The sequence below is a fragment of the Ruegeria sp. N8 genome (genome assembly GCF_056531325.1).
On the sequence record NZ_JBQFLQ010000001.1, the window covers coordinates 563,007 to 784,895 of the forward strand.

Annotated in this window: 228 protein-coding genes, 3 tRNA genes, 3 pseudogenes and 2 riboswitches (1 of these 236 cut by a window edge); of the genes and pseudogenes, 118 read left to right on the forward strand and 116 right to left on the reverse strand. The window is 59.0% G+C overall.

All coding sequences use genetic code 11. From position 1 onward, the window contains the following. Positions 1-179: 179 nt before the first annotated feature. Complete coding sequence (locus tag ACR0C5_RS02860) at positions 180-1,412, forward strand: efflux RND transporter periplasmic adaptor subunit (protein ID WP_480874400.1); 1,233 nt, start codon at positions 180-182, stop codon at positions 1,410-1,412. After that, positions 1,409-5,197 (forward strand): efflux RND transporter permease subunit, encoded by a 3,789-nt coding sequence (locus tag ACR0C5_RS02865; RefSeq protein ID WP_480874401.1) that lies wholly within the window; start codon positions 1,409-1,411, stop codon positions 5,195-5,197. Before ACR0C5_RS02860 ends, ACR0C5_RS02865 begins: the two co-directional genes overlap by 4 nt. Before the next feature lie 25 nt (positions 5,198-5,222). On the opposite strand, the gene ACR0C5_RS02870 is transcribed toward ACR0C5_RS02865, so the two are convergent. The 3 genes from ACR0C5_RS02870 to ACR0C5_RS02880 all read right to left on the reverse strand — a co-directional run bounded on the left by ACR0C5_RS02870 (position 5,223) and on the right by ACR0C5_RS02880 (position 8,894). Continuing rightward, positions 5,223-5,618 carry a DUF2147 domain-containing protein gene (locus tag ACR0C5_RS02870; protein ID WP_480874404.1) on the reverse strand — a complete coding sequence of 132 codons (396 nt, stop codon included), beginning with the start codon at positions 5,616-5,618 and terminating at the stop codon, positions 5,223-5,225. A gap of 36 nt (positions 5,619-5,654) precedes the next feature. Further along, positions 5,655-7,460: an ABCB family ABC transporter ATP-binding protein/permease gene (locus tag ACR0C5_RS02875; RefSeq protein WP_480874406.1), complete on the reverse strand. Its 1,806-nt coding sequence runs from the start codon at positions 7,458-7,460 to the stop codon at positions 5,655-5,657. Between the two features lie 78 nt (positions 7,461-7,538). Next, on the reverse strand, positions 7,539-8,894 hold the full coding sequence (locus tag ACR0C5_RS02880; protein ID WP_480874408.1) for a LysM peptidoglycan-binding domain-containing protein: 1,356 nt from the start codon (positions 8,892-8,894) through the stop codon (positions 7,539-7,541). 126 nt (positions 8,895-9,020) lie between these two features. Here ACR0C5_RS02880 and ACR0C5_RS02885 point away from each other — a divergent pair, with 126 nt between their 5' ends. Further along, positions 9,021-9,584, forward strand: coding sequence for an LOG family protein (locus ACR0C5_RS02885; protein ID WP_480874410.1), 564 nt, complete (start codon positions 9,021-9,023; stop codon positions 9,582-9,584). A 35-nt stretch (positions 9,585-9,619) separates the two neighbouring features. Here the strand turns inward: ACR0C5_RS02885 and ACR0C5_RS02890 are convergent, their stop codons facing one another. Continuing rightward, positions 9,620-10,072, reverse strand: coding sequence for a host attachment family protein (locus ACR0C5_RS02890; protein ID WP_480874412.1), 453 nt, complete (start codon positions 10,070-10,072; stop codon positions 9,620-9,622). A gap of 509 nt (positions 10,073-10,581) precedes the next feature. On the opposite strand from ACR0C5_RS02890, the gene ACR0C5_RS02895 reads away from it, so the two are divergent. Next, positions 10,582-11,328 (forward strand): calcium-binding protein, encoded by a 747-nt coding sequence (locus ACR0C5_RS02895; RefSeq protein ID WP_480874414.1) that lies wholly within the window; start codon positions 10,582-10,584, stop codon positions 11,326-11,328. 192 nt (positions 11,329-11,520) lie between these two features. Here the strand turns inward: ACR0C5_RS02895 and ACR0C5_RS02900 are convergent, their stop codons facing one another. Then, complete coding sequence (locus tag ACR0C5_RS02900; RefSeq protein ID WP_480502602.1) at positions 11,521-12,120, reverse strand: superoxide dismutase; 600 nt, start codon at positions 12,118-12,120, stop codon at positions 11,521-11,523. Between the two features lie 121 nt (positions 12,121-12,241). On the opposite strand from ACR0C5_RS02900, the gene ACR0C5_RS02905 reads away from it, so the two are divergent. Beyond that, entirely contained in the window at positions 12,242-12,982 is a 741-nt protein-coding gene (locus tag ACR0C5_RS02905) for an FkbM family methyltransferase (RefSeq protein ID WP_480502603.1), read from the forward strand. A 23-nt stretch (positions 12,983-13,005) separates the two neighbouring features. Here ACR0C5_RS02905 and ACR0C5_RS02910 read toward each other — a convergent pair whose 3' ends face one another. The 6 genes from ACR0C5_RS02910 to ACR0C5_RS02935 form a co-directional block, all read right to left on the reverse strand. After that, the gene (locus tag ACR0C5_RS02910; RefSeq protein ID WP_170788866.1) at positions 13,006-13,449 is read right to left on the reverse strand and encodes a hypothetical protein; all 444 of its coding nucleotides are present in this window, start codon (positions 13,447-13,449) and stop codon (positions 13,006-13,008) included. 520 nt (positions 13,450-13,969) lie between these two features. Continuing rightward, the gene (locus ACR0C5_RS02915) at positions 13,970-14,581 is read right to left on the reverse strand and encodes a hypothetical protein (RefSeq protein ID WP_480874418.1); all 612 of its coding nucleotides are present in this window, start codon (positions 14,579-14,581) and stop codon (positions 13,970-13,972) included. A 60-nt stretch (positions 14,582-14,641) separates the two neighbouring features. Then, positions 14,642-15,208, reverse strand: coding sequence for a sarcosine oxidase subunit gamma (locus ACR0C5_RS02920; RefSeq protein ID WP_480548459.1), 567 nt, complete (start codon positions 15,206-15,208; stop codon positions 14,642-14,644). Then, the gene (locus ACR0C5_RS02925) at positions 15,201-18,230 is read right to left on the reverse strand and encodes a sarcosine oxidase subunit alpha family protein (protein ID WP_480874420.1); all 3,030 of its coding nucleotides are present in this window, start codon (positions 18,228-18,230) and stop codon (positions 15,201-15,203) included. Before ACR0C5_RS02925 ends, ACR0C5_RS02920 begins: the two co-directional genes overlap by 8 nt. Before the next feature lie 43 nt (positions 18,231-18,273). Next, positions 18,274-18,603 (reverse strand): sarcosine oxidase subunit delta, encoded by a 330-nt coding sequence (locus ACR0C5_RS02930; protein ID WP_170770384.1) that lies wholly within the window; start codon positions 18,601-18,603, stop codon positions 18,274-18,276. Positions 18,604-18,690: 87 nt separating this feature from the next. Beyond that, positions 18,691-19,935 carry a sarcosine oxidase subunit beta family protein gene (locus tag ACR0C5_RS02935; protein ID WP_170770382.1) on the reverse strand — a complete coding sequence of 415 codons (1,245 nt, stop codon included), beginning with the start codon at positions 19,933-19,935 and terminating at the stop codon, positions 18,691-18,693. Between the two features lie 196 nt (positions 19,936-20,131). On the opposite strand from ACR0C5_RS02935, the gene ccmI reads away from it, so the two are divergent. Genes ccmI through ACR0C5_RS02950 form a run of 3 tightly spaced genes read left to right on the forward strand, consistent with a single transcriptional unit; the run spans position 20,132 to position 22,062 of the window. Further along, a complete protein-coding gene (gene ccmI, locus ACR0C5_RS02940) occupies positions 20,132-21,352 on the forward strand; it encodes a c-type cytochrome biogenesis protein CcmI (protein WP_480874424.1) in 1,221 nt (406 codons plus the stop codon). After that, a complete protein-coding gene (gene ruvX, locus ACR0C5_RS02945; RefSeq protein WP_170788873.1) occupies positions 21,349-21,813 on the forward strand; it encodes a Holliday junction resolvase RuvX in 465 nt (154 codons plus the stop codon). Before ccmI ends, ruvX begins: the two co-directional genes overlap by 4 nt. A gap of 15 nt (positions 21,814-21,828) precedes the next feature. Beyond that, positions 21,829-22,062: a DUF1289 domain-containing protein gene (locus tag ACR0C5_RS02950; RefSeq protein WP_170770376.1), complete on the forward strand. Its 234-nt coding sequence runs from the start codon at positions 21,829-21,831 to the stop codon at positions 22,060-22,062. A gap of 249 nt (positions 22,063-22,311) precedes the next feature. Here the strand turns inward: ACR0C5_RS02950 and ACR0C5_RS02955 are convergent, their stop codons facing one another. From ACR0C5_RS02955 to ACR0C5_RS02980, 6 genes are all read right to left on the reverse strand, one after another. Further along, positions 22,312-23,040, reverse strand: coding sequence for a SpoIIAA family protein (locus tag ACR0C5_RS02955; protein WP_480874429.1), 729 nt, complete (start codon positions 23,038-23,040; stop codon positions 22,312-22,314). Positions 23,041-23,076: 36 nt separating this feature from the next. Beyond that, the gene (locus tag ACR0C5_RS02960) at positions 23,077-23,856 is read right to left on the reverse strand and encodes a phytanoyl-CoA dioxygenase family protein (RefSeq protein ID WP_170770372.1); all 780 of its coding nucleotides are present in this window, start codon (positions 23,854-23,856) and stop codon (positions 23,077-23,079) included. Next, positions 23,856-24,680 carry a sulfite exporter TauE/SafE family protein gene (locus ACR0C5_RS02965; RefSeq protein ID WP_170770369.1) on the reverse strand — a complete coding sequence of 275 codons (825 nt, stop codon included), beginning with the start codon at positions 24,678-24,680 and terminating at the stop codon, positions 23,856-23,858. The genes ACR0C5_RS02960 and ACR0C5_RS02965 overlap by 1 nt, the downstream gene beginning before the upstream one ends. A gap of 39 nt (positions 24,681-24,719) precedes the next feature. Further along, positions 24,720-25,715 (reverse strand): tRNA dihydrouridine(20/20a) synthase DusA, encoded by a 996-nt coding sequence (gene dusA / locus ACR0C5_RS02970; RefSeq protein WP_331252085.1) that lies wholly within the window; start codon positions 25,713-25,715, stop codon positions 24,720-24,722. Between the two features lie 164 nt (positions 25,716-25,879). Further along, positions 25,880-27,937: an adenylate/guanylate cyclase domain-containing protein gene (locus tag ACR0C5_RS02975; RefSeq protein ID WP_170770367.1), complete on the reverse strand. Its 2,058-nt coding sequence runs from the start codon at positions 27,935-27,937 to the stop codon at positions 25,880-25,882. 188 nt (positions 27,938-28,125) lie between these two features. Next, positions 28,126-28,728: a TetR/AcrR family transcriptional regulator gene (locus ACR0C5_RS02980; RefSeq protein ID WP_170788878.1), complete on the reverse strand. Its 603-nt coding sequence runs from the start codon at positions 28,726-28,728 to the stop codon at positions 28,126-28,128. A 142-nt stretch (positions 28,729-28,870) separates the two neighbouring features. Here ACR0C5_RS02980 and ACR0C5_RS02985 point away from each other — a divergent pair, with 142 nt between their 5' ends. From ACR0C5_RS02985 to ACR0C5_RS03010, 6 genes are all read left to right on the forward strand, one after another. Continuing rightward, positions 28,871-29,335: a (2Fe-2S)-binding protein gene (locus ACR0C5_RS02985; protein ID WP_170788879.1), complete on the forward strand. Its 465-nt coding sequence runs from the start codon at positions 28,871-28,873 to the stop codon at positions 29,333-29,335. Between the two features lie 3 nt (positions 29,336-29,338). Continuing rightward, positions 29,339-31,525: a xanthine dehydrogenase family protein molybdopterin-binding subunit gene (locus ACR0C5_RS02990; RefSeq protein WP_480874434.1), complete on the forward strand. Its 2,187-nt coding sequence runs from the start codon at positions 29,339-29,341 to the stop codon at positions 31,523-31,525. Positions 31,526-31,636: 111 nt separating this feature from the next. Continuing rightward, the gene (locus ACR0C5_RS02995; RefSeq protein WP_480874738.1) at positions 31,637-32,956 is read left to right on the forward strand and encodes a glutamine synthetase family protein; all 1,320 of its coding nucleotides are present in this window, start codon (positions 31,637-31,639) and stop codon (positions 32,954-32,956) included. Between the two features lie 59 nt (positions 32,957-33,015). Beyond that, positions 33,016-33,696 (forward strand): type 1 glutamine amidotransferase, encoded by a 681-nt coding sequence (locus ACR0C5_RS03000; RefSeq protein ID WP_480857522.1) that lies wholly within the window; start codon positions 33,016-33,018, stop codon positions 33,694-33,696. Next, on the forward strand, positions 33,696-35,054 hold the full coding sequence (locus tag ACR0C5_RS03005; protein WP_170770355.1) for a glutamine synthetase family protein: 1,359 nt from the start codon (positions 33,696-33,698) through the stop codon (positions 35,052-35,054). Before ACR0C5_RS03000 ends, ACR0C5_RS03005 begins: the two co-directional genes overlap by 1 nt. Positions 35,055-35,060: 6 nt before the next feature. Further along, on the forward strand, positions 35,061-36,365 hold the full coding sequence (locus tag ACR0C5_RS03010) for an NAD(P)/FAD-dependent oxidoreductase (RefSeq protein WP_480874438.1): 1,305 nt from the start codon (positions 35,061-35,063) through the stop codon (positions 36,363-36,365). Between the two features lie 45 nt (positions 36,366-36,410). Here ACR0C5_RS03010 and ACR0C5_RS03015 read toward each other — a convergent pair. Then, positions 36,411-37,337, reverse strand: a pseudogene (locus tag ACR0C5_RS03015) (formylglycine-generating enzyme family protein); the annotation flags it as partial. A gap of 214 nt (positions 37,338-37,551) precedes the next feature. Between ACR0C5_RS03015 and ACR0C5_RS03020 the strand changes: the two are divergent. Further along, positions 37,552-38,766: a DegT/DnrJ/EryC1/StrS family aminotransferase gene (locus ACR0C5_RS03020; protein WP_480874440.1), complete on the forward strand. Its 1,215-nt coding sequence runs from the start codon at positions 37,552-37,554 to the stop codon at positions 38,764-38,766. Between the two features lie 3 nt (positions 38,767-38,769). On the opposite strand, the gene ACR0C5_RS03025 is transcribed toward ACR0C5_RS03020, so the two are convergent. The 4 genes from ACR0C5_RS03025 to ACR0C5_RS03040 all read right to left on the reverse strand — a co-directional run bounded on the left by ACR0C5_RS03025 (position 38,770) and on the right by ACR0C5_RS03040 (position 42,602). Beyond that, positions 38,770-39,525, reverse strand: coding sequence for a trypsin-like serine peptidase (locus ACR0C5_RS03025; protein ID WP_480874443.1), 756 nt, complete (start codon positions 39,523-39,525; stop codon positions 38,770-38,772). Between the two features lie 7 nt (positions 39,526-39,532). Next, on the reverse strand, positions 39,533-40,087 hold the full coding sequence (gene phaR / locus ACR0C5_RS03030) for a polyhydroxyalkanoate synthesis repressor PhaR (protein ID WP_170770347.1): 555 nt from the start codon (positions 40,085-40,087) through the stop codon (positions 39,533-39,535). 134 nt (positions 40,088-40,221) lie between these two features. After that, positions 40,222-40,668: a phasin family protein gene (locus tag ACR0C5_RS03035; protein ID WP_170770646.1), complete on the reverse strand. Its 447-nt coding sequence runs from the start codon at positions 40,666-40,668 to the stop codon at positions 40,222-40,224. A gap of 131 nt (positions 40,669-40,799) precedes the next feature. Further along, positions 40,800-42,602 (reverse strand): PHA/PHB synthase family protein, encoded by a 1,803-nt coding sequence (locus ACR0C5_RS03040; RefSeq protein ID WP_480874445.1) that lies wholly within the window; start codon positions 42,600-42,602, stop codon positions 40,800-40,802. A gap of 111 nt (positions 42,603-42,713) precedes the next feature. On the opposite strand from ACR0C5_RS03040, the gene phaZ reads away from it, so the two are divergent. Beyond that, positions 42,714-43,985: a polyhydroxyalkanoate depolymerase gene (gene phaZ, locus ACR0C5_RS03045; RefSeq protein WP_170770343.1), complete on the forward strand. Its 1,272-nt coding sequence runs from the start codon at positions 42,714-42,716 to the stop codon at positions 43,983-43,985. A gap of 5 nt (positions 43,986-43,990) precedes the next feature. Next, positions 43,991-44,575, forward strand: a complete 585-nt coding sequence (locus tag ACR0C5_RS03050) for a DUF6151 family protein (RefSeq protein ID WP_480548490.1) — start codon at positions 43,991-43,993, stop codon at positions 44,573-44,575. Here the strand turns inward: ACR0C5_RS03050 and ACR0C5_RS03055 are convergent. The 4 genes from ACR0C5_RS03055 to ACR0C5_RS03070 form a co-directional block, all read right to left on the reverse strand. Beyond that, complete coding sequence (locus ACR0C5_RS03055; RefSeq protein WP_480874448.1) at positions 44,566-45,282, reverse strand: alpha/beta fold hydrolase; 717 nt, start codon at positions 45,280-45,282, stop codon at positions 44,566-44,568. The genes ACR0C5_RS03050 and ACR0C5_RS03055 overlap by 10 nt on opposite strands. A 69-nt stretch (positions 45,283-45,351) precedes the next feature. Then, the gene (locus ACR0C5_RS03060) at positions 45,352-45,966 is read right to left on the reverse strand and encodes a hypothetical protein (RefSeq protein ID WP_480874741.1); all 615 of its coding nucleotides are present in this window, start codon (positions 45,964-45,966) and stop codon (positions 45,352-45,354) included. 20 nt (positions 45,967-45,986) lie between these two features. Further along, positions 45,987-46,970: an alpha/beta hydrolase gene (locus tag ACR0C5_RS03065; RefSeq protein WP_480874450.1), complete on the reverse strand. Its 984-nt coding sequence runs from the start codon at positions 46,968-46,970 to the stop codon at positions 45,987-45,989. Beyond that, a complete protein-coding gene (locus ACR0C5_RS03070; RefSeq protein WP_480874453.1) occupies positions 46,967-47,716 on the reverse strand; it encodes an alpha/beta fold hydrolase in 750 nt (249 codons plus the stop codon). Before ACR0C5_RS03070 ends, ACR0C5_RS03065 begins: the two co-directional genes overlap by 4 nt. A gap of 217 nt (positions 47,717-47,933) precedes the next feature. On the opposite strand from ACR0C5_RS03070, the gene thrS reads away from it, so the two are divergent. The 5 genes from thrS (at position 47,934) to ACR0C5_RS03095 (ending at position 52,618) form a co-directional block, all read left to right on the forward strand. Beyond that, entirely contained in the window at positions 47,934-49,892 is a 1,959-nt protein-coding gene (thrS, locus tag ACR0C5_RS03075; RefSeq protein ID WP_480874455.1) for a threonine--tRNA ligase, read from the forward strand. A 220-nt stretch (positions 49,893-50,112) separates the two neighbouring features. Next, on the forward strand, positions 50,113-50,415 hold the full coding sequence (locus ACR0C5_RS03080) for a BufA1 family periplasmic bufferin-type metallophore (protein ID WP_170770331.1): 303 nt from the start codon (positions 50,113-50,115) through the stop codon (positions 50,413-50,415). 72 nt (positions 50,416-50,487) lie between these two features. Beyond that, the gene (gene bufB / locus ACR0C5_RS03085; protein WP_480874459.1) at positions 50,488-51,345 is read left to right on the forward strand and encodes an MNIO family bufferin maturase; all 858 of its coding nucleotides are present in this window, start codon (positions 50,488-50,490) and stop codon (positions 51,343-51,345) included. Further along, on the forward strand, positions 51,342-52,100 hold the full coding sequence (locus ACR0C5_RS03090; RefSeq protein ID WP_170782687.1) for an HvfC/BufC N-terminal domain-containing protein: 759 nt from the start codon (positions 51,342-51,344) through the stop codon (positions 52,098-52,100). Before bufB ends, ACR0C5_RS03090 begins: the two co-directional genes overlap by 4 nt. Beyond that, positions 52,100-52,618 (forward strand): DoxX family membrane protein, encoded by a 519-nt coding sequence (locus ACR0C5_RS03095; protein ID WP_170770325.1) that lies wholly within the window; start codon positions 52,100-52,102, stop codon positions 52,616-52,618. The genes ACR0C5_RS03090 and ACR0C5_RS03095 overlap by 1 nt, the downstream gene beginning before the upstream one ends. A gap of 1 nt (position 52,619) precedes the next feature. On the opposite strand, the gene ACR0C5_RS03100 is transcribed toward ACR0C5_RS03095, so the two are convergent. Genes ACR0C5_RS03100 through ACR0C5_RS03110 form a run of 3 tightly spaced genes read right to left on the reverse strand, consistent with a single transcriptional unit; the run spans position 52,620 to position 53,512 of the window. Further along, on the reverse strand, positions 52,620-52,988 hold the full coding sequence (locus ACR0C5_RS03100; protein ID WP_170770323.1) for a hypothetical protein: 369 nt from the start codon (positions 52,986-52,988) through the stop codon (positions 52,620-52,622). A gap of 41 nt (positions 52,989-53,029) precedes the next feature. Then, on the reverse strand, positions 53,030-53,347 hold the full coding sequence (locus ACR0C5_RS03105; protein ID WP_480874463.1) for an ArsC/Spx/MgsR family protein: 318 nt from the start codon (positions 53,345-53,347) through the stop codon (positions 53,030-53,032). Between the two features lie 30 nt (positions 53,348-53,377). Next, positions 53,378-53,512, reverse strand: a complete 135-nt coding sequence (locus ACR0C5_RS03110) for a hypothetical protein (protein WP_480874466.1) — start codon at positions 53,510-53,512, stop codon at positions 53,378-53,380. 50 nt (positions 53,513-53,562) lie between these two features. Between ACR0C5_RS03110 and ACR0C5_RS03115 the strand changes: the two genes are divergently transcribed. Next, a complete protein-coding gene (locus tag ACR0C5_RS03115) occupies positions 53,563-53,769 on the forward strand; it encodes a cold-shock protein (protein ID WP_008758035.1) in 207 nt (68 codons plus the stop codon). 76 nt (positions 53,770-53,845) lie between these two features. On the opposite strand, the gene ACR0C5_RS03120 is transcribed toward ACR0C5_RS03115, so the two are convergent. Together ACR0C5_RS03120 and thyX are read right to left on the reverse strand one after the other, a co-directional pair. Then, positions 53,846-54,118, reverse strand: a complete 273-nt coding sequence (locus ACR0C5_RS03120; RefSeq protein WP_480874468.1) for a hypothetical protein — start codon at positions 54,116-54,118, stop codon at positions 53,846-53,848. 87 nt (positions 54,119-54,205) lie between these two features. Continuing rightward, positions 54,206-55,117, reverse strand: coding sequence for an FAD-dependent thymidylate synthase (gene thyX / locus ACR0C5_RS03125; protein WP_480857548.1), 912 nt, complete (start codon positions 55,115-55,117; stop codon positions 54,206-54,208). 178 nt (positions 55,118-55,295) lie between these two features. On the opposite strand from thyX, the gene ACR0C5_RS03130 reads away from it, so the two are divergent. From ACR0C5_RS03130 to ACR0C5_RS03140, 3 genes are read left to right on the forward strand one after another with little or no spacing between them, the layout of a single operon-like run. Further along, entirely contained in the window at positions 55,296-55,724 is a 429-nt protein-coding gene (locus ACR0C5_RS03130; RefSeq protein ID WP_170770314.1) for a VOC family protein, read from the forward strand. Further along, positions 55,721-56,425 carry a DUF1194 domain-containing protein gene (locus ACR0C5_RS03135; RefSeq protein WP_170770312.1) on the forward strand — a complete coding sequence of 235 codons (705 nt, stop codon included), beginning with the start codon at positions 55,721-55,723 and terminating at the stop codon, positions 56,423-56,425. The genes ACR0C5_RS03130 and ACR0C5_RS03135 overlap by 4 nt, the downstream gene beginning before the upstream one ends. Next, positions 56,422-57,144: a DUF1194 domain-containing protein gene (locus ACR0C5_RS03140; protein ID WP_480874472.1), complete on the forward strand. Its 723-nt coding sequence runs from the start codon at positions 56,422-56,424 to the stop codon at positions 57,142-57,144. The genes ACR0C5_RS03135 and ACR0C5_RS03140 overlap by 4 nt, the downstream gene beginning before the upstream one ends. Here ACR0C5_RS03140 and ACR0C5_RS03145 read toward each other — a convergent pair whose 3' ends face one another. The 3 genes from ACR0C5_RS03145 to ACR0C5_RS03155 form a co-directional block, all read right to left on the reverse strand. Further along, positions 57,145-57,642, reverse strand: coding sequence for a MarR family winged helix-turn-helix transcriptional regulator (locus ACR0C5_RS03145; RefSeq protein WP_170782692.1), 498 nt, complete (start codon positions 57,640-57,642; stop codon positions 57,145-57,147). Between the two features lie 78 nt (positions 57,643-57,720). After that, positions 57,721-57,978: a succinate dehydrogenase assembly factor 2 gene (locus ACR0C5_RS03150; RefSeq protein WP_331252084.1), complete on the reverse strand. Its 258-nt coding sequence runs from the start codon at positions 57,976-57,978 to the stop codon at positions 57,721-57,723. Next, on the reverse strand, positions 57,975-58,367 hold the full coding sequence (locus ACR0C5_RS03155) for a helix-turn-helix domain-containing protein (protein ID WP_170770305.1): 393 nt from the start codon (positions 58,365-58,367) through the stop codon (positions 57,975-57,977). Before ACR0C5_RS03155 ends, ACR0C5_RS03150 begins: the two co-directional genes overlap by 4 nt. Positions 58,368-58,458: 91 nt before the next feature. On the opposite strand from ACR0C5_RS03155, the gene ACR0C5_RS03160 reads away from it, so the two are divergent. Both ACR0C5_RS03160 and ACR0C5_RS03165 read left to right on the forward strand, forming a co-directional pair. Continuing rightward, positions 58,459-59,661, forward strand: a complete 1,203-nt coding sequence (locus tag ACR0C5_RS03160) for a pyridoxal phosphate-dependent aminotransferase (protein WP_170788900.1) — start codon at positions 58,459-58,461, stop codon at positions 59,659-59,661. 16 nt (positions 59,662-59,677) lie between these two features. Further along, positions 59,678-60,073, forward strand: coding sequence for a hypothetical protein (locus ACR0C5_RS03165; protein ID WP_170788901.1), 396 nt, complete (start codon positions 59,678-59,680; stop codon positions 60,071-60,073). Here the strand turns inward: ACR0C5_RS03165 and ACR0C5_RS03170 are convergent. Beyond that, on the reverse strand, positions 60,070-61,431 hold the full coding sequence (locus ACR0C5_RS03170; RefSeq protein WP_170788902.1) for an MATE family efflux transporter: 1,362 nt from the start codon (positions 61,429-61,431) through the stop codon (positions 60,070-60,072). The genes ACR0C5_RS03165 and ACR0C5_RS03170 overlap by 4 nt on opposite strands. Before the next feature lie 102 nt (positions 61,432-61,533). Then, the gene (ppk2, locus tag ACR0C5_RS03175) at positions 61,534-62,457 is read right to left on the reverse strand and encodes a polyphosphate kinase 2 (protein WP_480874477.1); all 924 of its coding nucleotides are present in this window, start codon (positions 62,455-62,457) and stop codon (positions 61,534-61,536) included. A 127-nt stretch (positions 62,458-62,584) separates the two neighbouring features. On the opposite strand from ppk2, the gene ACR0C5_RS03180 reads away from it, so the two are divergent. Further along, positions 62,585-63,478: an alpha/beta fold hydrolase gene (locus ACR0C5_RS03180; RefSeq protein WP_480874479.1), complete on the forward strand. Its 894-nt coding sequence runs from the start codon at positions 62,585-62,587 to the stop codon at positions 63,476-63,478. On the opposite strand, the gene ACR0C5_RS03185 is transcribed toward ACR0C5_RS03180, so the two are convergent. Further along, positions 63,458-64,066, reverse strand: coding sequence for a carboxymuconolactone decarboxylase family protein (locus ACR0C5_RS03185; protein WP_480857560.1), 609 nt, complete (start codon positions 64,064-64,066; stop codon positions 63,458-63,460). The genes ACR0C5_RS03180 and ACR0C5_RS03185 overlap by 21 nt on opposite strands. 154 nt (positions 64,067-64,220) lie before the next feature. Here ACR0C5_RS03185 and ACR0C5_RS03190 point away from each other — a divergent pair, with 154 nt between their 5' ends. Both ACR0C5_RS03190 and parE read left to right on the forward strand, forming a co-directional pair. Then, entirely contained in the window at positions 64,221-64,775 is a 555-nt protein-coding gene (locus ACR0C5_RS03190) for an NYN domain-containing protein (RefSeq protein ID WP_480874481.1), read from the forward strand. A gap of 109 nt (positions 64,776-64,884) precedes the next feature. Beyond that, the gene (gene parE, locus ACR0C5_RS03195) at positions 64,885-66,843 is read left to right on the forward strand and encodes a DNA topoisomerase IV subunit B (protein WP_480874484.1); all 1,959 of its coding nucleotides are present in this window, start codon (positions 64,885-64,887) and stop codon (positions 66,841-66,843) included. Positions 66,844-66,850: 7 nt separating this feature from the next. Here the strand turns inward: parE and ACR0C5_RS03200 are convergent, their stop codons facing one another. Next, positions 66,851-67,723 (reverse strand): BRCT domain-containing protein, encoded by an 873-nt coding sequence (locus ACR0C5_RS03200; protein ID WP_480874486.1) that lies wholly within the window; start codon positions 67,721-67,723, stop codon positions 66,851-66,853. A 341-nt stretch (positions 67,724-68,064) separates the two neighbouring features. On the opposite strand from ACR0C5_RS03200, the gene ACR0C5_RS03205 reads away from it, so the two are divergent. Next, a complete protein-coding gene (locus ACR0C5_RS03205) occupies positions 68,065-68,346 on the forward strand; it encodes a DUF1496 domain-containing protein (protein ID WP_170770289.1) in 282 nt (93 codons plus the stop codon). Between the two features lie 18 nt (positions 68,347-68,364). On the opposite strand, the gene ACR0C5_RS03210 is transcribed toward ACR0C5_RS03205, so the two are convergent. The 9 genes from ACR0C5_RS03210 to ACR0C5_RS03250 form a co-directional block, all read right to left on the reverse strand. Next, a complete protein-coding gene (locus ACR0C5_RS03210; protein ID WP_480874489.1) occupies positions 68,365-69,135 on the reverse strand; it encodes an alpha/beta hydrolase in 771 nt (256 codons plus the stop codon). Between the two features lie 58 nt (positions 69,136-69,193). Beyond that, positions 69,194-70,339: an iron-containing alcohol dehydrogenase gene (locus ACR0C5_RS03215; RefSeq protein ID WP_480874492.1), complete on the reverse strand. Its 1,146-nt coding sequence runs from the start codon at positions 70,337-70,339 to the stop codon at positions 69,194-69,196. Then, positions 70,336-71,718, reverse strand: coding sequence for an aldehyde dehydrogenase family protein (locus tag ACR0C5_RS03220; protein ID WP_480874494.1), 1,383 nt, complete (start codon positions 71,716-71,718; stop codon positions 70,336-70,338). The genes ACR0C5_RS03215 and ACR0C5_RS03220 overlap by 4 nt, the downstream gene beginning before the upstream one ends. Positions 71,719-71,811: 93 nt before the next feature. Then, positions 71,812-73,173 carry a glutamine synthetase family protein gene (locus ACR0C5_RS03225; RefSeq protein ID WP_480857572.1) on the reverse strand — a complete coding sequence of 454 codons (1,362 nt, stop codon included), beginning with the start codon at positions 73,171-73,173 and terminating at the stop codon, positions 71,812-71,814. A gap of 56 nt (positions 73,174-73,229) precedes the next feature. Continuing rightward, on the reverse strand, positions 73,230-74,915 hold the full coding sequence (locus ACR0C5_RS03230; RefSeq protein WP_480874498.1) for a Na/Pi cotransporter family protein: 1,686 nt from the start codon (positions 74,913-74,915) through the stop codon (positions 73,230-73,232). A 148-nt stretch (positions 74,916-75,063) separates the two neighbouring features. Then, positions 75,064-76,098 (reverse strand): TRAP transporter substrate-binding protein, encoded by a 1,035-nt coding sequence (locus tag ACR0C5_RS03235; protein WP_480874500.1) that lies wholly within the window; start codon positions 76,096-76,098, stop codon positions 75,064-75,066. Between the two features lie 52 nt (positions 76,099-76,150). Further along, positions 76,151-77,470 carry a TRAP transporter large permease gene (locus ACR0C5_RS03240; protein WP_170770275.1) on the reverse strand — a complete coding sequence of 440 codons (1,320 nt, stop codon included), beginning with the start codon at positions 77,468-77,470 and terminating at the stop codon, positions 76,151-76,153. Next, positions 77,467-78,039: a TRAP transporter small permease subunit gene (locus tag ACR0C5_RS03245; RefSeq protein ID WP_480874503.1), complete on the reverse strand. Its 573-nt coding sequence runs from the start codon at positions 78,037-78,039 to the stop codon at positions 77,467-77,469. Before ACR0C5_RS03245 ends, ACR0C5_RS03240 begins: the two co-directional genes overlap by 4 nt. 8 nt (positions 78,040-78,047) lie before the next feature. Further along, positions 78,048-78,803: an N-formylglutamate amidohydrolase gene (locus tag ACR0C5_RS03250; RefSeq protein WP_480874506.1), complete on the reverse strand. Its 756-nt coding sequence runs from the start codon at positions 78,801-78,803 to the stop codon at positions 78,048-78,050. Between the two features lie 155 nt (positions 78,804-78,958). On the opposite strand from ACR0C5_RS03250, the gene ACR0C5_RS03255 reads away from it, so the two are divergent. After that, entirely contained in the window at positions 78,959-79,828 is an 870-nt protein-coding gene (locus ACR0C5_RS03255) for a MurR/RpiR family transcriptional regulator (RefSeq protein WP_480502650.1), read from the forward strand. A gap of 839 nt (positions 79,829-80,667) precedes the next feature. Here ACR0C5_RS03255 and ACR0C5_RS03260 read toward each other — a convergent pair. Further along, positions 80,668-81,342, reverse strand: a complete 675-nt coding sequence (locus tag ACR0C5_RS03260; protein WP_480874509.1) for a TIGR04283 family arsenosugar biosynthesis glycosyltransferase — start codon at positions 81,340-81,342, stop codon at positions 80,668-80,670. 73 nt (positions 81,343-81,415) lie between these two features. On the opposite strand from ACR0C5_RS03260, the gene ygfZ reads away from it, so the two are divergent. Together ygfZ and ACR0C5_RS03270 are read left to right on the forward strand one after the other, a co-directional pair. After that, entirely contained in the window at positions 81,416-82,153 is a 738-nt protein-coding gene (gene ygfZ / locus ACR0C5_RS03265; protein ID WP_480874512.1) for a CAF17-like 4Fe-4S cluster assembly/insertion protein YgfZ, read from the forward strand. 104 nt (positions 82,154-82,257) lie between these two features. Next, positions 82,258-83,202, forward strand: coding sequence for an ABC transporter transmembrane domain-containing protein (locus ACR0C5_RS03270; protein ID WP_170782710.1), 945 nt, complete (start codon positions 82,258-82,260; stop codon positions 83,200-83,202). Positions 83,203-83,254: 52 nt separating this feature from the next. On the opposite strand, the gene efp is transcribed toward ACR0C5_RS03270, so the two are convergent. Beyond that, positions 83,255-83,818, reverse strand: coding sequence for an elongation factor P (gene efp / locus ACR0C5_RS03275; protein ID WP_170770260.1), 564 nt, complete (start codon positions 83,816-83,818; stop codon positions 83,255-83,257). 218 nt (positions 83,819-84,036) lie between these two features. Between efp and ACR0C5_RS03280 the strand changes: the two genes are divergently transcribed. After that, positions 84,037-84,357 (forward strand): DUF6280 family protein, encoded by a 321-nt coding sequence (locus tag ACR0C5_RS03280; RefSeq protein WP_037310273.1) that lies wholly within the window; start codon positions 84,037-84,039, stop codon positions 84,355-84,357. A 72-nt stretch (positions 84,358-84,429) separates the two neighbouring features. Here ACR0C5_RS03280 and ACR0C5_RS03285 read toward each other — a convergent pair whose 3' ends face one another. After that, on the reverse strand, positions 84,430-84,999 hold the full coding sequence (locus ACR0C5_RS03285; RefSeq protein ID WP_480874515.1) for a cobalamin biosynthesis protein CobQ: 570 nt from the start codon (positions 84,997-84,999) through the stop codon (positions 84,430-84,432). 62 nt (positions 85,000-85,061) lie between these two features. On the opposite strand from ACR0C5_RS03285, the gene ACR0C5_RS03290 reads away from it, so the two are divergent. Further along, on the forward strand, positions 85,062-86,519 hold the full coding sequence (locus tag ACR0C5_RS03290; protein WP_480874518.1) for a cobyric acid synthase: 1,458 nt from the start codon (positions 85,062-85,064) through the stop codon (positions 86,517-86,519). A gap of 3 nt (positions 86,520-86,522) precedes the next feature. Here ACR0C5_RS03290 and ACR0C5_RS03295 read toward each other — a convergent pair whose 3' ends face one another. The 3 genes from ACR0C5_RS03295 to ACR0C5_RS03305 form a co-directional block, all read right to left on the reverse strand. Continuing rightward, positions 86,523-87,209, reverse strand: a complete 687-nt coding sequence (locus ACR0C5_RS03295; protein WP_480857584.1) for a hypothetical protein — start codon at positions 87,207-87,209, stop codon at positions 86,523-86,525. A 74-nt stretch (positions 87,210-87,283) separates the two neighbouring features. Next, positions 87,284-88,702: a TolC family outer membrane protein gene (locus ACR0C5_RS03300; protein ID WP_170770252.1), complete on the reverse strand. Its 1,419-nt coding sequence runs from the start codon at positions 88,700-88,702 to the stop codon at positions 87,284-87,286. A gap of 95 nt (positions 88,703-88,797) precedes the next feature. Beyond that, positions 88,798-89,451: a protein-L-isoaspartate O-methyltransferase family protein gene (locus ACR0C5_RS03305; protein WP_170770250.1), complete on the reverse strand. Its 654-nt coding sequence runs from the start codon at positions 89,449-89,451 to the stop codon at positions 88,798-88,800. Between the two features lie 226 nt (positions 89,452-89,677). Here ACR0C5_RS03305 and ACR0C5_RS03310 point away from each other — a divergent pair. Beyond that, positions 89,678-89,751, forward strand: a tRNA-Cys gene (locus ACR0C5_RS03310). A gap of 43 nt (positions 89,752-89,794) precedes the next feature. On the opposite strand, the gene ACR0C5_RS03315 is transcribed toward ACR0C5_RS03310, so the two are convergent. Then, positions 89,795-90,751: an NAD(P)-dependent oxidoreductase gene (locus ACR0C5_RS03315; RefSeq protein ID WP_170788920.1), complete on the reverse strand. Its 957-nt coding sequence runs from the start codon at positions 90,749-90,751 to the stop codon at positions 89,795-89,797. 146 nt (positions 90,752-90,897) lie between these two features. Further along, positions 90,898-91,105: riboswitch (cobalamin riboswitch) on the forward strand. Between the two features lie 85 nt (positions 91,106-91,190). Here ACR0C5_RS03315 and ACR0C5_RS03320 point away from each other — a divergent pair. Genes ACR0C5_RS03320 through cobJ form a run of 7 tightly spaced genes read left to right on the forward strand, consistent with a single transcriptional unit; the run spans position 91,191 to position 99,137 of the window. Beyond that, complete coding sequence (locus ACR0C5_RS03320; protein ID WP_170788921.1) at positions 91,191-91,565, forward strand: DUF1636 family protein; 375 nt, start codon at positions 91,191-91,193, stop codon at positions 91,563-91,565. Position 91,566: 1 nt separating this feature from the next. Then, positions 91,567-92,622, forward strand: a complete 1,056-nt coding sequence (gene cobW, locus ACR0C5_RS03325) for a cobalamin biosynthesis protein CobW (protein WP_480874523.1) — start codon at positions 91,567-91,569, stop codon at positions 92,620-92,622. Positions 92,623-92,625: 3 nt separating this feature from the next. Continuing rightward, on the forward strand, positions 92,626-95,919 hold the full coding sequence (cobN, locus tag ACR0C5_RS03330; RefSeq protein WP_480874526.1) for a cobaltochelatase subunit CobN: 3,294 nt from the start codon (positions 92,626-92,628) through the stop codon (positions 95,917-95,919). Beyond that, positions 95,916-97,037, forward strand: a complete 1,122-nt coding sequence (locus ACR0C5_RS03335) for a cobalamin biosynthesis protein CobG (RefSeq protein WP_480874529.1) — start codon at positions 95,916-95,918, stop codon at positions 97,035-97,037. Before cobN ends, ACR0C5_RS03335 begins: the two co-directional genes overlap by 4 nt. Continuing rightward, positions 97,037-97,666, forward strand: a complete 630-nt coding sequence (locus tag ACR0C5_RS03340) for a precorrin-8X methylmutase (RefSeq protein ID WP_170770238.1) — start codon at positions 97,037-97,039, stop codon at positions 97,664-97,666. The genes ACR0C5_RS03335 and ACR0C5_RS03340 overlap by 1 nt, the downstream gene beginning before the upstream one ends. Further along, on the forward strand, positions 97,663-98,388 hold the full coding sequence (locus ACR0C5_RS03345) for a precorrin-2 C(20)-methyltransferase (RefSeq protein ID WP_170770236.1): 726 nt from the start codon (positions 97,663-97,665) through the stop codon (positions 98,386-98,388). The genes ACR0C5_RS03340 and ACR0C5_RS03345 overlap by 4 nt, the downstream gene beginning before the upstream one ends. Continuing rightward, positions 98,385-99,137 (forward strand): precorrin-3B C(17)-methyltransferase, encoded by a 753-nt coding sequence (gene cobJ / locus ACR0C5_RS03350; protein WP_480874533.1) that lies wholly within the window; start codon positions 98,385-98,387, stop codon positions 99,135-99,137. The genes ACR0C5_RS03345 and cobJ overlap by 4 nt, the downstream gene beginning before the upstream one ends. On the opposite strand, the gene ACR0C5_RS03355 is transcribed toward cobJ, so the two are convergent. Continuing rightward, the gene (locus tag ACR0C5_RS03355) at positions 99,110-99,859 is read right to left on the reverse strand and encodes a cobalt-precorrin-6A reductase (RefSeq protein ID WP_170770232.1); all 750 of its coding nucleotides are present in this window, start codon (positions 99,857-99,859) and stop codon (positions 99,110-99,112) included. The genes cobJ and ACR0C5_RS03355 overlap by 28 nt on opposite strands. Between ACR0C5_RS03355 and cbiE the strand changes: the two genes are divergently transcribed. The 9 genes from cbiE (at position 99,858) to ACR0C5_RS03400 (ending at position 106,709) form a co-directional block, all read left to right on the forward strand. Continuing rightward, positions 99,858-101,057 carry a precorrin-6y C5,15-methyltransferase (decarboxylating) subunit CbiE gene (gene cbiE / locus ACR0C5_RS03360; protein WP_480874537.1) on the forward strand — a complete coding sequence of 400 codons (1,200 nt, stop codon included), beginning with the start codon at positions 99,858-99,860 and terminating at the stop codon, positions 101,055-101,057. The genes ACR0C5_RS03355 and cbiE overlap by 2 nt on opposite strands. Next, complete coding sequence (locus ACR0C5_RS03365; protein ID WP_170770228.1) at positions 101,054-101,422, forward strand: cobalamin biosynthesis protein; 369 nt, start codon at positions 101,054-101,056, stop codon at positions 101,420-101,422. The genes cbiE and ACR0C5_RS03365 overlap by 4 nt, the downstream gene beginning before the upstream one ends. Continuing rightward, the gene (gene cobM / locus ACR0C5_RS03370) at positions 101,419-102,213 is read left to right on the forward strand and encodes a precorrin-4 C(11)-methyltransferase (RefSeq protein ID WP_480502661.1); all 795 of its coding nucleotides are present in this window, start codon (positions 101,419-101,421) and stop codon (positions 102,211-102,213) included. The genes ACR0C5_RS03365 and cobM overlap by 4 nt, the downstream gene beginning before the upstream one ends. Beyond that, a complete protein-coding gene (locus ACR0C5_RS03375; protein WP_480874540.1) occupies positions 102,206-103,534 on the forward strand; it encodes a cobyrinic acid a,c-diamide synthase CobB in 1,329 nt (442 codons plus the stop codon). Before cobM ends, ACR0C5_RS03375 begins: the two co-directional genes overlap by 8 nt. Continuing rightward, complete coding sequence (gene cobA / locus ACR0C5_RS03380) at positions 103,531-104,259, forward strand: uroporphyrinogen-III C-methyltransferase (protein WP_480502663.1); 729 nt, start codon at positions 103,531-103,533, stop codon at positions 104,257-104,259. The genes ACR0C5_RS03375 and cobA overlap by 4 nt, the downstream gene beginning before the upstream one ends. Beyond that, a complete protein-coding gene (gene cobF, locus ACR0C5_RS03385) occupies positions 104,252-104,995 on the forward strand; it encodes a precorrin-6A synthase (deacetylating) (protein ID WP_480874543.1) in 744 nt (247 codons plus the stop codon). Before cobA ends, cobF begins: the two co-directional genes overlap by 8 nt. A 43-nt stretch (positions 104,996-105,038) precedes the next feature. Further along, positions 105,039-105,244: riboswitch (cobalamin riboswitch) on the forward strand. A gap of 36 nt (positions 105,245-105,280) precedes the next feature. After that, a complete protein-coding gene (locus ACR0C5_RS03390) occupies positions 105,281-105,445 on the forward strand; it encodes a CbtB domain-containing protein (RefSeq protein WP_170770220.1) in 165 nt (54 codons plus the stop codon). A 4-nt stretch (positions 105,446-105,449) separates the two neighbouring features. Next, the gene (locus ACR0C5_RS03395; RefSeq protein ID WP_480857667.1) at positions 105,450-106,148 is read left to right on the forward strand and encodes a CbtA family protein; all 699 of its coding nucleotides are present in this window, start codon (positions 105,450-105,452) and stop codon (positions 106,146-106,148) included. Positions 106,149-106,214: 66 nt separating this feature from the next. Next, complete coding sequence (locus ACR0C5_RS03400) at positions 106,215-106,709, forward strand: hypothetical protein (protein WP_170752354.1); 495 nt, start codon at positions 106,215-106,217, stop codon at positions 106,707-106,709. On the opposite strand, the gene ACR0C5_RS03405 is transcribed toward ACR0C5_RS03400, so the two are convergent. Beyond that, positions 106,706-107,062 (reverse strand): DUF1636 family protein, encoded by a 357-nt coding sequence (locus ACR0C5_RS03405; RefSeq protein WP_480857669.1) that lies wholly within the window; start codon positions 107,060-107,062, stop codon positions 106,706-106,708. The genes ACR0C5_RS03400 and ACR0C5_RS03405 overlap by 4 nt on opposite strands. 127 nt (positions 107,063-107,189) lie before the next feature. Here ACR0C5_RS03405 and ACR0C5_RS03410 point away from each other — a divergent pair, with 127 nt between their 5' ends. The 7 genes from ACR0C5_RS03410 (at position 107,190) to mdoH (ending at position 116,682) form a co-directional block, all read left to right on the forward strand. Beyond that, on the forward strand, positions 107,190-107,648 hold the full coding sequence (locus ACR0C5_RS03410; RefSeq protein WP_170770214.1) for a DUF302 domain-containing protein: 459 nt from the start codon (positions 107,190-107,192) through the stop codon (positions 107,646-107,648). 78 nt (positions 107,649-107,726) lie between these two features. Continuing rightward, positions 107,727-109,346: a thiamine pyrophosphate-binding protein gene (locus ACR0C5_RS03415; RefSeq protein ID WP_480874548.1), complete on the forward strand. Its 1,620-nt coding sequence runs from the start codon at positions 107,727-107,729 to the stop codon at positions 109,344-109,346. Continuing rightward, complete coding sequence (locus ACR0C5_RS03420; RefSeq protein ID WP_480874551.1) at positions 109,333-110,517, forward strand: CaiB/BaiF CoA transferase family protein; 1,185 nt, start codon at positions 109,333-109,335, stop codon at positions 110,515-110,517. Before ACR0C5_RS03415 ends, ACR0C5_RS03420 begins: the two co-directional genes overlap by 14 nt. Before the next feature lie 180 nt (positions 110,518-110,697). After that, complete coding sequence (locus ACR0C5_RS03425; protein ID WP_170770208.1) at positions 110,698-112,068, forward strand: tetratricopeptide repeat protein; 1,371 nt, start codon at positions 110,698-110,700, stop codon at positions 112,066-112,068. A 35-nt stretch (positions 112,069-112,103) separates the two neighbouring features. Continuing rightward, positions 112,104-113,321, forward strand: a complete 1,218-nt coding sequence (locus ACR0C5_RS03430) for an OpgC family protein (protein ID WP_480857679.1) — start codon at positions 112,104-112,106, stop codon at positions 113,319-113,321. Beyond that, a complete protein-coding gene (locus tag ACR0C5_RS03435) occupies positions 113,318-114,817 on the forward strand; it encodes an OpgD/OpgG family glucan biosynthesis protein (RefSeq protein WP_480874553.1) in 1,500 nt (499 codons plus the stop codon). Before ACR0C5_RS03430 ends, ACR0C5_RS03435 begins: the two co-directional genes overlap by 4 nt. Next, a complete protein-coding gene (mdoH, locus tag ACR0C5_RS03440) occupies positions 114,814-116,682 on the forward strand; it encodes a glucans biosynthesis glucosyltransferase MdoH (protein ID WP_480874556.1) in 1,869 nt (622 codons plus the stop codon). The genes ACR0C5_RS03435 and mdoH overlap by 4 nt, the downstream gene beginning before the upstream one ends. On the opposite strand, the gene ACR0C5_RS03445 is transcribed toward mdoH, so the two are convergent. Beyond that, positions 116,683-117,507 (reverse strand): CE1 family esterase, encoded by an 825-nt coding sequence (locus ACR0C5_RS03445; protein ID WP_480874559.1) that lies wholly within the window; start codon positions 117,505-117,507, stop codon positions 116,683-116,685. Further along, positions 117,504-117,977: a rhodanese-like domain-containing protein gene (locus ACR0C5_RS03450; protein WP_480874562.1), complete on the reverse strand. Its 474-nt coding sequence runs from the start codon at positions 117,975-117,977 to the stop codon at positions 117,504-117,506. Before ACR0C5_RS03450 ends, ACR0C5_RS03445 begins: the two co-directional genes overlap by 4 nt. Before the next feature lie 221 nt (positions 117,978-118,198). On the opposite strand from ACR0C5_RS03450, the gene ACR0C5_RS03455 reads away from it, so the two are divergent. The 7 genes from ACR0C5_RS03455 to selD are packed head-to-tail and all read left to right on the forward strand — an operon-like array spanning position 118,199 to position 126,294. Further along, positions 118,199-121,069: a monovalent cation/H+ antiporter subunit A gene (locus ACR0C5_RS03455; protein ID WP_480874564.1), complete on the forward strand. Its 2,871-nt coding sequence runs from the start codon at positions 118,199-118,201 to the stop codon at positions 121,067-121,069. Beyond that, positions 121,069-121,428 carry a Na+/H+ antiporter subunit C gene (locus ACR0C5_RS03460; RefSeq protein WP_170770195.1) on the forward strand — a complete coding sequence of 120 codons (360 nt, stop codon included), beginning with the start codon at positions 121,069-121,071 and terminating at the stop codon, positions 121,426-121,428. The genes ACR0C5_RS03455 and ACR0C5_RS03460 overlap by 1 nt, the downstream gene beginning before the upstream one ends. Further along, positions 121,425-122,969, forward strand: a complete 1,545-nt coding sequence (locus ACR0C5_RS03465) for a monovalent cation/H+ antiporter subunit D (RefSeq protein ID WP_480502676.1) — start codon at positions 121,425-121,427, stop codon at positions 122,967-122,969. The genes ACR0C5_RS03460 and ACR0C5_RS03465 overlap by 4 nt, the downstream gene beginning before the upstream one ends. Beyond that, positions 122,966-123,466, forward strand: coding sequence for a Na+/H+ antiporter subunit E (locus ACR0C5_RS03470; RefSeq protein WP_174839409.1), 501 nt, complete (start codon positions 122,966-122,968; stop codon positions 123,464-123,466). Before ACR0C5_RS03465 ends, ACR0C5_RS03470 begins: the two co-directional genes overlap by 4 nt. Next, positions 123,466-123,735: a K+/H+ antiporter subunit F gene (locus ACR0C5_RS03475; protein WP_170770632.1), complete on the forward strand. Its 270-nt coding sequence runs from the start codon at positions 123,466-123,468 to the stop codon at positions 123,733-123,735. Before ACR0C5_RS03470 ends, ACR0C5_RS03475 begins: the two co-directional genes overlap by 1 nt. Before the next feature lie 7 nt (positions 123,736-123,742). Further along, on the forward strand, positions 123,743-124,129 hold the full coding sequence (locus ACR0C5_RS03480) for a Na+/H+ antiporter subunit G (protein WP_170770191.1): 387 nt from the start codon (positions 123,743-123,745) through the stop codon (positions 124,127-124,129). A 5-nt stretch (positions 124,130-124,134) separates the two neighbouring features. Continuing rightward, complete coding sequence (gene selD, locus ACR0C5_RS03485) at positions 124,135-126,294, forward strand: selenide, water dikinase SelD (RefSeq protein WP_480874569.1); 2,160 nt, start codon at positions 124,135-124,137, stop codon at positions 126,292-126,294. Here selD and mnmH read toward each other — a convergent pair. Then, positions 126,285-127,337 carry a tRNA 2-selenouridine(34) synthase MnmH gene (gene mnmH / locus ACR0C5_RS03490; RefSeq protein ID WP_480874572.1) on the reverse strand — a complete coding sequence of 351 codons (1,053 nt, stop codon included), beginning with the start codon at positions 127,335-127,337 and terminating at the stop codon, positions 126,285-126,287. The genes selD and mnmH overlap by 10 nt on opposite strands. A 44-nt stretch (positions 127,338-127,381) precedes the next feature. Continuing rightward, positions 127,382-128,047 carry an SOS response-associated peptidase gene (locus tag ACR0C5_RS03495; protein WP_480874576.1) on the reverse strand — a complete coding sequence of 222 codons (666 nt, stop codon included), beginning with the start codon at positions 128,045-128,047 and terminating at the stop codon, positions 127,382-127,384. A gap of 45 nt (positions 128,048-128,092) precedes the next feature. Here ACR0C5_RS03495 and ACR0C5_RS03500 point away from each other — a divergent pair, with 45 nt between their 5' ends. Further along, positions 128,093-129,745: a tetratricopeptide repeat-containing sulfotransferase family protein gene (locus ACR0C5_RS03500; protein WP_170788948.1), complete on the forward strand. Its 1,653-nt coding sequence runs from the start codon at positions 128,093-128,095 to the stop codon at positions 129,743-129,745. Positions 129,746-129,806: 61 nt separating this feature from the next. On the opposite strand, the gene ACR0C5_RS03505 is transcribed toward ACR0C5_RS03500, so the two are convergent. Further along, positions 129,807-131,384 carry a bifunctional metallophosphatase/5'-nucleotidase gene (locus ACR0C5_RS03505; RefSeq protein WP_170788949.1) on the reverse strand — a complete coding sequence of 526 codons (1,578 nt, stop codon included), beginning with the start codon at positions 131,382-131,384 and terminating at the stop codon, positions 129,807-129,809. Between the two features lie 108 nt (positions 131,385-131,492). Here ACR0C5_RS03505 and ACR0C5_RS03510 point away from each other — a divergent pair, with 108 nt between their 5' ends. Genes ACR0C5_RS03510 through arsC form a run of 4 tightly spaced genes read left to right on the forward strand, consistent with a single transcriptional unit; the run spans position 131,493 to position 133,652 of the window. Then, the gene (locus ACR0C5_RS03510; protein ID WP_170770179.1) at positions 131,493-131,831 is read left to right on the forward strand and encodes a DUF952 domain-containing protein; all 339 of its coding nucleotides are present in this window, start codon (positions 131,493-131,495) and stop codon (positions 131,829-131,831) included. Continuing rightward, complete coding sequence (locus ACR0C5_RS03515; RefSeq protein WP_170770177.1) at positions 131,828-132,259, forward strand: DUF1330 domain-containing protein; 432 nt, start codon at positions 131,828-131,830, stop codon at positions 132,257-132,259. The genes ACR0C5_RS03510 and ACR0C5_RS03515 overlap by 4 nt, the downstream gene beginning before the upstream one ends. Further along, positions 132,256-133,314 carry a quinone-dependent dihydroorotate dehydrogenase gene (locus ACR0C5_RS03520; RefSeq protein ID WP_480874580.1) on the forward strand — a complete coding sequence of 353 codons (1,059 nt, stop codon included), beginning with the start codon at positions 132,256-132,258 and terminating at the stop codon, positions 133,312-133,314. Before ACR0C5_RS03515 ends, ACR0C5_RS03520 begins: the two co-directional genes overlap by 4 nt. Then, complete coding sequence (gene arsC, locus ACR0C5_RS03525) at positions 133,311-133,652, forward strand: arsenate reductase (glutaredoxin) (RefSeq protein WP_480874583.1); 342 nt, start codon at positions 133,311-133,313, stop codon at positions 133,650-133,652. Before ACR0C5_RS03520 ends, arsC begins: the two co-directional genes overlap by 4 nt. Here the strand turns inward: arsC and ACR0C5_RS03530 are convergent. The 3 genes from ACR0C5_RS03530 to ACR0C5_RS03540 are packed head-to-tail and all read right to left on the reverse strand — an operon-like array spanning position 133,649 to position 135,908. Then, entirely contained in the window at positions 133,649-134,965 is a 1,317-nt protein-coding gene (locus ACR0C5_RS03530; RefSeq protein ID WP_480874586.1) for an MATE family efflux transporter, read from the reverse strand. The two genes, arsC and ACR0C5_RS03530, sit on opposite strands and share 4 nt — an antisense overlap. 5 nt (positions 134,966-134,970) lie before the next feature. Continuing rightward, complete coding sequence (locus tag ACR0C5_RS03535; protein WP_170770170.1) at positions 134,971-135,489, reverse strand: PaaI family thioesterase; 519 nt, start codon at positions 135,487-135,489, stop codon at positions 134,971-134,973. Beyond that, entirely contained in the window at positions 135,489-135,908 is a 420-nt protein-coding gene (locus ACR0C5_RS03540; RefSeq protein WP_170770167.1) for a PaaI family thioesterase, read from the reverse strand. Before ACR0C5_RS03540 ends, ACR0C5_RS03535 begins: the two co-directional genes overlap by 1 nt. 113 nt (positions 135,909-136,021) lie before the next feature. Here ACR0C5_RS03540 and ACR0C5_RS03545 point away from each other — a divergent pair, with 113 nt between their 5' ends. From ACR0C5_RS03545 to ACR0C5_RS03580, 8 genes are all read left to right on the forward strand, one after another. Further along, complete coding sequence (locus ACR0C5_RS03545; RefSeq protein WP_170770165.1) at positions 136,022-136,390, forward strand: MerR family transcriptional regulator; 369 nt, start codon at positions 136,022-136,024, stop codon at positions 136,388-136,390. 276 nt (positions 136,391-136,666) lie between these two features. Further along, complete coding sequence (locus ACR0C5_RS03550; RefSeq protein WP_170770163.1) at positions 136,667-137,068, forward strand: MerR family transcriptional regulator; 402 nt, start codon at positions 136,667-136,669, stop codon at positions 137,066-137,068. Positions 137,069-137,114: 46 nt separating this feature from the next. After that, on the forward strand, positions 137,115-138,896 hold the full coding sequence (locus ACR0C5_RS03555) for an acyl-CoA dehydrogenase C-terminal domain-containing protein (protein ID WP_170788953.1): 1,782 nt from the start codon (positions 137,115-137,117) through the stop codon (positions 138,894-138,896). A 54-nt stretch (positions 138,897-138,950) separates the two neighbouring features. Further along, positions 138,951-139,163: a hypothetical protein gene (locus ACR0C5_RS03560; protein WP_170770159.1), complete on the forward strand. Its 213-nt coding sequence runs from the start codon at positions 138,951-138,953 to the stop codon at positions 139,161-139,163. Positions 139,164-139,479: 316 nt separating this feature from the next. Beyond that, positions 139,480-140,118 carry a glutathione S-transferase family protein gene (locus tag ACR0C5_RS03565; protein WP_170770157.1) on the forward strand — a complete coding sequence of 213 codons (639 nt, stop codon included), beginning with the start codon at positions 139,480-139,482 and terminating at the stop codon, positions 140,116-140,118. An 11-nt stretch (positions 140,119-140,129) separates the two neighbouring features. Continuing rightward, positions 140,130-141,341, forward strand: a complete 1,212-nt coding sequence (locus ACR0C5_RS03570; RefSeq protein WP_170770155.1) for an acetyl-CoA C-acetyltransferase — start codon at positions 140,130-140,132, stop codon at positions 141,339-141,341. Further along, the gene (locus tag ACR0C5_RS03575) at positions 141,341-141,736 is read left to right on the forward strand and encodes a hypothetical protein (RefSeq protein WP_480874592.1); all 396 of its coding nucleotides are present in this window, start codon (positions 141,341-141,343) and stop codon (positions 141,734-141,736) included. Before ACR0C5_RS03570 ends, ACR0C5_RS03575 begins: the two co-directional genes overlap by 1 nt. After that, positions 141,733-143,934, forward strand: a complete 2,202-nt coding sequence (locus ACR0C5_RS03580) for a 3-hydroxyacyl-CoA dehydrogenase NAD-binding domain-containing protein (protein ID WP_480874595.1) — start codon at positions 141,733-141,735, stop codon at positions 143,932-143,934. The genes ACR0C5_RS03575 and ACR0C5_RS03580 overlap by 4 nt, the downstream gene beginning before the upstream one ends. 79 nt (positions 143,935-144,013) lie before the next feature. Here the strand turns inward: ACR0C5_RS03580 and ACR0C5_RS03585 are convergent, their stop codons facing one another. Both ACR0C5_RS03585 and ACR0C5_RS03590 read right to left on the reverse strand, forming a co-directional pair. After that, positions 144,014-144,661, reverse strand: coding sequence for a sulfotransferase family 2 domain-containing protein (locus ACR0C5_RS03585; RefSeq protein WP_480874598.1), 648 nt, complete (start codon positions 144,659-144,661; stop codon positions 144,014-144,016). Then, entirely contained in the window at positions 144,658-145,593 is a 936-nt protein-coding gene (locus tag ACR0C5_RS03590; protein ID WP_480502689.1) for a DMT family transporter, read from the reverse strand. The genes ACR0C5_RS03585 and ACR0C5_RS03590 overlap by 4 nt, the downstream gene beginning before the upstream one ends. A gap of 155 nt (positions 145,594-145,748) precedes the next feature. Between ACR0C5_RS03590 and ACR0C5_RS03595 the strand changes: the two genes are divergently transcribed. Continuing rightward, complete coding sequence (locus ACR0C5_RS03595) at positions 145,749-146,762, forward strand: hypothetical protein (protein WP_170789014.1); 1,014 nt, start codon at positions 145,749-145,751, stop codon at positions 146,760-146,762. 6 nt (positions 146,763-146,768) lie between these two features. Here the strand turns inward: ACR0C5_RS03595 and upp are convergent, their stop codons facing one another. From upp to ACR0C5_RS03630, 7 genes are all read right to left on the reverse strand, one after another. Further along, positions 146,769-147,401, reverse strand: coding sequence for a uracil phosphoribosyltransferase (gene upp / locus ACR0C5_RS03600; protein ID WP_170770144.1), 633 nt, complete (start codon positions 147,399-147,401; stop codon positions 146,769-146,771). Beyond that, positions 147,398-148,384, reverse strand: coding sequence for an adenosine deaminase (locus ACR0C5_RS03605; RefSeq protein ID WP_480874601.1), 987 nt, complete (start codon positions 148,382-148,384; stop codon positions 147,398-147,400). The genes upp and ACR0C5_RS03605 overlap by 4 nt, the downstream gene beginning before the upstream one ends. Then, a complete protein-coding gene (locus tag ACR0C5_RS03610; protein ID WP_480874604.1) occupies positions 148,381-149,592 on the reverse strand; it encodes a phosphopentomutase in 1,212 nt (403 codons plus the stop codon). The genes ACR0C5_RS03605 and ACR0C5_RS03610 overlap by 4 nt, the downstream gene beginning before the upstream one ends. Beyond that, positions 149,589-150,896 carry a thymidine phosphorylase gene (locus ACR0C5_RS03615; protein ID WP_480874606.1) on the reverse strand — a complete coding sequence of 436 codons (1,308 nt, stop codon included), beginning with the start codon at positions 150,894-150,896 and terminating at the stop codon, positions 149,589-149,591. Before ACR0C5_RS03615 ends, ACR0C5_RS03610 begins: the two co-directional genes overlap by 4 nt. A 3-nt stretch (positions 150,897-150,899) precedes the next feature. Continuing rightward, complete coding sequence (locus ACR0C5_RS03620) at positions 150,900-151,286, reverse strand: cytidine deaminase (protein WP_480874608.1); 387 nt, start codon at positions 151,284-151,286, stop codon at positions 150,900-150,902. Between the two features lie 89 nt (positions 151,287-151,375). Then, positions 151,376-152,467 (reverse strand): cupin domain-containing protein, encoded by a 1,092-nt coding sequence (locus ACR0C5_RS03625; protein WP_480874610.1) that lies wholly within the window; start codon positions 152,465-152,467, stop codon positions 151,376-151,378. After that, positions 152,442-153,125, reverse strand: coding sequence for a hypothetical protein (locus ACR0C5_RS03630; protein ID WP_480874612.1), 684 nt, complete (start codon positions 153,123-153,125; stop codon positions 152,442-152,444). Before ACR0C5_RS03630 ends, ACR0C5_RS03625 begins: the two co-directional genes overlap by 26 nt. Positions 153,126-153,311: 186 nt before the next feature. Between ACR0C5_RS03630 and ACR0C5_RS03635 the strand changes: the two genes are divergently transcribed. From ACR0C5_RS03635 to ACR0C5_RS03645, 3 genes are all read left to right on the forward strand, one after another. Then, entirely contained in the window at positions 153,312-155,585 is a 2,274-nt protein-coding gene (locus ACR0C5_RS03635; RefSeq protein WP_170770130.1) for an NADP-dependent malic enzyme, read from the forward strand. Between the two features lie 255 nt (positions 155,586-155,840). Beyond that, positions 155,841-157,730: a propionate-CoA ligase PrpE gene (gene prpE, locus ACR0C5_RS03640; RefSeq protein ID WP_480874615.1), complete on the forward strand. Its 1,890-nt coding sequence runs from the start codon at positions 155,841-155,843 to the stop codon at positions 157,728-157,730. A 178-nt stretch (positions 157,731-157,908) separates the two neighbouring features. Next, positions 157,909-159,348, forward strand: a complete 1,440-nt coding sequence (locus tag ACR0C5_RS03645; protein ID WP_480874616.1) for an amidase family protein — start codon at positions 157,909-157,911, stop codon at positions 159,346-159,348. Positions 159,349-159,607: 259 nt separating this feature from the next. Here ACR0C5_RS03645 and ACR0C5_RS03650 read toward each other — a convergent pair whose 3' ends face one another. Beyond that, positions 159,608-160,369 carry an NAD kinase gene (locus tag ACR0C5_RS03650; RefSeq protein ID WP_237215598.1) on the reverse strand — a complete coding sequence of 254 codons (762 nt, stop codon included), beginning with the start codon at positions 160,367-160,369 and terminating at the stop codon, positions 159,608-159,610. 167 nt (positions 160,370-160,536) lie between these two features. Here ACR0C5_RS03650 and glyA point away from each other — a divergent pair, with 167 nt between their 5' ends. Then, positions 160,537-161,832, forward strand: coding sequence for a serine hydroxymethyltransferase (glyA, locus tag ACR0C5_RS03655; RefSeq protein ID WP_170770123.1), 1,296 nt, complete (start codon positions 160,537-160,539; stop codon positions 161,830-161,832). Positions 161,833-161,881: 49 nt separating this feature from the next. Here the strand turns inward: glyA and ACR0C5_RS03660 are convergent, their stop codons facing one another. Next, positions 161,882-162,256 (reverse strand): hypothetical protein, encoded by a 375-nt coding sequence (locus ACR0C5_RS03660; protein ID WP_480502699.1) that lies wholly within the window; start codon positions 162,254-162,256, stop codon positions 161,882-161,884. A gap of 49 nt (positions 162,257-162,305) precedes the next feature. On the opposite strand from ACR0C5_RS03660, the gene ACR0C5_RS03665 reads away from it, so the two are divergent. Next, the gene (locus ACR0C5_RS03665) at positions 162,306-163,106 is read left to right on the forward strand and encodes an alpha/beta fold hydrolase (protein WP_480502700.1); all 801 of its coding nucleotides are present in this window, start codon (positions 162,306-162,308) and stop codon (positions 163,104-163,106) included. Here the strand turns inward: ACR0C5_RS03665 and ACR0C5_RS03670 are convergent, their stop codons facing one another. From ACR0C5_RS03670 to ACR0C5_RS03695, 6 genes are all read right to left on the reverse strand, one after another. Further along, on the reverse strand, positions 163,107-163,295 hold the full coding sequence (locus tag ACR0C5_RS03670) for a hypothetical protein (RefSeq protein ID WP_170788965.1): 189 nt from the start codon (positions 163,293-163,295) through the stop codon (positions 163,107-163,109). It abuts the gene before it with no gap. Between the two features lie 88 nt (positions 163,296-163,383). Then, on the reverse strand, positions 163,384-163,761 hold the full coding sequence (locus tag ACR0C5_RS03675) for a rhodanese-like domain-containing protein (protein WP_480502702.1): 378 nt from the start codon (positions 163,759-163,761) through the stop codon (positions 163,384-163,386). 80 nt (positions 163,762-163,841) lie between these two features. Then, complete coding sequence (locus ACR0C5_RS03680) at positions 163,842-165,194, reverse strand: HlyD family type I secretion periplasmic adaptor subunit (RefSeq protein WP_170782772.1); 1,353 nt, start codon at positions 165,192-165,194, stop codon at positions 163,842-163,844. Further along, positions 165,191-167,425, reverse strand: a complete 2,235-nt coding sequence (locus ACR0C5_RS03685) for a type I secretion system permease/ATPase (protein WP_480874622.1) — start codon at positions 167,423-167,425, stop codon at positions 165,191-165,193. The genes ACR0C5_RS03680 and ACR0C5_RS03685 overlap by 4 nt, the downstream gene beginning before the upstream one ends. Positions 167,426-167,462: 37 nt before the next feature. After that, on the reverse strand, positions 167,463-169,400 hold the full coding sequence (locus tag ACR0C5_RS03690; protein ID WP_480874624.1) for a type I secretion protein: 1,938 nt from the start codon (positions 169,398-169,400) through the stop codon (positions 167,463-167,465). Between the two features lie 135 nt (positions 169,401-169,535). Then, positions 169,536-171,935 carry a hypothetical protein gene (locus ACR0C5_RS03695; protein ID WP_480874627.1) on the reverse strand — a complete coding sequence of 800 codons (2,400 nt, stop codon included), beginning with the start codon at positions 171,933-171,935 and terminating at the stop codon, positions 169,536-169,538. 596 nt (positions 171,936-172,531) lie between these two features. Here ACR0C5_RS03695 and ACR0C5_RS03700 point away from each other — a divergent pair. Next, the gene (locus ACR0C5_RS03700) at positions 172,532-173,281 is read left to right on the forward strand and encodes a helix-turn-helix transcriptional regulator (RefSeq protein WP_480874630.1); all 750 of its coding nucleotides are present in this window, start codon (positions 172,532-172,534) and stop codon (positions 173,279-173,281) included. Then, positions 173,262-173,771 (forward strand): hypothetical protein, encoded by a 510-nt coding sequence (locus ACR0C5_RS03705; protein WP_170770097.1) that lies wholly within the window; start codon positions 173,262-173,264, stop codon positions 173,769-173,771. Before ACR0C5_RS03700 ends, ACR0C5_RS03705 begins: the two co-directional genes overlap by 20 nt. A 398-nt stretch (positions 173,772-174,169) precedes the next feature. Here the strand turns inward: ACR0C5_RS03705 and ACR0C5_RS03710 are convergent. Then, positions 174,170-174,255, reverse strand: a tRNA-Leu gene (locus ACR0C5_RS03710). Positions 174,256-174,693: 438 nt separating this feature from the next. Here ACR0C5_RS03710 and ACR0C5_RS03715 point away from each other — a divergent pair. After that, positions 174,694-174,879, forward strand: a complete 186-nt coding sequence (locus ACR0C5_RS03715) for a hypothetical protein (protein WP_170770095.1) — start codon at positions 174,694-174,696, stop codon at positions 174,877-174,879. A 133-nt stretch (positions 174,880-175,012) separates the two neighbouring features. Here the strand turns inward: ACR0C5_RS03715 and ACR0C5_RS03720 are convergent, their stop codons facing one another. Further along, complete coding sequence (locus ACR0C5_RS03720) at positions 175,013-175,900, reverse strand: LysR family transcriptional regulator (RefSeq protein ID WP_480874633.1); 888 nt, start codon at positions 175,898-175,900, stop codon at positions 175,013-175,015. 145 nt (positions 175,901-176,045) lie between these two features. Here ACR0C5_RS03720 and ACR0C5_RS03725 point away from each other — a divergent pair, with 145 nt between their 5' ends. The 3 genes and pseudogenes from ACR0C5_RS03725 (at position 176,046) to ACR0C5_RS03735 (ending at position 177,983) form a co-directional block, all read left to right on the forward strand. Beyond that, the gene (locus tag ACR0C5_RS03725; protein ID WP_170770091.1) at positions 176,046-176,894 is read left to right on the forward strand and encodes a TauD/TfdA dioxygenase family protein; all 849 of its coding nucleotides are present in this window, start codon (positions 176,046-176,048) and stop codon (positions 176,892-176,894) included. A gap of 135 nt (positions 176,895-177,029) precedes the next feature. Beyond that, a pseudogene (locus tag ACR0C5_RS03730) lies at positions 177,030-177,338 on the forward strand (alcohol dehydrogenase catalytic domain-containing protein); the annotation flags it as partial. A 138-nt stretch (positions 177,339-177,476) separates the two neighbouring features. Then, a complete protein-coding gene (locus ACR0C5_RS03735) occupies positions 177,477-177,983 on the forward strand; it encodes a zinc-binding dehydrogenase (protein ID WP_480502894.1) in 507 nt (168 codons plus the stop codon). A gap of 145 nt (positions 177,984-178,128) precedes the next feature. Here the strand turns inward: ACR0C5_RS03735 and ACR0C5_RS03740 are convergent, their stop codons facing one another. Beyond that, on the reverse strand, positions 178,129-178,719 hold the full coding sequence (locus tag ACR0C5_RS03740) for a hypothetical protein (RefSeq protein WP_480874636.1): 591 nt from the start codon (positions 178,717-178,719) through the stop codon (positions 178,129-178,131). A gap of 77 nt (positions 178,720-178,796) precedes the next feature. Here ACR0C5_RS03740 and ACR0C5_RS03745 point away from each other — a divergent pair, with 77 nt between their 5' ends. Next, positions 178,797-179,360 (forward strand): Crp/Fnr family transcriptional regulator, encoded by a 564-nt coding sequence (locus ACR0C5_RS03745; protein ID WP_480874639.1) that lies wholly within the window; start codon positions 178,797-178,799, stop codon positions 179,358-179,360. A gap of 236 nt (positions 179,361-179,596) precedes the next feature. Here the strand turns inward: ACR0C5_RS03745 and ACR0C5_RS03750 are convergent, their stop codons facing one another. The 4 genes from ACR0C5_RS03750 to ACR0C5_RS03765 form a co-directional block, all read right to left on the reverse strand. Then, entirely contained in the window at positions 179,597-180,376 is a 780-nt protein-coding gene (locus tag ACR0C5_RS03750) for an IclR family transcriptional regulator (protein ID WP_170788973.1), read from the reverse strand. An 11-nt stretch (positions 180,377-180,387) separates the two neighbouring features. After that, positions 180,388-181,746, reverse strand: a complete 1,359-nt coding sequence (locus ACR0C5_RS03755) for a TRAP transporter large permease (protein ID WP_480874641.1) — start codon at positions 181,744-181,746, stop codon at positions 180,388-180,390. Next, positions 181,746-182,411: a TRAP transporter small permease gene (locus tag ACR0C5_RS03760; protein WP_170770084.1), complete on the reverse strand. Its 666-nt coding sequence runs from the start codon at positions 182,409-182,411 to the stop codon at positions 181,746-181,748. Before ACR0C5_RS03760 ends, ACR0C5_RS03755 begins: the two co-directional genes overlap by 1 nt. Before the next feature lie 67 nt (positions 182,412-182,478). After that, positions 182,479-183,717 (reverse strand): TRAP transporter substrate-binding protein, encoded by a 1,239-nt coding sequence (locus tag ACR0C5_RS03765; protein WP_170770083.1) that lies wholly within the window; start codon positions 183,715-183,717, stop codon positions 182,479-182,481. Between the two features lie 107 nt (positions 183,718-183,824). Between ACR0C5_RS03765 and ACR0C5_RS03770 the strand changes: the two genes are divergently transcribed. The 3 genes from ACR0C5_RS03770 to ACR0C5_RS03780 all read left to right on the forward strand — a co-directional run bounded on the left by ACR0C5_RS03770 (position 183,825) and on the right by ACR0C5_RS03780 (position 186,965). Beyond that, entirely contained in the window at positions 183,825-185,420 is a 1,596-nt protein-coding gene (locus ACR0C5_RS03770; protein ID WP_480874645.1) for a GMC family oxidoreductase, read from the forward strand. Between the two features lie 616 nt (positions 185,421-186,036). Then, positions 186,037-186,570: a hypothetical protein gene (locus tag ACR0C5_RS03775; RefSeq protein ID WP_480874648.1), complete on the forward strand. Its 534-nt coding sequence runs from the start codon at positions 186,037-186,039 to the stop codon at positions 186,568-186,570. Between the two features lie 197 nt (positions 186,571-186,767). Next, positions 186,768-186,965, forward strand: coding sequence for a tyrosine-type recombinase/integrase (locus ACR0C5_RS03780; RefSeq protein ID WP_480874651.1), 198 nt, complete (start codon positions 186,768-186,770; stop codon positions 186,963-186,965). Positions 186,966-187,067: 102 nt separating this feature from the next. Here ACR0C5_RS03780 and ACR0C5_RS03785 read toward each other — a convergent pair. Continuing rightward, positions 187,068-187,143 (reverse strand) — tRNA-Thr (locus tag ACR0C5_RS03785). A 163-nt stretch (positions 187,144-187,306) separates the two neighbouring features. On the opposite strand from ACR0C5_RS03785, the gene ACR0C5_RS03790 reads away from it, so the two are divergent. Continuing rightward, entirely contained in the window at positions 187,307-188,215 is a 909-nt protein-coding gene (locus ACR0C5_RS03790; RefSeq protein ID WP_480874653.1) for a hypothetical protein, read from the forward strand. Between the two features lie 48 nt (positions 188,216-188,263). Here ACR0C5_RS03790 and ACR0C5_RS03795 read toward each other — a convergent pair whose 3' ends face one another. After that, a complete protein-coding gene (locus tag ACR0C5_RS03795; protein WP_170614681.1) occupies positions 188,264-188,533 on the reverse strand; it encodes a DUF2312 domain-containing protein in 270 nt (89 codons plus the stop codon). Between the two features lie 163 nt (positions 188,534-188,696). Between ACR0C5_RS03795 and ACR0C5_RS03800 the strand changes: the two genes are divergently transcribed. Beyond that, positions 188,697-188,915 (forward strand): hypothetical protein, encoded by a 219-nt coding sequence (locus ACR0C5_RS03800; RefSeq protein ID WP_170770077.1) that lies wholly within the window; start codon positions 188,697-188,699, stop codon positions 188,913-188,915. A 9-nt stretch (positions 188,916-188,924) separates the two neighbouring features. On the opposite strand, the gene ACR0C5_RS03805 is transcribed toward ACR0C5_RS03800, so the two are convergent. Then, entirely contained in the window at positions 188,925-189,140 is a 216-nt protein-coding gene (locus ACR0C5_RS03805) for a hypothetical protein (RefSeq protein WP_480874656.1), read from the reverse strand. A gap of 244 nt (positions 189,141-189,384) precedes the next feature. Here ACR0C5_RS03805 and ACR0C5_RS03810 point away from each other — a divergent pair, with 244 nt between their 5' ends. From ACR0C5_RS03810 to ACR0C5_RS03825, 4 genes are read left to right on the forward strand one after another with little or no spacing between them, the layout of a single operon-like run. Next, positions 189,385-190,248 (forward strand): MBL fold metallo-hydrolase, encoded by an 864-nt coding sequence (locus tag ACR0C5_RS03810; RefSeq protein ID WP_170770075.1) that lies wholly within the window; start codon positions 189,385-189,387, stop codon positions 190,246-190,248. Between the two features lie 22 nt (positions 190,249-190,270). Next, positions 190,271-190,693 carry a YeeE/YedE family protein gene (locus tag ACR0C5_RS03815; RefSeq protein ID WP_170790449.1) on the forward strand — a complete coding sequence of 141 codons (423 nt, stop codon included), beginning with the start codon at positions 190,271-190,273 and terminating at the stop codon, positions 190,691-190,693. Further along, entirely contained in the window at positions 190,693-191,124 is a 432-nt protein-coding gene (locus ACR0C5_RS03820; protein ID WP_170770073.1) for a DUF6691 family protein, read from the forward strand. Before ACR0C5_RS03815 ends, ACR0C5_RS03820 begins: the two co-directional genes overlap by 1 nt. Before the next feature lie 9 nt (positions 191,125-191,133). Beyond that, on the forward strand, positions 191,134-191,565 hold the full coding sequence (locus ACR0C5_RS03825; RefSeq protein ID WP_170790448.1) for a protein tyrosine phosphatase family protein: 432 nt from the start codon (positions 191,134-191,136) through the stop codon (positions 191,563-191,565). Positions 191,566-191,574: 9 nt separating this feature from the next. Here the strand turns inward: ACR0C5_RS03825 and ACR0C5_RS03830 are convergent, their stop codons facing one another. The 5 genes from ACR0C5_RS03830 to ACR0C5_RS03850 all read right to left on the reverse strand — a co-directional run bounded on the left by ACR0C5_RS03830 (position 191,575) and on the right by ACR0C5_RS03850 (position 197,449). Beyond that, the gene (locus tag ACR0C5_RS03830) at positions 191,575-192,648 is read right to left on the reverse strand and encodes a FliM/FliN family flagellar motor C-terminal domain-containing protein (RefSeq protein ID WP_480502731.1); all 1,074 of its coding nucleotides are present in this window, start codon (positions 192,646-192,648) and stop codon (positions 191,575-191,577) included. Positions 192,649-192,721: 73 nt separating this feature from the next. Next, complete coding sequence (locus tag ACR0C5_RS03835; protein ID WP_480874660.1) at positions 192,722-195,400, reverse strand: ATP-binding protein; 2,679 nt, start codon at positions 195,398-195,400, stop codon at positions 192,722-192,724. Beyond that, positions 195,388-195,699: a hypothetical protein gene (locus tag ACR0C5_RS03840; RefSeq protein WP_170770069.1), complete on the reverse strand. Its 312-nt coding sequence runs from the start codon at positions 195,697-195,699 to the stop codon at positions 195,388-195,390. The genes ACR0C5_RS03835 and ACR0C5_RS03840 overlap by 13 nt, the downstream gene beginning before the upstream one ends. Continuing rightward, on the reverse strand, positions 195,696-196,076 hold the full coding sequence (locus tag ACR0C5_RS03845; RefSeq protein ID WP_170770068.1) for a response regulator transcription factor: 381 nt from the start codon (positions 196,074-196,076) through the stop codon (positions 195,696-195,698). Before ACR0C5_RS03845 ends, ACR0C5_RS03840 begins: the two co-directional genes overlap by 4 nt. Before the next feature lie 77 nt (positions 196,077-196,153). Continuing rightward, entirely contained in the window at positions 196,154-197,449 is a 1,296-nt protein-coding gene (locus ACR0C5_RS03850; RefSeq protein ID WP_480874663.1) for a helix-turn-helix domain-containing protein, read from the reverse strand. Between the two features lie 177 nt (positions 197,450-197,626). Here ACR0C5_RS03850 and ACR0C5_RS03855 point away from each other — a divergent pair, with 177 nt between their 5' ends. The 4 genes from ACR0C5_RS03855 (at position 197,627) to aat (ending at position 200,853) form a co-directional block, all read left to right on the forward strand. Then, positions 197,627-198,163 (forward strand): LuxR C-terminal-related transcriptional regulator, encoded by a 537-nt coding sequence (locus tag ACR0C5_RS03855; protein ID WP_170770066.1) that lies wholly within the window; start codon positions 197,627-197,629, stop codon positions 198,161-198,163. Between the two features lie 149 nt (positions 198,164-198,312). Then, the gene (gene accB, locus ACR0C5_RS03860) at positions 198,313-198,813 is read left to right on the forward strand and encodes an acetyl-CoA carboxylase biotin carboxyl carrier protein (RefSeq protein WP_170770065.1); all 501 of its coding nucleotides are present in this window, start codon (positions 198,313-198,315) and stop codon (positions 198,811-198,813) included. Positions 198,814-198,822: 9 nt separating this feature from the next. After that, positions 198,823-200,172, forward strand: a complete 1,350-nt coding sequence (gene accC / locus ACR0C5_RS03865) for an acetyl-CoA carboxylase biotin carboxylase subunit (protein ID WP_170782801.1) — start codon at positions 198,823-198,825, stop codon at positions 200,170-200,172. A 48-nt stretch (positions 200,173-200,220) separates the two neighbouring features. Continuing rightward, a complete protein-coding gene (gene aat, locus ACR0C5_RS03870) occupies positions 200,221-200,853 on the forward strand; it encodes a leucyl/phenylalanyl-tRNA--protein transferase (protein WP_480874667.1) in 633 nt (210 codons plus the stop codon). Here aat and ACR0C5_RS03875 read toward each other — a convergent pair. The 6 genes from ACR0C5_RS03875 to ACR0C5_RS03900 form a co-directional block, all read right to left on the reverse strand. Further along, positions 200,808-201,176: a DUF2155 domain-containing protein gene (locus ACR0C5_RS03875; protein ID WP_170770062.1), complete on the reverse strand. Its 369-nt coding sequence runs from the start codon at positions 201,174-201,176 to the stop codon at positions 200,808-200,810. The genes aat and ACR0C5_RS03875 overlap by 46 nt on opposite strands. Then, on the reverse strand, positions 201,176-201,625 hold the full coding sequence (mlaD, locus tag ACR0C5_RS03880; RefSeq protein WP_170770061.1) for an outer membrane lipid asymmetry maintenance protein MlaD: 450 nt from the start codon (positions 201,623-201,625) through the stop codon (positions 201,176-201,178). Before mlaD ends, ACR0C5_RS03875 begins: the two co-directional genes overlap by 1 nt. 12 nt (positions 201,626-201,637) lie before the next feature. Further along, entirely contained in the window at positions 201,638-202,021 is a 384-nt protein-coding gene (locus ACR0C5_RS03885; protein ID WP_170770060.1) for an NADH:ubiquinone oxidoreductase subunit NDUFA12, read from the reverse strand. Between the two features lie 79 nt (positions 202,022-202,100). Then, positions 202,101-202,460 carry a RidA family protein gene (locus ACR0C5_RS03890; RefSeq protein ID WP_480874669.1) on the reverse strand — a complete coding sequence of 120 codons (360 nt, stop codon included), beginning with the start codon at positions 202,458-202,460 and terminating at the stop codon, positions 202,101-202,103. A gap of 62 nt (positions 202,461-202,522) precedes the next feature. Next, positions 202,523-203,788: an ATP-dependent Clp protease ATP-binding subunit ClpX gene (clpX, locus tag ACR0C5_RS03895; protein ID WP_170770058.1), complete on the reverse strand. Its 1,266-nt coding sequence runs from the start codon at positions 203,786-203,788 to the stop codon at positions 202,523-202,525. Between the two features lie 135 nt (positions 203,789-203,923). Continuing rightward, positions 203,924-204,556 carry an ATP-dependent Clp protease proteolytic subunit gene (locus ACR0C5_RS03900; protein WP_170770057.1) on the reverse strand — a complete coding sequence of 211 codons (633 nt, stop codon included), beginning with the start codon at positions 204,554-204,556 and terminating at the stop codon, positions 203,924-203,926. A gap of 320 nt (positions 204,557-204,876) precedes the next feature. Between ACR0C5_RS03900 and ACR0C5_RS03905 the strand changes: the two genes are divergently transcribed. Beyond that, entirely contained in the window at positions 204,877-205,218 is a 342-nt protein-coding gene (locus ACR0C5_RS03905; RefSeq protein ID WP_170770056.1) for an ArsR/SmtB family transcription factor, read from the forward strand. Positions 205,219-205,225: 7 nt separating this feature from the next. On the opposite strand, the gene ACR0C5_RS03910 is transcribed toward ACR0C5_RS03905, so the two are convergent. Then, positions 205,226-206,347, reverse strand: coding sequence for a zinc ABC transporter substrate-binding protein (locus tag ACR0C5_RS03910; protein ID WP_170770055.1), 1,122 nt, complete (start codon positions 206,345-206,347; stop codon positions 205,226-205,228). Between the two features lie 93 nt (positions 206,348-206,440). On the opposite strand from ACR0C5_RS03910, the gene ACR0C5_RS03915 reads away from it, so the two are divergent. From ACR0C5_RS03915 to ACR0C5_RS03930, 4 genes are all read left to right on the forward strand, one after another. After that, positions 206,441-206,920 (forward strand): Fur family transcriptional regulator, encoded by a 480-nt coding sequence (locus ACR0C5_RS03915; RefSeq protein WP_480502737.1) that lies wholly within the window; start codon positions 206,441-206,443, stop codon positions 206,918-206,920. Continuing rightward, positions 206,899-207,660, forward strand: coding sequence for a metal ABC transporter ATP-binding protein (locus ACR0C5_RS03920; RefSeq protein WP_480874674.1), 762 nt, complete (start codon positions 206,899-206,901; stop codon positions 207,658-207,660). The genes ACR0C5_RS03915 and ACR0C5_RS03920 overlap by 22 nt, the downstream gene beginning before the upstream one ends. Next, complete coding sequence (locus tag ACR0C5_RS03925) at positions 207,660-208,454, forward strand: metal ABC transporter permease (RefSeq protein WP_170790437.1); 795 nt, start codon at positions 207,660-207,662, stop codon at positions 208,452-208,454. Before ACR0C5_RS03920 ends, ACR0C5_RS03925 begins: the two co-directional genes overlap by 1 nt. 74 nt (positions 208,455-208,528) lie before the next feature. Continuing rightward, complete coding sequence (locus ACR0C5_RS03930; RefSeq protein WP_170770051.1) at positions 208,529-208,666, forward strand: entericidin A/B family lipoprotein; 138 nt, start codon at positions 208,529-208,531, stop codon at positions 208,664-208,666. Between the two features lie 1,078 nt (positions 208,667-209,744). On the opposite strand, the gene ACR0C5_RS03935 is transcribed toward ACR0C5_RS03930, so the two are convergent. From ACR0C5_RS03935 to ACR0C5_RS03965, 7 genes and pseudogenes are all read right to left on the reverse strand, one after another. Then, positions 209,745-210,194: a hypothetical protein gene (locus ACR0C5_RS03935; RefSeq protein ID WP_480874677.1), complete on the reverse strand. Its 450-nt coding sequence runs from the start codon at positions 210,192-210,194 to the stop codon at positions 209,745-209,747. A 116-nt stretch (positions 210,195-210,310) separates the two neighbouring features. Continuing rightward, on the reverse strand, positions 210,311-210,625 hold the full coding sequence (locus tag ACR0C5_RS03940; protein WP_237215608.1) for a hypothetical protein: 315 nt from the start codon (positions 210,623-210,625) through the stop codon (positions 210,311-210,313). Between the two features lie 253 nt (positions 210,626-210,878). Beyond that, the gene (locus tag ACR0C5_RS03945; protein ID WP_480874679.1) at positions 210,879-211,607 is read right to left on the reverse strand and encodes a hypothetical protein; all 729 of its coding nucleotides are present in this window, start codon (positions 211,605-211,607) and stop codon (positions 210,879-210,881) included. Continuing rightward, positions 211,597-212,100 carry a hypothetical protein gene (locus ACR0C5_RS03950; protein ID WP_480874682.1) on the reverse strand — a complete coding sequence of 168 codons (504 nt, stop codon included), beginning with the start codon at positions 212,098-212,100 and terminating at the stop codon, positions 211,597-211,599. Before ACR0C5_RS03950 ends, ACR0C5_RS03945 begins: the two co-directional genes overlap by 11 nt. Positions 212,101-212,153: 53 nt before the next feature. Next, complete coding sequence (lepA, locus tag ACR0C5_RS03955) at positions 212,154-213,953, reverse strand: translation elongation factor 4 (protein ID WP_170355008.1); 1,800 nt, start codon at positions 213,951-213,953, stop codon at positions 212,154-212,156. A gap of 86 nt (positions 213,954-214,039) precedes the next feature. Beyond that, entirely contained in the window at positions 214,040-214,351 is a 312-nt protein-coding gene (locus ACR0C5_RS03960; RefSeq protein ID WP_480874744.1) for an RNA ligase family protein, read from the reverse strand. Between the two features lie 44 nt (positions 214,352-214,395). Further along, positions 214,396-214,593: pseudogene (locus ACR0C5_RS03965) on the reverse strand (RNA ligase family protein); the annotation flags it as partial. On the opposite strand from ACR0C5_RS03965, the gene ACR0C5_RS03970 reads away from it, so the two are divergent. The 3 genes from ACR0C5_RS03970 (at position 214,498) to ACR0C5_RS03980 (ending at position 216,145) form a co-directional block, all read left to right on the forward strand. After that, positions 214,498-214,761 carry a hypothetical protein gene (locus ACR0C5_RS03970; RefSeq protein WP_480502900.1) on the forward strand — a complete coding sequence of 88 codons (264 nt, stop codon included), beginning with the start codon at positions 214,498-214,500 and terminating at the stop codon, positions 214,759-214,761. The pseudogene ACR0C5_RS03965 and the gene ACR0C5_RS03970 sit on opposite strands and share 96 nt — an antisense overlap. A 67-nt stretch (positions 214,762-214,828) precedes the next feature. Continuing rightward, positions 214,829-215,137 carry a hypothetical protein gene (locus ACR0C5_RS03975; RefSeq protein WP_170770048.1) on the forward strand — a complete coding sequence of 103 codons (309 nt, stop codon included), beginning with the start codon at positions 214,829-214,831 and terminating at the stop codon, positions 215,135-215,137. Between the two features lie 66 nt (positions 215,138-215,203). Continuing rightward, positions 215,204-216,145 carry a LysR family transcriptional regulator gene (locus ACR0C5_RS03980; RefSeq protein WP_170790435.1) on the forward strand — a complete coding sequence of 314 codons (942 nt, stop codon included), beginning with the start codon at positions 215,204-215,206 and terminating at the stop codon, positions 216,143-216,145. Here ACR0C5_RS03980 and ACR0C5_RS03985 read toward each other — a convergent pair. Continuing rightward, on the reverse strand, positions 216,142-216,585 hold the full coding sequence (locus ACR0C5_RS03985; RefSeq protein ID WP_480874747.1) for a low molecular weight protein-tyrosine-phosphatase: 444 nt from the start codon (positions 216,583-216,585) through the stop codon (positions 216,142-216,144). The two genes, ACR0C5_RS03980 and ACR0C5_RS03985, sit on opposite strands and share 4 nt — an antisense overlap. 28 nt (positions 216,586-216,613) lie before the next feature. Between ACR0C5_RS03985 and ACR0C5_RS03990 the strand changes: the two genes are divergently transcribed. Together ACR0C5_RS03990 and ACR0C5_RS03995 are read left to right on the forward strand one after the other, a co-directional pair. Then, positions 216,614-217,309 (forward strand): NAD-dependent deacylase, encoded by a 696-nt coding sequence (locus ACR0C5_RS03990; protein WP_480874685.1) that lies wholly within the window; start codon positions 216,614-216,616, stop codon positions 217,307-217,309. Positions 217,310-217,370: 61 nt separating this feature from the next. Further along, positions 217,371-217,979: an HdeD family acid-resistance protein gene (locus tag ACR0C5_RS03995; protein ID WP_480548793.1), complete on the forward strand. Its 609-nt coding sequence runs from the start codon at positions 217,371-217,373 to the stop codon at positions 217,977-217,979. A gap of 76 nt (positions 217,980-218,055) precedes the next feature. Here the strand turns inward: ACR0C5_RS03995 and ACR0C5_RS04000 are convergent, their stop codons facing one another. The 5 genes from ACR0C5_RS04000 to meaB all read right to left on the reverse strand — a co-directional run bounded on the left by ACR0C5_RS04000 (position 218,056) and on the right by meaB (position 220,814). After that, positions 218,056-218,529, reverse strand: coding sequence for a copper chaperone PCu(A)C (locus ACR0C5_RS04000; protein WP_480874689.1), 474 nt, complete (start codon positions 218,527-218,529; stop codon positions 218,056-218,058). A gap of 44 nt (positions 218,530-218,573) precedes the next feature. Beyond that, on the reverse strand, positions 218,574-218,924 hold the full coding sequence (locus ACR0C5_RS04005) for a hypothetical protein (protein WP_331252654.1): 351 nt from the start codon (positions 218,922-218,924) through the stop codon (positions 218,574-218,576). An 83-nt stretch (positions 218,925-219,007) separates the two neighbouring features. Then, on the reverse strand, positions 219,008-219,157 hold the full coding sequence (locus tag ACR0C5_RS04010; RefSeq protein ID WP_214646780.1) for a hypothetical protein: 150 nt from the start codon (positions 219,155-219,157) through the stop codon (positions 219,008-219,010). Positions 219,158-219,323: 166 nt separating this feature from the next. Continuing rightward, the gene (gene rpmB, locus ACR0C5_RS04015) at positions 219,324-219,611 is read right to left on the reverse strand and encodes a 50S ribosomal protein L28 (RefSeq protein ID WP_170326827.1); all 288 of its coding nucleotides are present in this window, start codon (positions 219,609-219,611) and stop codon (positions 219,324-219,326) included. A gap of 231 nt (positions 219,612-219,842) precedes the next feature. After that, a complete protein-coding gene (meaB, locus tag ACR0C5_RS04020) occupies positions 219,843-220,814 on the reverse strand; it encodes a methylmalonyl Co-A mutase-associated GTPase MeaB (RefSeq protein ID WP_480874692.1) in 972 nt (323 codons plus the stop codon). Positions 220,815-221,079: 265 nt separating this feature from the next. On the opposite strand from meaB, the gene hrpB reads away from it, so the two are divergent. Then, a protein-coding gene (gene hrpB / locus ACR0C5_RS04025; RefSeq protein ID WP_480874694.1) for an ATP-dependent helicase HrpB crosses the window boundary here: on the forward strand, positions 221,080-221,889 show its beginning. 1,623 nt of this gene lie beyond the right edge of the window; only the first 810 of its 2,433 coding nucleotides appear in the window; it begins with the start codon at positions 221,080-221,082; the stop codon falls past the right edge of the window.

Here is a 221,889-nt window from a genome sequence, read left to right on the forward strand (position 1 = left end):
CCCGCCACATTTGCCAAGCCAAGGGTCCGAATTCGCACATTTCCCACTAGGCGGCACAGGCTTGCGGAAAAAAGTGAACCAAACTATTCAGTTTAGCGTGGAAAAGCTGCATAATCAGCCCCACATTTAAGTACGTGCGTCAACACCATCTTGGCGAAAATTTCTGGGAGAAACCCTTTATGCGCTTGATTTCGCTGGTAAATGCGGTTCTGGTAACAGTCGCACTGTTCCTGCTGGTGTTCGAGCGCGATGCGTTGTTTGCATTCGCAGGGCGGGCCGAAGCCGACGAAACAAGCGCAACCGAGTCGCCTGAACCAACATCAGATGCTTCGGACAAGTCCGCCGTCAACGTGGTTGCCCTGCGTTCAGTCGCACGCGAGATTGACAGCGCTGTGTCGCTGCGGGGCCAAACAAAAGCCAATCGTCAGGTCGAAGTTCTGGCCGAAACCACCTCGACCGTTATCTCGGAACCCAAGCGCAAAGGCACCTTTGTCGAGGCCGGGGATTTGCTGTGTGAACTGGATCCCGGCACCCGCCCGGCCAGTCTGGCCGAGGCAATGGCCGCCAAGCTTGAGGCCGAAAGCCGCATCCCCGAGGCCGAAGCCCGCTTGGAAGAAGCCTACGCATTGGTGGCCGAGGCCGAGATCAACCTAACCGCCGCGCAAAGACTGTCGGAAACTGGCTTTGGGTCGGAAACGCGGCGGGTTGCCAGTCAGGCCGCCATGCGCACCGCCGAGGCGGGTATCAAAACTGCCGAGGCCGGTCTGGAAGCCACGCGCGCCGGTATCGAAGCCGCCATTGCCGAGGTCGAAGCGGCCCGGCGCGAGATCGACCGTCAAACGATCGAGGCCCCGTTCAAAGGCCTACTGGAAAGCGACACTGCCGAACTTGGCAGTCTGATGCTGCCCGGCTCGCTATGCGCCACAGTGATTCAGCTTGACCCGATTAAGCTGGTGGGCTTTGTACCCGAGACAGAGGTCAACCGCGTGATTGTCGGGTCTGAGGCGACGGCGCAACTGGTTACAGGCCTTCAGGTGGCTGGCCGGGTCAGCTTTCTCAGCCGGTCCGCGGACGAAACCACCCGGACATTCGAGGTGGAAATCACCGTCCCCAACCCTGATCTGACAATCCGCGATGGCCAGACGGCAGATATCCGTATCGCGTCCGAAGGCACCAAGGCGCACCTGCTACCGCAATCGGCCCTGACCCTCAGCCGTGAGGGGCAAGTCGGCGTGCGCACCATTGCGGCGGGCAACATTGTCGCCTTCCAGCCGATCCAACTGTTGCGTGACACGTCCGAAGGCGTCTGGGTCGATGGCCTGCCTGAAACGGTGGATATCATCGTGATCGGGCAGGAATTTGTGACTGCGGGTGTGAAAGTCGCCCCCACCTACAGGAACCTGACCGAATGACCGGAATCGTCAGCTGGGCCGCTGGCCGGGCCCGGATGGTCCTGGCCTTTATCGCCATCTCGCTGGTGATTGGCGGCTATGCCTATATTGGTCTGCCCAAAGAAGGCGAGCCGGATATCGAGATCCCGGCCCTGTTCGTCTCGGTTCAGTTCCCCGGCATCTCGGCGGAAGATTCTGAGAATCTGTTGGTCAAGCCGATGGAAACCGAGCTGGCCGATCTTGATGGTCTGAAAGAGATGACCTCGACCGCCGCCGAAAGCTATGCCGGGGTCGCGCTGGAATTTGATTTTGGCTGGGACAAGACCGCCATCATGGCGGATGTGCGCGATGCGATGAACAGCGCTCAGGCCGAATTTCCGGAAGGGGCCGAGCAATATTCGCTGACAGAGATCAACTTTTCCGAATTCCCCATCGTCATCGTCAACCTAACCGGCGCGGTACCCGAGCGCACAATGGCGCGCGTCGCCAAGGACTTGCAGGACGATCTGGAAGCGATGGATTCGGTTCTTGAGGCCGGTATCGCGGGCAATCGGGACGAACTGCTGGAGGTCATCATCGACCCCCTGCGTCTTGAGGCCTACAACGTCACCGCAGCAGAACTGATCAACGTCGTTCAGAACAACAACCAACTGATCGCCGCAGGTGAGGTCGAAACCGCACAGGGTACATTCTCGGTCAAGATCCCCTCGTCGTTCAAAACGGCGCAGGATGTCTACGACCTGCCGGTCAAGGTCAATGGCGACCGGGTCGTGACCATGGGCGAGCTGGCGCAGATCAACTACACTTTCGAAGACCGCGAAGGCACCGCAAGGTTTAACAGCGAATCCACCGTCGCCTTGCAAGTGGTCAAGCGCAAGGGCTTCAACCTGATCGACACGGTCGAGGACGTCAAAAAGACCATTGCCACAGCTCAGGCGAAATGGCCCGACCAGATGCGCGCCACGATCGAACTGGGCACCTCGAACGATCAGAGCCGCATCGTTGGCTCGATGGTCAGCCAGCTTGAAGGCTCGGTCCTGACGGCGATTGCGCTGGTGATGATCGTCGTTCTGGCCTCGCTGGGCACGCGGGCGGCGCTGTTGGTGGGGTTTGCGATCCCGACCTCATTCCTGCTGTGTTTTGCCTTCCTTGCCGTTATGGGCGTCAGTATTTCCAACATCGTGATGTTTGGCTTGATCCTTGCGGTGGGGATGCTAGTCGATGGCGCGATCGTTGTGGTGGAATATGCTGACAAGCGCATCAAAGATGGCGTCGGGCCCATGCATGCCTATGTCGAGGCGGCGCAACGCATGTTCTGGCCTATCGTGTCGTCTACTGCGACCACACTCTGTGCCTTCCTGCCCATGCTGTTCTGGCCCGGCGTACCGGGTGAGTTCATGGGCATGCTGCCGGTCACGCTGATCTTTGTTCTGTCTGCCTCACTGATCGTTGCGCTGATCTACCTACCCGTGATGGGCGGCGTGTCTGGCCGTCTGAGCCGTGTGTTTGACCATGCCGCAGATTGGCTGCGTGCCCGTTTGTCATGGCGCGCACGTGTCGCGCTTGTACCGCCTGCACTGCTGCTAATCTTTATGGGGGCCATGCAGGTCCTGAACCCGGCCTATCTGATGCCTGCTGGCAGCTCGGGCGGTTTGGTATTCGGGGCCATCCTGTTCACGCTGGGGGCGTTTGCCGGCTCTGTCACGCTCAGCGCCGCTCGGATTGAACGCGCGCCGGACCCGCATGTGCACACCGCCCGCGAACACACTCGCTTTGGCCATGTGATCAAGTTTCTAGTCGGCAATCCGATCATGCCGGTGGTGTCGATTCTTGTCGTAAGTGCCGCTGTTGTCATGGTCATGATCGCCTATGGCAACAACAATCGCGGGGTCGAGTTCTTTGTCGAAAACGAACCCGAACAAGCCACTGCCTATGTGCGCGCCCGTGGCAACATATCCCTGGCTGAAATGGACCAGATGGTTCTAGATGCCGAACGGATCATCGGATCGCACCCCGCTGTGGTCAATGTGTTCTCTTTCGCTGGAGAAGGTGGCCTGACGCAGAACAATGGCGGCGCGCAGGCCCCCGCTGACACCGTGGGCCGCGTTCAGTTCGAGATCATCCCATGGGAGGATCGCCCAACCATTTCCGAGCCAATCCTGTTTGGTCTGCTGGACCGTCAGACCATCGCGCCAGAGTTTGACGGCGATGTCGTTCTGGACGAGTTGAATGCCGAACTGGCTACTATTCCCGGCATCGTGGTCGAGATTCTGCCGCTGGAACAGGGCCCGGCCTCGGCCAAGCCGGTACACCTGCGCCTGAAGGGCGACAGTTGGCCTGAGCTGACTGCTGCCACGCAAACCGCACGCGGAGTGTTTGACGAAACGCCGGGGCTGATCAAGATCGAAGACACCCTGCCCCTGCCCGGTATCGACTGGCAGATCGACGTGGACGTTGCCAAAGCGGGCCGGTTTGGCGCGGATGTGGCAACCGTCGGTGCCATGGTTCAGCTTGTGACCCGCGGCCTACTGCTGGGCGAAATGCGCCCCGACACGGTCGATGAAGAGATCGAAATTCGCGTCCGACTGCCCGAAGATGACCGCGTGCTGTCAACGTTGGATACCTTGAAAGTGCGCACAGCGGACGGTCTGGTGCCCCTGTCTAACTTTGTGACCCGCCAACCTGTCGCCAAACTGGCCGAGATCAATCGCGTCGACCAGCAGCGTTACTATGATGTGAAGGCGGATGTGGAACCGGGTTTGGTCGATATGGTCGCCATGTCGACCGACAGCGAAGGACAGAGCATCGAAGACAAGCGTCTTGCCTTGGTTCGCGAGGTTCTGGACGGTGCGTCCTCGTCACTCGGAACGTTCGAAGGGGGCAATGGAAAGACCTATGAGGTCGTGCAACTAACCGGCGCTGCGGATATGCAAGAGTTGCTGTCCCAGGCTGAAACCGCGACCTACCGGCCCGTGACACCGAACGAGCGCATCGCGCTGCTGACCGAGTGGCTGGATAGCGATCCGTTTGGTCCCGCGATTGCTTGGGAATGGACCGGAGATCAGGAAGAACAGGCCGAATCCGGAGCCTTTCTGGCGAATGCCTTCCTGGGGGCGCTGGGGTTAATGTTTGTGATCCTGCTGGCGCAGTTCAACTCGCTCTATAACTCGGTGCTGGTGCTGCTGGCGGTGGTCCTGTCGACCACCGGGGTGCTGATCGGCATGATGGTGATGCAACAGCCCTTCTCGATCATTATGACCGGGACGGGCATCGTGGCTCTGGCCGGGATTGTGGTGAACAACAATATCGTTCTGATCGACACCTATCAGGAATACAGCAGCTATATGCCCCGGATCGAGGCGATCATACGCACCGCCGAATCCCGTATCCGCCCGGTCTTGCTGACCACGCTGACCACCATGGCCGGTCTGACGCCGATGATGTTCGGCCTGTCGCTGGATTTCATCAACGGTGGCTACTCGATCGACAGCCCGACTGCGCTGTGGTGGAAACAGTTGGCCACCGCCGTCGTGTTCGGGCTGGGCATTGCAACGGTGCTGACGCTGATCGTAACGCCCTCGATGCTGGCGCTGCGCGTCTGGGTCACGACCTACGCCCTGTGGCTAAGCCGGTTGCTGATGCGCGTCACGGCGGGTGAGAACAGCCCGCTTGCGCAAGAGGTCGCGATCCGGCGTGCTGCCCGTAAGGCGCAAGCGTCCGAAATGGTTTGGGATGATTCAACGGCAGATGACCGCGATCAGAAACCGGGTCATCCGCCTGGTCCACCGCTGAAAGCTGCCGAATAGAACTGGGTCAACCGCCGGAAAGCCCTTATAACCGGGTCCAGGACTGGTGCGCGCAGATATGATGCTCGCACCCTTTGACCTTGAGCGTATCGCCCTGCAAGGTCATCTGCGGTACCGCGTCCACATTGATCAACGGCACCCAGAACTCACCGCCGCCATAGCTACCTCCGCCTTGGCTGGACACGTCCCAGAACAGCTTTTTGCCAATATAGGGCGTCTGCACCTCTTTCCCCGAGGAATCATAGGCCGACAGAATCTGACCGCAGAATTTGTCGCCGCACGCAGTGATCTTGATATGCGAGGTTAGGTTCTTGCGGTCCGGTTCAGTCTTCCACACTCCGACAATCGGATCATCTGACGCGAGCGCTGGCATCGCGCTCAGAACAATTGCGGCAACTGCCAGTTTCAAAGCAATACGCATCACCAGACCTCTAACCATTGGGGGCAGTATAACAGGTTATGCAGCTTGGGCATCCGATTGCTGACGGCTCCACAACTGGGCGTAGCGGCCCTGACGTTCCAGCAGCTCGTCATGGGTGCCCTGCTCCAGAATCTCACCTTGTTCCAGCACCACGATCCGGTCCGCTTCGGCGATGGTACTCAGACGGTGGGCGATGGTCAGAACCGTGCGCCCTTCGCCCGCGCGGGCTAGCGCATCTTTGATGTCCTGCTCGGTGTCTGTATCCAGCGCCGAGGTCGCCTCGTCCAGCAACAGGATCGGCGGGTTCTTGAGCAAAGTACGTGCGATCCCGACGCGCTGCTTTTCTCCGCCCGACAGCTTCAGGCCACGTTCGCCGACCTTCGTGTCATAGCCTTCGGGCAGGGTCACGATGAAGTCGTGAATCTGCGCAGCCCTTGCGGCGGCCTCAACATCCTCTTGCGTGGCGCCATCGCGGCCATAGGCGATGTTGTAGCGGATCGTGTCGTTGAACAGGACGGTGTCCTGCGGCACCACGCCGATCGCAGAATGCAGGCTGGTTTGCGAGACATCCCGTACATCCTGCCCGTCAATCTTCAGCGCCCCACCTGTCACGTCATAGAAGCGGAACAACAACCGTCCAATGGTGGATTTGCCCGAACCTGTCGCCCCAACGATAGCCACCGTCTGCCCCGCCGGTACGGTCAGCGACACACCCTTCAGGATTTCCCGGTCTGCGTCATAGCCAAAGCGCACATCCTGCAACGTCACCTCGCCACCCGTCACCTTTAGCGCGGGCGCATTGGGCTTATCCGTCACCTCGGCGGGTTGTTCCAGCAGATCGAACATCTGCCCCATATCGACCAGAGCCTGCCGGATCTCACGATAGACCGTGCCCAAAAAGTTCAGCGGCACGGTGATTTGGATCATGTAGGCGTTGACCATGACGAAATCACCCACCGTCAGCGCTCCATTCTGCACGCCGATTGCGGCCAAAACCATGACCCCGATCAGCCCGCAAGTGATCAAGAACGACTGTCCGAAATTCAAAAAAGCCAGCGAATACGCCGTCTTGAGCGCTGCCCCCGCATAGGCCTTCATAGACACATCATAGCGTTCAGCTTCGCGCGTTTCGGCGTTGAAATATTTGACGGTTTCGAAGTTCAGCAGGCTGTCTATGGCACGTTGATTGGCCTCGGTGTCCTGATCGTTCATCTCCCGGCGCAGTTTCACCCGCCATTCGGTCACGGCAAAGGTGAACCAGATGTAAAGCGCGATGGTGACGGCTACCACCACCAGATACCACACGTCGAACAGCCACATCAGAATGATCGCGACCAGCAACAGTTCGAGTATCAACGGCCCGATGGAGAACAGCAGGAACCGCAAAAGAAACTCGACACCTTTCACACCGCGCTCGATGATGCGGCTAAGGCCGCCGGTGCGGCGGGTCACGTGATAGCGCATCGAGAGTTGGTGTATGTGCTGGAAGGTCTCTAGCGCCAAGGCTCGCAGGGCGCGTTGACCCACGGGTGCAAAGGCCGCGTCGCGCAGCTGCTGAAAGCCAACATTCATCATGCGTGCGATGCCATAGGCAATGGTCAGTCCGACGGCCCCCAACGCCAGCGGCGGCACGCCGTCTCCGGCCAGGCTGTCCACCGCATCGCGATAAAGGATGGGTGTGCACACCGCGATCACCTTGGCCAGCACCAGCATTGCCATGGCGATCACAACACGCCGTTTCACCCAAGGCTCATCATCCGGCCAAAGGTAGGGCGCGACCTTGCGGATCGTGCGCCAACCCGACCGTCGCTCGTCGGTTTCAGGCATATCTGCGGATTGCATAGGGGCTGCTCGTCTCATCACGTACCAGAACTGCGGTCAGAGATTGGCCCCTGACCCAAGAGGGCCAGAGGTACAGGATTATTCAGGAATGGTGAAGACCTGCCCCGGATAGATCAGATCGGGGTCTCGGATGGCGCTGCGGTTGGCCTCAAACACGCGCACAAACAACAGACCGTCACCATAACGTTCCCTCGATATCGCCCAGAGCGTATCACCCTCTTGCACGGTAACGGACCGGATAGCCGGGGCCGCAGCCGCGGCTGCGGCCGCGTTGGACGCCTCGGCCGCGCGCAGAACCTCCAGCGGTTCGCGTTTGAACGGCGTCTCCAGCCGGCTGACAACGGTGCCGTCAGAGCCCACCTCATCCACGCGCAGAGTATAGACGCCGGGATCGACATCCTCCAGCTCACTGCGCCATTTGCCGTCATCGGCAGGCGGCAGGTCATCCACCAACTTATTGTTGAGGTAAAGCCGAACGACCGAGCCATCCGGCACACGCCCGGTCAGCTCCACATCTCCAGTGTCGGAATACCCAATCGTATCCAGTGCCACCTGATCCGCGTCTTCCTGAGGTGTTGCAGGCTGCACCAGCTCGACCCCATCTTGACCTGAACGCAGGATTGCAACCTGCTGTTCCGGTTCCTCTTTTTTGGGCTCTGGTTCCACTGCGGCGGTTTGCTCATCCGCCGCTGGTTCTTCCGGAACTTCAGCAGCCTGTTCTTCCTCGGACGCAGTGTTCTCGGCAATCTGTGTGCCTTCATCCGCCGGTGGCGCATCGTCTTCCTGCACCGTCGCCGGGGGTTCATCCTGGACCGGTTCAGCCTCCACCACAGGTTTGGGCAAGGCTGCGATCAGGTAGTCATCCGAGCGCACGGGCTGATCCTGCCCATCGGTTTCAAGCGTCAAACCACGCGCCGCACTGGAAAACGGGATCAGGACGAATTCGGCAAACTGCCCGCTGCGATCCACGGTGAAACTGTGCACCGTTTCACCATCCAGCAGCACTCGCACCACCGAGCCCGGCTCGGCATTGCCCGACAGCACCGCGTTACCGTCGGGCTCGACAAAGATCTGATCAAGGCTGGGCGGGATTGTCTCAGGCGCGGCCTCGGCCACGTCTTCCGGTGCTGGCTCAGCCTCAGCCGGCGCAGCATCCTCAGCCACTTCCGGTTCTGACGGTGCGGTCGTCTCGGGCTGCGTTGAAGCAACGGGTTCTTCGGACGCAGCCGGTTCCTCCACCGCGGCCGGCGTTTGCGCGCTTTCGGTCGGCGCGGGCTGTTCGGGGTTGGCTTCTGCTTGTGGCGCAGGGTCTTCGGCCACAGGATCGAACGCGCCGGACAGATAGGCCCCGCCCGCCCCGATCAAAACCACTATTCCGGCGATCACCCCCCAGGTGAAAGTACCGGAGCTTTCGCGTCCAGACTGATCGTCCATTCTTTTCCTTCCACTCCGCAGCGCAAATGCTTTGACTTCCACGCATTCTGCCTGACGGTTGAGCCAATCTATCAATCTCGCTATCAGGGGTCAAAACCCCAGATACAACCCCGGAGAGCCTATATAATGACCCAGAAATCTGTCTGTGTGTATTGCGGGTCACGCAATGGTATTAATGCGGCTTATGCGCAGGCTGCACACCGGTTCGGACAGTTGCTGGCACAAGAAGGCTGGCGACTGGTCTATGGCGCCGGAGATGTAGGTCTGATGGGCGAGGTTGCCCGCGCCACGCAGGACGCTGGTGGCGACACGTTCGGCGTCATCCCCGTGCACCTGCTGCAACGCGAGGTTGGCAAGACCGATCTGACCCGCTTTGTCGTGACCGAAACGATGCACGAGCGCAAAAAGGTCATGATCATGAACGCGGATGCGGTCGTTGTGCTGCCCGGCGGCCCTGGCTCGCTTGACGAGCTGTTCGAGGCGCTGACATGGCGGCAGTTGGGCCTGCATGACAAACCCATTCTGGTGATAAATGTGGATGGCTACTGGGACGCGCTGCACGATCTTGTGCAGCAGGTCATAGGTCAGGGCTTTGCTGATGCATCGCTGGGTGTTTTCATCACATGGGTCGATGGGCCGGATGCAGCCATGACAAATCTGCGGCATTTGTTGGACCCCAGCAAAGGGTAAGCAGGCGACCACGTCACCTGCTTTCAAAACTCCGCTTAAGTCGCTGGTTTCAAACGATTGATCAGCACCTGTTCGACCTTGTGGAGCGGATGATTTGTCAACGTCTTGTCGACCTCGGCGACCACTTTACTCAGCACCTCTCCATGAAGGCGACGGCGCAACAGGCCCAGAACATGCGGACTGGCGACCAAAACAAGGCGTTTATACGCGCCTTTCAGCCCCTTGCGGTTCAACAGATTGGCCACATCCTGCACGAACAGGGATTTCGCATGCGCTTTCCACTTGGGTTCTTCAACGGCAGATTTCTGGTTCGGACCCGAATCCGCCCGCCGTCCCGCCCGGTCCGAGGGCTTGCTGCTGGCCCCATCGGTTTCTTCAACGGAGACAACCATCAGATTGGGGTCTTCGGCATCGGTGATATTCTCCATGAACAAAGCCTTTTCGCCATCTGCGATGACAATCCAAGTTCCCTGTGAAAGTGCAACCATCGTTTTCTCCTGCTATGGTTTTATGTGACCATCCCTTGTTCAACAGACATAGGCATCCCGTTGCGTACCAACGGTTTTTCGGCACGCTGCTTAAGTGTTTTTAGTAGATTGGCGGTTCTCTCCCTCCGCTCTATATAGCTAGGGACTAGAGCGGCCCGTACAATACGCATTCAGATTAATTCGAATTTATCGGCGGGAAATTACCGGTCAGCAAGAGAGCAGACGTCAAACAAATCCAAATGCTAAAACGTGAGCCGAAAAACAGATTGCGCAGCATGTTGTCTGGAAATCATTGTTCACATTGCGCGCATCTCTGTCAGTCGAGGAAAGCCTTAAGCCCACATTCTCAAATTTCCAAAGACTATTTCTGAACTTTGACAGGTACGTGAAACCCTCAAGCTCCGGCCGTCCGAAATCAATGCCGGTAGACGCAATCACACCGATGCTATACCGTTAGCCGAAGGCAGATCAGGCAGAAGCAATTCCTTTCCATCTTCGAAGGAAATACAATGCCGCGAAAACCACCGAAAAACGATAGCGAAAGCTCTGTAGTTGACTTAGGCGTGCTTGCGTCAAAAAAGAATTTCGATAGCTTTATAGATCACCTTTTCACTGAAGAGGAGAATGTTCCTCACTTCGATTTTTTTTCCGCCAAGGGAAAACAGGCTCCGGTTCATGTTATTGGCAGCGATGTCAGCGAGGATGTTATTCTCACTGACTTGGACGATGTCGCCGAAATGGGTGGCGGGAACGACGTGGTCGTCGGACTGTATGGGAATGACACGATCTCGGGCGGTGATGGTGGCGACTATTTGTTCGGAGATACGGATTGGGCAGTTGGTTCTGGCCAGAGCTCTGACGATATTCTGAACGGCGGAGCAGACGATGACCTGATCGTTGGCGACGCTCCGAACCTATACGGAGACACTGTCGGAGGGAACGATATCATTATCGGAGGGGCTGGAAACGACGACCTCTGGGGAGATGGTTCTCTCTTTGACGAGGCCGTGGGAGGAGCCGATAGTTTCGTTTTTAACCCGAATAGTGGGCTAGATACCGTCCATGACTTTGAAGTGGGTAAAGATAAACTGGACATTTCCGGCTATGGTATTGCCGAGACAGACTTCTTGTCGCTGAATATTCAAGAGATAGACGGTAACACGATCATCGACCTTGATGGCACTGCTTTAGACTTAGACGAAATTACACTGCTGGGAGTAGTCGGAATAAGTGCTGACGATTTCGTATTTGCCTAGTGTGGAAGATCGTTTGAACCACCATTGATGCAGTCATTCGCGGCGCTTGATCCAAACGTCTTCTTTGGGCTCAAACAGTCATCGAAAGAACTGCTGCGGCAACCCCTATAACCTTAAGCAGTTGTCACGTAACGAAAAAGGCCTACTCACTTACGCAAGCAGGCCTTTCAAAACGTATAACCGATGAGCCGATTACATCCGCGAGGCGACGTTTTCCCAGTTGACCAGATTGTCCAGGAAGTTGGTCAGGTAGGCCGGACGCTTATTGCGGAAGTCGATGTAGTAGGAGTGCTCCCAAACGTCGCAACCCAGCAGCGCGGTCTGGCCAAAGCACAGCGGGTTCACGCCGTTTTCGGTCTTGGTGACAGCCAGCGAGCCGTCAGCGTTCTTGACCAGCCATGCCCAGCCCGAGCCGAACTGACCGGCACCTGCCGCGCTGAATTGCGATTTGAATTCGTCGACCGAGCCAAAGCTCTCAACCAAAGCCTTCTCCAGCTCGCCGGGCATGGCATTGTCGCCGGGGCCCATCATCTCCCAAAACTGGTTGTGGTTCCACAACTGGCTGATGTTGTTGAAGATACCATTCTGGGCGACAGCATTTGCGTCATAGGTGCCCACGATGATCTCTTCCAGCGACTTGCCGTCCCATTCGGTGCCAGCGATCAGCTTGTTGCCGTTGTCGACATAGGCCTTGTGGTGCAGGTCGTGGTGATATTCCAATGTTTCCGCGGACATGCCCTTGGCTGCCAGTGCGTCATGTGCATAAGGAAGATCAGGAAGTTCAAAAGCCATCTCGGCCCCCTGTTGAAATGATTGTTGCGGTTCCAAAGGTTAAATGCTTTGGCAACGGCCATAGGTCAAGGGCAGAGATCACAAAACCGAAAGGTCCGCGATGCTTACACAGGCGCGCAAGATGTTTTACCGCGCCCGCGGGTACTATGCTGGGTCCCTGAATGGTGAAGCGTTTCACCTGGATCCCTATCACTCGAAATTCTGGCGCAAGGCAACTGCAGGAAAGTGGGAGCCAGAGACATTCGCGGTTCTGGATGAGCACCTTTCACCCGACCGCGACTATCTGGATATCGGTGCGTGGATCGGGCCAACGGTTCTGTATGGCGCACGCCGTGCACGGCAGGTCTGGTGTTTCGAGCCTGATCCCACGGCGTTCCGCTATCTGGCGTGGAACCTGGATCTGAATGACATCCGCAATGTCTCGGCCTTTGGGGTGGCCTTGTCGGATCAGTTCGGCGTCGCCCGTATGGCATCAGTCCGGGGTGAGCCCGGCGATTCCACCAGCTCGCTGCTGCATGATGGCGCTCATGGTACTGACGCGCTGACCATCGCTTGGGATCAATTCCAGGCGGTGAATGACCTGTCCCAAGTGTCACTGGTCAAGATGGATATTGAGGGCGCCGAATTCACCGTGCTGCCCAGCCTGATATCATTTCTGGAGGAACACCGTCCGGCCCTGTACCTGTCGACCCACGCGCCTTTGTTGCCAGAGGAGCAGCGCGCCGACAGGATGGCAGCACTGGCGCAACTCTTGTCATTCTATAAGTCCTGCAAGGATGCGACCGGGGCCGAGGTCGGATTGCAGTCCTTTACCTCAGCCCCTGCCCTGACCGGTTTCCAAACATTCCTTCTGAACGGCTAAATGCCGATCTGACGTTCCTTCGTTCAATACAGGTTCGGACTGGGAACCGGTTTACACCGTCCGACACCACTGGGGCGGTTTACAACGTCCACCATTGGAAACCGGGCTGTCATGTCAAACTTGTTTGTCTTCGGGTCCAGACGCGCCATGTAGGACACCCGAAGCTTTTGGGTCGTGCTGGTCGACAGCGTCACTTTCCATTGCATCTGATACTGGTCTTTTCGGTTGACCTTGAATTTTGTGTCCATCGGTTTTTCATCCGACCAGCCTTTGTATTCGTTGTACGAGGCAATCGCCCCATCGTAGGCGCGCGCGCGCTTGTTGTCGGCATCCACGCTCAGCAATACCCGAGGGGGAATCCAGCCCTGCGCTTCCATGCTATGCAATTCACAGTCATAGTTTACAATTTCCGCCTGAGCCATTGTTCCGGCGATAGAAAATGCCAGCGCGACGAGTGCAACTTTCATCTATGTTTTTCCTTCATTTGGTTAATTTGGTGTAGGAACTGCTCTGCAATTCCCCTCTGCGAAACCGGTACGTGAAAATACAGCAAGGTAGGATTCCGACCGGGCTGTCGCTTTCATATTTTTGCGATCCAAGAAAACCGCGAACTCCTGATCCTTCAGATCAACAACGTCCGAGCGTGATGCACTGGAAGAAAGAGTGCGCCCTGTATCAGAATAGACATAGTCTTTTCCGGACCACGCGATTGACAGGTTTCGGACGCCGTCGCGCTTGATGCGGGCGTGCCCTGGCAGTGTATCGACATTTGGCAGCTGCACCTCGTGAAGATAGGCAGACCGGCCATATTCATCGACTGAAAAGACAAGATGCTGAGGCGTAGGGCTGCCGACAATACCCGGACCGAAATCGCACTCGAACGTCTCTTTGAAAGTTTGAGAGAGTGAAGCGACCGGGATGATGGATAAAGCACCTATGAGAGCAATTGCGCTCGAATTTGGCCTCACTTGCCAACCCTTTCGCTATTCAACTTGAAAACTCAATCTCAACGCAGGTCCCGTTCGCATTGCCATCATGGGACGTCTGTACATTGGATCTTGAACTCGCAATTGCGCGCATAGTCTGGCGATTCAAAAAGATTGAAAATTCTTGACGCCCAATATCCAGAACTTTGGTTCTGGGGTCGCCAACCCTGGTACGACGACCGTTTTCGGAAAACGTATACGGCTCGCCGAACCAACTGAATGAAAGTAGACGATAGCTGGTTCTGTTGATCGAAGCCCAGGTTTTCGGAGTATTGATTCCCTGCATTTCAACTTCGTGGAGCACAACGGAACGTTGACTTTCATCAACTGAAAAAACGACTCGCGTTGGTGTTGGACGGTTTACAAGGCCTTTACCGAAGACACATTCAAACGATTCTGCATATGTCTCGGAAGCGGCAAAGTTTGGCAGGCTCAGACCGGCAATGAAGCCATACACAAATAATTTTGAAATTCTCATTACCGACGTCACTATTAATATTTCGTCTATTGCTACCGCATAGGTCAGGCACCCGCAATGGGGGAAAAGAACGCAGCACGACACGACAATAAATTGTGCTGCAAAGTAGGCTTTACCGACTAATTGGGCGCTCAAAAAGAAAGGCCACCAGTACAAGACATGGTGGCCCTACTTCAAAACGATAAAGGTTCAGATTCAGTAGATCCCGACCTCGCTGCCCGGTTGTGCGGCCACTTTAAGCAAGTTGAACGCGTAATCCGCAGCCGAACGGAAACAGACGACGCGGAAGGTCTCGGCGTCGTCCATCCAGAACGCCCCGGCGATCTGTGCAAGGCGCGAGCGGCGGATTTGACCGGGTTGGAAGGCCTCGGCCGACAGCTCAACCGGGGCGATCTTGCCCAGAACCTCGCGGGCACTGGTGCCCGAGACACGGAACACAGCCCGCGCGTCCGACACGTTTACAGCCAACGAATGGGTGCCGCTTAGTGTCTTGGTCATGGCCGCCAGCTTGGCGTCGACTTCGGCATAGGGCACCAGCACTAGCAATTCGTCCGAGGACATCCAGCACACGCCGGACTCACCTTCCACGAAAGCTTCGCGCTGACCGGGCATTTTTTGCCCGGTTGCGTCTTTGACGGCCTTCGCCAGCGCCTTATCGGACAGATCGCCGCGCAGCGTGATCATGCCTTGCAGGCCGCATTCTTCGACTTTGGCGATGCCCTCAAAGCTGGCGTGGTTCAGTGCGCTGATGGGTTCAGACATTCTGCTTCTCCCCGTCCTTGTCGAAGAAGATCGGGTCCACGATCTTCGCTTTGTAGATTTTTCCGTCGGTGCCCGGGAACTCGACAATCTCGCCCATCCGGTCAGGGCCGTGCTTGATCAGGCCCATGGCGATGCCTTTGCCCAGATTGGCCGAGTAATAGGTCGAGGTCACGCGCCCGATCATGTTGCGCTGACCGTTGGCATTGACGCCTTCGCCCACCGCATAGGCACCATCGGGAAGGACAGAACCATCCACAGTCTCAAGCCCGACCAGTTTCCAGCGGTCCGGATCGGCCATGTGGCTGCGTGTATGAGCGCGCTTGCCCAGATAGTCCTCTTTCTTTTTCGACAGCGCCCAGTGTAGCCCCAGATCTTGCGGGATCACGGTGCCGTCTGTCTCGTCTCCGATCATGATAAAGCCCTTTTCGGCCCGCAGGATGTGCAGACATTCGGTGCCGTAGGGCATCACGCCGAACTCTTTGCCTGCGTCCATCAAAGCGTCCCAGAAGGCCTGACCCTGAGATGCGGGAACCGCGATCTCGTAGGACAGCTCGCCCGAGAACGAGATGCGATAGGCACGTGCGTCGAACTCACCAATCTTGCCGTCGCGCCATTCCATGAATGGCAGCGCCTCTTTCGACAGATCCATGCCGCCGCCCGCCTGTGCGTTCAGCTTGTCCAGCACCTTACGAGCGTTGGGGCCGACAACGGCGACCTGCGCGTATTGCTCGGTCACGTTGGCGACGTAGACTTTCCAGTCCCACCATTCGGTCTGCAGCCACTCTTCCATGTGACCATGGATACGCTCGGCACCGCCGGTGGTGGTGTGGCACAGCCATGTGTCCTCATCGATGCGGGCCACAACGCCGTCGTCGATCAGGAAGCCGTTTTCCGAACACATCAGGCCATAGCGGCATTTGCCGACCTTCAGAGTGGACATCATGTTGGTGTAGAGCATGTCCAGAAACTTGCCCGCATCGGGGCCCTTGACGATCAGCTTACCCAACGTCGACGCATCCAGCAGGCCGAGGTTTTCGCGGGTGTTCTTCACCTCGCGATTGACAGCGTCGTGCACAGATTCACCGGGACGGACATAGGCATAGGTCCGGCGCCAATGGCCGACCGGCTCCCAATCAGCGCCGTTCTTGTCGTGCCAATCATGCATCGGAGTCTGGCGGATCGGCTGGAACACCTCACCGCGCGCTTCGCCGCCGATCGACGCCAGCGAGATGGGCGTATAGGGTGGGCGGAAGGTTGTGGTACCAACCTTCGGGATTTCGGAATCCAGCGCATCAGCAAGGATCGCCAAGCCGTTGATGTTGCTCAACTTACCCTGATCAGTTGCCATGCCCAGCGTTGTGTAACGCTTGGTGTGCTCAACGCTTTCGTAACCCTCGCGCGCGGCCAATTGTACGTCGGATACTTTGACGTCGTTCTGGAAATCCAGCCAAGACTTCATCCGCAAACCGATCTCGGCATTGGCGGGCATCAACCAAACCGCCGCCATCGGAGCCTCAGCCGTGGTCTCACCGACCGGAGCCTTGGTGCGTTTCGCTGTGAAACCAGCCGCCTTGGCCGCTGCTTTTCCCGCTGCATCCGCGTCGGTCAGAACATCGCCCAGCGCCAGCGGACCATTCGACGAGCCCGCGGCCAGCACGAACCCTTCACCATCAGCGCCCAGAGGAGGCCGCGACGGGTCAGGCCGGAAATGCGCCTGCGCCTCATCCCAGATCAGTTTGCCGCCGCAATGCGACCACATATGCACGACCGGAGACCAGCCGCCCGACATGGCGACCGCGTCGCACTCGACCTCTTCGCGTGCACCGCCGATGCCTTCCTGATTGCACAGTTCGACCTTTTTGACGCGTTTGCCGCCCTTGACCTTGGCAATGGCTTTGCCCGGATCGACCTGAATGCCAAGCTGGCGCGCCTCATCGGCCAGCGGTCCGGCTGTCGTGCGCGCATCCACGATACGCAGAACCTCGACACCGGCCTGTTTCAGGATGATCGCAGTGCGATAGGCGTCATCATTGTTGGTCGCAACGATTACGCGGTCGCCGGGGGTCACGCCCCAGTTCACCACATAGTCGCGCATGGCCGAGGCCAGCATCACGCCCGGCACATCGTTGCCCGCAAAGGACAGCGGACGCTCGATCGCGCCGGTGGCAGTTACAACCTGTTTGGCGCGGATGCGCCACAGCCGGTGACGTGGGCCCTGAGTGCCCGGCTTGTGGTCGGTCAAACGCTCATATCCCAGCACGTAACCGTGGTCATAAACCCCGGCCCCCATGCAACGATTGCGCATCGTGACGTTGTCCATTGCTTCGAGTTCGGAAACCAATTGTTCCACGAACTTATCCACAGGCTCATTATTGATCGTACCACCGTCAACCGGAGCCCGGCCACCCCAATGGGCAGTCTGCTCGATCAGCATGACTTTGGCACCGGACGCGGCTGCCACTTTCGCAGCCTGAAGACCCGCTACACCGCCGCCGATTACCAGAACATCGGTGAAGTGGTAGAAGTGCTCGTACGTGTCCGCATCGCGGTTGTCCTTGTCAGGCGCTTTGCCAAGACCCGCGGACTGACGGATGAACGGCTCGTAGACGTGTTTCCAGAACGGCTTGGGATGAATGAACATCTTGTAGTAGAAGCCCGCCGGCAAGAAGCGCGACAGGTGGGTGTTGATCGACCCGATGTCAAACTCGAGGTTCGGCCAGTGGTTCTGCGAGATCGACGTCAAGCCATTGAACAGCTCGGTCGTGGTTGCGCGCTGGTTCGGCTCGAACCGGTTGCCCTGCCCCAGACCGACCAGAGCGTTCGGCTCTTCCGCGCCGCTGGCGACAACGCCGCGCGGACGGTGATATTTGAACGATCGGCCCATCATCATTTGATCATTGGCCAGCAGGGCCGAGGCCAGCGTGTCGCCCTCATAGCCCTGCATTGAGGTGCCGTTGAAACTGAATGTAACCTGTTTCGACCGGTCGATCAGCCGGCCTTGATTTGCGAGACGGGTGCTCATGTTGCGGACCTTTCGCAGGCGGAATTACGGGTGGCTGGGCGGATCATTCGAACTCTCTCCAGGTCCAGCCGGGGCGCTTGGCGGTGATCGCCTCGCGGATTTCTTGCGGTGGCTCGGTGGTCTGAGCGGAATAGGTACCGAAGACTTCGAGCGTGTCGGTCGCACGCGCCGCGTGGAACCACTTTCCGCAACCATTGGCGTGGCGCCAGCGTTCGAAGTGAACGCCTTTGGGGTTTTCACGCATGAACAGGTAGTCGTGGAACTCATCATCCGACGAGCCGGGGCCATAGCGCTTGAGATGCGCCTCGCCGCCAGCGGCCAGTTCGGTTTCTTCGGCATCGACGCCGCAATATGGGCAATTCAGGATCAGCATCTGGTCATCCTTTCGGCAGCAGGTACACGGCAGTGTCCTGCGAAATCAGCGTGTCGGGCGCGTAAGATTTTTCGACGAAAAATCTCATCAGTGCGCCACCCCGGCGGCGACGCTTTCGTCGATGAAGCGGCCCTCTTTAAAACGGTCCATCGTGAAGGCTTCGGTCAGCGGCGAATGACCCGTGGCCATCAGCTGCGCCATACCCCAGCCCGAGCCCGGAATGGCCTTGAAGCCGCCCGTGCCCCAACCAGCGTTGATAAAGCATCCACCCAGAGGCGTTTTCGACAGGATGGGTGAGCGGTCGCCGGTCATGTCCACAATACCGCCCCACTGGCGCAACATCTTGAGGCGCGAGATCATCGGGAAGGTCTCGACCAGCGCCCGCACGGTTTCCTCGATATGATGGAACGAACCGCGCTGGGTGAAGTTGTTGTAAGCGTCAGTGCCGCCACCGATGACCATCTCACCCTTGTCGGATTGCGACATGTAGCCGTGCACAGTGTTGGCCATCACAACCACGTCCATGCAGGGTTTGATCGGCTCGGACACCAGCGCCTGCAGCGCCACGGCCTCAAGCGGCAAACGGAAGCCCGCCATCTCGGCCAACTGACCGGAATGGCCCGCGACCACAATGCCCAGCTTGTCACAGTCGATCGCGCCTTTGGTGGTGTCGACGCCCACAACGCGGCCATTTTCCTGACGCACGCCGGTGACTTCGCATTGCTGGATGATGTCCATTCCCATGGCCGAACAGGCACGGGCGTAACCCCAGGCCACCGCATCGTGACGCGCGGTACCACCGCGTTCCTGCCAAAGACCGCCCAAAACCGGATAACGCGGCCCGTCCAGATTGATGATCGGCACCAGCTCTTTGACGCGCTCGGGCGTGATCCACTCGGTCTTCACGCCTTGCAACGCGTTGGCATGGGCCGTGCGTTGATAACCGCGGATCTCATGCTGTGTCTGCGCCAACATGATTACGCCGCGCGGGCTGAACATGATATTGTAGTTCAGATCCTGGCTCAGATCCTCGTAGAGGCTGCGTGCCTTTTCGTACAACGCCGCCGACGGATCCTGCAAATAGTTCGACCGGATGATAGTCGTGTTCCGGCCCGTATTGCCGCCACCCAGCCAGCCTTTTTCGATCACGGCGACATTCTGAATGCCGTAATTCTTACCTAAGTAATACGCCGTAGCCAAACCATGACCACCGGCACCGACGATGATCACGTCGTATTTCTTCTTAGGCTCGGGCGAACGCCAAGCGCGTTCCCACCCGGTGTGATAGCGCAGCGCTTCACGCGCCACAGCAAAGGCTGAATAGTGTTTCATAAGCGAATCCATCCGGTTCGGTGATTGTGCGAAGGTATGCCGCGTAACGACATTATACCCCTGCCGTTCAACGCCGTAATATCGCACTATTGCGACATAGCGCCCAATATTGCGTGTTGTAATCGTCTCGCGGCCATTTGTCCCTTTTTTCTACGCGCCTGCGGGTCTAAGTCAGGGCAGCTATACTGGAGCTGTCATGACTTTCTGGGCCCTCTTGATCCTCACCGCGCTGCTGATTGCCGCGTTCCTTGGCTACGCGATGTTCAGGGGGCGTAAAAACCGTGAACCCGCCGCAGCCTACGACCTGCGTGTGTATCGCGAGCAACTGGCAGGTGTTGATCGCGATCTGGCGCGGGGCGTCGTCAGCGAAGCGGACGCAGAACGTGTGCGAACCGAAATCTCGCGCCGCATTCTGGCCGCTGACGCGCAGATGCAGGCGCAAACGGATCAGGATGGACCGCCGCTCTGGGCCAATGTCGTGGCAATCTCGGTCGTTGCTGCCGTTTTAGTAGGCGGCGGATTCTGGATGTATCGTCAGATGGGCGCGGCCGGACTACCGGATCAGCCACTGGAGCTGCGCAAGGAGATGGCCGAAGCCTTACGGGCCGACCGCCCCAGCCAGGCTCAGGTCGAGGCCGACCTACCCGCCGCTCCGCAGCCGCAACTGGACGAAAGCTACGCTGCCCTACTGGAGCAATTGCGTGAGACAGTCTCGGCACGCCCCGACGACCTGCAAGGCCATATCCTGCTGGCGCAACATGAGGCAAACGCAGGGAATTTCCGGGCTGCCTACGCCGCGCAGCAGCGGGTGATCGAACTTTCCGGTGACGCCGCTCCGGCGGATGCCTATTCGCATCTGGCCGAGATGATGATCCTGTCGGCAAATGGCTATGTCTCGCTCGAGGCGGAAGAGGCGTTGAAGCAGGCATTGCAGCGTGATCCGCGTCATGGCCCTGCAAACTACTATCTGGGGCAAATGATGGTTCAGGTCGGACGTCCTGACATCGGCTATCGCATCTGGATCGACGCCCTGCGCGTCGCCCCACCCGGCGCGCCTTGGGTCGAGGCCATCTACGCCCAGCTTGACGATCTGGCTTTCCGGGCAGGCGTGTTTAACCCGCCAAATATCCCGGCACCGTCCGGCCCTAGCCGTGAAGACATCGACGCCGCCGCGGCTTTGACGCCAGAGGAACGGCAAGAAATGATCCAAGGCATGGTCAACCAGCTGTCAGATCGTCTGGCCACCGAAGGCGGTCCGGTCGAGGATTGGGCGCAGCTTATTGCCGCTTTGGGGGTTCTGGGTGAAGGCCAGCGCGCGATTGATATCATGAAAGAAGCCGTGGACATCTTTGCAGGCGATACCGAGGCGCTGGAGCTGCTTGACGCAGCCGCGTTTCAGGCCGGAATTGCGCAATGATCCACGACGCGTTTGAAGATTTCGCATCAGCCCTAGCGCCTATGACGGCGCTGATGGGACTGGATCTGGGGGAAAAAACCATCGGGGTCGCGGTCTCGGACCGGATGCGCGGCGTGGCCAGCCCTCTGGAGACTGTTCGACGCAAGAAATTCACGCTCGATTCCGCACGCCTGCTAGAGCTGATTGCAGAACGTGAAATTGGCGGAGTTATTCTGGGCCTGCCGAAAAACATGGACGGATCCGAAGGCCCCCGGTGCCAGTCTACCCGCGCTTTTGCCCGCAATATGATGCGTCTGACCGATGTCCCCATCGGGTTCTGGGACGAACGCCTCAGCACTGTTGCGGCAGAAAAAGCACTGCTTGAGGCGGATACGACACGAAAACGTCGCGGACAGGTTATTGATCACGTCGCCGCCGGTTATATCTTGCAAGGAGCGCTGGACAGGCTGCGCTTTCTGTAAGGACGGATGACGCCTATGACAAACATGGTCTGGAAACGGAATGAGGTCGAAAGCCCTTGTGTCCAGATTTGCGTCGTGCACCCGACAGAGCGGATCTGCACCGGCTGCTATCGCACCATCGACGAGATCTCGCGCTGGTCCAAGATGGACAGTTCCGAACGTGCCGAGATCATGGAGTCCCTGCCCGACCGCAAGCCGCAGCTTGCAAAACGGCGGGGCGGACGGTCGGCGCGTCTGAACAAATCTTGACCCTACCTCCCCGGTTCCCGACCCCTGTGCCGCGCCTGCGCCGTTGCAGGTTGGTCTGAACTCCGAGGGGGTCAAGTTCGAAGACATTTTGTGAGTGAGTGGCAACCCACAACGGCGCGTTTCGGCATTTTTGTTGCCCCGCGTGGTCGACGGGGCAAACATTGGGACACTAGATTTTTTCTGACTGGTCAATCAAGAACAACATGTCGCCAAATGGGCTGACTTGGCGTCAATCCGCCGATCCTGACACTAGCCAGCGGCAAGCCAGGTCTTTGCGTTATCTATCTCTTCTGCCGGGAAAAACTGGGTACGCGCACCCAGCACATGGCTTGCGACGCGTTGCGCCAGATGTTGCCACGCCTTGTCGCCCACGATAGCCGCGCGATCCAGCCGTCCGATATGGCCTCTTGCAAGTCGGAAATGCGCAGCTAAAGCCGTAAGGCCCCGCCAGCCGTCAAAAGCGCTGAGGTCGATCAGCAGACGAAACCCGGTTTTGTCGCGCAGCAGATCGTCCAGATGCGCCCCGGCCTTTTGGTATTCGTCGGGGTCCAGCTTGCCCAACAGGCTGATCTGAACACAGGGTCCGCCCAAATCGGTCACATGGATCGAGCCCAGGGATTCGCGCAGCCACCGCCGCGCCTCTTCGATATCGGCCAGTTCGAAAACCTGCATTGGACAGGGCATGATCGGCGCGGCCAGACGAGTGCTGGTCTGCACCCACCCCTGATCAGCCACCACGGCGATCCGATCAAAGCCGCGCCAATGGCTGAGACCCAGCTTGGTATCCGACCATGCCGCCCCCAGGTCATAGCCCTTGAACTCGGGCTGAACGACGGCCATCATGCGCACGGTCTCATGCTCTGCCAGCGCCGCTTCGATCGCTGGAACAAGCGTTTCGCTGTAATCGGTGCTGGTGACTTCGCCGGACAGCTCGACTTCGATCTGAGCTCCGTCCGAACTTGTGTGAACCGTAATCATACCCCTAAACCTCCAAACCAAAACAATGGCGGCAGGTTACGGAGATTCGATCCACTCGGCCACACCCCCTGCGCATTCGGGGCGGAAATAGGCAATCATCCGACCGTCCGGCCCGGCATTTGCACCATCCGGCCACGGCGCGACCCCGTGCAGGCAGTGGCGATGCAGCAAATACGCCTCGCCAGGTTTGGCAGGCAGTTCGATACGCGGGCAGGTGTTGAACACCTCGCGTCGGGCGGTTTGGTAGATGTCGGTGATATCCACCTCGTGCAGCCTGTCGCGAGGGTGATCCTTCAGCGCTTCTGCAAAAGCGGTGCGCAGGATTTTGTGGCTGCCCTCCCACAGAACCATGGGTGAGGCATCAGCACTGGCATCGGTCAGCGGTATTCCCAATATCCACGCGTGCGGCTCATCCACGCGGCGGCGGCGGTCCGGTCCCGTCGGGCGCAGACCATCCACATGCGCCGCATCCCGATTGCGTCGATACCGCGCTGCGGCCTCATTCTCGCCCCGGCGCGGTTTGGGATAGCCGGGATAGATTATCGAGACCTGACCTTTGTGCAGCGGCAGCGTTCCGTACTGTTCGACAATAAATCTCATGGCCTGCCCGGACAGGATATCCGACTGCCCGACCCGTCCCTGCGCATCATTGTCCAGCGCATCGACGCCGATGAACCAAGTGCCCTCGCAATCCACCCATTGGGCATGGGCCGGATCCGCCACCGAGGCGCGCGCCTGTGGTAAAGCGTGCCGCACCCAGTCAGCCAAAACCGGATCATACGGAAACTTCACCCAGCCCCTCTCGTGGAAATCCATCAAAGCCCCACCGCCTTGCGCAGCATGTTCAGCGCGACCAATGTCAGAAAGACCGCAAAGACCCTTTTGAGTGGTTTCGGGTCCATCGCATGGGCCAGTTTTACGCCCCAAGGCGCCGTAATCATGGTCATTGCGACCACGATAGCGAAAGCAACCAGATTGACCGCGCCGATGGTCAGCGGCGGGCGGTGTTCGGGCGCGATGCCCAGAAACAGAAAGCCGATGACCGACGGCACGGCGATGATTACACCAAACCCGGCAGCCGTCGCGACGGCACGGTGAATTGGCGTGTTGAACAGGCTCATAAGCGGCACGCCGAAACTGCCCCCTCCGATGCCCATCAGGACCGACAGGAACCCAACGCCCGGAGACAGGACCGCACGCCGCACGCCCTTGGGCATCGCGTCACCTAGCCGCCATTCCGACTTGCCCAACCCCAAATAGGCCCCTATCACCATCCCAAGTACGCCGAACAGCGCCTGCAATGCCTCGGTTCGCAGGGCCGACGCCACCATCACGCCGAGGATTGCGCCCAGCGCGATGCCCGGCCCCCAGCCTTGCAGGATCGACCAATCCACCGCACCTTTCTTGTTATGGGCCAGAACCGAGCGGATTGACGTGACAATGATTGTGGCCAGCGAAGTTGCAAGACACAGCTGCATCAGTTGCGGACCGCCATAACCAAGCGTTTGAAACGCATAGAAAAAGGCCGGAACCAGAACGATCCCACCGCCAACGCCCAGCAATCCGGCCAACACGCCCGCGAACGCTCCGATCACAAGCAAAAGTGCCAGCATCTGAACCAGCAACATCGTCTCTGGCATCTTTCCCCCATCCCGACCCAAAGGCCGCGTTTTGAATTCTCACGCGTCAGTCAAAGGCGCAACGCGGTCGAGCGCCTGCAACATGACCTCAGGCCCTGCCCCGTCCTGCACGGCCCCTTCGGACAAGGCCCGTCGCCAGGCACGCGCGCCGGGACGTCCCGCGAACAGGCCCAGCATGTGGCGGGTGATCTGATGCAAACGCCCCCCCGCGGCAAGGTGTTGCTCGACATAAGGCACAATTTTTTGAACCGCATCGACCGGATCGGCGGCCCGCCCGGTCCCGTAGATCAGCGGGTCCGCCTCTGCCAGAATATCGGCGGGCTGGTGATAGGCAGCTCGGCCGATCATGACACCATCCAGCCCTTGATCCAGATGCTCTTGCGCCTGTTTCAGCGAGATGATGCCGCCATTGATCGACACATGCATATCGCTGAACTGCGTCTTCATCCGGTGCACCAAATCATAATCGAGCGGCGGGATATCGCGGTTTTCCTTGGGGCTGAGCCCCTGCAGCCACGCCTTGCGCGCATGAATGGTGACGCGTTCGCACCCTGCCGCTCGGATGGCCTGAAGAAAGGCGGGCAGAACCTGCTCCGGGTCTTGATCATCAACGCCGATCCGGCATTTGACCGTGACCTCGACATCGACCGCCTCGCGCATAGCGGCCACGCATTCGGCCACGCGGGCCGGGTCTTTCATCAGCACCGCGCCGAATGTGCCCGATTGCACGCGGTCCGACGGGCAGCCGCAGTTCAGATTGATCTCATCGTACCCGACCTCGCCCCCCAGACGCGCGGCTTTCGCCAGTTCGGCGGGGTCCGACCCACCCAGTTGAAGCGCTACGGGATGTTCCTGTGGGCTATAGTCCAACAGATGCAGCGCCCCGCCGCGTACCAAAGCGGGGGCCGTGACCATCTCGGTGTAAAGCAGGGTCTCGGCGCTCAGCAGACGGTGCAGATACCGGCAATGGCGGTCTGTCCAATCCATCATGGGGGCCACGCTCAGGCGCGCTGCATTTCGTATTTCGTTCGTCACCAGGTTCGCCTTACACGCTCAAGAAAGGCACCTTTACAAAACATTTGGTGCCGAATTGCCGATTCGAGTGCGGCACCCTTTATCACATACGCTCGAAACGAACAGCAGCAGGCGACGAAACGCGGCCGCATTCGATCAAGGCCGGTCAACAGGCGAAAAGCGCGTCAGTACTTTTCCGTATGGGTCACAGCGCGCCACCCCTTGGGCAAAGGGGCGCTCAGCAACTCATGCGCTCGGGTTTTCATGACAACCGACGCGGGGTCGCCGCCACGCAGTTGATCTGCCGCCTCAAACGCTGCAATCGCCTGCTCGAACCGTTTGGAGCGGTAATGTGCCAGCCCCTGTTCGTAGGCCACAATCCAGTCGTCAGAGGCGTCGCGCCCATCGCGCATGCCGATCAGTTCATAGACCACCAGCTCCTGATCCCGCCCAAAGAGGGTCAGTGTGTCCAGTTCTCGCACGACAATCGCATCGCCCGCCTCGTGCCGCGTTTCGGGGCCGATCAGGATCAAAGTGCCAAAAGACCGGTTCGCCCCTTCCAATCGGCTGGCCACATTCACCACATCACCGATGGCCGTATAGTTGAGCCGCTGCTCTGAGCCGATATTGCCCACCAGAGCTTCACCGCTGTTCAAACCGATGCGCACACGCAGGGGGTGCCCAGCGTCGTCCACGATACCGGCCTCATCGACAGCGGCGATCAGGTCCAACGCGGCGCGGCAAGCATTTTCGGCGTGATCGGCATCGGTACGCGGAGCGCCCCAGAACGCCATTACCGCATCCCCCATGAACTTGTCGATGGTGCCGTCATGGCGAGTAATCGCGGTAGATGCCGCGCTGAAAAACGGCTCCATCAATTGTACGATGCGCGGACCCAGCTTTTCGGACAGCCCAGTGAAGCCGGTCACATCGCAAAACAGGACTGAGATCCGTTTGATGTCCCCACCCGGTTGCGATTTGATGCCCTCGGCAACCAGCATGCGCACCAGATCGGTCGGGACATATTTGCGAAAAGCCGACAAACCGGCCGCCATGCTCGCAGTTGCAGCAGACAGATTGGCCAGTTCGGACAGCTTTGAGGGCCTGCGCGAGATCTCTTCGACGTCAAACCGTTCGATTTTGTTTAGGTCTTCGGCGATGCGCGCCAGCGGTTTGGCCACAATGCTGCGTGCCAGCCAGATCGTCGACCCGATGGCCAAAGTCACCACGACGATAAGAATATACAGCAGGTTGATCAGCGTCTTGTCGATGCCTGACAAGAACGCAGATTCCGGGATCACCGTGGCCACCCGCCAGCCATAAAACCCCAGCGGGGTCAGTGCGACCGCGTAGGGAACCCCGTCGATCACCACCCTCTGGTTCTGGCTGCCCGCCGCTTTGGCCTTGGAGCCGCCTAAAAGCTGTTCGCCCGAGATCATGGCAACTTCGTAAAGTTCGCCTTCGCCCATCCGCGCAGGCGTCACCTCATCCGCTTCTTGATCAGGAACCGCAATGACCTTGCCATCCGCATCCAGAATAAAGGCCGCCCCGAATTCACCGGGGTTCAAAGTGGCCAGAAAGCGCGAAAGCCGGTCCGTTTCGATCGCGACGGCCAAGACACCTTCGCGTCTGCGGTTCACATCGACAGGTCCAGCAAACGCGTAAACGGTTTTGTTGCTGCCCGGCAAATCACGTGCTTCGATCCACCCCTGAGAGTTCAGCCCCATGAAATTCCCAAACCACGCGTGGTCACGGGGGTCATAAGTGGTCTCCGAAAAGGTGCGCGCCTCAAACTGAATGTCGCCGGGGATGAAAATATACTGGTCCTTGCGCAACATGCGGTCGTGGATTTGGTCGTCAATTTCGACCATCTCAAGCCCACCATCACCCAGACGATGCGAGGCAAAGAAATTGCCGTCCGGCCAGCCAAAGAAAATCCACGAGATGTTGGGCTGTGCCTGCAATTGCGACAGAAACACGAATTCGCGCTTATCGGCCTGACGGGTCTCAATAACGTTTTGCACAAAGATCGTACGCACCGCCGCCCAGGCGGCCTCGGCCGAGCCCAGCGTCGCGCCCACCTCAGTACGCACGGTATTGGCGATCTGCGTGTTGATTTCTGCAGCCAGCATGCGGCTGTTATCGCGCGCCGTCGTCCACCACAAGGAATGGACCACAAACGTCGAGACGCCGATCGAGAAGGCAACCAGGATTGAGACAGCGATGCCGACGCTAAGTCGCATGAACGCTCCGAAAAAGTAACGTTTGACACAGTATTCCGTTCAGAACGGAAAAGAAGCAAAGCTTACTTTGATTTTGCGCGAAAATCTCACGCAAGTGTTAAAGATGCGTCATCACGCGTCATCGGCAAACCTGCAAGCAGAGGTAGAAACACCCGCGCAGGATTGCCACGCCGCAACCGCGCTGTGGATCACTGGCCATAGCGGCTCAGGATCATCTCAACGCTGCTGTTGATCGTGTCGGTCATTTCGGCCTCGCTCAGGACACTGCCGGTGAACACCATCGGCCAGAACGCCCGCGCCTTGATCAATCCGATGAACTCCTGACCTGCGGCGTCGGGGTCGTCGATTTGCAACTGGCCGTCCTCTGCCGCGTCCCGCAACATCCGAATGAACACCGAGGTCTTGTCCAGTTTGCCCTGCGCTGCCGCCGCAAGTTCGGGGCTGCGCAAAACTTCGCTGATCACCATACGCGACATTGCCATCACCTCGGGCAGCATCAGAATACGCCCTTCGGCCCAAGCCAGTTCAGTCAGTTGCTCGCGGATATCGCGGCCCTTTTCATAGCGGATATCCAGCACACCGGCGAACCGGTTCGACAGCTCCACCACGATGGACCGGAACAAATTTTCCTTGCTTTCGAAATACTTGTACAATGTGCGCTTGGACACTTCGGCGCGAGCAGACACACGGTCCATACTGGCCGCCGCGAACCCCTTTTCCTGGAACTCGGCGACGGCAGCTTCGATGATCTGAGCGTGTTTGGCCGCATTCGGCGCGCTTATGTCGTTCATATCTGCAAGCTATAAGCCCATTGACACAGCAAGGTCAAACACTAGGTAAACGCATGGGTTTACAGAGATTGGAACGTCACCTATGGTAAACCCGCAAGTTTACCGATTCAGGTAGCCAGCCCAACATGGAGTATCTCCCCTCATGTCACTGACCTTGAAACTGAACGGCCAGACCCACACGGTCGACGCCGAACCCGGCACGCCCCTTCTGTGGGTGATCCGGGATGAATTGAAGCTGACCGGAACCAAATTCGGCTGCGGCGTCGCGTCCTGCGGTGCGTGCACCGTGCATCTGAATGGCGAGCCCGTGCGCTCGTGCCAGACCTACATCGAAGACGTCGAAGATGCTGAGGTCACGACGATTGAGGCCGTGGGCGACGACAAAATCGGCGCCGCAGTCCAGCAGGCCTGGGTCGAGCTGGACGTGGTCCAGTGCGGCTATTGCCAGTCGGGTCAGGTGATGTCGGCTGTCGGGCTTTTGTCCGAAAACCCCAAACCCTCGGCCGAGGAAATCGACGAGTACATGTATGGCAACGCCTGTCGCTGTGCCACCTATCAACGCATCCGCGCCGGCGTCCAGCGCGCATCCGAGATTCTGGAGGCCTGATCTATGACCATCAACACCTCTCGCCGTGCATTTCTGAAAGGTGCCGCTGCTGCCGGTGCCGTGCTGCTGGTCGGTGCCCGCCCCGATGGCGTATTGGCGGCGGCTTCGTCCGAGTCCGCGCAGTTAAATCCCTTCGTGAAAATTGACGCGGATGGCACCGTGACCGCCATCGTAAAGCATTTTGAAAAGGGTCAGGGCCCGGCCACCGGCCTGCCGACGCTGATCGCCGAGGAAATCGGCCTGACCATGGATCAGATCGAATATGAATTCGCGCCGTCGGACCCGAATGTCTATAACAACCTTCTGTTCGGTCCCTTCCAGGGCACGGGCGGATCTACCGCGATGGCGAATTCCTGGCTGCAATATCGTCAGGCAGGCGCTGCCGCACGCGAGATGCTGATCAACGCCGCCGCCCAAAGCTGGGGCGTGGATGCGTCGGGCATTACCATCGAAGAAGGCATTGTCAAGGCCGGTGACAAGTCCGCTCCGATTGCGGAGTTCGTGGCAGCCGCTGCTCAGCTAGAAGCGCCGGCCGAGCCACGCCTGAAAGACCCGTCAGAATTCCGCCTGATCGGCAACGCAGCCGTGCGTCGCAAGGACTCGGCCATCAAAGGCAACGGTCAGGCGATGTATGCGATGGATGTGCATCTGCCGAACCAGATGGTCGCGATGATCAAGCGCCCGGAATCCAAGGGCGGTGTCGCGCTTGGCTTCGACGACAGCGCATCGAAAGAGGTCAAAGGCTATATCAGCGCCGCTGTTCTGCCCAATCAGGCGGGTGTTGCGGTCTATGCCGAAAACACTTGGGCCGCGATCCAGGCGCGCGACGCGCTTGAGGTCGACTGGGACATGTCGGGGGCCGAGACCCGCGACTCGGATCAAATCAGGTCCGAGATCATGGCCGCGCTGGATGCTGAACCCACCTACAACGTGAACAAGGCGGATGTTGGAGCGGTTTCGGCAGCCATCGACGGCGCGGATAAGGTGGTCGAAAAGACCTTCTACTTCCCACTGCTGGCCCACGCACCGATGGAGCCGTTGAACTGCACCATCGAACAAACTGCTGAGGGTGACATCGTCCTGCATGACGGCGCACAGATGCCGACGGGCCCTCATATGGCCTATCAGCAGATATTCCAGCTGCCACCCGAGAAGATCCACATCAAGACCATGCTGGCTGGTGGTTCCTTTGGCCGTCGCGCCACGCCCGATGCGGACTATCAGGTCGAAGCCGCGCTGGCCTTTGTGGTCACCGATCGCTCGCGCCCAGTGAAACTGGTCTGGACGCGGGAGGATGACATTCGCAGCGGTTACTATCGCCCCGCCTTTGGCCATAAAGTCCGTGTGGGTCTGGATACGGACGGTAATATCGTTGGCTGGCAACATCAGATCGCCGGGCAATCGGTGATAAAAGGCACCGCGTTCGAGGCCGTTCTGGTGCATGACGGCGTCGATCACAGCTCTGTCGAAGGTGTGGCTGACAGCCCATATGCCATCCCTGGAATGGCCGTTGGCCTGACCGACACACCCAAGGCGACAACGGTTTTGTGGTGGCGCTCGGTGGGTCATACCCATACAGCCTATGCGATGGAAACCATGATGGACCTAGTGGCCGAAGCCGCAGGTCGTGACCCGGTTGAATTCCGTCTGGCCCACCTCTCCGACAGCACAAACCCCGATCAACAACGTAAGGCCGCCGTTCTGAAACTGGCGGTCGAAAAGGCGGGTTGGGGCAACGTACCCGCGGGGCGCTCTCAGGGGATAGCGGTGCATAAATCCTTTGGGTCTTATGCGGCTGAAGTCGTTGAAATCTCGGGCGATCCGGAAAACGGCATCAAGATCGAAAAGGTCACCTGTGCCGTGGATTGCGGCATCGCGGTGAACCCCGACGTGGTCAAAGCGCAGATGGAAGGCGGCATAGGCTATGGCATCGGCCATGTGATGCGCGACCAGATCACGCTGACAAGCGGGGCGGTCGATCAGTCCAACTTCCCGGATTACGAGCCGCTGCGCATCAGTGATATCGCCGCCATCGACGTGCATATCGTGCCGTCCGCCGAGGCGCCGACTGGCGTGGGCGAACCCGGAACGCCCCCGTCCGCACCGGCGCTGGCAAATGCGATCCACGCGATGTCAGGCGTTCTGGTGGCCGAGCATCCGATGGCTGAAAACGGTGTCAGCTTCGCCTGACCCCCTGCCCCGCGCCGCCTGAACCCGGCGCGGGCTTAATTTGATCAAATTTCGTGACAAGGCGCGCCGTGTCGACTAAACCTCGGGAGAACCACAATGATGGAGCCCCCGATGGACCTGAGCGCCTTGCACAGTTTTCGCGTTGCAGCCTGTGACCTGAACGGTCAGTTGCGGGGCAAACGCGTGCCGCCCTCGTATTCCGACAAGCTGGACAAAGGCTCCGTGCGGATGCCGTTCTCGGCACTGAATGTGGATCTGTGGGGCGCAGATATTGACGGCAGTCCGCTGGTGTTTGAATCCGGTGATGCCGATGGTGTGCTGCTACCCAACGATCGCGGTGCGGTCCCTTTGCCTTGGCTTGAGGTGGACACCGCACTGGTGCCGATGTGTCTGTACGACGACCACGGCACCCCCTTCGCCGGAGACCCCCGCCACGCGCTGAGCGCTGTACTGGACCGTTATTCCCAGCGCGGCTGGTCGGTAATCGCGGCGACCGAGCTGGAATTCACTCTGCTCGATTCCTCGGGCGCGCAGCCACAACCGCCGATGAACCCCATTACCGGGCGCAGGCTGGTGGATGAGGCTGTTCTGTCCATGGCCGAGATGGACGCGTTCGATGCCTTTTTCACCGAGCTTTACGATGGCTGCGCCGCGATGGGCATCCCCGCCCAGACCGCCATTTCCGAAAGCGGCATCGGCCAGTTCGAAATTAACCTGAACCATCAGGATGCGATGCGTTGCGCCGACGATACATTGCTTTTCAAGGTATTGACGCGCGGACTTGCCCGCAAGCACGGGTTTACCGCAACGTTCATGTCCAAACCCTATGCTGATGATGCGGGCAACGGGATGCATGTGCATTTCTCGGTCGTGGATCAGGCCGGTCGGAACGTCTTTGACAATGGCGGCCCCGAGGGGACGGACACGCTGCGCCACGCAGTTGCAGGGTGTCTGGCGGCGATGCCCGGTAGCACGCTGATCTTTGCGCCGCACGGCAATTCCTACACCCGGCTCGTGCCCGGTGCCCACGCGCCCACCGGTGCAAGTTGGGCTTACGAGAACCGCACCGCTGCCCTGCGCATTCCCGGCGGTGCCCCTGCCGCCCGCCGGATTGAACATCGCGTGGCCGGTGGCGACATCAACCCCTACCTGATGCTGGCCGCCGTTCTGGGTGCCGCGATGAACGGGATCGAGGACGCAGCTCAGCCGCCCGCCCCGATCACCGGCAACGCCTATGAAATCGGTGGCCTGCCCCAACTGGCGGGCGATTGGGAGGCCGCGATCACTACCTTCGAATCCGACCCCAAAGTGGCGCGCATCTTCCCTGCTGATTTGATCCGCTTTCTGGCGATGACCAAACGGCAGGAAGTCCGACGCTTCGCCGAGCGTCCCCCCGAAGAGCACTGGCTAAGCTACGTCGAGGCCGTCTGACCCCCCTTGCCCGGCCCCTTTGGGTTCGTTAGAATGAATTTGATCAAATTTGGTGACTCATGAAAATCGGCATCCTTGTAACCGGCCACCCCCCGGACGAACTGTACGGTGAGTTCGGCACCTATGACGGCATGTTCCGTGCCTTGCTTGGGGGGAACGGGTTCACGTTCGAAACCTACAACGTCGTTGATGGAGAGTTTCCCGCCAGCACGGATGCGGCTGAGGGCTGGGTCATCACCGGCTCGCGCCATGGAGCGTATGAGGATCACGCGTGGATACCCCCGCTGGAAAATCTGATCCGCGCGATCCGCGACAAAGGCCAGCCGCTGATTGGCGTCTGCTTTGGCCACCAGATCATCGCACAGGCGCTGGGCGGAAAGGTTGAAAAGTTCACCGGAGGCTGGGCCGTTGGGCGCACCGACTATGACCTTGATGGCCAGACAGTTACCCTGAATGCGTGGCATCAGGATCAGGTCGTCGCCCTACCCGACGGCGCGCGCGTCACCGGTACCAACGATTTCTGTCGCAACGCCATGGTGGCTTATGGCGACACGATCTGGACCGTACAGGCCCACCCCGAATATGGTGACCGTTTTATCCAGGGCCTGATTGAGACACGCGGCAAGGGCCTTGTGCCTGACGAATTGATGCAAGCGGCCACAAACCGCCTGCCTGCCAATGACGACAACCCCAAGATCGGGCAATTCATGGCGGAGTTTTTGAAGAAAGAGAGGGCCTGATGGCCGACTGGACAGACCAACTGCCACAGGCAGCCCGCAGCTATTTCGACGGCCACCGACTGGATGAGGTCGAATGCATCATCTCGGACCTGCCCGGCATCGCGCGCGGCAAGGCAGTGCCCGCCTCGAAATTCGCCAAGCAATCCTACTTCCACCTGCCAGACAGCATCTTTTACCAGACCATCACCGGTGATTGGGGTGAGGCCGCGGGTGAGGATGGGTTTATCGAACGGGACATGATCCTGAAGCCTGATTTCACGACCGCATCCGCTGCACCGTGGACGGGCGACTGGACGTTGCAAGTGATCCATGACGCTTATGACCGTGACGACAACCCGATCCCGTTCAGCCCGCGCAATGTGCTGAAACGCGTGGTGCAACTGTATCACGACAAAGGCTGGAAACCCGTCGTCGCGCCCGAGATGGAGTTCTTTCTGGTCGCCCCCAATGTGGACCCAGCGCAGGAAATCAAGCCGATGATGGGCCGCTCGGGCCGTCCGGCGGCGGCGCGGCAGGCGTACTCGATGACAGCCGTGGACGAGTTCGGACCAGTGATCGACGACATCTATGATTTCGCCGAACACCAAGGGTTCGAGATTGACGGCATCACCCAAGAAGGCGGAGCGGGCCAGCTGGAGATCAACCTGCGCCACGGCAATCCCGTGAAGCTGGCCGATGAGGTGTTCTATTTCAAACGCCTGATCCGCGAGGCGGCGTTGCGCCACAACTGTTTTGCTACTTTCATGGCGAAACCGATCGTGGATGAGCCGGGTTCGGCCATGCATATCCATCATTCGATCATCGACATGGAGACCGGGCAGAACATTTTCTCGGGCCCGCAAGGGGGTGAAACGGACGCATTCTATCACTTCATCGCCGGGTTGCAGAACCACCTGCCATCAGGTCTGGCTGTGATGGCGCCCTATGTGAACTCGTATCGCCGCTATGTGAAAGATCACGCCGCGCCGATCAATCTGGAATGGGCGCGCGACAACCGCACCACCGGCATCCGCGTACCGCTGTCGGGGCCCGAGGCGCGCCGGGTCGAAAACCGCATCGCCGGGATGGACTGCAACCCCTATCTGGGCATCGCGCTGTCACTGGCCTGTGGCTATCTGGGCTTGGTCCAACAGGAACGCCCACGCCGTCAGTTTTATGGCGACGCTTACGAAGGCGAAGGCGATATCCCTCAGGTCATGGGCAACGCGCTGGACCTGTTTGATGAGGCGACCGCCCTGCACGAGGTGCTCGGCCCCGAGTTTGCCCGCGTCTATGGCATCGTCAAACGCGCCGAGTATGAAGAGTTCCTGCAGGTCATCTCTCCGTGGGAGCGTGAGCATCTGCTGATGAATGTCTGATCCGCGATGAACCTGCTTTATTCCAACGACCGTAAGGCTGAATACCCGGCCAGCTGGTACGCGGCTACGGCCAATTCGATTGACCGCTTTCCTGTTCTTGCGGGCGACGAAAAAGCCGACGTCTGTGTGGTCGGCGGCGGCTATACCGGCCTGTCCGCCGCGCTGCATCTGGCCGAGGCCGGGTTCAGCGTGGTGCTGCTTGAGGCGCATCGCGTGGGCTTTGGCGCATCAGGCCGCAATGGCGGGCAATTGGGCAGCGCGCAGCGGATGGATCAGGAAGACCTTGAGCGGTTGGTTGGCGATGACGACGCCGCCAAGCTGTGGGACCTGGCAGAGGACGCGAAGGCGCTGGTCAAATCGCTGATTGCCAAGTACCAGATTGACTGCGATCTGAAACCGGGCGTCGCCGTTCTGGGCCTGTCCGCTGGAGAACAGCAGGAATTGCACGACCACGCGGCGCATTTGTCCGACCGCTATGGCTATGACCAGATGGAACTGCTGGACGAAGGCGCGGGCCACGGTCTGTGCCCCTCGCCCGCCTATCGCGGAGGCTATCTGGACATGGGTGCCGCGCATCTACATCCGCTTAACTACGCTTTGGGTCTGGCGCAGGTAGCGGCCAAGGCAGGCGTGCGGATTTATGAGGGCACCGAGGTGACGGGGGTCGAGGAAACCGCACCCGCCATAGTCCACACCGCGCAAGGCAAGGTCACGGCCGATCACGTCGTTCTGGCCTGTAACGGATATCTGGGAGGCCTGAACAGCAAGGTCGCCGCGCGGGTCATGCCGATCAACAATTTCATTGCTGCCACGGAACCGCTAGGCACCGATGCCGCCCGTGTTTTGACCCGAGACGTGGCGGTGGCCGATACGAAATTCGTGGTGAACTACTTCCGCCTCAGCGCCGATAACCGGCTGCTGTTTGGTGGCGGCGAAAGCTATGGCTATCGCTTCCCGGCGGACATCGCCGCCAAAGTCCGCAAACCGATGACAGAGATTTTCCCGCATCTGCGCGACGTCAAGATCGACTATGCCTGGGGCGGCACACTGGCGATCACCATGCGGCGGATGCCGTATCTGACGCGGGTTGCGCCCAATATCCTGTCCGCCTCGGGCTATTCCGGCCATGGGGTTGGCACGGCAACCCATGCGGGACAGTTGATGGCGCTGGCCATCCAAGGCCAAGCCGAAGGGTTCGACACCATGGCCCGCGTCCCCGCCCTGCCCTTCCCCGGAGGCCCCGCCCTGCGCAACCCCCTGCTGGTGCTGGCGATGACGTGGTTTGCGTTGCGGGATCGGTTGGGAGTTTGATTGAAAAGTAGCCAAACGCGGCGGCGTAAACTGTCTCAACACACGAAAACCGCTAGATTGCGATCTGGCGTCCGCTCGAATTGGACCACGCGTGGCAACGCGCGAGAAATCTATTGCCGTCCAGTACGTTCCACCACGGCCAACTCTCTTGTCACAATTCGTCGAAGCAGACATTTCGAGGTACAAGCTGGACGAGTTCCAAGTTTTGTGCCTGTCACTCCAACAAGACATTGTTCTCTCGGCTACATTCCCTGACATATGCCGGAATCCCCACGCATTTGCGGCGTCGAGCTCATCTACTCGAACCGGATGGCCTCGCCGCGCCAGATCAGGGCGCTTCACACCCAGCATCTCTTCGGTCGGCTTGCCGTGGAAGTTGACCTGATCGGTGGTGACTTCCTCACCCTGAGCAAAGGGCGTCTGCGTCCCAGCGCGGGCCGCGTATTCCCACTCTGCCTCGGTTGGCAGGCGATAAACTTCGGCCCCCACTTTCTGGTTGAGCCATTTTGTATGTGCAAGCCCGTCCAGATATGACACATCGACGACCGGGTAATTACCACGAATGTCTATGCACGGCCCATCAATGCGCGGTGTGCAAGCACGCGGGATATGCCCCCCGCAACCTCCGTCATTGACGCATGCCATCCACTGGTCATGCGTCACCGCGTTGCGCCCCATTGCGATGGGCATGTCGATCATTACCGGGTGAACCGGCCCTTCGTGATGGGCAATGTAGGGCTCTTCCGGTGTCGCAAGGCGAAATCCCTTTTTGTCCCAATGGAAGTTGCGCTTGGATTCTCCCGGTGGCGCACCCATCAGGAACTCTCCCAACGGCAACACGATCATCTCGGGGCAGACGGCGCATTCCTGAAACATCTCAAGCGGCGCGACTTCGGTTCCGTCGGACAGGACGTATTGCGCATGAACTGGCAGAGCGAGAATGGACAGTGAAAAAGCAAGCCTAGCAAGCATGGTGGCAAAAATCCGGACCGTGAAATGCAATCTTTAGATTGTCCCATTGCCACCCGGATTCCCCTATGGATGCAAGACGCAATCCGGCGGTCGGGATGCAATTGCCCTCAAATACAACAGTTCGGTGAAATTTCGCTGCATGGTCACGTAGGGGCTTGGATTGAAGCTTTTTTAGCTTTATCTTTTCCAAAGATAGAATTTGGGAAAATCAAATATGACGCTTCCTCCTAACGTTCATGACGCCGAACCCATCCCTGCCGCTGCGCGCGAGGCCATCGACGCCTTGATGCAATCGGGCGACCTGTTTCGCTATACCGCACCACAGGATGCGCCGGTTGCGCTACTGGAAAGTGAGTTCGCGGCCCTCTTGGGGTCGAAATACGCGCTGGCGGTATCGTCCTGCTCGGCGGCCTTGTTCCTGTCGCTCAAGGCGTTGGGCCTGCCGCGGGATGCGCGGGTGTTGATCCCCGGATTTACCTTTGCGGCCGTGCCGTCCTCGGTCGTCCATGCGGATTGCATTCCGGTTTTGTGCGAAGTGGGCGAGAATTATCGCATCGACATGGCCGATTTCGAGGCCAAGTTGGACAGTGTTCAGGCCGTCATCATCAGCCATATGCGCGGCCATACATCTGACATGGACGCAATCATGGCGTTGTGTGATGCGCGCGATATTCCCGTGATCGAGGACGCGGCCCATTCGCTGGGCACCACCTGGCATGGGCGTAATATCGGCACGATTGGCAAGGTCGGCTGTTTCTCATTCCAGTCCTACAAAATGATCAACGCGGGTGAAGGTGGTATCCTGATCACGGACGACGCCGACCTGGTGGCCCGCGCCGTGATCATGTCGGGCGCGTATGAGCATAACTGGAAAAAACACAAAGGCCCGCATGGCGACAACTCGCCCGAATTGGAGCAAGCCTTTTCTCGCTGGCAGAACCAATTGCCGCTGTATAATTTGCGGATGAGCAACCTCAGCGCCGCCGTGATCCGGCCGCAGATCCCTGAGCTGGCGCGCCGCGTCAAAGACGGGCTCGCCAATCACGACTACGTGGCCGACCGATTGAACACCTCGCCTTATATCAACGTCCCTGCCCCGCTTGCGCCGGAACAACGTGCACCGGATTCGATCCAGTTCAACCTGGTGAACCTGAGCGATGATGATATCCGCGCCTTTGCCGCAGCATCCGAGGCGCGGGGCGTCAAGGTTCAGGTTTTTGGTCTGAGCGAGGACAACGCCCGCGCCTTCTGGAACTGGCAGTTTCTGCCCGAGCAGGTCGATCTTCCCCAAACACGCGAGATGCTGATGAAAGCGTGCGATGTGCGCCTGCCCGTCCGCCTGACACGGGAAGAGCTGGACGTGATTGCTGACATCCTGCTGGCCTCGGTCGGCGAGGTCACCGCCCCCGAGATGGCGTTCGGCACCTGAGCGTCAGCGCGAGGGTACGTAGACAACTCGACTGGACACAAACAGCGCCGCGATCCCTTCGGGGGTTGCGGCGACGCGCGATAAGACACCAGCCACAGCCAGCCCCGATGGCGTGTCAATCAATAAGGGCGCGCCGGAATCCCCCATCATTACAGGGCAACGCGCGGTCATCAGCGCATCAGTCCGCCGAACAACCGGACATGGGTTCGCACGGCTGAGGACATGCGGCCGCACCCCAGCATAACCCGCGACCGATCCGGTCAACATATCCTGCTCTGTCAGAGGAAAAGAACCCAACGTCCGGCCAATCGGGTTCTCCAGTTCAAGCACCGCCCAATCCAGTTCAGGTCCGTCATTGAATGCAGTGCCTTGGCCTTCCGGCAGGACATAGCGCTTGGCGGTCGAGACCGCGGAGGCCTCCCCTCGCTGATACCCAGCAGCAAAGCGGATACTGGATGGCGGGATCCAGCGCTGACGCGCGGCATTGTAAAGGCAATGCGCGGCGGTCAGAACCAGATCATCCGCGACCAAAACGCCGGTGCAATGAAATCGCTGGGCCCTGCTGGCAAAATTGACTCGTCCGATTGCGCGCCATGGCGGTTCAGCCGCATCCAGTATTTCGCGGGCACGGATATCTGCGCAACCATCATCCGCAGCAGACCCAAGCGTGCAGATCGGCGACCACGGCTCAGAAAACTGCCCTTGCGCATAAACGAGCGTTGCCCAACACAGCACAACGCCCGTCAGCACCCAGCGCATGGCAGGTTCAGTTCAGTTTGGATAGTTTCTGCTGAAGCTCGGCAAGCTGCTTTTTGATGTCGTCCAGATCTTCTTTCGGTTCGGATTTGGCCTCATCTTCCTTGTCGGGGCCAGACCACTGGCCAGACAATCCGCCGGTCATCGCCTTCAGAAAAGCCTGTTGCTGCGCCTGCATCGCCTCGAACCCGGGCATCTGGGACATCGGGTTCATGGCGTTCATGTTTTCCATCATCTTGGACTGGCTTTCGCGCAGCATATCGAACGAGCTTTGCAAGAACTGCGGCATCATTCCACCTCCCGGCAGCATGTAACTGCGGACCAGATCGTTCAGCACGTTCACCGGGAGCACGTTTTCGCCCCGGCTTTCATGTTCCGCAATGATTTGCAGCAGATATTGCCGGGTCAGGTCGTCCCCGGTTTTCAGATCAATGATCTGCACTTCACGCCCGTCGCGAATAAATACCGCGATATCTTCCAGCGTGACATAATCACTGGTCTCAGTGTTATACAGCCGACGGCTAGCATAGCGTTTGATCAGCAACGGTTTTTCTTGTTCTGACACCGTTAACCCTCCCCAAGGATGATGCGTTGCAGCAGAGATTATGCGAGTGCAGAACAAAAAGAAAGGGCAGGTCTTTCGACCTGCCCAACGCGATTGCACCAGATGGGAGGAATGGGTGCGCCTCGCGGCCTTACTTACTTGGCAGCTGTTGCTTTCTTGGCAGCAGCAGTCACCTCGTTGGTGGCTTTCTTGACAGCAGCAGTTGCGTCTTCTGCAGCGTCTTTACCGGCAGCCATCAGAAGCTCGACGGTTTCGCTCTGAACTTTTTTCGCGATTTCAGCGAAAGCAGCCAGGTTTTCAGCGGCAACTTCAGCCGACGCGCTTGCGAAGTCGGTTGCGGCTTTTGCGTAGTCGGCAGGCTCTGCCTTTGCTTTCGACATCTCGGTCAGTTTGGCCAGAGTGTCTTTGGTCCATTTGTTCGAGATTTCTGCCGATTTCTCTGCAGCTTCCAGAGCAACACCCGACAGTTTTTCGTTCAGGGTTGCGGTCGACTTGAAGGCACCTTCCAGAGCGGAAGTGTCAACGGGGAATGCGCCCATGATGTCTTTCAGGGTCGCGGTGAAGTCAGGGGTCTTTGCCATTGTCCAAATCCTTTTTGCCGAACCGGGCCCGCCCCGGTTTTCATCAGCTTGAGGACAATATGATTGCTGCATCGCAGCATTGCAAGATTTTTTTGCTGCAACGCAGAAAAAACTTCGAATTCCCTTATTAATCAACCAGTTGCTTTGGCCAAAACATAGGTACCGGGCGCGGGACACAGAGACGGGTGGTTCGAATCGCCCGGCTCACGCGCCGGAATCTGCTTGCCGGACCGCTTTCTCAACCACGCTTCCCAAAGCGGCCACCAGGACCCTTCATGGAAATCGGCATCCTTCATCCAGCTGTCAGCGTCCAGCTGCATGTCCGGGTTGGTGTAATGCCCGTATTTCTTTTTGCTGGGCGGATTCACGATGCCTGCGATATGACCCGATTCCGATACCACAAAAGTTTTCGACCGCGAGCCCATCTGCTGCACGCCGCGGTAACAGTCTTTCCAGGCCGCGATATGATCAGTCTCGCAGGTGATTGACATTAACGGCACGTCGACATCCCGGATATGCAGCTTGTGCCCCAGCAGTTCAAACCCGTCCGTGACAAAATCATTGCTTTGACACAGCCCACGCAAATACTCGACCGCCATGCGGCCCGGCAGGTTGGCCCCATCTCCGTTCCAGTACAGCAAATCAAACGCCGGAGGTGTTTCGCCCATCATGTAGCTGCGGATTGCGGGGCCGTAGATCAGGTCGTTGGAGCGCAGGAAGGACATGGTTCGCCCGATGACCCAGGCTTTCAGCACGCCATCCTTGCCGATCTGGTCTTCGATGCCGTTGACGAAGTCGTTTTGCAGAAACGGGGTGAACTCTCCCTGTTCGCCAAAATCGGTCAGAGTGGTGAAGAACGTGGCCGATTTGATCGACTTGTCCCCGCGCTGCTTCAACAGCGAAAGCGACAGACTTAGTGTGGTGCCCGCGATGCAATAGCCGACCGCATTGACTTGCTTGACCTTGCAAATGCCCTTCACCTGCTCGATCGCGGTCAGGTAACCTTCTTCGATATAGTCCCCCATGCCGATTTCGGCGTGGGACGCGTTCGCATTTGCCCAACTGACGACAAATAGGGTGTAGCCCTGCTCTGTTACCCATTTGATCAGGCTGTTCTGGGCCTTGAGGTCCAGAATGTAGAATTTGTTGATCCAGGGCGGGAACAGGACAATCGGCGTTTCATGCACTGTCTCGGTTGCCGGTTTGTACTGGATCAGCTCCATCAACCGGTTGCGATAGACCACCTCTCCCGGTGTCGTGGCGATATTGCCGCCCACTTCAAAGGCGCTGTCATCCGCCAGTCGAACAACCATCTCGCCATCATTGGCCTCCAGATCGGAAACAAGGTTCTCCAGCCCTTTGATCAGCGACTGACCTTCAGTCTCCACCGCTTTTTCCAGCGCATCGGGGTTTGTGGCCAGAAAATTTGTCGGAGACATCATGTTGATGATCTGTTGCGAAAAAAAGTGAAGACGCTGCTTGTCTTTGGCATCCATGTCATCGACCGAGGCCACTGCTTCTGAAATCGCATCGGCATTTGTCTGGTATTGCTGGCGGACGAAGCGGAAATAAGGGTTAGTCTCCCAAAGCGGATTGGCAAAACGTTTGTCTTTGGCTACTGGTGCCGCCCCCTCAACTTCGCCCGTTGTCAGCGCCTGCTGCGCTTCGGCAAAGTTCATGACAGACTTGCTCCAATAGGCAATCTGGTGTTCCAACAGCTTGGCGGGATTTTGCCAAGCCTCGGCCATATATGCCGTTGCTGCTTTTGCGAAAAGCTCTTGATTCGGGCCGTCCAACGCGGGGGAATGCGCCTTCTTCCCGGCCATGACCTCGACCAGCCGCTTCGACAGCTCTTCGACTTTGTTCATATTTTCTTTAAGCCGTTCAAGATGTTCTGCGGACAATTCCTGCGCCTGGTCTTCACTTGTTGTCATTTTAACAATTCCCCCGTAATCTTGCTGCTATGCAGAATAACGTCGCGGCAGCCGCAGCGCAAAGCGACGAATGGTCCGAAGTTTAGGGCTGTCACTCAGGAGGTTCGCCCGATGCGCTACATGATGACCTATGATCTGATGGAAACCATGCGCAACACCAATCAATGGATGGGTGCGACCGCCAGTGCGATGGCCTCTTACCCGTTGTTTTCGATGGTGCCGAACCCTGCGTTCAGCATGATGGCAGCCTGGGGCGAGGTCACGGAACGCACATTCCAGCGCATGATTGTCAAGCCTGACTGGGGCATTCGCACCTTCACCTGCGAAGATGGCAAGGACCATCTTGTCGACATCGTGCCGGTGGTCGAGCGTGCGTTTGGCGACCTGATCCACATCCGCGTCAACGGTCGCGAAGAACAGCCGCGCAAGGTTCTGCTGGTTGCCCCAATGTCGGGCCACTATGCGACGTTGCTGCGATCGACAGTCAAAAGCCTGCTGGTCAATTGCGAAGTTTATGTCACCGATTGGCATAATGCGCGCGATATCCCTGTGTCCGAAGGCAAGTTCGATGTCGAGGACTATACACTCTACCTTGTCGATTTCATGAAAGAACTTGGCCCGGAAACACATGTTGTTGCCGTATGCCAGCCCGCGCCCCTTACCCTGGCTGCCACGGCTTACCTGGCCGAGGTGGAACCCAAGGCACAACCCAGCACTCTGACACTGATCGGTGGGCCGGTCGATCCAGACGCGACTCCGACGGATGTCACGGATTTTGGCCGCCGCGTTACAATGGGCCAGCTGGAAGAAACCATGATCCAGCGTGTGGGCTTTAAGTACAAAGGCGTCGGCCGCATGGTCTATCCCGGCCTGTTGCAGTTGGCCTCGTTCATGTCGATGAACGGAGAGCGCCACAGCAAGGCCTTCACCGACCAGATCCAGCGTGTCATGCGGGGCGAGGCCTCGGATCATGACGCGCACAACCGTTTCTACGATGAGTATCTGGCAGTGATGGACATGACGGCCGAGTTCTACCTGTCTACCGTCGAACGCATCTTCAAAAACCGCGAAATTGCGCGGAATGAATTTGTGGTGGCCGGGCACAAGGTGGATATAGGCAAGATCACCGATGTCGCGGTAAAATCAGTTGAGGGCGCGAATGACGATATATCGGCCCCTGGCCAATGTATCGCGGCCCTTGATCTTTGCACCGGTCTGCCCGATGCGAAAAAGGCCAGTCATGTGGAACCCGGCGCGGGGCACTACGGTATTTTTGCGGGCCGCAGCTGGCGCGACAATATCCGCCCGCTGGTGATCGACTTCATGAACGCCAACACACGCAAACCGCGCCGCCGGGCCGCCAACAAGAACAAAGTCGCCTGAGGCGCATGGTTCAAAGCCCGGCCAAGGACACTACCTTCGCCTGCACCTGCGGTGCTTTGAGTGGGCGCATTTCAGCCGCAGGGGTCGCTTCGTCCACACATGTGGAATGCTTTTGCCACGATTGCCGGGCCGCGCAGCTTTATTTTGGACAACCCGACCCTGCCCCTGGCCCGGTCGACGTGCTGCAAATGCTGCCCGAGGAGATCGTTTTTGAACACGGCGCAGAACACCTTGCGCTGATGCAGCTCAGCCCCAAGGGGATGTTGCGCTGGTACGCCAGTTGCTGCAACGCCCCGCTGGCCACCACTTCACGTACACCGAAAGTTCCTTTCGCCGGGTTCATCGTGAACCGCATCCCGGACCCAAGCGACCTAGGGCCCGTACGTACACGCGGCTTTGTTCCTCGCCCCGGCGGAAAGCAAGCGCATGAAGGCTTGGGCCCTGCGGCAATTGGTCTGGTGACGCGCGTGCTGAAGTCCCGTTTGTCTGGCAGTTGGAAGAACACGCCTTTCTTCGATGCCGACACCAGGGAAACGTCGGCCAAACCGACCGTCCTAACGAAACCCGAGCGCGCAGCCCTCTACAAGTAGGCCAAACGCGCCGGAATGTTCAGCCAAGCCTCCAAGGCTTCGGTCACCGCGGCGGGGGCCTCGAGCGGCACCATATGGCCCGCCTCCTCGATCACACGCAGTTCGGCATTCGGGATCATCTCAGCCATGAAACTATGTTTGCGCACTGGAGTGATTTGGTCATGGGCCCCACACAAAACCAGAGTTGGCACGTTGATATGCCGCAACCCCCCTTGCTGGTCCGGTCGGCGCTGCATGGCTCGCATTTGCCGTTCGAACATATCCGGCCCTTGATCAATGGCCATGGCCATCACTTCGTTCAGGACGGGCACCCGCTCCGGCCCCGACGCCAACGTGTCCGAACCGATCATGCGAGTCATCACATCCTCAAGCCGCCCGGATTTTGCCCCAACGATCAACTCTTCACGTCCCGCCGCGATCTGAGGGGTATCGGCCTGTGCATCGGTCGCCATCAGGCACAACCGAGAGACCCGGTCCGGCGCGCGGCGCGCGATCTCAAGCGCCACAACCCCGCCCATGCTGAAGCCGCCCAATGCAAACCGATGCGGCAACTGGTCCAGCAAGCCTGAGGCAATCTCTTCTATCCGTTCGCCGACCGACAGGGGCGCAACCGTCACCGCGCGGTAATGAGACAGGTACAAAATCTGAGCCCCGAACAGGCGCGCATCGCACATGAAACCGGGCAGTAAAACCAACGGCTCAATCACACAGAGCCTCCACAATAATCAACTTTTCCTGCAGGATGAGCGTTTTTCAGCACCCGGGCAAGGGAAAGTTCAGGGATAGTCGATGCCCCGACAGGGTGGGAAATCCGCATAGCGCGCCTGCCGCTTTTCCCGGGGTTCATCAGGTTCCGCCCCAGCCCGCAACAGGCATCCGCGTGGAGCGATATAGCTATCGATCCGGCGATGCGGATTGGGCCGCCAGACCAGATTGAACGCGCAAAGCTTCGGGAAAAACCAGATTTCGGAATAGTTCAAATGATCGTGCATCCACCACGCCAGATCGCGCCAATCGCGCCCGGTTCCATATTGATCCGCGAACCACGGAATCACGATCGACGCCCCCGCTATTCGGTTCTCGCCCGTGCCCCGATCCCAGATATGGCATTCCATCGGGTTATCATTGCGGGCACAGTTCAGTTTGTTTTCGTTGCCGAACCGGTTCAGCGACGGCGCGCGATAACCCGAGCGCACGGCGACGCGCCCAAAGGTCTCTTCCAAAGGGTCCAGCAGGGTTTGGCAAAAAGCGCGCCCCGTTTCGATGGCTAGATCAGGGTTTTCGGGGATGTTCTGTATCCCATGAAAATTCCCGATTTCGGAATACAGGAAGTCCCGCATGAAGAAATGCCGCGACAAGCGCACCCGGCCCAGCGCCTCAAGGCTCCACATACTGGCCGGTTTACGCATCGTTATTCGATCCCCACCGAGCGTAGCCACGCGAGCATGCCATCCACTGTGGCTTCGGTCTGCCCCGGCGACATCAGCCGCCCAGCCACCACATGCGATGCAGGGTCATCTTCTTCGCCCATTGCAACCAGATTGACTGTCGCAGGCCCGCCCCACGCCTGTGCCACCTGATGAGTCCGATCCGGACGCACCACCTGATCGTCATCCGAGAACCAGAACAGCGCCGGAACCTGTGCTTGCGCAAAATCCTGCCCGTTCACCACATCGACCAGCCGGGTCATCGGAACAACGGCCTCCCACGGATAGCTCAGCGACCAGTATTTGTTCCGCTCCGGGTCGGTATCTGACACATCGCGGGTTTCCCCCATCAACATCGGCAACCAATTTCGCGCCCAGGGCAGGCCGGGTATCCAAGCCCCCGGCGTATTGACCCCGAAATTCGGCGAAACAAAGATCATCGCGCCGACATTCTGCGTCATCTCGGCATCCAGCGCGGCAGCCGCGGCCAGCGTCCCCCCAGTCGAGGTCGAGATCACAACCACCCGGTCGCCGACCGCGCGTGCTGCGGCGAGGCCCTCGGCCATGTCGGCCATCCACCCCGGGGCCGTCGCCTCTGCCATGGCGGAACCGCCGCGCCCATGGCCTTGCAGGCGCGTGTACACCAGATTGGCACCCAGCGCTTTTGCAAGCAGATCGGGCACCGGGCGGATTTCCTCGGATGAGGCCGAGAATCCGTGAACATAAAGGATCGACACCGGTGTTCGCTGTTCCTTGAATCCCTCTTGCCAGATCACCCGCTTTTCGACACCGGGAACGATGTCTTCGAAGGCGGATTCGACACTCTCGAAATAGACCTGCACCCCCTCGCCAAATTTGCGCGGCTCAAACGTGGGATGAAGGTCAACCTCTTCGCGCGGCCCCAACCAGAAGATCAGGCCGCCCAGAGCTGCCAGCACGACAATGAAACGCAGAACCAACCGGGTCATTCGGGGGCAAGCACATCAAGCACAGCGCGTTCGATAATCTCCAGGCAAGGCCCGTCCGAGAATCTGTGATCCGCATCCTTGACCAACAGCAACCGCATATCCGGTCCACTGGCATGGTCCAGCAACCGCACAGCCGTCTCGATTGACACCGCTGTATCCGCCGTGCCCTGCAAAAATCGCACGGGAAATGGCAAAGCCAACGGATCGCGCAGAACCAATCGCGTGCGCCCATCTTCGATCATGCGCTTGGTAATGATGTAAGGCTCCATGTAATCCGAGGGCAATTCCACATGCCCCACCGTCTCCAGAGCCGCCTTCTGTGAATCGCTGAACGAGGCCCAATAGCCATCTTCGGTAAAGTCCGGCGCGGCAGCGATTGTAACCATCCCGACAATTCGTTCCGGCATTGCCTTTGCCAACAACAATGCCTGCCAGCCACCCATGGACGACCCGACCACAATCAAGGGCCCTTCGGTCAGCGCCTTGACCGCGGCAACGGTATCCTCATGCCAATCGCCAATGCAGCCTTCCTCAAACGTACCGGAACTCTCCCCATGCCCCGAATAGTCGAACCGCAAAAACGCCTGCCCACGTGCCTTTGCCCATGCTTCAAGATGCACCGCCTTGGTGCCTTCCATATCCGACTTCAGCCCGCCAAGAAAAACGACCGTGGGCCCCGACCCCTCACTTTTGTGATACGCCAATCGCCGCCCCTGCGCGGTCTCCAGAAATTCAGCCTCTACCATAAAACCCTCTTTGCTTTGTCAACATCATGCACGTCCCAACCCCAACCGCAATTCCCCGATCCGACCTTCATCTGGCTAAAAATATCCCGGGGTGCGCGAGGGGCAGCGTCCCTCGCTCCCGCACTTGACACAATCCCCACCACCTGCCAAAGCAGCCAGACGCAAATAACCCGCAACCGGGCGTTCAGTGGGCGCCAAACCGACGAGGAGAGCCAACATGGCCCTGGATTCGAAATCCGTCTCTCTAACCTTCCCCGATGGCAATGCACGTTCCTATGACGCAGGCGTAACACCCGCGCAGGTCGCTGCCGATATCTCGACCTCGCTGGCCAAAAAAGCAATCTCGGCCACGGTCGACGGCAAGCACTGGGATTTGCAATGGCCTATTGAGTCCGACGCCCAAATCGCCATCCACACCATGAAGGATGAAGATCAGGCCAATGAGCTGATCCGCCACGATCTGGCGCATGTCATGGCCCGCGCGGTGCAGGAAATCTGGCCCGCGACCAAAGTCACCATCGGCCCCGTGATCGACAATGGCTGGTACTATGACTTTGACCGCGAGGAACCCTTCACCCCCGAAGATCTCGGCCTCATCGAGAAAAAGATGAAAGAGATCATCAACAAGCGCGACCCCGTCACCACCGAGGTGTGGGATCGCGACCGCGCGATTGAGTTCTACAAAGCCAATAACGAGCCCTATAAGGTCGAGCTGATCGAAGCCATTCCGGGCGATGAACCGCTGCGCATGTACTGGCACGGTCATTGGCAGGATCTGTGCCGCGGCCCGCACCTGCAGCACACCGGCCAACTGCCCGGCGACGCGTTCAAACTGATGTCCATCGCGGGTGCCTACTGGCGCGGCGACAGCTCGCGCCAGATGCTGCAACGCATCTACGGTGTGGCCTTCACCGGCAAGGAAAAGCTGAAAGCCCACCTGCATATGCTGGAAGAGGCCGCCAAGCGCGACCACCGCAAGCTGGGCCGCGAAATGAACCTGTTCCACATGCAGGAAGAGGCCCCCGGCCAGATCTTCTGGCATCCCAACGGGTGGAAAATCTACACCACCCTGCAGGACTATATGCGCCGGATGCAGGAACGCGACGGCTATGTCGAAGTCAACACCCCGCAAGTTGTCGACCGCAAACTGTGGGAGGCCTCGGGTCACTGGGACAAATATCAGGAAAACATGTTCATCGTCGAAGTGGATGAAGAACATGCCCGTGAAAAGGCGATCAACGCGCTGAAGCCGATGAACTGCCCCTGCCACGTGCAGGTGTTCAATCAGGGTCTGAAATCCTATCGCGACCTGCCCCTGCGCATGGCTGAGTTCGGATCGTGCGCACGCTATGAACCTTCGGGAGCATTGCACGGCATCATGCGGGTGCGCGGTTTCACGCAGGACGATGGCCACATCTTTTGTGCCGAAGATCAGATCGAATCCGAGACCGCCAAGTTCATCGCTTTCCTATCCAAGGTCTATGCCGATCTGGGCTTCCACGACTGGACGATCAAACTGTCCACCCGTCCCGAAAAGCGGATCGGGTCGGATGAAAGCTGGGATCTGGTGGAAAAGGCCCTTGGTGATGCCTGCAAGGCGGCCGGGTACGACTATGAGATCCTCGAAGGCGAAGGCGCGTTCTATGGACCTAAGCTGGAATTCACCCTGACCGACGCCATCGGCCGGACCTGGCAATGCGGCACATTGCAGGTTGACCCCAACCTGCCCGAAAGGCTTGACGCCAGCTTCATCGGCGCGGATGGCGCGAAACACCGCCCCTTCATGCTGCACCGCGCTACTCTGGGCTCGTTCGAACGGTTCATCGGCATCCTGATCGAGGAACACGCGGGAAAGCTGCCTTTCTGGCTGGCCCCGCGTCAGGTCGTTGTCGCCTCGATCACTTCCGAGGCTGATGACTATGTGGCCGAAGTGGTGGAAACGCTCAAAGCCGCCGGGGTTCGGGCCGAAGCGGATATCCGCAACGAAAAGATCAACTACAAGGTCCGCGAGCATTCTGTCGGTAAAGTGCCCGTGATCTTGGCCGTCGGACACCGCGAAGTTGACGAACGCACAGTCAGTGTTCGCCGTTTGGGTGAAAAACAAACACAGGTTCAATCACTTGAGGCTGTAACAATTGAGCTTTCCAAGGAGGCGACACCGCCCGATCTGCTGTAACATTCGGCGTCAATTTGCCTGCGATCCGGCCCAAAAACAGGGGCCGGATTGAAATATTTTCCATTTTCGATTTCAAAAACAATATGTTAACCTGCAAGGGGGCATGACAGTGCCTGACGGGGTTGTGAGACACGGGCTCGTGAATTTAACTGTCGCCTCTGAACGACTACCTTTGTCATTGTCAACACAGACATACGCAGTCACCAAAAGGATTACCGAGATGTCGAACACAGCTAAGTCCCTCGTTATCGCAAGCGCCGTTGCAGCCGCCGTATCGGGCATGGCCACCACCGCAACCGCACAAGCCAAAGAGAAATGCTATGGCGTTTCGCTGGCAGGCGAAAACGATTGCGCCGCAGGCCCCGGCACCACCTGCGCCGGTACCTCGACCGTTGATTATCAGGGCAATGCCTGGACTCTGGTCGACGCAGGCACTTGCGCCGATATCGAGCTGCCTAAAACCGCAGACGGTTCGGACCGCAAAGGCTCGCTGGAGCCGCTGGACCGCGATCTGCCGGCATAAGCCCGCGCTTAGGAAAACCGAAGGGGCGGGCCTTGTCGCCCGCCTCTTTGTCGTGAACCGGAGACTATAACGATGCTGGACAATGCTATTCGTTCAAACAGACTGCCCGCCGCGCCGGGTGTCGGATATAAGCCCCAGCATTTTCAGCAAATTCTGGATCACGCGCACCCGGTGGCATGGCTGGAAATCCATGCCGAGAATTACATGGGCGATGGCGGACGCCCGCTGGCGCAACTGCGCCATTTGTCCGAACAATTCCCTATCTCTGTCCACGGTGTCGGCCTGTCCATTGGCGGCGAAACCCCGCTGGACCCCGATCATCTGGCCCGGTTGAAACATTTGGTTGGCTGGCTGAACCCTGCCAGCTTTTCGGAACATCTGGCTTGGTCGACCCATGACAGCCATTTCCTGAACGACCTGCTACCCCTGCCCTACACCGACGCAACTTTGGACCGGGTTTGTGAGCATATTGATCAGGTGCAAGAGGTTATCGGACGGCAGATGCTGCTGGAAAACCCCTCCAGCTATTTGGCGTTCGAGGAGAGCACCTGGTCCGAGCCTGATTTCCTGCGTGAAATCGCGCGTCGCACCGGCTGTGGCCTGTTGCTGGACGTGAATAATGTGTTCGTGTCGGCCACCAATCTGGATTTCTCGCCGCAAGGCTATATCGACGCCTATCCGCTGGACAAAGTGGGTGAGATTCATCTGGGCGGCCACGACGAGGATGAAGACGACCACGGTCGCCCCCTGCTGATCGACAGCCATGGGCGCGAGGTTGTGGACCCTGTATGGACGCTGTTAGATTACGCTCTGGACCAGTCCGGCCCCAAGCCCATCTTGATCGAATGGGATACCGACGTTCCCGACTGGCCTGTACTGCGCGCCGAGGCCGATAGGGCTCAGGCGGCTTTGGACCGCGTTCCAGCATGAGCGTTTCTCAGACAACCTTCCACACGGCGCTTTTGGACCCGTCACAGGCGGTGCCCGACGGCCTTGTGGACGCGTCTGAACACCCTGCGGGACGTCGTTTCAGCGTCTATCGCAACAACGTCGCCGTGTCGCTGACCGAGGCAATGTATCAGGCCTTTCCGGTGATTACCAAACTGCTGGGCACGCAGAATATGGATGGTCTATCGGGTATTTTCCTACGTCAGCATCCTCCGACCTCGCCCATGATGATGTTCTATGGCGAGGCATTCCCCGAGTTTCTGGCCGGGATGCCGCAGCTTTCGCATTTGGGCTACCTGCCCGACATCGCTCGGCTGGAACTGGCTCTGCGTCAGTCTTACCACGCCGCCGACAGCACCCCAGCCCCAGCGGATGCGCTGGCAGTTGCGCCTGATGAGGTGATGCAGGCCACGCTTGAATTTGCGCCGTCGATGCGGGTGATCCGCTCGGAATGGCCGATTTATTCGATCTGGCGTTTCAACACGCAAGAAAACGCACCCAAGCCACAGGCTGGGGCCGAAGGCGTGTTAGTAACACGACCGGAATATGATCCCGCTCCGCATCTGCTGCCTGCCGGTGGTGCGGATTGGATTGCAGAGATGATGGCCGGTCAGACGATCGGTCAGGCGTATGAAAACACCTCTGCAACCACCCCCGAGTTTGACCTTGGGGCTACTCTGGCGCTGCTGCTTCAAGGCGGCGCTCTTACTTCTGTGACTATCGAAAGGCTGGCATAATGACTGCCCTGATCTCTCTTCACAATAACGTCCTGGGACGGCTCGACAGTTCGGCCAATTGGCTGACCCCGACCCTGGCGCGGCTTGTTTTTGTTGCTGTATTGCTTGTGTATTACTGGAACTCGGCCACTCTGAAGATTGACGGGTCGATCTTCTCGGCGTCAGCCGGTGCCTTTGGCCAGATCTTCCCCAAAGCGGCTGAAGCCGTTTTGTACGACGTGACCCAGATGACCTTTTTCCAGCGCATCGTGATCTTCTTCGGCACCGTGGCCGAATTCGTCCTGCCTGCGCTTCTGCTGGTTGGTCTTCTGACACGCGTTGCTGCCCTGGCCATGATCGGGTTCGTCTGGGTCCAGACCATCGTTGATGTCGCCGGTCACGGCGTGAAACTGGGTGGATTGTTCGACAACGCCATCACTTTGATGGATCAGCGTGTGATGTGGACCTTCCTGTTCCTGGTCATCGTGATCAACGGCGCAGGCCCGATTTCCATCGACCGCGTCCTGCGCTTAAAATGATCTAGAAATGCGCCTTGGGCTCGTCCGGTTTACCTGCGGCCAGCCCGAGGACCCCTGCCACCCCAGCGAATGCGACGGGGAACATGGTAAAGGCATTGAAACCAAACGCGTAATACATGCCGCCTGCTGAGACTAGCAACAATAGCCCCCCAACCAGTGCCCGCGCCTTGGCCATGGCGCCACCGGCAATCGCCAGCAGAGGCGCAAGGATCGAGGCCGTCTGGATCAGTTGCGCGTTGTCGACCTGCTCGGCCAACCCGTCGATCTCACCGAACCGGTCGATCAGTTCGACATAGCCATAGCCGACAAAGCCGACCAACATGCCGATTAGCCCGGCAATCACACCCAAAATCATCGCTGCGTTACGCATCCTTCGCCCTCTTGCTTGCGCCCTTGCAGATAAGCATCCGCTCAGCCGACGCCAAGAGCCGCCTTCGTCGCCACCGTCCAGCCGAGAAAAAGCTCCCCGTCACGCTCGATCAGCGGGCGTTTCATTAAGGTCGGATGATCGCGCAACAGCTCCAACGGTGCACGCGCGCGTTCGTCTTCGCTTAGGCCCCGCCAAGTCGTGGACCGGGTGTTGAGCAAAGCCTCGCCGAAATGTGTAAGAGCCTTTAAAAGCACTGTTTCAGGCACGCCATCAGCGCGGACGTCGATGAATTCAACATCCTGCAATGACTTCAATGCCTTACGGCAGGTGTCACAGTTCTTAAGTCCATATAGACGCATTTTCGGGGGCTTCCTGTGCTTGTGCGAATTTTAGGCAATTTCGCCAACGTGTTCCGGTAATTCTTGATTTTTTACTTCACCGTGCAATGTTGAAAAAGACGAAATACGCAATTCGGGCCGAAGCGTGTGGGCGCGGCGGTGACGAAAGGCGGTGGCGTCAATCACTTCCCCCACCAATTTGTGGGACAACGTGTAAGTAGAAGGAGACACGGGAAATGCCAACTGGCACCGTGAAATGGTTTAATACCACTAAAGGCTATGGGTTTATTGCCCCTGATGAAGGTGGCAAGGACGTATTTGTACATATCTCGGCTGTTGAACGGTCAGGTCTGACCGGGCTCGCAGACAATCAGAAAGTCTCATACGAATTGCAGGACGGACGCGACGGTCGCCAGATGGCCGCCGATTTGAAACCGTTGTAAGGCCCCCTCCCGACGGGAAGACAAAGCAGGGCAACGGCCAATTTCCGGCCGTTGACCAATAATGGTTCGACCAATGTTAACCGCGCGCCGGATCTGCGTCGACGTGCGTGAACCAGTCTTGACCCATCGCAACGATGCAGGACGTGCCGGTCGAATAAGTGACAACCATCGTCCAATCACCTTTCTCGCTAGTCCAGACTTCCATGATCTGCTCAGGGCTGCGCACCCCAGAGGCTGCGCGTTGCGAGTCGAACTGACGTTCCAGCTTGTCATGCAACCGGGACGTCGGCTCACACAGCACCTCAGCAATAGGGGATTTGGCCAAAGCCGGAGCGCCAAGCAACGACATCAAGCACGCGTATCGGATAAAGGAAAGAAAAGCCATGAAGCCAGTGTAACAGCTTCATGACAGTACGTATAGACAAACGATATGCGTTTAGTTTTCGCGAATGACCGCTTCGAACTCGCGCCATTCGCGGGCGGTCATGCCCGAGGTTTCCTGCGTCACGGCCTCTCCGGCGAGCATCCGCCGCAGGCTGTCGACCATCTGTGCCGACAGATTCACCGCGCCCAGACGATAATCTTCAAAGGCTTTGTAAGCGAATGGCACCCAATCGGCGACGATCTTGCACATCATATCGGCATATACCCGGATTTCGTACTGCGCATGCGGGTCGGCCCGTAAACGCAGGAAGTGGAACAGGTTGTGCAGGTCCACCTTCCAATACCACTGGGTGTAGATATTCGCCGGCAGGTTCATTCGCGCCAGTTCACGCGCCAGACCCTGCTGACCGTCCTGACTGATCATCGCCTCGTAATTGTCATAGCACCGGGCGCTGTCAGCCTTTAGTATCTCCAGAACCCGCGCGGCCTCTTCACCTTGTAATGCTTCGCCCCGACCCTGGTTATTCACCTCGGACTGCGCCGCCACATGGTCGGGCGCGGGAATATAGAACTCCCGATCCAGGATTGAGTAGCGCGCGGAGTATTCATTCACATTCGCCGTCCGGTGCCGGATCCACTGACGGGCCACAAAGACAGGCAGCTTCACATGCAGCTTGATTTCGCACATCTCGAACGGGGTCGAATGCCAGTGACGCATCAGATAGCGGATCAGCCCCTCGTCATTCTGCACCGACTTGGTGCCCTTGCCGTAAGACACCCGCGCCGCCTGACAGATCGCGTTGTCATCGCCCATATAGTCGATCACCCGCACAAAGCCGTGGTCCAGCACCTGATGCGCAGTATACAGATGATCTTCCATCCCCGGAGCCACAACACGACGCGTTTGATGCGATTGCGCCCGTTGCGCTTCGATCTCGGCCAGTTGGTCAGAGGACAGCGGCATGAAATTTCCTTTCCATCGAATGAGTCGGCGACCACTATATCTCGGCAATGCAGCGACCGGAACCGCGATATGTACGCTTGTTTGTGCATTTTCCAAATTGTGTCCGCCGCGCCTCTCGACACACTATGTTAGCGCGCTAAGGTGCTTGTCATCACCTGAACAAAAAAAGGAAACCGCAATGGGGCTGACATACCTCCACACCATGGTCCGTGTGAAAGATCTTGAGAAATCCATGGCGTTTTACGAACTGCTGGGGCTGCAAGAAACCCGCCGGTATGACAGTGAACAGGGCCGGTTTTCGCTGATCTTCATGGCGCCTCCGGGGCAAGAAGATCGCCCGATCGAACTGACATATAACTGGGATGGCGACGACGGATTGCCTAGCGATAGCCGGCATTTCGGTCACTTGGCCTACGGAGTCGATAATATCTACGAAATATGCCAACTACTTCAGGACAATGGCGTCGTGATCAACCGGCCGCCACGTGACGGGCGCATGGCGTTTGTGCGCTCGCCCGACAATATCTCGGTCGAGCTGCTGCAAAACGGTGACGCGCTTGATCCGGCCGAACCCTGGGCCAGTATGGAAAGCACCGGCCACTGGTGATCCGCTGGCTGACGATCCTGGGACTGGCTGCTCTGGCCAGCCCCCTGCGGGCCGAGACCTGCAGGCTGGCGCTTGCCTTGGCGATGGACATATCGACCTCGGTAGACGCAACCGAAGACACGCTGCAACGGCAGGGCTTGGCCGCAGCACTCGTCGCACCCGAGGTGACCGAGGCGTTTTTCTCGTCCCCCATGCCCGTCGCGCTGACCGTCTATGAATGGAGCGGGCGCAGCACGCAACGCGTTATTCTGAATTGGTCGATGATCCGCACGCGGGCAGACTTGCTGGCAGCGGCGACGACGGTGCAACAGTCGGTGCGGTCCGACAGCGGGTCAGCCACCGCGATGGGATATGCGCTGGCCTTTGGCGCGACATTGATGCAGCAAGCCCCGCCCTGCCTGTTCCAGACCATCGATCTGTCTGGGGATGGGTCGAACAATGACGGGTACGGACCAGACTCGGCCTATCGCCACTTTCCATTTCAGGACATCGTGGTGAACGGGCTGGTCATCAACGCCGCCGATTTCGAGGGTGAGCTGTTCCTGATCCCGTTTTTTGAGAACAATGTGCTGCATGGCCCCGGCGCTTTTCTGGAAGTTGCGCAAGGGTTTGAGGATTTCGAGCGCGCCATGCGCCGCAAACTTGAGCGGGAATTGCAGGGCCTGCAAATCGGCGCGCTATCTGGTAATGCGTTGAAATGATCCGCTACCTTGCCGCTGCCGCAACCCTTTTGGCAACGCCTGCGATGTCTGAGTGCAGGCAAGCGCTGGCCCTTGGGCTGGATGTCTCTGGTTCGGTCGATAGTACCGAATACCGGTTGCAGCTTGGTGGTCTGGCCGCTGCCCTACGACGACCCGAGGTCAAGCAACTGCTTCTTTCGGGCCTTGGCCCTGCGGTGCGGTTGGCGGTATTCGAATGGAGTGAGCCCAGTCATCAGCGCATGTTGCTAGACTGGACAGAAATCCGATCCGAGGAACAATTGGATGGTATTTCAGCCCTGTTGAACTCCGTGACGCGCAGCTCGGCGCCGCAGGGAACGGCGGTCGGATCGGCGATGCAGTTTGGCGCCGGTCTGCTGTGGCAACAACCTGAGTGCTGGAAGCACACGCTGGACCTGTCTGGCGACGGCAAACATAACATTGGACCCCATCCCCGCGAGGCCAAACAGGCGCTGCAAGCCAGCGGGATCACTATCAACGGTCTGGTGATCGGCCCTGATGATGCCAATGTTGGGGACAAGCGCGACGTGCAGATCAGCGAGTTGTCTGCCTACTACAATGCATGGGTCACTCTGGGCCCCGATGCCTTTGTCGAGGTCGCCGTGGGGTTCGAAGCCTATGAGGACGCGATGGCCCGCAAGCTGATCCGCGAGCTTGAAGGCCTGGTCCTGTCCGATGCCGGGCCCTGCACCCGGCCCTGATCAGTAAATATAGCGGATCTGATCCGTCCAGTAGCGTTCAACCCGGCGGAGGGAAGTGGTGATGTCCTCAATCCCTTCCAGCTCCAATACGCCACGTGATTGCAACCCACCTGCGTGGCGCGCGAACAGTTCGGATACGATATCGCGGATCTCACGCCCCCGCGGCGTCAGACGCACGCGCACCGAGCGGCGGTCAATCTCGCAGCGTTGGTGGTGCATATAGCCCATCTCAACCAGCTTTTTCAGGTTGTAGCTGACATTACTGCCCTGATAGTAGCCCCTGCTTTTCAATTCGCCCGCCGTGACCTCATGATCGCCGATATTGAACAGCAACAAGGCTTGCACGGCGTTGATCTCAAGCACGCCGACACGCTCGAACTCGTCCTTGATGACGTCCAGCAGCAGGCGGTGCAGCCGTTCCACCAGCGCAAGCGCCTCAAGATAGCTGGTCATGAAGCCCTTGGCCCCGTGCGCGGAGACCTGCATTTCCATACTCATCCGATCCTCCGATTCAATCGCGCCGTTTCAGGCAGCATGAATCGAAAAACCGAATATTCTGTTAAGCAGATTTTACTATTACTTTTGAAAGGTTTGCGCTATTTCCACAATCAGATCTGCATAGGGATCGGGCGTGGAAACCTGTCCTGTCACCCATTGATACAGGTCCTGATCATTCTCGTGCAGCAGGGCGTCGTACAGGTCCAGCAACGCCTCATCCATGCTGCCAAGATTGCGATCGGCATAGGCCGACAGGATAAGGTCCATCTCTTTGATGCCCCGGCGCATCGAACGCATTTTCAACCGCTTGATCCGCGTGTCCCGCTGCTCGGTCACTGGACTTGCTCAGCCATCTGTCGCAGACGCTTTTCCAGTTTCGCGGCTCGTTCCGCGCTGGCTCGCATCTCGCCCCGGATCGAGCGTAACTCGGCCACGATATCCACCAGTTCGGGCATGGGTTCTTCAGCTTCCGAGGGCGCATCCATGCCCTCGCCTTCCCCGGTCAGCAGCCACATGATCGAGACATTGACCATCCCGGCCAGCATCGACAGGCGGTTGGCGCGCGGCTCGGACAGGTCGTTTTCCCAATCCGCGAGGGTTGCTTTTTTCACGCCCAACCTGCGGGCCAGTTGTGACTGTGTCATCCCCGCAGCTTCACGCGCACCTGCCAGACGGTCGCCGAATGTCGCTGAATCCGGGCCGTACCAGTCGTTTTCGTCGTTCATCGGGGTCTCCAATTCCACAATTCATATCGCTTGATCGTCTTTCGGGCGCACCCTATGACAGACAGGTTGATCATTCAAACCGAGGGCCCCTATGAGTTTCCTGTCTGCGACACTGTCACGCGTAAAACCGTCGCCTACAATCGCCATGACGGCCAAAGCGGCCGAATTGAAGGCCGCGGGACGCGACGTTATCGGCCTGAGCGCCGGAGAACCCGATTTCGACACGCCGCAGAACATCAAGGATGCCGCCGTTGCCGCCATTGCCGCGGGCAAAACCAAATACACCGCGCCCGATGGCATCCCCGAGCTGAAACAGGCCGCCTGCGCGAAGATGAAGCGCGATCACGGGCTGGACTATACGCCTGCGCAGATCTCGGTGGGCACAGGCGGCAAGCAAACGCTCTATAACGCGCTGATGGCGACGATGAACGACGGCGACGAAGTGATCATCCCTGCGCCCTATTGGGTCAGCTACCCCGACATGGTGCTACTGGCCGGAGGCACGCCGGTTGTGGTGGAAACGACGCTCGAGAACAGCTTTAAACTGACCGCCGACCAGCTTGAGGCCGCTATCACGCCAAACACCAAGTGGTTCATCTTCAACTCTCCGTCCAACCCAACGGGCGCGGGCTATAGCCGGGCCGAACTGAAGGCATTGACCGATGTGCTGATGCGCCATCCACATGTTTGGATCATGTCTGATGATATGTATGAGCACCTGGCCTATGACGGGTTCGAGTTCTGCACCCCGGCCGAGGTTGAACCCGGCCTCTTTGAGCGCACTCTGACTTGCAACGGCGTGTCCAAGGCCTATGCCATGACCGGTTGGCGGATCGGCTATGCGGCGGGTCCGGTCGAGTTGATTGCCGCGATGCGCAAGATTCAATCTCAGTCGACCTCAAACCCCTGCTCCGTAAGTCAATGGGCGGCAGTCGAGGCGCTGGAGGGCACGCAAGACTTTCTGGCCCCCAATGCCGAGACATTCAAACGCCGCCGCGACTTGGTAGTGCGGATGCTGAACGAGATTGACGGTGTATCCTGCCCCACTCCCGAAGGCGCGTTCTATGTCTACCCCTCGATCGCAGGGCTGATCGGCAAGACTACTCCGGCAGGCACGGTGATCTCATCTGATGAAGCCTTTGCCACGGCATTGTTGGAAGAAGCCGACGTGGCCGTCGTTTTCGGGGCTGCCTTCGGTCTGTCCCCAAACTTCCGCGTCAGCTACGCAACCTCGGACGCTGCGCTGACCGAGGCCTGCACCCGCATTCAGCGGTTCTGCGCCGCACTGACCTGATCGGAGGCTCTGAGCCGTGGATTTGCCCGAATATTACTTTCGCGTGCGCGAGAATGGGGCGGCGGTTTTTCGGATCGACACCGAAAACCGCCAACGCCGGATCGAGATGGACCAGATCGCGGTCATCAACATCCGCAACGGTGAGGTCAAGCCGCAGGGACAGCGCACCCTGACCGAGACCGACCAGGCCGCTATCACGCGTTGGATCGAGGACCGCACAGCCCTTTTGGCACAGCGTGATATGGATGACATTCACCGGGCCGTGGACTACCTAAACCTGACGACTCAGTGGGCGCAGTCCAAAGCGACAGACGCGCAGCTTGAGGATGTCACCGACCGGCTGTTACTGGCGATGCACGATCTGCGCAGTGTTCTGGTGCGTAAAAAGGCGGATCGTCTGACCAAAGACTAACCTGCCACCGGGACCGAGCGGACCGACCGCATCCAGAACCGCGCCATCAGTAACACCGCTGCGAAGGCTAACCCAAGCACAAGGCCCAGCCACACGCCGATCCCGTCCATCCCCTGGACAAAGCCGAAGTAATACGAGGCCGGAATCCCCACGACCCAATAGCTGAGTCCTGCCATCACCATTGGCACTTTGGCGTCCTGCAATCCACGCAACAGGCCCAGCGCAATCACCTGCGCGCCATCGACCAATTGGAACAGCGCCGCCATGGCCAGCAACCCGGTTCCGATCAGCAGGATTTGCGACCGCTGCGGGTCATCCGCCTCCATAAACAGGGAAATCAGCGGCTCGGCGCAGGTCAGGAACAGGATCACGGTCAGCACCGACATCACCAGCGACATCGCCGTCACAGCAATCGCGCCTTTTTCCAGATGTGCCCGGTCTTTGCGGCCCAGCGCATTACCTGCGCGGATCGTGGCCGCGTTGGACAGACCCAGATGCACCATGAACGTAGCCGAGGCCAGATTCAGCGCGATACCATGCGCCGCCAGCGGCACTTGTCCCAGCCAGCCCATCATGATTGCCGACATGGCAAACAGGCTGACCTCGGCCAATGTGGTCAGACCGATGGGCACACCGAGACGCAGGACGCTGAAGAAGAACTCCCAATCCGGGCGCCAAAAGCGCTGAAACAGGCTGTGTTCGGGCAAGACACGCACGGCGTAGATGACCACGAAAACCAGCGAGACAACCTGTGTCACGACCGAAGCGATGGCCGCACCGATCACGCCCAACTCGGGCGCGCCCCAATTGCCGAAGATCAGCGCATAGTTGGTGAAACCGTTGACCACAGCCGCCGTCACAGTGATCCACAGAACGATCTGCGTGCGTTCCAAGGCCGCCAAATAGGATTTCAGGACCATCACGATCAGCGCCGGGAACAGGCCCCAGCCCGCGACCCGCAGATATTGCGCGGCGGTCCGGGCGACCTCGGGGTCCTGATCCAACGCAATCAGGATCGGGTAGGACCACCACAGCAGTGGCATCATCAACGCCGCATAGATCAGCGACAACCACAGCCCCATGCGGGTCGAGCGGCGGATGCTGGTCTCATCCTCCTCGGCGGCGGCGGTGGCGACTATGGGCATCACCGCCCAGCCGAACCCGGCCCCAAACAGAAACAGCACGAAGTAGTAACTACTGGCCAGGGTTACAGCCGCCAGAGCTTCGACCCCGTACCAGCCCAGCATGATGGTATCGGTCAGACCGATAGCAAACTGCGCCAGATGCCCGCCCACCAACGGTAGGCCCAGCACGGTAATGGCCCGGAAATGGCCGCGATATGTCATCACCTTGTTCATCGCCCCAGCCTTATGCCCGGCCCGAGGCCGGGACAAGACCAGATCAGCGAAATTTCAGGGTGAGACTCTCAGTCCGGGGCTAATCAACAGCCCCGGATGACCCTAACGCGCATCAGGGTGCAGTGCGCTGCCAAGGATGTGCTCGGACCGATGGATGACGTGATGCGCCTGTCCAACGATCAAGGGATCAGGCTCGCGGACCACATCATGGTTCTTGCCGGGGTAGTCCAGCGTCGACAGGAAATGCCGCATTGTGTTCAGGCGCGCACGCTTCTTGTCGTTCGACTTGATGATGGTCCATGGCGCGTCGGCGGTGTCAGTATAGAAGAACATCGCCTCTTTCGCCTCGGTGTAGTCGTCCCATTTGTCAAGGCTGGCCTTGTCGATCGGCGACAGTTTCCACTGTTTCAGCGGGTCCGTCTCGCGGCTTTTGAACCTGCGTTGCTGTTCGGGCTGCGTGACCGAGAACCAGTATTTGTAAAGCTGAATGCCCGAGCGGACCAGCATCCGCTCAAGATCCGGAGTCTGGCGCATGAATTCCAGATATTCGTTGGGCGAGCAGAAGCCCATCACCCGTTCCACGCCTGCGCGGTTGTACCAGGACCGGTCGTAGAACACCATTTCACCAACGGTGGGCAATTCCTGAACATAGCGCTGATAATACCACTGACCCTTCTCTTCCCAGGTGGGTTTGTTCAACGCAACCACTCGGGCCTGACGTGGGTTCAGGTGCTCCATGAACCGCTTGATTGTGCCGCCCTTACCCGCAGCGTCACGGCCTTCGAACAGCAACACGAACCGCTGGCCGGTTTCTTGCGCCCATATCTGAACCTTCAGCAGCTCAGCCTGCAACTCGGCCTTTTGCGCCTCATAGAACTTGCGCGCCATCTTGCGGCCATAAGGGTACTTGCCGCTTTCAAACGCGTGGCGAATTTTCTCGGGGCTGGGCTCAGCCGGGCCGGTCGTGGGCACCGGAACGCCGTTGGCGGAGGCTTGTGTCTTTTCGATCCGCGCCGCTGTTTCCATGCAATCTCTCCTTGAAAAGCTGTCTGACCCAGTGACTAGCAGAGACCGCCATTTCGCGCTTTGATTGGTATCAAATTGCTGTAACCTTGTGGTTCTGTTTTTAGCTATGGCAGCAGAGGGTTAACGCGTGGACAGCAGATTTGTCGAACTGGACGGACAGCCGTTCTTTCTACGCAGTTGGGGCGATCCCAGCCTGCCGCCCTTGCTGATGCTGCATGGCTTTCCTGAATATGGTGGCACATGGGCTGATCTGGCCCCGCATCTAGCTGAACACTTCTATTGTATTGCCCCGGATCAGCGTGGTTATGGCCAAAGCTGGGCGCCCGAGGGGGTCGGGCACTATACCCTGTCAAAACTGGTCGGGGACATGGCGGCGTTGATCGATATGCTGGGCGCACCTGTCACGGTTCTGGGCCATGATTGGGGGGCCTCCGTCGCCTATGGGCTGGCCATGTTCCAGCCCGAGCTGGTGGGCCGTCTGATCATCGCCAATGGCGTCCACCCGGTGCCGTTTCAGCGTGCGATGGCGTCGGGCGGCGCGCAATCAGCGGCCTCGCAATATATCAACGATCTGAGGGCCGAAGACGCCGCCCAAAGATTTTCTGCCGACAATTCCGCGCGGCTCGAGAGGTTCTTTCGGTACGGGATGGGGCTGGATTGGCTGTCGGATGCACAAATGCAGGCCTATCGCACCGAATGGGCCCGGCCCGGCCGGTTGGACGCAATGCTGAACTGGTACCGCGCCTCTCCGCTGGTGGTGGCGAAACCCGGCGAACCGCTGACGAATCTGCCCGAGCTGCCGGTCGAGCGCCTTTTGGTCCGCTGCCCGCATCTTTTGCTGTGGGGATCTGAGGACAAGGCCCTGCTACCCGAGGCCACTGAGGGGCTGGAAGAGTTCGCCCCCGACCTGACCCGCATTGACATTCCCGGCACGGACCACTGGCTGCATCATCAACGCCCCAAGGCGCTGGCGCAGGCCATTCTGAACTGGACCCGAGCCTTAACGGTGTCCCCAGTCTGACGGATCGTCCGAGTTGTTGGGGGACAGCCCCAGAATATCCCCATCGGTGGAACAGCCCAGCCCCAGAACCGTGCGATTGGCGTAAGAAAAATAGGCGCAGACCTGATTGATCTCGAGGATTTCTCCATCCTCCCACCCTGCAGCGTGCAGAGCCTCAATATCACTTTCTGTCAGCTCCGCAGGCGCCTCGGTCAGTTTGCGCGCATAGCCCATCGCCGCGATCTGCGCCGGATCTAGAGGGGCTGTCTGCGGTGTCCGGGCTTCAATCGCGGCACGGATAGCATTGCCTCGGTCAGGGTCAGCCAAAAGCCGCTGCAGGCCACTGAAATGATGCTCGACACAATAGTCGCAGCGGTTGAGCGCGCTGACCCACACGCCCAGGACCTCAAGAAACCATTTCGGGATGGTGTTGGCCGAATGGTGCAAGACATTCTTGTACATCGCCATGTGGCCTTCCATCGAATGCGGGCGCAAGGAATGCACCATCATGATGTTGTCCACATTATTGCCCGGCCCCGTCACCCGCTCATACAGTTTCTTCAGCTTTCCCGAGGCGTCCTCGAACGGTATGGTCTTGATCCAGCTCATTGAAACGATGTCCTTTTTCCTGACAGCCACCGGGCTGCGGCCAGAGTTGCTGATTTCCCTATCAACAATCAACCGGTATTGATAAGAGACTTGGATAGATTGAATTCCAAAACCCATTTTCTCGTCTTGCAAGAACGCCTCTCAGATATCTAACATGCGCCTGCTTATTACTTGTTTTCTGCTTTCCACCATCGCGGCCCTCTACGCAGCGCTGGACCCAGCCGCGTCGGATTGGGTATTGCTGGCCGCCCCGTGCGCTTTCGGCAGCGCGATATTGATCCTTTGGGGCGGTCTGCAACGCCTCCACACCCCGCGAAAATGGGCGGTTATTGACGGATCAAACGTCATGCACTTGAAAGATGGCGAACCCAGCCTCGAAACGGTGCGCGATGTTGTCGAGAAACTGTCGCAGGCCGGATATACGCCCGGCGTCGTCTTTGATGCCAATGTGGGCTACAAAATATCTGACCGTTATCTGGATCACCGCGCCCTCGCCCGACGTCTGAGCCTGCCCAAAGACCGCGTTCTGGTTGCCCCCAGCGGCACACCGGCAGACCCGCTGGTTCTACAGGCGGCTACCGACTATCGGGGATTCGTCGTATCCAATGACAGATTCCGCGACTGGGCTGAGGATTTCAGCCAAATTCTGCAACCTGAACACACCATACGGGGCGGTTTTAAGAACGAAAAACTCTGGCTTTCGCTTTGATCCAACCTTGGTCGCACGCCGCAATCCGCCCACAACACTTCGCGCCCCTCTTCCCCCGGACCACATCACCTGCCATAATGGGTAAAACCCAAAAACAAGAGCAGCACCGATGCCAGACGATCTGTTGACGCCCAGCGCCACCTCCACCTATGACGCCTCTTCGATCGAGGTGCTTGAAGGGCTGGAACCCGTTCGCAAACGCCCCGGCATGTATATCGGCGGCACGGATGAGCGCGCGCTGCATCACATGGTGGCCGAGATCCTCGACAACTCGATGGACGAAGCGGTCGCGGGGCACGCCAACCGGATCGAGGTGGAACTGCACGCAGATTACGCCCTGACCGTGCGCGACAACGGGCGCGGCATCCCGATTGATCCGCACCCCAAATTCCCGGACAAGTCCGCGCTGGAAGTCATTCTGTGTACTCTGCATGCGGGCGGTAAGTTCTCGGGCAAGGCCTATCAGACCTCGGGCGGTCTGCACGGGGTTGGTGCCTCGGTGGTGAACGCTCTGTCGGATTCGATGGTCGTACAGGTGGCGCGGGACAAGACGCTGTTCGAACAACGGTTCTCCCGCGGAATCCCGCTGGGTCCGGTCGAAAAAGTCGGCGCGGCCCCCAACCGGCGCGGCACCACCGTGACATTCCACGCCGATGCCGAAATCTTTGGCCACCACAAGTTCAAACCGGCGCGGTTGTTCAAATCCATCCGGTCCAAGGCCTATCTGTTCTCAGGCGTGGAAATCCGCTGGAAGTCCGCCATCGACGATGGCGAAACTCCGACAGAGGCCACGTTCCATTTCCCTGGCGGCCTGTCCGATTACCTCAAAGAGACGATGAACGGCTCGTCCACATATGCCGAGCAACCTTTCGCGGGCACCGTGGACTTCACCGAGAAATTCGGCACCCCCGGCAAGGTCGAATGGGCGATCAACTGGACACCGTCGCGCGATGGGTTCATCCAATCCTACTGTAACACCGTCCCCACGCCCGAAGGCGGCACCCATGTGGCGGGGTTCTGGGCTGCGATTCTCAAGGGGATCAAGGCCTATGGCGAGTTGATCAACAACAAGAAAGCCGCGCAGATCACCCGCGATGACCTGATCACCGGCGGCTGCGCGCTGGTGTCCTGCTTTATCCGCGAGCCCGAGTTCGTGGGCCAGACCAAAGACCGTCTTGCCACGGTCGAGGCCCAACGGCTGGTCGAGAATTCGGTCCGCGACCATTTCGATAACTGGCTGGCCGCGGACACGAAATCCGCCGGCGCGATACTCGACTTTGTGATACTCCGAGCCGAGGAACGTCTGCGCCGACGGGCCGAGAAAGAGACACAACGCAAATCCGCCACTAAAAAACTTCGTCTTCCCGGCAAGCTGGTGGACTGCTCTAGTTCAACACGCGACGGGACAGAGTTATTCATCGTCGAGGGCGACTCGGCCGGTGGGTCCGCGAAAATGGGGCGCGACCGCAAAACACAGGCCCTGCTGCCCCTGCGCGGCAAGATCCTGAACGTGCTGGGCGCGGCCAGTTCCAAGCTGGGCACAAACGCCGAGATCAACGATCTGACCCAAGCGCTGGGTGTGGGCCTTGGCACCAAGTTCAACGTCGACGACCTGCGCTATGACAAGATCATCATCATGACCGACGCGGATGTGGACGGCGCGCATATCGCCTCACTGTTGATGACGTTCTTCTTCACCCAGATGCGGCCCATGATCGACGCAGGCCACCTGTATCTGGCCTGCCCGCCTCTGTACCGCCTGACCCAAGGCGCCAAACGCGTCTATTGTCTGGACGAGGCCGAGCGCGACGAATGGCTTGAGAAAGGTCTGGGTGGCAAGGGCAAGATCGACGTATCCCGCTTTAAGGGGCTGGGCGAAATGGACGCCAAGGACCTGAAAGAGACCACGATGGACCCGGCCTCGCGCAAACTGATCCGCGTCACGATTGACGAGGACGAACCCGGCGAAACCGGCGATCTGGTCGAGCGCCTGATGGGTAAGAAGCCCGAACTGCGGTTTCAGTACATTCAGGAAAACGCGCGGTTTGTGGAGGAGTTGGATGTTTGAGATAGGGTTATTGTGCCATTAGTCGCAGCAACTGGCTTTCAGAAATAAACAACGGGCGCTCCGATTTTAGACGCAATTCTTGTGCTTTACGAATCTTGGTGCCTCGGTTTAGCTCTATCCAATCTCTTGAAGCCTCACCTCCGATTATCAAGAAATCAACTTTACCCGAAACACTTCGAGCCATTCGGGCGCCGTAAGCCTCAAGTTGCTTCTCGAAGATTGATCTGGGATTCGCTTTGAAATTTCCCGTCAAAACGAGAACTGCCCCGTCCAAATCTGCTTCGATGCTTTCAAGGCGCGTTTCCTGATAATTCGCAACTCCGGTAGTTTGTGCGATTCCCGTATCGCCGTAGCAATCACCCACTACATGCCCGATGACTTCGCAGAGTTCGTTAGACTCTTCTTCTGAAACAATGCCGTCGGCAATTGCATCTACGGATGAAACAAGGATCTGCTTAACCCCAACCGTATCTTGTAATGATGGGTTTCGATCGATAAACGATACTATTGCTTCCGCTTCGGCCAAAGTGATTTTCCCATCGCACACAATGCCCCGGCAAAATCCTAGAAAACGGTTGAGTTGGCTCTTTTCGCAGGATTCTTCGATTTCCTTCATACGTGTTTCGACAACCGAGTCGATGGACGAATGATCCAAAAGATCGACTCCAAAATCTTCGATAATATCATTTGCATCGCCGTCCGTTACGTGCCGAACGAACTCTTCGCATTCTGCAATCAACGGCTCAATTTCGCCAACCTCTAGGTATCCACTTGCCGCCACGCCCTCAAGAAAACCAGTAAAGTGGCAGAAAAACTTTTTGTCGTTGTTGCGTTTGTGAATTCTGCCCAACTCTGGGCCGCCATGTGAATAGTTACTCATTGTCAACCTTAGGTGTATCTGGAAAAATAATCTCAACCTATGTTTGCAGCCCTCCTAATAAAAAACAACGCCAAAATAGCAATACTCAACCGTCCGGTGGTCAGTCCTTTCTCAGCGTCTGATAGCCGTCTGCCTTCACGCTAGAGCGCATTCGCTAATTTTAAAATTACATCAGCGATTCAAGGTGGACCAACAACCTCCTTGAACGATGGACACCCCCCCTTGCCTAACCCGTTGATCCCGTTCACACTTACCCTCAACCCGTCATTCAAGAACGATATTTGAGGTTCTCGAGCGTCCACGACCCATTTGACTCACTGATTTCTCAACGGGAGGACGACATGAAGACACTACCCCTCGGACTGGCCTTAGCCCTGCTGGCCACACAAGCCCCAGCGCAGCAAATGCTCAGCACCGCATCGCCTATTCCGGAAGGTGCCGAGAAGCGGTTTTGCTATTATGAAGGCATGGCCTATTCCGAAGACGCATTTGTTCTGATGGTCGGCGACAACACTGTAACCAGCACCGTCAGTACCGTTCAGGAACGCCTGCTGCGCTGTCATCGTGAAGAGGATGGCTCGCTGAAGTGGAAACCGCAGAGCACATTCTCGACCAACAACTGAACGCGTTGGGTGGGCGTTCTAGCCCACCTTTTGCTCCAGCCAATCCGCGATCTGACCTGCTGGCCCCTCCCAGCCGGGCTCCATGAACAGGAAATGGGCGTGGTCTTCGGCTGGCAGGAAGGTGGCTCGCACGCCGTAAAGTTCCGCCAGCGCGCGGCAGGTGTTGGGGTTCACGGCCCGATCCTCGGTTCCGGATACGATCAGCACCGGGCAGTCGACCTTGTCGATATCCACCTTCATCGCGTGCTGGTCGTCGAACATCCAAAAGAACATCTCGAACATCACCCGCCCGCTTTCCGGGCCAAGCTGGTCGAATACCTCATGCTGCTGTGCCTCGGGCAGTTTGTTCAGCGCAAAAGGGGCCATCAGGTCGAAATCGACGCGCATGGGCTGTTTCCAGAACGCCCCGCCCTCCATCAGTGCGCGCGGTACCGCGCGTTCGTCGTCGGTTTCGGGCAGCGTCCCCCAGGCCGCATTCGGGTTGATCAGGACAATGGCGCCGGCCAGGCCCCGAGACGCCACCTGCTGTGCCACCACCCCGGCGATGGCATGGCCGAGCAGCACCGGCTTGCTATCCAGCCCCTGCACGAATGCGGCAACGTCATCGGCGTAGTCCATGACGCTGGTGTCGGTCAGGCCGGGATCGGGCTCGGCCTTGGGGTCGCCATCATGGTAGCGCAGCGCAGGGGTGTGAACCCTCCAGCCGCGCGCGCGGAAGAAGCCCGCGTAATCCTCCATACACCACGGCCCGGCAAACGCCCCGTGGATCAGAACAATCTCTTTGGTCATGAAAATCTCCCTCACCTGCGCGCAGTATGCGGGGTGAGGGAGCGGGTCCGCAACCCTGTTACAGCGCGGCTTTGAACAGCGCGGTCAGGTTGTCTTCGGTCAGTTCGATGGGGTTGCCACCACAAGACGGGTCGATGATCGCGCCTTTTACCAGTTCAGGGATCGACGCCTCGGTCACGCCCAGATCGGACAGTTTGCGCGGGATGGCAAAGCTGTCGTTGAACGCCTGCACAAAGGCACGGAAGCCGTCAAAGCCGCCTTCGATGCCCAGATAGGCCGCGGCCTGCTGGAACCGGTCCGCGATAACGGGCGCGTTGAAATCCAGCACGGCGGGCATACAGACCGCGTTGGTGGTGCCGTGATGGGTGTTGAACACCGCGCCGATTGGATGGCTCATCGCGTGGATCGCGCCGAGGCCCTTTTGGAACGCCGTGGCGCCCATTGCCGCTGCGCTCATCATCTGGGCGCGGGCTTCGATGTCGGTACCGTCAGCATAGGCGCGTGGCAGGTAGTCCTTGACCAGCCGCATCCCCTCCAGCGCGATGCCCTGGGACATGGGGTGATAATGCGGGCTGCTAAACGCCTCGACGCAATGCGCAAACGCGTCCAGACCGGTGCCTGCGGTGATGAACTTGGGCATCCCCACGGTCAATTCAGGGTCACAGATCACGACCGCAGGCAGAACTTTGGGGTGAAAGATGATCTTCTTCGCGTGCGTTTCCGAGTTGGTGATAACGCTGGCACGGCCCACCTCGGACCCTGTCCCGGCGGTGGTCGGCACGGCGATGATCGGTGCGATGGCGTCAGCATCGGCGCGAGTCCACCAGTCGCCGATATCCTCAAAATCCCAAACAGGGCGGATCTGGCCGCACATGAAGGCAACCATCTTACCCAGATCCAGCCCCGAGCCACCGCCAAAGGCAATCACCCCGTCATGACCGCCCGCATTATAGGCGGCAACCCCTGCTTCGAGGTTCTTTTCATTGGGGTTCGGGTCCACTTCGCTGAACAGCCCTCGTCCCAGCCCTGCGGCCTCGAGGATATCCAGAGTGGCCGTGGTGATTGGCAGATCGGCCAACCCCTTGTCCGTTACCAATAAGGGGCGTTTCATCCCAGCCGCCGCGCAGGCCTCGGGCAATTCCTTGATCCGGCCAGCGCCGAACTTGATCGCGGTCGGGTAGGACCAGTTTCCAACAAGGCTCATGATGTCACCTTTTTCAGATGGTAGGATTTTGGACGTGTGAGGTTGTGATAGCCGATGACCGACAATCCGCCTCCGCGTCCGGTATTCTTACAGCCGGTCCAGCACAGACCCGGGTCCAGATAATCCGCCCGGTTCATGAACACGGTGCCGGTTTCGATCCGGTCGCCCACCCGCGCCGCGCGATCCACGTCACGGGTCCAGAGGCTGGCAGTCAGGCCAAACTCGCTATCATTCATATGCCCGATGGCTTCTTCGTCCGAGGACACTTTCATGATGCCCACAACCGGGCCGAAGCTCTCATCCCGCATCACGCGCATGTCATGGGTGACATTGGTCAGGATCTGTGGGGTCAGATAGGCTCCCCCATCATCCTCAGCGAAGGTCTCGATATGGGGAACGGCACCATCCGCGACAGCCTCGGCAATCTGCGCGCGCACCTCATCAGCAAAGCGGACGTTGGCCATCGGGCCAATCGTCGTCTCAGCGTCAAGCGGATTGCCCAGCTTATAGCCTTTCACCACCTCAACCGCTTTGGCAACGAAGGCGTCATAGAGGCTTTCATGCACATAAATCCGTTCGATCCCGCAGCAGCACTGGCCCGAGTTGAACATGGCCCCGTCGATCAGCGTATCGACCGCCGCATCCAGATCGGCATCCTCCATGACGTAGCCCGGATCCTTGCCACCCAACTCGGTACCAACGCCAGTAAAGGTGCCCGCCGCAGCGCGTTCCATCGCCTGTCCGCCGCCGACCGAGCCGGTAAAGTTTACGAAATCAAACGCCTTGCCAGCGATCAGATCATTGGTCACGTCATGGCTGAGGAACACGTTCTGGAACACATCCGCGGGCACTCCCGACGCATGGAACGCCTGCGCCATACGCTCACCCACCAGCAAGGTTTGAGTGGCGTGTTTCAGCACCACCGCATTGCCCGCAATCAGCGCAGGTGCCACCGTGTTGATCGCCGTCATATAGGGGTAATTCCAAGGCGCCACCACAAAAACGACCCCATGCGGAATACGCTTGATATAGCGTTTGAAGGTCTCATCCTCACCCACAGCGATATCGGCCAGAGCGTCTGAGGCAATTTCGGCCATATGACTTGCACGTTCATTGAACCCGCCAAACTCACCGCCATAGCGCACCGGCCGACCCAACATATGCGCAAGCTCTGGCACGATCTCGTCATTCATCGCCCCCACAGCGGCCACACCTGCCATTACAAGATCAATCCGCTCCTGCAACGGCCGCGCCGCCCACTCCACCTGCGCCGCACGGGCCCGCGCGGCGGACTTGAAAGCCGCCTCAGCCGACAACACTTCACGCTCCGCAAAAACCGATCCGTCAATCGGCGAGACACACTGCAACACCTGCCCCATCTTCACTCCATTTTCGAAAGAAACAGGATCCCTGCTTCATCTGGCCCAAAATATCCCGGGGAGCGCGAGGGGCTGGCCCCTCGCTCCCGCCCTCTAAGCCCGCTCAAACCCGCGCGCAATTTCCCAATCCGTCACTACACGCTCGAACTCTTCGATCTCGACCTCCGCCGCACGGGCATAGTGATCGACCACATCATCCCCCATGGCCGCGCGCAACATGGCCGACCCATGCAACGCATCCCGCGCCGCACGCAAGTTGCCGGGGATCATACCTGTTTCGCCCTGATAGACGTCTCCCTGAGTCGGAGGCTGCAATTCCAGCGCTTCCTCGATCCCGGCAATCCCAGCGGCCAGCATCCCTGCCATCGCCAGATACGGGTTCATGTCCGAGCCTGGAATACGGCACTCCACCCGAACTGCCTTGGTGCCATCCCCGCACAGACGGAACCCCGCCGTGCGGTTGTCCACCGACCAGATGATCCGCGTTGGCGCAAACGTGCCCTTCATGAACCGCTTGTAACTGTTGATGTAGGGAGCCATGAAATAGGTGTAATCGGCGGCGTATTTCAGCAAACCCGCCATGTAGTTCTTCATGACATCAGACATCCCGAGCGGATCTTTTTCGTCGAAAAAGATTGGCACCCCATCTGCCCAAAGCGACTGATGCACGTGGGACGAGCTTCCCACTTTCTCATGATGCCATTTCGGCAGGAACGTCGCCGCATGGCCATGCTGCCACGCGATCTCTTTCACTGCGTTCTTGGCAATCGAGTGATACTCGGCCGTGTCCATCGCGGGGGCGTATTTGATGTTCAGCTCTTCCTGCCCGGTCTCAGCCTCACCTTTCGAGTTTTCGACCGGAATCCCCGCGTTCCACAGATGATTGCGGATCGGGCGCATCACATGCTCTTCCTTGGTGGTCTGCAGGATGTGATAGTCTTCGTTATAGCCCGAGATCGGCTCCAGATCGCGAAACCCTTCCTTGCGGATCTGGTCAAAGCTCTTCTCGAACAGGAAAAACTCCAGCTCGGTAGCGCACATGGCGTCATAGCCCATGGCCTTAAGCCGGTTCACCTGCTTTTTCAGGATGGACCGAGGCGCGTGGGGCACTTCCTCATGCGTATGGTGATCCAACACATCGCACATCACCATGGCAGTGCCCTCAAGCCACGGAACCGGGCGCAGAGTACTTAGGTCAGGCTTCATCACATAGTCGCCATATCCGCGTTCCCAGCTGGTGGCAGCATAGCCATCGGGCGTCGCCATCTCGAGGTCGGTGGCCAACAGATAGTTGCAGCAATGGGTCTCTTCCCAAGCGCCCGCCACGAAATGACCCGCGTGGAACCGCTTACCCATCAGACGCCCCTGCATGTCGACCATGCAGACCAGCACGGTGTCGACCTCACCAGCTTCGGCCTTGGCTTTGAGATCGTTCAATCTTGCTTCATTGCCCATCCCGTTCATCCTTTGTCCTCTTCTGGGACCGTCGTCCCAAATTATTCCCAGCGGCCCTAGTCCTCGACCGTTTCGCTATCCATTTCCATCACCAGACGTGTCTCCAGCACCTGCCCGCTTTGGTAGAGGATCGGATAGGCGATGGCGGCGATATGCCCGTGCAGGTCACGCATGGCGCGCAACGTCTCAAGATGCAGATCACTTGAGGCAAAGCTCTCGGTCTGCCCCCTCTCAAGCCGTTTCAGATGCGCCTTGCGGCTATGCCGTGACAGGCGCTTGACCTCGGCCTTGTCCAGCACCAGACGGCGGGCGCAGTCCACATCATTCACCAGCAGCACATGACGAGCCAGCGAGAAACTGGCCAGTACAGCCGCGTGCAGGTCCTTGAGTTCCTTCCAGCCTTGCGCGGAAAACTCGGTGCGTTCAGTGTGTTTGATCTGCGCGGTTCGGGTCATGCGGTTTGACACCACGTCGCCCGCCGCCTCAAGCCGGATCGCGTATTCGACCAGGCCGCGCGCCGCCTTGATCTGCGCCTTGCTCATGTTTTGGCGCGGCATTCGGGCGACAAAGCGTCGGATTTCGGTCAGCTGTGCATTCACCCGTTCATCCTGCTGCCACAGGGCCGAAATCGCATCGCTGTCGTCCTGCTCATAAATATCCAGAACCGGGCGGAACATGCGCTCAACCTGTGTGACCATCTGCAACAGCTCATGCCGGACCGAGGACATCGCAACGTTCGCCCCCGACGCGCTTGGATCGTTCAGTGGGCTAAGCGCGTCCGAGAAGTGGTCCATCGCGTGCGCCTTAACCTCGGGCTCGGGCAGCAGCAGTGTCACCGGACGCTCCATCCAGTTCACAAACCCTGTGGCCAGCACAAAAACGGCAAGGTTGAACCCGATATGGGCCAAGATCAACGACTGCCCTGCCCCCGCCACCATCAGCGTCTGATGCGTGCCGGTCACGTTGACCACAATCAGCATCACCAGCGCCGTGCTGCCGCGTAGCAGAAGGTTGGCCAGTGGAATACGACGCGCGGAAACCGCCAGGTCACGGGTCAGCCAGATCGGAATAAAGGCCGAGCCCAGATTGGCCCCAAGAACCAGCGACAGCCCGGCAGCAAAAGGGATGGCTCCGATCTGAACCAGTGTCACGCACATCAGGATCGTCGCAACCGAACTGTGCATGACAAAAGCCAGTACCGCGCCCACGATAAAGGCGCTGAAATAGTCGCTTTCCAGATAGCCCGCGATGGCGGGCAAAAAGGCGCTCTCGCGGATCGGATCAACCGCATCGCGCAAGAACTGCAATGAAACCAGAATGAACGCGATGCCCAGAACAATGCGCCCGATCAGCCGCACATTGGCGCGGTCGGACTTGAGGTACAGCCACCCGCCCAGCGCCAGCAGCACGGGCTGCAGCCAGCCCAGATCATAAGACAGAACCTGAATGACAAGCGCTGCACCCAGATCCGCGCCCAGCACCCCAGCCAACGCAAGGCCAAAGCTGACCATGCCTGCCGCGGCAAAACCGGTCAGCAAAACCGTTACCGCCGCCGAGCTTTGCAGGATCGTGGCCAGAACCATACCGGCCCCACCGGCAACAAAGGTGTTCGAGTGTCGCGTCAACAGCGACTGGAACAATGCGCCAAAGCGTCTTTCGATGCCCGTGCGGACCAGCCGCACCGCAAACAGCAGCAACATGGTCGCCGCAAAAATCTCGATCAGGAACCCCGCAATAGCCATTGGCCTATACCCCTCTGACCCGGTTCACGCCAAGGCGCGACCAGAGTGTTCTTGTCTGTTTCAGAGGCAAGCCTAGCATCGGGGATCGGGGTTCCAGAGGTCCAATACCGGCACGCGACCGAGGCCGCGCGCCGTAATCGCATTGAAATTAGCCGTAGCGATAAGGCCGTCCGGCCTTGAGCATGTCGGCGTTATACTGCTTGAAGATCTCGACAACCTTGGCTTTGGTCTCGGACTCGGCTGCGATTTCATCCCAGAAGGCAACGGCTGCTTCTTCGACCTGCGCCCATTCGGTGTCTGGGATTGAGGTCAGTTCCATCTTATCGCCATTCACGCGCAGGCTGGCCTCGCCACCCCAATACCACCACTGGCGATAGTAGTGCGATTGGTCGCAGCAAACGCGGAACAGGGTCTGCAGGTCTTCCGGCAGTTCGTTCCAGCGGTCCATATTGGCAAAGAACGATCCTGCCCATGCGCCCGAGATGTTGTTGGTCAGGAAATAGTTGGTCACATCAGCCCAACCCACGGTGTAGTCTTCGGTGATGCCCGACCAAGCGATGCCGTCCAACTCGCCGGTTTGCACCGCGACCTCGATGTCTTCCCACGGCAGAGTGACCGGCACAACGCCGAATTGGCTCAGGAAGCGGCCCGCCGTTGGGAAGGTAAAGACGCGTTTGCCCTGCAGATCGGCCAAGCTGTTGATCGGGTCTTTGGTGGCAAAGTGGCAGGGATCCCAAGCGCCCGCGCTGATATGCTTGACGCCGACCTTGGAATATTCCTCATCCCAGATCTCGTTCAGGCCGTACTGGTTGAACAGCACCGGCACGTCCAGCGAGTAGCGGGAAGCAAACGGGAAATAGCCACCGAACACGGTGACTTCGGTGGGAGATGCCATCGAGTCATCATCTGATTGCACCGCATCGATGGTGCCGCGCTGCATGGCGCGGAACAGCTCTCCGGTCGGGACCAGCTGATCAGCATAGAACAGCTCGATCTGCATCCGGTCACCAGCGATCTTGTTGAACATCTCGATGGCCGGGTCGATCACATGGGCCGCCAAAGCTGGACCGGCATAGGTCTGCATCCGCCATGTGATCGTGCTCTGCGCCAGCGCGGGCGCGGCCAGAGGGGCAGCGGCAACGCCCACCCCGGCGGTTTGCAGAAACTTACGTCTTGTTGTCATGTCATTTCCTCTCTGTTGCAGTTCTTCTCGTGCCTTTTCATCGGCATTCTTGTTAGTTTCCGTAAACATATCCGGGCAGCCACAAGGCCAGTTCCGGGAAGATCATGATAATCGTCAGCGCCAGCACCATCACCGCCACAAACGGGAAGATCGAGCGGTAGATGTCGCGCAGCGTGATCTCGGGCGGGGCCATCGCGCGCATCAAAAACAGGTTATAGCCGAAGGGCGGCGTCATATATGCGATCTGTGTGGTGATCGTATACAGCACCCCGTACCAGATCAGGTCAAAGCCCAGCGCCCCCACCAGTGGCACATAGAGTGGGGCTACGATCACCAGCATCGCCGTGTCGTCCAAAAACGTGCCCATCACGATAAAGCTAAGCTGCATCAGGATCAAAATCATCCATGGCGACAGGCCAAGTTGATCGGTGAACAGGTTGTCGATGGCCTTCACCGCGCCCAAGCCATCAAACACCGCACCAAAGCCAAGAGCGGCGAGAATGATCCACATGAACATGCACGAAATCGCCAGCGTCTGCTTGGTGCAGTCCTCGAAAATCTTCCACGTCATGCGCCGTTTCACCACCGACACGACCAGCGCCGTCAGCGCCCCAATGGCCGAGCTTTCGACCAGCGAGGTCCAGCCATTCACAAAGGGCACCATCATGGCGGCAAAGATGATCAATGGCAGCGCACCCGCGCCCAGCAGGCGGATCTTCTCGGCCCGCGGGACCTCATGCGCATCTTCCATGGCGGGGCCCAGATGCGGCTGAATGCGGCAGCGGATCCAGATATACAGAATGAACATGCCCGCCATCAGCAGGCCGGGCACGATCCCGGCCAGCCACAACTGCCCTACCGGCTGCCGCGCGATCATCGCATAGAGCACCAGAACCACCGAGGGCGGCACAAGAATTCCCAGACTGGAACCCGCCTGAATGACACCCGTGACCATCGTCTTGTCATAGCCCCGCCTCAGCAATTCCGGCAGCGCAATGGTCGCGCCAATCGCCATCCCCGCCACGCTGAGCCCGTTCATGGCCGAAACCAGCACCATCAGCCCGATTGTGCCAATTGCCAGCCCGCCATTCACAGGCCCCATCCAGACATGGAACATCCGATAGAGGTCATCGGCCAGACGGCTTTCTGACAACACGTAGCCCATGAAGATGAACATCGGCAGCGTTAGCAGTGGATACCACTTCATCAGCTTCATCGCGGCTGAAAATGTGATGTCCTGCCCGCCTGTTCCCCACAGGGCCAGCGCGGCAACAGTTGCGACCGCTCCGATCGCGCCAAAGACGCGCTGACCTGTGAACAGCATCAGCATCATCGAGGCGAACATGAAAATGGCGATATATTCCTGGCTCATGCCCGAGCGACCCCGATTTCCTGCCCTTTGATCCGGGCTATGTCTTTGAAGAATTCCGATATCGCCTGCAGCAGCATCAGGAAGAAGCCCAGCGTCATAATCGATTTGATCGGCCAGATATAAGGTCGCCACGCGGTCGAGGAACGCTCGAGCCGCCCAACCTCTTCACTGCCGGTCAGAAGACCTGTGAAATAAGCCACGGGTTCAGTGCCCCAATACCCAAGGCTGTAGGCGGTCGAGCCCAAGCCGCCATAGAACAGCACGCCCAGATACAGAATCAACAGCAGCACGGTGAAGGCGTCGAACCACGCTTTCTTCTTGTGACTCCAGTTGTGATAAAACAGGTCCATCCGCACGTTCGAACCCAGCTGGATCGAATACGGCCCGCCCATGATGTAATAGGTCACCATGGCAAACTGCGCCATTTCCAGGGTCCACAGCGACGGCAGAAAGAAAGTTTTCGAGATCGACGACCACAGCAGGATGCCCATCATCGCGAACAGACCCCACATCATCACCCGCCCGATCCGGTAATTGAGCGCGTCAACGACGCGGACATATATGCTCATCGCCCGGATCACTCGGCCGCCCTTTCTTCGAAGGTCGCCAAGGTCCGCTTGATCCACGGTACAAGGCAGTTGGTGACGGTTGCGTGCTGCTGAGGCGTGCGGATCAAGTCGTTGCGGATTTCGATCATCACGTTCAGCAAACCATTGGGCAATGCCTGCACATCCAATGTGTGGGCCACGCCGTCCTTGGCCGAATACGGCTCGTTCAGTCGCGTGATATACGGGTTCTCAACGGCTTTCGTTGCCATCATCGCGGTGGCAAACCGATCATCGACCCCGTGCAGGATGCCAAGCTCGACCTGACGTTTTTGTCCGTGATAAATTGGCGTGAAGCTATGGATCGTCACCAGCAACTCCAGTGAGGCGCGGTTGCGGTCAATCACAGCCGACAAGGCTTGTCGAAACGGGTCATAGACCCCGTGGATACGGGCCTGCCTTTCTTCATCCGACATCTGGGCATTTGCGGGGATGTCGTAGTCCTCGCTCCGGACGGGCATGGCGCCCGGCGCTTCGGGGGGGCGGTTGCAGTCATAGACCAGCCGCGACACACCACCATGAACCAGCGGTGCCGAGAGTTCGGCAGACATCATCCGGGCCACGGCCAATGCCCCGGGGTCCCATGCGATGTGACTGTCGCGCGCCTCGGCGCCTAAGCCCATGTCGCCCAGAAACGCAGGGATGCGGTTCGACGCGTGTTCGCAGACCAACACCACCTTCGGGGCGTTGCCTGCCAAGTCAGTGTGAACAACTGTGCCGAAATCCAACTTATCGCCCCGCGATTCCCAGAATCTTCTTTGTGGAAAAATTTCCACACACGTCGATCACCTGTCAATAATTTTCCTGTACAATTTTCTCCAGACTTGATCTTGATGAAAAATTATTCACATTATGCCTTTGTCGCATACAGGAGGATCGTTTAGTGCGGGTGACGGACAGGCTGCTGGCCCATCGGGACAAGATGACGCCTTCGGAACGGCAACTGGTCAGTGTGCTGCTGGATGACTATCCCATGGCCGGCTTGGGCAGCATTACCGAACTGGCCAGCACCGCCTCGGTCTCGACCACCACGGTGGCGCGGATGCTGCAAAAGACTGGATTTGACGGCTATCCGCAATTTCAGGCCGCCCTGCGGGGCGAAGTAAAAGAGATGATCTCGGGCCCCATCGCCAAGCGTGATGTCTGGCAAAACGATCTGCCCGAAGAACACATCCTCAACCGCTATTCCCAGCAATCCCTCGCCAACCAAAAGCGCACGATTGATGAGGTCGATCCAGCCGAGTTTGACAGTTTTTGCAACCTGTTATCCGATCCCAACCGACGTATTTTCATCACCGGAGGACGCATCACAGGTACAATGGCGCAGTACCTGTACCTGCATTTGCAAATGATCCGTCCCGACGTCCGAATGTTACCGGTGGCTGCGTCGTGGACACATGATCTGCTGGATGTACGCAAAGATGATGTCCTAATCGCGCTGGACGTACGGCGCTACGAGAACTCGACCATGCTGATCGGGCAGCTCTGTCAGGAACGCGGGGCCGAGATTGTGCTGTTCACAGACCAGTGGCGCTCGCCCATTCACCGACTGGCCAAACATACCTTTGCCGCACGGATTGCGGTACCGTCAGCGTGGGATTCGATGGCGTCGATCCTGACGCTGATGGAGTGCGCCATCGCCGAGGTTCAGGAACGCCTTTGGGATTCGGTCAAAGACCGCACCGACGAACTTGAGGCCGCCTTTGACCGTACCAAGCTGTTCCGCAAGTTCGGTCAAAGCTCGGGTTCTTAACATCTGAAATTGCTATAATTTACAACTGCCCGTGATCAGTGTTGCCACTTCGGGGCCGCGCGTTCACTTTATGGGCATGAGTTTTGTCGCCGATAATCAACTGCCGCTTCTGATCCTGTTTTTTCTGATCGGACTCGTAGGCACCGGGTTTCTGTTCCGCAAACCTGCGGGGCATCGAGCGTGGAAACTGGCCGATCTGGTCTGGGTCGTGTTGGGTGGCATCGGCGCATTGGTTGCCGTTTTGGCAGGTCTTTACACTGCAGACAGTTCTCGTCTCGACCGACAAATCGACGTGGCCTATGCCGCTACACTGGCCTTTGACCGGGACGCTGCGCGCTTTCGGTTGCGGTTTTGCGACCCGGCCTATGATGATGACATTGGCGTTCTGTGCGAAAAGGTGGAATTCCTGTCAGCGTCTACGGCCAGCAACGCTGACCTGCCCCTGTTTATCGCCGTGACCAACGAGGTCGCGCCGCTGCAAGGACTGCACTTCCTGTTCGGACGTCAGGCCAAGGACGAAATGGACGACGCACGCGCGATGGCCGAAAAAGCCAGCGCTTTCGATATCGACCAATTTCTGGTTTTTACGACCGTGGACGACAAAACCCAGATTGCCATCGACAATATGCGCCGCAAGGTGCCTGCGATTGCCGGTGACTATCTGATCCTTGCCCGAAGCTATGAGGATCTGATTGCGCAAGTCGGGAAGTTGAAGGACGAATGGGAATATCTACAAGCCAACGCGCATATATTGGTGTTGCAGATCATTGCCCTATGTCTGGTCAGCTTTGCTGCACCGTTCCGTCTGGGCAAATCGCTTGTAGAACTACGCACCGCGTTCAGCGCTGATACGCCTGAGCCAGCCGCTTCGGGTCCGCGCCAAGAAAATACCGTGTCAGAGTCCAAAGGTTCCGCGTCCCTCGACGCAGCCAACCCGCCTTCTGGTATCGGTCCGCACTCGTAAAGGCCCGGACCGGCAACAGAGTGATGCGGCCAAGGCGACGCACCAACGCCACGTCCTCCATCAATGGCTGATCCGGGAACCCTCCGGCCTTTTCATACAGGCGGCGCGGAACCAGCAATCCCTGATCGCCATAGGGCAAGCCAAATATCCGGCTGCGCAGGTTGGCCCAACCCGCCACCCATGTCGGTGCAAAACCCGAGGCAGAAAACGCCAGCCGGAAGACCCCCGGGGTGCCATATCGCAGATGATCCCCAACCACTTTAGTCCAGCCCTGCTGCAATACGGTATCGGCGTGCAGAACCAGCAGCCACTCGCCCTTGGCCTCGGCACACCCCCGGCGCAACTGACCACCGCGCGACGCGGCACCGGACACGATTTCAGCCCCGGCCTCATCCGAGATCTCTAGGGTTTGGTCCGTCGATCCACCATCCGAAACGATCAACTCCCGGATCAGGCCGGTATGTAGCCCTTCCATCAACGCTTCAAGCGTTGCGGGTAAGGTCTGAGCCGCGTTCAGGGTTGGGATGACGATCGAGATCGGTGCTGGCACGTGGATTACCCTCTGGTCTTGTCGGCGCGAACTCCTATATCACGAAGCCGAGGGAAAGCACGAGGACACCCCCATGCCCAATCGCCGCATCCTGCGCCTGAGTGGCGCCGACACTGACAGTTTCCTGCAAGGGCTGGTGACAAACGATATCGCCGGGATGCAGGGCGGGTTGGTCTATGCAGCGCTGCTGACGCCGCAGGGCAAATACCTTGCCGATTTCTTTCTGACGCGTCGGGGCGACGCTGTCCTGCTGGACGTGGCAGAAACTCTGGCGGACGGGCTGGTCAAGCGTCTGAGCATGTACAAGCTGCGCGCGGACGTCACGATCGCGGACAGCGGGTTGAATCTGCAACGCGGCACCGGCCCTGCGCCCGACGGCGCCCTGCCCGACCCACGCCACAATGACATGGGCTGGCGGACGTATAGCGCTGCTTCTGAAAGCGACGACGGCACCGATTGGGACGCCATCCGTGTGCGAAATTGCATCCCTGAGACGGGCGTTGAGCTGACCCCAGACAGCTACATCCTCGAATCCGGGTTCGAAGCGCTGAACGGCGTCGATTTCAAGAAGGGCTGTTATGTCGGGCAAGAGGTCACCGCCCGCATGAAGCACAAGACCGAGCTGCGCAAAGGTCTGCGCCGGGTGCTGATCGACGGCAGCGCCCCGGTCGGAACGGAAATCAACGCGGGTGGCAAATCTGTTGGGACGTTGTTCACTCAGTCTGGCGGCGCTGCCATCGCGTATCTGCGGCTGGATCGCGCCATCGGCGATATGCAGGCCGACACAGCGACAGTTCGGCTAAGCGATTGAATTGTTGCGCAATCGGCACGGCTGATCCCCGTCACCGCGAGTAAAGATTGCCACCCCTACCCTGGCGCTGTCACAATACCGACGGGACCAACACGGGTGCGGGTATGTTCAAGCTATACAGAGCGATCTGGCGCGCCAGCGCCGGGCGACAGATCATCCTGATCGCCCTGTCCATTGCGGTGGCCGCCCTTGCCGCCGTCCCACTGGAATTTCAACGCGATATCGTCAACCACCTGACCTCGGCCAATATTGATGCCGATCACCTGATGTTGCTGGGCGCGGGGATGATGGGGGTTATCCTGCTGAGCCTCGGGTTGAAATGGGTGCTGGGATACCGCTCGGGCACGCTGGGCGAAGACATGATCCGCCTTATCCGTCAGCGGCTGCTGGTCAGGTCTGCTGATCTGAACGAAACGGGCGAAGACGTGCGCAAGGGGACCATGACCACTGCCATCTCGGCCGAAGCGGAAGAGCTCGGCAAATTCGCAGGTGGTGCGTTTTCCGACCCGGTCGTGCAGATCGGAACGTTGATCAGCGTGATAGGATATATTTCCTCCACACAGCCGGGGCTGGGACTGATCGCTTTTTCGATGATCGTGCCGCAGATCGTCATCGTGCTGGTGTCGCAACGCAAAGTGAATGTCTTTGTGGCTGAACGCGTGCGCATTCTGCGCAGCGCCACGGACCGGCTGACTTCGGCCCAGATCGACGCCGCTGCGCGTGAGGTCGAGGCGCAGTTCGACGACATCTATGAAACCCGCCGCCGGATGTTTCTCTGGAAGCTTTCTGCCAAATTCCTGCTCAGCGTCATCAACGGCGCAGGCACCGTTGGCATACTGATGCTGGGCGGTTGGCTGGTTCTGCAAGGGCGCACCGATGTCGGCACCGTGGTTGCCGCAACAAGCGGGCTGGCCCGGATCCAGGGACCGACCGCGTTTCTGATCGCCTTCTACCGCCAGGTCAGCGCCAACCGCATCAAGTATGAGCTGATGCTGGAACTGTTCGGCCCCCACCCCGAGCAATACCGCCGTATCAAGCGCCGCACATAAAAAAGGCCACGTAGCCTTGGCTAACGCGGCCTCTTGGTGATTTCAGTGCAGCTTACGCGCGCTCGGAATATTCCATGGTCTCGGTGTTCACTACGATCATCTCATCCTGACCGATGAAGGGCGGCACCATGACCTTGACGCCATTGTCCAGAATGGCCGGTTTGAACGAGTTCGCAGCGGTCTGACCTTTGACGACAGGCTCGGTTTCGACGATCTTGCAGGTCACTTTCTGGGGCAGCGTGGCGTTCAGGGCCTCCGCTTCGTAGAACTCAACCACAATGGTCATGCCGTCCTGCAGAAACGGGCGACGTTCGCCCAGCAGTTCCGATGGCAGTTCGATCTGCTCATAGGTCTCGGAATCCATGAACACCAGCATGCCGTCGGATTCGTAGAGGAACTGCTGATCCTTCTGTTCCAGCCGCACACGCTCGACCTTGTCCGCCGAGCGGAACCGTTCGTTCAATTTCGACCCGTTGCGCAGGTTACGCAGTTCGACCTGCGCAAAAGCACCGCCTTTTCCGGGCTTTACGTGATCGACTTTTACGGCTGCCCACAGGCCGTCATTATGCTCAAGCACATTGCCGGGGCGAATTTCGTTCCCATTTATCTTGGGCATGACATAAATCCTTCACAAACGGTTGATGCGTCAGTTGCGCTTCCTATATCTGGCGTGACCACACCTGGCAAGACAACGAGACCTAGTGCTGCACATGCAGCAAGCTATGCGAGTGACGCAACGCAACTATGCATATTAGCTGTATCCGAATCACACTTTATAGGTCATAAGGACCGTCACGCCGAAAATGCAAGAGCAAGAACAACAAGGAAGACGAGATGAGAGATTTCGTTGACGGCACCGCCTTTAACAATGAGCAAGGCAACCGTGCGCGCAAACTTTTTGCAGCCGTCGTTCTGGCTGCGCTGGATGATGCAATTGCCGATGACAAGAAATACGGCAATGGCCCCGAACAAATCGCCCGCTGGGCCCGCTCTCGCGATGGCCGCGAGGTGCTGTCCTGCGCGGGTATCGACCCCAATGAGCGGGTTGTCAGCGGCCTGATGGAATTCGTGGGGCGCGGTGTGCGCACCTCGGTCGCGCTGTCGCGCGAGGAAAGCGAACGCCGTAACGCTGCTCAGCAGGCCGAAGCCGCCTGATCTGAACTGCTGCCTTTGAGAAAAAGCGCGCTCTGACTGCCAGAGCGCGCTTTTCTTTTGGCTAAACCAACGTCAGAAAAACAACAGCCACTGCCGAGCGACCCAGACTTCGGCTGCAAGCAAAGCTGCGAAGAAGATCTTTGTCGGAAGGGTCAACCCGCGCCGCCACAGCGCGATATATGACACCGCGCAGGCTGTGATCGACACAAGCACGACCCATTGTGCGTGATGGGCGCTGTCCCAATAGCTGATCGGGCTGTGAAAGACCCAATTGCTCAGCGGCCAAAACTGCGCCCGTCCATCCCCTGCATGCAGCAGAATATCGGTACCCAGATGCAGCAACCCGGCCGAGGCGCCCAGCACCAGCAAACGCGCGCGCAGCAATACCCCGATGGCCAGTGCCAGCCCCCAGACTAGAAACGAGTTGTCGATGGCAAAAACGGTCTGCCACGCGTCGGAATAATAAAGCTGCTCGAACACCACCTGCTCGGGGATGTTCAGAATGAACAGCGACACCCCCGCCATCAGATAGAGCGACAGGTCCGGCAGCACCGACCCAATCAGAACGGCACGCAGAGTTCGGCCATAGGACGGGCGCGCAAAGGCGGCGGCTCCGATCAAAAGATGGGCTGGCGTGTTCATCGGGGGCTTTTCCTCTGCCGTCAAATCGGGTCATGTGCCCGTCAGGTTATAGGAGAACAAGCATGGTTCGCGCCATCATGATTCAGGGTACCGGCAGCAATGTGGGTAAATCGGTTTTGGTGGCCGGGCTGGCTCGCGCCTATACACGACGCGGGCTGCGCGTGGCTCCGTTCAAGCCGCAGAACATGTCAAACAACGCCGCCGTAACCGAAAACGGCGGCGAGATCGGGCGCGCGCAGGCGCTTCAGGCGTGGGCAGCGAACAGGCCGACGCATACGGATATGAACCCGATTCTGCTCAAACCCGAAACCGACACGGGGGCGCAGATCATCGTGCAGGGGCAGCGGGCTGGAACGATGAAGGCGGGTGACTACCGCAAGGACAAATCCAAGCTGCTGGGGGCTGCGCTGGAAAGCTTTGACCGGCTCTGTGCGGATGCCGATCTGGTTCTGGTCGAGGGCGCAGGCAGTCCGGCTGAAACCAACCTGCGTAAGGGAGATATTGCCAATATGGGCTTTGCCTGCGCCGCAGGTGTGCCGGTCGTGCTGGTCGGCGACATTCACCGCGGCGGTGTAATCGCACAGATTGTAGGCACGCAGGCAGTGCTGGAAGCCAGCGATCTAGCGATGATCAAGGGCTTTGCGGTGAACCGCTTCAAAGGCGATGTATCCCTTTTCGATGAAGGGCGTGACGATATCGCAGCGCGGACCGGTTGGGCCTGCGTGGGTGTCGTGCCGTGGTTCAACGACGCATGGAAACTGCCTGCCGAGGATATGATGGACATCCGCTCTCACGCGGGCGGGACCTGCAAAGTGGTGGTGCCGCAACTTGAGCGGATGGCCAATTTTGACGATCTGGACCCGCTCTCGGCTGAACCAGGCATCACGGTCGAGATCGTCCCTGCGGGGCGCCCCCTGCCCGGCGATGCTGACCTTGTGCTGCTGCCAGGCAGTAAATCCACTATCGGCGACCTGACCTATTTCCGGGCGCAGGGGTGGGATGTGGACCTCTATGGCCATGTGCGGCGCGGTGGTCATGTTTTGGGCCTGTGTGGCGGGTATCAGATGCTGGGCAATACCATCTCCGATCCCGGCGGCGTCGATGGTCGACCAGGAACAGTCGATGGGCTGGGCTTGCTGGACGTCGATACCATCATGGCTGGCCAGAAGCAGGTCACGTTGCGGCAGGCGCATGCGGTTCCCGGCAAAGAACCGGTGTCAGGCTATGAAATCCATATGGGCCGGACCGAGGGCCCCGACTGCGCCCGCGCTTGGCTGGAGGTTGAAGGTCGGCCCGAGGGTGCCGCAGACAAAACTGGACGTATTCGCGGCAGCTATCTGCACGGGATATTTTCGTCCGATGCGTTCCGCGCGCGTTACCTGTCGGAATTGGGGGCTGTCTCAGAGATCAATTACGAGGACGGCGTGGACGAGACGCTGGACGCATTGGCCGACCATCTTGAGCAGCATATGGATTTGGATCAGCTTTTGGAACTGGCGCAACAGCCCTGCCGGGCCTAGCGTCTAGCTGGATTCCAGCTCAGCCAAAGCCCGGTAAATCTCGCGCCGGACCATTTTGCGCACATTGCGGGTGATGCGTTCGCCCAGCACGCCCTGAAGCTCTTCCCGCACGACCTGCGCGATAAGCTGACGCAACGCGTCTTCATCCATCGCGGGAGGTTCAGGTTGGTCTTCGGCCTCGGTCGCCGCGATGACCTCGGGGTCACGGATGAAGGTTGCTTTGGTGTCCGAGAGCCCCTCTTCCACCACTTCATCCTCTTTGGCTTCGTTTCCGACGCTCCAACCCAAAGCGCGGGTCGGAGTTCCAGAATAGGCGTCATCGCTATCACCGTCGGGTTCCCACTGATCCTCGGTGCGGGCAATCGCCGCCTCCAGCGCTTCTATCTTGGAACTCAGGCTGAAACTCGGAACTTTCTCTGGGGTTGGGACGGGTTGCGACGCCTCACTCTCTACTGCATCCCGGGCGCGCAGAACCATAGGTTTGACTGACGCATCCACCACCGGGTCTGCAATGGGTTTACCGTCCTCATTATCCCCGACTCGCAGTGCGTCCGTCAAAACCAATCTACCGGGCTTTCGTGCCAAAGAAGACGGAACGAGATCGGGGATTTTGCGGCCTTCTTCACCGACCAGGCGTTTGATAGAGGACAAAACGTCCTCTACTCTCCCGTCTACGACTTTATCCGTCATTCTTCTCTACCACTCTTTCCTCAGAATCGAGTGTAGCCAAACACTTCGGCCCTCACAACAGATTGTGTCCTGGGTTAGTCGCGGCGCAGGGCCTTGAGTACCCGATCCAGATCCTTGCTCTGCTTGCTAACCTGTGCCGGTGCTTTCTTGACCAGATTGTAATACAGCGTCGGGTCATAGATTTGCACGGCCAGCCCCAAACGCTCGGCCGTCAAAAGACCTTGCGCCTGCAACAACTGATAGGCAGCCAGCGACCGTTCGGTGCGCGATGCAACCTCATTGAGCTGCGCATCCAGCAGGTCTTGCTGTGCGTTCAGAACATCCAGCGTCGTCCGAGCGCCCAAGGTCGCCTCTTCCCGGATGCCGTCAAAGGCCACTTGAGATGCTCGCACCTGCTCGGTCGAAGCGCGCAGGCTGGCCGATGCAGCCTGGAAGTTGGCATAAGCCACGGAAACGCCTTGCGTGATATCTTTCTGTACGTTCAGCAGGTTCGCGCGGGACGCGTCACGGGTCGCCATTGCACGACGGACCTGCGCGGCCAAGGCGCCACCAGCATAGATCGGCTGAGTGAAGGTCAAAGCGACCGTCGCGTCTTCGATTGAATCGTCGTTGTCGTAGCTTTCGGTAATCCCGGCATCCGCGTTCAAAGTAACATTCGGGCCAAGGTTTGCACGCTGCTGAAGAACCGCCAGATCAAAGGCACGAACCTCATGCTGAGATGACAGGATCGCCGGGTGGTTGCGCTGAGCCAGGGCAATCGCCTCCGCCTCTGACCGCGGCAGGTTGGGCAGGCTGGGCTGACCAGCCGTCGCGCCCGGCGCTTTACCTACGGCGTTAACGTATTCGGCCTGCGCCGTGCTCAGGTTCCCGCGCGCAACGGACAATTCCGCCTGAGCGCTGGCAAGCTGCGCCTGCGACAGCGCCACGTCCGTGCGCGTCACCTCGCCCACATCGAAACGGTCCTGCGAAGCGCGGAGTTCCTCGGCAGAAACTTCCACATCGTTCAATTGAATCTGAACGGTTTCTTCCTGAAGAACAACGGCCAAATAAGCATTTACGGCTCGGAACAGCACGGCCTGTTCCACATCAATCAGGCTTTGACGTGTGGACAGAACGATTTCTTGCGCCGATTGCTTGCCCAGAACCGAAAAGCCACCATCGTAGATCAGCTGACTAAGCGTCAGACCAGCAAAGAACGTAGAAGGTTCATTTCGGACCGTCACATCGTCAATGGTCGAGCGGGTATAATCCTGGCTGACCTGAGCGGCAAAGTTGATGATCGGACGCAGCGCGGCCAATGCGATCGCCACATCTTCGTCGGCAGCACGCAGCAAGGCCCGGTTTTGTTCCAACAGCCCGCTGGTGTTATAAGCACCAATGAACGCGTCTGTCAGATTGTCTGCCCATGCGCCCCGACCCGGCACAACACTAAGCGCGATACCAGCCGTCAGCGCCAACGCCTTGACCAGTTTTCCTCCCGCCGTAGAACTCATCACGAAATCCTCTCAAACCAAAATTACGCAGCCCTGCGGACAGTTTGCGCGTTTATGTTCAACTAATCAAGGTGGCAGGACAATCTGTCCCGGAATTATAGCGAAAATACACGATCCGTGGAAAAAGCGCGCAAAACCGGGGCATTGGCATTAAACGCGTGGCGCCAAGTCACGCGTTCGCCGGATTTGTGGCCGATCCGAACAGTTCCCAATTCACCATCCATGAAAAGGCATGCGATCCGGCCATGATCCTTGAGCTGCGCGAGCAACGCGTCAGGCACATGCTCGACCCCGCCCTGAATCAGGATGACATCGTAGGGACCATGTTCGGTTGCACCCTGCTCCAAAGGCCCGACATGCACGATTGCGTTATCTGCGTCTGCTTCCATCAAAACGGTTTGGGCCTCGGTGGCGAGTTCTTCATCCTCTTCCACCGCAACCACAAGCTGCGCCATCTTTGCGGCAACAGCAGTAGAATACCCCATCGCCGGCGCGATATCGAGCACGACCTCATCATTGGAAATATTCAGCGCATCCAACATTTTGGCAAGCGTCCGAGGCTCCAGCAGGCAGCGACCGTTCCCCAGATCAAGCAGCCCTTCAACATATGCTGCCTCGCGCTGCGCATCGGGCACGAAATTTTCACGCCTGACGCTAAGCATCGCATCGATAATCGGAAATTTCGTGACATCAGAAGGCCGGATTTGCGTATCGACCATAGTGCGGCGCCGGGCTGCGAAATCTGTCATTGGATCGCTCGTTCTATTCCCTTGGATGCTGGGCTTGTGCCATATCCGGATAAAACCGGCAACGGCTCAGGCATCGAAACTTTTGTTGCAGAACAAGAAAGTGAACCTGTTTCCGATACGGCACGCCTGCGCTTGCTGAATTTTCGCCGCAACCCTCTGGACGCCCCAGAAGAAAGCTGTTAAAACGCCTGTCACACCACAGCAAGTATTTGATTTTACTTGAAAAGGCGAGTTGGCGGAGTGGTGACGCAGCGGATTGCAAATCCGTGTACACCGGTTCGATTCCGGTACTCGCCTCCACTCTCTCTACAAAACAGATTATTCCACTGACGCGCGGCTTGCGTCATTCGGCCCCACGCCCCTGAGGGATGACCTCGTATCCGGGCTCTTCCGGTTCGTCGTCCTCCATCTCGGGCGGAAAACCGGAGGCTGTGATGTCTAGACCGGTTGCATCCTCCAGACGTCGGATGATGTTGGGAGACAATTCACGCTCGCCATAGCGGGCAATTCCGTCCTCGAAAATCTGGATCATGACCGGGTTGATCTCCAGCGGTACACCGGCGCGGTCAGCGACGTCCTGAAACAGCCCGATATCCTTTTTCACAAGGTCCATCGTAAAGGAAATGTCGCGTGATCCGTTCAGGATCACCTGGCTTTCGGTCTCATGCACAAAGGAAGTACCTGATGAAATCTTGATCGCCTCATAAGTCGTGTTCAGGTCCATCCCGGCGGCCTTGGCGGTCACGAGCGCTTCGGCGCAGGTAATCAGGTTTGCCGTCGCCAGGTAGTTGGTCAGCACCTTAAGCACCGAGGCCGAGCCCAACTCGCCTGTGTGCAGCACGCGGCGGCCCATCGTGGTCAGAAAGGGTAGGATACGTTCGAACGTCGCGCGGTCGCAGCCCGCGAAGATCGAGATATTGCCCGTCGCCGCCCTATGGCACCCGCCCGAGACGGGGCAGTCTACTGCCGCCCCTCCGCGTTCGATGACCTGCGCACCCAGCCGCTTGACCTCGGCCTCGTCGGTGGTGGACATCTCCATCCAGATCTTGCCGGGGCCGACCTCGGGCAGCATCTCCTGCATCACGGCGTCCGAGGCAGCAGGCGATGGCAGACAGGTGATCACCGCGTCGCAATCGCGCATCAGCTGGGCCGGGCTTTCGGCGGCCTTGGCCCCCTGCGCCACGAAGCCCGCGACCAGATCAGGGTTCAGATCGTGCACCGTCAGGTCGATCCCGTTGCGCAGCAAAGACCCGGACAGTTTGCCGCCCACATTGCCCAGTCCGATAAAGCCCACTCTCATGCGACACGTCTCCCTGTTTGCGCCGTTTCGGTCATGGCAGCACGGGGTTGCGGGCTTCGTCATGCCGCCCAGCGACGCTTACAGGTCGCTTTTCCACCGTTGCTTCACAGATGCTTGCGACTCGCTTGACAAGCCCCTGCCCGGTGCCGCATGTCCGATCCGTTGGTGTCCTCTGCACGAGGATGAAAAGGGAATGCGTCAACGGATCATCCGCCAAACGCAGCCGCCCCCGCGACCGTGACCGGAGAGGGTGCCCAAGCCACTGGCCAAACAGGCCGGGAAGGCGGGACATCCGACAGGGCAATTGCCCTGACATCCGCAAGCCGGGAGACCTGCCAGCACCCGCGATTGAAACCGGACGGGGTGTTCCGGTGTCGGGTCAAATGCGACCCGCTTGAAACCCCGTCCCCCACGATGAGGATTTGGGGGGATGAGAGACATGACCGAGACCGCTCCGGTCGAGCTGCTGGTTTGCACCACCTGCCGCCGCGGCCTACCTGTTGAAGATGACGCAGACCGCCCCGGCACGTTGTTGCACAAGGCGCTGGAACAGGCCGATCTGCCCGAAGGCGTAACGCTGAGAGCCGTCGAATGCCTGTCGAATTGCGATCAGGGCTGTTCCATCGTTCTGCGCGGCGGACCCGAGCGCTGGACCTTTGTTTATGAGAACCTGAACGAGGTCGATCATGTCGACGTGATCGTCGACGGCGCGACCAAGTATCTGGCCACCGAGGACGGCTTGGTCAAATGGCGCGAGCGCCCCGAACATTTCCGCAAAAACTGCGCCTCGCGCATTCCCCCGATTGGAGCCTGACATGTCCACCCTCGAAAAACTCCCCGTTACTGTGATCACCGGCTTTCTGGGCTCGGGTAAAACCACGCTGGTGCGGCACCTGATGCAGAACCCGCAGGGCAAGCGTCTGGCCGTTGTGGTTAATGAATTCGGCGATGTCGGCGTGGATGGCGATATCCTGAAGTCCTGCGCCATTCCCGATTGCCCGGCGGAAAACATCATGGAACTGGCCAATGGCTGCATTTGCTGCACCGTGGCCGATGATTTCATCCCCACGATCGAGGCGCTGATGGCGCTGGAGCCGCGCCCCGAGCATATCCTGATCGAAACCTCGGGCCTTGCGCTGCCGAAACCGCTTCTGAAAGCGTTCGACTGGCCCGATATCCGCTCGAAAATTACCGTGGATGGCGTGATCGCGCTGGCCGATGCCGAGGCGGTGGCCGCTGGTCGGTTCGCGCCGAATGTCGAGGCAGTGGATGCCCAGCGCATGGCCGACGATTCCATCGACCATGAAACCCCTCTGTCCGAAGTGTTCGAAGATCAGATCTCCTGCGCCGATATCATCCTTCTGACCAAGCCTGATCTGGCCGGCCCCGAAGGTGTCGCCAAAGCCAAAGAGATCATCGCCGCCGAGGCCCCGCGTCCTCTGCCCGTGGTCGAAGTGGCCGAAGGTGTGGTGGACGTGCGCGTCGTGCTGGGTCTTGAGGCTGCCGCCGAGGATGACATGGAGGCGCGGCCTTCGCATCATGACGGTCATCACGATCATGAACATGACGATTTCGAAAGCATCATCGTCGAGCTGCCGGAACAGACCGACCCGGCCGATCTGGTCGCGAAAATCGAACGTCTTGCCAAAGAACTGAACATCCTGCGCGTCAAGGGCTATGCCGCTGTTAAGGGCAAGCCAATGCGCCTTCTAGTTCAGGCTGTGGGCGCGCGCGTGCGTCATCAGTACGACCGTCCGTGGCAGCCCGGCGAAGAGCGCCGTTCGCGTCTGGTGGTGATTGCCGAGCATGACGACATCAAAGAGGCTGAAATCCGCGACATCTTCGTGGGCGTCACCGAGGCTGCCGAGTAAACCATGCACGTCGTCTTCCGCGAAAGCCACGGGTTAGAGGAATCTGAGACCCCAACCGATCTGGGCCAGAGCCCGGCGGATTTGGTGGTGCTGTCGTTCTCGGACAGCGACCTTGGTGCTTTCGCGGCAGGCTGGCATCGCGGTGGCGGGCCTGACGGTCGGATGCCGACCCTGCGACTGGCCAATCTGACGGCGCTGAAACACCCTCTGTCCGTTGACACCTATGTGGAACAGACGTTGGAGGGCGCTAAAGGCATCCTGATCCGTCTGATCGGCGGAGTGCCCTATTGGTCCTACGGACTGCAGCAGGTTCTATCGCTTGCGCAGACCAAAGGGATTGCTGTGGCCGTGCTGCCCGCCGACGGGCGCGAGGATACGCGACTGGATGAGTATTCCACCCTGCCCGTCTCCACCCTGCGCCGCTTAGCGCACCTGTGTGACACCGGCGGCGAGGTTGCAGCACAAGCCGCTTTGGCACAGATGGCACTGGCAGCGGGGCTCTATGCGGGTCCGGTGATGGGGGCTAAATCCCTGCCCGACTGCGGCGCATGGTGCCCCGATCGCGGAGTGATTCCGGCGGAACAGGCGTTTTCCGGTGACTCAAAACGCGTCGTGGTCAGTTTCTACCGCGCTTACCTGACCTCGGCCGACACAGCCCCCGTGGCCGCCCTGATCCGTAGCCTGCGCGCGCGCGGCTTTCAGGCCGTGGGCCTGTTCGCCCCTTCCCTGAAAGCGCCATCCGCCGCCGACTGGCTGCGCGACACCATCGTATCGCTGGCCCCGTCCGCGATCATCAACGCCACGTCCTTCTCGGGCAAAGGCGCGTCGGGTACCTCGCCTTTGGACGCTGCAAATGTGCCCGTCTTCCAGGTCGCACTGGCCACTTCGCGCCGCAAGGCGTGGGCCGAGGCAGAACGCGGCCTCTCCCCCACCGACCTCGCCATGCATGTGGTGCTGCCCGAGGTGGACGGGCGTATTTCAGCGGGCATCGCCTCGTTTAAGGAACCGGGCAAACGCGACCCGCATCTGGAATATTCCCGCTTTGCCCACCGGGTCGAGGAGGAACGGATCGAGGCCATCCTTGACCGTGTGACCGGCTGGCTGAACTTGCAAGGCAAACCCAAATCCGATCAGGTGCCCGCGCTGGTTCTGTCCACCTATCCCGGCAAAGACTGGCAGATGGCCCATGCGGTGGGCCTCGACGCTCTGGCCTCGGCTGAGGCGATGCTGTCCGACCTGCAAGCCGGGGGCTATGATACCGCCCCTGCCAAACCAATCGCTGATACGCTGCTGAACGCCCGGATCGCATGGCCGCTGGCCGAGTATCAGGCCGCGCTTGCGGACCTGCCCGAACAGCTGCGCACCGACTTGCATACGGTTTGGGGCGCTCCCGAGGATGACCCCGCTTACACCGATGGTGCCTTTCACTTCACCGCCCTGCGTCGGGGCAAGGCTCTGGTCGCCTTGCAACCTGAACGCGGCACGCCCGAGTTACGCGATGACGACTATCATGACCTGTCGCGCACCCCGCGCCACAGCTATGTCGCCTTTTACCTTTGGCTGCGTAAAAGCTTGAATGCCGATGCGCTGATCCACATCGGAGCCCATGGCACGTTGGAATGGCTGCCCGGCAAATCCGTGGCGCTCTCAGCCGGTTGCTGGCCCGAGGCGCTGATCCGCGACCTGCCAGTGATCTACCCCTTCATCGTCAATGACCCCGGCGAGGCGGCGCAAGCCAAGCGCCGGATCGGCGCGGTCACGCTGGGCCACATCCCGCCCGCTTTGAAAGAAAGCGGTACACCGGATCGGATGGTACGGCTGGAGTCCCTGCTGGACGAATTCTCGAACGCTGATGGTCTGGACCCCAAGCGCCGCGACCGTTTGCAAGAGGATATCCGGAATGAGGCTCAGGCCATCGGGCTGGAAAGCGATCTGGGTCTGGATCAGGCCACCTGCACCGCCGAGGCGATCACCCGCATCGACCGCTTTGTCTGTGACATCAAGGAAAGCCAGTTCGGCGACGGGCTGCACATATTTGGCCGGGTGCCAGAAGTGACCGGCAATTTCGACCCCGCGCCTTCCGCCCAGTCTGAACGCAACGCCCTAATCGACGCACTAGCCGGAAAGCGGATCGAGGCCGGGCCATCCGGTTCGCCCTATCGTGGCCGCTCGGACGTACTGCCTACCGGACGGAACCTCTATACCACCGACCCGCGATCCGTGCCCACGCGCGCGGCTTATAGCCAAGGCGTGAAACTGGCCGAAGAACTGGTGCGGCGTCACCTGCAAGAGGAAGGCGACTATCCCAAAGGGCTGATCGTTGACCTCTGGGGCTCGGCCACTATGCGCACGGCGGGTGAGGAATTCGCCATGGCGCTGCACCTGCTGGGCGTCAAACCCGTCTGGGACAAGGGGTCAGAGCGGGTCTCAGGCATCGAGGTTCTGCCCATCACCGACCTCAGTCGCCCGCGTCTGGATGTGACGCTGCGGGTCTCGGGCCTGTTCCGCGACGTTTTTCCGACGCTATCGGCGCTATACGGTCAGGCGATCCGGGCCTTGTCGGCGCGCGATGAGGCGGCCGACTGGAACCCCTATGCCGGTCAGGAACCCGCCGCCCGCGTCTATGGCCCAGCCCCCGGCAGCTATGGCGTGAACATGACACAATTGTCCGAAATTTACACCGACGAGGCGCGCGCGCAGGCAGGTGAGGCATGGCTGGACGCCAGCTCTTATGCCTTGGAAGGCGAGCATATCGCGCAGGACAAGGACGGCATCACCCAGCGCGTCGCCAGCGCCGACAGTTTCGTCCACCTGCAGGATTTGACCGAGACCGACCTGCTACTGGCCAATGATTACGCCACGCATGAAGCCGGATTTGCCGCCGCCAAAAAAATCACAGGCGGCTCGGCGCAGCTGTATCATCTGGACAACACCAACCCCGACACCCCGCGCGCGCGGACCCTGCCCGAGGAAATCAGCCGCGTGGTCCACGCCCGCGCTGCCAACCCCGGCTGGATCGCCGGGATGCAACGCCACGGGTTCCGGGGCGCGGCCGAGATCGCCGCAACGCTGGATCACATGGCCTCGTTCGCGCATTTGTCGGGCACCGTCGCACCGCATCTGTTCGACCTCTACCACGATGCCACGCTGGGCGACGCCGAGGTCGACGCCTTTCTGGCCGAGGCCAACCCCAAGGCGCATCAGGCCATGCAGGACCGGTTCCGCGCCTTGCTTGAGGCGGGGTTGTGGAACACGCGCCGCAACTCGATTCGCGCCGATCTGGAGGGGCTGCGATGAGTGCGCCCATCGTTCAGGGCTGGTGCCCCGGTGCGCACCGCCCGATGATGTCGGGCGACGGGCTGGTGGTGCGGGTGCGGCCGAGGCTGGCCCGTCTGACAGCTGAGCAGGCCATGGGTCTGTGCGATCTGGCCGAGCATTTTGGCAATGGCACCATCGACCTAACCAACCGCGCCAATCTTCAATTGCGGGGCGTGGCTGAGGGCGATCATCAGCCCATGTTGGCCGAACTGGCCGCGCTGAACCTGCTGGATGCAGAGCCGGGGATCGAGGTGCGCCGCAACATTCTGGTCTCACCTCTGTACCTAGCCGGAGACCTGACCGCTCGGCTGGCGCAAGAGCTTATTGACCGGCTGGCCGAACTACCCGCCCTGCCCGCCAAGTTCGGCTTTGCCATCGACACCGGACCTGAGCGCCTGCTGGCGGGGGATTCAGCCGACATCCGGCTGGAAATAAGCCCTGAGGGTTTGATCTTGCGTGCCAATGGGGCAAACACCGGACGTTTGGTCCAGGAATCGGAAGCCATCGACCTGCTGATCGCCTTGGCCGCATGGTTCTCCCAAAACTACACGCCCGAGAGCAGGCGCATGGCCGGAGTGGTCGCGGACTTGCCGCCGGAGTGGCAGGGCGCAGTTCCGGGATCTGTTGGCGCGCCGCTGCAACCCGGCCTCTGCGATCAGGGAGCGCTCTATGGTGCAGCCTTTGGGCAACTGCCTGCGCGGGCCCTGAAAGGCCTGATCGCGCAAAGCGGGGCCGATGCCCTGCGCGTCACCCCGTGGCGCTTGATCCTGTTGGAAGGCGGGGCGGCGATACCCGCCCCGGCCTTTGTCACAGACGGCACCGATCCGCTGATGACCACCGACGCGTGCCCCGGCGCGCCATATTGCCCGCAAGCGCAGGTGGAAACCCGCGACGTCGCCCGTGCTTTGGCCGCACGCGTACCGGGCAGCCTGCATGTCTCGGGCTGCGCCAAAGGATGCGCGCGCATGGGCCTGGCCGATGTGACGCTGATCGGCAATGCCGGACGATTTGATCTTGTCAAACAGGGCCGCGCGGGGGATGAGCCCTGCCAGACCGGCCTGACCGAAGAAACACTGATGAATATGGACTTCACCTGATGCCCTATACTTATGAAACCGATGGCGCTGCGATCTATAAGGAAAGCTTTGCCACCATCCGGTCCGAGGCTGATCTTGCCAGGTTCGACGCCGACGAGGAACAGGTCGCCGTCCGCATGATCCACGCGGCCGGCATGGTGGGGCTTGAAGAGTTCGTGCATTTCTCGCCCGGTTTTGTGGCCGCCGCCCGCACTGCAATGGAAGCCGGCGCACCCATCCTGTGCGATGCGCGCATGGTCAGCGAGGGCGTGACCCGGTTCCGTCTGCCCGCCGACAATGAGGTGATCTGCACACTGCATGACGAACGCGTGCGCCCGCTGGCCGCTGAGATGAGCAACACGCGTTCCGCCGCTGCGCTGGAGCTGTGGCGTCCTCATCTGGACGGCGCCGTTGTCGCAATTGGCAACGCTCCTACCGCGCTGTTCCATCTGCTGAACATGCTGGAAGACCCCGACTGCCCACGCCCCGCCGCCATTATCGGCTGCCCCGTGGGCTTTGTCGGCGCGGTCGAATCCAAAGACGCCCTGTGGGAGGCACAGCCAGTGCCCTCCTGCATCGTCAAGGGCCGCCTGGGCGGCAGCGCCATCACCGTCGCCGCCATCAACGCCATCGCGAGCCGCGCGGAATGAGCGGCACAATCTATGGCGTGGGCCTCGGCCCCGGCGATCCCGACCTGATGAGCGTCCGGGCCGACCGCCTATTGCGCAACGCGCGTCATGTGGCGTTTTTCCGCAAGCCCGGCCGCAGTGGACAGGCGCGCAAGATCGTCAATGGGATGATACCTGAAGATGCCGTCGAATTCCCGATGGAGTACCCGGTCACAACCGAGATCCCAGTGAGCGATCCGCGCTATAACGAGCTGCTCTCGGCGTTTTACGAAGACTGCGCCGCGCATCTGAAGGCTCTGTCCGAACAGGGCGAAGACGTGGTGGTCTTGTGCGAGGGCGATCCGTTTTTCTACGGCTCTTTCATGCATCTTTACAACCGGTTGCGCGACGAATCTGATGTCGAAGTCGTGCCTGCCATCACCGGCATGTCGGGCGCGTGGACAGCGACCGGAGACCCGATCACCTGGGGTGATGACGTGCTGACCGTACTGGTGGGTACTCTGCCCGAGGACGATCTGGCGCAGCGCATGGCACAGACAGACGCGCTGGTCGTGATGAAGATCGGGCGCAATATCGACAAGGTGAAGCGCGCGCTGAAAACGGCGGGCCTCTATGACCGCGCGTGGATCGTGGAATTTGCGCAAATGCCGAACCAGACGGTGACGAAACTGTCTGAGGCTTGTGAAAAGGTCACACCCTATTTCTCGATCATCATCGTGCACGGTCAGGGGCGCAGGCCATGAGCGGCTGGGTCAAGATCGCCGGTCTTGGACCGGGGGATGAGGCGCTGGTGACGCCCGAGGTGACTGCCGCTTTGGCCGAGGCCACAGATGTGGTCGGCTATATTCCCTACGTGGCCCGCGTGGCCGAGCGCCCCGGCCTGACACTGCACTCCAGTGACAACCGCGTCGAGATCGACCGCTCGCAGCACGCGCTGCAAATGGCGGCTGAGGGCAAACGCGTGGTCGTTGTGTCCTCGGGCGATCCCGGCGTGTTTGCGATGGCGGCGGCTGTGTTTGAGGCGCTAGAAGATGGCCCGTCCGAGTGGCGCAATATCCAGATTGATGTGCTGCCGGGGATCACGGCGATGTTGGCGGCCTCGGCCCGTGCGGGCGCGCCAATGGGGCATGATTTCTGCGCCATCAACCTGAGTGACAACCTCAAGCCATGGTCATTGATCGAAAAGCGTCTGCGGCTGGCCGCGCAGGCGGATTTCTCGATGGCGTTTTACAATCCGCGCTCGAAGTCCCGCCCCGAGGGCTTTGTAAAGACGCTGGAAATCCTGCGCGAAGAATGCGAACCCGAACGGCTGATCCTGTTCGCCCGCGCCGTATCCCGCGCGGATGAGGCCATTCGGATTTCGACACTGGCGGAGGCCACACCCGAGATGGCAGATATGCAGACGGTGGTCATCGTCGGCTCGTCCCGCACCCGCGTGATCGAACGCGACGGCGCGCCCATCGTCTACACGCCGAGGTTCACGCCAGAATGAGCCAGCCAGTCCAGAACCTGAGCAACGCTCGACAATTCGACCCGCTGCGGCAGGGCCGGACGGTCGATCATCAGCACCGGCAGGCCCAGCGCCCGCGCCGCGTCCAGCTTGGCGCGCGCGCCAAGGCCGCCTGCGTTCTTGGACACGACCAACTGGATCCCATGGCGCTGCATCAGCGCCTGATCATCGGCCAGAGTGAATGGCCCGCGCGAGACAACCACGTCGCAGTTCGGCAACGGCAGAGCACCCGGTTCATCGACCAGCCGCAACAAGTAACGATGCTGAGGCTGGGCGGCGAACTCCTCAAGATGCATCCGGCCCACGGCCAGAAACACCCGCTGTGGCGCGCCGGACAGGGCGGCCACCGCGCCGTCGATATCCGGAACATGCTGCCAGTCGTCCCCATCCTGTTCCACCCATGCCGGGCGGGTCAGCGCGGCCAGAGGCACGTCGGCCTTATGGCAGGCGGCCACCGCGTTGGCGCTCATCTGGGCGGCAAAGGGGTGCGTGGCGTCGATCACGTGGGTGATCGCGTGATCGCGCAGGTAGGTGGTCAGGCCGTCCACGCCTCCGAACCCGCCCACGCGCATCGGCAACGGCTGCGGGCGCGGGTTATCAACGCGGCCCGCATAGGAATAGGTCGCTTGGATGCCCCGTTCGGCCACGGTTTTAGCCAGGGCGTTGGCCTCGGTCGTGCCGCCAAGGATCAGGAGGTGTGTCATGCATGAAGCTCCGTGGCTGACCGTTCTGGGCCTGGGTGAGGATGGGCTTGATGGCCTGTCGCCCGCAAGCCGTCAAGTGCTGGAGCGCGCCGAAATCATCATGGGTCCACCGCGCCATCTGTCGCTGATCCCCGATAGTACGGCCCAGAGGGTCGAATGGCCGGTGCCCTTTGCCGATGGTCTGCCCGTGCTGACGGGGTTCCGGGGGCGGCCCACTGTCGTGCTGGCCTCGGGCGATCCGTTCTGGTTTGGTGCCGGATCGGTCATCGCGCGCAATTTCGAGGCTGGGGAATGGACCGCCCTGCCCGGCCAGTCGACCTTTTCCTTGGCCGCCGCGCGGCTGGGCTGGCCGCTGGAGGCGACGCTGACTTTCGGCTTGCACGCCGCCCCCCTGACGCGGCTGCGACCGCATCTGTCGCCAGGCCTGCGCGCCATTCTGTTGCTGCGCAACGGGGCTGCGGTGACGGAACTGGCGACCTACCTGACCGAAACCGGCTTTGCCGACACCCGCCTACACGTGATGGAAGCGCTCGGCGGCCCTCGTGAACGTTCCCGCAGTGTGTCCCTGACCGAGGCGCTGCTGGGCGGGTTCGATCACCCGGTCTGCGTCGCGCTTGAAGTCGCAGGCGAGGGTCGCGCGCTGCCCAAATCCTCAGGCAAGCCGGATGAGATATTCGAGACCGACGGCCAGATCACCAAACGCCCTGTCCGCGCCCTGACCTTGTCAGCGCTGGCCCCGCATCGCGGTGAGCATCTGTGGGATATCGGAGGCGGCACCGGCTCGATCAGTATCGAGTGGTTGATGTGCGATCCGACCCTCACGGCCACCACGATTGAACCCCGCGCGGACCGGGCCGAGCGGATTCGTCGCAATGCCGATGCGCTGGGTCAGGATCGGCTGACCGTCATCCACGGCACTGCGCCCGATGCGCTGGACGGGTTGTCCCTGCCGGATGTGGTGTTCATCGGTGGAGGTCTAAGCGCCGCGCTGCTGGACTGGCTGTATGCCACTTTGCCCGCTGGTACCCGCTTAGTCGCCAATGCAGTGACACTGGAGAGCGAGGCGTTGCTGGCGCAGTGGCATGAGAAACGCGGCGGCGATCTTTTGCGGATTGAATTGGCGCAGGCTGCGCCATTGGGGCCGCGCCGGGGTTGGAAATCCGGCTATCCGGTGGTGCAGTGGAGCGTCACGCTATGATCGTCGCGGGCCTTGGCTTTTCCTCCACCGCGACGGTGGACAGTCTGCGCGCGGCCTTTGCGGCTGCCGCCTCTGACCACCCCGTCAGCGCCTTGGCGACCGTCGCGGACAAAGAGGGCCATGCTGCGCTTGCAGAATTCGCAGCCGTAACCGCCCTGCCCCTGCATTTCATCGCGCCCGCCGATCTGGCCGGGCAGCGCACGCTCACCTGCTCGCCCCGCAGCCGCGCCAGTTATGGCACCGGCAGTGTGGCCGAAGCATCCGCCCTTGCCGCCGCTGGATCTGGCGCGCGGCTGCTTTCACCACGACAGATATCAGACGACCGGCTGGCCACCTGCGCCATCGCCATCGGAGGACAAAAATGACCGTTCATTTCATCGGCGCCGGACCGGGCGCTGCCGACCTGCTGACCCTGCGCGGGCGCGAAATCATCGCGTCCTGTCCCGTGTGCCTCTATGCGGGCTCGCTGGTGCCCGAGGAAATCCTTGGCCACTGCCCCGAGGGAGCCAAGATCATCAACACCGCGCCGATGGATCTGGATCAGATCATGGCCGAGATCGATGCCGCCCATAAGGCTGGTCAGGATGTGGCCCGCCTGCATTCGGGCGATCTGTCGGTCTGGTCCGCCATGGGCGAACAAATCCGCCGGTTGAAAGAGATGGGTATCCCGGTCAGCGTCACGCCCGGCGTGCCGTCCTTTGCCGCGGCAGCCGCGGCCTTGGGCACGGAACTGACACTACCCGGCCTCGCGCAATCGGTGGTGCTGACCCGCACGCCGGGCCGCGCGTCTTCGATGCCCGAGGGTGAGACGCTTGAGAACTTCGCCCGCACCGGCGCAACGCTGGCCATTCACCTGTCGATCGGCAATTTAGACAAGGTCATCGCCGACCTGACCCCGGCCTATGGGGCCGATTGCCCGGTGGCCGTTGTCTATCGCGCCAGCTGGCCCGATGAACGCATCATCCGTGCAACGCTGGAGACGCTGAAAGACGCGCTGGACGACGGCATCGCCCGCACCGCGCTGATCATGGTCGGCCCAGCGCTTGCGGGGGAAGGGTTCGACGAAAGCTGTCTGTATTCCAAGGATTACGACCGCCGCTATCGCCCGCAAAGCGCCGACAGCCCGTGGTCCAGCTGGAGCCCCGAGGATGAATGACGCGATGACTAACCCTCCGGGCCTTCTGATTTCTGCACCGTCCTCGGGCACCGGCAAGACCACGGTCATGCTGGGCTTATTACGTGCGCTGGCCGAGGATGGGCTGACCGTTCAGCCTTTTAAAAGCGGACCAGATTATATCGACCCGGCCTTTCACCGGGCGGCTGCGGGGCGTGCCTCGTTCAATTTGGACAGCTGGGCCATGGGAGAGCCTCTGTTGGACGCCATTTCTGCACAGGCCGAAGGCGCGGATATCGTGGTCGCCGAGGGCTCAATGGGGCTGTACGACGGCGTCGCCAAGCCCGGTGAACTGGGTCATGGGTCCAGTGCGGAAACCGCGTTACGGATGGGTTGGCCGGTGGTGCTGGTGCTGGATGTGGGCGGTCAGGCGCAATCGGCGGCGGCGACGGCCCTGGGCTTCAAAATGTATAACCCCGATCTGCCCTTTGCGGGCGTGATTCTAAACCGCTGCGCCAGCCCCCGGCACAAGCGGTTGACGCGGTTGGGAATGGAACGCGCGGGCCTGCCGGTTCTGGGCGTGCTGCCCCGTCGTGGAGACCTGACCCTGCCCGAGCGGCATCTGGGCCTGATCCAGGCCGTTGAACATCCCGATCTGGAAAGCGCAATTGTGGGCTATGCCGCGTTTCTGCGCGAACATGTCGATCTTGAGGCGATCAAGCGGGCGGCGTCCTCAGGCCCGAATGGGCCATCGTCCGCCGCGCTGCCGCGCCCTCCTGCACAACGGATCGCGCTGGCCCGCGATGCGGCGTTTTCGTTTACCTATCCGCATTTGCTGGAAGGCTGGCGCGCGGCTGGGGCCGAGGTGCTGCCGTTCTCGCCCTTGGCCAATGAAGCCCCTGCGGCGGATGCCGATCTGGTTTGGTTGCCGGGCGGATATCCTGAGCTGCACGCAGGCATTCTGGCCGCCGCATCCGACTTTCAGGAAGGGTTGCGGAACCACGCGCAAACCAAGCCCGTGCATGGAGAATGCGGGGGTTATATGGCGCTGGGACAGGCTCTGATCGACAAAGAGGGTGTCTCGCATCAGATGGCCGGGTTGTTGGGGCTGGTGACGTCCTATGAAAAGCGCAAGTTCAATCTGGGCTATCGTCGCGCCGAACTGCTGGCCCCGATGCCCGGCTTTGCCGTAGGCACGGGCCTGCGGGGGCATGAGTTCCACTATTCCTCAATCATCGAGCAACCTGACGCGCCTTTGGCCCGTGTGTTTGACGCAGAAGGGGCCGAAGGGCCGCAGACCGGATCGGTGCGTGGCAACGTGACCGGCACGTTCTTTCACCTGATCGCGGAGGCCTCAGTATGAGTGGGTTTGTCTCGTTCATCGGCTCAGGTCCGGGCGATCCGGAATTGCTGACGCTCAAGGCCGTAGATCGGATGCAAAAGGCGGATGCGGTGCTGTTTGATGACCTCAGCAGCGGGCCGATCTTAACCCATGCGCGCGAGGATGCCGATCTGGTGGGCGTGGGCAAACGGGCGGGTCGCCCCTCGCCCAAGCAGGACCATGTCAGCCGGTTGTTGGTGGATTACGCCCTGACCGGGCAGCGGGTCGTGCGGTTGAAATCCGGCGATGGCGGCATGTTTGGACGTCTGGAAGAAGAACTGGTTGCCCTGCGCGCGGCTGGGATCGAATACGAGATCATCCCCGGCATCCCCTCAGCTGTAGCGGCGGCGGCGGCGGCTGGCATCCCGCTGACCCGTAGGCTAACCGCGCGACGGGTGCAGTTTGTCACCGGCCATGATGTCAGCGGCAAACTGCCCGAGGACCTGAACCTGCCCGCGCTGGCCGACCCGGATGCGACCACCGTCGTCTTCATGGGCAAGCGCACCTTTCCTCTGCTGGTCGAAACGCTGCACGCACATGGCCTGCCGCTGGAAACGCCAGCACTGATGGCCGAATCCGTCTCGACCCCCGAGCAGAAGCTGCATCGCAGTACTGTAGGCGCGCTGTCCAATAAACTGGCGGACGAGATAGGCACCGCCCCGGCGCTGATCCTTTACGGCCCGCTGGCAGAGTTTGACGATGTTTGACCTGACCTTGATCGGCATCGGCACCGGGAACCCTGACCACGTGACCTTTCAGGGCGCGCAGGCGATCCGCTCGGCGGACCTGATCCTGATCCCCCGCAAGGGCGAGAATAAGGCCGATCTGGCCGGGCTGCGCGAAAAGATCATTGCGCAGGTGACCGACACGCCGCCGCAGATCGCCTATTTCGACATCCCCAAGCGCCGGTCCGACGACGGATATCTGCGCGGGGTGGATGAATGGCACGACGCGATTGTATTGCGCTGGAGCGAGGCAATCGCCGCCCATCCTGGAGCACGACATGTAGCTCTACTGATCTGGGGCGATCCGTCGCTTTATGACAGTTCACTGCGGATTGCAGAGCGGCTGGACCCTCAACCGACGACGCGGGTGATCCCTGGCATTACAGCGCTGCAGGCGTTGACGGCTGCCCACGTGATTCCGATCAACGATCTGGGTGCCCCCTACATCGTGACCACGGGGCGGCGGATTCGCGACGAAGGGTGGCCGGACGGTGCGTCAAACGTGGCGGTAATGCTGGATGGTGAGTGCTCGTTCCAACATCTTCAGATGGCAGATTATGACATCTGGTGGGGGGCGTACGTGGGCATGAAAGAGGAAATTCTGATCAAGGGGCCCTTGGCTGAGGTTGCGCAGCAGATTCTGGACACCCGTGCAGCTGCGCGCGCCGATCACGGGTGGATCATGGATATTTATCTTCTCAAAAAGTGCGTGAACTGACCAAATTGGTCGCGAATGGTGATTGCGCCACGCGGGTTTTGAAGGCTAGATGAACCCGTCTGGTCCCGTCGTTCACAGCGACGAGCTAAGAGGGAATGTGGTGCGATCCGAGTTGATCCAATCCACAGCCGCCCCCGCGACTGTAAGCGGTGAGTCTTGCTCAACCAGCCACTCCTGAATTTTCAGGGGGAAGGCGAGCACAGGCCCTGACCCGCAAGCCAGGAGACCTGCCAGGCGTGATTTGAAACACCGGCCGTCGGGTGCGACGGCACAGGAGAATTGAAAATGACAACACAAACACAAACCGCCTCGCGCGCTGGTATCCTGCCGGTCATGTTCGCTGTGGTTCTGGGTCTTGGCATCATTTCGGTGACTGGCCACGTTCAGGCCGCTGCCCTGCATGACGCAGCCCATGACGTGCGTCACGCAACCGGCTTCCCCTGCCACTAAACCCATGTTTAGCCGTATCCTGACCAGCGCGTTGTTCGCTGGTGCTGCAGCGGGGCTGATTGCCGCCTTGCTGCAGTTGGTCTTTGTGCAACCTGTGTTGCTGCACGCGGAACTGTATGAATCAGGCGAATTGGTCCATTTCGGCGGTGACGTCGTAAGTGCTCACCCCGAGCTGCCGGGAATGTTCTCAGACCTGTTCCGCGATGCGCTGAGCGTCATTTTCACGATGCTTATCTATACCGGTTACGCGCTGATGATGATTGCGCTGATGTCCGTGGCTGAGGGCAACGGCCACAAGATTGACGGGCGCACCGGCGTTTTGTGGGGGCTTGCGGGGTTCGTTGCCGTGCACCTCGCACCCGGATTCTCGCTCGCGCCAGAAGTGCCCGGCGTGGCAGCAGCCGATGTCGCTGCGCGTCAAATCTGGTGGTTTGCGACCGTCGCAGCAGCAGGTGTTGCCATGTGGCTGATTGCCTTTGGCGGCACCCTGATCAGCTATGTGATCGCAGCCGCTCTGCTGTTGGCCCCACATCTGATCGGCGCGCCCGAGCCGGACGTGTTCACCGGCCCCGTTCCGACCGAGATCGGCGCGCTGTTTGCCGCACGCGCTTTTGGCATCGGACTGGTAGCCTGGGTTCTGGTCGGGGCATTCGCCGGGTACTTCTGGCGATATGAAAGCCAGCGTGCCGAAGCTGCGGCCTGACAAGCACGCTTATGAACACGCCGAGACCAGCTCGGCGTGTTTGCTACTACCATCAAGGAACATAAAATGGCACGCTCACTTGCCCTGTTTGCAATCGGCATAGTTTTTGGCAGTGGTGCAGGATTTGTGGTTGCGGCTGCAAATGGCGTTACTTTCGACGGCCATGACCATGGCGATCCTGCACATCACAGTTCATCTCACGCCGAGGCAGCCGCACACGATCATTCGACTGCCATCAACCTGCCTGCTGGCGCTGATGCTCCGGGGCTTGAGATCGCTCTTACGCCCGATCCTATGGCGGGTTGGAACCTGCATGTCATGCCGCAGAACTTTCGGTTCTCACCACAAAATGCCTCAAAGACCGATGTCGACGGCGAGGGGCATGCACATGTCTACGTAAATGGAGAGAAACTGGCCCGGCTGTACGGTAACTGGATGCATATCGACCATCTGCCGCAGGGCGAAGTCGAAGTCTCGGTCTCTCTGAACGCAAACAGCCACAGCCCGCTGATGGTCGACAACATCCCCGTCAGCGCGGCGGTCACACTACAGGTCGACTAAAGCGCCGGGATACGCGCCCGCAAACACATCCGGAGCCGCCCGCAAGGCCGGGCGTCTTCGATCCAGCCTTTGGGGCTTTCCAGATAGGTCCGGCAGGTCGCCACGATATCATCGGCGTCCGAAGCGACATCGACCCCTGAAAACACATATGTCGCCCCGCCATCGGCCTGCAGCGCGATGGCCACGGGTTCTGCACATCCGCTGAAACAGGCGTGCTGATCGACCGAAACCCGCCCCTCAATCCCCGCGCGGGTCAGGGCGGATTCGACAGCTTTGACCTCGGCTCCGCAATCGCGGGCACCGGCACAGGACGAACATATCAACAGGCGCATCTGATCCAATTCGGAACTCATCGGGTGGCATTTGCCTGTTTCTGAGGGTTTCCAACCGCAGGCGCAATCGAGAAAACGCACAAGATTGTGAGTGCGCCCTGTCCCGCTTTCTGGCATCACTGTCGCAACCCCGAAACAGGAGGCCCAGATGAAAGCCCTTTGGACTGCGATTGCCCTGATTGCGACCCCTGCTTTGTCAGACGAGCCCCTGTCGGGCTGGGCCAGCTACGCAACCGACAAAAGTTACGACGCGTTGGTTGCCGACACCAAGGATGCCATCAAAGCCAATGGTCTGATCGTCGTCACGCAGGCAGGCCCGACCAACGCCGCCGCATCGCGCGGGATCACTATCCCCGGCAATCGGGTCATTGGTGCCTTCAACAACGACTATGCGGTGCGCGTGCTGGAAACATCAGTGAACGCGATGATCGAGGCGCCGATCCGCTTTTATGTCACCGAGAACGAGGACGGCACCGCCACCCTGTCCTACAAGACTCCCAGCTTTGTCTTCGCGCCCTATGTCTATGAGGGCGGAGACCCCCTGCGCGAGATCGCTGAGGAGCTGGATGGCAAGTTTCAGGCTGTGGCTGAAACAGCAGTCAAATAGTCACACTGGCGTGATCCGCCTTGCGTCTGGGGCCGTCCTCCGCAATCTGCTGTGAAACAGTTTTTCGGAGCATGACTTATGCAAGACCTCTCGCCCCGCGCAGCGGACCTTCTGGCCCAACGTTTGTACGAGGCCGGATGTCGCCACGCCTTTGGAATGCCCGGTGGTGAGGTTCTGACCCTTGTCGATGCGCTGGAACAGGCCGGGATCACCTTTCACCTGACCAAGCATGAAAACGCCGCCGGTTTCATGGCCGAGGCCGTGCATCACCGCGATGGCGCGCCTGCCATTCTGGTTGCCACCCTTGGCCCCGGTGCGATGAACGGGATCAACGTGGTCGCCAATGCCTTGCAAGACCGTGTGCCGATGATCGTGCTGACCGGATGCGTCGATGCCGATGAAGCGCTGACCTATACCCATCAGGTAATGGATCACGCACAGGTCTATCGCTCAATCACCAAGGGGACGTTTACACTGACCGCCAAAGGCGCAGACATTATTGCCGATAAGGCGGTTACGTTGGCCAATCAGCCGCGCCCCGGTCCGGTGCATATCGACGTGCCGATCTCGGTCGCGGATACCCGCGTGTCGGGCGTGAAACCGCGCCGCCGCGCCAAGATTGCCACTGTGTCCCCCGCAGGCGACTGCGTCGAGAAAGCCCGCCGTTGGGTGTCTCAGGCCGAACGGCCCATCGCAATTGTCGGGCTGGATGTTCTCTATGACGACTCGCGCAATGTGGTGCAGGCATTTCTGGAGCACTTCGACATCCCCTTCGTGACGACCTACAAGGCCAAGGGTGTGGTGCCTGAGGATCACCCTTTGTGCCTGGGCGGCGCGGGCCTGTCGCCGTTGGCTGACAAACATCTGGTTCCGCTGGTCGAACAGGCCGATTTGGTGCTGTGTCTGGGCTATGACCCGATCGAAATGCGCCCCGGCTGGCGTGAGATCTGGGACCCTGAGGAAAAGCGTGTGATCGACGTCTCGGCCGTGCCCAATGACCACTACATGCATCAGGCGGGGCTGAATCTGGTCGCGCACACGGGCGAGACGTTGGAGGCCATTGCCAAAGGCACCCCGTCGCGCAAGACATGGCCGGGCGGCGAGCCCGCACAAGTCAAAGCCGCTTTGGCGCAGGCGTTTCCCACGGATGACGACTGGGGGCCCGCGGCGGTGATCGCCGAAACCCGTGCTGCCCTGCCCGCCAACACGCTGGCGACCGCCGACAGCGGCGCGCATCGTATTTTGCTGAGCCAGATGTGGGACTGCTCCGAGGAACGCGGTCTGATCCAATCCTCGGCCCTGTGTACCATGGGCTGTGCCGTGCCGATGGCGATTGGCCTGAAACTGGCCGAACCCGACCGCCCTGTGATCAGCTTCTCGGGTGATGCCGGGTTCCTGATGGTTGCCGGAGAGCTTTCGACAGCAGCCGAGATGGGGGGAAACCCAATCTTTCTGGTCTTTGTCGATGCAAGCCTTGCGCTGATCGAGCTGAAACAGCGCCAGCGCCAGATGGGCAATACGGGCGTGGATTTCCACCGCCACGACTTTGCCGCCATGGGCCGCGCGTTCGGCGGAAACGGCCTCACGGTGCGCAACCGCGAGGAGCTGCGCGCGGCGCTGGACGCGGCGGTCAAGGCCGACAGCTTTACCGTCATCGCCGCCGAGATCGACCGTGGAGGCTATGATGGCCGGATCTGAGGGGCCGCTGACGGGCGTCAAGGTTCTGGACCTGTCCCGCATTCTGGCAGGACCGACCTGCACGCAATTGCTGGGCGATCTGGGCGCCAACGTGATCAAGATCGAAAACCCGGCAACCGGCGGCGATGATACTCGGCAGTGGGGTCCACCTTATGTGACGGACGCAGATGGGAATGCATCGGACCTAAGCGCTTATTTCATGTCGGCCAACCGCAACAAGAAATCTGTTGCCATCGACATCACCACCCCCGAGGGTCAGGCGGAAATCCGACGCATCGCCTCGCACGCGGACATTCTGATCGAGAACTTCAAACCCGGCGGGCTGGCGAAATACGGCTTGGATTACAAAACCTTGTCGCAGGAATTTCCCAGCCTCGTTTATTGCTCGATCTCGGGTTATGGGCAGGATGGGCCGAACGCATCGAAACCCGGGTATGACCTGATGGCGCAGGGCTATGGCGGGATCATGTCGCTGACCGGCGACCCCGAAGGCGCGCCGATGAAGGTGGGCGTGGGCATCGCTGACGTGATGTGCGGCATGTACGCGACCGTCGGTATTCTGGCCGCGCTACGTCACCGGGATCAAACAGGTGAGGGCCAGCAGATCGACCTTGCGTTGGTCGACGCGCAAATTGCATGGCTGATCAATGAGGGCGTGAATTACCTGACCTCTGGCGACGTCCCTCAACGGCGCGGAAATGGGCATCCGAATATCGTGCCCTATGACGTCTATCAAACGGCAGACGGGCACGTGATCCTGGCGGTTGGCAACGACAGCCAATTTAGACGGTTCTGTGACTTCATCGGGCAGCCTGCCCTGGCGGACGATCCCCGTTTCGCGACCAACCCATCACGTCTGGAACATCGTGATGCGCTGAATGCAATTCTGCGCCCAGCCGTGCAAAACTATGACACTGAAACCGTCATTGCCGAGCTTGAGGCGCGCAAAGTGCCTGTGGGCCCGGTGCAGACGTTGGATCAGGTTTTTGCCACCGATCAGGTCGCCGCAAGGCAGATGCAGATCGCCATGCAAGCCGACCCGGCACAGGTGAATCTGATCGGAAATCCACTGAAACTGTCCAAAACGCCTGTAACATATCGCAGTGCTCCACCGACCTTTGGCGCGGACACTCAGGCCGTTCTGAACGCCGAAAACCCGTTTGAAGACTGAAACACAATGCCTAATTCGGCGGCATGTTGCTGAAACATGCCGTTGAATCGGCGGTTTTTTTCACGTTTTGCACACACAGCATTTCACCAATTCGAGAGGTCGGTCGATACTGATACGACCCCGCTAGAGTCTCTGGTAAGTCGAATAATGTACTAATTCTCAACGGATCGGACCACGAGCATGAAACAAGACGTTTTCGGACAGATGAACACCCTGAGCCATTCGGCAAGCGCCGAGGCATGGGATGGCGTGCTGCTCGGGTTCATGGCGCATGCGGCGGTGACGCCTCAGCATCTGGGAAAAGTCTTGGAGCTTGAGCCCGATTTTGCCCTGGGCCATGCGATCAAAGGTCTGTTCATGGTTCTGCTGGGCCGCCGCGAGATGATGCCAGTCGCCGTCGAAGCTCTGGCCGCGGCCAATGCCGCGATGGAGCGTCAACCGGTAACCGCACGCGAACGCCTCTATGTGCAGGCGTTGGAGCTGTATCTGGCCGATCTGCCCTCGCAAGCCGTTCAGAAATTCGAGGAAATCCTGCGCGCCCATCCGCAAGACTCGCTGGCGATGAAGCTTAGCCATGCCACCCGCTTTGTTCTGGGCGACGCCGAAGGCATGCGTCGCTCGATCGAACGTGTGATGCCGGCGTATGAGCCTGATCACGCGGGCCGTGGATATCTGTTGGGCTGCCATTCTTTCGCGCTGGAAGAAACCGGCGCCTATGAGAAGGCCGAGATTGCAGGCCGTCAGGCGCTGTGGATGGTGTCAGATGACGCATGGGGCCTACACGCGGTGGCCCACGTGCATGAGATGACCGGTAACGCACAGTTGGGTCTGGATTGGCTGGCCGGGCGCGAGGACGCCTGGGCGCATTGCAACAACTTTCGCTATCATGTCTGGTGGCACAAAGCACTGATGCATCTGGATCTGGGACAGGTCGATCAGGTGATGGAGCTTTATGACAACTACATCCGTCAGGACAAGACCGACGATTACCGCGATATCTCGAACGCGACCTCGTTGTTGTCCCGTCTGGAGCTTGAGGGGGTAAATGTCGGCAATCGTTGGGAAGAACTGGCCGACCTGAGCGCCAATCGCACCGAAGACGGCTGCCTGATCTTTGCCGACCTGCACTATCTCCTGGCCCTCACTGGCGATAACCGGGACGAGGCGACCGGAAAGATGCTGAAACGCATCCAGAAAGACGCCCAGCGTAATCAGGGCGACACCCCGATCCGCATGTCCGATCCGGGCGTTGCAGCAGCCAAAGGGTTGGAAGCATTTGGCGACGGCCTGTACGGCCAAGCCTTTGATTTCCTTTCTACAGCACGTGACGGAATGCAACTTGCAGGTGGCAGTCACGCGCAACGTGATGTATTCGAGCGCATCACAATTGATTCCGGCCTGCGCGCCGGGCGTCTGGATGCAGTCGAGCGCATCCTAGATGACCGCCGCGCAAAACGAGCCGGTGGCGAGGACAATTACGCCCTTGCGCGCCGCGCATTGATCGACGCGGCACGCGATGACGGAGACGCACAAAGCGTTCCGGCTGAATAACAAAAACAAAAAGACCAAAGAAGGACAGAACACGTATGGCGACAGCATCGCCCGCTTCTGATTTTGCGCCTGTGGCAGCTCAAGTAGCCGCCCCTGCCCGCGTGCGCGACCCACGGCTGGATTTCTATCGCGGCATCGCGATGTTCATCATCCTGATCGCACACATCCCGAACGACCCCTGGGCCAGATGGATTCCAGCGCGGTTCGGCTATTCGGATGCAACCGAGATTTTCGTATTCTGCTCGGGGATGGCCTCGGCCATTGCGTTTGGTGGGGCCTTTGCCCGCAAGGGTTGGTGGATGGGAACGGCTCGCGTGGCGTTCCGCATCTGGCAGGTCTACTGGGCGCATATCTGCCTGTTCTTCTTTGTGGCCATGTCGATGGCGGCGCTGGACCAGACAGGTTTCTTCGAGAAAACATATATTTCCTCGCTGAACCTCCAGCATTTCTTCAACGATCCTGCGCCACAGATGGTCGGTCTGTTCACGCTGACATACGTGCCGAACTACTTTGACATCCTGCCAATGTATCTGGTGGTTTTGGCGCTGATGCCCGTTTACATGGGCCTATACCGCGTCGGGTTCTGGGCCGTGGCCGCCACGTCGATTGCGATTTGGCTGGTGGCACAAACTGGCGCGCTGGCCCTACCGGCCGAGCCTTGGTCGGACCGTCAGTGGTTCTTCAACCCCTTCGGCTGGCAGTTGCTGTTCTTTACCGGCTTTGCCTTCATGCGCGGGTGGATCCCTGCCCCGCCCGTATCGAAAACCCTGATCTGGGCTGCCGTGCTGTTCCTGATCCTGTCGGCCCCGTTTGGATCTTGGAAGGTCTTTACCTGGATCAACAATGCCGCGCCTGAATTGGGTGCCGTGCTGCGCAAGGGCTGGCCCTTGACCTCGGAACTGCGGGGCAAGACCGAGTTTGGCCTGCTGCGCTATGTCCACTTCCTCTCACTGGCCTATCTGGGCTGGGTCGTCGCGGGTGAGCATGGCCATCGCCTGATCGCAACCGGTCAGGGTGCAGCTGCGAAAGTGTGGGAATTCCTGCTGACCGTTATCACCAAGGTCGGGCAGCAATCGCTGGCGGTTTTCGTCTTTTCCATGGCAGCAGCGCGCCTGATCGGCGTTGGACTGGACCTGAGTGGGCGGGATGTTGCCAGCGTCTTCATCGCCAACATGATTGGCTTTGCCATGATCATCGGCGTGGCCTATCTGGCCGGTTGGTTCAAGTCACAGCCTTGGAAGTCTAAAAAATGAATTTCACACGTCGCGCATTTCTGGCCTCAACTTCGGCGCTTGCTTTCGCTCCGGCCACCTTTGCAGCCGGGGGCGAGGTCCCCTTTGACCGCAACGATGTGATCGCGCTGGCTCGGGAACTGGCCAGCCAACCCTATGCTGAGCGTGAGATGGTTCCGCAGGAATGGCAGGACCTGACGTATCAGCAGTATCGCTCGATCCGGTTCCGGTTGGACCGTGCGCTGTGGTACGAAACCCAGACGCCGTTCAATGTCGATTTCTTTACGCCGGGCTTGTACTTCCCGCGCACTGTTAAGGTTTCAACGGTCGAGGACGGGATGACCACCCCGGTTACGTTCGATCTGTCGATGTTCGACAAATCCGAAGACGTGCCGACCCTGCCCATCGACGACACGCTGGGGTTCTCGGGCTTGCGCCTTCGCACCGAAATGCACCGCCCCGGTAAGACCGATGAGTTCTGCGTCTGGCAAGGCGCCAGCTATTTCCGCGCCATTGGTCTGCACGAGGTTTACGGGCTGTCCGCGCGTGGTCTGGCCCTGAAAACCGGCGATCCGGATGGGGAGGAGTTCCCGGAGTTTATCCGCTTCTGGCTGGAACGCCCCAAACCCGGCCAGCGCAACATGGTCGTCCACGCGCTGATGGACAGCCCCAGCGTGTCCGGGGCCTATCGGTTCAACGTCACCGCCGGGGCCGACTGCATCATGGATGTCGAAGCAACACTTTTCCCCCGCGAAGAGCTGCCCCATGTGGGCATCGCGCCCGGCACCTCGATGTTCCTGTTTGACCAGACCAACCACAGCCGGTTTGACGATTTCCGCCCCGCCGTTCATGACAGCGATGGCTTAATGGTTCGCAATGGCGCGGGTGAGGTGCTGTGGCGGCCTTTGGCCAACCCTACCCGCCTGCAGATTTCGTCGTTCGTGGATACGAACCCACGCGGCTTTGGCCTGATGCAGCGGAAACGCAAGTTCTCGGACTATGCGGATCTTGAGGCGAATTATCACAAGCGCCCCGGCCTGTGGGTGGAACCAAAGGGCGATTGGGGAAAAGGCACCGTGACGCTGGTCGAGATTCCGGCGGATCAGGAAATCTACGACAACATCGTCGCCTATTGGCGCCCGGCCGAGCCCTATGCCGCGGGCAGCCAGATCGACATGTCCTATCGTTTGATCTGGGGCGAAGAACCCCAGCGCACACCCATGCCACGCGTGATCAACACCGCGATGGGCGACAATACCTTCGGCGAAGGACGTCTGGCAGTGATCGATTTTGAGGCCTCGGACCTGTTCGATGACCCCGATGCGATGACCATCTTTGTTGACTCGCCCCATGCCGAGACCTCAGACGGCGTGCTGCAACGCAATCCCGATACCGGCGGCTTGCGGCTGGCATTCTCGTTCCAGCCGGGCGAGCGGAACCACGTGGAGCTGCGCGCACAGCTTCTGAAGGACAAACAGCCCGCCTCTGAGGTGTGGCTCTACCGTTGGACCACATGAGCCGCGATCTGCATATCATGCCGCCCGAGGCCCCTCTGGCGATGCCCGCGCAGGATTTCAGCGCCGGGTTTCGGGATGCACAGGTACCGAATGGCAAGCGCGCCTCGGCCGGGTTCTGGCGCGCGCTGGCCTTTTCGCCTGCGATGGCGGCCACTTTGGGGCTGCTTTGGGTGATGTCCGACTGGTTCGGGGCCGAAGGGATCAATCTGATCGAAGGCATCCTGCTGGCGCTGATCTCGTTCAATTTCTTCTGGATTTCTTTCACGGTCTGCACCGTGCTGCTGGGCATGGTGTCCCTTTCGCGGCAGGAACAGCCGAAACGCGAAGGCCGTCCACAGCCATTGCGCGTCGCCCTGTTGACCCCGGTCTATAACGAGGTGCCGTGGAACGTGCTGGGCAATGCCCGCACCATGCTGGAAGACCTGCGCAAGCGCGGTGGACAGCATCACTATGCCATGTTCATCCTGTCCGACACGCGTGACCCCGAGATCGCCGCGCAAGAACAGGCCAGTGTCGAGGCTCTGCGCACGACCCTAGCGCCGGGTCTTGAGCTGTATTACCGCCGTCGTCCTGAAAACACTGACCGCAAGGTGGGCAATATCGCCGATTGGGTCAGCCGCTGGGGGGCTGATTGGGATGCGATGCTGGTGCTGGATGCCGACAGTCTGATGACCGGTCGTGCCATCACCCGCCTGACCGACGCTTTGGCACGCGACCCCGGTGCCGGTCTGATCCAGAGCTACCCGCAGCTAATCGGCGCGCAATCGGTCTTTGCCCGGATGCAGCAATTTGCCAACGGCGTCTACGGCATCGCCTTTGCCGAAGGTCTGGCCCGTTGGTGCGGGCAAGAAGGCAATTATTGGGGCCACAACGCCATCATCCGCACCCGTGCCTTTGCGTCCAGCGCGGGTCTGCCCAAGCTGCGCGCCTTCAATGGTCAGGAAAAGCTGATCATGAGCCACGATTTCGTCGAAGCAGGCCTGCTGCGCCGTGCCGGATGGGCCGTGCGCTTCCTGCCCCGTATTCGCGGGTCGTATGAAGAGACGCCCCCTACGCTGATCGACCACGCACTGCGGGACCGGCGCTGGTGTCAGGGCAACCTGCAACACCTGAAATTGCTGGGCTCGACCGGGTTTCGTGCGGTGTCTCGTTTCCACATGTTCCACGGTGCGGTCGGGTATCTGATGTCGCCGCTATGGTTTGCTCTGCTGGTGATGTGGGCGCTGATCGGTCAGGGTGAGGACGCCTCGGTCCTGTATTATTTCAGCCCCGACAATCCACTGTTCCCGCAATGGCCCGAGATGTCGGAAACCCGCCATGTGCTGATCATTCTCGTTATGTATGCCATGTTGCTGGCCCCCAAGGTGCTGGGCGTTCTAGCCCTGCCGCTCAGCGGTGTGCGCTATTCGGATTTTGGCGGCGGCTTCAAATTCCTGACCTCGTTTTTGTCCGAGGTTATTCTGTCGATCCTCTACGCGCCGATCCTGATGGTGCAACAGATGATCGCCGTGTTCCGCACCGCATTCGGTGTACAAAAGGGCTGGTCCCCGCAGGCACGCGACGGGGGCAGCTATGGGCTGCGCACTCTGATCCTATGCCACGTGGTAGAGACCGTGAGCGGCGTCGCCCTGAGCGTCGGGATACTGTCCGGCTTGGTTTCGATCTGGCTGGCCCCGATAGCGATCAGCCTAGCCTTCGCGATCCCGCTTTCTGCACTCAGCGGAGTGTCTTCGGGCCCTGCGCGCCGCATGGTCGGGATGAAAGAGGATGTGAAGGAGCCCGCGATCACACGCTCGGCCCGCCGTCACAGAGACGAGTTGAAGCGCTTGATCGAAGGGCGCGGCGTAATGACCCCGGCAGAGTGATCAGCCGCCGGGCAGGCCTTCGTACCAGTCCACCATCATGTCCGCCCACCCTTTGGGCACCGTGTGTCCGCCAGGGAACAGCGCAAATTCCAGTGCACTGCCATCTGCGCAGCCGCTCCAATACCGGCGCATAAAAGGGCCGGTCGTCGAAAACCCGCTGGGTTTGGTATCGACGCAGCCATTGGCGATGCGCCAGATTTCCAGCCCAGCAAAGATATCACCCTGATGGAACCGGCCACCGCCCAGCAAACGCCCTTCGAGCGGGACCACATTGTCGGTCCAGCCATGGGTGTGAAACATTCGGATCGGCCCTTCGCAGGCCTCAGGGTGAGGTCGCCAGAACCCGCCTGATACGGGCACATAAGCCGAAAACGTCTCGGGCGCATCGCAGGCCAGATAGTTGACCATGAACCCACCGGCCGAGAAACCACCCAGAATAACCCGCTCGGCATCAATCCCGAACTTGTCAGCGGCGTCCTGAACAACCTCGGTCAGGAAGGCGGTTTCATCCCTGTCGCCGAAGCCGGGATAGAAGTTCCAGCTTTTGACACCGGGGCGATTGGCGCGCTCAAGCCCCTCGGGCGCCATCACCGCATAGCCTCGCGACAACAAGGGTTTGACCATGCCGCGGTTCTTCATCGTACCGGTTCCGCTGCCGCCATAGCCGTGCAGGAAAACTACCAGCGGCGGATTTTCCGCCTTAGGCAGTTCGATGTGGTATTCGCCCATTTCAGTGCTACAGGCACCGTCCTGATCAGCGCAGGCGGCATGGGCCGACTGCCCGGCGATTGTGGCCACGACAGCCAGCATGGCGGCGCGGATCATTGAACGGCCTCCTCATAAGTTCCAACCGGCAACCCCGACCGGACCCAACCGGGCCCTGCGGCCGAGCCTAGCATCCCTTCGGGTACATCGATGATATTGGTAAAGCCTGCTTCGCTCAGCCGGTTGCTGAGCCGCGCGGACCGAACCCCGCGCGCGCAGATCAGAGCAATAGGCGCAGACCTGTCGCCGTCGGTCAGTTGATCCAGCGCCTGAACAAAATCATCACGGCGCATGTCCAATGGATAGGCACCCTCACCCACGCCTGTCGCATCCCACTCGCGCGGGGTTCGAATATCCAGCAACAGCACGTCGCCCGACACGGCCTGTTCATGCGCCGCCTGCACACTGAGATGCTCACCCGCATAGCTGGGCGGGATCAACCGGTATTCCCGGATCGCAAAACCCGCTGCAACGGCGGCCCCGCCGCCGAAAAGAATCCACCTGCGGGTGCGGATCGTCTTGTCTGGCACGTCGTGCCCTCCTGTGTGGTCAGATACGTATTACCATATTGAACACCGCAAATCCGCGTTCAATTCAGAGAGCCGGATCAAGTTCATGTCAGGATTTTTTCAAAAACCGCAATTTGGCGACATCAGTAGGTCAAACAGCGGTACTTGCAATAGCTGGACAGTTCGAAAATTATCCTTACAAAATCAGGGTTATCTTGACCGCCCAGACCGGAGTATCGCACTTGTCCCTATTCCTCATCGCGGCCCTTCCCTTTCTTGGCGCTGTATTTCCAGCTCTACTGATCAGGGCAGGACGAAATGCAGCTGCTTCGGCTGCGGGCCTCACCACATTCCTGGCTCTGATGGGCGTCTTGATCCATATCCCCACGATCATGCGCGGCGAGGTCGTGACCGCCCGGTTCGACTGGATCCCCATCCTGGGCCTGAACGCGAATTTCATGATGGACGGGCTGAGTTTTCTGTTTGCCCTGCTGATCTTGGGGATCGGACTGCTGATCATCCTATATGCGCGGTTCTACCTGTCGCGCGAGGACCCGATGGGACAGTTTTACACCTATCTGCTGCTGTTTCAGGGCGCGATGGTGGGGATCGTTCTGTCTGACAACATTTTACTTCTTCTTATTTTCTGGGAACTTACGTCTCTAAGCTCATTCTTGTTGATCGGCTATTGGAAACACCTGCCTGAGGGCCGTCAGGGCGCGCGCATGGCACTGGCCGTGACCGGTTCTGGCGGGCTGGCCATGATCGCGGGGATGCTGATTCTGGGCAATATCGTGGGGTCTTACGACCTGAGCGTAATCCTTCACAACAAGGAGATGATTCAGGCGTCGCCCTATTATCTGCCCGCTCTGATCCTGATCCTGCTGGGCTGTTTCACCAAGTCGGCGCAGTTCCCGTTCCACTTTTGGCTGCCGCACGCAATGGCGGCTCCGACACCTGTGTCGGCCTATCTGCACTCGGCAACCATGGTGAAGGCCGGGTTGTTCCTGATGGCGCGGATGTGGCCAGTTCTGGCGGGCACGGATGCGTGGTTCTATATTGTGGCGACCACCGGTTTGGTGACCATGTTGATCGGTGCGGTGATTGCGCTTTTCAAAGACGACCTCAAGGCGCTGCTGGCCTTTTCAACCGTGTCACATCTGGGCCTGATCACCATGCTGCTGGGCTTTGGCACCAAGTTTGCCGCTGTCGCCGCCGTGTTCCACATCATCAACCACGCGACATTCAAGGCTGCGCTGTTCATGACCGCCGGGATCGTCGATCACGAGACCGGAACCCGGGATATAAAAAAACTGGGCGGGCTGCGCCACCTGATGCCGATCAGCTTTACCATCGGCACTATCGCAGCGCTGTCCATGGCGGGTCTGCCGCCACTGAACGGGTTTCTGTCGAAAGAGATGATGCTGGAAGAAACCGTCCACACCACCTGGCTGCATTCGCACTATCTGGTGCCGGGTCTAGCCCTGTTGGCTGCAGTGTTCTCGGCAGCCTATTCATTCCGCTTCATCAGCCACGTGTTTCTTGGCCCCGAGCGTCACGACTATCCGCATCATCCGCATGACCCCCCGGTCGGGCTGTGGCTGGCCCCGGCGTTTCTGGTCGTGCTGGTCGTGCTCATCGGCCTTTATTCCAACGCTATCGTCGGCCCGCTGGTCGCGGTTGTGTCGGATGCGGTCTATGGCGGTGGCAAGCCGCCCTATTACTCGCTGAAACTGTGGCACGGGTTTACGCCCGCGCTTTACATGTCGGTTGTCGCCACACTGGGTGGCCTGTTCCTGCTGTCCCAGCACCGCCGGGGTGAGCAATTCTGGAACGCCCTGCCCCGCCCCGAGGCGAAAACCATATTCGAGGCCGTGATCAGTGCGCTGACTTCGGCAAGCCGCTGGATCACCGACACACTGCATAATGGCGTGATCAGCCGCTATGCCATCATCCTGATCGCCTTTACCGTGGGGCTTGGGTACTACGCCTATGCGACCGGTTCTATCGGCGCGCAGACGCGCGATCCCCTGCCGCTGCAGGTGATCCCAGTGATCGGCTGGATTTGTCTGGTGGGAGCCACCCTGGCCATCATGTGGTTCCACCGCAACCGCCTATTGTCGCTTGTATTGATCGGTGTCGTTGGTCTGATCGTTTCGATGGCCTTCAACTATCTGTCGGCCCCCGACCTTGCGCTGACCCAGATCTCGGTCGAGGTGGTAACGATGATCCTGTTGCTGCTGTCGCTGAACTTTCTGCCCACCGATACGCCTTGGGACAGCAGCGCCGCGCGGCGCTGGCGGGATGCAGCGATCTCGGTCGTAGCGGGGATCGGATCCGGTGCCCTGATCTATGCGCTGATGTTGCGGGATTTTGCCTTCCCCACGATCTCGGATTTCCACCTGGCCAATTCGTATAAGGGCGGAGGCGGCACCAATGTGGTGAACGTAATCCTCGTGGACTTCCGAGGCTTTGATACATTCGGCGAGATTATCGTGCTGGGCATCGCCGCCCTGATCATCTTTGCCCTGACCGAGTCCGTTCTGGGCACGAATGTGCGCGCCTATCTGCTGAACCGCAAACCACATTGGCCACAGTCGGGGGACTCGCATCCGCTGATGATGGTCGTCGTGACCCGGATGATGATGCCGATCGCGCTGATGGTGGGAGCATACATCTTTTTCCGTGGGCACAATCAGCCCGGCGGCGGGTTCATCGCCGGTCTGATTGTCGCCATTGCCTATCTGATGCAATACATGGCCAGCGGCTATACCTGGGCCATTGAACGGCAGAGGTTCTACTACCATGGGTCTATCGGGTGGGGCGTGCTGATCGCCGCTGCAACAGGGATCGGTGCATGGTTCAATGAGCGTCCGTTCCTGACCAGCGATTTCGGTTATATCCACTGGCCGCCGCTGGAAGAGTTCGAATGGGCCACAGCTATCCTGTTTGACACTGGCGTGTTCCTCGCCGTGCTTGGCGCGGTGATGCTGGCGCTGGACAGCCTGTCGCGCTTTGCGTGGCAGCCGGGCATGGCGCAGGAATTCCCGATGGATATCAACCCGCTGCGGGACCGCGACACAAAAGACGATAACGAGAAGGAGCAGGCCTGATGGAAGCGCTCGTAGCCTCAGCCGTAGGCGTCATGACCGCTGCCGGGATCTTCCTGATCCTGCGCCGCCGAACCTTTCCCGTCATCCTGGGCCTTTCCCTGCTGACCTATGCGGTGAACGTGTTCCTGTTTGCCACAGGCCGGTTGGCGTTGGATGCACCTGCGGTGCTGAACAAATACAAGGACGTGCCCTACACCGACCCGCTGCCGCAGGCGCTGGTGCTGACGGCCATCGTAATTTCGTTCGGGATGACGGCAGTGATCGTGATGATTGCCCTCTCGGCCTATCTGTCGGCCAAGGATGATCACATCGACATGCGTGGACAAAACAATACCGATGCGCCGGGAGAAGACGCATGAACCACTGGATCGTCGCTCCGATCGTTCTGCCCGCGATCCTGGCCCCGTTCATCATCATGGTCCTGCGCTATCATCTGGACCTGCAACGCATCTTCTCGGTCGCTGGTGTGGTGGGCCTATTGGGTATTGCCCTGACCATCACCGCGCAGGCCGCTGGCGGAGATATTCTGGTCTATGAGTTGGGCAACTGGCCTGCGCCATTCGGCATCGTTTTGGTACTGGACCGGCTTTCTGCGATGATGGTGCTACTGACCGCGCTGTTGGCCCTGCCTATCGTGCTCTACGCCATCGCCTCGGGCTGGGACGACCGGGGCAAACATTTCCACGCCCTGTTCCACTTCCAGCTCATGGGTGTGTGCGGAGCCTTCCTGACAGGCGACGCCTTTAACCTTTTCGTGTTTTTCGAGGTGCTGCTGATCGCCTCATACGGATTGATGACGCATGGAGGCGGCGCAACCCGCCTGAAAGCAGGCGTGCAATATGTGGCCTATAACCTGCTGGGCTCTACCCTGTTTCTGTTTGCTCTGGGTACGCTTTATGCCGTCACAGGCACGCTGAACATGGCCGATATGGCGGTGCGCGTGGCTGAACTGCCTGCCGAAGATACGGCCTTGCTGCGGGTCGGTGCAGTGCTGCTTCTACTGGTCTTTTGTATCAAGGCCGCCGTTCTTCCGCTGCACTTCTGGTTGCCTGCCAGCTATGCCAACGCGCCGTTACCGGTGGCCGCACTGTTTGCGATCATGACCAAGGTTGGGGCCTATTCGATCCTGCGGATGTACACGCTGGGCTTCGGTCCCGAGGTTGAGGCCACCCAAGGCCTGGTGGGCTCTTGGCTGCAACCAGCGGCTCTGGTGACACTGGCCATTGGAACCATCGGCATTTTGGGCGCACAGCATATCGCGCGGATGGTGGCGTTCTGCGCCATCGCCTCGATGGGGACATTGTTGATCGCAATCTCTTTGTTTACCGAGACCGCTACGGCTGCGGCGCTGTATTACATCTACCACTCGACCCTTGCCACGGCGCTGCTGTTCCTGATCGCGGATATGGTGGTCGAACGCCGCGGCGGGTCCATCGCTCCCACCGCGCCGATGCCGCAGGGCGGGCTGATCTCGGCCCTGTTCTTTGTAGGGGCCATCGCCCTGGCTGGGATGCCACCCCTGTCAGGCTTTATCGGCAAGTTGCTGGTGCTGGATGCCGCGCGAGATGCGCCTGACGCCAACGCGATCTGGGCGGTTGTCCTGATCGGGTCCTTCGTGACAATCGTCGGTTTGGCCCGCGCGGGTACGGTAATCTTCTGGAAAAGCCACGACATCCAGCACAATCCTGCAACCGACCTTGAAAAAGAAGAAGAGGCGCTGGCCAGCCCTGCCCCCGAGCCCCACCCCGGACTGGCCTTTACATCGGTCTTTGCGGCAGTTCTGGGTCTGGTCCTGCTGACACTCTTTGCGGGTCCGGCGCTGAAATATGCCAGCAACACGGCTGAGCAGCTCTTTACCCCAGAAAACTATATCGCTGCCGTATTGGGAGAGAACGGATGATCAGATTGCTGCACCGGATATTCCCGCACCCGCACCTGACCTTCCTGCTGACGGTGGTTTGGGTGCTGCTGGCCAATACCGGCTCGCTCAACTCGGTGGTGTTCGGGTTGTTGTTGGGGATCATCATCCCCTTTGTCACGCAACCCTATTGGCCCGACCGGCCGAAACTGCGCAACTGGCCGATGATCGCCGAATACATGCTGGTCGTGCTGTGGGACATCGTGATCGCCAATATAACCGTGGCCAGGATCATCCTGTTCAAACGCGATGCCGACCGGCAACCCAACTGGGTCTCGATCCCATTGGAACTGCGCACCCCCGAGGCGATCACCGTGCTGGCCGGAACGATCACCATGACGCCCGGCACAGTCAGCTGTGATCTGTCCGCACAAGGCCATAACTTGCTGGTTCACTGCCTCGACGCCCCCGACCCAGAGGCGGTACGTGACGAGATCAAGCAACGCTATGAGCGCCGCCTGAAGGAGATTTTCGAATGATTGTCACCTATGCCATCTGGTTCGCTTTCGCCTGTTTCGGCGCGGCGATCATGCTGTGTCTCTACCGGATCATCTCGGCCGAGGGGGTCGGCACCCGCGTTCTGGCGCTGGACACGATGGTGATCAACACCATCGCGCTGATGATCCTGTACGGGCTTGCATTGGGGACCGAGATCTTTTTCGAATCCGCCATGATCATTGCCATGCTGGGTTTTGTCTCGACCGTAGCCTATGCGCGCTTCATGCTGCGCGGCAATATCATCGAGTGAGGGCGGCATGACGATTATCTTCGAAATTCTGATTGCTTTCTTTCTGGTCGTTTCGGGCATCTTCGGCTTTGTAGGGTCCTATGGGATGATCAAGCTGAAGGACCCGATGTCGCGCCTGCATGCACCCACTAAGGCCACCACGCTGGGCGTAGGCGGGGTGCTGCTGGCGTCGATCGGCCATTCGGTTCTGCTCGAAGGCAAGCTCTCGCTGCACGAGCTTCTGATCACGCTCTTTTTGTTCCTGACCGCGCCGATCACGGCCCTGTTCATTGCCAAATGGCATATTCATCGCCATGAAAAGCCAAGCGATCTGCCGGATGCGGGCGAGGATGAGCTTTGGGCCACCCACGCGGTCGAGCAGGTCGAGGACGTCCCTGACCACACAGCGAACTGACCCTGATGCATACTTCTCCGCTGCCCCTGACCCGCGATCTGGTTCTTGTCGGCGGCGGCCATACGCACGCGCTTCTGCTGCGCAAATGGGGCATGAATCCTTTGCCCGGCGCACGCGTGACCGTGATCAACCCCGGCCCCACCGCGCCGTATTCCGGCATGTTGCCGGGGTTTGTGGCCGGGCATTACCAACGCGCAGAACTGGATATTGATCTGGTGAGGCTGGCCCGGTTCGCTGGCGCGCGGGTCATTTTGGGCAAGGTCGAGGGAATAGATCTGGATACCCGTTGCGTGCGCGTACCAGGCCGCCCTCCCGTGGCGTTTGACGTGGCCTCGGTTAACATTGGCATCACCTCGGACATGCCCGCCCTGCCCGGATTTTCTGATCACGCGGTGCCCGCTAAACCTCTGGGTCCGTTTGCCGCCAGATGGGGCGAATATCTTGAACGCACGGGCCCTGCTTCGGTCGTTGTGATTGGCGGCGGAGTGGCCGGGGTTGAGTTGGTGATGGCCATGGCCCACGCCCTGCGCGCCAAGGGACGTGTGGCGCAGGTCACGTTGATCGACAATGCGCAGGCGTTGACGGCGACAGCGGACAAGGCCGCTGCAACCATCCGCAAGGCCATGGAGGGGCTTGGGGTTGACGTGATCGAAGGCGCGACCATTGCAAAGATCACCAGCGAAACCGTCGTGCTGGAAGATGGCCGCCAAATCCCTGCCAGTTTCGTGACAGGCGCAGCCGGAGCGCGCCCTTATGCCTGGATGGTCGATACCGGGCTGGAGATGCAGGATGGTTTTATCCGGGTGAACGGCTTCCTCCAGTCCAGCGATCCCGCGATTTTCGCCGCTGGAGATTGCGCGCATCTGTCCGAAAACCCGCGCCCCAAAGCGGGCGTTTACGCGGTGCGCGAGGCACCGATCCTGTTCAACAACCTGCGGGCCATGTTGGGGGCGGGCCGAATGCGCAGGTATCAGCCGCAGAAAGACTATCTGAAACTAATCTCGCTGGGCGAGAAATCAGCCTTGGGTGAACGTCTTGGAACCTCGTTCAGTGGCCCGTTGATGTGGCGTTGGAAAAACCACATTGATCAGACCTTTATGAACAAGTTTCGCCACCTGCCCCAGATGGAACCGCCTGCGGTGCCACGGCTTCACGCCAGCGGTCTACATAAAGCGTTGGGCAACAAACCCATTTGTGGCGGTTGCGGTGCCAAAGTCGGGCGCAGTGCGCTTCACGCTGCATTGCAACACCTGCCCGAGGTACAGCGAGAAGACATTCATTCCCTGCCCGGCGACGATGCCGCCCTGGTTCATACTGGTGGCGTGCGGCAGGTCATCACCTCGGACCATCTGCGCAGCGTCACAGATGATCCAGTACAGATGACACGCATCGCCGCCGTTCACGCCTTGGGTGATATCTGGGCAATGGGTGCTGCGCCACAGGCCGCTACGGCGACCATCATCCTACCCCGCATGATGCCTGAATTGCAGCGCAGAACGATGGCCGAAATCATGACAACTGCCAGTGAGGTCATCCGCCAAGCCGGGGCCGAGATCGTGGGCGGTCACAGTTCCATGGGGGATGAGATGACCATCGGGTTTACCCTGACCGGACTGTGCTCGCGCGCGCCGATCACCCTGTCCGGGGCGCATACGGGCGATGCTTTGATCCTGACCAAACCCTTGGGCAGCGGCGTTCTAATGGCTGCTGAAATGGCCGGCCAAGCCGACGGGGACTGGATCACCAAAGCCTATGAACAGATGACCCACCCGCAAGCCGAAGCGTCTCGGATTCTGGCCGATGCCCACGCGATGACGGATGTCACCGGGTTTGGGCTGGCGGGGCATCTCATGGGCATGTGTCAGGCCTCGGGCTGTGGCGCAACGCTGGATCTGGATGCGATTCCATTGATGACCGGCGCGCTCGATTTGGCCAAGCTGGGGGTCCGGTCCACGATTTTCGACGAAAATCGTTCCATCGCACCGGACCTGCCGTCTGGGGGTAAAGCTGATCTTTTGTTCGATCCGCAAACCGCAGGTGGGCTTTTGGCCGCGGTCGCGGCGGATAAGGCTCACAATCTTTGCGAACGGTTGCACAGAGCCGGATATCCAGCTGTGGTGATCGGCCATATGACCGAAGCCGCAGGGCTGCGCCTTCAGGACTGATCCAGAACCGTCTGCACCTGAGAAGCGACCTGCTCCAACCCCTTGGCATCCAGCGTCGGCACATCAACCCGCGCAATCACATCCGCCTTCCGGGCACGGCTGGATTTCGCATAGGCCGGGTCATAGTGTTGCTGCATCAAAGCCTGCGTCAACGCCAGCTTGTCGCCCGCCTCGATCAGGGTAAGCCAACCGTCGACCACCTCATGCCCGCGATGAGACCGGAGCGGAAACAGCCTGTCCCGCAATCGAGCTGTGTCAGATAAAATATCATCATAGGCCCGCACCAGATAAGCCGAGCGCGCCTCAAGCGGTGCGCAGATGTGAATGCGCGGCGCGGCACATAACGCGGTCCACAGTGAGGGCGGCAGGATCAAAGACCCGATCTTGGAAGATTCCGCCTCGACCACCACGGGATGTGCGGGATCAAGGGCGCAGAGCGCCGCCGCAAGCGCGGATTCAAATGCTTTCTGACTAGGTTGACCTCCGGGCTGTTCCCCAAGCAGCGAGCCGCGGTGATTGGCCAACCCTTCCAGGTCCAGCACCTGAACACCGCGGATGTTCAGACGGGCCAGCAATTCAGTCTTGGCAGTTCCGGTGTAGCCATCCAGCGCGAACAGACGATGCGGCAGAGGGTCCTCGTAGAGATATCGGTTCACCAAACGGCGATAGGTGCGATAGCCGCCCTCGACCACTTCGGCCCGCCAACCGATCTGTTGCAGCATCCAGGTGAATGAGCCCGAGCGTTGCCCACCGCGCCAGCAATAGACCAGAGGTTTCCACCCGCCCTCATGATGCGCCAGGCTGTTTTCGATATGGTTGGCGGCATTGCGAAACACCAGCGCTGCACCCAACTTGCGGGCCAGAAATGGGCTTTGTTGCACATAGATCGTCCCGACCCGGGCGCGTTCTTCATTGTCCAGAACCGGCAAGCTGATCGCGCCCGGAAGGTGATCTTGGGCGTATTCGGCAGGGCTGCGCACGTCGATCACGGTGTCAAACCCATGCGCATAAAGGTCAGGAAGGCTGTAAAATTTCAAAACCATGTCAAAGGTCTATCGCGCGCAAGCTGGATTGCAAAGAAGAACGCTCAACCTGCGACGGGCTCGATCAGGCTCGCTCCGCTGGCCCGGTTGGAGTTCACGGCGGGATCGACCCGGTAATAGCTCAGCAAGCCCTCAGGCCCCGGTACCATCAGACGGGCGGCACCTTTCCCTGCCTCCCCCAGCCACAAGGGCCAGTCCTGTGGCTCAAGGATCAGCGGCATTCGATGGTGGATCGCACTCAGAGTGTCATTGGCCGAGGTCGTGACGATGGCGCAGGTCGGCTGCCGGGCTTCCTCAGCGCCCCAGTTCTGCCAGACACCAGCAAAGGCGATGGGCGCATGATCGAGGCGATGAATATACCATGGCAACCTGTTGCCTTGTTCGGTCTTGGTCCATTCATAAAACCCCGTCGCCACGATCAGACAGCGCCTTTCGCGGCAGGCCGCGCGAAAGGCTGGTTTCTCGGCCAGGGTCTCGGCACGCGCGTTGATCAGCAGGGGCCCAGCGGTTTCGGTCTTGTACCAATGCGGCAGGAACCCCCAGCGCATCGGATCCAGGGTCCGCCCGTTTTCGCTCGCGCGCACCACATGTACCTGATTTGTGGGGCAAACATTGAAATTGGGCACAGCCGGCAAGCTGTTGGACGGCCGCGCGGCAAAAAGCTGGGCCATCGCATCATTCGGAAGAGTTATTGCAAACCGTCCGCACATGGGTAATGAACCACCTATATTTCCTTCTTACAGGCACCGGGTCATATGCAAAACCAAACAGCCAATACCCTTAAAAGCAAGGCTTTGTCAGCGCTGGAGACCGGCAAGCCGCACCAGGCGCTAAAAAAAGCTCAACTGGGATTGAAGAAGTTTCCAAAAGACAGCGATTTTCACGCCATCGCAGGCTTTGTCCTGACCGAAATGAAGCAATATAGGAAGTCGATCCCGCATTTCGTGGAAGCCGCGCGGATGAAGCCGCAAGACCCGCAATTCGTAGAGAATTTGGCCAATGCGTTGATGCAAACCGGCCAGATTCCAAAAGCGCTGGATTATGCCGAACAGAAACTTGAGATCTTTCCCAACAACAAAGAGCTCAACCGCGTTCTGGATGAAATCTACCTGAAAGGTAACAACTGGCGTCAGATCATTGATCACACAACCAAAAAGCTGGCCGCAGACCCTGACAATGTCGACCTTCTTTCGACACGAGCGCGGGCCTATGGGCGGGTCGGGTTCGACGAGGACAGTTCAAACGATATTAACCATGCCTACCGGATCGCACCGGAAAGCCACAAAGTCGCGTTACTAAAGGCAGTCAACCTGCATCAAGGCGGTGACAAGGCGGGAACCAAGGCTATCCTGGAGCGGATTCTGAACGAAAACCCGGACCACATCAATTCGTTGCTGCAACTTTCTACGATGGTAGGTGGTGCGGAAGCCGGAAGCTTGCTCAAAAACGTTGAAAGCGCGATTGAGAGATCGGAACACAAGCTATCCGAATTGGAATTTGCCAAGGCGCATCTGACACACAAAATCGATGGCTTGGACGCGGCCATGCCGCAATTCGAAAAGGCCAACGCGGTTCAGCACGATTCCAATCCATATAATTTTGAATCCGAAGAGGAAAAACTGGGCACGGTCACACGTCAATTTTCTGAAGGCAATCAAATATTGGCAAATGACGTAAGCGAAGGACCCTTGCCAATATTCGTCGTCGGCCAACCGCGTTCAGGCACGACCTTGATGGAGATGATGCTGAGTTCAGACCCCAACATTGCTGGTTGTGGTGAACTTATGCTCGGGTCCGACCTCTCGGTTAACTTCTGGCAAGGCAAGGATACCTTCGATACGGCATCTGCCGCTCAGTTCGCGCAGGAATTTCGCAAACTGATGCCTCCGATCCCTGAAGGGTCCATAGCCTTTGTCGACAAGATGCCCCATAATTTCCAACGTGTGGGCTATTTGCTGTCCGCCTTCCCGAATGCGCGGGTGATCAACATGCAGCGCGATCCACGCGATGTAGGGCTGTCGAAATGGATCCGGCGCTTTCCCGCAGGCGGGATGCGCTATGCGTCAAACCAAAAGGCTATTGCACACACGGCCAACCTGTACCGGCGCTATATGGCGCATTGGGAAAAAGTGTTCGGGGATCGCATCCTGACCGTTCCTTACGAAAAACTCGTGGCCGATCCCGAGACCTACAGCAAGAAGGTCGCTGCGTTCTGCGGCATCGAATGGTCCGATGCGATGATGCATCCGGAAGAGAACAAAAAACAGGTTAGAACGGCCAGCATCGACCAGGTGCGCAACAAAATCTCCACCAAATCTGTCGGCGGATGGCGCAGCGTCAGGCACCATCTTCAGCCAATGCTGGACGGTATCGATCCCGCGCTTTGGCCTGAGTACGAATTCGACTGATCCCAATAGAAAAAGGCCGCATCCGTACGATGCGGCCTATCAGTTTTCTGCACCTAAGGTGTCATTTCTGCTTAATGCGCCCGTCCAGATACGGGGTGTACGGCGCGTTGGCGGCCAGATATTCGGCCGTCACGTCAGCCAGGTCCGGGCCATAATCATAGGCGTTCTTGTCATCGCCTTCGAACATGTCATAGCCGTCGCCGCCATTACGGACATAGTTGTTGGTCACGACAAGATAGGTCGCCGCCGGGTCAATCGGCACAAAGCCCCCATCCTTGGCTACCATCACATCGCTGATACGCCCTTCATTCGGCGCAACCGCAGGATCCCATGTGAACGTCATGCCGGCCACTTGCGGGAAACGGCCCTTGACCTCTTCCACCTGGCTCACACCGTTTTCCAGCGCATCAATGACGCCCTGACCGCTGATCTGGAAGGTCGAGAGCGTGTTCTGGAACGGCAGCACGGTCAGCACTTCGCCCATGGTCACGTCACCCGGATCAATCGAGGCACGCAAACCACCCGAGTTTGCAATTGCAATCTGCACACCCTGATCGGCAACACGGGCCAGCATGGCATCGGCTACAAGATTGCCCATCTGGCATTCTTGCACTCGGCAGACAGCGCGGTCGCCCTCAATCGCGTCAGCAGCACTTGCCACAACCTTGTTGCGAATCTCGTCCAGCGGCACGGCCAGTTCCGCGATGCGATCCAGCGCCGACTGATCCTCGGTCACAGTGTTGTCCATGATCAGCGGCTCGCCCGCGGCTTCGACCACATTGCCGTCGTCATCGAAGGTCACGTTCAGCTCACCCAGGAATTTGCCATAGGCATAGGCCTGAACGATCTGGACCCCGTTCACCACGGTTGGATAGGGACCCGCCGCCTTGTCCGAGACGTTGGACAGATACGTGTTGGAATGTCCCCCCACGATCACATCGACACCAGTTGTTTCGCTGGCCACGCGTTGGTCCACGCCAAAGCCCGAATGGCTGAGTACGATGATCTTGTTCACCCCCTCGCCGGTCAGTCTGTCAACTTCGGCCTGCACCGCCGGGACCGGGTCCGAAAAGGTTATGTTCGGGCCAGGTGAGGCCAGATCATGGGTGTCTTCCGGGGTCAGGCCGATCAGGCCGATCTTCTCGCCGCCCACTTCAATCACGGTCGATTTCTTGATCTTGTCGGTCAGCAACTCTTCGTCTTTGACATCGGCGTTCGACATCAGCACTGGGAAATCAACCGAGTCGATGAACCCGCGCAGAACCTCGGGCCCGTCGTCGAATTCGTGGTTGCCCACGGTCATCGCGTCATAACCCAGCTTGTTCATGAACTCAGCCGCGACCTTGCCCTTGTAATAGGTATAGAACAGGGACCCCTGAAATTGGTCTCCGCCATCCACAAGGATCGAGTTCTCGGCACGGCCACGGGCATCGTTCACTGCCGTTACCAAACGAGCAGAGCCACCAAAGCACTCGCCTTCGGCATTGTCTTCAGCGCTGCAGCCGCTGTCATATTTGTTGATCGGTTCGAACCGGGCGTGGAAATCGTTGGTATGCAGGATCGTCAGCTTATATTCGGCTGCGGCCATGCCTGCTGTCAGGCCCAGAACGGCGACCGATGTCAGTAAGCGGGTGAACATGTTCAAACTCCCAATTGTTATTTGTCGTGATCGTGCGCCGTGCCGCGCAAAGAGTCAAAGGGGGAAATCCAGCTTGATTCTACCCGCCGTGCGGGGCATCACGGCCCCATGCTGATTTACAAGATTTTCCGGGCCGACGAATGGGCCGCGTTGCAGTCCGATGGGGCGACGGATGGTGCTCCGATTGATGTGGCGGATGGCTATGTCCATTTTTCGACGGCCGAGCAAGCAGCCGAGACAGCGGCCAAGCATTTCGCCGGGATCGACGGTCTGACCCTGTTGGCCTGCGACGCCGACGCGATGGGCGACGACCTGAAATGGGAGGTCTCGCGCGGGGGCGCGCTGTTTCCGCATCTCTACCGGCAGATCAGGATGACGGATGTGCATTGGGCCAAGCCTTTGCCTTTTGACGGACAGGCCCACCAGTTCCCCGAGGAGATGGAATGACCCGCTACGTCGACCCAGATCGCGCGCAGTTCGCGGCGTTCAAGGATCTGGACCGCGATCATCCGATCGAGATGCTCAATCTGGTGAAATTCCGCGCCAAGGCCGCGTACCCGGATGACCACGATCTGGCCGCTGCCGGTCTGACCGGCGCGCAGGCCTATCGCAACTACGGGAGCGACACCGCCCCGATCATCGCTCGTATCGGCGCGCATATTCTATGGAGCGGCGCGTTTCAAACAACCCTGATCGGCCCGCAGGACGAGGTTTGGGACGCAGTCTTTATCGCCAGCTATCCCACCGCTCATGCGTTCATGGAAATGGTCACGGACCCGGATTACCAAAAAGCGGTCGTGCATCGTCAGGCAGCGGTGGACACGTCGCGGCTTATCCGGTGCGCGCCGACCCAAGGCAGAGAGAGCTTCGGATGAAACTGACCGAGAAACTGGGCCTTGCCGCCCTGCACCGGATGGATCCGGAAGCCGCGCATGGGATGTCGATCACGGCGTTGAAAGCGGGGCTAGCCCCCGCGCCCGGTCCTGTGACCTCGTCCCGGTTGCGCACACAGGTGGCTGGGCTTGATCTGCCCAACCCGGTTGGGCTGGCCGCTGGTTTCGACAAGAACGGCGAGGTTCTGACACCTCTGTCCCGCGTGGGCTTCGGGTTTATCGAGGTCGGTGCCGTGACCCCACGCCCGCAGCCCGGTAACCCCAAACCACGCCTGTTTCGCCTGTCCGAAGACAAGGCCGCCATCAACCGCTTTGGCTTCAACAACGAAGGCATGGAGGTCATGGCCACTCGTCTGGCGGATCGCCCCAAAGACGCTGTGATCGGCCTGAACCTGGGTGCGAACAAGGACAGCGACGACCGCCCCGGCGACTTTGCCAAGGTGCTGGCCCATTGCGCGGCACATCTGGATTTCGCGACGGTCAATGTCTCGTCCCCTAACACCGAGAAACTGCGCGACCTACAGGGCAAGGCTGCGCTCAGTGCGTTGCTAGGCGGAGTGATCGAAACCCGCGATGCCCTGGCCCGTCCCCTGCCTGTCTTCCTGAAGATCGCCCCCGATCTGACCGAAGACGAATTGCAAGACATTGCTGATGTCGCTCGGGAAACCGGCGTGGATGCGGTGATCGCCACCAATACCACCCTGTCCCGCGACGGGCTGCGAAGTGTGCATAAGGATCAGGCCGGAGGTCTGTCCGGCGCACCTCTGTTCGAGAAATCCACCCGCGTATTAGCCCGGCTGAGCCAGTTGACAGAAGGTCAAATCCCTCTGATCGGTGTTGGTGGGATCAGCACAGCGGAACAGGCCTATGCCAAGATTTGCGCCGGAGCCTCTGCCGTGCAGTTCTACACGGCGATGGTTTATGGCGGCATCTCATTGGCCGCTGAGATCACGCAGGGGTTGGATAAACTTCTGGCGCGCGACGGGTTCGACACGGTCGCGCAAGCCGTGGGCAGCAAACGAGAGGACTGGTTATGATCAACTATTGGCACAACCCCCGCTGTTCCAAATCCCGCGCGGGGCTGGCGTTGCTTGAGGAAAAAGGCGCGCAGGTCGAGGTGCGGAAATACCTTGAAGACGCGCCCTTGGCGGATGAGTTGCGCGCGACACTGGCCCTTTTGGGCGTACCCGCCATCGACATGATGCGGACGGGTGAAAAACAGTTCAAGGAACTCGGGCTGACCAAAACCACGTCAGAGGACGCACTGATCGCGGCAATGGCGGAACACCCGATCCTGATCGAGCGCCCTCTGGCGATCAATGGCGACAAGGCCGCTATCGGACGCCCGCCCGAGAAACTGCTGGACCTGCTTTAAGCGATCTGCGCCTCAAGCCGGGGATAGCGCCAGCCCAAGGTCAATCCCCGCGCAATGTTCAGAACCATCAACGCGGCCCAAAGGCCGTGATTGCCCAGCGTCGGCACCAGTAAGAACAGGGCGACCACATAGATCGCAACCGACTGGATCATCGCGTTGCGCATATCCCGCGTCCAGGTTGCCCCGATATAGATGCCGTCAAACATCCAGCTTGCCACCCCGATCACCGGAGCCAGCGCCGCCCAGATCAGGTACTCGCGCGCGGCCAGACGCACCTCGGGCGAGGTAGACATCAGGTCGATCAGCGCAGGCCCTGCAAGGTAGAACACTGCACCCAAGGCAAAGGCTCCGCCCACACCCCACTGCGACGCCATGACCGACGCCCGCCGCACCTGATACCGGTCCCGTGCGCCCACTGCGCCGCCCACCAGCGCCTCGGCTGAAAAGGCGAATCCGTCCAGCGCAAAAGCTGTGATCTCCAGAAACTGCAGAAGGACCTGATTGGCCGCCAGATTGACGTCGCCCAGATCGGAACCCACGAACAAGAAGGTGGTGAATGAGCCCGTCAACAGCACCGACCGGATCATGATATCCGCATTCACCTGCACCATCCGCCGCAAACGTGCGGCGTTGAATATCCGGGGCCAGTCGCGCCACTGATTGCCGCCGAACGCGCTGCGACACAGCCACAGACCCAACGCCAGACCAGTCCACTCGGCGATCAAAGTGGCGATGGCGACGCCTTCGACACCCCAGCCCAGCCCCAAAACAAACCAAAGGTCTAACAGGATGTTCAGCCCGTTCATCCAGATCTGAAGAAGGAACACGCCACGGGTGCGTTCGATAGCAATCAACCACCCGGTCACAGCATAAAGCGCAATCGTCGCGGGCGCGCCCCAGATACGAATTTCAAGGTATGCGCGGGTCAGGGACTCGACCTCGGGACTGGCCGGGGACAGCGCGAAGGCCCCCCAGAACACCCATACTTGCGTAGCGATGAATACAAGACCAGCGGCACCGCCCAGTAGCAGGCCGCGCATCAACAGCGCACCGGTCTCGGCTGTATCGCCTGCGCCGCGCGCCTGCGCTGCAAGACCGGTCGTGCCCATGCGCAAGAACCCGAAAATCCAGTAAATCGCTGACAGGATCACCGCGCCCATGCCGACGGCTCCGATGGGGGCCGCCTGCCCCATCTGGCCCACAACGCCGGTATCGACCGCGCCCAAAATCGGAACGGTGGCGTTTGACAACACAATGGGAAGGGCAATCTTCAGCACCCGTCCATGCGTTATTGGCGCCGAAGCGTCCTGCATGGAGGCTAGCTATCCATGGTCTTAGGTTGTGGCATCAGGAAATGACCCGTGGCCTGCGCAAAAGGGCGCGCATGATTGTCCTGCCATGCTTCGACCCGGACCGAGGCATAGCGACGCCCCGACCGGCTGATGATAGCCCGCGCATAGGCATCGCGCGGCAGACCGGATCGCAGATAATCGACCGTGAAATCCACAGTCTTGGGAAAGCGGATCGTCTCATCCCGCGCGATCTGCTCGGCATCCAGCTCACCGCTCTCGATGCTGGGCAGGAAATACTCCCAACTCAAGGTGATCACGGCCGTGACCTCAAGGAAGGCTGCGGTGACGCCCCCATGCAGGGCGGGAAGGATCGGGTTTCCGATGAGCTTTTCGTCATAGTTCAACACCCCGGTCAGCTCATCCCCACGCCGGTCAAAGCTGAAATCCATGAATCGGATATAAGGCACTCCATCGACAATCGCGTTCAGCGCCGCGTCCCGGCGCTGTTTGACCACTTGCACGGGTTCGGGACGTTTGCGCGCCATCAGAGCCCCTCCACCGTGAAAGAGCCCGAGGCCGTGGCCACCGGCAGGTCCTGATTTTCGTCCATCGCGGTCGCGCGTACGAAGGCCACGTTACGGGTGATGTGGTAGCAGGTCGCGCGCGTGGTGATGGTCTGACCCGGGGTTGCCGCGCGCATATAATCGATGCGCAAATCGATGGTCGCCGTGCCACCGGGCGCGGACGGGTGGCTCATGACAGCGGCGCCGCAACAGGTGTCCAGAACGGCAAATACAGCGCCGCCATGGATGACCCCAGTTCGCGGATCGCCCACCAATTCCACGTTATAGGGCATTGTAATCGCAGCCTCTCCGTTACCGATTTCAGTCAGCGTCATGCCCAGCGCCCTGGCATGTGGGATCGCCTCGATGAACTGACGCGCGATAGCAGCTTTGTCGACCATCTATTTGTACCTTCTTGGTTTCTCCCTTTATGAGCGCGTGGCCCGCAAAAGAGCAAGCCCACCTGTTGCGCTTGTCAGGCGTAGGTCATAGGCTGCGCCAGAGGAGATCAGGAATGCCCGACGACCGTTTGTCATTCAAAGAGATGTGCGCCCAGTTCGATGTGACACCGCGCACCCTGCGCTACTATGAGTATATCGAGCTGTTGCAGCCCGACCGCGAAGGCCGTGCGCGATTCTATGGTCCACGCGAATGCGCCCGCATGACGCTGATCATGCGGGGGCGCAAATACGGCTTTCCCTTGGAAGACATCCGCCAATGGCTGCTGATATACGAAGATCAGGGCAACCAGGCGCAGATGAAGGCTTTTGTCGACTTGGCCGATGTCCAATTAGTTGAACTACACAAGCAAAAGCAGCAACTGGATGAGGCGATCGACGCTCTGAAAACCATGCGCGATCAGACCGCCAGGTCGCTGGATTGACCTCAACGCCTATTGCGGCCCTCTTGAAGCCCCGCAAAAGGGATTGCTGTTGCAATTCCCGTTTCAATTGGGTGTTGGCCAGCTGTCGAAATCTGAAAATAACGTGACGTGACGTTGGGGATTTCACCCTCAAACGGACTTGACGCAAACGGAAGTTACGTCAACTAAAGTTGTGACGTAGCGTTTGCATTACGTGAACGTCATCTCCGTGTTGTAAGTGGCGCATCGACTGCGCAACTGTACTTGATAGACGCCAGTGACAAGAGTGCTGAAACCATGACCGAAGATCTGATGACCATTCGTGAAATGTGCGAGACCTATGACGTCACGCCGCGCACATTGCGGTTTTACGAGGCCAAAGAACTTTTGTTCCCGATCCGCGAGGGGCAAAAACGCCTGTTCACCAAACGCGACCGGGCGCGCCTGAAACTGATTCTGCGCGGCAAGCGCTTTGGCTTTAGCTTAGAAGAAATCCGGCAACTTCTGGATCTGTATCATGTGGGGGATCAGCAGATGACGCAGATGACCCGCACGTTTGAGATCGCCCGCGAGCGTCTGACCGATATGGAGGCCCGCCGCGAAGAACTGACGCAGGCCATCGACGATCTGAAGGAACAGTTGCGTTGGGGCGAGAAAGTGATCGCCTCGATGAAGAACGAAAAGAAAGCCGCCGAGTAGCCCTGCGGCCCCACCTCCGGACATTTGAGATTAAAGGGAGCTTCTTATGCCCGTCTATAACGCGCCAACAAAAGACATGCAGTTCATTCTGCACGAAGTCCTCAACGTTTCGGGGTCGAAAATCCCCGGTTACGACGAATTGGAAGCCGAATTCACCGGTGCCGTTCTTGAGGAAGCCGGCAAAATCGCAACAAACGTCCTGCACCCGCTGAACGTTGTGGGTGACACCGAAGGTGTGCGCCACGAAAACGGAGTCGTCTACACGCCGACCGGCTTCAAAGACGGTTTCGAGCAGATGAAAGAAGGCGGCTGGACCGGCTTGGATATGCCCGAGGAATTCGGCGGTCAGAACATGCCTTATGTCCTGGGTAGCGCGGTGGGCGAGTTCTTTCAGTCCGCCAACCAAGCCTTCACCATGTATCAGGGTCTGACCCACGGCGCGGCCTCGGCCATTCTCGCCCACGGCACCGACGAGCAGAAGGCCACCTATCTGCCCAACATGGTCAGCTGTGAATGGACCGGCACCATGAACCTGACCGAACCGCATTGCGGCACCGATCTGGGCCTGATGCGCACCAAGGCTGAACCGCAGGACGACGGCAGCTATAAGGTGTCAGGTCAGAAGATCTTTATCTCGGCCGGTGATCACGACATGGCCGACAACATCATCCACCTGGTTCTGGCCAAAATCCCCGGCGGCCCCGAGGGCATCAAGGGTGTCTCGCTGTTCATCGTGCCCAAGTTCATGGTCAACGAAGACGGCTCGCTGGGCGAACGCAACGGCGTTTCGGTCGGCAAGGTCGAAGAGAAAATGGGCATCCACGGCAACTCGACCTGTGTGATGAACTATGACGAAGCCACCGGCTTTTTGCTGGGCGATCTGCACAAAGGTATGCGCGCCATGTTCACCATGATGAACGAAGCGCGTCTGGGTGTGGGTATGCAAGGTCTGGCACAAGCCGAGGCCGCCTATCAGAACGCTGTCGAATACGCCAAGGACCGCCTGCAGGGCCGTGACGTGACCGGAGCGAAAAACCCCGATGGCCCGGCCGATCCGCTGATCGTCCACCCCGATATTCGCCGTAGCCTGATGGATCAGAAAAGCTTTACCGAAGGTGCGCGTGCCTTCATCTTGTGGGGTGCCACACTGATCGACCAAGCACATCGCTCTGGCGATGCAGATGCAGACGGCCTGATCTCGCTGCTGACGCCGGTCATCAAAGGTTTCCTGACTGACGAAGGCTATGACATGACTGTCAAAGCTCAGCAGGTTTACGGCGGCCACGGCTACATCGAGGAATGGGGCATGTCGCAATACACCCGCGACGCCCGTATCGCCATGATCTACGAAGGCGCAAACGGCGTTCAGGCGCTGGATCTGGTGGGTCGTAAGCTTGCTACCGATGGCGGCAAGCACGTCATGGCCTTCTTCGACATCGTCAAGAATTTCTGCAAGGAAAACGGTGGCCAGAACGAAGCCTTTGACAAGGCGTTCATCGAACCGCTCAAGGCGGCGTCCAAGGATCTGCAGGCGGCTGGCATGTACTTCATGCAGAACGGTGCAAAGAACCCCAACCACGCACTGGCTGGTTCGAACGACTTCATGCACATGTTCGGCCATGTCTGCCTGGGCTTGATGTGGGCGCAAATGGCAAAAGCAGCCTATGCGGCCCTTGACGGCGGGGCGTCGGATACCGAGTTCTACCAGACAAAGATTGCCACCGGCCAGTTCTACATGGCGCGTCGCCTGCCGGCCACCGGCCTGCATCTGGCGCGTATCCAGACCGGTGCTGACACTGTCATGGCTCTGGATGCGGCGAACTTCTGATCCAAAACCGGCTGCAGGATTTTGTCTTGCAGCCGGACTTCGCAAAGGACCGACATGCCCAAACGCTTTCGCCTGACCCGCCGGTTTCCGGTTGCAATGACCGAAGATGGCTATCGCAAACTGCGCGGTTTCGCTGCCGAAGCCGGGTTGGATGAAGGTGAGGCACTGTCGTTTCTATTCGAAAATTTCAACAGCGTGATTGATCACGACAACCTGACGCATAAGTTGCGCATCTTCAACTCGGAACTAGAGGCGCGAAAACGGTGAATGATGCGGGGACCAGACAACTTTGGCAAATCGCAGATACTCTGTCCGCCTCCGGCGGACGTATTTGGAGCGAGAAGAAGGCAAACGCACGCTTCCCCCCCGACATCCGGGTTATGATCGCACCTTTGGGCACGCAGTCAGGACGGCGAGGCTTTTCATCGTGCGGACATCGGCTCGGCAGCCTGTACCGCACGCATGAAAAGGCCGCTTTGACGTTAAAGAACCGTTACGGAGAAGGGAAAACCCTGCGGACTTCTTCTCTTCAAAAATTCGGAAATATCGACATAGCCGCACACGCCACGGGAGGGGCGCGCACATGACCATCAAACTGCATTGCTTCGGAGAAAGCGGAAATTCTTACAAAGCCGCGCTTGCGCTTGAGATGTCGGGCCTGGAATGGGAACCCGTTTTTGTGGACTTTTTCAAAGGCGTATCGCGCACCCCCGAATATCGCGCCGAGGTCAATGAAATGGGCGAGGTGCCAGTCCTGACCGATGGCGATTTCCGCACAAGTCAATCCGGTGCCATTCAGGCTTATATCACTGAAAAGTCAGGCAAGTTCGGCGGCAAGGACCGCGACGAAAACTACGACATCTTTCGCTGGGTCCTGTGGGACAATCACAAGCTCAGCTCGAATGCGGGGATGACCCGGTTTTTGTGCAATTTCCTGCCCGAAGAGCACCGCAACCCAGATGTCATTGCGTTCAACCAAGGACGCCTGAAGGCCGCTTACGAAATTCTGAATACCCACCTTGAGGGCCGCGACTGGATCGTGGGCGACGGCGTGACCAACGCCGACCTCAGCTGCTGCGGATACCTGTACTACCCTGAACCATTCGGCTTTGACCGTGCCGACTGGCCCCATATCGACGCCTGGCTGGCGCGCCTCAGCGAACAGCCCGGCTGGAAACACCCCTATGACCTGATGCCCGGCAATCCGTCGGATCGAGCTTGAGGAGAAGACCCATGACCGAAGCCTATATCTATGACGCCCTGCGCACCCCGCGTGGCAAGGGCCGCAAGGATGGCAGCCTGCACGAGGTAACCTCGGTGCGACTGTCCGCCGTCGCCCTTAACGCCATGAAAGAGCGCAACAACCTGGAAGGTCACGCCGTCGAGGACGTGATCTGGGGCAACGTCACGCAGGTGATGGAGCAAGGCGGTTGTTTGGCGCGCTCGGCCGTGCTGGCCTCGGATCTGGATGAATCGATCCCGGGTCTGGCCATCAACCGCTTCTGCGCTTCCGGCATGGAAGCCGTGAACCTGGCCGCAAACCAGATCAAAGGCGGTGCCGGTGACGGCTATATCGCCGGCGGCGTCGAGATGATGGGCCGTGTACCCATGGGATCGGACGGCGCAGCTATTGCCGTTGACCCTACCCTGGCGATGGATACCTATTTTGTACCGCAGGGGATTTCCTCGGACATCATCGCCACCGAATACGGCTTCAGCCGCGATCAGGCGGACCAGTTGGCGATGGAATCGCAGCGCCGCGCGGCGCAAGCCTGGGACGAAGGCCGCTTTGAAAAATCGATCATTCCGGTCAAGGACCGCAACGGCCTGACCATTCTGGACCGCGACGAATACATGCGCCCCGGCACTGACATGCAGAGCCTCGGCAGCCTGAACCCAGCCTTCCAGATGATGGGAGAGCAGATGCCGGGCTTCGACAAGGTCGCCCTGCTGAAATACCCGCACCTGGAAAAGATCAACCACATCCACCACGCGGGCAACAGCTCGGGCATCGTGGACGGGGCAGCGGCCGTTCTGATCGGCAACAAGGAATTCGGTGAGAAGCACGGCATCAAGCCGCGCGCGCGTATCAAAGCCACCGCCAAGATCGGTCTGGACCCGACGATCATGCTGACAGGCCCGGTTCCGGTGACCCAGAAAATCCTGGCCGACAACGGCATGCAGATTTCGGATTTCGACCTGTTCGAAGTGAACGAAGCATTCGCGTCGGTCGTGCTGCGGTTCCAGCAAGCATTTGATGTGGACCCCGAGCTGGTGAACGTCAACGGCGGCTCGATCGCGATGGGTCACCCGCTGGGTGCAACCGGCGCGATGATCATCGGCACCCTGCTGGACGAACTGGAGCGTCAGGACAAAGAAACCGGTCTGGCCACGCTCTGCATTGCGTCGGGCATGGGTGCCGCGACCATCATCGAGCGGGTCTGATGCCTATTAAAAAGCGCAAACCCAAACATGCCATTAAGATCTATCGCGCATCAATCCGAGTATCTTTAAACGGAGATACCGGAAGTAAACTGCGCGGGAAGCTCAAGAAACTTGCTTTTGAACCAAATGGCTTCATCAACGATCCCGGAGCACACGGCACGGGATCATGGATTAACATAAACTGTACCCTCGATGAAATGAGTGAGTGCATGAGTTCCCTATGGGCCACTGTAGCAAAGCACAACGGCCCTGGAAAAGTCGACCATGTGTGGACGAACTTCGAACTGATAGACCTTCGCTCTTTCTTGAAAGGAACAAAGAAGAAAGATCGCATGAGTAAAGATCTGCGACTTTTCCTTGAGGAGCAGGGCTTAAGTAAAGGAACAAACAAATGACCGAGTTTACCCTGACCAAAGACGCAGACGGCGTCGCCACGATCACCTGGGACGTTCCAGGTAAGACGATGAACGTAATGTCCTTTGACGGGCTGGCCCAGCTGAGCGACCTGATCGATCAGGCACTGGCGGATGAGGAGGTCAAGGGGATCGTCCTGACCTCGGGCAAAGAAGGGTCGTTTGCGGGCGGCATGGACCTGAACCTGCTGGCTGTGATGAAGGAACAGGCAGGCGACAACCCGGCCAAAGGTCTGTTTGACGGCACGATGCAAATGCACGCCCTTCTGCGCAAGATCGAGCTGGCCGGCATGGACCCCAAAACCAAGAAAGGCGGCAAGCCGATCGCAACCGCCCTGCCCGGCACTGCCGCAGGCATCGGCATGGAGTTGCCGCTGTCTACGCATCGCATTTTCGCCGCCGAGAACCCCAAGGCGAAATATGGCCTGCCCGAGATCATGGTCGGCATCTTCCCCGGCGCGGGCGGCACCACGCGGATGGTCCGCAAGGTGGGCGCGATTGCAGCGGCACCGCTGCTGCTGGAAGGCAAGATGCTGGACGTCAAAAAGGCCAAAGGCGCAGGCTATATCGATGAGATCGCTGCAGATCCGGTGGCAGCCGCAAAGGAGTGGGTGCTGAACGCGAAAGACACCGATCTGGTCAAGCCGTGGGATGCCAAGGGCTATAAAATGCCCGGCGGTGCGCCGTACCACCCTGCAGGTTTCATGAACTTCGTTGGCGCCTCGGCGATGGTACACGGCAAGACCCAAGGCGCCTTCCCGGCGGCCAAGGCGTTGCTGAGTGCAGTTTATGAGGGGGCTCTGGTTGACTTCGACACCGCGCTGAAGATCGAAGCGCGCTGGTTCACCTCAGTCCTGATGAACCCGTCCTCGGGTGCCATGATCCGGTCGCTGTTCCTGAACAAAGAAGCGCTTGAGAAAGGCGCAGTACGTCCAGCCGGTGTGCCGGATCAGTCGGTCAAGAAGATCGGCGTTCTGGGTGCGGGCATGATGGGTGCGGGCATCGCGCTGGTCTCGGCCCAGGCCGGGATGGAGGTTGTTCTGGTCGATCGTGATCAGGCGGCTGCTGATAAAGGCAAAGCCTATACCGAGGCTTATCTGGACAAGGGCATGAAGCGCGGCAAAGTCACCGAAGACAAGAAACAGGCGATGTTGTCGCGCATCACCGCAACGCCCGATCTGGACCACCTGAAAGGCTGCGACCTGATCATCGAAGCCGTGTTCGAAGACCCTTCCGTCAAGGCCGAGATGACCCAAAAGGTCGAGGCGATCATCCCCGAGGATTGCATTTTTGCCTCGAACACCTCGACCCTGCCGATCACCGATCTGGCCAAGGCCAGCGTTCGGCCCGAACAGTTCATAGGCATTCACTTCTTCTCGCCGGTTGAGAAGATGTTCCTGGTTGAGATCATCAAGGGCAAGGAAACCGGCGATCGTGCGGTTGCCAAGGCGCTGGACTATGTGCGCCAGATCCGCAAGACGCCGATTGTGGTCAACGATGCACGCTTCTTCTACGCCAACCGCTGCATCATCCCTTACATCAACGAAGGTCTACGGATGATCACCGAAGGCGTCAGCCCGGTGCTGATCGACAATGCCGCGCGTCAGCTGGGCTTCCCCGTAGGGCCGATCCAGTTGAATGACGAAACCTCGATTGATCTGGGTGCCAAGATCGCGCGGGCGACCAAAGCTGCGATGGGCAACGCCTATCCCGAAAGCCCCGCCGATGACCTGATCTTCTGGATGGAAGGCGAAGGCCGTCTGGGCCGCAAGGCCAATGCAGGCTTCTTCGACTATGACGAAAAGGGCAAACGCGTCGCATACTGGACCGGCCTGGCCGAGAAATACCCGCATGCCGAAGAGCAGCCCGACCTGATCGAAGTACAGGAACGCCTGATGTTCGCGCAGGTGTTGGAAGCTGTCCGCGCGTTGGAGGAAGGTGTTCTGGAAGACATCCGCGAAGGTGATGTGGGCGCCATCCTGGGTTGGGGCTTTGCGCCGTGGTCCGGTGGCCCGCTGAGCTGGCTGGACATCATCGGCACACCTTATGCGGCTGAACGTTGCGATCAGTTGACCGAAGCCTACGGTGAACGCTTCACCTGCCCGCCGCTGCTGCGGGAAATGGCGGAGAAGGGTCAAAGCTTCTACGGGCGTTTCGACCCCGAAGCCAAAGCGGCCTAAAAGTCAAAGAAGCTGGCGCAGCCCCCCTGCGCCAGCTTTCCCATTTGCACTTTTTCAAGATTCCAAACGGAACGTACTGCTAATCAAAGCGATACCCAAACCTGTCGACATCCTCGGCGCAAGCCTCGGCCACAGCCGCACGTGTCTTGTCGCAATAGTAACTGCGATAATCCGGCGCCCGCTCGGACCTGTTGCTCAGGGGCAATGCCACCCGAAATCCCAAATGGTCGAATAGCGGGGCGGCGTCTCGGTCAAAATACTCCAGCCGGATGAAAGCACTGCAATGTTCGGTTCCGTCGGTCAGCGTCATATAGCGCCTTGCGGGATTGGCTGCGAAGGATCGTGCAATCTGCGGGTGCAAGACGAAATCCTGAAATGAAAGGGTTTGCGCCAAGGTGACATCCCGGTGGTCAAACTTTTGGGTTCTGAGCCAATGATAGTAGCTGACCATCCTGTCCCAAGGGTTGCGCACCAGCGTGAACGTGAACACGCCGCGCAACGCATCCGGCGTCATCAATCCGTCCAGCGCAGAAAGCGGTGCGTGTTTCGTCAAAGCGCCAACGCCTGTCAAAGCCTTCTGCCGCTTGCGCCGCCGTAGGGCCTTGGGCGTATCGCCTATAAGGATATCATCCTTCATAGCCCGCGCCTCTAACGCCAGAGACAGCGACGTTCCCCAGGTTTTGGGGATGTGGACAAACACGTATCTACGGCCATTTGAGATGATCATGCCGCCGCCCGCTCGGCGGGCGCGCGACCGGCCCGCCAGCCCAGCAGCGCTCCGGCGGTCGCGATCAGACCAATCCCTCCGATCTGCATCAGCCCGATGGACTGACCAAAGGCGACCCACGCAAACAGGGGGCCAAAAATCATGACCGAGTATTCGAACACTGCAACATAGGATGGCTCGCCTACCTGATAGGCTTTGATCAGCATGAAAACCGCGATTGTTGACCCTACAGCCTGCACGATGATCCATGGCACAGCGTCTTGCATCTGCCACACCCAGCCACGCGTGACAAACCCGTCGGGCCCTGGGGGCGATATCATGGGGAAGAGGGTTAGAACCCCCACTCCGATCAATCCCGTCAACCCCAGTGTGATCACCATCGCCGCCAACAGCGCGACTGTGCTTTCACCCGCGCAATGGCTGCGCGTGATGATGGCGCTGAGGGCATAGAACAACCCTCCGGCCACCGGCAGCAGGGTGCGGGCATCAAAATCCTGCGGATTGGGTTGCAGCACGCATAGAATCCCAGCGAACCCCAGTAGGACGGCCAGAATGCGCCATGGCCCGATCCTCTGCCCCATTGCAAGCGTCGAAATCAGCAGCACGAAAATCGGAGAGGTGAACAGACCTGCCAGCGCCTGCGCAATCGGCATCAGCGCCAGCGAGGTGAAATAGAACAGCATGGCCAGCGTGATCAGCACACTGCGTAGCATCACCGGACCCGGCCGGACGGGACGCAAGCGCCCGAAGCCCAACAAGGACAAGCCGATGATCAGCGGCAGCATCAGGGTGGACCGGCTCAGGTGGAACTGCCACAGCCCGACCGTGTCGGCCAGCAGGATCACTACGTTGTCGATCACCCCGATGATCGCCATTGCGCTGACCATCAGAACCGAGGCCAGGATCGGAGAAGTTTGCGCACCAGACGACATGTTTGACCCTATTGCAGAAACCGACCGGGGCACGCCTGCGCCCGGATGCGTCGTCACATCCAGCACAATTCCCCGACATCGCGCAACAGGTTTGCGCCGCTGGATTTTTGCGTGCTAAACTGCCGCCAATCAAGAATGAGCAGACCTCACCCGTGATGACGGCCCTTAAACAGTACCAACGGATCGAAGCAACCGGTCTGTGGCGCCCATCGCCCGATGTGCAGCGGCGCGAGGTCGTGGTGTCGATTGGCGAAGCCACGATGACAATCTCGGATTTCAACGACAACGCGCTGACCCATTGGTCGCTGGCTGCGTTGGAGCGGCAGAACCCCGGCGCGTATCCAGCTATATACAACCCCGATGGCGACCCGGACGAAACGCTGGAGCTGGCCGAAACCGAGACCACCATGATCGAGGCAATCGACCGCCTGCAACGGGCCATTGACCGCAGCCGTCCGCATCCGGGGCGATTGCGCTGGCTCAGCGTCGCCGGTGTTGCCGCCGCCGTCGTGGCCCTTTTGGTGTTCTGGGTGCCCGCCGCCGTGCAAAACCACGTGGTCTCGGTGGTGCCCGAGATCAAACGCCACGATATCGGCGACGCAATTCTTGAACGGATCGAGCGCGTGTCAGGCCGCGCCTGCGCCTCGGTCGACGCACAGGACGCGCTGAAACAGTTGGCCACACGTACCGGTGTGCGTGAGGTGGTTATCCTGCCTGCGGGCGTGCAAACGAGCCTCAGCCTGCCGGGCGGCATTATCCTGCTAAACCGCGCGTTGGTCGAAGATCACGAGGACCCTTCGGTCGCCGCCGGCTATATCGTCGCCGAACGCGCCCGGTCACAGGCACAGGACCCGCTGGACGATTTGCTGAACCGCACAGGTGCTGCAACCGCCTTTCGCCTGCTGACAACCGGGGAGCTGACACCGGGCATCGTCGATGCCTATACCGAAGAGGTTCTGTCTGAACCCCGCCCGTCCCTACCTGATGACGCGTTGCTGGAGATGTTCGCGCAGACCGCCCTGCCCTCGACCCCGTTTGCTTATGCCATGGATGTGACCGGCGAAACCGTGCTGGGGTTGATCGAGGCTGACCCTATGGCCGGACGTCCTCAGCAGCAGGTTCTGCCGGACCGCGATTGGGTCCGGCTGCAAAATATCTGCGGCGGTTAGACCAGCTTACTTCGTGCCAAACATCCGGTCGCCCGCATCGCCCAGCCCCGGCATGATGTAGCCCTTGGAATTCAGCTCGCGATCCAGCGAGGCCGTGACGATATGCACATCCGGGTGCGCCTCTTTCATGCGTGCGACCCCTTCGGGCGCGGCCAACAAGCAAAGGAAGCGAATATCAGTGGCGCCAGCCTCCTTCAGCAGATCTATCGCCGCGGCTGAACTGTTGCCGGTGGCCAGCATCGGATCAACGGCAATGACCAGACGGTCCTTCAACCCTTCGGGCGCTTTGAAGTAATACTGCACGGGCTTGAGCGTTTCCTCATCGCGGTAGAGGCCGACAAAACCCACACGGGCCGAGGGGATCAGTTCTAGCACCCCGTCCAGCATCCCGTTTCCGGCCCGCAGGATCGACACCAGCGCCAGTTTCTTGCCCGCTAGGATAGGGGCGTCCATTTCCTCCATCGGGGTTTCGATATGGCGGGTGGTCAACGGCATTTCGCGCGTGATCTCATAGGCCAGCAGCAGCGTGATCTCACGCAGCAACTGCCGAAATTCGGCGGTCGAAGTGCCCTTGTCCCGCATGAGCGTCAGTTTGTGCTGCACCAACGGGTGGTCAACGACGGTCAGGTGTTCGCTCATGTTCTCTCCAGTCTTGTCTTGACCCGTTCACGGGTCTTGTCATCGCAAAAGGCGGCCGCAAGGGCGGTTTCATTCAGGGCCGCGAAATCCTCGGCCTGCCAGCCGAAGGCTTGCGCCAGCATCTCATATTCCCGCCGCATTGTAGTGTGGAAAAACGGAGGGTCATCGGTGGAAACCGTGACTTTGACACCGGCATCCCGCAGTTTTGCAATCGGATGGGCCGCGAATTCGGGGAAAAGCCCCAGTACCACATTTGAGCCGGGGCAGACTTCAAACGTGATGTCGCGGTCGATGATCTCGCGGATCAGGTCAGGGTCTTCGATGGCGCGCACTCCGTGGCCCACACGCTCCACGCCCAGATCGCGGATGGCTTCACGTACGCTTTCGGGGCCGCTGAACTCTCCGGCATGGGTGGTAAGGCGCAGACCGGCCTCACGCGCGCAATCGAAGGCCCACTTATAGTCCCCCTGAGCACCCATAGCCTCGTTCCCGCCCATACCGAACCCAGTGATCCACTCGCCCGCCGTTTCCGCCGCGCAATAGGCGCTGAGTTTAGCCTTGTCCGGCCCGAAATGGCGCACGCAGGTCACGACGCCGCGCAGAGTGATATCGTATTTCCGTTCCGCCTCATCCGCCGCATCCTGAATGGCGGTCAGGTAGTCGCGCCAGGCATGCAGGTCTCCGCCGCCGCAGAAATCGGGGCTGAGGAAGGTTTCCGAATAGACCACTCCGTTCGCCGCGCTTTCTTCGAGGATGGCCAGTGTCAGGCGGCGGAAATCCTCGGGCGATTTCAGCACTTCGCAGGCGGCCTCATACACGCTGAGGAAATGGGCGAAATCGCGGAAATCATAGCTGCCGTCGGGTTTGAAAATCCCGCTCAGGTCGATGCGCTTTTCATGGGCCAACTGCCGGATAAAGGCAGGCGGGGCCGCGCCTTCGTGGTGCAGGTGCAATTCGATTTTGGGAAGGTCTGCGACGCTCATAGAAAACTCCGCCCCGGCCCCTGCGCCGGGATGTTCAGGTGGTGTGCGATGCTAGCCGCAATATCGGTGAAATTCACCGCGCCGATCTGGCCCGCGCCTCGCCCGGCGATCAGAACCGGCACTTGTTCACGGGTGTGGTCGGTTCCGATCCAGCTGGGGTCATTGCCGTGGTCTGCGGTCAGCAGCATCAGGTCTCCGGGCTGCAGACGGGCGATAATCGCGCCGATTTCACGGTCGAACCATTCCAGCGCGCGAGCGTAGCCGCTGATATCGCGGCGGTGGCCGTAGAGGCTGTCGAACTCGACAAAATTGGCGAAGGTCAGGCTGCCCTCTTCCGCCTCATCGACCAGATTGGAGAGGTGGTGCATCAGGTCCGCGTCCGAGCCTTTGCGCAATGTGTCGATTCCCTGCATCGAGAAGATATCGCCGATCTTGCCGACCGCATGTACGCGCCGCCCGGCGTCCTGCGCCCAGTTGGTCAGAACCGGCGCGGGCGGCAGGATGGCGAAATCCTTGCGGTTGGTGGTGCGGGTGAAGCCCTGTTCGGGCGAGCCCACAAATGGCCGCGCGATAACCCGGCCCACTTTCATCTCGTGCAGGCGTGGGGCCAGAGTTCGGCACATTTCCAACAAGCGGTCGAGGCCGAAATGTTCCTCATGCGCCGCTATCTGGAACACGCTGTCGGCGGATGTGTAGCAAATCGGCCAGCCGGTGCGCAGATGTTCGGCGCCCAGATCGGCGATGATCGCCGTGCCAGAGGCGTGGCAATTGCCCAGTATGCCATCGGTTCCCGCAGCCTGCGCCGCAGCGCGGCTTAGATCGGCGGGGAAAGACGGGCGCGTGTCCGGAAAATAGTGCCAATCCCATGGCACCGGCAGCCCCGCCAGTTCCCAATGGCCCGAGGGCGTGTCCTTGCCCGGCGAATGTTCCCGCGCGCAGCCCCATAGGCCGGTCGGTTCCGCCCGCAGCCCCGGCGTATCCGCGCCCGAGGCCAGACGGGTCGCCGCCCCCAGCCCCAGCGCCTCCAGATTGGGCAGGTGCAGCGGGCCCGAGCGCCCATCCTCGGCCCGCCCCTCAGCGCAGGCCTGTGCGATATGGGCCAGCGTGTTAGCCCCCGTATCGGGCACCGTGCCGTTGAAAAACTGATCCGCATCCGGCGCGCCGCCGATGCCGACCGAGTCCATCACGACCAGAAACGCGCGGGTCATGCGGTGATCCTTTCATGCACGATCCCCGGCAGCGCGGGGCTGGCCGGACCGAGACTGATCGCTTGCAGGACGGCCTGCGCCGCCTGTTGCGCCGCGTCTTCGCGGGCGGCGTGGATCACGGCCAACGGCGCACCCTTGTCCAGCTTATCACCCAGCCGCACGATGTCCGAGATGCCAACGGCAGGGTCAATCAGGTCGCTCTCAACTTGCCGCCCACCGCCCAGCGCGACAACGGCCAGACCCAGCGCCTCACCGTCCATCGCGGTCACATAGCCCGCACTTGGCGCAGGGACTTCAAGGATCACGCTGGCCTCGGGCAAGTACCGCGACCAGTTGTCGACGAAATGCAGTGGCGCGCCAACGGCGGCCATCATGCGCCCGAACCTTTCGGCCGCGCGGCCAGAGCGGATAATTTCGGCCAGTTTCTCGCGACCTTCATCCACGGTTGCGCACATCCCGGCATCCACCAGCAGCACGCCGCCTAACTCGACCGAGATTTCGGCCAAGGGCGAATTGTGCCCGTTGGTCATGGCCTTCATGACCTCGCAGATCTCTAACGCGTTGCCCAGCGCCGGAGCCAGAGGTTGGTTCATATCCGTGATCACCGCCGAGGTGCGGCATCCCGCAGCATTCGCGGTCTGGGTTAGGGCCTGTGCCAGATTGCGTGCATCTTCGTGGGTTTTCATAAACGCGCCGCTGCCCACCTTGACATCCAGCACCAGAGCATCAGGGCTGGCGGCCAGTTTCTTGGACAGGATCGAGGCGGTGATCAGGTCGAGGCTTTCGACCGTCGCCGTCACATCGCGGATTGCATATAGCCGCTTGTCCGCAGGGGCGATCTGCCCCGTTGCGCCAACGATGGCGGCACCCGTTTCGCGCAAGATCTGCGCCAGACGATCTTCGCTGATCTGAGTGGTCACGCCCGGAATCGACTCGAGCTTGTCCAGCGTCCCGCCGGTATGGCCCAACCCACGACCCGAGATCATCGGGACATAAGCCCCCATCTCGGCCAGTGCAGGCGCAAGCACGAGGCTGACGCTGTCGCCCACCCCGCCGGTCGAGTGCTTGTCGATCACCGGGCCATCCACGTCCCATGTCAGAACGTCGCCGCTGTCGCGCATTGCAACCGTCAGGTCAGCGCGGCCCTGCGCGCCCAGACCGCCCATGCAAACGGCCATTGCAAAGGCCCCGGCCTGCGCGTCACTGACGCCACCATCGGCCAGACCTTGCGCGAACCAGCTCAATTCCTCGGCCGTGGGCACCTGACCGCGGCGCAGCTTGGCGTTGATCGAACGGGCGTCCATGGCTCACTCCATATGCGAGGCGCCAAAGGCCCCCGGCAGCAGATCGCCGATGGTGGTCTCCATCTCAGCCCCTTCGACCGAGGCCAGCGTCACCTTGACCTCGCGCTTGCCAAACTCAACCAGTTTCTGACGGCACCCCCCACAGGGCGGTACGGGCTGAGGCGATGAGGCAACCACATAAACCTCGGTCAGTTCCTGCTCACCTGCGGCAACCATGGCGGCAATCGCCCCTGCTTCAGCGCAGGTGCCTTCGGGATAGGCCACGTTTTCGACATTGCATCCGGAATAAATCACGCCCGAGGCAGATCGGACCGCCGCCCCGACCTTGAAGTTCGAATAGGGCGCATAGGCGTTTTCGCGAACTAAGAGGGCTGCGTCTTTCAGGCTCATGGCGATTCCCCGATTTTTGATCATCTGGTCAGAAAAATACTGTTCTAGTGAAACGGCGCGCCAAGGTGAAGCCCCGCGCGCCGCAATTCTTATCCCACCCGCGTATTGAACGTACCGGGCAGTGTGACCTCAAGCAGTTCCACATCATCCGACGGGTCCGACAGGCGCGTCCGCATCCCCGGAGGGATCACAAACGCGTCGCCCTGTTCCAGCGGGTACGGCTCACGCCCTTCACCCTCTAATGTGACCGCGCCGTTCATTACAAAGGTGAAATGGATATCTGTGTCATGGGCAGCCCATTGCGGATCACCCTGCCCTTTGCGCACGACCTGCACCCCGGCCACGCCCTTGGTGTTTTCCGCAATCGTGGTGTCGCGGCAGATATAGCCCGGCAGGCGGAACGGCACCCAATCCGAGCCCTCGGCCTGATTGAAGACGAACTTCTGCCCCTGCCATTCCCGATCCGGGCGGTAGTGCGGGGTGGGTAGGTCCATATCGTGATCAATCTCGGTGACGTGCTCGGCAGGCACGCCGATCTCGATCACCTGCACATTGTCCGATGCCTCAAGCACGCGGTGACGGATTTCGGGTGGCTGGATAAAGCAATCACCCGCCGTCAGGCGCATCTTTTCGCCTTGATCCTCATAGACCACATCCACCCAGCCATGGATGCAGAAGATCAGTTGGAACCCGACCTTGTGGAAATGCACCATATCCGGCACCGGGCCGCCTTCCGGAATGCGGATATGGCTGGCAATGATGGACCCGCCCAGCCGGTCGGGCACCAGATCGCGGTAATGCATTCCGGCACGGCCAATGATCCACGGGGCCTGATCCTTGAGCCTGCGCACCACGAAGGAATGAACGGTGTCGGGCATGACCATGGGCGGATTCAGCTCATCAATCTCGACTTTTGTGCCGTTCGGGGCCACTAGGCTGCGCTGCCCGTCGGCAAAGCTATCGGGGTCATCGGTCAGGATGCGCAACGTGCCGGGGCTTTCCGACGCGTCCTTTTCAATCCGCAGCCGCAGCCCGTGGCCGGAAAACACCGCCACCCGAGGATCATCGGCGGGATAAATCATATCCATCCGCATCCCCAGCACCTTGGTATAAAACGGGATATCGTCGCGCAGCTCCTGCGTGGGCAGGCGAATCTCAGCTTTGGTCTGGTTGTTGGTCATTCACTGTCTCTTCGGTCTTGGCTTTCGGCCATCCGATCAGAACAGCGGCCAGAATGCCAATCGAAAAGAACATCTCAAGCGTTTCTTCGAGCACAAACAGGCGCAGCATCATGGTTTGCGAAATATCCGAACCCATCATCCCGGACACCTCTTCGAGCAGTTGCGCGACCACCGCCGACATGCCCGCCAGGAAAAACACCAGCAAAAAAGGCGCGCGAGCTTTGAACGCGCGCCAGCCAGACGGAATGCCATGCCAGACCAGCCCGCCAAGCACGATTGCAACCAGCACCAAACGCACAAGGGTCATGTCCAGCGCTGTATCCAACCCGCTGAGGATCGTATGCTGCCAAGTGCCAATGGCGTAGATATCGGCCTCAAGCTCGCGCTCGGCCAGCAGCAGGCAGACAACGCCAATATACAAACGCGACACACCACGATAGCGATAAAGCGCGATCACCCCAGCCATCAGCAGCGCAAATGCCGAGCCGGTTTCGATCAGCCCGCCTTCTTGGTTGAAGGCCGAGGCCTGAACAGGCCAGATCGAAATCACGACCAGAATCCAGGCCATCACAGCCAGCACCGCCCGCAGCCCCACGGATTGCACACCGAACGATCCGTGCAGGACCAAGCCGGGGTTGCGTTCGTCTTTCAAGCTCATATCAGACCTTCATCGCTGCGCGTATTCATTGGGGTTCACGAACGCGGCAGACCGTAAATGTTTCGTGGCAGAATTCAACCAGCACCCCCATGAGGTCGGAAACCCGCAATGAAATGACGCAACGTAGCCAAGCCTCGGAAAATGGTTTAACGATCAACCAAATCTTGGAACGGAGTTGATTTGTCGATGTCGGACACACCCAGCCTGCGGCAGGCCGCGCTTGATTACCACGCCCATCCCAAACCCGGAAAGCTTGAGATCAAGGCCACAAAGCCCATGGCCAATGGCCGCGATCTGGCCCGCGCCTATTCGCCCGGCGTGGCCGAAGCCAGCCTGGAAATCAAGGCCGACCCGCACAATGCCGAGCTTTACACCGCGCGCGGCAATCTTGTTGCAGTGGTCTCGAATGGCACTGCTGTTCTGGGGCTGGGCAATATCGGTGCGCTGGCCTCGAAGCCAGTGATGGAGGGCAAGGCCGTTCTGTTCAAGAAATTCGCCGGTATCGACTGTTTCGATATCGAGGTCGACCAGCCCGACCCCGAGAAGCTGGCTGATATCGTCTGCGCGCTGGAACCGACCTTTGGCGCGATCAACCTTGAAGATATCAAGGCCCCCGACTGTTTCATCGTCGAGAAAATCTGCCGCGAGCGGATGAACATCCCCGTTTTTCACGACGACCAGCACGGCACCGCCATTGTCGTGGGCGCTGCGGCCAAGAACGCGCTGCACGTTGCCGGCAAATCGTTCGAAGATATCAAAGTCGTCTCGACCGGCGGCGGGGCGGCCGGGATTGCCTGTCTGTCCATGTTGGTCAAACTGGGTGTCAAGCGCGAGAATATCTGGCTGTGCGATATTCACGGGCTGGTCTACGAGGGCCGCGCCGAGGATATGAATCCGCACAAGGATCAGTTTGCGCAGAAATCCGACCTGCGTACATTGGATGATGTGATCGGCGACGCGGACCTGTTTCTGGGCCTCAGCGGGCCGAATGTGCTCAAGCCCGAAATGGTCGCGAAAATGTCTAGCCGCCCGATCATCTTCGCGTTGGCCAACCCGACGCCGGAAATCCTGCCCGATGCCGCGCGCGAAGTGGCCTCGGATGCAATCATCGCCACAGGCCGCAGTGACTTTCCAAATCAGGTCAACAACGTCCTGTGCTTTCCTTTCATCTTCCGGGGCGCGCTGGATGTAGGCGCAACCGAGATCAACGACGAGATGCAAATCGCTTGCGTGGACGGCATCGCCGAGATGGCGCGCGCTACTACCAGTGCCGAGGCCGCAGCCGCCTATAAAGGGGAACAGTTGACCTTTGGGCCGGACTATCTGATCCCCAAACCCTTTGATCCGCGCCTCGTGGGGGTTGTGTCCTCGTCCGTGGCCAAGGCCGCAATGGACAGCGGCGTTGCCAACCGTCCCATCGAAGATATCGAGGCGTACAAGGAACAACTGAACCAGACCGTTTTCAAATCCGCCCTAATCATGCGCCCGGTTTTCGAGGCCGCCGCAGCCGCTTCCCGCAAGATCGTCTTTGCCGAGGGTGAAGATGAACGGGTGTTGCGGGCTGCTCAGGCTATTCTGGAAGAAACCACCGAGACCCCCATTCTGATCGGTCGACCAGACGTGATCGGGGCCCGCTGTGAAAGGTTGGGTTTGACGGTGCGGCCAGGTGCGGATTTTCAGATCGTGAACCCGGAAAACGATCCGCGTTACTACGACTATTGGACGTCCTACCACCAGCTCATGCAGCGCCGCGGCGTCACACCTGATCTGGCCAAGGCCATCATGCGGACAAACAACACCGCAATTGCCGCCATCGCGGTGCAACGGGGCGACGCCGACAGTATGATCTGCGGCACCTTCGGCGAATATCGCTGGCACCTGAACTATGTGGAACAAGTGTTGGCGGACGGCGACCTGCGCCCGCATGGTGCTCTTTCGTTGATGATCTTGGAAGACGGGCCGTTGTTCATCGCCGACACTCATGTGCGGCAACTGCCCTCGCCCGAGGAACTCGCCGAAAGCACCATTGGGGCCGCCCGTCACGTGCGCCGCTTTGGGCTAGAGCCCAAGATCGCATTCTGCTCGCAATCGCAGTTTGGCAACCAGTCCGAAGGGTCCGGCAAACGCCTGCGGGCCGCGCTGGATATTCTGGATTCCGAGCCGCGTGACTTTACCTATGAGGGCGAGATGAACTTGGATCTGGCACTGGACCCCGAACTGCGCGGGCGGATCTTCCCCAATTCGCGCCTGAAAGGTTCGGCCAATGTGCTGATTTTTGCTCATGCGGACGCAGCCAGCGGTGTGCGGAATATTCTGAAGATGAAGGCCGACGGGCTAGAGGTCGGGCCGATCCTGATGGGGATGGGCAACAAAGCGCATATCGTGACGCCCTCGATCACCGCACGAGGGCTTTTGAACATGGCCGCCATCGCCGGTACGCCGGTCACGCACTACGGATAAACTGCGGCCGGACGTCTGAAACGGCGTCCGGCCGATTCCCTATCTGTTTGCACGCCTGAATTTGCAGATTTGCAAATTTACCCATCAATCGCCAGATAACCCTCATGCAGTCGCGCATTTGCAAAAATTTGCAAGTCAATTCGGCGAATTCTGCAAATTTTTTGCGATAAAGTGACGCTCCGTCACGCCGCTTGCTTGTCCTGTGGCCGCCCTGCCCCTTACACACATGCCCAGGAATTGACGGAGGAGAACACCGTGGCATATCAGGACGTTTACGAAGGCTGGAAATCCGACCCCGAGGGCTTCTGGATGGAGGCCGCAAAGGGCATCGACTGGGTAAGCCCCCCGACCAAAGCATTGTTCGATGACAACCCGCCGCTATACGAGTGGTTCTCGGACGCCCGCGTAAACACCTGCTGGAACGCTGTCGACCGCCATGTCGAAAACGGACGGGGCGAGCAGACTGCAATCATCTATGACAGCCCGATCACGCATACCAAGCGCGAGATTTCCTATGTCGAGCTGCGCAACCGCGTAGCCAATTTGGCAGGTGCACTTCGGGCCAAGGGTGTCGAAAAGGGCGACCGGGTTATCATCTATATGCCAATGATCCCCGAGGCGCTTGAGGCGATGCTGGCCTGTGCGCGTCTGGGCGCGGTGCATTCGGTGGTATTCGGTGGCTTTGCCAGCAACGAACTGGCCGTGCGGATCGACGACGCCAAACCCAAAGCGATCATCGCCGCCTCTTGCGGGATGGAGCCGGGCCGCGTGGTTCACTACAAACCCCTGCTGGACGGCGCGATTGATCTGGCAGAGCACAAACCCGATTTCTGCGTTATTTTCCAACGCGAACAGGAAGTCGCCCAGCTGGTCGAAGGGCGCGACTTTAACTGGCACGGCTTCCAGTACGGCGTCGAACCGGCTGAATGTGTCCCGGTCGATGGTAATGATCCTGCCTATATCCTTTACACCTCGGGCACGACCGGTTCACCCAAAGGTGTCGTGCGCCCCACGGCAGGCCATCTGGTCGCGTTGAACTGGACGATGAAGAATATCTACAATGTCGACCCTGGTGACGTGTTCTGGGCGGCATCCGACGTGGGATGGGTCGTAGGGCACTCCTACATCTGTTACGCGCCCCTGATCCATGGCAACACCACCATCGTGTTCGAAGGCAAACCGGTGGGCACCCCGGATGCGGGGACCTTCTGGCGCGTGATTTCGGAACATAAGGTCAAGAGCTTTTTCACTGCCCCGACGGCGATCCGCGCGGTTAAACGCGAGGATCCGCAGGGTGAGTTGATCGCCAATTACGACTTGTCCCATTTGGGCGCGCTTTACCTAGCTGGTGAACGGGCAGACCCGGACACGATCGTCTGGGCGCAGGACGCGTTGAAAGTGCCGGTGATCGACCATTGGTGGCAGACTGAAACCGGCTGGACCATCGCTGGCAACCCGCTGGGGATCGAGGAACTGCCGACCAAGTTGGGCTCGCCAGCGAAGCCAATGCCGGGCTATGACGTGCAGATCCTGGACGAAGGCGGCCATCCGATGAAACCCGGCGAGTTGGGCGCGATTGCGGTGAAGTTGCCCCTGCCCCCCGGTACGTTGCCGACGTTGTGGAATGCGGAAGAGCGATTCAAAAGCTCGTACCTCAATCATTTCCCCGGTTACTATGAGACCGGCGATGCAGGCATGATTGATGAGGACGGATATCTTTACATCATGGCGCGCACGGATGATGTGATCAACGTTGCGGGCCACCGCCTGTCCACGGGGGGCATGGAGGAGGTTCTGGCCGCCCATCCCGACGTTGCCGAATGCGCTGTGATCGGAGTAACCGACCAGTTGAAGGGCCAGATGCCGGTTGGTTTCCTGTGCCTGAACGCAGGCTGCGACCGCGATCATGCTGAGGTCGTGCAGGATGTGGTCAAGCTGGTGCGCGAAAAGATCGGTCCGGTTGCGGCGTTCAAACAGGCTGTTGTGGTGGACCGCCTACCCAAGACGCGTTCAGGCAAGATCCTGCGGGGGACCATGGTGTCGATTGCCGATGGTGCAGACTACAAAATGCCTGCTACCATCGACGATCCCGCCATTCTGGACGAGATCACGGACGCGCTGAAGACCATCGGCTACGCACAATAACAACGGGAAACTCAAGGGTGCGCCTGTCGGCGCGCCCGATTTGCGCTGACGCGCGAATGCGAGGCTCTGCCTCGCGCTCCGGGATATTTCTGGCCAGATGAAAGAGGATCCCCGAAATGGGACTGAACCTCTTGCCATCGGCCGTCTTCCGCCTCAGGTTGAACCCCGGAGGACGAGCATGAGCGACAATGACATCTGGCGACTAAGCGCCACGGACTTGGCGAAGCAGACCCGCAGCAAGCGGATCAGCGCGGTGGAGGCCGTTCAATCTTCGATTGACCGGCTGCATCAAGTCAATCCAGCCCTGAATGCCGTGGTCGAAGACCTGAGCACTGAGGCATTGACGCACGCGCATACGCTGGATCAGGCCGTGGCTGCGGGCACGGAGCCCGGTCCGCTGCACGGTGTGCCCGTGACGATCAAAATCAATGTCGACCAAAAAGGACACGCGACCACGAATGGGGTCGTGGCTTTGAAAGACGTGATCGCGCCGGACGATGCGCCCATCGTGCGAAACCTGCAAAATGCTGGCGCCGTCGTCCTAGGGCGCACGAATACGCCCGAGTTTTCCTTTCGCGCCGATACCGACAACGAGCTGCACGGCCGCACACATAACCCCTGGGGGCGGCATATCTCGCCTGGTGGGTCCTCGGGCGGGGCCGGCTCGGCGGTGATGGCTGGGATCGGGGCCTTGGCGCATGGCAATGATATTGGCGGTAGTCTGCGGTTTCCGGCGGCGGCAAACGGGGCCGTGACCGTAAAGCCGGGATTGGGCCGCGTGCCTGCGTGGAACCCGAGTCAAAAGGTGGAACGCGGCTTGTTGGCGCAATCCATGTCGGTGCAGGGGTTGATCACCCGTTCAGCTACCGATCTGCACCTGTCGATGCCCAGCCTGATCGCCGCCGACCCGCGCGATCCGTTCCATGTGCCGATGCCATGGCGTGGGGCCGCCTATGACGGACCTATCAAGGTTGCTTTTACAAAGAACACGTTCGGCTATGATCTGCATCCAGAAGTCGCAAAGGCCTTAGATACTGCCCGTGACGCGCTGATTGACGCAGGATATGCGGTAACAGAGGTCGATCCGCCTGATGTCTTTGATTGTGGGCGCAACGGATACCGCGCTTTGATGGGCGAAGTACTGACCCTGTTGAAAACTGATATCGAGGCAGCGGGGTCGCAGACCATCCGCGATATATTCGACGTGTATTTTCAGGAGTTCCCGCCGATCACCGGTACAGAGCTGATTGAGATGCTGGCCAAGCGCACACACTATGCCCGCGAATGGTCTCTGTTCATGCAGGACTACCCATTGGTTCTGTCGCCTTTCCTGCCGCAACCATTCTTTAGACCCGACCGCGATACAGAAGGCCCTGAAGGCGTGCATGAGGTGCTGGGCTGCGCGGTTTATTCCTATGCGATGAATTTCCTCGGGTTGCCCGCAGCCTGCGTTCCGGCGCGTTTGGCAGAACTGCCAAAAGGAGCGCAGCCAATCAATGTTCAGATCGCAGCCCCGCGCTGGCGTGAGGACATGGCGGTTGATGCGGCCGCGGCCATTGAGGCGCGCGTTGGGCAGATGTGTCTGCCACTGTGGGATAAGATGGGTTCCGCAGAATAACCCCCGACAAAAGAAATTGACCCCGGGGTTTTGTGCCCGGGGTCCACTTTCTAAAATATGCCCGGAGATCCGATAACAAGCGTAGCACCACCTACCCTTGTCAGCGCCTAAACTGCGCGGTCATTTCGAAAACACCGTCGGCGGCCACTCACTCCCGCCTTGGATGTGTCTCCGGGCAAGTTCACATTAACCCGAGGTTAATCAAACTCCTGTGAACTGGTTCACATAAGCGCGAAAAAACCGTGGTCGACTGTGGAAACTACGTGAATTGCTCAGAAATCAGCCGCTCTTCCAGCCCGTGGCCGGGATCGAACAGGATGCGATGCTGAATTGAAGGCTCAGACCGAATCTCAACCCAGTCGATATCCGGGAATGAGATCGAATCGGCATCTGCCATCACCGGGCGTTTGTCAGCGTCCAGAACATCGAACCGCACTTTTGCGATCTTGGGCAGCAAGGCCCCGCGCCAACGTCGGGGGCGAAAGGCGGCAATGGCGGTCAATGCCAGCACATCCGATCCTATCGGCAGGATTGGCCCATGTGCCGAGTAGTTATAAGCCGTCGACCCCGCTGGCGTAGACAAAAGCGCCCCGTCGCACACCAGTTCATCCATGCGAACACGCCCATCCACGCTAATCCTCAGCCGGGCGGCCTGCGGACCGGCCCGCAGCAGCGACACCTCGTTGATCGCCAAAGCCTCATGCATCTTGCCGGATTGATCCATGGCGCGCATGGCCAGCGGATTGATGACTTCTTCTTCTGCATCGGCGAGGCGTTCCATCAGATCTGCCTCGTGAAACTCGTTCATCAGAAAGCCGATCGTGCCCCGATTCATCCCGTAAACAGGCGTATCCAGATGCTGCATGTTGTGCAGCGTGTGCAGCATGAAACCGTCACCGCCCAAAGCGACAACCACATCCGCGTCGCGCGGGGCCGCATTGCCATAGCGCCGCACCAGCGCATCACGGGCGGTCTGGGCCACCTTGGCGTCGCTGGCGAGAAAAGCGATTCTCTGAATCATCGGTTGCAGTTTCCGGTGCTGAACATTTGGTTCCGAAACAACCATACCTTTCCCCGATAGGCCAGTCTTGACGCCGCAGCGGGCCAAATCGTCGCTTTACAGCTTTTGCATATCTGCCGTTTCCGATAGGAAATCCGCAAGATAATTCCAGCCATGCGGAGCCCCCAATGAACGCCAACCTTCGTGACACAGGTTTTTTCACCCAGTCTCTCGCGGATCGTGACCCCGAGCTTTTCGGCTCGATCACATCCGAGCTGGGCCGTCAGCGCGACGAGATCGAGCTAATCGCATCCGAGAACATCGTCTCTGCCGCCGTGATGGAAGCTCAGGGTTCGGTGATGACCAACAAATACGCCGAAGGCTACCCCGGTCGCCGCTACTATGGCGGGTGCCAGTTCGTCGACATAGCCGAGAACCTGGCCATCGACCGCGCCAAGCAGCTCTTCAATTGTGAATTCGCCAACGTGCAGCCCAACTCGGGCTCGCAGGCCAACCAAGGCGTGTTCCAAGCGCTGATCCAACCCGGCGACACCATTCTGGGCATGAGCCTGGACGCAGGTGGCCACCTGACCCACGGCGCGGCCCCCAACCAGTCGGGCAAGTGGTTCAAGGCCGTTCAATACGGCGTGCGCCAGCAGGACAACATGCTGGACTACGATCAGGTCGAAGCGCTGGCGAAAGAGCATCAGCCCAAGCTGATCATCGCCGGTGGTTCCGCCATTCCGCGCCAGATCGACTTTGCCCGCATGCGCGAGATTGCCGATATGGTCGGCGCCTATCTGCACGTCGACATGGCACACTTTGCCGGTCTGGTTGCCGCAGGCGAGCACCCAAGCCCCTTCCCGCACGCACATGTCGCGACCACCACTACCCACAAGACCCTGCGCGGCCCGCGCGGCGGCATGATCCTGACCAACGACGAGGCGATCGCCAAGAAAGTGAACTCGGCCATCTTCCCCGGCATTCAGGGCGGTCCGCTGATGCATGTCATCGCTGGTAAAGCCGTTGCCTTTGGTGAGGCGCTGCGCCCCGAGTTCAAGACCTACATCCAGCAGGTCATCAACAACGCACAGGCGCTGTCTGATCAGTTGATCAAAGGCGGTCTGGACACAGTTACGCACGGCACCGACACCCATGTGGTTCTGGTTGACCTGCGCCCTAAAGGCGTCAAGGGCAACGCGACCGAAAAGGCCCTGGGTCGTGCGCACATCACCTGCAACAAGAACGGTGTGCCGTTTGATCCGGAAAAACCGACCATCACTAGCGGTATCCGTCTGGGCAGCCCCGCCGGGACCACCCGCGGCTTTGGCGAGGTCGAGTTCCGCCAGATCGCGGACTGGATCATCGAAGTGGTCGACGGTCTGGCCGCCAATGGCGAAGACGGAAATGCCGAGGTCGAAGCCAAGGTCAAAGCCGAAGTGGCCGAGCTGTGCGCCCGCTTCCCGATCTACCCGAACCTGTAATTTTTCAGGATATCAACAGGCTGAACGGCGCCCCAAGCGGCGCCGTTTTTCATATGAAGCCCTGCCAGCGCAAAAACACCAGCAGCAGAACCAACAACGCCAGCAGGTTGAAAGCCAACCCACCCAACATCCCCAGAAACCAGCCCAACCTGCGGTCGGCCAAATTGATGCCGGTCAGATGATCCTGCACCTCTTCTGACGCGCGAGCCAGTTTGGGCGTATCCAGCACCAGCCTCAGCTTGGGATGGGCTGCCATCTGTTCGGCATTCGCCAAAAGCAGCGCCTGCTTATAGATGCGTCGGGGCAATTGACGTTTGGCCTTTCTGACCGAGGCCGTCAGCGTCTTATCCCGCACACCCAGCTTGTCGCGCATCAGCTGCACGGTCTGCGCGATTTGAGTTTGAATATCGGGGTTTTGCGCCATATTGGGGCCTCCTGGCGCGGCACCATATCCGGGTGGCGCCAGCACGACAATGGGGCTGGTTGTTTGGACCGGTGACGGGTATCACTCGGTAATGCTGAATACGATTGTCCATGGTGAGCCAACTTCAAACCCCCCGTTGCTGATTGCCCATGGGCTCTATGGCTCTGGCCGCAACTGGGGCGTAATTGCGCGCAGATTATCGGATGAGCGGCAAGTCGTTGCCGTCGATATGCGCAACCATTCCAACAGCGCGTGGACCCAGCAGCATGATTACCCAAGCATGGCGGATGATCTGGCCGAGGTGATTGACCATTTCGGCGGACAGGCCGATGTGGTGGGGCATTCGATGGGCGGCAAGGCGGCCATGACGCTGGCCCTGCTGCATGGTGAGAAACTGCGCAAGCTGGTAGTCGCCGACATCGCACCCGTGACCTATACCCACAGCCAGATCCAGTTCATCGAGGCGATGCGGGCCGTGGATCTTTCCTCTGTCACACGCCGCTCGGACGCCGAACAGCAGCTGGCTGATCAGGGGGTTGAGAAAGCCCTGCAAAGCTTTTTCACCCAGTCGCTGGACATCAAGGGCCAACGCTGGCTGCTGAACCTGGACGTTTTGGCCGCCGAGATGCCCAAGATCATGAGCTTTCCTGACATCACCGGCACATGCACCAAACCGACCCTGTTTCTGTCGGGGGGCGCGTCGGATTATGTCCTGCCCGAACACCGCCCCGCGATCCGGGCCCTGTTCCCGACCGCGCGCTTTGCCAAGATCCCCGGCGCAGGCCATTGGCTACACGCTGAAAAACCGCGCGAGTTCGAGGCCTCGGTCCGGGCGTTCCTGAACGCCTGATCAGGCTGCGTCGTTATACAGGTCTCGGGCTACCCGCCGCGAGACCGGTGCCGCCAACGCAAATCCCAATGCCGCTGCCAATACGATGGTGGCCACGGAATTCGTGCCCGCAACCAGAACCGCGATCACAGCCGTTCCGGCCAGTGCAGTGGAAATCATGGCATAAAGAGTTGTCGCAAGACGTAACATGGTCAGTTGCCCTTTGTTATGTAACTGACCACAACTGTAACGCGGTACACTCCCGCAGACCTTGACATGCGTCAGGTGAAAAATTTTTCTATTCTTCTGACACTTCACCGCCTGCGTTCACCCAATCGGAAAAGCCACCCAAATTGTAGACCTGAGCATAGCCCATATCCTTGAGCAATTTGCCCGCTAGGGCAGCACGTCCCCCGGCAGCGCAATACAAAACAATGGGGCGATCCTTACGCAACTCGGGGTCATGGGACTTCAGCGCCTCATCTGCGCTGAATTCAAGCGACCCGCGAGAGATATGATGCGCACCACTGGCACGGCCCGTCTTCTGCAACTCGGCCCCGTCGCGGACATCCAGCAGTAAACCGCCCTGCCCCAGAATCTCGGCGGCGCGGGCCATGTCGATCCGCTCCACGCTGGCATTGGCGGCTTCCATCATCTCTTTCACGGTCAAGGGCATCTGTATCTCTCCTGTTGGTGCTGCCGACAGGGTAACATGCGAAAATTGGAAGGTGTAGTGGGATCGCCCTACACGGGCGATCAATGTTCGCGGAAGGCACGCGACATGCTGTCTGTCACCGGCTTGGCGATATAGGCCGCGAAAGTGCGTTCCTCGGTCTGAATCATGATCTCGGCTGGCATCCCTGGCGTGGGGATAAAGCCGCGCACGCGGTCAATCTCCTCCGGCGGCAGCGAGATTCGGGCCAAATAGACCTCTTGCGGGGCACCCGCCGAGTCCTCGAGCAGGGCATCGGCCGAGACGTAAAAGACCTCGCCGCTCAGCACCGGAGTCGTGCGCTGGTTCAAGGCGACCAATCGCACGGTGGCGTCCTGTCCCGTCACGACGCTGTCGATCTCGGTTCGCGGGATTTGCGCCTCGATGATCAGGGGCGCGTCGGCGGGCAGGATTTCGGCGATGGGTTCACCTGTTTCGATCACCCCGCCCGGCGTGTGATAATGCAGCCGCACGACTGTGCCCGTAACCGGCGCGCGCACAACGGCGCGGTCCAGAACACTACGGGCCTGACGGGCTTTTTCGCGGACACTTTCCAGATCGGCCTCGATCACACCCAGCTCGTCCAATGCCGCCTCGCGGTAGGCCGACCGCGTTCGGGTGATCTGTTCTTCGTATTTCAGCATCATCTGGTTGACCTCGGCGGTCTCAGCCGCCAACCGCGCCTGCTGACCATCGGCCTCGGCCTGCACGCGGCGGATCGTGTTTAGCTCGCCTTTGCGGACCAAACCCTTTTCAAACAGCGCCTCTTTGGTCTCATACTCTTCCTGCAAAATGGCCGAGCGCACCCGCATACTGTCCAACTGCGCCTCAAACCCGCTGGAGCGGATGCGCAGCGCTTCCATATTGCGCTGAAGCAGAGCTATATCGTTCAGCAGGGTCTTGCGCGAGACGTCAAAGCTGATCTTCTGGCCGTCTAGGATCGTCATCACCTCGACGTCATCGGTGGCCTTGATCAGATCGGGCGAAAATTCCAGCCGCTCGCGTTCTTCATACTCGGCCAACAGGCGCTGGCTCATCGCCTGAAGGCGGATTTTACGGATGAACAGCTCACGCTCATTGGCCTCGGCAGAGGTCTGGTCCAATGTCATCAGGACCTCCCCGGCCTGCACCGATTGACCTTCGATGACCTTGATATCTTCGATGATGCCGCCTTCCAGATGCTGCACGATCTTGTTGCGTCCAGTGGCGACAAAGCTGCCCTGCGCAATCACGGCGGCAGCCAAGGGCGCGCGAAAGGACCACACGCCGAACCCGCCGAAACAGACAACCAGCAGCACCATTCCGACGACAACGAATTTGCTGATCGAGCGTGGAACCTCGGCATACCACACCTCGGGGTCTTTGGGATCATTGTTGACGGGCACCAGATCATTCATGTCGCATTCCCCTTCTGGCCTTCGATACCGGGCTGTTTACGCGGCCCGTTCAGCTGTTGCAGCACCTGTTCGCGCTGACCGAACAGGGCGACCCGCCCGTCGGTCAGCAGCATGATCTTGTCGACCGCATTCAGCAAAGTCGGCTTTTGCGTGATCACCACCACCGTGATCTTGTTCGCCTTGGCCTGCGCAATCGCCCGTGCCAAAGCCTGATCCCCGGCCACGTCCAGGTTCGAGTTCGGCTCGTCCAGAACCACCATACGTGGGTTACCAAAGAACGCGCGCGCCAGCGCGATGCGCTGCTTTTGACCGCCGGACAGCGGAGAGCCATCGGCGGCGACAACAGTCTCATACCCTTGAGGCAGCGTGGCGATCATGTTGTGCACATCGGCCAGCACGGCGGCGTCGTGGATTTGCTCATCCGTCGCGTCCTCACGCATGCGGCCGATATTGTCCTTGATGCTGCCGGGAAACAGCTGCACGTCCTGCGGCAAATAACCTATACTCTCACCGAATTGGCGCGGGTCCCAGTTGCGGATATCCATCAGGTCCAGTCGCACGCTGCCCGACGTTGGCAGGATCGAGCCCACCAGTGTCTTGCCCAGCGTCGTCTTGCCCGCCCCGGAATTGCCGATAATGGCCAGTGTCTCACCGGGATTGAGCGAAAACCCGATCCCGTTCAGCACCACGCGCTTGGTCCCGCCGGGCACGTAAAGAAGCCGTTCGACATCCAACCGGCCTTCGGGGCGCGGCAGGCGCAGCTTTTCGTATTGCAACTCGGACTTGGTCAAAAGGGTCTTGATCCGACCAAAGGCAGCGCGGGTCAGCAGGAAGGTGTTCCACCCTTCGATGGATCCTTCAATCGGGGCAAAGGCGCGCCCGGCGATGATCGAGGCTGCAATGACCATGCCGCCGGTGATCTCACCTTGCAGGGCAAGATACGCGCCCCAGCCCAGAATTGCGATTTGTGTAAGTAAGCGCACCGCGCGCGAAATCGCAGCAAAGATGACGTTCCGATCCTGCGCCCGCACCTGCCATGTCAGCGACTGCGCGGTGTCGCGGCCCCAAATGCGCACCGCCTCGGGGATCATCGCCAAAGCGTTGATGATCTGACTGTTGCGCGCCATCGAATCCAGATGCTGGTTGGCCATGGACTGAGCCCGGTTCGCCTCGGCAAAGGGCTTGGCGGTCATGCGCTGGTTGATCAGAGCGATGATCATCAGTAGCAGCGCAGTCACGATCACGATTGTGCCAAGTTGCGGGTGCACAAGGAAAATCATCAGGATGAACAAGGGCGCGAACGGCACGTCCAGAAATGAGATCAACGTGCCCGACACCAGAAATCCGCGGACCTGCTGCAAATCGCCCAGCGTCTGATATTCCCGTCCGGTCCCATGCAGCGAGGCATGGGCCGCCGCGCTGAGGATGGGCGCACCCAACCGGGCGTTTACCTCGACCGCTGTGCGCATCAGCATGAATCGGCGCACCGCATCAAAGGCTGATTGAAAGATCACCGCCCCGGCCACAATCGCGGTCAGCATGATCAACGTGTCCAGAGACCGGCTGGTCAATACGCGGTCGCTGATCTGAAACAGGTAGATCGGGATGGCCAGGATCAGGATGTTGGTTGCGCAAGTCAGCACCAGCACAAAAGCCAGATTGCGTAAGATTGCCCGCATCGAAATTCGCAGCGTCTGCTGAAAGTCCTCGGGCGGAGTGCGTTTGTGAAAGGTCTGGGGTGGCCCTTTGCCATCCCCACCGCCCTCTTTCCGGAGCGGCAGAGGTTGGTTCGCCTTGGCCTCGATCGTGGTTCCCAATTGTCCACCGCCTTTTGAGCGATCCGGGGGGGGCGTCCGGTCGGTCTTCTCCCTGGCGGTTTCCGGATCGGGGCCTTTGGCATCGGCCACCCCAGCTTCGCGGCCCTTCTGGAGTTTGTCGTTGACGGGCTGCGGAACGTCACGCCGAAGGGATTTCTCGGGGTGACGGAGGAATGTCGTTTCTTGAGCACTTTGCGTGCCCTTTGGTGAAGGTTGCGGTTCAGAGACTTTTGGGGCCTTGGGTGGAAACGTCACCGGATTATGCACACGCAGATCCTGGCTTAACCGCAAGCTCGCCATTTTGGCGGGTTTGGTCACGGGGCCATCTGCAGTTGCCTTGGTCGGGCCACCACCACCGCGTCCGTCCAGCGGGCTGGCGAACAGGGATCGGCGCGACGAGAACAAAATCGACATACTCAAACTTTCGAAACACTCGTATCAAACAGGGAAATCAGGCCAGCATGGTTTGCAGACCATCATCGAAGCTTTCGGCCATCTCGGACGGGGTCATCTTGTTGTGGCCCGGCGCGTTTTCCGAGTTTCCGGGTCCATCCACCGTGTCAATAAGGACAGCGATGGCATCATTTCCGATCTCAACATCCAGATCATCGTCCGGCGTGTCGATCAGACTGGCCTGATGCAGCACGAGGTCGGAATACTCGCCCTCACCGGTCATGACCACGGAATCGACGCCGGCTTTTACCACACCCGCGGTATTCAGAACCGCATTTCCAGCCCCCAACGCAGAAGCCACTGCACCGGCATCCCCGTTAAGGTTGATGTCGTCCTGGTCTTGCAGGATCGTAATCTGTTCAATCGCGTTAACCTGCACCAGATCGCCGTCGATTTTGAGGACCCGGATCTGTTCCATCCCCGCGAAGTCCGGGTTGTTCAGCAAGGCGTCTTCCAGCGCTTCGGTGTCCATTTCCTCAAGCGGCAGAACACCCGCCAAGCTGGCGTCCAACTCCTCATGCGTGTCCTCGCCCATCGTGGTCAGCGCCACCTGATTGACAACAAGATTGTCATCATCCTCATCCGGAATGCCACCGTTGATCTCGTCATCATCGAGGAACACGATTGTCTGGTGAACGATATCCACCGAAATCATGTCCCCGCCGATCAGGATCACGTCGTAATAGCTGCCAAGTTGCAGAATCTCGGTTACGTTGATCAGAACATTGTCACCCATCACGTAAAGGCTGGACGATGCGGTGATCTCGGTTTCGATATGGTCGATATCGGTGGCGTCGATTTCTTGCTGGATGAAATTCGTGACCACCAGATCGCCCGCAATCCAGGTCACAGCGACCAGAGGATCCTGCCCCTCGGCCGCGACGTTGTCATCCAGCCAATGGGCCTCGTTGCCTTCAACGGTGATGGTCGAGGTTTGAACGACCATCGTGTCGCTTTGCGCACCGGCATCGCCGGTGTCAATGTCCGACACTACCGCAACCTGACTGACGACGGTCACGTTGACCGATTGCCCGCCCACCGCGATCACTGGCGCGTCGACCCAGGCCACTGTGACGGCAACTTCGTTGACGGCCAGATTGCCACCGGTGGAAACGGTATGCCCTTCGCCAAATTCCGAGTCTTCGGACTGGTCCCACTCGGCGGGAAGAAGTTCTTCGGGCAGATCCTCTGTCTGGTCCTCATCGGGTTGATGATGCTGCGGCAGAAGCTCGCTCCAGTCAGGGGCCTCATCGACATGTACGCCGTTCACGATGGTACCCATCGCGTCTTCGCCCTGGAACTGATGCACCGTCGCGCCTTCGACCTCGATGGTCTGCTGCACCTCTTCGACGAGGGCTTGAATGTGTTCAACCGACTGATAATCGGCGATATTCAGAGACGGGGCCGATACCGCGTGCAGCGACTCCGCAACCGCCGCCAAGGCGTCGCCCTGCGCCATCAAGGTTTCGACATCGCGGAACTCGGCCTGTCCAAGGGTGTCATTGTCGCTTAGACGCAGAGTTTGAACGGTATAGGTCACGGCCGACCCGATCAGCTCGGGGATCAATTGCGGTTGCAGAACTACGGTCTGAAATGAGATCGCCGGAAGCTGCACGTCGGAAATGAAATCATCGGCATTCGGCACCAGACCGAAACCCGGAACCGGGGCCGCCACGGACATCGCCTGCACGGGTGCAGGGGCTATATCAGCCTGTGGCGCATCCGTTCTGAATGGCAGGGCATCATATTTCCCCGGATCCAGCTTCAACCCCGCCTTGACCTTGATGACGGTCGCATCTTCAAGCTCTTCCAGTTCCGCCTTGCGCCTGAATGCGACAAATTCGTCATACTGATCCCGCCATCGGGCCTGTTCGCTGGTAAGTTCAAATGTTCCAATAAAATGAGCAATCGTTTCACTGATACTGTCGAGCGACATAACACTGTTCCTTTCCCCATCCCGGCCAGAAATTTCCGTTTTGGGTTAAGTTGGGCTGAGGCCGCACCATGCGGCCTCAGCATGTTTTTGCCGGAGATCGTGGGGGTTTAGCCGATCTCCGGCTGGGACACCGGCTTATACGTCGGTATCGTCGCTGGAGTAGGACGAAGTCATCGATCCACCAACCATGGTCGTATCGACCGAGTTGCCAAGCACGTTGGCACCCATGACGATCGACTGGTTGAAGGCCGTGGTGTCCACAACTGCGGCAGACGAAGCATAGGATTCACCCGATACGATGCCGTCACCAGCATTGTTCGAGCCCCAGACACCCGCGTTGCCACCGGTGCCACCTGCGCCTGAGTTCGCACCCGAAGCATCGCCACCAGTGACTATCCCACCAGCTGTGTGGCCGGTAGTCGCCCAACCGATTGCTTCACCGCTGGTGCCGCCCATACCGGCCCCGGCGCCGCCGCCGCCGCCAAAGCCTGAGGTCGCCGACCCGTCCGTCGAACCGGATGCATCAGAGGTGGCATCATTGTCTGAAGACGCGTCACCTCCGTATCCGGCAATGGATTCGGCAAGACTGTCCGCCGAGCCATCTGTGTCTGCCTGCGCAAACACATCCACCAGACCACCGTCTCCGGCCGTGTTCATCGCATCGGCCGAACCGGTGCCCGAACCATCCGACGTCGCGCCTTGCTGGATCGCGCCGCCACCGCCGCCGAAACCATCGGCGGTCGAGGTGCCGGTTCCGGTGCCGCTGGCCGAGCCGTCGGTGTCGTTTGTGCCACCTGCTCCGCCATCGCCACTGGTGTTCTGCGAGTTGCTGGCCGACCCGTTCACGTCACCCGGAGACTGGGTGATGTTCGGACCGGTTGTCGCCTGATCGCCGACACCCTGCGCGCCGGCGTTCGCTCCGGCTGTACCGCCTGTCGCGCTACCGCCGGTGCCATCGCCACCCGAGCCGAAGCCGCCGGTGCCGTCGCCACCCGAGCCAAAGCCTCCGATTCCGTCGCCGCCAGATCCAAACGCGCCGGTTCCGTCACCGCCAGTTCCCGGATTGCCGCCATTGGTGTCGCCACCGCCGTTGCCGGCACCGGCCTGACCTGCGTTCAGCCCGGACAGACCGTTTTGCTGGTTCAGAGCTGCAAGCGCTGCATCGACCTGACCGGAAGTGCCACCAGTGCCTTCAGCACCCGTGCCTGCACCACCCGTGCCGTTGCCAGCATCACCGGTACCGCCCATGCCTTCTGCGCCGTTGCCCTGGGCCCCAGAGCCTTCGGCACCCGCGCCTTCGCCACCATCGGCATCAGCGTCGCTGCCTGCCAAGCTGCCAGCCAGACCCAGACCGACATTCCCGGCCGCCGCATCGTTGGCGTCGGTGTCGCTGCTGCTGCCATTGCCGGCCTGACCATCCGCATCCGCATCACCGTCGCCACCGGCTGCGCCTTGCGCGGACGAGTCGTTCGCGCCAAGACCCGCGCCAAGCGCCTCTGCGACCGAAGCATTGTTGCCACCGGAAGACTGGCCATCATTGTCGGCATTCGACAGGCCCAGACCCAAACCCAGCCCAAACGAGCTTGCGTCTCCGCCTTCACCGCTGGTGCCGTCTGCGTCGGTGTCGGATGAACCTGTGTTGCTTGCTCCAGAGATGCTACCGGCGTCTCCGCCTTCACCGCCACTGCTGCTGCCGTTGGACTCGGCACCCGACACACCGACACCAAGGCCGATGTTGGATGCTGAACCGGTCGAGCCGCCGTCACCACCAACGCCTGTACCATCCGCGTTGCCGGTCAGACCACCAAAGGCCAGCGCGTCAGCGCCATGGGTTTGGGCACTTGCCGCGCCGCCATCGGTGCTGCCACCGCTGCCGGAGTTGCCACCATCGGTTGAAGAGCCGATGCCTTCATGGGCCGTCGCGGTGCCACCATGAGCATTGCCGCTCTGGTCAAATTCGCCTTCGTTGCGAACGGCGGCCGAACCCAGATGGTCATTGTCGGACAAGTTTGCGACCTGGCTGCTGATCGAAGACATGTCATTGCCTTCACCGCTCAGGTCGATGTCCAGATTCAGGTCGTCGCCCGGGTCATAGTCCATATCGCCTGCAACGGTGATGACATCGCCCAGCTCAGCCGAACCTGACGCGTCAATATCGACAGTGTCATTGTCTTTCGGCAAGCCTTCTCCGTCGCCGAAGTCGATCGTGACCGAGTTGCTGTTCGAGTTGTCATTGTCGCCATTGCTTTGCGACTGACCCTGACCTTGATCTTGACCCTGGCCCTGATCCTGGCCTTGGGCTTGGTCTTGACCCTGACCATTTTCAACAGACGTCGCCTGAGCTTGCGCCTGGTCCTGACCCTGGCCCTGTTCGTTGTCGACATCATTGTCGACATCCGTCTCTTGCGACGTCAGGTCAGCATCAACATAGGCGTCATCCACATGGATATCTGCGTCGATTGGCGCGATGATCGTATCCACGTTCACCTCGTCAATATCGGTAATGCTGTTATGGGGTTGTTGACGTTTTGACATATCAATTTCCACTTATTAAGCGCACTGACCGTCACTCTTTCAAAAACGGTTACGGGCGCGGTTGAAACAAACAGCGCACTCGCGCAAAACCCGCGCGGATGCGTATTTCACAGTGAGATTGTCCTCCACCCTCCTTTCCCCGGCTTAGCCGGTCCTGCATCTGCTTAAGACGTTCGCGGAAATGCGCGATTCGCAGACACGTTCGGATCTTTCGCCCCGTTAATTGGAGCCGTTCCATGGTTGCAGGAGGAAACCAGTCTGAATAGCTAGCCGGAAGCACTAGAACGGGTAATCACCTGATTCGGATTGATTATTTCCAAATCACGAACAATGCGCGACTTTTTCGGTTGCTGATTTTTTAGCCAATCGCATATCGAGAAAACTCGTTAAATTGCCTCTACTTAAGCGGGTGAAACGCCCTCAATCCTAAACTTAAGTTCTAGAACTGTTTGCGCGTTAAGGACCGTGCAACCAGGAAATTTGCACTTTTCCCTATAGTCTGCACCGAAAGTACGTTAATGTTCAGTTAATATTTTTCGAAGTGCCAGTTTGCTATTACGCCGCATAGCGGTGCAGGTTTTGACAAGGGGGGAATGATGAGCATTCCGTTTCGGGACAATGCTGCGCAAAACCAATTTGGTTTTGACGAATTCTCGGTAAATTTTATTGGTAAAGAGCTTTTCTACTCGGACCAGACCCTGACGGGTGTTGAAACAGAGTTTGGTGTCACCACACACCGCTACGATTCAATCTCAGCCCTGCCGACATATGGCGACCCTACCACCGGCCCCGGTAGGATCGTGATCGTCGATCAGATGATTCTGGAAGATCTTCTGGCCCGTCCCAGACATTATCGCGATTGCGTGGGCAGCGGCAGCTTGGCCTACGCGTATCGAAAAGAGGAATCCGCCCGCATTCTGTTTGAGCAATGGGACCGGACTCGCCATGGAGATATCGGTTTTCTGCCAATGAATGTCGGTCCCGATGTCTGGCGCGCGATCCTTCGATTGTTGCTGCATGAGGAACTATACCTGCCCGGCTTTCTTGCAGACAGCGTCTCCAACTTGCAAAGCCCACCCAAGCAGCACGCAGGCTCTACGCCTGCCGCGCCTGAACCGCACCCGCTTTATTCCAAACTGACCCGGAGGGAAAAGCAGGTCCTGCAACAGGTATCAAAAGGGCACAGTAACAAGATCATCGCGGCCAATCTTGGTATAACCGAACACACGGTGAAGTTGCACATGCACAATGTCGCCGGAAAGATCGGCGTCAGCAACAGAACCGCCGCCGCACAGTTTTTTTTCGAAGTCGCCCCGGACGAAGCCCATGAACTTGCCAGCGACTGAGGATTTCGAAACCCGCTTTGACCGTCTTATCCTTTTGGTCGGCAAGCTGAACTATATGTGGACCAATACAGAAAGCCTGCTGATCCACCTGATCGCCGGGCTGAGCGGAACCAACAAGGATGTAGCGGTCATCATTTTTCTGACCCTCAACACCACCCGTGCACGCATTGATCTGGTGGAACGGCTGGCAAAGATGGACGGTCGCCCCCCCGATCTGAGGGATGCGATTCTGGAGCACACCCAGCGCTTGTCGAAACTTTCGGGCATTCGCAACAAGTACAATCACTGCATCTATTCCTTCGACCCTGACAGTGGAAATCCCAAGACGATTCTTATGCGGATTTCAGACCGGAAAACCGACATCAAGCTGGGACGCGAAGACACCGTTGACGCCGCAGCGCTGACCGAGATTGAAGGCGTAGTGAAAAAACTCTCGGACGCCAACCGCGATATCTGGCAGTTGATCACAAGGTTAGGCTTTCCGGTCTAAAGGCGACGTGGTGCGGGTGGTCAGGTTTAACAGAACATAAACAGGCCATTTCCTTCACGTTCACCTGACTTGATCTATAGTGGCGAGTGTCGCTTTAACTGCGACATTATCTTGCTACCCGATCAGGGTCTTTCGATGTTCAACTATGTTCTGACAACTTCTACCACTTTGATATGGGTCGCAACCGGGCTGCTTGTCGGCTTCCTTTTTATCTAGCCCCCCAGTGCGCGCCTAACTTGAGCCTGAGAACAGAAGCCTTGAATGGCTTTGTTGCGTAGAGGTTGTGTAAGCAGTGAACAGGCACGCCGTCACGGGCAACTGACACCGCGTAGCGATTCTACCAAAAGCAACGACTGTGGAACGGGTTGCACGCCAAACAACATCGGCTGTGAAATACCTGGTGCGGGCGGTGGGACTCGAACCCACACGGGCATAAGCCCTTCAGATTTTAAGTCTGATATGTCTACCATTCCATCACGCCCGCACGGCGTATTCCGCTCCCAATTGGGCTGAGGAAATCACTAAGCGGATAACGCTGCAAACACAATCCGTTTCAACGACAACCACTTGAATTCTGATTCACGGAGGGCCGACAACCGGAGCGATCGTTGCCAATCGTCAAAGGCTGGTTAAAATTCGCACGCAAGGATTGCACATAAATTGCCAATCTCTAGGACGGGGACCACCCCTAAGGGATATCATTTTCGATTTTCGGGCAAGTTACGAGTGCAGAACAAAAGTCCTTTCCAGACTGGATCGCTGGCATCGAACATCGCGCCAAGAGGCCGCCAGCCTGGCACCCCAACTTCGCACAAATACAATCTGGCAACGCCTCGCCTATCCCGGAGCCTTCGTCGGGGCGTTCTTTCTGGGAGTATTCGCCGTCTTCCTGACACGCTACATTCAATACCACATGGTAGGCGTGCCCGACGCTGGTGACACGAACTTTCCAGGCATCATCGGTATCGGCGTGGCCAGCATGGCGGGTTTCTTTATCTCACTGTTCCTCACAGACAAACAAAAGGAATTCGCTAGTGCCAGCACGGCAGGCGTTATGACGACCACACTCACCTTCCCTAATCTGGTCTGGGAAAACGACATCGGATGAGTATTCGATATGGGCTCGAAGCCGTTTTTCTCCACGTTGCATACTAATGACTGACCCAAGCCCAGTTTTGACTCCCAGTTTTCTTAGTTCAATTGGTCGAAAACATCTTGTGGATACCTACTGGAGTGCCAACTCACATACAAACCCGTTGACTATCTGCTGCTTCCAATAGCGCCGCTGTAACTGCGTCGATCATTTTGGTGTGAGGCGATGCCGTCATGCTTACTAAGCCAACAATGCGTTCTGGTCCCTTCTGTTCAAGGGGGATCCTTTTGAGCCGCAGATGGTCATATGTCGTTAAACGGTTGTCTGGTATGATTGACACGCCAAGTTCAGCGGCCACCATACTGGAGATTGCTTCAAGACTCTCAAGCTCCATCGCGTCTTTGACTTCAATGCCCTTTCTTTGCAGCCAAGTCTCGATTTGCCTTCCTACAACCGCATCACGCGTAAAGCGAATAAACGGTGACGCACCAAGCAATTCTCTCGAAGGTAAATCTGGGGTGTTTTCCGAGACAAGCAGGACCAATTTTTCAGATACAATTTCTGAGAATTCCAATGTGTTTGGCAGAACATCTGGTCGGGAAATGATCGCCGCTTGAATCTGCCCGCGGTCCAACTGTAGCAAAAGCTGATTGGTCAAACCTGGAACAATCCGTACAAGGATGTCCGGATGCACGGACTTTAGCCTCGCCAACGCAGTTGGCACTAATCCAGTCAGGGTCGTTGGAACGGCCCCCAAAGTTATTTCACCAGAGAGTTCGTTGTTCGACTTCACCCTTTCCGCCAAACCGTCATATGCGGCCACCACCGCAGCAGCCTCTCCGACGAACGTTAGCCCGGTATGAGTAAGTTTGGGCGACTTGGATGATCGGTCAAATAATTCGAGCCCCAACGCGACCTCCAGATTCCGCATCTGGTGACTGACCGCCGACGGAGTTAGATGCTCCGCCTCAGACGCGGCACGGAAGCTACCATGTCGATGAACTGCGATTAGAGTTCGCAGTGCCCGAATACTCATCCCGATAACCTCGCTAGCGCTAAAACCGTGTTCATTATGTGAAAATTTTTTCACTTATTAGTCAAAGATTTTTCGTTTTTGTTCATTTTTGTTGATGTGTACCATGCACACAGCACGCCTTATGAAACCAAACCCAGAGGTGCTTATGGTTGCTCCCAAATCCAACGCCTATACTTCCATCGTCGCCAAACCCTTCGCTCCAAACCTCGGGGCTGAGATCTACGGAGTCGACCTAAGCCGGCCTGTGCCTGACGACCAGTTTGCAGAGATCTGCGACGCTTTTCACACCTACCAGGTGCTGTTCTTCAAAGAGCAGAAGGAAATACCACCTGCGCAGCACATTGAATTTGGGAAACGCTTTGGGCCGCTTCACGCACACCCCGCAGCCCCAACGATGGACGGGTATCCGGAGATTTTCGAAATACATGCAACTAAGAATTCCAAGGTAGCAAACGGTGAGTTCTGGCACTCTGACGTCTCTTGCGATGAGACACCGCCCCTTGGAACTATGCTGCAAATCCATATTGCACCACCCTGTGGCGGGGATACCATGTTCAGTGATATGTATGCGGCCTACGATGATCTTTCGGAACCGATAAAAGATATGATCAACGGGTTATCTGCACTTCATAGTTCCGAGCATATCTACAAAGGCCGCTATAGCGACCGGGGGCAAAAAGACAGCGAAATTGACTGTCCCGAAGCAGTTCATCCGATCGTTAGGACCCATCCGGAAACGGGCCGAAAGTCGCTGTTTGTGAATCGAACATTTACAACAAAGATTTTGGGCTTGTCGGAAAAGGAAAGCGACGCGATCCTCAACATGCTTTTCGAGCATGCGGAACAGATCAACTATCAAATCCGGTTCAGGTGGTCACTTAACGACATGGCCTTTTGGGACAACCGGTGCTGTATGCATCGTGCGATCTGGGACTATTGGCCCGCTGAGAGAAAAGGGCGACGTGTGACCGTGAAAGGCGATAGGCCTGTCTAGACTCGACCGAACCGAATTGCTGGATCAAAGAAACCGAATCTTTAGGAGCGATAAGTGCGAGCTGCAGTCGTAAGAAAGTTTTGTGAAGATCTTTCGATTGAGACGGTCCCGGATCCAACCTGCCCAGACAATGGAGTGGTCCTGGAGGTCGCAGCCTGTGGAGTATGCCGCTCGGATTACCATGGATGGTCTGGCGCGCACCCCAAAGTTCAAAATGGCTCCATCTTAGGGCACGAATATTGTGGAACTGTGGTAGAGGCAGGGCCTCAAGCGAAGCACAGTGTTGGTGACCGCCTCATAGCGCCATTCATCTTGGGTTGCGGCAGCTGCAACGCTTGTCAAACAGGCGTATCAAACACTTGTGCTTACCAAATCGTTCCAGGATTTGGAACGCCAGGTGCCTACGCAGAATATGTCGCTGTGCCGTTTGACCATAACTTGGTTCACTTGCCAGAAACGCTCTCTCCTTCCTTGGCGGCAGGGCTCGGGTGTCGTGTAACCACTGCTTGGCATGCTTTGACAGACCGCGCAGATGTCGCAGCTGGTGAATGGGTGGCTGTCCACGGTACAGGAGGTATTGGCTTGTCCGTTCTTCTATTGGCAAAAATGCTTGGATGCCGAGTTGTCGTAGTGGATGTGGTCGATGAGAAACTTGAGCATGCAAAGCTCAACGGCGCAGACGCTACAGTAAATGCCAGCAAAGAAGACGCCGCAGCAGCGATCCTAGATATCACGGATGGAGGAGCACAGGTTTCCATAGAAGCGCTGGGGATCGAAACAACGACGAACGCATCCTTAGAGTGTCTCGCCATACTTGGTCGACACGTGCAAATTGGTATGCCTTCGGGCGACGGCCAGATGCAGGTAAACATGCGTGCAATCTATTCCAAACAACTCTCGTTTTTCGGCACTCGTGGTATGCCTTCGTGGAAATACCCACGCCTTCTAGGAATGATCGAGCGTGGCGAAGTAGATATCCAGCCAATGGTCGCCAGAGAGGTCCGATTGGAAGAAGCCAGCAATGAACTCCGCGCAATGAATGGACCAACTTCCCCAGGAACCGCTGTTATCACAAGGTTTCAGCCGTGATCAGCGCAAACGCCTGATAGGTATTTATTCAGTCATTCTCTGTCATCGTGCGCCCCTTCGCAAATTCAGATACTCACGCAAACTGGCTGTTCAGGGTAATGCAATGAGCGCCTGCTTTGGGCTCGGTGCAGACGTTCAGCAGAATTCAGTGAGCGTCCGCTGTGCGGACGAAGTCGCCATTGTCCGCCTGGGGACAAAGGTCCGCTTTGGGGAGACGCGCCCAGAGAAACCCAGTCAGAAGCGAAAGCAATACAGCCAAAGTTGTCAGGGCCGATTTAACAATTGTGGCTGTACTGGCGGCATACACCAGTGCACTTGATACCTCTGGCCAACTCCAAATCATGGCCGCGATTCCAATGTTTTCGAAATAGTCGAACAAGGCGCAGCCAACCGAGAGAATTATGCCAGAGCGAACAAGCTTGCTGTCGGGCATACGTCGCCCGAACCAGCTAAACGTGGTTATCAAAGTCAGCGCGAGCATAGCCGGGTAAAATGTATCCAGAGAGAGCTGGTAACTGAGATAATACTCGCGCCCTTCCGCTCTTAAGGCTTCAAGAAGCGACGCGGCGTCTTTGGGAGTGTAGCCGAGCGGACGCATGTCGAATGGGACGTGCCCCGAGACAGCTTCGATGTGAGCAAGCGTGACGCTGATCATCAGCACGTAGATGACTAAAGCAGTCAACCCGCAGCCAACGGCGGCAAAACCGATGTACCTTGAAAGAATTGTGTGAATCATTTTGGGAACTCCTTGATCTGTGCCAAGTTGCCCTTGGGTGAAGCCACACGCATTATCATTTGATAAGGCAAACCAAGATGGATCTACGGAAATTTCTCGCACAGTCTCTTGACCTGCCTGATATGAGTTTTGCAGACGGTTTTGCGTCTCAGTGGAGAAGTAAGCGTTTGAACAAGGGCGCGCGCCTTGCCCACCAAGAACAACCTGAATCAGATGAGTTCATTCTTTTGGATGGGTGCCTAGCCAGCAGCATTTGTGACCAAGAAGGCAAGGAAGTATGCGTTGGGTTCCATGTAGGTCCTTGCGTTGTCACGCCGAATATCGCGCGAACGCGGGATGGAGTGTCCCTTGTGTCCATCGAGGCAACCAAAGACGCCTCGCTTTATTGGATCAATACTGATCGGCTTACGAACCTGATGATTGAGTCTGAACCAATCCGAAACTGGGCAAATGGTATTCTACGAGACGCATTGAGTGAAAAGGCGGAACGCGAATGGTGTCTCGCCGCTCTTGACGGGGCGGAGCGGCTGAACTGGTTCCGCCAAGCCTTCCCTAGCTATGAAGACATTTTCACTCATTCGTTGATAGCATCCTTTTTGGGGATCACGCCCGTTACGATGAGCCGTCTACGCGCTAGGTAGAGAGCAAAAAGAAGGGCGGAACTCACGATTTGGAAATTCCAACCGACGCCCACGGAAACTTAACTCGGCAATTCGGCTGAAATTTCGGGACTCTCAGAGGCGATATACATTCAAACAACCGACTTTCCTTGAGCCCGCGTAAGCGGGTGAAGGTTGTTGATATCTGGAAAATAGATAGGGGCGCGAACAATACCGGTGTAGGCAAAAAAATTTGCTACAGCACTGCAAAGAGCCAATCAGGAACAAAGAAGGTTCGACAACTTTTCGGCTCCACCATTCAGGACAGGAAGGAATTCGAGCAACCCTTGCAGTTCATGACGTTGCGTTGGGGCATGAACCGACAAAGTGGCGACCAACCTGCCCGTCTCGTCCTGAATTGGCACGGCAACAGCGGTCATGCCGGACATGAATTCTTCGTCATCAGTCGAATAATTTCTGGCAGAAATCCGGTGCATTTCGGCCCGCAATGCCTCCGGTTCGGTCAGTGTATGCGGCGTCTGGGCGTCCAGCCTTCCAGCGGCCAGATAACCGTCCAGAACTTGTTGCCTAAGCGTCGACAAGTACATCTTGCCGCTAGCGGTGCAGTGAAACGGCACTTGCGTCCCGATCGGCAATTGAATGCGCAAAGGCCACTTTGTTTCGACCCGGTCAAGATAGATCATCCCTTCGCGGTCGGGGATCGCCAGATTGCACGTTTCGCCGATCTCATCCGCCACGCTGCGCAAAATTGCTAGTCGCGCGGTACGAAGATGTTCCGATGACACTGTATTCACGGAAAGCTGGCGCAGGCGAGGCCCCGGTCCGAAAGACCGCCCATCCAGATCGCGCTGCAGAAACCCTTCAGCTTCGGCGGTTTGCAGCAGGCGATGGATCGTCGGTTTTGCCAAGCCCAGAGTTTCGATTAAATCCGATGGCTTTACCGCGACCCCACGCCGGGCGATTTCCTCAAGGATCACCAATAGGCGCAGGTTTGTCGGTATCTGAGTTTCTTTTTCGGGTGCATCAGTATAGGCCATCCCGGTACATTCTAGTTGTTTGGCAGCAGGATCAAGGCCAGATCAGGTACCAGTGACACCAGTATCCAAACTGATAGCAAAGCCACTAGATACGGCACCGTGTAGCGCAACAATCTGAAATAGGGCACGCCGGTCACGCCGGACGCCACGTACAAGTTCAATCCATAGGGCGGGGTGATGAAACCGATGGATGCCCCAACCAGAAAGATCACCGAGAAATGGATTGGATCGACGCCAACAGACGCTGCTATGGGGGCCAGGATCGGCGCAAGAATGATCGTGACAGGTAGGCTTTCCAACACCATGCCGGAAAAGAATACGATCACCATCGAGGTAAACAACACGGCGTGGTACCCGCCCATTGAGGTGACAAAATCACCGATCGTCTGCTGCGCCCCCAGCAACGACAGGATTTGCTGCATCACGACAGACACTGCAATCAGCGGTGCAAGGATACCAGTGATCTGCGCAGATCGGATCACGATCGAGGGGATCTCGGGGATGGTAAACCCTTCAACGACGAACATCTCGGCATAGGTTTTCTCGGTCGGCGGAATATTGTTGCGCGCGCCCATGATGCGGTTAATCGGATAGCTGACCAGCCCGGCAATCACACAGAATCCGACAGTCACGCCGGCGGCTTCGGTGGGTGAAAACTTGCCGGTGTAGATGCCCCACAGTACTAGGCCGATGGCAAAGAACCCAAGCCAAGCGCCAAAGGCGGTTTTCAGGATGCGGTTAAGTTGCAACGGGATCAGATAGCCCCAACCGTTGACGCGGCAGATGATCCAACAGGCCAGTTGCATGCCCATCACCATCAGCGCGCCGGGCAGAATGCCGGCCACGAACAGCTCGGAGATTGGCAGGTTCATCAGGAACCCGTAGACGATGAAAATAATGGACGGCGGTATGATGATGCCGACCGTGCCACCCGCAGCAGCGGTTGCGGCACTAAAGCGCTCGTCATAACCGCCCTTGACCATTTCCGGGTGCAGCATCGACCCGATCGTCGCGGTGGTGGCCGAGTTTGAGCCGGAAATCGCCGCGAACAACCCGCACGCCCCCAGCGAGGCCATCGCAAGCCCGCCGCGTATCCAGCCCAGACAGGCATAGGCAAAGTCGCTTAGCCGGCGCGCAATACCGGATTTGTTGATCAGGTCACCGGTCAGAATGAATAATGGCATCGCCAACAGGGCGAAGCCCTTGTTGAACACGTTCAAGAGTTCCGCTCCCATATTGTCCAGCGTCAGGCCAAGGACAAAAGAACAGCCGATCACCCAATAGCTGATGACCAGCAGAACCGGCACGCCCAGCATGAACAGAAAAGTGACCCCTATCGAGATCAGAGTTACCCAGGTTCCGTCCGCCATCAGTCCGATCCTATCACCGCCTGCTGAAGCAGTGGCTTACCTGTTTTCCAGTTGTCAAAATCATCTGCCAGGTTCTGAAACACCCGCCCAACCATTAGGAAGAACGACAGCGGCGCGGCCAGAAGGAACCACCATTGCATGATGTTGTCGGTTCCGAGCACGATCTGAAAATTCGAAGCCGAAAGCGCCACCAGACGTGTCGTTGTCACGATGACAATGACTGCGAAAATGAACCAAAGAACAGCGTCCAATATCAGACAGGCCAGCTGCGCGCCGCGCGGCATCCCCGTGCGAAATTCAGTAAAGCTCAGATGTGTACGCAGGCGCACGTTGTAAGACGCGCCAAACCAGGCCATCACCATGAACAACAACGGCGGGATGGTCGTCGACCACGGTTCCTGATCGTTGAACACAAACCTGTCTATAACACCCCAAAAGATGATCAGCGCGATGGCCAGATAGGAGTACACCATGACCGAGCGTTCAAGCTGGCGCTCGATGAACGGTACTTTTCGGTAGATCATCATGATTAGCAAACCGCCGAGCGCGGCGACCACCGTTCCGACTACCCAAGCCGCGTCAGACCGCAGTGCGGTTTGAATCTCGAATGAATCCCGGCTGAGTAAGGCGCTGAAAATTGCCCCAATATCTGCCCACAGCGACATGAACCCCGTCCTCCCAGTCGGTGTTTAGTGGAACCGGCCCGCGAAAGGACCGGTTCGTTCAGTTTAATTAGGCAGTGCCCATCCACCAACGGCGGGGTTCGACATTCTCAGGCAGCATATCCGCCGGAATCTCGCGCGCGATGTCGTAGATTTCCTGATAGGTATCGATGCCACCTGCCCAGTTGTTCAGACGCTCACGCCATTGCGCCCAGGGTTCAGGGTTGTAGTTTGGCGCACACATTTCTTCGGCCAATTTGATCTGATCATCAGCCAGGAACGCGGCCCGTACACCGTTTTCGGCAAAGATCGTGTTCGGCAGTTGCGGGTCCGAGAAGCCCACGGTGTTCAGCAACGCAGCCTCGTTCGCACCTTGAATGAGCGCTTGTGTGAAGTACGAGGATTCCATGACGGCATCCTGAAGCTCTCCGCTCAGGCTGTCGAACACTTTTGCTGACATCGAGGTGTGTTCGGTACCACAGAAGAACTTGAGGTTCACCGACTGCGACACAACTGGGGCCATGTTGGCATAAGCCACGGCAGAGGCCCAAGTCTCGGCCCCATCGATCAGACCAGTTTTCAACGCATCCAACGTCTCTTCCCACGCGACAGGCACTGGGTTCAGGTTCAGCAGTTGCATTGCGATCCGACCAAGTTGTGTGCCGGTCACGCGGTTCTTAGTACCGAACAACTCTTCCAGCTTTGTAACAGTTGGTTTGTCTGCAAAGTTAGAACCCATCTGAAGGCCACGCAGTTCACAATGGGTGAACAAGAACTTCAGCCCATGGCGCTTCTCAAGGGGGTCTCGTAAGATGCGCTGACTGGCGGGGCTGTAAAAGAAATGATACTGCGCTGCGCGGCTGGGGAACATATAGGCATAGTCCAACACGTTCAAATACGGCGCGCCGCCTGCCGAGTTCTGGGTTGAAGCGGCATAGATGTCGACGATTCCCTGCTGAGTCTTCTCGACGCAGCTCAGCTGACCGCAGATCTGGTTGTCGCCGATGAACTCGATGCGAATCTCACCGTCTGTACGCTCTTCGAGGTCGCGCGCGAACTCGATGGCACCGGCCCGTTCGATCAAAAGGTTGCGGGTATTGAAGCCGGCCGCACCGAATTTCAGCGTGTGTTTGGGCTCCTTCGAAAACCTCTTTTCATAATTTGACTCAGCGGCTTGCGCCAGATTGGCGAGGCTCATCGCGCCGCCAAACCCACCAGCTGCCAGCAGAGTCGAGCTCATGCCATAGCGCCCTGCCACACGGAAGAAATCCCGCCGTGAAATGCCACTCAGTTTCCGTCCGATCTCCATTGCTATCCTCCCGTTTCGCAATTATTGAGACGTTTTGTATCAAAAAATGCTAGTATAGTTCTGGCAATTTGCATAGAGTTTTTTGACGAATTTGGGAGGAGACGGTCATGGAAGTGGATTATGCGGTTGTCGGGGCGGGGTCTTCTGGCTGTGTCATTGCCAACCGCCTAAGCGCTGATCCCAACACCAAAGTCGCCCTGCTTGAAGCGGGCGGGCCAGATACGAACCCGTGGATTCACATCCCAGTTGGGTATTTCAAAACCATGCACAATCCGTCGGTCGACTGGTGCTACCGCACCGAACCCGACCCAGGGTTGAACGGTCGTTCCATCGACTGGCCGCGCGGCAAAGTACTGGGTGGATCATCCTCGCTAAACGGTCTCCTTTATGTACGCGGACAAAAAGAGGACTACGACCGCTGGCGCCAGATGGGCAATGTCGGCTGGGGATGGGAAGATTTGCTGCCCCTATTCAAACGCAGCGAAGATCAGGAACGCGGCGAGGATGCCTTTCACGGCACAGGCGGCCCGCTGTCAGTATCGAATATGCGTATACAACGTCCGATCTGCGACGCCTGGGTCGCCGCTGCGCAATCCGCGGGCTATCCGTTCAACCCGGACTACAACGGTGCGGAACAAGAAGGCGTCGGGTATTTTCAACTGACGACGCGCAACGGTCGCAGGTGCAGCGCTGCGGTGGCTTATCTCAAGCCGGTCCGCGACCGCACCAATCTGAATATCATCACCCACGCTATGGTGTCGCACGTCACATTTAACGGCAAAAAAGCGACCGGACTGGAATATCGCGACCGATCTGGAGCTGTGCAGAAAATCACCGTTCGTCGCGAGATCATTCTGTCCGGCGGAGCAATCAACTCGCCGCAGATATTGATGCTATCGGGCATTGGTGATCCCGATCACTTGAAGGATAACGGGATTGAGCCGATCCACGCGTTGCCTCGCGTTGGCAAAGGTTTGCAGGATCACCTGCAGGCGCGACTTGTATTCAAATGCAACGAGCCCACGCTGAATGACGAAGTGCGTAGCCTGTTCAATCAGGCCCGGATTGCGCTAAAATATGCGTTGTTCCGCGCAGGTCCCATGACCATGGCCGCTAGCCTTGCCACCGGGTTTCTGAAAACGCGCCCCGAAGTGCAAACGCCCGATATCCAGTTCCACGTCCAGCCGTGGTCGGCGGACAGTCCTGGCGAGGGGGTACACCCGTTTTCTGCCTTTACCATGTCGGTTTGCCAATTGCGCCCGGAAAGCCGAGGCGAGCTGCATTTAAATGGGCCCGATCCATCTGAATATGTCAAAATCTTCCCGAATTACCTGTCTACGGAAACCGACTGCCGGACGATCGTGGACGGTGTGAACATCGCTCGAAGGATTGCACGACATAACCCATTAGCGTCAAAAATTTCGGAAGAGTTCCGGCCTGACGCGCAGCTATCCTGCGATGATTACGAAGGCACACTGGACTGGGCACGGTCGAATTCTGTTTCGATTTACCATCCGACGGGCACTTGCGCGATGGGCGCGTCGGGCGATGCAGTCGTAGACCCCAAACTGAAAGTCAACGGAATAGAAAATCTGCGGGTCGCTGATTGCTCGATCATGCCAGAAATCGTCAGCGGAAACACCAACGCACCTGCGATCATGATCGGTGAAAAGGCGAGCGATTTAATACTTGCGGATGCCTGACCACTCGGCACGTGCGATCACTTCGGACAGGAGCACGGCGACAGCGGGTGGCCCCAACCGAAGCAACTTGGCTGCGCGTCTCAAAGATGTCCGACTGAAAAAGGGATACACTCTAAAGGCTTTGGCCAAGGCATTGGGCGTCGAACACCACACTATGATCAAGCAAATGGAACTTGGCAATGTGGCAGTACCTTCGAACCTATGGGTAACACTTGACGAACCTCTCAATTTGGATCGCTATATCTGGGTGCGTCTTTGAACCCAAGAATAACATCCCGACATGCATTGGTCGCTCTTGGCAACCTAAGCAGCCGGGAAGTAGCGAACTTCTTGGATGCCTTGCACAAGGGACAACTGAAAAACTTGCTGAACCAGCAGAACCAACAACCCAAACCAAAATCCACACCTGAAGACCTGACCTCTGCATGCCCAGCGCAAAGCGGATCGATTTAGCGTGCCCAAGTTCGGATGCGCTGGGTCTTCTTTGTGTCTAAAGAAAGAGCCCAATGAATATCTTCAAACCAATGACAGCCCGTACTTCGACAAGTTCATGATCGGCGGCAAAGAGTACAAGGCCAGTACCAAGCGCAAAGACTAGGCTGTTGCTAAACGCGTCATGCCGGCGGAATACAACAAGGTCATGGACATTCGCCAACATGGCGAGAAGCCGGAGATAACGCTCCGAGACGCCTCCGCGCTCACGGTGGCCAGTGTCCAAAGCCGGACCAAGGACAGCTACCAATACAACATGCATCAAATGCTAGGGCTGACCAAGGTCTTCCACGGCCACTGGTCGCTTGATCCTGACCGTCCTCTTTCTCCTTGGACCGGTGGCGACGTGGATCACCTAAGGATGGCACGTCGGGCAGAAGGTATGACGGCAAACACGACTAGAGTCGAACTTCGCTTTCTCAAGCGAGTGAACAACTTTTGCAAAAAGAAGAACAAGGTGAACCCTGACCTGGATACTGAATTCGATCGTGGCTTAGTGAAATGCCAAGTTTTTTCTGAAACCAAAGAAAATGCCATTCCCCAGTTTCCCAACGCCAAGGCATCTGAGGGAAACGCCGCATATCAGAAGGCGGTCGATCTGTTCGACTACCTAAAAAATAAAGGTTTAAGGCTGATTGAAGCCATTCTGGTCGAGTAAGCAGATATGATCTGGAAAACAGAGCGATCGGCAACCGGGGCCACAAAACCAAGAAGTCCGTGTTAGTCCCAATCAGCGACCGGCTCTACGACGTTTTTTACAAGGCTCCCTGAGCAACCAAAGCCTTTCGTCTCAATGGACCGGGCCGTCAAACCCAAGCGGCAAGCCTAACGGACAACTGCGCCTCCAGTGCCCGTGTGTTGGCGGAGAAAGGAGCGGCAACAATTCACTCCTGCAGAGATACCTATGCAACTCGGATGCTGAACAAAGGTATGCGACCTGAGGAAGTGTCTCATCTCTTAGGTCACTCGACGGTCACTCCGACACAAAAAACCGCCAAGTTCGCGAATCTGACCACGTCAGACAAAGCGCGCGAGTTGCTAAACGCAGCCTAAGGCAAAACCGAAAACGTCCCAAATTCCGACCCATTCTGGACTTACTGCACTGGGTCAAATCACCCTGATAGGTGTTAAGACTCAGTTTTTTAGGGAATTTCATGGTGCCCCCACACGGACTCGAACCGCGGACCTACTGATTACAAATCAGTTGCTCTACCAGCTGAGCTATAGGGGCACTGGGTGTCGATTACTTTCTCTGCCGCGCGACTGCAAGCCCGAAATTTCACCGCAACTTAGGGAAATTCTTGTTTCGTCGTTGGCGAGGCAAGCGAAGGGTTAGTTGAGGCGGGTTTGACTGCGCGGGTTGCAACCTGTAACCCGACAAACGAGGCAAGAAGATGCAGGGACGAGAGCCGGATATGCAGTTTGCGATCCACGCTGGGGCCGCTTTTACGGATCAGGGGCGGCTGCAAAGGTCGCTTCAGGCGAATGGTGCGTTGCTCAGCGAGTGTGGCGCGCGGTTCTTTGGCCCTCGTCGGTATCGTCAGTATTTCAAACCGAATTTCGGCGGGCCGGATATTCGAACTCTGTCACCTGACGCAATCAAGAAAATGCGACTGGCCTTGCCTGTGGACGCGGCGACCAAGCGTGCCATTTTCCTGAACGACAATTTCGTCGGTGATCAGGAGAATCTTCTGCGCGACGGCCAACTTTATCCCGATGCCGGGCGCAGGATGGCGCTGTTGCAGCAGGCCTTTCCAGAAGAACCTATAAATCTGTATTTCGCCCTTAGAAATCCGGGCAGTTTCATCCCGAAACTGCTGATGGCCCTGCCCGACCCAGATCGGGAAGAGATTCTGCGCACAACAGATCTAAGCTGTCTGAGCTGGATTGGCATGATCGAGGATATTCGTGATCTCGCCCCGGATGTGAAGATTACGCTTTGGTGCAACGAAGACACCCCCCTCATCTGGGGCAATGTTGTGCGCCAAGTCAGCGGGATACCAGAAACCGCAGCCCTGACCGGAGAATATGACCTGATCTTGTCGTTGTTGACTGCAGAGGGGCAAGTTCTGGCGCAGGCAGCCTTGGACACTGAAGCCAACGATCCTGAAGCCCTTCAGGTCCAGTTGTTCCACATTTTTGAGGAACACGCCGAAACGGACAGGCTTGAAGAGGAGCTTGAGCTTCCCGGATGGAACGCAGAAATCGTTGATGCATTCTCGGAGCTGTACGAACAGGACGTAGCTCGGTTGGCAAATATGAGCGGGATTCAGGTTCTGAGCCCGCGCAACGCGCCCCTCTAGGTACAGAGGGATGGGCAAACGCCGGGTGTGGGCGTTTGCAAAGGGCCTTTAGCTCATGCCAAGCGCTTCTTTGTACATTTCAAGGACCGCCTCTTCCTCGGCGATGTCGTCCTTGTCGCGTTTACGTAGGGCAATGACCTTGCGCATCACCTTGGTGTCGTAGCCGCGGGCCTTGGCTTCGGCCATAACCTCTTTCTGCTGCTCTGCGATGTCTTTTTTCTCGGCATCCAGACGCTCGAACCGCTCGATAAATTGGCGCAGTTCTCCGGCGGTCACGCGGTAATTGGCGGTGGCCTGGTCTTCGGTCATATCTTCCATCTACGTCTCTCCCAGAGGTTGCGGTCCGGCCGCGGTGGCAGCGGCAATATGCCGGATACATCGCACCCGCCGGCGCCGCAAGCGGTCAATCGCAGGCCGGGCTTGTGCGCCACAATGCGATCCGGTAAGCGCAATGCGCATCAGCAAAAGATTGCGAGGCCAAATGTTCGAACTCATCACCTGGGGCGGAGCCGCCCTGTCGCTTGCCGGTCTCCTGGGGCTGGTCTGGTGTATCCTGCGCGTGATGAAGGCCCGCAAATCGGGCCTGTCTGATGATGAACTGCGCGCCGTTGTTCAGGGGGTTCTGCCGTGGAATCTGGCATCCCTGTTTTTGTCGGTCCTGGGCCTGATGCTGGTGATCCTTGGAATTTCGTTCAGCTAAACCTTTACGTCATACTGGCAAGTTGTCGAACTGCGCTTCCATTGCATCTTCGCAAAGGGCCGCATCCAGGCGACGCAGCCGCGATGGCACGTGAACGCCCTGCTGGCGCATCCGCTCAATTACCTTTGTAACGCGAGGCTGCAAGGCCAGACGAGTTTCCAGACAGGCACCCTGCAACTTTTCTTCCAGTTGTGCGGCTTCGGAATACAAATTGCTTGTAGACATCGTCATCCTCCCAAATGCTGTCTGACTACACCCATATAGGTAACTGTTTTAAGACTAGCTGATCCACGCCCGCGGTCGCGCATAAACTTGCCGTTACGTAAGGCAAAATCGGCGGCGAATTGCGGAACGGTTAAAGTCTAGTCGATTTCCGGCTAATCTGCCTTGACAGGCATCAAGTCACGCAAGCTTGATTGCGATATATTCCAGACTTACTATATAAAGAGAAAGACAAGCGGAGGGCAAGATGACACCCAAGGTCAAGGCATTTTTCGACACCGATACATTCACGGTGTCCTATCTGGTGCAAGAACCCGAAGGCACAGCCTGCGCGATTATCGACAGCGTTCTGGATTTCGACCATGCCTCGGGTCGCACGAGCACCAGTTCGGCCGACGAGATCATCAGCCATGTCCGCGCCAACGGGCTGAAGGTTGAATGGATTTTGGAAAGTCATGTCCATGCCGACCACCTGTCGGCTGCGCCTTACCTTCAGCAGGAACTGGGTGGGAAAATTGGCATCGGCGACCAGATCGTCACCATTCAGGAAACCTTCGGCAAAATCTTCAACGAAGGGACCGAGTTTCAGCGCGATGGCAGCCAATTCGACGCCCTGTTCCGCCAAGGCGACAGTTTTCACATCGGCCAGATGCGGGGTGATGTCCTGCATACGCCCGGCCACACTCCGGCTTGCATGACCTATGTGATCGGCGATGCGGCTTTTGTCGGCGATACCCTGTTCATGCCCGATTTCGGAACCGCGCGCTGTGACTTTCCCGGTGGGTCCTCGGAGGTCTTATATGACTCGATTCAAAAGATCCTTTCCCTGCCCGACGAGACTCGGATCTTTGTTGGTCACGACTACAAAGCCCCCGGCCGCGATGAATTCGCGTGGGAAACCACCGTGGGCGAACAAAAGGCGCTGAACGTGCATATCGGTCAGGGCCGCCCGATCGAAGAATTCGTCGAGATGCGGGATGCGCGCGATGCGACCCTGGGAATGCCGCGTCTGATCCTTCCTTCCCTTCAAGTTAACATGCGGGCCGGCCAGATGCCACCAGCGGACGAAAAAGGCGATGTTTTTCTGAAGGTTCCACTGAACAAGCTGTAACGATCCGTCGAAAGGGCAAACAATGCAAACGGAATGGATTTGGGGATTTGGCGGCGGCCTGATGATCGGGTTGGGCGCTGCCATTTACCTGTTGGGTAACGGTCGCATCATGGGGGCCAGCGGTATTTTAGGCGGGCTGATCGACGGCTCGGACCGTACAAAAGAGCGACTGGCCTTTATCGCAGGACTTGTCGGAATGCCCTTGATTCTCAGCCTGCTTCTATCTCCCGCGCCCGCGACACATCTGACAGGCAACCTCTCGGTCGTCATTATTGCGGGCCTGCTGGTTGGGGTCGGCACTCGGATCGCCAATGGCTGCACGTCGGGGCATGGGGTTTGCGGCATCTCCCGGTTTTCGCTGCGCGGCATCGTGGCGACGGTAATTTATATTGGCGCCGGTGCCGTAATCTTGGTGTTCCTGCGCCACCTGCTGGGGTTGATCTGATGCGTATGGTGATTTCCCTCCTCGCAGGGTCCCTTTTCGGCGCGGGGCTGCTTTTGTCGGGCATGACCGACACCACCAAAGTTCAGGGTTGGTTGGACATTTTCGGAAATTGGGACCCGACGCTGGCCTTTGTGATGGGCGGCGCGATCGTGCCCATGTTCTTTGCCTGGCGACTGGCCGAGCACCGCCGCCCGTTGACTGGCGGGACGTTTCCGGCCCCATCCGCTCCCGAGCTTGACCGCAACCTGATCATCGGCTCGGTTATGTTCGGGATGGGTTGGGGGCTGTCGGGCCTGTGCCCTGGACCGGCCATTGCGTCGATCTCATATGGGGGAGTTGGCGGGATTGTGTTCCTTCTTGCGATGATTGCGGGGATGTATGCGGCCCCTGCGGTGGGGTCGAAACTGGACAGGGCGGCCAACGCGGCCTAATCAAACAGGATGGAGATTCGCCCCATCACCCCCCGCTACGCCGTCTCGCCGCAAATCACGGTCGAGGATGTCCCAGCCATTGTCGATGCAGGTTTCGTGAAGGTTATCTGCAACCGCCCGAATACTGAGGTGCCGGTCGATATGCAGTCTGACGCAATCGGTCAGGCTGTTCGGGCGGCAGGGCTGGAATATGAGGTTCTGGAACTGACCCACCAGACGATGACGCCGGAAAACGTGACCCGTCAGCGTGACCTTGCCGAAAACTGCACCGGGCCGGTTCTGGCCTATTGCGCCTCTGGCACGCGATGCTCGGTTGTCTGGGCCTTGGGACAATGTGACCGGATGAGCACCGATGACATTCTAGAGGCCACAACCAAGGCGGGTTACGCACTGGAGAACCTGCGCCCGACGCTGGACCAAATTCGCGGCTCGACAGACTGATCTACCGCTTTACCCAAATGCATCCGGGTTGTTTTCCAAACCAGCGAGTTTGGAAATTTCGGCGGCGATCTGATCAGAGTCGTTGAATTCCAGTGTCTCTGCTGTCAGATCGGGCTCCTTTATCGAGGGCTGACTTTCTTGCCTCGCTGTTTCTGCGTGGTGAGGTTGCTCGGTGGCCAACCGGGCTTCCAGAAACTCTTCGGTATTGGCCAGTGCTGGCAGTGGTGCATATTCATTTAACCGCACTGCTCGCATCCCGCCACATTGGCCCAATCGTCCGACCGCGGCACGGGTGCGATCTATGGTCAGAACCTCGGCCCGATCCAACCGGGAGCCGGTAAGCGGCAATACATCGCCCGCCGAGAGCCCCGACAATGCAGCCAGCGGCAGGGTCATTCGGCAAATCACCGTGTTCAATTCGGCCCGCACAACCCCGGTTGCCTGCTCCAGGCTCGGCCCCGAGGGGTCTTCTGGCACAATTTCAGCATCCGTGCCCGCCCGCTCGGGCAAAAGCAGTGCAATATGGCCCTGACGCAACCCGCCACTCAATTCGACCGTCAGATCAAAGGTCAAATATGCGTCCTCAACCATGGCCAGGGACAACGATCGCATATCAGCAAGACGGGCTTTGAATTCATAACCGGTTAGGCCAGGCTGGCCGCCAGTGGGATCGGCTAAAGCATCGGCGCGACGCAGTGCCTCTTCGACCATTGGCGCGACCATGGCGGCATCCGTGTCTGTGAACGAGCGACCGGAAGGAGGGTCAGGCATGACCTCTCCGATCGTTTGCACTTGAAGGATGGCCGATACCACCCCGATATCCATACATACCGCTGCCGCGACCCCATCGGGATCTGAGAAGCGCAACAACAACCAATCGTCGCCTGCAAAATCGCCCAGTACATCCGGAGATCTTGCTGACTGCTTCGCCCCGATGACTGAAAGAGGTAAGTTCAACCGATCCCCCGCGGCGCGGGCAAACCCCAGCCGAAAAGCGCGCAGGGCAGAACGAGGGCCATCCCCCTGCCCTTCTTGCCCGACCGAGAGTTTGCGCGCCAACACCGCGTTGACCGGTTGTGCCATAGCCTAAACCGCCAATTTACTTCATCTTCTCTGGTCTAACCCAGCGGCAGTTACCAATGTCTTTACAAAAAAGCTATTGCGCGGCCTGCCGATAGGCCAACGGCACGCGAACGCGGAACGCTGCGCCGCCTTGACCGGGCAAGTAGGTGATCTCTCCGCCAAGGCGCTGCATGATTTCCCGGCAGATCGCCAGACCCAATCCCGCCCCGCCGGCTTTGTCACCGCCGATCCGAGCGAATTTCTCGAACACCATCGACTGCGCCTCGGGAGGAATGCCGCTGCCGTTATCGGTGAAATCGACCACGACTTGTCCCCCTACATCATGGGCGGAAATCGTCAGAACCGGCTCATCCGCGTCGCAATACTTCTGGGCGTTCGTGATCAGATTGATGAAGACCTGCCCCAGACGATCAAGATCGGTATGGAGCGGCAGGCGTTCAGACGTGATGGAACGCCGAACGGTCAAAGTATGGCTTCCTCCGGCCAAAGCGCTGGAAACAGCCCGATCCAGCACGGACCGCAGCGTATCGCCACCCATGTTCAAACTGACCCGACCGCTTTCCAGAACGCTGAGGTCCAACAAATCGTCCAGCAGCCGCGTCAGGCGCAGCGCCTCGTCATGGATGATGGCGGCATAGCGCGTCTGTTCCTGGACGCTCAGCCCGTCCGTGTCGCGCATGATCTCGGAAAACGCCCGGATCGAGGTCATGGGGGTGCGCAATTCATGGCTGACCTGGCTGAGGAAACTGTCTTTCTGCTCTGAGATTTGGGTCAGCTTGGTATTGGCCTCGCGCAGTTGCCGTGCAGTGCGGCTGAGTTCGGCTGACTTCACCTCAAGCTGGCTGGAATATTCCAACAATTGCGCCGATTCGTCGGCCACCGCCAGCAGGTCTTCGACCGAAACCGACGAGCCTCCCACGATCTGACCGATCATCGCGTGGGCCGTCGCCGCCCCGACCGAACCGCTAAGTTCCCGTTCCAGCCGCTCCAGAAAGGCAGGTGTCGGCTCGGGTAGGCGCGTGCGGCCACCCTGTTGTTGGGCTTCGGCCTGAAAGAATTCCTGCGCAGGACCGGCCCCAAGAATCCGCTGGGTCATGATCATCAGGTCTTCGCTTTGTGCGACCGATCCACTCCAGCCACGTGGGGCAACGGAATGGTCAAATACATTGACGAATTGCGCGCCCTGCAACCGTTCCAGCGGGCTGGGAAAGCTCAGCAGCGAAGCCACGCAGAACGCCACCGTGTTCAACGACAGCGACCACATCACCGCGTGGACCATTGGATCCATGCCCTCGATCCCGAACAGCGCCTGCGGGCGTAACCAGCCCAGCCCGAAAGGTCCGTGCTGCAAGACGCTGTCGGTCATCAGGACACCGCCCATTCCGGGCAGCAACAACGTATATATCCAAAGCAGAAACCCGGTCGTCAGCCCCACAAGCGCGCCCGTCCGCGTGGCCCCTCTCCAGAACAACCCGCCGACCAAAGCGGGTAAAATTTGCGAAATTCCGGCAAAAGCCACCAACCCGATTGACGCAAGCGCCGCTCCTCCTCCTGACAATCGGTAATAATAGTACCCAAACGCCATGATCACCGCGATAGACACGCGTCGCGCCATCAAAACAACGTTGCGCACATCGCCCGAGACAGGTCCGCCCCCTTCCTGCGTGCTCAGCCAAATGGGCATAACCACATGGTTCGACACCATAGTCGACAGCGCCATGGCGGTGACGATCACCATGGATGTGGCCGACGAAAATCCTCCGATAAATGACAGCATGGCCAGCCATTCATTGCCCTGCGACAGCGGTACCGTCAGCACAAACAGATCGGGGTTCGAGCCGTCGGGCAACAGGTCAAGCCCGACCACGGCGATCGGCACCACGAACAGGCTCATCAACAGAAGATATAGCGGAAAGGCCCAGGCGGCAGTCCTCAGATGCGCTTCATCTGCGTTCTCGACGACCATGACCTGAAACATGCGGGGCAGACAGACAAAGGCCGCAGCGGACAGAAAGACAAAGGTTGTCCAGCGACCGGCATCGACGTTCCACTGACCTATCTCCGAGGCGTCAATACGGTCCATCATTGGCGCGACACCGCCGGCAATGCCCCAGACAACAAAGATGCCCACCGCCAGAAGCGCAAAAAGTTTGACGACGGATTCAACCGCAATTGCAGTGACCACGCCGTGGTGGCGCTCGTTGGCGTCCAGATTTCGCGTTCCAAACAAAATGGCAAAAACAGCCAGCCCTGCCGCAACCCAAAACACGCTTGATCCTTCGCGGTAAAGCCCTGTGGGGTCGGCCTCGGCAAAGATCGAAAAGGACAGAGTGATGGATTGCAGTTGCAGCGCGATATAAGGCGTGCCGCCTAGCACAGCCAGTATGGTCACGCCGATTGCCAGCGTGTTCGACTTGCCATACCGGGACGAGATCAGGTCGGCGATTGACGTCACCCGCTGACTGCGCCCCACCCGCACCAGTTTGCGTAAACCCCACCACCAGCTGATCATCACCAGCGTGGGGCCAAGATAGATCGTAACGAATTCCAGCCCCGAGCGGGCAGCATTGCCTACAGCGCCGTAAAAAGTCCAGGCAGTACAATAGATTGACAGAGACAGCGTATAGATCAGAGGTGAGCGCAACCACGCACCCTTGCCTGCCGCCGCCAACCGGTCCGCCGCAAAAGCGACGCCAAACAACAGCACGACATAGCCCAGACATACAAGGATTAGAACGTTCAGCGTTGCCATTTGTCCGCATCCGATTCGGCGTCATCTCGGCTAGCGCTGCGCCTAGCTGCGAAGCCAAAGATCAAGCTGACCCCGATCAGCAGGCCCCAGCAAAAGAAAATGTAGAACATGGCCGAGGACAGGGGCACACCGTTGTCGCCTTCGGATTCCGGCCAAAGCAACGGAATGGCGATCAGCGCGGCCCCCAGAATCGGAAGCAGTCGCGCGGCGTCCATCAGCCGGCGGCGGCGGTAACTCTGGCGTTCCAGAAACAGCGAAGGCCGAACGCCCGGAGGCTGTCGATCCCCGCCGTTGCTCATGATTGCGTGGCCTGAGCGTGCAAGTCGCGTACGGCTGTCAGCACCTCGGCATTGGAAAACGGCTTAGTCATAAAGCGGCTGACCCCAGCATTTTCAGCCATCTCGCGGTCGCGCGATTGCCCGCGTGCGGTCAGCATCAAAACCGGCAAGCTGCGCATATCGTCCAGTTCGCGCAGGTCACGCAGAATGTCCATGCCACTTTTGCCCGGCAACATGACATCAAGAATCACCAGATCAGGCTGTGCGCCCTGGATCACCTCGATCGCGTCCGTCCCTTCCGAGTGCGTTTCGACCTGCCAACCCTCACGCGTCAACAGGAACCGAATGGCCTCGGCAATGTTGGGCTCATCCTCAATCAACAGAACCTTGCGGCTCATTTGTCGTATTCCTCCCCGAGACGGATCATCCATCCACAAACCGTCAGCGCCAGCTTACGCCGTCTGTCGGGAAACTGTCAAAAACCTTCGCTCAGAATCGATGGTTCGCGGCGCGACGCGCAATCATCGTTGGGGCACACCCGGCAACTGGGACCTACACGTGCGACGGCCTGATCACTGGGCTGACCCTCTTCAACCGACCGGACCAACATGACCGAATGGTAAACAGGCGCATCATCGTAGCCTGCGACCCCTTGCGGCCACGCGTAGGCAAAGCAATCGAACTCGGCAGCCGAGCGACCAAGCTGCACGATCCGGCGACGGATCGGAACCAGAGGGCGATTCAGCGCCTGAAACAGGGGCCAAAGGGGGCAGGCCTCGCCAAATCGGGGCATTGCAAAGCCCGGAACGGATTTGGTGAACAGGATGCTGCCGGATGCATCGCAAATAACCAGCCCTGTCGGTCGCCGCAGCACGCCTTCGGGCAAAGCCGCAAGTCGCCGCAGGACGGTCGCGATATCCACGTTGAATTGAGCAGCCAGTTTCAGCGGGTCTGGCTCTGCACCGTCCAGCACCGCTTTCACCGCGTCCAAAGGCATAGCACGTGCATCGGTTGCATAGACGTCCAGAAACCCGCGGGTCACAGTCCGGGCCGCCGTCGAATCAAAACCGCTCAGGTCCAAGTCTGCAGGGTCCGCACCAGCCTCGATCTCGGGGAAATGATGGTCGTGACGTTCAAAGAACGCCTCAACATCTTCCAGCGGCACCCCGCGCCGATCATCGGCGGTTTCGGTGTCGTCCAGGTAAGCCACCAGCGATTTGGAGCTATCTGCCAACCTCTCCGCATCCTGGTGAAGGTTGCGGTGGAATCGATCCTGCCATTCAGGCTCAATCTCATGCGTTTCAGCCAGAATGGCAGCTGTGGACCGAATCGCGGCGGCGGTCGACAGCACCTCGTGCATCGAGGCCGCCAAATGCGGGTCATGGGTCAGACGGTCGGACAGGGTTTCAACGGTGCGTTCCAGCGAAACTACCCGGCGGTGCATCTGCGCCAGAACCCCCGCCCAACCGGGAAACCGCCCAGCAAATTCCTCAAGCGCATCAACCTCAGCCTGCTGACCAACTGCGTCTACCGCTGCCTCACGCAGGGCCGAGATTAGGGTGGCTTCGATCCCCTGCGTCAAGACCGAAGGCTCAACCGACAGAGCCGCCGCAATATCGACCAGCAATTTCCCCCCGATCCGGCGGCGATTATGTTCGATCAGGTTCAGGTAAGAAGCCGAAATACCCACACGGCGCGCCAGTTCGGCCTGACGCAGACCAGCGATCTGACGCCTTTCGCGGATTCGACTTCCTGTCAGCGCGTCCCTCATAGCTGCACTTTCCCTGTCATTGTCCGTGGAATTTTCGGAACTCTTGATATATTTCTATTACTTATAGTCAAATTTTCCCACCATATTTACAACCTTAACAAAATCACAGATCAAGCCAGGAACATATTCCCGGCCTTCCCCCTTCTCATCCCACTAAAATCCCGGCACCATAGCGGGATGAGCGACCCCGCCTTCGAATATGCCCCAATCGGCCTTGTCGAGCTGGAGAACCGGATCATCCGACGGTGCAACTTGCAATTCGCCCGCACCTTTGGCGGGGAAGAATTCGAGTACCGCAACATGCCTCTGCTGCACCTTTACCCCTCGGTCGCGGATTGGGAACGGATTGGCGCGCGCAGCCTTCAAGTGATGCGTGACACAGGATATTACACGGACGAACGGGTCATGCGGCGGCGCAATGGCGACCTGTTCTGGTGCCGTGCACGCGGTCGGTCCCTAACGCCGGACGACCCATTCCGGCATGGAATCTGGAGTTTTTCCGACATCTCGGAAGAACGCCCCTTGGTCGAGTTGACCACGCGCGAGCGCGAGGTCGCGATCCTGTCCTGCCGTGGCCTGTCGGCCAAGGAAATCGGCGTGGAACTGGGCCTGAGTTACCGCACCATCGAGGCCTACCGTGCCCGGCTGCTGGAGAAATTCGGAGCGCGAAAACTACCGGAATTGGTAGCGAAACTTTCTGGAATGCCGCTCTAGGTTTATTTCCCTACCGAAAACTTAACCAAACCCGGTTCAGACAGGCCGAGACGCGCTTTTCATGGCTGGACGCATAGATTATAACGCTGCGTAATCAGATCAAAGCCCGCAACTCACAGACGGGCCAAGGGGAACCGTCGAGGACACTCATGACAGACACTAAACACGAAGCGGATGTGGCATTCATCAAGGCTCTTGCCGAATTGCTACGCGAAAACGACCTGACCGAGTTGCAGGTCAAACGCGAATATGGCGAAGAAGACAGCCTGAACGTGCGCGTCAGCCGCATGAACCAAGCCGCAGCCGCTCCTGTTCAGGTTGCCGTCCCGGCAGCAGCCCCCGCTGCTGCCCCAGCAGCCGCACCTGCTGCTGCTCCGGCCGAAGCCCCTGCGGCAGCCGAAGACCCCGCTAGCCACCCCGGTGCCGTAACCTCGCCTATGGTGGGCACCGTTTACATGCAGCCCGAACCGGGCGCGCCTGCCTTTATCTCGGTCGGTGCGTCGGTGTCCGAGGGCGACACGCTGCTGATCGTGGAAGCGATGAAAACCATGAACCACATCCATGCGCCGAAATCCGGCACCATCAAGCGTATTTTGGTGGGCGACGGCGACGCTGTGGAATTCGGCACGCCTCTGGTCATCGTTGAGTAAGGCGGGCCCATGTTCGACAAAATCCTGATTGCCAATCGAGGCGAGATCGCCCTGCGCGTCATCCGCGCCGCGCGCGAGATGGGGATTAAGACGGTCGCCGTGCATTCGACAGCCGACAGCGACGCGATGCATGTGCGCATGGCAGACGAGTCGGTTTGCATCGGCCCTCCGCCCAGCCCGCAAAGCTATCTGTCCGTGCCCGCTATCATCTCAGCCTGCGAGATCACCGGCGCGCAGGCGATCCATCCCGGCTATGGCTTCCTTTCCGAGAATGCCGAGTTCGTGCAGATCGTAGAAGATCATGGCATAACTTTCATCGGCCCGACCGCCGAACATATCCGCGTCATGGGTGACAAGATCACCGCCAAGGACACGATGAAAGAACTGGGCGTGCCTTGCGTTCCGGGTTCCGACGGCGGCGTCCCCACGCTGGAAGACGCCAAACGTATCGGCGAGGAATTTGGCTATCCCGTCATCATCAAAGCCACCGCCGGTGGCGGCGGACGCGGCATGAAAGTCGCGATGAACGCGGATGAGATGGAAAGCGCCTTCATGACCGCGCGTGCCGAAGGCAAGGCTGCCTTTGGCAATGACGAGGTCTATATCGAGAAATACCTTACCACGCCCCGCCATATCGAGATTCAGGTCTTTGGTGATGGCAAGGGCAATGCCGTCCATCTGGGCGAACGCGATTGTTCCTTGCAGCGCCGCCACCAGAAAGTGTTTGAAGAGGCCCCCGGGCCATGCATCACCCCCGAGGAACGCGCCAAGATCGGCAAAGTCTGCGCGGACGCGGTGGCCAAGATTAACTATATCGGCGCGGGTACAATCGAGTTCCTGTACGAAAACGGCGAGTTCTATTTCATCGAAATGAACACCCGCCTGCAGGTGGAACACCCGGTGACCGAGGGCATTTTCGGCGTCGATCTGGTGCGCGAGCAAATCCGCGTGGCGGCCGGCGAAGACATGTCGTTTGGTCAAGACGATCTGGAGATCAATGGCCACGCCATCGAAGTTCGGATCAACGCGGAAAAGCTGCCCAACTTCTCGCCCTGCCCCGGCAAGATCACAGCGTATCACGCGCCGGGTGGTCTGGGCGTACGGATGGATTCGGCGCTCTATGACGGCTATTCGATCCCGCCCTACTACGACTCGTTGATTGCCAAGCTGATCGTACAGGGCCGCGACCGGGCCGAGGCGCTAGCGCGTCTGGAACGTGCCTTGGGCGAGCTGATCGTGGACGGTATCGACACCACCGTGCCTCTGTTCCACGCCTTGCTGCAAGAGCCTGATCTTCACAGCGGTGACTACAACATCCACTGGCTGGAGCACTGGCTTGCGGAGAACATGGCCGATTAACACAACCCGGTCGAAGGGCCTTGGCCTTTCGACCGCGGGATGTCCTGCATGAGCCTCTCGCCGGAACTTTTGCTACATGGCTATTCCGTCGGCATTTTTCCGATGGCCGAGCACCGCGACGACCCGGAGTTGTTCTGGGTCGATCCCAAGTTTCGCGGCGTGTTTCCGCTGGACGGGTTTCACATTTCTCGCAGTCTGGCGCGGCGGATGCGCAAATGCGGATATTCGATCAGCATCAATCAAGACTTCGCTTCGGTGGTCGATGGCTGTGCCGACCGCGCAGATACGTGGATCAATAGCGAATTGCACCGGCTCTACCAACAGCTTCACCGCTCGGGCCATGCGCATTCGCTGGAGGTGTGGGACGAATCCGCGTTGGTTGGCGGCGTCTATGGCGTGACCCTTGGCGCAGCTTTCTTTGGTGAGAGCATGTTTTCCCGCCGTACGGATGCGTCGAAAATCGCGTTGGCCTATCTGATTGACCGGCTGCGAAGAACCGGATTCCAGCTATTCGACACGCAGTTTTTGACAGCGCACTTGGCCTCTCTGGGCGCGATTGAGATACCGCGCGTGCAATACCGGCAGGAACTGGAAGAGGCAATCAAACTTGAGGCTGACTTTGTCGCGGCTTTGGATCAATCCGCCGAAGGCGTGATACAACGGATGACCCAGACGTCATAGCGCGCGTGATCCAGGGCGTTCAACGCCGGAGCTGTTGCAATCATCCAACCGTCAAACAGTTGATCTGTCTTACCATTTTCCCAAATCGTCAGATAGGCAAAAGCGTCACCGGTCGGGTTCTCGGCCGGATATCGGCAGTCGCCCAAGGCAACATCCAAACCAAAGATTGCCTCGGTCTGACCATTTTGCATCTGGATATCCACGGTCTGGCCGCTGACTTTGTCCAACCCGCGCAACATCGCGCCCGGCCCGGATTGGACCTTTTGCTGGGCCGAAACGCCCGTTGCGGTCAACAATGCCGCGACAAGGGCTGCGCGTCGCATCAGCTGCCGTCCCCGGCAACGAATTTAACCAGCAAAGAGATCAGGCTGACCGCGCCCTGCGTGTCGGTAACTTCGTCACCCGGCTCAAAATAAAAGGGCGAACCACCAGGCATTACCTCAACGAAGTTGCCGCCCAGCAGCCCTTCGGAGGAAATCACGATCGCGCTGTCATCAGGCACCAGAATGCCGTCCGATATCGAAAAGGTTGTATCTGCGCGGTAGGTATCGGAATTCAGGGTTACCCCCGTCACAGTTCCGATTTTAACCCCGGCAAGGCGCACATCTGTCCCTACGCCCACGCCCTCCAGCGACCGGAACGAGGCCCCCAGTTCGTACCCTGTACCGCCCTGCGACAGGCCGGTGGATTGACTGGCATAGATGCCAAACGCAACGGCACAGGCTAAAACAGCGCCGCCAACTAGGACTTCGGTTACGTTGTAGCTCGACATAAATTGCCTCGTTTATTCGGGGCTCCAGGCCTCGTAATCGGAACGTTCAATCGGGTCCGGGCGGCGCAGCGACCCAGCCGGTGCATATGCCAGCGCTGAGCCCGTCAGGTTTTCCTGATGCGGTTTTTCCCATGATTTATGCGCCAGCGGCTTGTCCGTCGGTGGTTCATCCCACGTGCGGTGCAGCCAACCGTGCCAGTCAGGATCAATGCGGCTGGCTTCGGCCTCACCATTGAAGATCACCCAGCGCTTGCTGTCATCGGCGTTGCGATAAAAGACGTTACCCTGGTCATCTTCGCCAACCTTCTCACCCTTGCGTGCAGTATAGATCTGCGTGTTCAAGGTCGCCCCGTTCCACCAAGTCACGGCTCGCAAGAGATTGTTCAGGATACCCATGGGCTGCCTCCGGCAATTCTGTTTCCGCAGATATGGACCAAAGGCGCGCCAAGGTCCAGTCTCACAAGGATCACACCTGTCATTCCGGCAGATATGCGGTCACTTCGATTTCAATCCGGTATTTCGGGTCAATCAACCCACATTCGATCATCGTTGCCGCCGGTGGGTTCGCGCCGAATGTCTCGCTCAGGATTGGCCAGCAGGGTTCGAACTCGACCTTGTCAGGCAACATGTACGTCACGCGGACCACGTCAGCAAACCCAGCTCCAGCCTCGGCCAGCGCCTTTTCAATGATCGTCAACGCCGAACGGCACTGCTCGACCACGTCATTGCCTTGCCCGACTGTGCCCGCAACATGGACCCAGCCACCTGCAACTACAGCCCGGCAATATCCGAGTTTGGCTTCAAACTCACCACCGGACGAAATACGTTTGATCATTCCTGCGCCTCACAAGAAAAAGGCGCGGAAAACCGCGCCGTATGTGTTTGAAATTAAGCGGGTTACCCGGCTGACGCAGATTCCGCTGCATCCGCATAGATGATGAGCGGTTGCGACTCTGAGGTCACGGCCTCTTCGTTGACCACAACTTCGGTCACGTTTTTAAGACCTGGAAGTTCGAACATCGTATCCAGCAGGATATCTTCCAGGATCGAGCGCAGACCACGTGCCCCGGTTTTCCGTTCGATCGCCTTCTTGGCAATCGCCTTAAGTGCGTCATCGGTAAAGGCCAGCTCGGCATCTTCCAGCTCGAACAGACGCTGGTATTGCTTGACCAGCGCGTTCTTGGGCTTGGTCAGGATCGTAACCAGAGCATCCTCGTCCAGATCCTCAAGCGTTGCCAGAACCGGCAGACGCCCAACGAATTCCGGGATCAAGCCGAATTTCAACAGATCTTCGGGCTCAAGATCTTTGAAAATCTCGCCCACGCCCCGGTCATCATTGTCACGCACATCAGCACCAAAGCCCATGGCCGAACCTTTGCCGCGCTGCGCGATGATCTTGTCCAGACCCGCAAATGCGCCACCGCAGATGAACAGGATATTCGTGGTGTCCACCTGCAGGAATTCCTGCTGCGGATGCTTGCGTCCGCCCTGCGGCGGAACGCTGGCCACTGTGCCTTCCATCAGTTTCAGCAGCGCTTGCTGCACGCCCTCACCCGAAACGTCGCGGGTGATCGAGGGGTTTTCGGACTTGCGCGTGATCTTGTCGACTTCGTCAATATAGACGATGCCGCGTTGCGCACGCTCGACATTGTATTCCGACGCTTGCAGCAGTTTCAGAATGATGTTCTCGACATCCTCGCCCACATACCCGGCTTCGGTCAGGGTCGTTGCATCCGCCATGGTGAAGGGCACATCCAGAATACGCGCCAGCGTCTGGGCCAGCAGCGTCTTGCCGCAGCCGGTCGGGCCGATCAGCAGAATGTTGGACTTCGCCAGCTCAATATCGCTGCCCGCTTTCTGGGCATGGTTCAGACGTTTGTAGTGATTGTGAACCGCAACCGACAGAACCCGCTTGGCGGTGGCCTGACCGATCACGTAATCGTCCAGAACCTCGCAGATGTCCTTGGGCGTCGGCACCCCGTCGCTGGACTTCAGGCCGCTGGCCTTGGTCTCTTCGCGGATGATGTCCATGCACAGTTCGACGCATTCGTCACAGATGAATACTGTGGGTCCGGCAATCAGCTTGCGCACCTCATGCTGGCTCTTGCCGCAAAAGCTGCAATAGAGCGTATTTTTGCCGTCGCCGCCTGAATTCGTCGCCATGTTATACCTTTCGGGCTTCGTCTCTGCGGCCCCGCCCGGGGCCGCGTTTGCCGCTTGTTGGTGCAGCTTAGGCCACCACCGGGGCGGCTACAATCTCAAAAATGTACCCAACGTGGTCAACACGGGCACAGATTCCTACGCGTCGTCCCCGTCCATTTTTGCACGATTTTCGACGATTTCGTCGATATGGCCCCATTCTTTTGCTTCTTCCGGGCTCATGAAATTGTCACGGTCCAGCGCCTTTTCAACCGCCTTTTTTGTCTGACCTGTATGGCGCACGTAAATGTCATACAGACGATCCTTCAGCTTTTGCGTCTCGGCCGCGTGGATCATGATATCGCTAGCCTGACCCTGATAACCACCGCTGGGCTGGTGCACCATGATCCGGCTGTTGGGCAGCGAAAAGCGCATCCCCTTCTCGCCCCCGGCCAGCAGTACCGACCCCATCGAGGCCGCCTGACCGATCACCAATGTCGAACATTTCGGCTTGATATACTGCATTGTGTCGTAGATCGACAAACCGCTGGTCACAACGCCGCCGGGCGAATTAATGTAGATCGAGATTTCCTTGTTCGGGTTCTCGGCCTCAAGATGCAGCAACTGGGCCACGATCAAATGGCTCATCCCGTCATGGATCGGGCCGTTGATGAAAATGATCCGCTCTTTCAGAAGGCGCGAGAAAATATCATAGGCGCGTTCGCCACGGCTTGTCTGTTCGACCACCATGGGGACGAGCGTATTCATATAGGTATCAACGGGATCGAACATACGGAACCTGCCTGCTTTGCTATGGATCGGGACAATACCCGAAGAAACGTTACCCGAGTCTTAGTGCTGCCACTGAGGGGCTGCAAGGGGGGCCAAAGACTTCTGTATCTTCTTGTGCAAATGAGACCGTTCGGACTCGAAAAACACGCATCTTACACACAGAGCCTCACAATCATGTGCAAGCATCATCCCATCACGTCATTTTGATTCATGCATATGGGGGCAATTGGTCAAAATACAGGCAGACGGCCTCCGCACAGCGGAGATCATTGAAAATCGAAAACACTCGCCCGTCGACCGGGCCCACAAGGAAAATATAAATGGCACTGCTCCAGATTTCACAGGATATGTCACCTCAGAACCTCGAACAGATCGCGGGGAACGCAACGGACGCGTCGAACTTCCTGAAAGCCATTAGCCACGAAGGGCGGCTGATGATCTTGTGCCATTTGGTCTCTGGCGAAAAATCGGTCACCGAACTGGAAGAACTTTTGTCGGCGCGACAAGCCGCAGTGTCCCAACAACTGTCTCGCCTGCGTCTTGAGGGGCTGGTCGCGCCCCGACGCGAGGGCAAGGCGATCTTCTACCGTTTGGCAGATGATCGCCCCCGCCGGATGCTGGAACTTGTTTACGAGCTGTTTTGCACCGAAGAAGCAGCCTGAGCGCGGCTCAGGACCCGCTGGCACAATTCACGTAACCCTGCGCCATCCCCAATAGCATCGCCGAGTAATGATCGGTTCCGGGGGTGACGTCGACGCCAAGCGGGTCCAATTCATAAACTCCGGCCCCAGAACCTTCGATCGCTGTCTCGACAAGGCGCGTGTCGTATTGAGGTTCGGCGAAGGCACATTGGATTGAATCCTCTGCTACCTTCTCTTGCAGCGCGGCCAGTCGCGCAGGCCCAGGGTTGGACGCATCGCCGAGACTTACGGAGCCGGATGTTTGCAGCCCAAAACGGTTTTCGAAATACTGATAGGCGTCGTGGAACGTAATAAACCGGTGATCCTGCATCCCAGCGATTTTTGTGGCAATCTGGGCTTCCAACTCAAGCAGCTCCGCATTGGCGCGCTCTGCATTTTCCCTGTAAATGGCGGCGTTCTCCGGGTCTGACGCGGCCAGCGTCTCAGCAATGACATGGACCCAAACACGCCCGTTTGCAGGGTCGAGCCAGGCATGCGGGTCGACGCCGTCATGATCATGACCATGGTCATCGTGGTCTGCGTGGTCGTCATGATCATCGTCGTGGCTGGCGTGATCATCATGATCCTCGTGCGCCGCGTGCTCATCATCTTTGTCATGACCGTCATGATCGTCATGTCCCGCATGTTCTTCATGATCTTTGTGATCGTCATGCCCGGCGTGATCGTCATGTTCTTCGCGTTCATCATGCGAATCGTGACCATCGTGGTCTTCATGTTCGTCATGATCGTGATGGTCATCTGCAACCACGTCGCGGAATTCATACAGCACCGTACCTTCCGCATCCAACAAAGTGACGAGGCGCGCATCGCCAGACAGTGCATCCAGCGGCTTCTCCATCCATGGCGTTAGCTCTTCGCCGACCCAGAACACGACATCGGCCGATTGCAGCGCCCGCGCTTCGGATGGGCGCATGGCGTGGTCATGCGGCGAAGATCCGGCCGGGATGATCAACGCGGGCTCTCCAACACCGGTCATGACCTGCGCGACCAACGAATGAACAGGCGCAATATCCGCCGCCACTTTGGGCGGTTCGGCGACCGCCTGACTTGCCAACACAGAGCCCACAGCACAAAGAACTGACCGTCGCATAATTACCCTCGAATGATATGTTATTACATTTCTAGGTCGCTTGATATGCCCGACGTTATAACATATCAAGCCAAAAATAATTCGGAGCACCGGATGAGCACCGTCGGTTTCAGACAGCACGATCACGCCCATTGCGTACATACCGCCCTCGCCCAAGCCGAGGCGAAATGCAAAGCAAAACGTTTGCAATTTACGCCAGTTCGACGGCGTGTTCTTGAGATTTTGCTGGAAAAACACAAGGCTATGGGTGCTTATGACATCCTGGCCGTGCTGGCTGCGGAAGGCATGGGGTCACAACCCCCCGTGGCCTATCGGGCACTGGATTTTCTGGTGCAACACGGCTTTGTCCACCGCATTGAGCAGCTCAATGCCTATGCAGCATGCGCGCACCCCACCCATGATCACGTACCAGCCTTTCTGATTTGCCGATCTTGCAAAGCGGTCGCCGAAACCGAAACCGAACTGACGCAGGGCCGTCTGGGCGTTGCCGCAAACACATCCGGCTTTCAAATCGAACGTGTCGTGGTCGAGGCTGAGGGCCTGTGCCCGGAATGTATTGGAACACAGGCGTGACGACCCCACTGATCACTCTCAAGGACCTGACGATCCGGGTGGATGGGCGCACAATTCTGGAAAACGTCAACGCATCGGTGTCCGAGGCTGAGATCGTGACGATTGTCGGTCCTAACGGATCGGGCAAGTCAACATTGTTGCGCGCCATGATCGGTGCGATCCCGCCAGCAGAAGGAACAGTCCACCGTGCGCCAAACCTGAGCATTGGATATGTCCCTCAGAAATTGGCGTTGGATGCGGCCCTGCCGATGACCGTTCAGCGTTTCCTCGGCCTACCCCGACGGGTCCCGGCACAAGAGGCTGTTCAGGCCCTTGAATTGGCAGGTGTACCGGATCTCAGAAACCGGCAAATGACCAAACTGTCCGGCGGGCAGTTCCAGCGTGTCCTTCTGGCCCGCGCCCTATTGGAGAAACCCCAAGTGCTTCTGCTGGATGAGGCCACGCAAGGGTTGGATCAACCGGGCGCCGCGGCCTTTTACCAAAGGATCGAGCAGGTGCGCCGCGATATCGGCTGCGCAGTCGTCATGGTCAGTCACGATCTGCACGTGGTCATGGCGGCCTCGGACCGGGTTCTGTGCCTGAACGGACATATCTGCTGTGAAGGGTCGCCGCGAACGGTTGCTGATGCGCCTGAATACCGTGCGCTGTTCGGCAGTGGCACTAAGGGGACCATGGCGCTCTACCAGCATCAGCACAGTCATTCGCATGACCATGATCACTCGCATGATGAGGCACATTGATGCTGGATGACTTCATGGTGCGCGCAGCGCTGGCTGGTGTTGGCGTGGCGATTGCCGCGGCCCCTTTGGGTTGTTTCGTCGTTTGGCGCCGAATGGCTTATATGGGAGAAGCCACGGCCCATGCCTCGGTCCTTGGGGTCGCGCTGTCGCTTGCTTTCTCGCTTCCGCTTCTGCCCGCGATCCTGGCCTCGGCCCTTACCATGGGTTTGGCCGTAACGTTGTTGCGCGGCAAAGGTTTTGCCATGGACACTTTGCTGGGCGTCATCGCACATACCGCGCTGGCGGCAGGTCTGGTGACGGTGGCGCTGTTGTCAGATGTACGTCTTGACCTGAACGCTTTTCTGTTTGGCGACATTCTGGCCGTGACCAAAGGGGACCTTGCCACCATCTGGATCGGAGGAGCGCTGATCCTGACAGTGATGACACTCAGGTGGTCTGCTTTGCTGGTCGCCACGCTGAACCCCGATCTGGCCTATGCATCAGGCATCGACCCCAAACGCGAGGAGCTTTGGCTGACCCTCGCCATGGCGCTGGCCGTTGCAGTCGCAATCAAAGTGGTTGGCATCCTGCTGATCGCCGCACTGTTGGTCATTCCGGCAGCCGGGGCGCGGTCGCTGGTCAAAACCCCGGAAAGCATGGCTGTTTTCGCCGCCGTGATCGGGTCCCTCGCCGCTTTGGGTGGGCTCGGCGGTGCCTATCTGGCCGACACACCGGCGGGTCCCAGCATCGTCTGTGCCGCCGCTATAATCTTCCTGCTGACCGCGCTTTTTGGCCCTTTCATCCGCAAGGACTGATTCCGCTGCAAAACGCTGGTTTCGCTTTTGAAAAACTGCTAGGCACGGCATAGCAAACACCTATGGAGACACAGATGATCCGCACCGCTCTGATTGGACTGACCCTGCTGGCCCTGACCGCCTGCGAAACTGCAAAAGGCGTTGGTCGGGATATCGAGAAAGCCGGGGACGCAATTACCAACACGGCAAGCGACGTTCAGGAAAACATCTGATCCCCTCCATTTTGGGGCAAGAACTTTGCCGCCCTCAATATATTGTTGAATGATCCAGCATATCGTGGCTATAATAGAGCCACAGGTGCATAGACGCGGCATTGCATATCTGACACGACGTTGGGGTTCTTGTGGTCACACAAGAACCCCTTCTCGCATTTGGCGAAAGGTAAGTGGCAGTCAGATTGCCCAATAGCCTGGGAAAAGGAAAAGGCGTCAGGTGCGCAGACGCGGTCTTTGCATGTGCCCTTGCGGAACACTCCTGACGCCTTGCCGGTTCGGCACACCCGAGGGACGCACCATTCCAGTTGTCTCGGCCCCCGCAGGAACCGCGACCACCGTGCCACGCTAGTGAAAGCGCATCACAGCCCGCATTGACCATCTGAGAAGGTTTCGAAACGGTCCGACCATGATGCCCGGACCACCTTGAAACCAGCCGGTAACCCGCTGCGATCACAGAAAAACCCGAAAGTTCCCCATCATCCGCGTAGCCCCTTTGGCCTTTGCGTCCCGCCGTGACCCCTAAAGGCCTTGGCGATAACGAAACTGTTACATCCGATCCGCAGTCCGGCAAGAAAATAGCACCGCAGCATGAAAATTAGCCGTGGATAAAGTGTTGATATCCGCAGGGATGAATTTGTGGACAAGTCTGGAAACCCAGCCGCGAGGGGCTGTTGAGTACGGAAAACTCCCGTCTGTGAAAAATGGCCTCCTTCGCACCCGTTTCTGCACCCGCAAATGGGTTTCCTGAAGGTGCAGAGGCAGAATCACGTTGCCAATCCGAATCAAACCGCGCAATTCGACCTGAAAAACCAGAGAGCTCGGGCGACAGCATCGAACCACTGCAACACCGCGCTGAAGGTCGCGGGCCCAATCCCCTGCCGCCAAGAGACGCCGCGTATCTGGCGGAAAGGACCAAAAGCCTGTTGCATGTGGGGCGCGCCGCCGCCCGAACCGCCTCCTCCCTGCGGAGACGGGTAGTCCTGAGAAGCGCCCTGACCCGGCCGGAATTACCTACTACGCCGCGGCATACCTTAGCAGCCGGTACCCCCTACAGCCCGTCCGAGTCAGGGTCGCTTCAGTTCACCTGCCGTTCCAGAACGGTGCTGTAGGTCGTTCCACGACGCAGGCTACGGAAATCCGCGTAAATTTTGCCGTCCTCATACCGGGCATCAATCAGCGCATTCACACCGATCTCGGGGTTGGCCGAGCTTTCGACGATGCTGATCCGGGTCGGGTCATCCAGACTGATGGTGCCAGTCGCGTCCATCACACGCCAGGTCTGAGCCGCATTCGGACGCCACTTACTGGGCCCCCAAAACACATTGTCCTGCTGCTTTTGGATATCCAGAACCCACTCGGCGTTGGTGAACCGAGGCGCGTCCCCGGTCGAGGTCCGGTTCGGCCCGACGGCGGTATAGCTGCCCGTCCACGTCCCGCGCAGGTCCGGCGTATCGGCTGCGGCTGCGGTGGCAAGGCTGAGGCTCGTGGCCAAAGCGGCTGCTCCGGCAGTCATAAATCTGGTCATGGTCTCTCCTCCATTTGTGTCCGGGCCGATGCTGGCCTGCTCAACAGATTGGGAGGAGGCGGACGCGTTACAACATTTGTGAAGGAAGCTTCATGAAGGGTTTAGATTGCGGTTAATCAGGCCCACGCCAAGGCGGTTCCGGCGACAACTAAGGCAATCCCGACCCCTTCCCGCATCGAGAAGTCTTCACCGAACAAGAAGAACGAGGCGATGGCGATCAGCACAACCTCGGCCCCCAGAATGCCGGTATAGATGATGCCCAACCGCTCCTCGCGCAGCGCGGCAAGCTCCAGCGTTGCGGCGGCCAGCAGGGTTGCCACGATCAACAGGCTAAGGCCGAGGCCGGGGATTTTCCACCAGAACTTCATCGAGATCATGGCAATGGAATAGAGACCTGCCGATCCGAGCGCGATGATGGGGACCATGGACATAGGGGCCTCCTGCCGAAGTTGCCGTGGGGTTAAGTGTAGCAGGAAGGCGGGGACGAGACTGTGAGTTGGGTCACAGTTGTCCGATCAAAAGAACCGAGGGCAGCGCCGGCCCGCGGGGTGGCGCAAACGCGCCGCCCGTTTTGCCGGAGGCAAACCTTCGGTTTGACGGGGGCGGGTCGGCGCGGCCCGGCGGTGCTGCCGGGCGGGTGGGTTGATTGACCCCGGAGAAATTCGTCTGAATTGCTCACTAGCCTTACAATGAGAACGGCTCGAAAACATTCAAAATCAAAGTCTCAACATGATGAGCTGTCGTGTTTTCGTTTAGTCTAAAGCTATTAGGATGTCCGCAGGCATTTCTGCGATCCAAGCACTCTTTCAACGCAGTTTTGACGTTCTTTCCAATAACTCCCAGAACTTCCGAAACATCCAAGAATTCCCCTTCTTTCATTCTCGACATATCATCAAGGTTCTTCGCTGGCCGCCATTTTGCGTTTCGTTTCAGGGCTTCGGAGTTAAATGCAGGCAATCCAGAATTCAGCACCTGAACTTTCAACGTGTGAACTGCAGCCACCCAAGACATTATTACTGCAGAACGATATAACCCGTGCTCTAATGCGGAGATTACTTCGGTCAAGAACTCCTTTGTTTCATCCTCGGATATCTGCTCCAAAAGACCTCTAAGCGACGTATTCAACTTAGCTGTCGGTGGTTTCGTTGAGACAAAACCAATCTCACTTAAGTATTCCGCGCCTCTATCAGTCAATTCCCAACCATCAGGTAGGGAAATGACCAATCCGCTTGCGCGATTGAGGACCGAAGAAATGTTCCATCTTCGCGCAGAACGAGCCCCATTCTGGACCAATGCATCCTTAATTTCGCTAGTTTTTGAGGCGACTCCTAAACAGGCAATCGCCGCCAAGGCCGCATCTTGTTGCTTCGGTCTTGATGAAAGGAAATTTCTTAGTTCAACTTCAGTTGCCAAGTTTTCCCTCTAACTCGGTGATTGCAGTTGCCGACAGCGCGAACTTATCCGCCGATTGCTCTCGCAAAAAGTCGTGTTTGAGAAGCGAGGTCATCAAGGTTCCACTGTTCTTGGTGTGGGTCGATGATTTGAAGAACGACGTTGCCTTTCTGGCTTCCTCCAGGATTTCGTCCTTAGAAAAAGTCTCACGTCCTTGTACTAAATGAAGGCTTGCCGCCGCTGCTTTGAGAAGATCAACGCCTTTAGTGCAGCCTATCTTGTTAGCAATCGCATTCATCGAAAGCCCTTTCAGACCATCGCGCGCAACCGCTTCTACGATAGGCTGTTCGACGTGATCGCTAACCGCTTCCGCACGATTTTGCTGTGCTGGAACTCTCAAGGAAACTACTTTTTCACAAAGCTCGGTAAAATTGTTTTCTAAGAAAGTAACCGGGCCCTCAAATTCAATTTCTAAAGAGCCATAGTTCACTTTCAACTTTGCAGTATCTGTCATTCTCACCTCATCAAATACGACTTGTGAGAATTGACGACTTAGTTACGGTGGTGTCAACTATCCATCTTCAACGCAGAAATAAACGCCTCCTGCGGAATATCGACCTTCCCGAATTGACGCATCTTCTTCTTACCCGCCTTCTGCTTGTCCAGCAGCTTGCGTTTCCGCGTGGCGTCGCCTCCGTAGCACTTCGCGGTCACGTCCTTGCGCAGCGCCGAGAGGGTCTCGCGGGCGATGACCTTGCCTCCGATGGCGGCTTGGATCGGGATTTTGAACATGTGGCGCGGGATCAGGTCTTTGAGCTTTTCGCACATCGCCCGGCCCCGCATCTCGGCCCGGTCGCGGTGAACCATGGTTGACAGCGCATCGACAGGCTCGTCATTCACCAGCACCGACATCTTGACCAGATTATCCTCGGTATAGCCGGTCATCTGATAGTCAAAGCTGGCGTAACCCTTTGTTACCGATTTCAGGCGATCATAGAAGTCGAACACAACTTCGTTGAGGGGAAGGTCGTACACAACCATCGCGCGTGACCCGGCATAGGTCAGGTCCAGCTGAATGCCGCGGCGGTCCTGACACAGTTTCAGCACGTCGCCCAGATATTCATCGGGCACCAGAATGGTCGCCTTGATGCGCGGTTCTTCGATATGGTCGACCTTGGAGGGATCAGGCATGTCGGCGGGGTTGTGCAGCTCGATCATCTCGCCGTCTTTCATGTAGACGTGATAGATCACCGACGGCGCGGTGGTGATGAGCTCGATATCGTATTCACGTTCGATCCGGTCGCGAATGACCTCAAGGTGCAACAGCCCAAGGAAGCCGCAGCGGAAGCCAAAACCAAGTGCCGCCGAGGTTTCCATTTCGAACGAGAACGACGCGTCGTTCAGCGCTAGCTTGTCGATCGCGTCCCGCAGGTCTTCGAATTCGGAACTGTCGACGGGAAAGAGGCCACAGAACACCACCGGCTGCGCGGGCTTGAAGCCGTCCAGCGCGTCCTCAGTCCCGTTGCGGTCATTGGTGATGGTATCCCCGACGCGGGTGTCGCGGACCTGTTTGATTGAAGCGGTCAGAAAGCCAATCTCACCGGGGCCTAGGCTGTCGACCATCTCCATCTCGGGACGGAAGACGCCGACGCGGTCGACGTGATGAAGCGTGCCGTTGGACATGAACTTGACCCGCATGCCCTTTTTCAGCGTGCCGTCCATGATGCGGACCAGAACGATGACACCCAGATAGGCGTCGTACCACGAATCCACCAACATCGCCTTGAGCGGCGCGTCGAGATTGCCCTGCGGCGCGGGCAGTTGCTGCACGATGGCCTCGAGCGTCTCGTGGATGCCCTGCCCCGTCTTAGCCGAGACCTGAATGGCGTCGGTCGCGTCGATGCCGATCACATCCTCGATCTGTTCGGCCACGCGGTCACAGTCGGACGCGGGCAGGTCGATCTTGTTCAGCACTGGCACGATCTCATGATCGGCGTCGATGGCTTGATAGACATTCGCCAGCGTCTGCGCTTCGACCCCTTGGGTCGAGTCCACAACCAGCAGAGACCCTTCGACCGCACGCATGGACCGTGAGACCTCATAGGCAAAGTCCACGTGGCCGGGGGTATCGATCAGGTTCAGCACATATGCCTCGCCATTGTCGGCGGTATAGTCGATGCGGACCGTGTTGGCCTTGATGGTGATGCCGCGTTCCCGCTCGATATCCATGCTGTCGAGCAGCTGTTCCTTCATGTCGCGATCCTTGACCGTTCCGGTCTCTTGGATGAGCCGGTCAGCAAGGGTGGATTTGCCATGGTCGATATGCGCGACGATGGAGAAATTGCGGATATGAGCGAGGTCTGTCATAGCGACGGGATATGGTTCGAAAACAGTCGCTGGTCAAGGTGGGACAGCCCCATGCGAACGCCTTTGTTCGCATGGCTTGTCGGATGTCATGCAAGCTCGTTTTTGATCGGTTCGGCATTCACCCAATGCGTGTCGCTTTGCACATGATCTTCGCGCACATACTTGGCTAGGCGGGTTGGCATATCCTGTTCCGAAAACGCAGCCATATCACGAACCACGAAACCCTCTTGCCTATCGCGATTGAGGTTGGAAAGAACAGTGCTAACAACCTGATCCGAAAACGGCCCGCGATGCAGTTCTGGTACCGGCGCGATCCCAAGTTCGGCAAAGCGAAAGAGAGTCGCATCCCAGGCCTGAACCTCCTCTTGTTTGATCCATACAAACCCAGAAAATAGGATGGTAAAGCGCGATACACGATAGAGTGGCGTGCAAAGAGATACTCGCCAACAATACGCTCATTCTCGGCCAGTTGAGGTGAGATACCAGCCGCAAAAGCTTTCATCCAATCGCGCGACGGATGGTATCGGGCATCAAGGCTGCGTGGATGGCAGCCCTGACTGTGGATTGTCGTATTCTCACCGTCCATTTTCTCGGTGAAGACCACCTCATCGGCGGCAACCAGCCCGTCGACACTGCGCATAATTTTGTCATCGCTGGTAGCCCCAGGGGATTGTGGCAAATGGAATGTGCGGCCGTATTTCTTAAGCATTTTATTTTCAAATCCGTTGGTTTGCCTAAGCAAATGCGACTTTGCTCCACTGCCCAATCACATTTTCGCACCCCCCGATTGATCCCGAAACCAGTTTGATTCATACTCCGCGAAAGGCCGAGAGGGGCGCAAGATCCCTCCGGGCAGGCAAAAACGAGGCTCGAGCATGAAAAAGTTCCTCCTGATCGCATTCTGCGCTGCGTCTGTGGCAACCACTCCGCTGGCCGTCGGGGCCGCTCAGATCAAACAGGCATGTCTGGCATCCGACCGTTCGGCAGCGACACGCGACCGATGCAGTTGCATTCAGCGCGTGGCCGATCAGGCGCTGACGCGCAGCGACCAAAAGACCGTCTCGAAATGGTTCGCTGATCCTCATAAGGCGCAGGAGTTGAAGATGTCGCGCAGCGCGCGCGATGATGCTCTTTGGGATCGGTATCAGAATTTCGGCCAGATGGCGCAGGCGATCTGTAGCTAAACACCTCAGCATCCTTGACCTGACCCGTCCTGCGCCGCAGAAAAGGCGCAGTGAAAGGGGTGTGCGATGGTGATAAAAGGGCTGACTTTGCGGGGCCTTGAAGTGTTCGAGGCCTTGGCGCGCACCGGCTCGGTGGCGCAGGCGGCCGAGATCACCGGGCTCAGCCAGCCATCGGTCAGCCAGCAATTGCGCAATCTGGAAAACGCATTGGGCACCGAACTGGTCGACCACGGACGCCGACCAATGCGGCTGACGCAGGCCGGGCGCAGCTTTCTGGCCCGCGCTGAGACGGTTTTGGCCGAATTGCAAATGGCCCAGAGCGAATTGACCGTGATGGATCTGGGCCATCTGACTACCCTGTCCATCGGGCTGATCGACGATTTCGACAATGACCTGACACCCAGACTGGCGACATTGCTGGCCGACAGCTTGACGCGTTCGAAATTCAAGCTGATCACCCTGCCCAGTCTTGATCTGTTTGCCGAACTCGAGGCACAGCGCCTGCACCTGGCCGTCTCGGCCCATTCCGGTGAAGTGCTTGAGGGCGTAGCCGAATACCCTCTTGTGCAGGATCCTTTCATTCTGGTCACCCCTAAAGGAGCGCAGGATGCGGTGCAGACCCTACCCTTTCTGCGCTACGCCCGTGAACAGCTTATCAGCCGCCAGATCGAGGCCCATCTGGCCCGCCAGAAGCTAGAGTTCGAGGAACGGTTCGAGATCGGCTCGCATCTTGCGCTGATGGCAATGGTCGCGCGTGGCCTCGGCTGGGCCATCACCACGCCCTTGGGGTTCATGCGCGCCGCCCGGTTCCATGAAGGGCTTGAGGCGCACCCTGCCCCGTTTGGGGATTTCTCGCGGATGATTTCCCTGTTCACCCGCACTGACTGGTCAGATCAGGTCCCGCAAGAGGTGGCCGATATGATGCGCCGCCTGATGCGCAGCCAGATCGTGGACCCGGCGCTATCGCAACTGCCATGGCTGGAGAGCCGGCTAAAGGTGATGGGCTAAGCGCGCAGATGCGTCTCAAGGCCTACGACGGCCGCTTCGATCAGGTCCAGCGCTCCATCGAAATCGCGGGTATAGTAGGGATCGGGCACATGGTCCGCACCAGTTTGCGGTGCAAAATCGGTCAGCAAACGAACCGGGGTGTCGTTGCCCGCAGGGCGCAGATCCTCGATATTCGCGATGTTGTCGGCATCCATCCCGATGATCAGATCGAACCGGTGGAAATCCTCGGTCACGAATTGCCGCGCCCGTAGATCGTCCAGCTTAATTCCGCGGGCCCGCGCCGCTTTTTGCATCGGCCCATAAGGCGGATCACCGATATGCCAGCCCGAGGTCCCGGCGCTGTCGGTGACAAAATGGGGCGCACGGGTACGAAAAGCACCTTCGGCGGCAGGAGAACGGCAGATATTGCCCAGACAGACAAACAGGATACGGTGGCTCATGAGGCAAGGTGTAGCGCGTGAGGCAAAGATGGGAAAGATCGTCATTCTGACAGGTGCCGGGATTTCCGCCGAAAGCGGTTTGGGCACATTTCGCGACGAAGGCGGTCTGTGGTCCCAGCACCGGATCGAAGACGTCGCCACGCCCGAGGGCTTTGCACGTGATCCAGCGTTGGTTCACGGCTTTTACAACGCCCGCCGTATTCAGGCTGCCAAAGCGCAGCCCAACGCCGCCCATCTGGCGCTCGCCCGCCTGCAACGCGACTTTCCGTCGGAGGTTGTGATCGTCACCCAGAATGTTGACAACCTGCACGAGGCTGGCGGGGCCGAAAACGTCCTGCACATGCACGGCACGCTTGCAGGAGCACTCTGTGCCACTTGCGATCATCGCTGGACTGCCCCACCCGAGATGTCCGTGGGCGAGGTTTGCCCGGCCTGCACCGCCCCCTCTGCCCGACCCGACGTGGTCTGGTTCGGCGAGATGCCGTATCACATGGACCTCATTTACGACCACTTGGCAGGGGCGACCGTATTTGCATCAATCGGCACGTCGGGTCAGGTCTATCCGGCGGCCGCGTTCGTGCACGAGGCCGCCTTGGCCGGAGCGCGAACGGTTGAACTAAACCTTGATCCCTCGGATGGCGCCTCGCGGTATGATGAAGTCATTCTGGGCCCAGCCACTCAGATCGTGCCGCAGTGGGTCGACGGATTGCTGACCCAATCCTAACCTGCGGTTGAAAAACGATTTATTTTGGGGCTGAATAACCCTGCCAATACCGGAGGCCCCAATGACCGACCCGAACAACCCCCAGCCAGAGATCCTTGAGGCACACAGCATGGACAGCCGCGATGCGCTGGGCGATCAACTGGCCAATCTGTGGTGGACCTTCCTGCTGCGCGGCCTTCTGGCAGGCGCGCTGGGAATTGCAGCGCTGTTCTGGCCCACGGGTAGTATCGCACTGCTGCTGCGGCTGGTGGGGGTGTTGCTGGTATTGGATGGCGGCCTCACCCTGCTGGGGTTCGGGCGGCGCGGCCTGATCGGCGGTGTTGGCGTCGGCGCGCTGCTGATCGGTCTGGTACTACTGATCTGGCCCGAAGGCGTCGCGCGCTTGACCTTTTTCCTGCTAGGCGCATGGGCGCTGATCGTGGGGATCGGCGCGCTGATGGCGTGGCGACAAATGCCCGAACACAACCCAGATGCGGGGACTGTTCGCAATTCGGGGATCGTTGCCCTAATCATCGGGCTGGTCCTGTTGTTTTGGCCCGGTAGTGGCATGGTCGCGCTTGGCTGGGCGATCGCCTTCTCAGCCCTGGCCTTCTCTGCCGTCATGTTCTTTCTGGCAGCCCGCTTCAAACGCGCCCATGACCGGGTCGCCCCGCGTGTCGTTAACCGCTAAGGCGCAAACAGGCCGGGTTTTACCCGGCCTGACGCATGGATGACGGCCGCATCGCGGCTCGAAGACAGGCGTAGGCCTAGTTAGAATGCGACCCTTGGCCGCCCGTATCGTGACGTTCCAAATCGACGGGAACCTCGATCACGACCTCACCGGCTTTTTCGAAGATCAGCGTCACAGGAACCGTCTCACCTTGTTCGAACGGAGCGGCAAGTCCCATGAACATCACATGGTCGCCGCCGCGTTTCAGCATATGCGACTCGCCCGCCGAGATCACAAAGCCTTCCTCAACATGGATCATCTTGGCAACGCCGTTTGCATCGATCTCGTGGGTATGCAACTCGACCCGCGCCGCCGCGTCGGATTGCACACCGATCAGCCGGTCCTCGGCATCGCCACTGTTTTTAATCACCATAAAGGCCGCCCCGGCCTTGGCTGCTTTGCCAGCCGAACGCGCATAGGCATCCTCGACCGTGATAGTTTCCTGCGCCATAGCCACGGAAGCAAAGGTAACGGCGGCCAGCACCGCCGTGAATTTGGATGAAAAGGGCATTGCGCCTCTCCTGACTTGAGAATTTGAACGAACTGATTTTGCGATCAAATACCGGCCGGAGGCGCGCGCGCCGGATGACGTGGACGGGGTGCCGCGATCAGATTTCCGCGCGTGCGTGCCGGCACGGCAACCTTGGGGCGCGGCGCAGGCGGAACGTCCACATGCGGCGCGTCAATCGCCCCCAGCAATGTCAGCGCATAGTCCGGACAATAGTGCGGCGGTTGCGTCGGTTGTCCTTCGGCGTCCATATAGACGACCACCGGCCCTGTGCCCGTACACAGCACCATCTGCCCTACAGCGGCGTCCACCCCGCGCGAGGCCGCAACGCTCTGACCGGTCAGGACAACCAGCAGCGATAGCATGTAAGGCAAGAGATATTTCAGAACGGGTCTCACTCTGACCCACGGTATAAGCCCGAGGGAAAGCGGGCTTCAAGCACAATCGGCAGCGCTAGAAGCCCTTGGTTTAAAATGAACCGTCAGCGGTCCAGTTCCGGTCGTTTTACGGACCCTTTGGTCAAGCTCGTATGCAGCCGGTTCACCTGACGTTGCATCCGAAAACCTGTCCCAAAGGTATTGCCGAAAAAACCGGTCAACAGGGCAAGAAAATCGTAGGATTTGAAAGACATGAGAGTGAACTCCGCCAGATGAATATGACTTAACTTAACCCTACGTCAGCCAACTGTATGTGAACATTGTCACGCTGGAAGTGCTTTTCTCATAATGTCTTGACTGTAAACGAAAAGACCCCGCACCGGACAGGTGCAGGGTCAAAATTCGCAGATAGGAAAAAGCTTAGGCGGAGGCCTGTGCCTTAGCGATTTCTTTTTTCACTTTCAGCGCGTTGGCCGACAGCTCTTCGTCCTTGGCTTTGGCCAGGAACGCGTCCAGACCACCGCGGTGGTCGACCGAGCGCAGCGCAGCCGCCGAGATGCGCAGCTTAACGCCGCGGCCCAGAGCTTCGGACTGCAAGGTGACGTCGTTCAGGTTGGGCAGGAAACGACGACGAGTTCTGTTTTTGGCGTGGCTGACATTGTTGCCAGTCATCGGGCCTTTTCCGGTCAGTTCGCAACGGCGCGACATGGTTTCTTCCTTTGTTTCTGGAGGCCAGGCAAAACGCCCTCGGCCAAATCACAAGGGGCACAACCCGAAGTCGCGCCCGAAAACTGGTTGGATGCGTTTAGTGGGAATCGCCGAGAGGGTCAAGACGGATCAACGGAATTCTTTGACTTTGCTGCATGACGCCGGGGCGCACCAGTCACATCATGGTTTTGTCAGGAAAACTCGCAAAAAGTACACCCCACTGATAGCCCCCTAAACCAGATGAGACAGCATCTGATGCGCAGCAGCAGCCGGGCTGAGCACCCCTTGCGCGACTTTGGCATTCAACGATGCCATTTCAGCTTTGGCCTCGGACGTTTCCAGCCTGGCCAGCAGGGCATGGCGCACCTCCTGATCGAACCAGAAACAAGCTTGATCGGACCGGTTCGCTGCCCATTGACCTGTTTCACGGCGCCATTGGCTAAGCGCCTGCATCTCGACCCAAGCCTGTTCCAACCCGTGTTCTTCGACGGCTGAAACCGTCATTGCCTTGGGAAAGCCCTCAGGGTCCTGCGGGCGCTTACGCAACAGCCGCAATGCTCCCGCATAATCTGCGCAGGTACGGGTTGCAGTAGCCTTGAGGTCCCCATCCGCCTTGTTGACCAGAATCATATCCGCCATTTCCATGATGCCGCGCTTAACCCCCTGCAACTCGTCCCCGCCCGCCGGTGCAAGCAAGAGCAGGAACAAGTCCGACATCTCGGACACCACGGTTTCGGATTGCCCCACGCCAACGGTCTCAATCAGAACCACGTCGAACCCTGCGGCCTCGCACAGGGCGATGGCCTCGCGGGTGCGACGGGCCACACCACCCAGATGGCTTTGGCTTGGGGACGGGCGGATAAAGGCGGCGCGTTCGCGGCTCAGACGCTCCATCCGGGTCTTGTCGCCTAAAATGGACCCACCGGACCGGGCCGAGCTGGGATCGACCGCAAGAACAGCAACGCGCAGCCCCTGCCCGATCAACATCATGCCGAAGCTTTCGATAAATGTGGATTTGCCAACGCCCGGCGTGCCCGACAGCCCGATGCGCAGCGCCTGCCGCTCGGAATTGGCCAGACGCGCCAATAGTTCACCCGCCTGCGCCCGGTGGTCAGCACGGCCGCTTTCGACCAAAGTGATCGCGCGGGCCAGCGCACGCCGGTCCCCGTCCAAAATCCTGTCACTCAGGTTGTCTATGTCCATTTTCGTCCCAACCTCCTGCGGCTCCACTAATTGCCGTCGCCACAGCCGATTTGTCCAGACCGGACTGTGCGAAGACCCCGCTGGATGCCAACAAGCTGCGCTGTTTTTGCGACCCTGGCGTCTAGTTTCTGTCCCCTTCACCGTCGCTGCTCAGGCCCAGCGTGCGGACCCGCTTTGGGTAAAGGCGTGCGAGATAGGCCTCTCCTCTGACGAAACCGGTGCAGAGGAACTGGACGCCGCCCGGCGCTTGGCGGATAAAGCCTGCATGACTCGACTGCCAATCGACGACGCCATTCCTGAACTGCTGGCTGCCCTAAAATCCGCAGGGCGGGCCGTACTGCAAGCGCCTCCGGGCGCGGGTAAGACGACACGGGTCCCTCTGGCGATGCTCGAGGCGGGGTTGTGTGGCGGCAAGATCGTGATGCTGGAACCGCGCCGTCTGGCCGCCCGTGCGGCAGCGGAACGCATGGCCGAAACGCTGGGCGAACGTGCGGGGCAGACGGTGGGCTACCGGGTACGGGGCGAAGCGAAGGTGTCGGCCAACACCCGGATCGAGGTCGTGACCGAAGGCATCCTGACCAGGATGCTACAATCCGAACCCGACCTGCCCAGCGTTGGCGCGGTGATCTTTGACGAATTCCACGAACGGTCCCTTAATGCCGATTTGGGACTGGCGCTGTGCCTTGAGGTGACAGGCGCGTTGCGCGACGATCTGATCCTTTTGGCCATGTCTGCCACGTTGGACGCCGAACCTGTCGGGCGGTTGATGAACGCGCCACTAGTAACCTCGTCCGGCCGCAGCTTTCCGGTTGAAACACGCTGGCTGGACCATCCTTTGGGCACGAAGGCGCGACGGCTGGATGCTCTGGTCGATCTGGTGGTGCAGGCCGAACGCGAAACAACCGGCGGGATGTTGGTTTTCCTGCCAGGCGAGGGCGAGATTCGCCGCGCCGGAAACGCCTTGGCCGGGCGCTTGCCCGATGTGTGTGTTGTGCGCCCCCTATTCGGCGCGATGCCCTTCGCCGCCCAACGCAAGGCGATTGGTCCGGTCGAGACGGGGCGCAAGGTCGTTCTG

What these genes read in the sequence shown, in the direction of transcription:
- ACR0C5_RS02860 (WP_480874400.1), top strand. Translation starts at nt 180, where the DNA reads ATGCGCTTGATTTCGCTGGTAAATGCGGTTCTGGTAACAGTCGCACTG.
- ACR0C5_RS02865 (WP_480874401.1), top strand. Translation starts at nt 1,409, where the DNA reads ATGACCGGAATCGTCAGCTGGGCCGCTGGCCGGGCCCGGATGGTCCTG.
- ACR0C5_RS02870 (WP_480874404.1), bottom strand. Translation starts at nt 5,618, where the DNA reads ATGCGTATTGCTTTGAAACTGGCAGTTGCCGCAATTGTTCTGAGCGCG.
- ACR0C5_RS02875 (WP_480874406.1), bottom strand. Translation starts at nt 7,460, where the DNA reads ATGCAATCCGCAGATATGCCTGAAACCGACGAGCGACGGTCGGGTTGG.
- ACR0C5_RS02880 (WP_480874408.1), bottom strand. Translation starts at nt 8,894, where the DNA reads ATGGACGATCAGTCTGGACGCGAAAGCTCCGGTACTTTCACCTGGGGG.
- ACR0C5_RS02885 (WP_480874410.1), top strand. Translation starts at nt 9,021, where the DNA reads ATGACCCAGAAATCTGTCTGTGTGTATTGCGGGTCACGCAATGGTATT.
- ACR0C5_RS02890 (WP_480874412.1), bottom strand. Translation starts at nt 10,072, where the DNA reads ATGGTTGCACTTTCACAGGGAACTTGGATTGTCATCGCAGATGGCGAA.
- ACR0C5_RS02895 (WP_480874414.1), top strand. Translation starts at nt 10,582, where the DNA reads ATGCCGCGAAAACCACCGAAAAACGATAGCGAAAGCTCTGTAGTTGAC.
- ACR0C5_RS02900 (WP_480502602.1), bottom strand. Translation starts at nt 12,120, where the DNA reads ATGGCTTTTGAACTTCCTGATCTTCCTTATGCACATGACGCACTGGCA.
- ACR0C5_RS02905 (WP_480502603.1), top strand. Translation starts at nt 12,242, where the DNA reads ATGTTTTACCGCGCCCGCGGGTACTATGCTGGGTCCCTGAATGGTGAA.
- ACR0C5_RS02910 (WP_170788866.1), bottom strand. Translation starts at nt 13,449, where the DNA reads ATGAAAGTTGCACTCGTCGCGCTGGCATTTTCTATCGCCGGAACAATG.
- ACR0C5_RS02920 (WP_480548459.1), bottom strand. Translation starts at nt 15,208, where the DNA reads ATGTCTGAACCCATCAGCGCACTGAACCACGCCAGCTTTGAGGGCATC.
- ACR0C5_RS02925 (WP_480874420.1), bottom strand. Translation starts at nt 18,230, where the DNA reads ATGAGCACCCGTCTCGCAAATCAAGGCCGGCTGATCGACCGGTCGAAA.
- ACR0C5_RS02930 (WP_170770384.1), bottom strand. Translation starts at nt 18,603, where the DNA reads ATGCTGATCCTGAATTGCCCATATTGCGGCGTCGATGCCGAAGAAACC.
- ACR0C5_RS02935 (WP_170770382.1), bottom strand. Translation starts at nt 19,935, where the DNA reads ATGAAACACTATTCAGCCTTTGCTGTGGCGCGTGAAGCGCTGCGCTAT.
- ccmI (WP_480874424.1), top strand. Translation starts at nt 20,132, where the DNA reads ATGACTTTCTGGGCCCTCTTGATCCTCACCGCGCTGCTGATTGCCGCG.
- ruvX (WP_170788873.1), top strand. Translation starts at nt 21,349, where the DNA reads ATGATCCACGACGCGTTTGAAGATTTCGCATCAGCCCTAGCGCCTATG.
- ACR0C5_RS02950 (WP_170770376.1), top strand. Translation starts at nt 21,829, where the DNA reads ATGACAAACATGGTCTGGAAACGGAATGAGGTCGAAAGCCCTTGTGTC.
- ACR0C5_RS02955 (WP_480874429.1), bottom strand. Translation starts at nt 23,040, where the DNA reads ATGATTACGGTTCACACAAGTTCGGACGGAGCTCAGATCGAAGTCGAG.
- ACR0C5_RS02960 (WP_170770372.1), bottom strand. Translation starts at nt 23,856, where the DNA reads ATGGATTTCCACGAGAGGGGCTGGGTGAAGTTTCCGTATGATCCGGTT.
- ACR0C5_RS02965 (WP_170770369.1), bottom strand. Translation starts at nt 24,680, where the DNA reads ATGCCAGAGACGATGTTGCTGGTTCAGATGCTGGCACTTTTGCTTGTG.
- ACR0C5_RS02975 (WP_170770367.1), bottom strand. Translation starts at nt 27,937, where the DNA reads ATGCGACTTAGCGTCGGCATCGCTGTCTCAATCCTGGTTGCCTTCTCG.
- ACR0C5_RS02980 (WP_170788878.1), bottom strand. Translation starts at nt 28,728, where the DNA reads ATGAACGACATAAGCGCGCCGAATGCGGCCAAACACGCTCAGATCATC.
- ACR0C5_RS02985 (WP_170788879.1), top strand. Translation starts at nt 28,871, where the DNA reads ATGTCACTGACCTTGAAACTGAACGGCCAGACCCACACGGTCGACGCC.
- ACR0C5_RS02990 (WP_480874434.1), top strand. Translation starts at nt 29,339, where the DNA reads ATGACCATCAACACCTCTCGCCGTGCATTTCTGAAAGGTGCCGCTGCT.
- ACR0C5_RS02995 (WP_480874738.1), top strand. Translation starts at nt 31,637, where the DNA reads ATGGACCTGAGCGCCTTGCACAGTTTTCGCGTTGCAGCCTGTGACCTG.
- ACR0C5_RS03000 (WP_480857522.1), top strand. Translation starts at nt 33,016, where the DNA reads ATGAAAATCGGCATCCTTGTAACCGGCCACCCCCCGGACGAACTGTAC.
- ACR0C5_RS03005 (WP_170770355.1), top strand. Translation starts at nt 33,696, where the DNA reads ATGGCCGACTGGACAGACCAACTGCCACAGGCAGCCCGCAGCTATTTC.
- ACR0C5_RS03010 (WP_480874438.1), top strand. Translation starts at nt 35,061, where the DNA reads ATGAACCTGCTTTATTCCAACGACCGTAAGGCTGAATACCCGGCCAGC.
- ACR0C5_RS03020 (WP_480874440.1), top strand. Translation starts at nt 37,552, where the DNA reads ATGACGCTTCCTCCTAACGTTCATGACGCCGAACCCATCCCTGCCGCT.
- ACR0C5_RS03025 (WP_480874443.1), bottom strand. Translation starts at nt 39,525, where the DNA reads ATGCGCTGGGTGCTGACGGGCGTTGTGCTGTGTTGGGCAACGCTCGTT.
- ACR0C5_RS03035 (WP_170770646.1), bottom strand. Translation starts at nt 40,668, where the DNA reads ATGGCAAAGACCCCTGACTTCACCGCGACCCTGAAAGACATCATGGGC.
- ACR0C5_RS03040 (WP_480874445.1), bottom strand. Translation starts at nt 42,602, where the DNA reads ATGACAACAAGTGAAGACCAGGCGCAGGAATTGTCCGCAGAACATCTT.
- phaZ (WP_170770343.1), top strand. Translation starts at nt 42,714, where the DNA reads ATGCGCTACATGATGACCTATGATCTGATGGAAACCATGCGCAACACC.
- ACR0C5_RS03050 (WP_480548490.1), top strand. Translation starts at nt 43,991, where the DNA reads ATGGTTCAAAGCCCGGCCAAGGACACTACCTTCGCCTGCACCTGCGGT.
- ACR0C5_RS03060 (WP_480874741.1), bottom strand. Translation starts at nt 45,966, where the DNA reads ATGTGGAGCCTTGAGGCGCTGGGCCGGGTGCGCTTGTCGCGGCATTTC.
- ACR0C5_RS03065 (WP_480874450.1), bottom strand. Translation starts at nt 46,970, where the DNA reads ATGACCCGGTTGGTTCTGCGTTTCATTGTCGTGCTGGCAGCTCTGGGC.
- ACR0C5_RS03070 (WP_480874453.1), bottom strand. Translation starts at nt 47,716, where the DNA reads ATGGTAGAGGCTGAATTTCTGGAGACCGCGCAGGGGCGGCGATTGGCG.
- thrS (WP_480874455.1), top strand. Translation starts at nt 47,934, where the DNA reads ATGGCCCTGGATTCGAAATCCGTCTCTCTAACCTTCCCCGATGGCAAT.
- ACR0C5_RS03080 (WP_170770331.1), top strand. Translation starts at nt 50,113, where the DNA reads ATGTCGAACACAGCTAAGTCCCTCGTTATCGCAAGCGCCGTTGCAGCC.
- bufB (WP_480874459.1), top strand. Translation starts at nt 50,488, where the DNA reads ATGCTGGACAATGCTATTCGTTCAAACAGACTGCCCGCCGCGCCGGGT.
- ACR0C5_RS03090 (WP_170782687.1), top strand. Translation starts at nt 51,342, where the DNA reads ATGAGCGTTTCTCAGACAACCTTCCACACGGCGCTTTTGGACCCGTCA.
- ACR0C5_RS03095 (WP_170770325.1), top strand. Translation starts at nt 52,100, where the DNA reads ATGACTGCCCTGATCTCTCTTCACAATAACGTCCTGGGACGGCTCGAC.
- ACR0C5_RS03100 (WP_170770323.1), bottom strand. Translation starts at nt 52,988, where the DNA reads ATGCGTAACGCAGCGATGATTTTGGGTGTGATTGCCGGGCTAATCGGC.
- ACR0C5_RS03105 (WP_480874463.1), bottom strand. Translation starts at nt 53,347, where the DNA reads ATGCGTCTATATGGACTTAAGAACTGTGACACCTGCCGTAAGGCATTG.
- ACR0C5_RS03115 (WP_008758035.1), top strand. Translation starts at nt 53,563, where the DNA reads ATGCCAACTGGCACCGTGAAATGGTTTAATACCACTAAAGGCTATGGG.
- ACR0C5_RS03120 (WP_480874468.1), bottom strand. Translation starts at nt 54,118, where the DNA reads ATGTCGTTGCTTGGCGCTCCGGCTTTGGCCAAATCCCCTATTGCTGAG.
- thyX (WP_480857548.1), bottom strand. Translation starts at nt 55,117, where the DNA reads ATGCCGCTGTCCTCTGACCAACTGGCCGAGATCGAAGCGCAACGGGCG.
- ACR0C5_RS03130 (WP_170770314.1), top strand. Translation starts at nt 55,296, where the DNA reads ATGGGGCTGACATACCTCCACACCATGGTCCGTGTGAAAGATCTTGAG.
- ACR0C5_RS03140 (WP_480874472.1), top strand. Translation starts at nt 56,422, where the DNA reads ATGATCCGCTACCTTGCCGCTGCCGCAACCCTTTTGGCAACGCCTGCG.
- ACR0C5_RS03145 (WP_170782692.1), bottom strand. Translation starts at nt 57,642, where the DNA reads ATGAGTATGGAAATGCAGGTCTCCGCGCACGGGGCCAAGGGCTTCATG.
- ACR0C5_RS03155 (WP_170770305.1), bottom strand. Translation starts at nt 58,367, where the DNA reads ATGAACGACGAAAACGACTGGTACGGCCCGGATTCAGCGACATTCGGC.
- ACR0C5_RS03160 (WP_170788900.1), top strand. Translation starts at nt 58,459, where the DNA reads ATGAGTTTCCTGTCTGCGACACTGTCACGCGTAAAACCGTCGCCTACA.
- ACR0C5_RS03170 (WP_170788902.1), bottom strand. Translation starts at nt 61,431, where the DNA reads ATGAACAAGGTGATGACATATCGCGGCCATTTCCGGGCCATTACCGTG.
- ppk2 (WP_480874477.1), bottom strand. Translation starts at nt 62,457, where the DNA reads ATGGAAACAGCGGCGCGGATCGAAAAGACACAAGCCTCCGCCAACGGC.
- ACR0C5_RS03185 (WP_480857560.1), bottom strand. Translation starts at nt 64,066, where the DNA reads ATGAGCTGGATCAAGACCATACCGTTCGAGGACGCCTCGGGAAAGCTG.
- ACR0C5_RS03190 (WP_480874481.1), top strand. Translation starts at nt 64,221, where the DNA reads ATGCGCCTGCTTATTACTTGTTTTCTGCTTTCCACCATCGCGGCCCTC.
- parE (WP_480874484.1), top strand. Translation starts at nt 64,885, where the DNA reads ATGCCAGACGATCTGTTGACGCCCAGCGCCACCTCCACCTATGACGCC.
- ACR0C5_RS03200 (WP_480874486.1), bottom strand. Translation starts at nt 67,723, where the DNA reads ATGAGTAACTATTCACATGGCGGCCCAGAGTTGGGCAGAATTCACAAA.
- ACR0C5_RS03205 (WP_170770289.1), top strand. Translation starts at nt 68,065, where the DNA reads ATGAAGACACTACCCCTCGGACTGGCCTTAGCCCTGCTGGCCACACAA.
- ACR0C5_RS03210 (WP_480874489.1), bottom strand. Translation starts at nt 69,135, where the DNA reads ATGACCAAAGAGATTGTTCTGATCCACGGGGCGTTTGCCGGGCCGTGG.
- ACR0C5_RS03215 (WP_480874492.1), bottom strand. Translation starts at nt 70,339, where the DNA reads ATGAGCCTTGTTGGAAACTGGTCCTACCCGACCGCGATCAAGTTCGGC.
- ACR0C5_RS03220 (WP_480874494.1), bottom strand. Translation starts at nt 71,718, where the DNA reads ATGGGGCAGGTGTTGCAGTGTGTCTCGCCGATTGACGGATCGGTTTTT.
- ACR0C5_RS03225 (WP_480857572.1), bottom strand. Translation starts at nt 73,173, where the DNA reads ATGGGCAATGAAGCAAGATTGAACGATCTCAAAGCCAAGGCCGAAGCT.
- ACR0C5_RS03230 (WP_480874498.1), bottom strand. Translation starts at nt 74,915, where the DNA reads ATGGCTATTGCGGGGTTCCTGATCGAGATTTTTGCGGCGACCATGTTG.
- ACR0C5_RS03235 (WP_480874500.1), bottom strand. Translation starts at nt 76,098, where the DNA reads ATGACAACAAGACGTAAGTTTCTGCAAACCGCCGGGGTGGGCGTTGCC.
- ACR0C5_RS03240 (WP_170770275.1), bottom strand. Translation starts at nt 77,470, where the DNA reads ATGAGCCAGGAATATATCGCCATTTTCATGTTCGCCTCGATGATGCTG.
- ACR0C5_RS03245 (WP_480874503.1), bottom strand. Translation starts at nt 78,039, where the DNA reads ATGAGCATATATGTCCGCGTCGTTGACGCGCTCAATTACCGGATCGGG.
- ygfZ (WP_480874512.1), top strand. Translation starts at nt 81,416, where the DNA reads ATGCCCAATCGCCGCATCCTGCGCCTGAGTGGCGCCGACACTGACAGT.
- ACR0C5_RS03270 (WP_170782710.1), top strand. Translation starts at nt 82,258, where the DNA reads ATGTTCAAGCTATACAGAGCGATCTGGCGCGCCAGCGCCGGGCGACAG.
- efp (WP_170770260.1), bottom strand. Translation starts at nt 83,818, where the DNA reads ATGCCCAAGATAAATGGGAACGAAATTCGCCCCGGCAATGTGCTTGAG.
- ACR0C5_RS03280 (WP_037310273.1), top strand. Translation starts at nt 84,037, where the DNA reads ATGAGAGATTTCGTTGACGGCACCGCCTTTAACAATGAGCAAGGCAAC.
- ACR0C5_RS03285 (WP_480874515.1), bottom strand. Translation starts at nt 84,999, where the DNA reads ATGAACACGCCAGCCCATCTTTTGATCGGAGCCGCCGCCTTTGCGCGC.
- ACR0C5_RS03290 (WP_480874518.1), top strand. Translation starts at nt 85,062, where the DNA reads ATGGTTCGCGCCATCATGATTCAGGGTACCGGCAGCAATGTGGGTAAA.
- ACR0C5_RS03295 (WP_480857584.1), bottom strand. Translation starts at nt 87,209, where the DNA reads ATGACGGATAAAGTCGTAGACGGGAGAGTAGAGGACGTTTTGTCCTCT.
- ACR0C5_RS03300 (WP_170770252.1), bottom strand. Translation starts at nt 88,702, where the DNA reads ATGAGTTCTACGGCGGGAGGAAAACTGGTCAAGGCGTTGGCGCTGACG.
- ACR0C5_RS03305 (WP_170770250.1), bottom strand. Translation starts at nt 89,451, where the DNA reads ATGACAGATTTCGCAGCCCGGCGCCGCACTATGGTCGATACGCAAATC.
- ACR0C5_RS03315 (WP_170788920.1), bottom strand. Translation starts at nt 90,751, where the DNA reads ATGAGAGTGGGCTTTATCGGACTGGGCAATGTGGGCGGCAAACTGTCC.
- ACR0C5_RS03320 (WP_170788921.1), top strand. Translation starts at nt 91,191, where the DNA reads ATGACCGAGACCGCTCCGGTCGAGCTGCTGGTTTGCACCACCTGCCGC.
- cobW (WP_480874523.1), top strand. Translation starts at nt 91,567, where the DNA reads ATGTCCACCCTCGAAAAACTCCCCGTTACTGTGATCACCGGCTTTCTG.
- cobN (WP_480874526.1), top strand. Translation starts at nt 92,626, where the DNA reads ATGCACGTCGTCTTCCGCGAAAGCCACGGGTTAGAGGAATCTGAGACC.
- ACR0C5_RS03335 (WP_480874529.1), top strand. Translation starts at nt 95,916, where the DNA reads ATGAGTGCGCCCATCGTTCAGGGCTGGTGCCCCGGTGCGCACCGCCCG.
- ACR0C5_RS03340 (WP_170770238.1), top strand. Translation starts at nt 97,037, where the DNA reads ATGCCCTATACTTATGAAACCGATGGCGCTGCGATCTATAAGGAAAGC.
- ACR0C5_RS03345 (WP_170770236.1), top strand. Translation starts at nt 97,663, where the DNA reads ATGAGCGGCACAATCTATGGCGTGGGCCTCGGCCCCGGCGATCCCGAC.
- cobJ (WP_480874533.1), top strand. Translation starts at nt 98,385, where the DNA reads ATGAGCGGCTGGGTCAAGATCGCCGGTCTTGGACCGGGGGATGAGGCG.
- cbiE (WP_480874537.1), top strand. Translation starts at nt 99,858, where the DNA reads ATGCATGAAGCTCCGTGGCTGACCGTTCTGGGCCTGGGTGAGGATGGG.
- ACR0C5_RS03355 (WP_170770232.1), bottom strand. Translation starts at nt 99,859, where the DNA reads ATGACACACCTCCTGATCCTTGGCGGCACGACCGAGGCCAACGCCCTG.
- ACR0C5_RS03365 (WP_170770228.1), top strand. Translation starts at nt 101,054, where the DNA reads ATGATCGTCGCGGGCCTTGGCTTTTCCTCCACCGCGACGGTGGACAGT.
- cobM (WP_480502661.1), top strand. Translation starts at nt 101,419, where the DNA reads ATGACCGTTCATTTCATCGGCGCCGGACCGGGCGCTGCCGACCTGCTG.
- ACR0C5_RS03375 (WP_480874540.1), top strand. Translation starts at nt 102,206, where the DNA reads ATGAATGACGCGATGACTAACCCTCCGGGCCTTCTGATTTCTGCACCG.
- cobA (WP_480502663.1), top strand. Translation starts at nt 103,531, where the DNA reads ATGAGTGGGTTTGTCTCGTTCATCGGCTCAGGTCCGGGCGATCCGGAA.
- cobF (WP_480874543.1), top strand. Translation starts at nt 104,252, where the DNA reads ATGTTTGACCTGACCTTGATCGGCATCGGCACCGGGAACCCTGACCAC.
- ACR0C5_RS03390 (WP_170770220.1), top strand. Translation starts at nt 105,281, where the DNA reads ATGACAACACAAACACAAACCGCCTCGCGCGCTGGTATCCTGCCGGTC.
- ACR0C5_RS03395 (WP_480857667.1), top strand. Translation starts at nt 105,450, where the DNA reads ATGTTTAGCCGTATCCTGACCAGCGCGTTGTTCGCTGGTGCTGCAGCG.
- ACR0C5_RS03400 (WP_170752354.1), top strand. Translation starts at nt 106,215, where the DNA reads ATGGCACGCTCACTTGCCCTGTTTGCAATCGGCATAGTTTTTGGCAGT.
- ACR0C5_RS03405 (WP_480857669.1), bottom strand. Translation starts at nt 107,062, where the DNA reads ATGAGTTCCGAATTGGATCAGATGCGCCTGTTGATATGTTCGTCCTGT.
- ACR0C5_RS03410 (WP_170770214.1), top strand. Translation starts at nt 107,190, where the DNA reads ATGAAAGCCCTTTGGACTGCGATTGCCCTGATTGCGACCCCTGCTTTG.
- ACR0C5_RS03415 (WP_480874548.1), top strand. Translation starts at nt 107,727, where the DNA reads ATGCAAGACCTCTCGCCCCGCGCAGCGGACCTTCTGGCCCAACGTTTG.
- ACR0C5_RS03420 (WP_480874551.1), top strand. Translation starts at nt 109,333, where the DNA reads ATGGCCGGATCTGAGGGGCCGCTGACGGGCGTCAAGGTTCTGGACCTG.
- ACR0C5_RS03425 (WP_170770208.1), top strand. Translation starts at nt 110,698, where the DNA reads ATGAAACAAGACGTTTTCGGACAGATGAACACCCTGAGCCATTCGGCA.
- ACR0C5_RS03430 (WP_480857679.1), top strand. Translation starts at nt 112,104, where the DNA reads ATGGCGACAGCATCGCCCGCTTCTGATTTTGCGCCTGTGGCAGCTCAA.
- ACR0C5_RS03435 (WP_480874553.1), top strand. Translation starts at nt 113,318, where the DNA reads ATGAATTTCACACGTCGCGCATTTCTGGCCTCAACTTCGGCGCTTGCT.
- mdoH (WP_480874556.1), top strand. Translation starts at nt 114,814, where the DNA reads ATGAGCCGCGATCTGCATATCATGCCGCCCGAGGCCCCTCTGGCGATG.
- ACR0C5_RS03445 (WP_480874559.1), bottom strand. Translation starts at nt 117,507, where the DNA reads ATGATCCGCGCCGCCATGCTGGCTGTCGTGGCCACAATCGCCGGGCAG.
- ACR0C5_RS03460 (WP_170770195.1), top strand. Translation starts at nt 121,069, where the DNA reads ATGGAAGCGCTCGTAGCCTCAGCCGTAGGCGTCATGACCGCTGCCGGG.
- ACR0C5_RS03465 (WP_480502676.1), top strand. Translation starts at nt 121,425, where the DNA reads ATGAACCACTGGATCGTCGCTCCGATCGTTCTGCCCGCGATCCTGGCC.
- ACR0C5_RS03470 (WP_174839409.1), top strand. Translation starts at nt 122,966, where the DNA reads ATGATCAGATTGCTGCACCGGATATTCCCGCACCCGCACCTGACCTTC.
- ACR0C5_RS03480 (WP_170770191.1), top strand. Translation starts at nt 123,743, where the DNA reads ATGACGATTATCTTCGAAATTCTGATTGCTTTCTTTCTGGTCGTTTCG.
- selD (WP_480874569.1), top strand. Translation starts at nt 124,135, where the DNA reads ATGCATACTTCTCCGCTGCCCCTGACCCGCGATCTGGTTCTTGTCGGC.
- mnmH (WP_480874572.1), bottom strand. Translation starts at nt 127,337, where the DNA reads ATGGTTTTGAAATTTTACAGCCTTCCTGACCTTTATGCGCATGGGTTT.
- ACR0C5_RS03495 (WP_480874576.1), bottom strand. Translation starts at nt 128,047, where the DNA reads ATGTGCGGACGGTTTGCAATAACTCTTCCGAATGATGCGATGGCCCAG.
- ACR0C5_RS03500 (WP_170788948.1), top strand. Translation starts at nt 128,093, where the DNA reads ATGCAAAACCAAACAGCCAATACCCTTAAAAGCAAGGCTTTGTCAGCG.
- ACR0C5_RS03505 (WP_170788949.1), bottom strand. Translation starts at nt 131,384, where the DNA reads ATGTTCACCCGCTTACTGACATCGGTCGCCGTTCTGGGCCTGACAGCA.
- ACR0C5_RS03510 (WP_170770179.1), top strand. Translation starts at nt 131,493, where the DNA reads ATGCTGATTTACAAGATTTTCCGGGCCGACGAATGGGCCGCGTTGCAG.
- ACR0C5_RS03515 (WP_170770177.1), top strand. Translation starts at nt 131,828, where the DNA reads ATGACCCGCTACGTCGACCCAGATCGCGCGCAGTTCGCGGCGTTCAAG.
- ACR0C5_RS03520 (WP_480874580.1), top strand. Translation starts at nt 132,256, where the DNA reads ATGAAACTGACCGAGAAACTGGGCCTTGCCGCCCTGCACCGGATGGAT.
- arsC (WP_480874583.1), top strand. Translation starts at nt 133,311, where the DNA reads ATGATCAACTATTGGCACAACCCCCGCTGTTCCAAATCCCGCGCGGGG.
- ACR0C5_RS03530 (WP_480874586.1), bottom strand. Translation starts at nt 134,965, where the DNA reads ATGCAGGACGCTTCGGCGCCAATAACGCATGGACGGGTGCTGAAGATT.
- ACR0C5_RS03535 (WP_170770170.1), bottom strand. Translation starts at nt 135,489, where the DNA reads ATGGCGCGCAAACGTCCCGAACCCGTGCAAGTGGTCAAACAGCGCCGG.
- ACR0C5_RS03540 (WP_170770167.1), bottom strand. Translation starts at nt 135,908, where the DNA reads ATGGTCGACAAAGCTGCTATCGCGCGTCAGTTCATCGAGGCGATCCCA.
- ACR0C5_RS03545 (WP_170770165.1), top strand. Translation starts at nt 136,022, where the DNA reads ATGCCCGACGACCGTTTGTCATTCAAAGAGATGTGCGCCCAGTTCGAT.
- ACR0C5_RS03550 (WP_170770163.1), top strand. Translation starts at nt 136,667, where the DNA reads ATGACCGAAGATCTGATGACCATTCGTGAAATGTGCGAGACCTATGAC.
- ACR0C5_RS03555 (WP_170788953.1), top strand. Translation starts at nt 137,115, where the DNA reads ATGCCCGTCTATAACGCGCCAACAAAAGACATGCAGTTCATTCTGCAC.
- ACR0C5_RS03560 (WP_170770159.1), top strand. Translation starts at nt 138,951, where the DNA reads ATGCCCAAACGCTTTCGCCTGACCCGCCGGTTTCCGGTTGCAATGACC.
- ACR0C5_RS03565 (WP_170770157.1), top strand. Translation starts at nt 139,480, where the DNA reads ATGACCATCAAACTGCATTGCTTCGGAGAAAGCGGAAATTCTTACAAA.
- ACR0C5_RS03570 (WP_170770155.1), top strand. Translation starts at nt 140,130, where the DNA reads ATGACCGAAGCCTATATCTATGACGCCCTGCGCACCCCGCGTGGCAAG.
- ACR0C5_RS03575 (WP_480874592.1), top strand. Translation starts at nt 141,341, where the DNA reads ATGCCTATTAAAAAGCGCAAACCCAAACATGCCATTAAGATCTATCGC.
- ACR0C5_RS03580 (WP_480874595.1), top strand. Translation starts at nt 141,733, where the DNA reads ATGACCGAGTTTACCCTGACCAAAGACGCAGACGGCGTCGCCACGATC.
- ACR0C5_RS03585 (WP_480874598.1), bottom strand. Translation starts at nt 144,661, where the DNA reads ATGATCATCTCAAATGGCCGTAGATACGTGTTTGTCCACATCCCCAAA.
- ACR0C5_RS03590 (WP_480502689.1), bottom strand. Translation starts at nt 145,593, where the DNA reads ATGTCGTCTGGTGCGCAAACTTCTCCGATCCTGGCCTCGGTTCTGATG.
- ACR0C5_RS03595 (WP_170789014.1), top strand. Translation starts at nt 145,749, where the DNA reads ATGACGGCCCTTAAACAGTACCAACGGATCGAAGCAACCGGTCTGTGG.
- upp (WP_170770144.1), bottom strand. Translation starts at nt 147,401, where the DNA reads ATGAGCGAACACCTGACCGTCGTTGACCACCCGTTGGTGCAGCACAAA.
- ACR0C5_RS03605 (WP_480874601.1), bottom strand. Translation starts at nt 148,384, where the DNA reads ATGAGCGTCGCAGACCTTCCCAAAATCGAATTGCACCTGCACCACGAA.
- ACR0C5_RS03610 (WP_480874604.1), bottom strand. Translation starts at nt 149,592, where the DNA reads ATGACCCGCGCGTTTCTGGTCGTGATGGACTCGGTCGGCATCGGCGGC.
- ACR0C5_RS03615 (WP_480874606.1), bottom strand. Translation starts at nt 150,896, where the DNA reads ATGGACGCCCGTTCGATCAACGCCAAGCTGCGCCGCGGTCAGGTGCCC.
- ACR0C5_RS03620 (WP_480874608.1), bottom strand. Translation starts at nt 151,286, where the DNA reads ATGAGCCTGAAAGACGCAGCCCTCTTAGTTCGCGAAAACGCCTATGCG.
- ACR0C5_RS03625 (WP_480874610.1), bottom strand. Translation starts at nt 152,467, where the DNA reads ATGACCAACAACCAGACCAAAGCTGAGATTCGCCTGCCCACGCAGGAG.
- ACR0C5_RS03630 (WP_480874612.1), bottom strand. Translation starts at nt 153,125, where the DNA reads ATGAGCTTGAAAGACGAACGCAACCCCGGCTTGGTCCTGCACGGATCG.
- ACR0C5_RS03635 (WP_170770130.1), top strand. Translation starts at nt 153,312, where the DNA reads ATGTCGGACACACCCAGCCTGCGGCAGGCCGCGCTTGATTACCACGCC.
- ACR0C5_RS03645 (WP_480874616.1), top strand. Translation starts at nt 157,909, where the DNA reads ATGAGCGACAATGACATCTGGCGACTAAGCGCCACGGACTTGGCGAAG.
- ACR0C5_RS03650 (WP_237215598.1), bottom strand. Translation starts at nt 160,369, where the DNA reads ATGATTCAGAGAATCGCTTTTCTCGCCAGCGACGCCAAGGTGGCCCAG.
- glyA (WP_170770123.1), top strand. Translation starts at nt 160,537, where the DNA reads ATGAACGCCAACCTTCGTGACACAGGTTTTTTCACCCAGTCTCTCGCG.
- ACR0C5_RS03660 (WP_480502699.1), bottom strand. Translation starts at nt 162,256, where the DNA reads ATGGCGCAAAACCCCGATATTCAAACTCAAATCGCGCAGACCGTGCAG.
- ACR0C5_RS03665 (WP_480502700.1), top strand. Translation starts at nt 162,306, where the DNA reads ATGGGGCTGGTTGTTTGGACCGGTGACGGGTATCACTCGGTAATGCTG.
- ACR0C5_RS03670 (WP_170788965.1), bottom strand. Translation starts at nt 163,295, where the DNA reads ATGTTACGTCTTGCGACAACTCTTTATGCCATGATTTCCACTGCACTG.
- ACR0C5_RS03675 (WP_480502702.1), bottom strand. Translation starts at nt 163,761, where the DNA reads ATGCCCTTGACCGTGAAAGAGATGATGGAAGCCGCCAATGCCAGCGTG.
- ACR0C5_RS03680 (WP_170782772.1), bottom strand. Translation starts at nt 165,194, where the DNA reads ATGAATGATCTGGTGCCCGTCAACAATGATCCCAAAGACCCCGAGGTG.
- ACR0C5_RS03685 (WP_480874622.1), bottom strand. Translation starts at nt 167,425, where the DNA reads ATGTCGATTTTGTTCTCGTCGCGCCGATCCCTGTTCGCCAGCCCGCTG.
- ACR0C5_RS03690 (WP_480874624.1), bottom strand. Translation starts at nt 169,400, where the DNA reads ATGTCGCTCGACAGTATCAGTGAAACGATTGCTCATTTTATTGGAACA.
- ACR0C5_RS03695 (WP_480874627.1), bottom strand. Translation starts at nt 171,935, where the DNA reads ATGTCAAAACGTCAACAACCCCATAACAGCATTACCGATATTGACGAG.
- ACR0C5_RS03700 (WP_480874630.1), top strand. Translation starts at nt 172,532, where the DNA reads ATGAGCATTCCGTTTCGGGACAATGCTGCGCAAAACCAATTTGGTTTT.
- ACR0C5_RS03705 (WP_170770097.1), top strand. Translation starts at nt 173,262, where the DNA reads ATGAACTTGCCAGCGACTGAGGATTTCGAAACCCGCTTTGACCGTCTT.
- ACR0C5_RS03720 (WP_480874633.1), bottom strand. Translation starts at nt 175,900, where the DNA reads ATGAGTATTCGGGCACTGCGAACTCTAATCGCAGTTCATCGACATGGT.
- ACR0C5_RS03725 (WP_170770091.1), top strand. Translation starts at nt 176,046, where the DNA reads ATGGTTGCTCCCAAATCCAACGCCTATACTTCCATCGTCGCCAAACCC.
- ACR0C5_RS03740 (WP_480874636.1), bottom strand. Translation starts at nt 178,719, where the DNA reads ATGATTCACACAATTCTTTCAAGGTACATCGGTTTTGCCGCCGTTGGC.
- ACR0C5_RS03745 (WP_480874639.1), top strand. Translation starts at nt 178,797, where the DNA reads ATGGATCTACGGAAATTTCTCGCACAGTCTCTTGACCTGCCTGATATG.
- ACR0C5_RS03750 (WP_170788973.1), bottom strand. Translation starts at nt 180,376, where the DNA reads ATGGCCTATACTGATGCACCCGAAAAAGAAACTCAGATACCGACAAAC.
- ACR0C5_RS03755 (WP_480874641.1), bottom strand. Translation starts at nt 181,746, where the DNA reads ATGGCGGACGGAACCTGGGTAACTCTGATCTCGATAGGGGTCACTTTT.
- ACR0C5_RS03760 (WP_170770084.1), bottom strand. Translation starts at nt 182,411, where the DNA reads ATGTCGCTGTGGGCAGATATTGGGGCAATTTTCAGCGCCTTACTCAGC.
- ACR0C5_RS03765 (WP_170770083.1), bottom strand. Translation starts at nt 183,717, where the DNA reads ATGGAGATCGGACGGAAACTGAGTGGCATTTCACGGCGGGATTTCTTC.
- ACR0C5_RS03770 (WP_480874645.1), top strand. Translation starts at nt 183,825, where the DNA reads ATGGAAGTGGATTATGCGGTTGTCGGGGCGGGGTCTTCTGGCTGTGTC.
- ACR0C5_RS03775 (WP_480874648.1), top strand. Translation starts at nt 186,037, where the DNA reads ATGCCGGCGGAATACAACAAGGTCATGGACATTCGCCAACATGGCGAG.
- ACR0C5_RS03790 (WP_480874653.1), top strand. Translation starts at nt 187,307, where the DNA reads ATGCAGGGACGAGAGCCGGATATGCAGTTTGCGATCCACGCTGGGGCC.
- ACR0C5_RS03795 (WP_170614681.1), bottom strand. Translation starts at nt 188,533, where the DNA reads ATGGAAGATATGACCGAAGACCAGGCCACCGCCAATTACCGCGTGACC.
- ACR0C5_RS03800 (WP_170770077.1), top strand. Translation starts at nt 188,697, where the DNA reads ATGTTCGAACTCATCACCTGGGGCGGAGCCGCCCTGTCGCTTGCCGGT.
- ACR0C5_RS03805 (WP_480874656.1), bottom strand. Translation starts at nt 189,140, where the DNA reads ATGTCTACAAGCAATTTGTATTCCGAAGCCGCACAACTGGAAGAAAAG.
- ACR0C5_RS03810 (WP_170770075.1), top strand. Translation starts at nt 189,385, where the DNA reads ATGACACCCAAGGTCAAGGCATTTTTCGACACCGATACATTCACGGTG.
- ACR0C5_RS03815 (WP_170790449.1), top strand. Translation starts at nt 190,271, where the DNA reads ATGCAAACGGAATGGATTTGGGGATTTGGCGGCGGCCTGATGATCGGG.
- ACR0C5_RS03820 (WP_170770073.1), top strand. Translation starts at nt 190,693, where the DNA reads ATGCGTATGGTGATTTCCCTCCTCGCAGGGTCCCTTTTCGGCGCGGGG.
- ACR0C5_RS03825 (WP_170790448.1), top strand. Translation starts at nt 191,134, where the DNA reads ATGGAGATTCGCCCCATCACCCCCCGCTACGCCGTCTCGCCGCAAATC.
- ACR0C5_RS03830 (WP_480502731.1), bottom strand. Translation starts at nt 192,648, where the DNA reads ATGGCACAACCGGTCAACGCGGTGTTGGCGCGCAAACTCTCGGTCGGG.
- ACR0C5_RS03835 (WP_480874660.1), bottom strand. Translation starts at nt 195,400, where the DNA reads ATGGCAACGCTGAACGTTCTAATCCTTGTATGTCTGGGCTATGTCGTG.
- ACR0C5_RS03840 (WP_170770069.1), bottom strand. Translation starts at nt 195,699, where the DNA reads ATGAGCAACGGCGGGGATCGACAGCCTCCGGGCGTTCGGCCTTCGCTG.
- ACR0C5_RS03845 (WP_170770068.1), bottom strand. Translation starts at nt 196,076, where the DNA reads ATGAGCCGCAAGGTTCTGTTGATTGAGGATGAGCCCAACATTGCCGAG.
- ACR0C5_RS03850 (WP_480874663.1), bottom strand. Translation starts at nt 197,449, where the DNA reads ATGAGGGACGCGCTGACAGGAAGTCGAATCCGCGAAAGGCGTCAGATC.
- ACR0C5_RS03855 (WP_170770066.1), top strand. Translation starts at nt 197,627, where the DNA reads ATGAGCGACCCCGCCTTCGAATATGCCCCAATCGGCCTTGTCGAGCTG.
- accB (WP_170770065.1), top strand. Translation starts at nt 198,313, where the DNA reads ATGACAGACACTAAACACGAAGCGGATGTGGCATTCATCAAGGCTCTT.
- accC (WP_170782801.1), top strand. Translation starts at nt 198,823, where the DNA reads ATGTTCGACAAAATCCTGATTGCCAATCGAGGCGAGATCGCCCTGCGC.
- aat (WP_480874667.1), top strand. Translation starts at nt 200,221, where the DNA reads ATGAGCCTCTCGCCGGAACTTTTGCTACATGGCTATTCCGTCGGCATT.
- ACR0C5_RS03875 (WP_170770062.1), bottom strand. Translation starts at nt 201,176, where the DNA reads ATGCGACGCGCAGCCCTTGTCGCGGCATTGTTGACCGCAACGGGCGTT.
- mlaD (WP_170770061.1), bottom strand. Translation starts at nt 201,625, where the DNA reads ATGTCGAGCTACAACGTAACCGAAGTCCTAGTTGGCGGCGCTGTTTTA.
- ACR0C5_RS03885 (WP_170770060.1), bottom strand. Translation starts at nt 202,021, where the DNA reads ATGGGTATCCTGAACAATCTCTTGCGAGCCGTGACTTGGTGGAACGGG.
- ACR0C5_RS03890 (WP_480874669.1), bottom strand. Translation starts at nt 202,460, where the DNA reads ATGATCAAACGTATTTCGTCCGGTGGTGAGTTTGAAGCCAAACTCGGA.
- clpX (WP_170770058.1), bottom strand. Translation starts at nt 203,788, where the DNA reads ATGGCGACGAATTCAGGCGGCGACGGCAAAAATACGCTCTATTGCAGC.
- ACR0C5_RS03900 (WP_170770057.1), bottom strand. Translation starts at nt 204,556, where the DNA reads ATGTTCGATCCCGTTGATACCTATATGAATACGCTCGTCCCCATGGTG.
- ACR0C5_RS03905 (WP_170770056.1), top strand. Translation starts at nt 204,877, where the DNA reads ATGGCACTGCTCCAGATTTCACAGGATATGTCACCTCAGAACCTCGAA.
- ACR0C5_RS03910 (WP_170770055.1), bottom strand. Translation starts at nt 206,347, where the DNA reads ATGCGACGGTCAGTTCTTTGTGCTGTGGGCTCTGTGTTGGCAAGTCAG.
- ACR0C5_RS03915 (WP_480502737.1), top strand. Translation starts at nt 206,441, where the DNA reads ATGAGCACCGTCGGTTTCAGACAGCACGATCACGCCCATTGCGTACAT.
- ACR0C5_RS03920 (WP_480874674.1), top strand. Translation starts at nt 206,899, where the DNA reads ATGTATTGGAACACAGGCGTGACGACCCCACTGATCACTCTCAAGGAC.
- ACR0C5_RS03925 (WP_170790437.1), top strand. Translation starts at nt 207,660, where the DNA reads ATGCTGGATGACTTCATGGTGCGCGCAGCGCTGGCTGGTGTTGGCGTG.
- ACR0C5_RS03930 (WP_170770051.1), top strand. Translation starts at nt 208,529, where the DNA reads ATGATCCGCACCGCTCTGATTGGACTGACCCTGCTGGCCCTGACCGCC.
- ACR0C5_RS03935 (WP_480874677.1), bottom strand. Translation starts at nt 210,194, where the DNA reads ATGACCAGATTTATGACTGCCGGAGCAGCCGCTTTGGCCACGAGCCTC.
- ACR0C5_RS03940 (WP_237215608.1), bottom strand. Translation starts at nt 210,625, where the DNA reads ATGTCCATGGTCCCCATCATCGCGCTCGGATCGGCAGGTCTCTATTCC.
- ACR0C5_RS03950 (WP_480874682.1), bottom strand. Translation starts at nt 212,100, where the DNA reads ATGACAGATACTGCAAAGTTGAAAGTGAACTATGGCTCTTTAGAAATT.
- lepA (WP_170355008.1), bottom strand. Translation starts at nt 213,953, where the DNA reads ATGACAGACCTCGCTCATATCCGCAATTTCTCCATCGTCGCGCATATC.
- ACR0C5_RS03970 (WP_480502900.1), top strand. Translation starts at nt 214,498, where the DNA reads ATGGCAGCCCTGACTGTGGATTGTCGTATTCTCACCGTCCATTTTCTC.
- ACR0C5_RS03975 (WP_170770048.1), top strand. Translation starts at nt 214,829, where the DNA reads ATGAAAAAGTTCCTCCTGATCGCATTCTGCGCTGCGTCTGTGGCAACC.
- ACR0C5_RS03980 (WP_170790435.1), top strand. Translation starts at nt 215,204, where the DNA reads ATGGTGATAAAAGGGCTGACTTTGCGGGGCCTTGAAGTGTTCGAGGCC.
- ACR0C5_RS03985 (WP_480874747.1), bottom strand. Translation starts at nt 216,585, where the DNA reads ATGAGCCACCGTATCCTGTTTGTCTGTCTGGGCAATATCTGCCGTTCT.
- ACR0C5_RS03990 (WP_480874685.1), top strand. Translation starts at nt 216,614, where the DNA reads ATGGGAAAGATCGTCATTCTGACAGGTGCCGGGATTTCCGCCGAAAGC.
- ACR0C5_RS03995 (WP_480548793.1), top strand. Translation starts at nt 217,371, where the DNA reads ATGACCGACCCGAACAACCCCCAGCCAGAGATCCTTGAGGCACACAGC.
- ACR0C5_RS04000 (WP_480874689.1), bottom strand. Translation starts at nt 218,529, where the DNA reads ATGCCCTTTTCATCCAAATTCACGGCGGTGCTGGCCGCCGTTACCTTT.
- ACR0C5_RS04010 (WP_214646780.1), bottom strand. Translation starts at nt 219,157, where the DNA reads ATGTCTTTCAAATCCTACGATTTTCTTGCCCTGTTGACCGGTTTTTTC.
- rpmB (WP_170326827.1), bottom strand. Translation starts at nt 219,611, where the DNA reads ATGTCGCGCCGTTGCGAACTGACCGGAAAAGGCCCGATGACTGGCAAC.
- meaB (WP_480874692.1), bottom strand. Translation starts at nt 220,814, where the DNA reads ATGGACATAGACAACCTGAGTGACAGGATTTTGGACGGGGACCGGCGT.